General features: G+C 43.5%; 170 protein-coding genes and 2 pseudogenes (2 of these 172 cut by a window edge). 72 read left to right on the top strand and 100 right to left on the bottom strand.

Translation table 11 applies throughout. The features are described from left to right. A protein-coding gene (locus tag OCV56_RS08735; protein WP_086713339.1) for a carboxypeptidase M32 crosses the window boundary here: on the top strand, window positions 1–1,273 show its 3' portion. The gene continues 275 nt to the left of window position 1, outside the view; 1,273 of the gene's 1,548 nt are visible here — the last part of the coding sequence; its start codon lies beyond the left edge, outside the window; the stop codon is at window positions 1,271–1,273. 131 nt (window positions 1,274–1,404) lie between these two features. On the opposite strand, the gene OCV56_RS08740 is transcribed toward OCV56_RS08735, so the two are convergent. Next, window positions 1,405–2,373, bottom strand: coding sequence for a competence protein CoiA family protein (locus OCV56_RS08740; RefSeq protein WP_086713338.1), 969 nt, complete (start codon window positions 2,371–2,373; stop codon window positions 1,405–1,407). A gap of 975 nt (window positions 2,374–3,348) precedes the next feature. On the opposite strand from OCV56_RS08740, the gene OCV56_RS08745 reads away from it, so the two are divergent. The 3 genes from OCV56_RS08745 (at window position 3,349) to OCV56_RS08755 (ending at window position 7,031) form a co-directional block, all read left to right on the top strand. Next, a complete protein-coding gene (locus OCV56_RS08745) occupies window positions 3,349–3,972 on the top strand; it encodes a hypothetical protein (RefSeq protein WP_086713337.1) in 624 nt (207 codons plus the stop codon). 116 nt (window positions 3,973–4,088) lie between these two features. Then, the gene (locus OCV56_RS08750) at window positions 4,089–5,741 is read left to right on the top strand and encodes a relaxase/mobilization nuclease domain-containing protein (RefSeq protein ID WP_086713336.1); all 1,653 of its coding nucleotides are present in this window, start codon (window positions 4,089–4,091) and stop codon (window positions 5,739–5,741) included. A 405-nt stretch (window positions 5,742–6,146) separates the two neighbouring features. Further along, complete coding sequence (locus OCV56_RS08755; protein WP_086713335.1) at window positions 6,147–7,031, top strand: hypothetical protein; 885 nt, start codon at window positions 6,147–6,149, stop codon at window positions 7,029–7,031. 79 nt (window positions 7,032–7,110) lie between these two features. Here the strand turns inward: OCV56_RS08755 and OCV56_RS08760 are convergent, their stop codons facing one another. Further along, window positions 7,111–7,707: a type IV toxin-antitoxin system AbiEi family antitoxin domain-containing protein gene (locus OCV56_RS08760; RefSeq protein ID WP_086713334.1), complete on the bottom strand. Its 597-nt coding sequence runs from the start codon at window positions 7,705–7,707 to the stop codon at window positions 7,111–7,113. 747 nt (window positions 7,708–8,454) lie between these two features. Between OCV56_RS08760 and OCV56_RS08765 the strand changes: the two genes are divergently transcribed. The 3 genes from OCV56_RS08765 (at window position 8,455) to OCV56_RS08775 (ending at window position 12,922) form a co-directional block, all read left to right on the top strand. Then, window positions 8,455–8,790, top strand: coding sequence for a hypothetical protein (locus OCV56_RS08765; RefSeq protein ID WP_086713333.1), 336 nt, complete (start codon window positions 8,455–8,457; stop codon window positions 8,788–8,790). Window positions 8,791–9,020: 230 nt separating this feature from the next. Further along, the gene (locus tag OCV56_RS08770) at window positions 9,021–11,018 is read left to right on the top strand and encodes a DEAD/DEAH box helicase family protein (protein WP_086713332.1); all 1,998 of its coding nucleotides are present in this window, start codon (window positions 9,021–9,023) and stop codon (window positions 11,016–11,018) included. Between the two features lie 44 nt (window positions 11,019–11,062). After that, the gene (locus tag OCV56_RS08775; protein ID WP_086713331.1) at window positions 11,063–12,922 is read left to right on the top strand and encodes a DEAD/DEAH box helicase family protein; all 1,860 of its coding nucleotides are present in this window, start codon (window positions 11,063–11,065) and stop codon (window positions 12,920–12,922) included. 69 nt (window positions 12,923–12,991) lie between these two features. On the opposite strand, the gene OCV56_RS08780 is transcribed toward OCV56_RS08775, so the two are convergent. The 14 genes from OCV56_RS08780 to OCV56_RS08845 all read right to left on the bottom strand — a co-directional run bounded on the left by OCV56_RS08780 (window position 12,992) and on the right by OCV56_RS08845 (window position 35,916). After that, window positions 12,992–14,002 carry a patatin-like phospholipase family protein gene (locus OCV56_RS08780; RefSeq protein WP_086713330.1) on the bottom strand — a complete coding sequence of 337 codons (1,011 nt, stop codon included), beginning with the start codon at window positions 14,000–14,002 and terminating at the stop codon, window positions 12,992–12,994. Then, entirely contained in the window at window positions 13,999–14,805 is an 807-nt protein-coding gene (locus tag OCV56_RS08785; protein ID WP_086713329.1) for a hypothetical protein, read from the bottom strand. Before OCV56_RS08785 ends, OCV56_RS08780 begins: the two co-directional genes overlap by 4 nt. Beyond that, a complete protein-coding gene (locus tag OCV56_RS08790) occupies window positions 14,798–17,029 on the bottom strand; it encodes a dynamin family protein (RefSeq protein WP_086713328.1) in 2,232 nt (743 codons plus the stop codon). The genes OCV56_RS08785 and OCV56_RS08790 overlap by 8 nt, the downstream gene beginning before the upstream one ends. An 84-nt stretch (window positions 17,030–17,113) precedes the next feature. Next, window positions 17,114–19,165, bottom strand: coding sequence for a BREX-1 system phosphatase PglZ type B (gene pglZ, locus OCV56_RS08795; RefSeq protein WP_150330756.1), 2,052 nt, complete (start codon window positions 19,163–19,165; stop codon window positions 17,114–17,116). Continuing rightward, on the bottom strand, window positions 19,165–20,970 hold the full coding sequence (locus OCV56_RS08800) for a DUF262 domain-containing protein (RefSeq protein WP_086716258.1): 1,806 nt from the start codon (window positions 20,968–20,970) through the stop codon (window positions 19,165–19,167). The genes pglZ and OCV56_RS08800 overlap by 1 nt, the downstream gene beginning before the upstream one ends. Continuing rightward, window positions 20,963–24,385, bottom strand: coding sequence for an Eco57I restriction-modification methylase domain-containing protein (locus OCV56_RS08805; RefSeq protein WP_150330755.1), 3,423 nt, complete (start codon window positions 24,383–24,385; stop codon window positions 20,963–20,965). The genes OCV56_RS08800 and OCV56_RS08805 overlap by 8 nt, the downstream gene beginning before the upstream one ends. 153 nt (window positions 24,386–24,538) lie before the next feature. After that, on the bottom strand, window positions 24,539–28,012 hold the full coding sequence (brxC, locus tag OCV56_RS08810; RefSeq protein WP_086713494.1) for a BREX system P-loop protein BrxC: 3,474 nt from the start codon (window positions 28,010–28,012) through the stop codon (window positions 24,539–24,541). A gap of 12 nt (window positions 28,013–28,024) precedes the next feature. Further along, window positions 28,025–28,570 (bottom strand): BREX protein BrxB domain-containing protein, encoded by a 546-nt coding sequence (locus tag OCV56_RS08815; protein ID WP_086713495.1) that lies wholly within the window; start codon window positions 28,568–28,570, stop codon window positions 28,025–28,027. After that, a complete protein-coding gene (locus OCV56_RS08820) occupies window positions 28,570–29,349 on the bottom strand; it encodes a hypothetical protein (RefSeq protein ID WP_086713496.1) in 780 nt (259 codons plus the stop codon). Before OCV56_RS08820 ends, OCV56_RS08815 begins: the two co-directional genes overlap by 1 nt. Then, the gene (locus OCV56_RS08825) at window positions 29,342–30,229 is read right to left on the bottom strand and encodes a helix-turn-helix transcriptional regulator (protein ID WP_086713497.1); all 888 of its coding nucleotides are present in this window, start codon (window positions 30,227–30,229) and stop codon (window positions 29,342–29,344) included. Before OCV56_RS08825 ends, OCV56_RS08820 begins: the two co-directional genes overlap by 8 nt. Before the next feature lie 306 nt (window positions 30,230–30,535). Continuing rightward, window positions 30,536–31,474 (bottom strand): hypothetical protein, encoded by a 939-nt coding sequence (locus tag OCV56_RS08830; protein WP_086713498.1) that lies wholly within the window; start codon window positions 31,472–31,474, stop codon window positions 30,536–30,538. 240 nt (window positions 31,475–31,714) lie between these two features. Beyond that, window positions 31,715–32,338 (bottom strand): hypothetical protein, encoded by a 624-nt coding sequence (locus tag OCV56_RS08835; RefSeq protein WP_086713499.1) that lies wholly within the window; start codon window positions 32,336–32,338, stop codon window positions 31,715–31,717. A gap of 376 nt (window positions 32,339–32,714) precedes the next feature. Continuing rightward, a complete protein-coding gene (locus OCV56_RS08840; protein WP_086713501.1) occupies window positions 32,715–35,087 on the bottom strand; it encodes a hypothetical protein in 2,373 nt (790 codons plus the stop codon). Window positions 35,088–35,697: 610 nt separating this feature from the next. Further along, window positions 35,698–35,916, bottom strand: a complete 219-nt coding sequence (locus tag OCV56_RS08845) for a hypothetical protein (protein WP_086713502.1) — start codon at window positions 35,914–35,916, stop codon at window positions 35,698–35,700. A gap of 320 nt (window positions 35,917–36,236) precedes the next feature. Here OCV56_RS08845 and OCV56_RS08850 point away from each other — a divergent pair, with 320 nt between their 5' ends. From OCV56_RS08850 to OCV56_RS08865, 4 genes are all read left to right on the top strand, one after another. Beyond that, window positions 36,237–38,030 carry an ankyrin repeat domain-containing protein gene (locus tag OCV56_RS08850; RefSeq protein WP_086713503.1) on the top strand — a complete coding sequence of 598 codons (1,794 nt, stop codon included), beginning with the start codon at window positions 36,237–36,239 and terminating at the stop codon, window positions 38,028–38,030. A 132-nt stretch (window positions 38,031–38,162) separates the two neighbouring features. After that, entirely contained in the window at window positions 38,163–39,626 is a 1,464-nt protein-coding gene (locus OCV56_RS08855; RefSeq protein WP_086713504.1) for a hypothetical protein, read from the top strand. Beyond that, window positions 39,616–41,373, top strand: coding sequence for an acetate and sugar kinases/Hsc70/actin family protein (locus OCV56_RS08860; RefSeq protein ID WP_086713505.1), 1,758 nt, complete (start codon window positions 39,616–39,618; stop codon window positions 41,371–41,373). The genes OCV56_RS08855 and OCV56_RS08860 overlap by 11 nt, the downstream gene beginning before the upstream one ends. A 757-nt stretch (window positions 41,374–42,130) precedes the next feature. Then, on the top strand, window positions 42,131–42,475 hold the full coding sequence (locus OCV56_RS08865) for a hypothetical protein (RefSeq protein ID WP_086713507.1): 345 nt from the start codon (window positions 42,131–42,133) through the stop codon (window positions 42,473–42,475). A gap of 176 nt (window positions 42,476–42,651) precedes the next feature. Here the strand turns inward: OCV56_RS08865 and tmk are convergent, their stop codons facing one another. From tmk to OCV56_RS08895, 6 genes are all read right to left on the bottom strand, one after another. Further along, window positions 42,652–43,242 carry a dTMP kinase gene (gene tmk, locus OCV56_RS08870; protein ID WP_086713508.1) on the bottom strand — a complete coding sequence of 197 codons (591 nt, stop codon included), beginning with the start codon at window positions 43,240–43,242 and terminating at the stop codon, window positions 42,652–42,654. Further along, window positions 43,230–44,486, bottom strand: coding sequence for a B12-binding domain-containing radical SAM protein (locus OCV56_RS08875; protein ID WP_158094624.1), 1,257 nt, complete (start codon window positions 44,484–44,486; stop codon window positions 43,230–43,232). The genes tmk and OCV56_RS08875 overlap by 13 nt, the downstream gene beginning before the upstream one ends. 93 nt (window positions 44,487–44,579) lie before the next feature. Then, window positions 44,580–44,900, bottom strand: coding sequence for a ParE family toxin-like protein (locus OCV56_RS08880; RefSeq protein WP_086713510.1), 321 nt, complete (start codon window positions 44,898–44,900; stop codon window positions 44,580–44,582). Between the two features lie 63 nt (window positions 44,901–44,963). Then, complete coding sequence (locus tag OCV56_RS08885; protein ID WP_086713511.1) at window positions 44,964–45,548, bottom strand: hypothetical protein; 585 nt, start codon at window positions 45,546–45,548, stop codon at window positions 44,964–44,966. Next, window positions 45,535–46,464 carry a hypothetical protein gene (locus OCV56_RS08890; protein ID WP_086713512.1) on the bottom strand — a complete coding sequence of 310 codons (930 nt, stop codon included), beginning with the start codon at window positions 46,462–46,464 and terminating at the stop codon, window positions 45,535–45,537. The genes OCV56_RS08885 and OCV56_RS08890 overlap by 14 nt, the downstream gene beginning before the upstream one ends. After that, window positions 46,457–49,150: a CHAT domain-containing protein gene (locus tag OCV56_RS08895; RefSeq protein ID WP_086713513.1), complete on the bottom strand. Its 2,694-nt coding sequence runs from the start codon at window positions 49,148–49,150 to the stop codon at window positions 46,457–46,459. The genes OCV56_RS08890 and OCV56_RS08895 overlap by 8 nt, the downstream gene beginning before the upstream one ends. A gap of 199 nt (window positions 49,151–49,349) precedes the next feature. Here OCV56_RS08895 and OCV56_RS08900 point away from each other — a divergent pair, with 199 nt between their 5' ends. Then, window positions 49,350–49,997: a HEPN domain-containing protein gene (locus tag OCV56_RS08900; RefSeq protein ID WP_086713514.1), complete on the top strand. Its 648-nt coding sequence runs from the start codon at window positions 49,350–49,352 to the stop codon at window positions 49,995–49,997. Between the two features lie 299 nt (window positions 49,998–50,296). On the opposite strand, the gene OCV56_RS08905 is transcribed toward OCV56_RS08900, so the two are convergent. Then, window positions 50,297–51,922 carry a recombinase family protein gene (locus tag OCV56_RS08905; protein WP_086713515.1) on the bottom strand — a complete coding sequence of 542 codons (1,626 nt, stop codon included), beginning with the start codon at window positions 51,920–51,922 and terminating at the stop codon, window positions 50,297–50,299. A 44-nt stretch (window positions 51,923–51,966) separates the two neighbouring features. On the opposite strand from OCV56_RS08905, the pseudogene OCV56_RS08910 reads away from it, so the two are divergent. Continuing rightward, window positions 51,967–52,236 (top strand): annotated as a pseudogene (locus OCV56_RS08910) (carboxypeptidase M32); the annotation flags it as partial. Window positions 52,237–52,328: 92 nt separating this feature from the next. On the opposite strand, the gene OCV56_RS08915 reads toward OCV56_RS08910, so the two are convergent. The 3 genes from OCV56_RS08915 to OCV56_RS08925 all read right to left on the bottom strand — a co-directional run bounded on the left by OCV56_RS08915 (window position 52,329) and on the right by OCV56_RS08925 (window position 54,908). Beyond that, a complete protein-coding gene (locus OCV56_RS08915) occupies window positions 52,329–53,330 on the bottom strand; it encodes a metal-dependent hydrolase (RefSeq protein WP_086713517.1) in 1,002 nt (333 codons plus the stop codon). A 177-nt stretch (window positions 53,331–53,507) separates the two neighbouring features. Continuing rightward, window positions 53,508–53,678, bottom strand: coding sequence for a hypothetical protein (locus tag OCV56_RS08920; protein ID WP_228761218.1), 171 nt, complete (start codon window positions 53,676–53,678; stop codon window positions 53,508–53,510). 420 nt (window positions 53,679–54,098) lie between these two features. Continuing rightward, window positions 54,099–54,908 (bottom strand): sulfite exporter TauE/SafE family protein, encoded by an 810-nt coding sequence (locus OCV56_RS08925; protein WP_048662220.1) that lies wholly within the window; start codon window positions 54,906–54,908, stop codon window positions 54,099–54,101. A gap of 341 nt (window positions 54,909–55,249) precedes the next feature. Between OCV56_RS08925 and OCV56_RS08930 the strand changes: the two genes are divergently transcribed. Together OCV56_RS08930 and OCV56_RS08935 are read left to right on the top strand one after the other, a co-directional pair. Further along, on the top strand, window positions 55,250–56,227 hold the full coding sequence (locus tag OCV56_RS08930; RefSeq protein WP_086713518.1) for a DUF1852 domain-containing protein: 978 nt from the start codon (window positions 55,250–55,252) through the stop codon (window positions 56,225–56,227). A 69-nt stretch (window positions 56,228–56,296) separates the two neighbouring features. Next, window positions 56,297–57,325, top strand: a complete 1,029-nt coding sequence (locus OCV56_RS08935) for a methionine synthase (protein ID WP_086713519.1) — start codon at window positions 56,297–56,299, stop codon at window positions 57,323–57,325. An 86-nt stretch (window positions 57,326–57,411) separates the two neighbouring features. Here the strand turns inward: OCV56_RS08935 and OCV56_RS08940 are convergent, their stop codons facing one another. Next, window positions 57,412–57,849 carry a MarR family winged helix-turn-helix transcriptional regulator gene (locus OCV56_RS08940; protein WP_086713520.1) on the bottom strand — a complete coding sequence of 146 codons (438 nt, stop codon included), beginning with the start codon at window positions 57,847–57,849 and terminating at the stop codon, window positions 57,412–57,414. An 84-nt stretch (window positions 57,850–57,933) separates the two neighbouring features. Between OCV56_RS08940 and OCV56_RS08945 the strand changes: the two genes are divergently transcribed. Next, window positions 57,934–58,380, top strand: coding sequence for a hypothetical protein (locus OCV56_RS08945; protein WP_086713521.1), 447 nt, complete (start codon window positions 57,934–57,936; stop codon window positions 58,378–58,380). 44 nt (window positions 58,381–58,424) lie between these two features. On the opposite strand, the gene OCV56_RS08950 is transcribed toward OCV56_RS08945, so the two are convergent. The 16 genes and pseudogenes from OCV56_RS08950 to OCV56_RS09025 all read right to left on the bottom strand — a co-directional run bounded on the left by OCV56_RS08950 (window position 58,425) and on the right by OCV56_RS09025 (window position 70,602). Beyond that, window positions 58,425–58,907 carry a tetratricopeptide repeat protein gene (locus OCV56_RS08950; RefSeq protein ID WP_086713522.1) on the bottom strand — a complete coding sequence of 161 codons (483 nt, stop codon included), beginning with the start codon at window positions 58,905–58,907 and terminating at the stop codon, window positions 58,425–58,427. Between the two features lie 27 nt (window positions 58,908–58,934). Further along, window positions 58,935–59,486 (bottom strand): class IV adenylate cyclase, encoded by a 552-nt coding sequence (cyaB, locus tag OCV56_RS08955; protein ID WP_086713523.1) that lies wholly within the window; start codon window positions 59,484–59,486, stop codon window positions 58,935–58,937. A gap of 89 nt (window positions 59,487–59,575) precedes the next feature. Beyond that, a complete protein-coding gene (locus OCV56_RS08960) occupies window positions 59,576–59,968 on the bottom strand; it encodes a hypothetical protein (protein ID WP_086713524.1) in 393 nt (130 codons plus the stop codon). Continuing rightward, window positions 59,961–60,410 carry a GNAT family N-acetyltransferase gene (locus OCV56_RS08965; protein ID WP_086713525.1) on the bottom strand — a complete coding sequence of 150 codons (450 nt, stop codon included), beginning with the start codon at window positions 60,408–60,410 and terminating at the stop codon, window positions 59,961–59,963. Before OCV56_RS08965 ends, OCV56_RS08960 begins: the two co-directional genes overlap by 8 nt. A 71-nt stretch (window positions 60,411–60,481) precedes the next feature. After that, window positions 60,482–61,000 (bottom strand): GNAT family N-acetyltransferase, encoded by a 519-nt coding sequence (locus tag OCV56_RS08970; protein ID WP_086713526.1) that lies wholly within the window; start codon window positions 60,998–61,000, stop codon window positions 60,482–60,484. A 32-nt stretch (window positions 61,001–61,032) separates the two neighbouring features. Then, complete coding sequence (locus OCV56_RS08975) at window positions 61,033–61,476, bottom strand: hypothetical protein (protein ID WP_086713527.1); 444 nt, start codon at window positions 61,474–61,476, stop codon at window positions 61,033–61,035. 139 nt (window positions 61,477–61,615) lie between these two features. Further along, window positions 61,616–62,023 (bottom strand): GFA family protein, encoded by a 408-nt coding sequence (locus tag OCV56_RS08980; protein ID WP_086713528.1) that lies wholly within the window; start codon window positions 62,021–62,023, stop codon window positions 61,616–61,618. Window positions 62,024–62,078: 55 nt separating this feature from the next. Then, a complete protein-coding gene (locus tag OCV56_RS08985; RefSeq protein ID WP_086713529.1) occupies window positions 62,079–62,579 on the bottom strand; it encodes an opioid growth factor receptor-related protein in 501 nt (166 codons plus the stop codon). A gap of 98 nt (window positions 62,580–62,677) precedes the next feature. After that, window positions 62,678–63,514, bottom strand: a complete 837-nt coding sequence (locus OCV56_RS08990) for a DUF3626 domain-containing protein (RefSeq protein WP_086713530.1) — start codon at window positions 63,512–63,514, stop codon at window positions 62,678–62,680. Between the two features lie 479 nt (window positions 63,515–63,993). Then, the gene (locus OCV56_RS08995; protein ID WP_086713531.1) at window positions 63,994–64,467 is read right to left on the bottom strand and encodes a response regulator; all 474 of its coding nucleotides are present in this window, start codon (window positions 64,465–64,467) and stop codon (window positions 63,994–63,996) included. Beyond that, the gene (locus OCV56_RS09000) at window positions 64,454–65,809 is read right to left on the bottom strand and encodes an ATP-binding protein (RefSeq protein ID WP_086713532.1); all 1,356 of its coding nucleotides are present in this window, start codon (window positions 65,807–65,809) and stop codon (window positions 64,454–64,456) included. Before OCV56_RS09000 ends, OCV56_RS08995 begins: the two co-directional genes overlap by 14 nt. Before the next feature lie 6 nt (window positions 65,810–65,815). Next, window positions 65,816–67,234 (bottom strand): SLC13 family permease, encoded by a 1,419-nt coding sequence (locus tag OCV56_RS09005; protein WP_086713533.1) that lies wholly within the window; start codon window positions 67,232–67,234, stop codon window positions 65,816–65,818. 237 nt (window positions 67,235–67,471) lie between these two features. Beyond that, window positions 67,472–67,687, bottom strand: a pseudogene (locus tag OCV56_RS09010) (hypothetical protein); the annotation flags it as partial. 141 nt (window positions 67,688–67,828) lie between these two features. After that, window positions 67,829–68,593, bottom strand: coding sequence for a 3-methyl-2-oxobutanoate hydroxymethyltransferase (panB, locus tag OCV56_RS09015; protein WP_086713534.1), 765 nt, complete (start codon window positions 68,591–68,593; stop codon window positions 67,829–67,831). A 208-nt stretch (window positions 68,594–68,801) separates the two neighbouring features. Continuing rightward, the gene (locus OCV56_RS09020; protein ID WP_086713535.1) at window positions 68,802–69,188 is read right to left on the bottom strand and encodes an NUDIX hydrolase; all 387 of its coding nucleotides are present in this window, start codon (window positions 69,186–69,188) and stop codon (window positions 68,802–68,804) included. A gap of 97 nt (window positions 69,189–69,285) precedes the next feature. Further along, window positions 69,286–70,602 (bottom strand): MATE family Na+-driven efflux transporter, encoded by a 1,317-nt coding sequence (locus tag OCV56_RS09025; RefSeq protein ID WP_086713536.1) that lies wholly within the window; start codon window positions 70,600–70,602, stop codon window positions 69,286–69,288. 365 nt (window positions 70,603–70,967) lie between these two features. On the opposite strand from OCV56_RS09025, the gene OCV56_RS09035 reads away from it, so the two are divergent. Then, window positions 70,968–71,924 (top strand): IS110 family RNA-guided transposase, encoded by a 957-nt coding sequence (locus OCV56_RS09035; RefSeq protein ID WP_150330754.1) that lies wholly within the window; start codon window positions 70,968–70,970, stop codon window positions 71,922–71,924. Window positions 71,925–71,946: 22 nt separating this feature from the next. Here the strand turns inward: OCV56_RS09035 and OCV56_RS09040 are convergent, their stop codons facing one another. Further along, on the bottom strand, window positions 71,947–72,543 hold the full coding sequence (locus OCV56_RS09040) for a class I SAM-dependent methyltransferase (protein ID WP_086716338.1): 597 nt from the start codon (window positions 72,541–72,543) through the stop codon (window positions 71,947–71,949). 350 nt (window positions 72,544–72,893) lie between these two features. Here OCV56_RS09040 and OCV56_RS09045 point away from each other — a divergent pair, with 350 nt between their 5' ends. Continuing rightward, entirely contained in the window at window positions 72,894–73,850 is a 957-nt protein-coding gene (locus OCV56_RS09045; RefSeq protein ID WP_190960471.1) for an IS110 family RNA-guided transposase, read from the top strand. A 31-nt stretch (window positions 73,851–73,881) separates the two neighbouring features. Here the strand turns inward: OCV56_RS09045 and OCV56_RS09050 are convergent, their stop codons facing one another. From OCV56_RS09050 to OCV56_RS09060, 3 genes are all read right to left on the bottom strand, one after another. Further along, window positions 73,882–74,109 carry a hypothetical protein gene (locus OCV56_RS09050; RefSeq protein WP_086716342.1) on the bottom strand — a complete coding sequence of 76 codons (228 nt, stop codon included), beginning with the start codon at window positions 74,107–74,109 and terminating at the stop codon, window positions 73,882–73,884. A 2-nt stretch (window positions 74,110–74,111) separates the two neighbouring features. After that, on the bottom strand, window positions 74,112–74,666 hold the full coding sequence (locus OCV56_RS09055) for a hypothetical protein (RefSeq protein ID WP_143691611.1): 555 nt from the start codon (window positions 74,664–74,666) through the stop codon (window positions 74,112–74,114). A 90-nt stretch (window positions 74,667–74,756) separates the two neighbouring features. After that, entirely contained in the window at window positions 74,757–75,392 is a 636-nt protein-coding gene (locus tag OCV56_RS09060) for a hypothetical protein (RefSeq protein WP_086716346.1), read from the bottom strand. An 88-nt stretch (window positions 75,393–75,480) separates the two neighbouring features. On the opposite strand from OCV56_RS09060, the gene OCV56_RS09065 reads away from it, so the two are divergent. Beyond that, the gene (locus OCV56_RS09065; RefSeq protein WP_150330753.1) at window positions 75,481–76,506 is read left to right on the top strand and encodes an IS110 family RNA-guided transposase; all 1,026 of its coding nucleotides are present in this window, start codon (window positions 75,481–75,483) and stop codon (window positions 76,504–76,506) included. A gap of 391 nt (window positions 76,507–76,897) precedes the next feature. On the opposite strand, the gene OCV56_RS09070 is transcribed toward OCV56_RS09065, so the two are convergent. Both OCV56_RS09070 and OCV56_RS09075 read right to left on the bottom strand, forming a co-directional pair. Next, window positions 76,898–77,494 carry a hypothetical protein gene (locus OCV56_RS09070; protein ID WP_228761216.1) on the bottom strand — a complete coding sequence of 199 codons (597 nt, stop codon included), beginning with the start codon at window positions 77,492–77,494 and terminating at the stop codon, window positions 76,898–76,900. Between the two features lie 143 nt (window positions 77,495–77,637). Further along, window positions 77,638–78,006: a hypothetical protein gene (locus tag OCV56_RS09075; protein WP_086716181.1), complete on the bottom strand. Its 369-nt coding sequence runs from the start codon at window positions 78,004–78,006 to the stop codon at window positions 77,638–77,640. A gap of 615 nt (window positions 78,007–78,621) precedes the next feature. Between OCV56_RS09075 and OCV56_RS09080 the strand changes: the two genes are divergently transcribed. Next, the gene (locus OCV56_RS09080) at window positions 78,622–80,445 is read left to right on the top strand and encodes a M4 family metallopeptidase (RefSeq protein ID WP_086716183.1); all 1,824 of its coding nucleotides are present in this window, start codon (window positions 78,622–78,624) and stop codon (window positions 80,443–80,445) included. A gap of 131 nt (window positions 80,446–80,576) precedes the next feature. On the opposite strand, the gene OCV56_RS09085 is transcribed toward OCV56_RS09080, so the two are convergent. Continuing rightward, window positions 80,577–81,476, bottom strand: coding sequence for a LysR family transcriptional regulator (locus tag OCV56_RS09085; protein ID WP_086716185.1), 900 nt, complete (start codon window positions 81,474–81,476; stop codon window positions 80,577–80,579). 312 nt (window positions 81,477–81,788) lie between these two features. Here OCV56_RS09085 and OCV56_RS09090 point away from each other — a divergent pair, with 312 nt between their 5' ends. Both OCV56_RS09090 and OCV56_RS09095 read left to right on the top strand, forming a co-directional pair. After that, complete coding sequence (locus OCV56_RS09090; RefSeq protein ID WP_086716187.1) at window positions 81,789–82,331, top strand: DUF3332 family protein; 543 nt, start codon at window positions 81,789–81,791, stop codon at window positions 82,329–82,331. A 427-nt stretch (window positions 82,332–82,758) separates the two neighbouring features. Beyond that, window positions 82,759–83,994 carry a DUF3103 domain-containing protein gene (locus tag OCV56_RS09095; protein ID WP_086716189.1) on the top strand — a complete coding sequence of 412 codons (1,236 nt, stop codon included), beginning with the start codon at window positions 82,759–82,761 and terminating at the stop codon, window positions 83,992–83,994. A 166-nt stretch (window positions 83,995–84,160) separates the two neighbouring features. On the opposite strand, the gene OCV56_RS09100 is transcribed toward OCV56_RS09095, so the two are convergent. Further along, entirely contained in the window at window positions 84,161–84,478 is a 318-nt protein-coding gene (locus OCV56_RS09100) for a Dabb family protein (RefSeq protein WP_086716191.1), read from the bottom strand. A 213-nt stretch (window positions 84,479–84,691) separates the two neighbouring features. Next, a complete protein-coding gene (locus OCV56_RS09105) occupies window positions 84,692–84,931 on the bottom strand; it encodes a hypothetical protein (protein WP_086716193.1) in 240 nt (79 codons plus the stop codon). A gap of 240 nt (window positions 84,932–85,171) precedes the next feature. Here OCV56_RS09105 and OCV56_RS09110 point away from each other — a divergent pair, with 240 nt between their 5' ends. Continuing rightward, a complete protein-coding gene (locus tag OCV56_RS09110) occupies window positions 85,172–86,050 on the top strand; it encodes a LysR family transcriptional regulator (RefSeq protein WP_086716195.1) in 879 nt (292 codons plus the stop codon). Window positions 86,051–86,172: 122 nt separating this feature from the next. On the opposite strand, the gene tnaA is transcribed toward OCV56_RS09110, so the two are convergent. From tnaA to OCV56_RS09125, 3 genes are all read right to left on the bottom strand, one after another. Continuing rightward, window positions 86,173–87,645 (bottom strand): tryptophanase, encoded by a 1,473-nt coding sequence (tnaA, locus tag OCV56_RS09115; protein WP_086716197.1) that lies wholly within the window; start codon window positions 87,643–87,645, stop codon window positions 86,173–86,175. A gap of 770 nt (window positions 87,646–88,415) precedes the next feature. Continuing rightward, entirely contained in the window at window positions 88,416–90,089 is a 1,674-nt protein-coding gene (locus OCV56_RS09120) for a GTPase family protein (protein WP_086716199.1), read from the bottom strand. After that, the gene (locus OCV56_RS09125) at window positions 90,076–91,188 is read right to left on the bottom strand and encodes a YcjF family protein (protein WP_086716201.1); all 1,113 of its coding nucleotides are present in this window, start codon (window positions 91,186–91,188) and stop codon (window positions 90,076–90,078) included. Before OCV56_RS09125 ends, OCV56_RS09120 begins: the two co-directional genes overlap by 14 nt. Before the next feature lie 228 nt (window positions 91,189–91,416). Between OCV56_RS09125 and OCV56_RS09130 the strand changes: the two genes are divergently transcribed. Beyond that, on the top strand, window positions 91,417–91,929 hold the full coding sequence (locus OCV56_RS09130; protein WP_086716202.1) for a peptide-methionine (S)-S-oxide reductase: 513 nt from the start codon (window positions 91,417–91,419) through the stop codon (window positions 91,927–91,929). A 151-nt stretch (window positions 91,930–92,080) separates the two neighbouring features. Here OCV56_RS09130 and OCV56_RS09135 read toward each other — a convergent pair whose 3' ends face one another. Both OCV56_RS09135 and OCV56_RS09140 read right to left on the bottom strand, forming a co-directional pair. Next, window positions 92,081–93,697, bottom strand: a complete 1,617-nt coding sequence (locus OCV56_RS09135; RefSeq protein WP_086716204.1) for a polysaccharide lyase 6 family protein — start codon at window positions 93,695–93,697, stop codon at window positions 92,081–92,083. A gap of 144 nt (window positions 93,698–93,841) precedes the next feature. Beyond that, complete coding sequence (locus tag OCV56_RS09140; protein WP_086716206.1) at window positions 93,842–95,614, bottom strand: sodium:solute symporter family transporter; 1,773 nt, start codon at window positions 95,612–95,614, stop codon at window positions 93,842–93,844. A 523-nt stretch (window positions 95,615–96,137) separates the two neighbouring features. On the opposite strand from OCV56_RS09140, the gene OCV56_RS09145 reads away from it, so the two are divergent. The 4 genes from OCV56_RS09145 to OCV56_RS09160 all read left to right on the top strand — a co-directional run bounded on the left by OCV56_RS09145 (window position 96,138) and on the right by OCV56_RS09160 (window position 101,412). Continuing rightward, window positions 96,138–96,749: a toxin-antitoxin system YwqK family antitoxin gene (locus OCV56_RS09145; RefSeq protein WP_086716208.1), complete on the top strand. Its 612-nt coding sequence runs from the start codon at window positions 96,138–96,140 to the stop codon at window positions 96,747–96,749. Window positions 96,750–97,126: 377 nt separating this feature from the next. Next, window positions 97,127–98,680, top strand: coding sequence for a methyl-accepting chemotaxis protein (locus tag OCV56_RS09150; protein WP_086716210.1), 1,554 nt, complete (start codon window positions 97,127–97,129; stop codon window positions 98,678–98,680). Between the two features lie 722 nt (window positions 98,681–99,402). Further along, window positions 99,403–100,662: an alginate lyase family protein gene (locus OCV56_RS09155; protein ID WP_086716212.1), complete on the top strand. Its 1,260-nt coding sequence runs from the start codon at window positions 99,403–99,405 to the stop codon at window positions 100,660–100,662. Window positions 100,663–100,737: 75 nt separating this feature from the next. Beyond that, window positions 100,738–101,412 carry an oligogalacturonate-specific porin KdgM family protein gene (locus OCV56_RS09160; RefSeq protein WP_086716214.1) on the top strand — a complete coding sequence of 225 codons (675 nt, stop codon included), beginning with the start codon at window positions 100,738–100,740 and terminating at the stop codon, window positions 101,410–101,412. Window positions 101,413–101,551: 139 nt separating this feature from the next. Here OCV56_RS09160 and OCV56_RS09165 read toward each other — a convergent pair whose 3' ends face one another. From OCV56_RS09165 to OCV56_RS09175, 3 genes are all read right to left on the bottom strand, one after another. Further along, a complete protein-coding gene (locus OCV56_RS09165) occupies window positions 101,552–102,295 on the bottom strand; it encodes a 3'-5' exonuclease (protein ID WP_228761215.1) in 744 nt (247 codons plus the stop codon). After that, window positions 102,295–104,157, bottom strand: a complete 1,863-nt coding sequence (locus OCV56_RS09170; protein WP_086716229.1) for a DUF294 nucleotidyltransferase-like domain-containing protein — start codon at window positions 104,155–104,157, stop codon at window positions 102,295–102,297. Before OCV56_RS09170 ends, OCV56_RS09165 begins: the two co-directional genes overlap by 1 nt. A gap of 213 nt (window positions 104,158–104,370) precedes the next feature. Further along, complete coding sequence (locus OCV56_RS09175) at window positions 104,371–105,090, bottom strand: FadR/GntR family transcriptional regulator (RefSeq protein WP_086716216.1); 720 nt, start codon at window positions 105,088–105,090, stop codon at window positions 104,371–104,373. A 458-nt stretch (window positions 105,091–105,548) separates the two neighbouring features. On the opposite strand from OCV56_RS09175, the gene OCV56_RS09180 reads away from it, so the two are divergent. Then, the gene (locus OCV56_RS09180) at window positions 105,549–106,271 is read left to right on the top strand and encodes a FadR/GntR family transcriptional regulator (protein WP_086716218.1); all 723 of its coding nucleotides are present in this window, start codon (window positions 105,549–105,551) and stop codon (window positions 106,269–106,271) included. Between the two features lie 204 nt (window positions 106,272–106,475). Further along, window positions 106,476–107,765 (top strand): MATE family efflux transporter, encoded by a 1,290-nt coding sequence (locus OCV56_RS09185; RefSeq protein ID WP_228761219.1) that lies wholly within the window; start codon window positions 106,476–106,478, stop codon window positions 107,763–107,765. A 531-nt stretch (window positions 107,766–108,296) separates the two neighbouring features. Here the strand turns inward: OCV56_RS09185 and OCV56_RS09190 are convergent. The 3 genes from OCV56_RS09190 to OCV56_RS09200 form a co-directional block, all read right to left on the bottom strand. After that, window positions 108,297–109,178, bottom strand: coding sequence for an NAD(P)-dependent oxidoreductase (locus OCV56_RS09190; RefSeq protein WP_048659511.1), 882 nt, complete (start codon window positions 109,176–109,178; stop codon window positions 108,297–108,299). A 741-nt stretch (window positions 109,179–109,919) separates the two neighbouring features. Then, on the bottom strand, window positions 109,920–112,088 hold the full coding sequence (locus OCV56_RS09195) for a heparinase II/III domain-containing protein (RefSeq protein WP_086716221.1): 2,169 nt from the start codon (window positions 112,086–112,088) through the stop codon (window positions 109,920–109,922). Window positions 112,089–112,090: 2 nt separating this feature from the next. Continuing rightward, complete coding sequence (locus OCV56_RS09200; RefSeq protein WP_086716223.1) at window positions 112,091–114,289, bottom strand: heparinase II/III domain-containing protein; 2,199 nt, start codon at window positions 114,287–114,289, stop codon at window positions 112,091–112,093. A 333-nt stretch (window positions 114,290–114,622) separates the two neighbouring features. On the opposite strand from OCV56_RS09200, the gene OCV56_RS09205 reads away from it, so the two are divergent. The 6 genes from OCV56_RS09205 to OCV56_RS09230 all read left to right on the top strand — a co-directional run bounded on the left by OCV56_RS09205 (window position 114,623) and on the right by OCV56_RS09230 (window position 121,469). Then, a complete protein-coding gene (locus OCV56_RS09205) occupies window positions 114,623–114,958 on the top strand; it encodes a cupin domain-containing protein (protein ID WP_048659514.1) in 336 nt (111 codons plus the stop codon). A gap of 34 nt (window positions 114,959–114,992) precedes the next feature. Next, window positions 114,993–115,925, top strand: a complete 933-nt coding sequence (kdgK, locus tag OCV56_RS09210; protein WP_086716225.1) for a 2-dehydro-3-deoxygluconokinase — start codon at window positions 114,993–114,995, stop codon at window positions 115,923–115,925. A gap of 73 nt (window positions 115,926–115,998) precedes the next feature. After that, a complete protein-coding gene (locus OCV56_RS09215; protein ID WP_017110887.1) occupies window positions 115,999–116,625 on the top strand; it encodes a bifunctional 4-hydroxy-2-oxoglutarate aldolase/2-dehydro-3-deoxy-phosphogluconate aldolase in 627 nt (208 codons plus the stop codon). 109 nt (window positions 116,626–116,734) lie between these two features. After that, window positions 116,735–117,939 (top strand): IS3 family transposase gene (locus OCV56_RS09220; protein WP_261901407.1). Its coding sequence is split into 2 segments (ribosomal slippage): window positions 116,735–117,122 and window positions 117,122–117,939, totalling 1,206 coding nucleotides; the frame shifts between segments, so codons are not numbered across the junction. Between the two features lie 763 nt (window positions 117,940–118,702). Further along, window positions 118,703–120,469, top strand: a complete 1,767-nt coding sequence (locus tag OCV56_RS09225; protein ID WP_048659517.1) for a sodium:solute symporter family protein — start codon at window positions 118,703–118,705, stop codon at window positions 120,467–120,469. 235 nt (window positions 120,470–120,704) lie between these two features. Further along, on the top strand, window positions 120,705–121,469 hold the full coding sequence (locus tag OCV56_RS09230) for a transporter substrate-binding domain-containing protein (RefSeq protein WP_086716141.1): 765 nt from the start codon (window positions 120,705–120,707) through the stop codon (window positions 121,467–121,469). Window positions 121,470–121,539: 70 nt separating this feature from the next. Here the strand turns inward: OCV56_RS09230 and OCV56_RS09235 are convergent, their stop codons facing one another. From OCV56_RS09235 to speA, 3 genes are all read right to left on the bottom strand, one after another. Beyond that, window positions 121,540–146,454, bottom strand: coding sequence for a retention module-containing protein (locus OCV56_RS09235; protein ID WP_150330742.1), 24,915 nt, complete (start codon window positions 146,452–146,454; stop codon window positions 121,540–121,542). Window positions 146,455–147,112: 658 nt separating this feature from the next. Continuing rightward, on the bottom strand, window positions 147,113–148,042 hold the full coding sequence (gene speB / locus OCV56_RS09240; RefSeq protein WP_086713537.1) for an agmatinase: 930 nt from the start codon (window positions 148,040–148,042) through the stop codon (window positions 147,113–147,115). Further along, window positions 148,042–149,931, bottom strand: coding sequence for an arginine decarboxylase (gene speA / locus OCV56_RS09245; protein WP_190960463.1), 1,890 nt, complete (start codon window positions 149,929–149,931; stop codon window positions 148,042–148,044). The genes speB and speA overlap by 1 nt, the downstream gene beginning before the upstream one ends. Before the next feature lie 442 nt (window positions 149,932–150,373). On the opposite strand from speA, the gene OCV56_RS09250 reads away from it, so the two are divergent. From OCV56_RS09250 to OCV56_RS09270, 5 genes are all read left to right on the top strand, one after another. Then, the gene (locus OCV56_RS09250) at window positions 150,374–151,078 is read left to right on the top strand and encodes a class I SAM-dependent DNA methyltransferase (RefSeq protein WP_086713538.1); all 705 of its coding nucleotides are present in this window, start codon (window positions 150,374–150,376) and stop codon (window positions 151,076–151,078) included. Between the two features lie 234 nt (window positions 151,079–151,312). Then, on the top strand, window positions 151,313–152,749 hold the full coding sequence (locus OCV56_RS09255) for a coniferyl aldehyde dehydrogenase (protein ID WP_086713539.1): 1,437 nt from the start codon (window positions 151,313–151,315) through the stop codon (window positions 152,747–152,749). Beyond that, window positions 152,746–153,333, top strand: a complete 588-nt coding sequence (locus OCV56_RS09260; RefSeq protein WP_086713540.1) for a TetR/AcrR family transcriptional regulator — start codon at window positions 152,746–152,748, stop codon at window positions 153,331–153,333. Before OCV56_RS09255 ends, OCV56_RS09260 begins: the two co-directional genes overlap by 4 nt. 482 nt (window positions 153,334–153,815) lie before the next feature. Further along, entirely contained in the window at window positions 153,816–155,390 is a 1,575-nt protein-coding gene (locus OCV56_RS09265; RefSeq protein ID WP_086713541.1) for an ATP-binding cassette domain-containing protein, read from the top strand. A 115-nt stretch (window positions 155,391–155,505) separates the two neighbouring features. After that, entirely contained in the window at window positions 155,506–156,744 is a 1,239-nt protein-coding gene (locus tag OCV56_RS09270) for a leucine-rich repeat-containing protein kinase family protein (protein WP_086713542.1), read from the top strand. 159 nt (window positions 156,745–156,903) lie between these two features. On the opposite strand, the gene OCV56_RS09275 is transcribed toward OCV56_RS09270, so the two are convergent. From OCV56_RS09275 to thrS, 6 genes are all read right to left on the bottom strand, one after another. Further along, window positions 156,904–157,353, bottom strand: a complete 450-nt coding sequence (locus OCV56_RS09275; RefSeq protein WP_086713543.1) for a hypothetical protein — start codon at window positions 157,351–157,353, stop codon at window positions 156,904–156,906. 50 nt (window positions 157,354–157,403) lie between these two features. Continuing rightward, window positions 157,404–157,718, bottom strand: a complete 315-nt coding sequence (gene yqfB, locus OCV56_RS09280) for a N(4)-acetylcytidine aminohydrolase (RefSeq protein WP_008224694.1) — start codon at window positions 157,716–157,718, stop codon at window positions 157,404–157,406. Window positions 157,719–157,926: 208 nt separating this feature from the next. Then, on the bottom strand, window positions 157,927–158,280 hold the full coding sequence (gene rplT, locus OCV56_RS09285) for a 50S ribosomal protein L20 (RefSeq protein WP_004733517.1): 354 nt from the start codon (window positions 158,278–158,280) through the stop codon (window positions 157,927–157,929). 42 nt (window positions 158,281–158,322) lie between these two features. Next, a complete protein-coding gene (rpmI, locus tag OCV56_RS09290; protein ID WP_004738430.1) occupies window positions 158,323–158,517 on the bottom strand; it encodes a 50S ribosomal protein L35 in 195 nt (64 codons plus the stop codon). A gap of 104 nt (window positions 158,518–158,621) precedes the next feature. After that, a complete protein-coding gene (infC, locus tag OCV56_RS09295) occupies window positions 158,622–159,092 on the bottom strand; it encodes a translation initiation factor IF-3 (protein ID WP_455432265.1) in 471 nt (156 codons plus the stop codon). An 83-nt stretch (window positions 159,093–159,175) separates the two neighbouring features. Beyond that, window positions 159,176–161,104 carry a threonine--tRNA ligase gene (gene thrS / locus OCV56_RS09300; RefSeq protein WP_086713545.1) on the bottom strand — a complete coding sequence of 643 codons (1,929 nt, stop codon included), beginning with the start codon at window positions 161,102–161,104 and terminating at the stop codon, window positions 159,176–159,178. A 359-nt stretch (window positions 161,105–161,463) separates the two neighbouring features. Here thrS and OCV56_RS09305 point away from each other — a divergent pair, with 359 nt between their 5' ends. After that, window positions 161,464–162,447 carry a DUF3187 family protein gene (locus OCV56_RS09305; protein ID WP_086713546.1) on the top strand — a complete coding sequence of 328 codons (984 nt, stop codon included), beginning with the start codon at window positions 161,464–161,466 and terminating at the stop codon, window positions 162,445–162,447. 89 nt (window positions 162,448–162,536) lie between these two features. On the opposite strand, the gene OCV56_RS09310 is transcribed toward OCV56_RS09305, so the two are convergent. Next, a complete protein-coding gene (locus OCV56_RS09310) occupies window positions 162,537–163,280 on the bottom strand; it encodes a sporulation protein (protein WP_086713547.1) in 744 nt (247 codons plus the stop codon). 447 nt (window positions 163,281–163,727) lie between these two features. Between OCV56_RS09310 and hutC the strand changes: the two genes are divergently transcribed. The 6 genes from hutC (at window position 163,728) to OCV56_RS09340 (ending at window position 171,098) form a co-directional block, all read left to right on the top strand. Continuing rightward, window positions 163,728–164,441 (top strand): histidine utilization repressor, encoded by a 714-nt coding sequence (gene hutC / locus OCV56_RS09315; RefSeq protein ID WP_086713548.1) that lies wholly within the window; start codon window positions 163,728–163,730, stop codon window positions 164,439–164,441. Window positions 164,442–164,554: 113 nt separating this feature from the next. Next, the gene (gene hutI / locus OCV56_RS09320; RefSeq protein ID WP_086713549.1) at window positions 164,555–165,805 is read left to right on the top strand and encodes an imidazolonepropionase; all 1,251 of its coding nucleotides are present in this window, start codon (window positions 164,555–164,557) and stop codon (window positions 165,803–165,805) included. Next, window positions 165,792–166,820, top strand: coding sequence for a formimidoylglutamase (gene hutG, locus OCV56_RS09325; RefSeq protein ID WP_086713550.1), 1,029 nt, complete (start codon window positions 165,792–165,794; stop codon window positions 166,818–166,820). Before hutI ends, hutG begins: the two co-directional genes overlap by 14 nt. Before the next feature lie 84 nt (window positions 166,821–166,904). Beyond that, entirely contained in the window at window positions 166,905–168,599 is a 1,695-nt protein-coding gene (hutU, locus tag OCV56_RS09330) for a urocanate hydratase (protein ID WP_048615115.1), read from the top strand. A 14-nt stretch (window positions 168,600–168,613) separates the two neighbouring features. Next, complete coding sequence (gene hutH / locus OCV56_RS09335; RefSeq protein WP_048663594.1) at window positions 168,614–170,146, top strand: histidine ammonia-lyase; 1,533 nt, start codon at window positions 168,614–168,616, stop codon at window positions 170,144–170,146. 226 nt (window positions 170,147–170,372) lie between these two features. Next, window positions 170,373–171,098 carry a DUF3581 domain-containing protein gene (locus tag OCV56_RS09340; RefSeq protein ID WP_050052978.1) on the top strand — a complete coding sequence of 242 codons (726 nt, stop codon included), beginning with the start codon at window positions 170,373–170,375 and terminating at the stop codon, window positions 171,096–171,098. A 129-nt stretch (window positions 171,099–171,227) separates the two neighbouring features. Here the strand turns inward: OCV56_RS09340 and OCV56_RS09345 are convergent, their stop codons facing one another. Together OCV56_RS09345 and ydiJ are read right to left on the bottom strand one after the other, a co-directional pair. Continuing rightward, the gene (locus tag OCV56_RS09345; protein WP_086713551.1) at window positions 171,228–171,689 is read right to left on the bottom strand and encodes a methyltransferase family protein; all 462 of its coding nucleotides are present in this window, start codon (window positions 171,687–171,689) and stop codon (window positions 171,228–171,230) included. A 67-nt stretch (window positions 171,690–171,756) separates the two neighbouring features. Continuing rightward, a complete protein-coding gene (ydiJ, locus tag OCV56_RS09350; RefSeq protein ID WP_086713552.1) occupies window positions 171,757–174,792 on the bottom strand; it encodes a D-2-hydroxyglutarate dehydrogenase YdiJ in 3,036 nt (1,011 codons plus the stop codon). A gap of 222 nt (window positions 174,793–175,014) precedes the next feature. Here ydiJ and OCV56_RS09355 point away from each other — a divergent pair, with 222 nt between their 5' ends. The 7 genes from OCV56_RS09355 (at window position 175,015) to OCV56_RS09385 (ending at window position 181,081) form a co-directional block, all read left to right on the top strand. Continuing rightward, the gene (locus OCV56_RS09355; RefSeq protein WP_086713553.1) at window positions 175,015–175,698 is read left to right on the top strand and encodes a DUF3334 family protein; all 684 of its coding nucleotides are present in this window, start codon (window positions 175,015–175,017) and stop codon (window positions 175,696–175,698) included. Window positions 175,699–175,906: 208 nt separating this feature from the next. Further along, window positions 175,907–176,596, top strand: coding sequence for a DUF2786 domain-containing protein (locus OCV56_RS09360; protein ID WP_086713554.1), 690 nt, complete (start codon window positions 175,907–175,909; stop codon window positions 176,594–176,596). Window positions 176,597–176,712: 116 nt separating this feature from the next. Continuing rightward, entirely contained in the window at window positions 176,713–177,378 is a 666-nt protein-coding gene (locus OCV56_RS09365; RefSeq protein ID WP_019821864.1) for an OmpA family protein, read from the top strand. A 158-nt stretch (window positions 177,379–177,536) separates the two neighbouring features. Next, a complete protein-coding gene (locus tag OCV56_RS09370; RefSeq protein ID WP_086713555.1) occupies window positions 177,537–178,637 on the top strand; it encodes a tetratricopeptide repeat protein in 1,101 nt (366 codons plus the stop codon). 165 nt (window positions 178,638–178,802) lie between these two features. Continuing rightward, window positions 178,803–178,991 carry a hypothetical protein gene (locus tag OCV56_RS09375; RefSeq protein ID WP_004733419.1) on the top strand — a complete coding sequence of 63 codons (189 nt, stop codon included), beginning with the start codon at window positions 178,803–178,805 and terminating at the stop codon, window positions 178,989–178,991. 326 nt (window positions 178,992–179,317) lie between these two features. Next, complete coding sequence (locus OCV56_RS09380; RefSeq protein ID WP_086713556.1) at window positions 179,318–179,725, top strand: SulA-like leucine-rich domain-containing protein; 408 nt, start codon at window positions 179,318–179,320, stop codon at window positions 179,723–179,725. Window positions 179,726–179,977: 252 nt separating this feature from the next. Continuing rightward, entirely contained in the window at window positions 179,978–181,081 is a 1,104-nt protein-coding gene (locus tag OCV56_RS09385; protein WP_086713557.1) for a phosphoribosylaminoimidazolesuccinocarboxamide synthase, read from the top strand. A 105-nt stretch (window positions 181,082–181,186) separates the two neighbouring features. Here OCV56_RS09385 and OCV56_RS09390 read toward each other — a convergent pair whose 3' ends face one another. Then, window positions 181,187–181,564, bottom strand: a complete 378-nt coding sequence (locus tag OCV56_RS09390; protein WP_086713558.1) for a transporter — start codon at window positions 181,562–181,564, stop codon at window positions 181,187–181,189. A gap of 203 nt (window positions 181,565–181,767) precedes the next feature. Next, window positions 181,768–184,182 (bottom strand): DEAD/DEAH box helicase, encoded by a 2,415-nt coding sequence (locus tag OCV56_RS09395; protein ID WP_086713559.1) that lies wholly within the window; start codon window positions 184,180–184,182, stop codon window positions 181,768–181,770. A 183-nt stretch (window positions 184,183–184,365) separates the two neighbouring features. On the opposite strand from OCV56_RS09395, the gene OCV56_RS09400 reads away from it, so the two are divergent. The 3 genes from OCV56_RS09400 (at window position 184,366) to OCV56_RS09410 (ending at window position 188,573) form a co-directional block, all read left to right on the top strand. Then, entirely contained in the window at window positions 184,366–186,054 is a 1,689-nt protein-coding gene (locus OCV56_RS09400) for an NAD-dependent malic enzyme (protein WP_019821850.1), read from the top strand. A gap of 150 nt (window positions 186,055–186,204) precedes the next feature. Continuing rightward, window positions 186,205–187,005 (top strand): SanA/YdcF family protein, encoded by an 801-nt coding sequence (locus OCV56_RS09405; RefSeq protein WP_086713560.1) that lies wholly within the window; start codon window positions 186,205–186,207, stop codon window positions 187,003–187,005. A 197-nt stretch (window positions 187,006–187,202) separates the two neighbouring features. Continuing rightward, window positions 187,203–188,573: an SLC13 family permease gene (locus OCV56_RS09410; protein WP_086713561.1), complete on the top strand. Its 1,371-nt coding sequence runs from the start codon at window positions 187,203–187,205 to the stop codon at window positions 188,571–188,573. A 241-nt stretch (window positions 188,574–188,814) separates the two neighbouring features. Here OCV56_RS09410 and OCV56_RS09415 read toward each other — a convergent pair whose 3' ends face one another. Beyond that, window positions 188,815–189,165 carry a GlpM family protein gene (locus tag OCV56_RS09415; RefSeq protein WP_086713562.1) on the bottom strand — a complete coding sequence of 117 codons (351 nt, stop codon included), beginning with the start codon at window positions 189,163–189,165 and terminating at the stop codon, window positions 188,815–188,817. Between the two features lie 124 nt (window positions 189,166–189,289). Further along, window positions 189,290–190,585 carry a GGDEF domain-containing protein gene (locus OCV56_RS09420; RefSeq protein WP_086713563.1) on the bottom strand — a complete coding sequence of 432 codons (1,296 nt, stop codon included), beginning with the start codon at window positions 190,583–190,585 and terminating at the stop codon, window positions 189,290–189,292. Window positions 190,586–190,886: 301 nt separating this feature from the next. On the opposite strand from OCV56_RS09420, the gene OCV56_RS09425 reads away from it, so the two are divergent. Next, window positions 190,887–191,711, top strand: a complete 825-nt coding sequence (locus tag OCV56_RS09425) for a DUF2797 domain-containing protein (protein WP_004738492.1) — start codon at window positions 190,887–190,889, stop codon at window positions 191,709–191,711. A gap of 110 nt (window positions 191,712–191,821) precedes the next feature. On the opposite strand, the gene OCV56_RS09430 is transcribed toward OCV56_RS09425, so the two are convergent. After that, a complete protein-coding gene (locus tag OCV56_RS09430) occupies window positions 191,822–193,072 on the bottom strand; it encodes a sensor domain-containing diguanylate cyclase (RefSeq protein WP_086713564.1) in 1,251 nt (416 codons plus the stop codon). A 302-nt stretch (window positions 193,073–193,374) separates the two neighbouring features. Next, window positions 193,375–194,259 carry a LysR family transcriptional regulator gene (locus OCV56_RS09435; RefSeq protein WP_086713565.1) on the bottom strand — a complete coding sequence of 295 codons (885 nt, stop codon included), beginning with the start codon at window positions 194,257–194,259 and terminating at the stop codon, window positions 193,375–193,377. A gap of 185 nt (window positions 194,260–194,444) precedes the next feature. Here OCV56_RS09435 and OCV56_RS09440 point away from each other — a divergent pair, with 185 nt between their 5' ends. Further along, window positions 194,445–195,116, top strand: a complete 672-nt coding sequence (locus OCV56_RS09440; protein ID WP_086713566.1) for a type 1 glutamine amidotransferase domain-containing protein — start codon at window positions 194,445–194,447, stop codon at window positions 195,114–195,116. A 129-nt stretch (window positions 195,117–195,245) separates the two neighbouring features. Here the strand turns inward: OCV56_RS09440 and OCV56_RS09445 are convergent, their stop codons facing one another. Then, on the bottom strand, window positions 195,246–196,481 hold the full coding sequence (locus OCV56_RS09445) for a cysteine desulfurase-like protein (protein ID WP_086713567.1): 1,236 nt from the start codon (window positions 196,479–196,481) through the stop codon (window positions 195,246–195,248). Further along, window positions 196,465–197,121, bottom strand: coding sequence for a 2OG-Fe dioxygenase family protein (locus tag OCV56_RS09450; RefSeq protein ID WP_086713568.1), 657 nt, complete (start codon window positions 197,119–197,121; stop codon window positions 196,465–196,467). The genes OCV56_RS09445 and OCV56_RS09450 overlap by 17 nt, the downstream gene beginning before the upstream one ends. 980 nt (window positions 197,122–198,101) lie before the next feature. Here OCV56_RS09450 and OCV56_RS09455 point away from each other — a divergent pair. Further along, window positions 198,102–198,500: a hypothetical protein gene (locus tag OCV56_RS09455; RefSeq protein ID WP_086713569.1), complete on the top strand. Its 399-nt coding sequence runs from the start codon at window positions 198,102–198,104 to the stop codon at window positions 198,498–198,500. A gap of 196 nt (window positions 198,501–198,696) precedes the next feature. On the opposite strand, the gene OCV56_RS09460 is transcribed toward OCV56_RS09455, so the two are convergent. Next, a complete protein-coding gene (locus OCV56_RS09460) occupies window positions 198,697–200,367 on the bottom strand; it encodes a serine protease family protein (RefSeq protein ID WP_086713570.1) in 1,671 nt (556 codons plus the stop codon). Continuing rightward, window positions 200,364–201,149: a hypothetical protein gene (locus tag OCV56_RS09465; protein ID WP_086713571.1), complete on the bottom strand. Its 786-nt coding sequence runs from the start codon at window positions 201,147–201,149 to the stop codon at window positions 200,364–200,366. The genes OCV56_RS09460 and OCV56_RS09465 overlap by 4 nt, the downstream gene beginning before the upstream one ends. A gap of 462 nt (window positions 201,150–201,611) precedes the next feature. Here OCV56_RS09465 and trxB point away from each other — a divergent pair, with 462 nt between their 5' ends. The 3 genes from trxB (at window position 201,612) to cydC (ending at window position 206,231) form a co-directional block, all read left to right on the top strand. Next, window positions 201,612–202,571, top strand: coding sequence for a thioredoxin-disulfide reductase (gene trxB, locus OCV56_RS09470; protein ID WP_050052961.1), 960 nt, complete (start codon window positions 201,612–201,614; stop codon window positions 202,569–202,571). 161 nt (window positions 202,572–202,732) lie between these two features. After that, the gene (cydD, locus tag OCV56_RS09475) at window positions 202,733–204,517 is read left to right on the top strand and encodes a heme ABC transporter permease/ATP-binding protein CydD (RefSeq protein ID WP_086713572.1); all 1,785 of its coding nucleotides are present in this window, start codon (window positions 202,733–202,735) and stop codon (window positions 204,515–204,517) included. Then, window positions 204,510–206,231 (top strand): heme ABC transporter ATP-binding protein/permease CydC, encoded by a 1,722-nt coding sequence (cydC, locus tag OCV56_RS09480; RefSeq protein ID WP_086713573.1) that lies wholly within the window; start codon window positions 204,510–204,512, stop codon window positions 206,229–206,231. The genes cydD and cydC overlap by 8 nt, the downstream gene beginning before the upstream one ends. Window positions 206,232–206,305: 74 nt before the next feature. On the opposite strand, the gene nrdF is transcribed toward cydC, so the two are convergent. The 4 genes from nrdF to nrdH are packed head-to-tail and all read right to left on the bottom strand — an operon-like array spanning window position 206,306 to window position 210,038. Continuing rightward, window positions 206,306–207,277 (bottom strand): class 1b ribonucleoside-diphosphate reductase subunit beta, encoded by a 972-nt coding sequence (gene nrdF / locus OCV56_RS09485; protein ID WP_086713574.1) that lies wholly within the window; start codon window positions 207,275–207,277, stop codon window positions 206,306–206,308. Between the two features lie 16 nt (window positions 207,278–207,293). Further along, window positions 207,294–209,426: a class 1b ribonucleoside-diphosphate reductase subunit alpha gene (gene nrdE, locus OCV56_RS09490; RefSeq protein WP_086713575.1), complete on the bottom strand. Its 2,133-nt coding sequence runs from the start codon at window positions 209,424–209,426 to the stop codon at window positions 207,294–207,296. Continuing rightward, on the bottom strand, window positions 209,419–209,817 hold the full coding sequence (gene nrdI, locus OCV56_RS09495; protein ID WP_086713576.1) for a class Ib ribonucleoside-diphosphate reductase assembly flavoprotein NrdI: 399 nt from the start codon (window positions 209,815–209,817) through the stop codon (window positions 209,419–209,421). Before nrdI ends, nrdE begins: the two co-directional genes overlap by 8 nt. Continuing rightward, on the bottom strand, window positions 209,814–210,038 hold the full coding sequence (nrdH, locus tag OCV56_RS09500) for a glutaredoxin-like protein NrdH (protein ID WP_086713577.1): 225 nt from the start codon (window positions 210,036–210,038) through the stop codon (window positions 209,814–209,816). The genes nrdI and nrdH overlap by 4 nt, the downstream gene beginning before the upstream one ends. Before the next feature lie 186 nt (window positions 210,039–210,224). Between nrdH and OCV56_RS09505 the strand changes: the two genes are divergently transcribed. The 7 genes from OCV56_RS09505 to azu all read left to right on the top strand — a co-directional run bounded on the left by OCV56_RS09505 (window position 210,225) and on the right by azu (window position 216,475). After that, entirely contained in the window at window positions 210,225–210,593 is a 369-nt protein-coding gene (locus OCV56_RS09505; RefSeq protein WP_086713578.1) for an iron-sulfur cluster assembly accessory protein, read from the top strand. 2 nt (window positions 210,594–210,595) lie between these two features. Continuing rightward, entirely contained in the window at window positions 210,596–212,074 is a 1,479-nt protein-coding gene (gene sufB, locus OCV56_RS09510; RefSeq protein ID WP_086713579.1) for a Fe-S cluster assembly protein SufB, read from the top strand. Window positions 212,075–212,076: 2 nt separating this feature from the next. Next, window positions 212,077–212,823, top strand: a complete 747-nt coding sequence (sufC, locus tag OCV56_RS09515; protein ID WP_086713580.1) for a Fe-S cluster assembly ATPase SufC — start codon at window positions 212,077–212,079, stop codon at window positions 212,821–212,823. Then, a complete protein-coding gene (gene sufD / locus OCV56_RS09520; RefSeq protein WP_086713581.1) occupies window positions 212,798–214,069 on the top strand; it encodes a Fe-S cluster assembly protein SufD in 1,272 nt (423 codons plus the stop codon). The genes sufC and sufD overlap by 26 nt, the downstream gene beginning before the upstream one ends. After that, window positions 214,062–215,294 carry a cysteine desulfurase gene (locus OCV56_RS09525; protein ID WP_086713582.1) on the top strand — a complete coding sequence of 411 codons (1,233 nt, stop codon included), beginning with the start codon at window positions 214,062–214,064 and terminating at the stop codon, window positions 215,292–215,294. The genes sufD and OCV56_RS09525 overlap by 8 nt, the downstream gene beginning before the upstream one ends. 3 nt (window positions 215,295–215,297) lie before the next feature. Then, window positions 215,298–215,717: a cysteine desulfuration protein SufE gene (gene sufE, locus OCV56_RS09530; RefSeq protein WP_086713583.1), complete on the top strand. Its 420-nt coding sequence runs from the start codon at window positions 215,298–215,300 to the stop codon at window positions 215,715–215,717. A 305-nt stretch (window positions 215,718–216,022) separates the two neighbouring features. Beyond that, window positions 216,023–216,475 carry an azurin gene (gene azu / locus OCV56_RS09535; protein ID WP_086713584.1) on the top strand — a complete coding sequence of 151 codons (453 nt, stop codon included), beginning with the start codon at window positions 216,023–216,025 and terminating at the stop codon, window positions 216,473–216,475. A 93-nt stretch (window positions 216,476–216,568) separates the two neighbouring features. Here the strand turns inward: azu and OCV56_RS09540 are convergent, their stop codons facing one another. The 9 genes from OCV56_RS09540 to OCV56_RS09580 form a co-directional block, all read right to left on the bottom strand. Next, the gene (locus OCV56_RS09540; RefSeq protein WP_086713585.1) at window positions 216,569–218,452 is read right to left on the bottom strand and encodes a methyl-accepting chemotaxis protein; all 1,884 of its coding nucleotides are present in this window, start codon (window positions 218,450–218,452) and stop codon (window positions 216,569–216,571) included. 299 nt (window positions 218,453–218,751) lie between these two features. Continuing rightward, complete coding sequence (locus tag OCV56_RS09545; protein WP_086713586.1) at window positions 218,752–220,323, bottom strand: BCCT family transporter; 1,572 nt, start codon at window positions 220,321–220,323, stop codon at window positions 218,752–218,754. 271 nt (window positions 220,324–220,594) lie between these two features. Further along, on the bottom strand, window positions 220,595–222,193 hold the full coding sequence (locus OCV56_RS09550; protein ID WP_086713587.1) for a BCCT family transporter: 1,599 nt from the start codon (window positions 222,191–222,193) through the stop codon (window positions 220,595–220,597). Window positions 222,194–222,362: 169 nt separating this feature from the next. After that, entirely contained in the window at window positions 222,363–223,001 is a 639-nt protein-coding gene (locus OCV56_RS09555; protein ID WP_086713588.1) for a response regulator transcription factor, read from the bottom strand. Then, window positions 222,994–224,349, bottom strand: a complete 1,356-nt coding sequence (locus tag OCV56_RS09560; RefSeq protein WP_086713589.1) for a cache domain-containing protein — start codon at window positions 224,347–224,349, stop codon at window positions 222,994–222,996. The genes OCV56_RS09555 and OCV56_RS09560 overlap by 8 nt, the downstream gene beginning before the upstream one ends. 104 nt (window positions 224,350–224,453) lie before the next feature. Further along, window positions 224,454–225,737 (bottom strand): TRAP transporter large permease, encoded by a 1,284-nt coding sequence (locus OCV56_RS09565; RefSeq protein WP_048669258.1) that lies wholly within the window; start codon window positions 225,735–225,737, stop codon window positions 224,454–224,456. 9 nt (window positions 225,738–225,746) lie between these two features. Next, window positions 225,747–226,277, bottom strand: coding sequence for a TRAP transporter small permease subunit (locus tag OCV56_RS09570; protein ID WP_228761198.1), 531 nt, complete (start codon window positions 226,275–226,277; stop codon window positions 225,747–225,749). 186 nt (window positions 226,278–226,463) lie between these two features. Next, window positions 226,464–227,558 carry a TRAP transporter substrate-binding protein gene (locus OCV56_RS09575; protein ID WP_004733389.1) on the bottom strand — a complete coding sequence of 365 codons (1,095 nt, stop codon included), beginning with the start codon at window positions 227,556–227,558 and terminating at the stop codon, window positions 226,464–226,466. A 570-nt stretch (window positions 227,559–228,128) separates the two neighbouring features. Continuing rightward, entirely contained in the window at window positions 228,129–228,521 is a 393-nt protein-coding gene (locus tag OCV56_RS09580; protein WP_086713591.1) for a MarR family transcriptional regulator, read from the bottom strand. 220 nt (window positions 228,522–228,741) lie between these two features. On the opposite strand from OCV56_RS09580, the gene OCV56_RS09585 reads away from it, so the two are divergent. Next, the gene (locus tag OCV56_RS09585) at window positions 228,742–229,542 is read left to right on the top strand and encodes a DUF2982 domain-containing protein (RefSeq protein WP_086713592.1); all 801 of its coding nucleotides are present in this window, start codon (window positions 228,742–228,744) and stop codon (window positions 229,540–229,542) included. Window positions 229,543–229,659: 117 nt separating this feature from the next. Here the strand turns inward: OCV56_RS09585 and OCV56_RS09590 are convergent, their stop codons facing one another. Both OCV56_RS09590 and OCV56_RS09595 read right to left on the bottom strand, forming a co-directional pair. Next, window positions 229,660–230,313 carry an MBL fold metallo-hydrolase gene (locus tag OCV56_RS09590; RefSeq protein WP_086713593.1) on the bottom strand — a complete coding sequence of 218 codons (654 nt, stop codon included), beginning with the start codon at window positions 230,311–230,313 and terminating at the stop codon, window positions 229,660–229,662. A gap of 180 nt (window positions 230,314–230,493) precedes the next feature. Then, window positions 230,494–230,686 carry the end of a YcbK family protein gene (locus OCV56_RS09595; protein WP_086713594.1) on the bottom strand. It continues 356 nt past the right edge of the window, so only the last 193 of its 549 coding nucleotides appear in the window; its start codon lies off the right edge, out of view; its stop codon occupies window positions 230,494–230,496.

Raw genomic sequence — 230,686 nt, forward strand, 5'->3', positions numbered from 1 at the left:
ACTTCCAGAGAAACTGGTTGAAGCGAAATCTCTAGCGGGTTCAAAATGTGAACATGCGTGGCGTAGCCAACGTGGAGAAAACGACTGGGTTGGTTTTGAAAAGAACTGGCGTGAAGTGGTTGAGCTATCACGTGAAGAAGCGCAAATCCGCGCCGATGCCGCAAACCTAACACCTTATGATGCGATGCTGGATATCTATGAACCGGGCACCAGTTCTGCTTCACTGGATATCTTATTTGCAGACGTTAAAACATGGCTACCAAGCCTGATTGACGAAGTGATCGAAAAGCAATCGAGCGAGCAATTTAACGCGCCATCGGGTATCTACTCGACAGAGAAACAGAAAGCACTTGGCCTAGAAGTCATGAAGCTGCTGCAATTCGATTTCGAACACGGCCGATTAGATGAAAGTGTTCACCCATTCTGTGGCGGCGTCCCTTCAGACGTGCGTATCACGACTCGTTACGATGAATCTGAATTCGTTCAAAGCTTGATGGGTATCGTCCACGAAACGGGGCACGCACGTTATGAGCAAGGTTTACCTAAACACCTATCAGGCCAACCTGCTGGTGAAGCTCGCTCTATGGGCATCCATGAATCTCAGTCTTTGTTCTTCGAAATGCAAGTTGGCCGCAGCGACCCGTTCATCGGGCACTTAGCCAACCTAGCGGGTCAGCAATTCTCAGGTTCAGAATTTGAGAAAGAGAACTTCCAGAAGATCTACACACGAGTGAAGAAAGACTTCATCCGAGTTGATGCCGATGAGCTTACCTACCCTGCACACGTTATCTTGCGCTACGAAATTGAGCGAGACTTGATCAACGGCAAAATCAAACACACCGACGTCCCTGAACTTTGGAACACTAAGATGCAGTCTTACCTTGGTTTAAGCACTCAAGGCAACTTCACTAATGGCTGCATGCAAGACATCCACTGGACAGACAGCCAGTGTCGAATGTTAACTACAGGAAAACACAATTATCGTGACGGTTGCATGCAAGACATTCATTGGTGTGATGGGAGCTTTGGGTACTTTCCTAGTTATACATTAGGTGCTATGTACGCAGCACAATTTATGGCTTCTATGAGGAAAACAGTAGACGTGGATAGTGCGATTCAGGCGGGTGACCTTTCACCTATCTTTGCTTGGTTAAGCGATAACATCTGGAGCAAAGGCAGCTTATTGACGACTGACGAGCTAGTCACTCAAGCGACAGGGGAAACTCTAAACCCTCTACATTTCCAAAATCACCTTCGGAATCGTTATTTGTAATTTGGGGGAAAAGACTTCAACATAAAGTCGTAATTCTTAACTCGGTACTAAGGGCTGTCATACATGAATGGTACGTTGACAAAGTCTCACCATAGATAGCCCTTCAAAGCCACATGCATAGTTGAGGCAATCTAAAAATAGGTACTTAAAACTACTTTCTTAATAGCCCCAGTGTGAAAAATTCCTTCGCTATAGTATTTCTGTAAGCAAGGTGCACATATCAGATTATCAATATAACCAGCCTTTTGCTGACCACACCTGACACATGGTTGCCCCTCTTCCCTAGTAGTGACCTTAGCATTAGGTACGGCTGCTCTAGCTTTTCTTAGCTTCTTGTAAGGTTTATGCTTAACAGTCTCAACAGCCGACTTGCGTAGAGTCTTTACTGGTGGGTTTCGGTCTGACTCTTCGAGCATTTCATTTAGCTTCTGACTAAGCGCTCTATGTATCGCCATATAGCGAGCATGAGCCACCCAATTTCTTTGTCCCGAATTTAGTACATAATCCATCACAAGTGATTTAAAAGACTCGTGAGTTTCATGTTCATACGTTGCGTACAATAATTGCAATGGTTCAAGATTAATATCGACAACCGAGATATCTTCATATCTATTACTGTCAATCATTGAACGACCTTGATAGCTAAAATGAATCCCAAAGGCATAACCATTTACACAACACAGCACGTCTAATTCTGAAAGTGGTGGGTTTGGCTCAACCTCAAAATCATCAATGTTCAATACGTGTGCCCGAGTCACCAGTCCAGATACTGAAACTTCCCTCCCGTACTTATCCTGCTTAGTAAGTAACAGTTTCCATTCAGGAAGTTGGAGCTCAAGTTGGCTTAGTTCTCGTAAACACTGCTTGATGACTAACCTTGCAACGACACAGAATGAATATTTGCACTCTATCGTCTCACCCTGTTGCTCTTTCGACTTTTTATCGTGAGCAAAATGATGAATCATCTTCTCAGGATTGGGCCCTTTTTTTGCAACTAAGTTCTGCTTGCAGCTCGGACAAACACACGCACATGCTCTGCCCCTTTCTACTTCACTTATATCCAAATACTTGCCATCTTTGAATCCAAAAGGAATCAGCATCAGATACCTACCTTACTTCATTTCGACTTTCTGCTGGCTTGCGAGAACTATCGCAATACTAGAGTGATCTCTACTATTAATAAGCCGCCATCCTGACTCAGGAGCCTGTAACGCTATTTCGGTTTATTCGACGTAATCCGCCAATATGCACACTATAATCAATCATAAGCATATCAATATTATCAATATTATCAATCTAGCAATACTGGTATAACCTCGTTTTTCCACCATTCGCTCAAGTAAAATGTACTTCACGAATGTAGTTGCCCAAATCAATTGAACCATATCAAGGCTTTATTGAATCTTTCATTGAGATGCAGGCTTATTCAGACATCCCTGTTCTACGAGCTAAGCAACACTACAACGCAAACTCGAAGTATTCGCCAACGGCGGAAATATGAACTCTTACGTTTCTTTCTGCCATTAAAATACCCCACTCTAACTCTATATATTGCTCCTCAACCCTTGCGCTCACATTTGTTAGCACATCTTGGTGACTTGACTAAATTAATTTAATTTGTATTAAGTTGAACCCCACAAACAACCATTTTCATGAAATGGCTTTTCTAACATAAGTATATTCAACTTTGTTAATTACTCATATTTACCAATAAATATTTGTGTATAACCAACATAAAACAAAAAAACCAATTAACCTACCAGAAAATAATATATATGTCAGTTGATTAGTGCCAATAATAACCTTAACATATATACATGGTCATAAATAAATACCCCAACTGCTCTTTAGAAAATTAAATAAACATCACACTCATTGAGTGCAGACCGATAATTGACAATAAGGTCATCGCACTCTAGAGATATTGTGCAACAAGCCAGTACTGATATTTTCTCGTTCCTCGAAAATCCCAGTTGCTTGCTCTACGAGGCGTCCTCGGCTACGCCTGTGGTGCTCGAACCTTGCGGTTCTGCGCTAAAAGCCCAATCAAAATAATAATAATAAAGGTTACAAAAATGATTAAACTAACTTTCGAAGAGCTTATTGCTCGATTCAATAAAAAAGAACTTGAACAAATGCGAGACGATGTTTTTAAAAGCAAAGATCTCTGCGACACTGAAAAACTTGAACGCATTCAACTAGTAGAGATTGCAATCGAAAAGCGCTCTAAGCGTGGAAGGCCATCAAAGCCTAAGGAGCTGAAGCAAGACAAAAAGCTAACAGCTAACGTAACAAAAGCTGAGCAGGACTTTATGTATGCTAAAGCAAAACGCCTTGGCTACAGGAACGCAAGCGACTATTTTCGCCACATCTGCTTCAACTTAACTCCATGTCTCAATGTCAACGAAACAAAGCTTCCAAGCGCAGCGTCTGAAGACTTTATCACAGACACCATGGCAGGTGTTGTTAGTCTTCTGCAATATTCATTAATGCAAGAGAAGCTTACTCGTGAAGAGGTGATGGGCATCTTCAATCACCTTCAAGACATTCGCCAAGTTGTGACAGATCATCAGCAGCAGCGCATTGGTCAGTTCGACCAGCAAACAGCTTTGGTGATTGCTAATCAGTTCTTGACGGCTGAGCAACTACAAGAGCTAGCTGACAATAAAGCTTTGAATGATGAGCTTTTGAATTATTAGCAAATCAGCAAGCAACCACAACTAAAGCAAACTTGATTTGCAAGCAAATCAAAAGCAAGTCGAGTTTGCCTTCCCTACTCCATTTACCACCAAAAATAATAATAAAGGTAACTCACATGATCAGAGTAAGATTCAAGAACGTGCCAAAAGAAAACGGCGCAACACAGAAGGGCGAAGACCGTGCCAACTACATCGCTGGGACAACAAAGGACTTTGACCAGCTCGATGGCCTAAACAAAGCAAACTATGTGGCGGGTAAAACAAAAGACGACCACGACCCGCTTTGCTCTAAGACAGAATTTCTGACTTGCGGTAACATCGCATCCCCCCTCCCAACTTTGATGACTCCATTCCTGCCACACCATCAAATGGATTGGTCGCATATTGGTAGGGAAATCGGCTCAGTGAAAAGCCTGAAAGGCTTATTAAAAGACCCAATTCACGAGATGATTAGCCTCCGAGAAGGCGAACATCTAACGCGCAAACAATGGCTTGAGCTTGTCAGAAGCTACGTTAAACAGATGGGGCTGAGCGGTGCCAAATACATCTCGTTCATCCATAGGGACACTAAAAAAGAGCACTGTCATCTCGTGTTTAGCGGCGTTGATGCCATCAGCAAAAAAGTCATCAATCATTGGCAAGATCAGAAGACGGCCACCAAGTTGATGAGAAAGTACGAAAAGAAATACAGCCTTGAAGCAGTAGCAAACCCTGGCGATAAGCTGTACCAAGATGTCACCGAAAACTATACCGACAAAAAGAAATCTGGCAAGAGCAAGTACGCAAGGGCAACCAGCGATAAAGCAAGGATTGCACGAGCCATCGACAATGTCATTAGCCAGAATAATAAGCTGGACTACAAACCAACCCTGCTTGAGTTTTTAGAGCAACTAGAGCTCGCTGGTGTCGCATCAAGCCTCACCTACAGGAAGCTTGGCGACAAACACCCCGCAGGCATTAGCTTCCGACTTTCTAGGATCGCGAAAAAGAGCCTAACTGCCAATAATGGCAACAACAGTGACAAGGATGGCACTAAGATTACCAGGAATGACATTTACGCTGCCAAATACATCCCTGGTAGCAAAATGGGCCACGGCGGCGTCTACAAGTTTAGTTCACTGCTAGAAACAGGATGTTTTGCTCTTAACGATAAAGAGGCGTCCATGGTTCGCCAGATGAATATTAAAGAAGGTGCGAGGAAGTTTGGTATCAGTCCTGACCCAGACGTTCAGCTAGGCTTCAATCAGCCCATCAAGGATAGCGCTTACTGCAATGTGGTATGCCGCTACAAGCTCAAAGATGAAGCCAAGGTCAAAGCTGCTATTAGTGCGGTCAGCCTACCTGTCTACGAGAGACTGTTTAACCAGTCTGGTGAAAAAAACTTCCTGACGTTCAACCCCAAGCTTCGCGCCTTCGTTGTCCGCGTAAAAGGAACCAAGCGTCGCTGGCATAAATTTGAGTACAACCAGCGATGGTCGAGCAATAAAAGCATGACCAAGGGTGAATTCAATGCTCTGGTTAATCAGCGTATGGCAGAGATGCTCATCGAATTCATAGAGAGGATTCTTCAAATGTTCGGCATTGTTGGAGTGGAAATGGACACGCATGCGGGCGACTATCAGAAGCAGGATGATTTCAAGCTCAAGCACAGTGGGCAGCCTCAGATACTCCATGAGGACGATTTGGAAAAGATACTGAGCCGTCTTGGTGGCGGTGACATCGAAGCTCTTACCAAAAACCATGACTTGAGTTCAAGCCTCTCGCTCTAACTCCAGCCGCCCACGGGCGGCTTTTCTTTTGCTATCAATCCATCATAAGACATTGATTTAAAGTGAAGTAATATTGACCAACATGACATTTATAACTTGCGTCAATTATATTTATTTCTAGATATATCCTTCCCACACCCAACTGATATTTAATATTAGAAATACAACATCAAAACACCTTGAAATATAAATAATTAAATACCATAACAAATTAGTTAATATAGTAAACCAATCGATTAATGATTTAGAATTTATTAAAAACACAAACCTAACAAAAGAATTGCGAGAAGAATTACGCAACAATTAATATTAATTTGTCAATTATTCATAAATATCATTGACCACGATATAAGTTAATGCAATTATATATTCAAGCCAATACAAATAATAACAAAGGCATTTAAAATGACTATCGAAGAACAAGCAATCGCACTGCGAAATAAACTAAACACCCCTTCTGAAATTAAATCCGATAATAGTGGATACTCGATTTCGTACAGTAAGGTATTTCCCAAGTTGCATCAACTGGATGAGCTGGCAACAGTAGAAGACAAAGAGGTTAGTCTTCACATCCGCGCACTAATTAAAAGGGGCGATGAGGTTATTCTCAGCAAGCCTATCATCACTATTCCATTGCATAAGCTAACAAAAATGCCAGTGAGCAGAAAGGAGGTAGTGCAACTATACGCAAAAGATTGTTACGACCCTGATCTGTACGGATTAGGTATGCACCTTAAGCCAAGGTACTTTGAAGAAATGAAACCATTTCTTCAGTACGCAATCTTACAAAAGCAAATCTCAGCAAAGACTCTGGATAAACGCAGAGACAAATTTGAGCACACGGACGGTTGCATGGTTTACAACAGCGCTAAACCAATACATGAGTTGTGTGACTGGATCGGAGAAGTTGAAGAACTAGGCGTCGTGGAACTACGAGCAGATGAAGCACAAGACATTCAACAGGCAGTTGCTAGGCTTGAATCTATTCTTGCGAATATGGGCTACGCATCGAAGAGCTTCAATGTTGAAAAATATCAGGATGATGAAATCGCCGAGTCTGTTGATAGCAAGTACAACATCAACAATCGCAGGATCAGGAAAGACGCAAGTAAGACAAAAGAAGAGAAGCAGGCAGAACTTGATCAGGACAGAGCGGCACGATTCACAAACTGCGATGAAGCCAATCTGGACGGACTGCCATCATCGGCAACTACAAACACTGTTTCAAACTCCCGCATTGCATATGAGATTGCATGTGGGAGAACAGTCAAAGAAGGCAGAAAGAAATAAACTCGTCCCTTCGCCAACGGCGGCATCAATTAAAAACAAACGAGAGAGCCAGCGGCCCTCTCGTTAATCTCCAATTCTGTCAGAGCGTCAAGCTTAACGCTTCCATATAGGGCATCATTACATTAGTCATTCGGTAACGTTTAGCGCATTCCCAAAGCCGTTCTTGATTCAGCCTATTGGCCCGCTTCGCTTCTGCAAGAGCCTCAATGGCAACGTCAATGCCAATTTTGTTGCGGAACTTAAAGCAATCAATGATTGTTCGCTCGATATCTGTAACTAGCACAGGAACACCATCAATCTGTGTGGATATAACCCCGAAATCTTCAGTCTCGCGACTGCGAATGATTCGAATGCTTGGGTATTTAATGTTTGGTGCCCTATCGCCTTTTTTAATGCACAGCCATACTTCGAAAGGAGCCTGAGTAGTGAGGTTGTGGTATCTGAGAGCAGATAGAAGACAGATAATGCCATTTTTTACTTTAGCTCCAACCTCTGCAAAAGACTGCATCTCCGATTCTTCTCGCCCCACATAGCCGTAAAGTCCTCTTTGCAACCTTTCCAAGTGCCCTTTTTTTACAGCGCGACCAAGAGCTGCACGCGTTATGCCAAGTTTTGCTGCATCTGAGGTGGTAAATATGCATAGCTCTTTTAGCTTGTCCAAGTGTAGTGGATTCACTTATTGATACTCTTTGTCTGACATTACAAGCATAGTTAAGCAAAATGTATCACATTTCAACCCCAATCTGGCAATTTCAACATGGGAATAATTTAAAACACCGCACTTTTCAATGGGAATAGTTCCAAGTGCCGCACTTTTCCGTGGGAAAGATTGCCGACTACCACACTTTTCTGTGGGAAAGTTTGGCGACCACTACACTTTTACGTGGGAAAGCTTGCCGACTACTACATTTTTCCGTGGGAAAGTTTGGCGACCACTACACTTTTACGTGGGAAAAATTTAGCGAACACCGCACTTTTCCGTGGGAATGCTAAATAACAACAGGCTCTGACTCACCTGCCACATCATGTGTAACAACCTCAACTCTCAGACCGTCAAGGCTCAGCACCTCATCGAAAGTCTCTTGATTGCCAGCTACAGTGCTTGTAGCTACAACAGCATTATTGCTATCAATCAGATCACACTTAACGTGAACCAAGCGAGTTACACTACCCTACTTGAGCAGAATCTTGTAAACGATCAGTTATGCAAAAGGTAGGGGCAAACTCAATCAATCAGTTAATATATTTTAATTATTATAACTTTTATTATTTAGTAGCCAGTCGCCCAAACAGCTTTAGCCATTTTACCAAAACCTATTAACAGAAAAAGCAGCGAACTATTGACATAAAAAATATAGAGAGCATAGTATCCACAAATTTCAAACCAATTATTTTTAAAATATTTAAAAAAGAGACTAACTAAATGAGTAATGAACATAAAGAAAGTTTTCAACTAATGTTAAGAGAAACTAGCGATAAATACGTAAAAGTTGCTCGTATTAGAAAGTACCTAGATGAGTGGGCTAAACCATTCTCTGCCTACATAGGGAGTCACAACGAATCCAAAAAATTTAGCTATAAACGATTTAGAGATGAGCGACTAGCTGATAAAAACTATGACTCTGCCTTCAAAAAAGTAATGCGAGTTGACGAAAGCTTAACAGTTGAAGAGATAGAAATATTGCTCAAAAAAACGACATGTGTTCACACACAAGTAAAGGAATACATGCAGCAGATTGAAGCTATTCAATACAACTAAGGTGGATAAGTTTTGATTCTGTCGCTTAGTTGTCGAACGATACAAGTTTTCAAATAAGTTGCCCAAAATCGGCTCTATCCAGACCCGATTCTACTTCCTCATACCTATACTGTGATTGTTTAGTTGTGTATTGCAGAAAAACACTTTCTCATAAAGAGTTTTTCGTCAAATCAGAGTCAACTACGTTATAATATGCAACTATTCTTTTAGTACAAATTAGGCTAGAAAAATTGACAACTAAAGCAGACAAACTTCGTCAGATGGTACATTCAATACTTGAGAGTAACTCTCTTCACTCCCATCAAGTAAATGCAGCAACCAAAACATTTAATGCTCTTATTGGTGATGTCCGAGCAGTTGTAACTGCGGCAGAAATGCAAGCAGGTAAATCAGGAATAGCTCTTGCCCTATGCTGCTTACAAAGACTCAGTTTAAGTGACATCGATATCTGTGATCGCAAGCAACTTAAAGATACACTCTACTTAGTGACCATGCCTGATACAGCACTAAAAGAACAAGCCGAAGCTGACCTAAGATTAGCGAAAAATGTAGTCGTTAGTAACTTTGTTAATTTTGAAAAAGCGTTGGAGAATGACTTTAAAGGAAATCCGCCTAAGCTGATCATCATTGATGAGTGTCACTACGGTTCAAACGTATCTGCTGTCAGATACAGTAAGATCTTTGATTACCTTGAACAAGAGAACGATAGCTGTAAAGTTGTATTCATTTCTGCTACTCCTTTCGGCGCTCTGTACGGAGCGGAAACTGAATATCAAGAGGCGATTGAAATTCAGCAAGAGGCCGAATACGAAGACGATCAGGCTCTTATTCTTGAGGCGCAAGAAGCCGCCCAGAGTGCACTTAAAGACTCTATTTTAAGGCGAGATTTCAACACTCGATTAGTATTTCACAAAACCAGCGATGAATACTATGGTGTCCGTGAAATGCTAAAGAGTGGCAAAGTCAAAGGACTGGATCAAGACACTAAAAACTTCCTAGTAGACTCACCTGAACGTAACGAGTTTATCCAACAATTTAAATCTCACGAGGGTATGGGGTGGTCTTTAGTCCGAGTCCCTGCTGGCTTTGCAATGGATGCTAAAGATTTTCTGATCAGTCAAGGCGTAGATGAAAGTTCTGTTTATATACTTGGCAACTCGTTAACTGGTGTTCCCGAGGATGAGCATTGTAGTATCGACCGTTTTAAACGTGAGTTTGATGATGCTCAGATTTTTGAAGATAAATTGATTGCTATTACCGTTGCTGGGGCAAGAGCTGGCATCAACTTTGGTGCAATGATGAAGAACAATCTAATCTCGACTTGGGATAGCACTGTTGCAAGCGTTGCAGCAGTTGTACAAGCCAACATAGGTCGTGCGTGTGGTTACCACGGCAATAACTCATCACTACACTTTACGAATCTCAATGCAACAGAAGCCTATGCCTCAATTTTGGATCACTTAGAGAGCACTTGTTCCGAGGAAGCTGCCTCAGACTTTGATGGACTAAAAGAATTCTTTGAAGATGTGTGTCAAGAGTATCAAGTTAATGGTTTAGATGTTGGTTTAACGATCAAATACAAGCGTAGACGACCTATCGGTGACGTTGAAACCTACCGAACAGACAGTTATATCGCTGTACCAGCAAAACTCTTGGATGACGAAGCAGACTTTACCCAATACACCAGAGATAAACACCTTCTTCAAGCTATTGCGATAATTCGTAATGAGTTTACTGCCAAAGGAGCGCCAAGCGTCAAAGGCAATCGAGCGATGCGTGGCAAAAAGAAGAACTGGATCAAAGCACAATGGGTCAATGGTGATAGTTACAACAACCCTGAGAAAGCTCATGCAGACGGTACTCAGGAGGAGAAAGCAAAGCTCTACACAGGAATGCTCAACAACGATGAATACCTTGAGTTTAACCGTGTTGTCGCTCCTGGTTCAGGTGAGCTGTCAGAAAACAAGCTAGTGACAGCGACCATATTCAGCGTATACAACATTTCTCGTCGCCAGGTTGATAAAAAAATCATGACCTTAGAAGAGGTTTATAACATGTGTGATTATTTCGATATCGAGCGAGACGACACAATGTTTGTACTCTACAAACGTGGTGAATACGATATCGAGCGTTCCATAGCAAAGAAACAACATAATGAATTGCCTGAAAAATCTGGAGATCTAAGCGATGAATCTCATTTTTCAGACAAAACCGAATCGGTACATTAATAATCTTAGCGGGGGCTTGTTAGCTCCCACTTTTGGTACTAACCATGAATAACTCTGATAAGCACCGCAAACTTACTGAGCATACTATTTCAAATAATACGTATCCACACCAACGCAAAGCAGCACAACAAGCATTCAAACAGTTTAAGGCAGGCTCTAGAGCAGTCGTCATTGCTGCGGAAATGCAATCTGGTAAATCAGGGGTTGCACTTGCCCTATCTTGCTTGCAAAGACTTTCACTTTCAGATGAAGTGATAATCGACAGAAAATGTCTGAAAGACACGTTATATTTAGTAACCATGGCTGACCTTGCGCTTCAAGAGCAGGCCAAACAAGACCTGTCTGCTAGCAAAAACGTGGTCGTCAGTAATTTTACAAATTTTGAATCCGCAATAAAGACACACTTCAAGTTTCAAGCCCCTAAGCTGATCATTATTGATGAATGTCACTATGGTTCAAGCATTGATAGCGTTCGATATGACAAGATATTCAATTATCTTGAACATAAAAACTCGAACTGCAACGTTGCTTTTGTCTCAGCTACGCCATTTAGTGCGCTCTATGCGGCTGGTGAAGACTCCATTCTCCGCCATAACTTCAACACCTCTTTGGTCTTCCATAAAACCAGTAATGAGTACCATGGCATTCGCCAAATGCACCGCAATAACCAGATCATTAAACTGGATGAAAATTCACGTGATTTTTGCGACAGCTCGCTGTTGAGAAACCGTTTTATTCGCCAAATCAAAGAACATGAAGGCTCTGGTTGGTCATTAATTCGAGTACCTAGCAGTCAGGCAAAAATTGCAAGAGATGTTTTGCTCTCTAACGGTATTGAGCCACATCAGATACATATTATTGGTCAAAAACTAGTAGGCCTAGAAGAACATGAACTCTGCTCTATCAATGACTTTAAGCGTGAATACGAAACTGCTGCATTATTTGATGACAAACTGATAGCAATAACAGTAGCGGGATTTAGGGCTGGCGTTAACTTCGGTCAAGAGATGAAAGAGACACTGATCAACTCTTGGGATAGCACAATTGCTAATATTGCAGCGGTTGTACAAGCTAATATTGGTCGAGCTTGTGGCTATCATGAAAATACTACAGCAAAGCACTACACCAACCTCGATGCAGTCAGAGCCTATGGTGAACTACTTGATCATTTAGAGTCCAATCATAACAGCCATGAGTTTGAAGGACTTCATCAGTTATTTGACCAAATTTGTTCACGTTATGAAGTAAGAGGGTTTGACCGTGGTACGACAATAGCCCCTGTTTCTGAAAACAAGATTACGAAAAAACTTACCGATAGCAAAACCTACTCAACCAAAGGCTATATTGCTGTCCCTGGTAAACTTCGAGACCCTGATTTCGATTTCTCCATCTTTACTACTGACCCAGAACTTTTAGAAGCTATTAGCTTAATCCGTCAAGAACTAATCGGTGATGATGGGCCGTACAGAAAGAAGAACCGCGCCCTTCGTGGTGAACATCAGAATTGGATCAAAGCGCAATGGGTAAATGGCGCAACATATGATGATGGAACTCAAAGTTGTGCAAAGGCAAGAGCATTAGCTTTCACCTCACAACTAAATCAAGGTGAAGAGGTTTCCTTTAACCAGGTAGTAAATCCAGGTGGTGGTGAGAAAACGGAAGATAAGCGAGTTATGGCGAGTATATTTAGTACTTATAATCTCTCTGGTCAGATGGATGCTTTCAAACGTTCTCTAGATTCGGATGATATGGAAGAGATTTGTCAGCTTCTTGGTTCAGAGTACGATTCAACGCTCATCGTTCTCTACCAACGTGGCGATTACACTCAAAGCCTAACAGATGAAAAACAAGTAGAATTGCTGTCTATTAACCCTAACCGCATTCGTAATAACAGTGTTTTCTAACAAAGGTTATAAAGCCAAATAGCCTCTTACTAGAGGCTATTTGACTGAAAAACTGACTAATGACTTACATCAAAGTTGGTCAAGCAAGCAATCAATATCGACCTGAATTTCATCAATTGAAGACTTGGTGAGACTAAAAACCTTAAGTGAGGAAAGGACTCGAATCGTATCTTTATAGCCACAGTCAATCAAATATTCTATTTTTCCAACACTGAAGTCGAGCATCGCTACTACCTTCTTCTCTGAAGAACCAATAAGATCATTTGATGGACGAATATCGATAATAGTGCCTTCAAAATCACGGCGTTCGAAATTACTGCCGTTGTCCAAATGCGTAACGATAATGGTATCGCAGTTCTTAACTAAAGGCGTAATAGGGGTATTACCCTGGGACTTCTTTGCTCCGCCAATCCCACCATCAAAGTAATAGCCACCTGCTTCATCTAGCTCTAAGTGCTTTGCAGGGTACAATATAGGCAAAGCCGCTGAAGCTAGGAGAGCTTGAGCCACCTCTGGCGGCGTTAACGACTTCAGTTCGACAAACTCTGATTTATCAGTATCTAAACGCAAAAGCTCACCTTTAGCAAACTCGAAGATTGAATCGATAGCATTTCCTTTAAACACACTTACCCAAATGTCTTTCCACTCTGGTAATTTCTCAAAATCTACATATTGCTCAAAAAGCTTTTTAATTGGTGAGTCATCTAAGACTGCGAGGTCGATATTTGTTTTTTTGGCATACTGAGATAAACCCAATACGGTAGCTTTCGACACTTTTCTTGCCAATGGATGAGGAGACAGTTGTAACAAACTTGCCAAAGCATAACTCACCATGAATGCAATATTTTTCTGGTTTACTTCTAACGGACTACTTTGTCCTAACTCCGTCCAAATCGACTCTAATGCGGCAGCAGCGTCCGATGTTGAGCCTGAGCTAGCTACAATCACGCTATTAAGTGCACCAATACTTGCGCCGCTGATCTTATCAACTTCAATATCCATCTCGGCAAGAGCTTTAAGCACACCTACTTGATACGCACCCTTTGCGCCTCCGCCTGACAGAACTAGACCAATACTCATGCTAATATCTCCTCTGACAGGCTGCCTTCATAAAGATCACGCATTAATATCTCAGCACTAACAATCCGCGTCAGTGACGCCGATTTTAGCAGTTCATCTATTTGCTTCTGCTCGTAGCCACGGGACAATTGCGAATTGATTTGAGGAATCATCATAGCTAAAGCATCTCTATCTATACCTTCTAAAGTATCGAACTGCTTGGCTAAATGAGCCTGACGAACCAAATCGCTTTTATTGATTGAAAGCTTGTCCATAATGGCGTTCATGCAACGGTTAAAACCGTACTTCTTAACTTGTTCATCAACTAGTGCAACACCGCTAAAATCACTCCAGTAAAGCATTTGAACCAGACGAATAGTCTCGAAAAGTATTGAGTTGTCTGGCGAACAGTGTACCTTCCACTCTTCCACAATATCATCTGCTGTTTGGCGTGCCTCAATCTTTTCTAAACGATACTCAATTTCAGACACCTTATTTTGCAATGCAGAAACATCTGACTCTAGTAATGAAAGGGACTGTTTGTTTTTGATGAGAACGCCTGCCATTTTTTTAATAGAAGAAGCGTTTTTAAAGATCTTAGTATTAGAGCTTAACACTTCGTTTTTTAACGACTCGATTGCTCCCGAAACCTCAACGTTAAAATCGTTTTGGTGTTCCTCCTGACTTCCAGTTAGCAGGTTGACAATACGCTTGGAGAAAACGTTATCTCGTTTTAATACTTGGGCTTTCTCAGAAGCAACTGCGATCTGGTTTACTAGTTCAATCGCCGCAACATCGTTTAGAAATTCATATTTATCAGTCATTGCTAAGCCCCTGTTTAGAAGTAATCAGGTAGTTTCTAAATCCACTAAACCATTGTTCAACGGCTTTTAGCTCTGAAATTTCTTCTTTCATTTCAGCTTGACTTTTCTCTTTTGTCATAAGAGTTTGATTAACAATATTAGACAACCCCTCGCCATAGTCAGTAAGTTTTTCCTGGTAACTATAAGCCACAAGTCTGCCTTGTTCGAAAGCATGCTCAACGGTGTTATCAATATGTTCTTTCATCATCTTATTCAAAGAAGATAAATTTATTTGGTATGACGTTTCAATTACTTTTTCTTTTCGCTTACCAAGTAAGTAATTCAATGGCTTAAATGTAAAGCCAAATAACCTACGATCATGCTCTATAATTCTCTCTTTCTTCTCCTCATCTATTGATAGCGCTTCAAAGTCTATAGATTTTGAGTATTCATCCAGACTAGGCATGATAAACTCCCAATCTGAAATCTTACGATTAATACGTTTTGTTGTCGTAATAGCCTCTGATAACTGCTCTTGTACTGTACTGTTAATATCGCCGATTTTTCTGGATACTTGTTCCTCAGACAGGGAGCGTAATTCTACACCCAAGGCTATTACTCTAGTTTCAATTTTTTCTTTTAGTCCCGCTAAGTCATTTTGCGCACTAGACTTTGTTGAATGTTTCTTCTTGTTTGAGTCATCAATCAGTTGTTCAAGCTCCTGGTATAGTGACCTTGCTTTTTTAGTACTGCGATGTCCTGTCTTGTTGACAACTGAATCTAGGATGCCATTTGACGATTCTGTATTTTGAAACTGGTTGGAAATAAGATCCTCTGTTCCTTTCTGAACAGATTCAATCTTTTTTATGGTGACCTTCAACTCCTGTCGTATGTTAATGAGATCTTCATGATCAAGTTCAATAGACTTCAGGCGGCCATTAATTGTATGCAAAATAGGCTCATCAATTTTTGCACTGAGTTTATCCACTGCACTGGTAACAACCGACAATGACGCATTTTTATAGATATCTATCAATGAATCACTAATAAACTCATTAAATCCAGAGTTTTTATTCACCCTAGTTGAATGCTTAATAAGTACCTTGGCTAAGTCTTTACCATCGTCCAGTTCATCATCCAGATCTTCAAGGTAACTGTCTAAACCACCTCTGAGGCTGGCAAACTCTACAAACCACTTAGGTGGCTTATTACGGTAACACTCATAATTATCAGCAAAATCTTGTGCTCTTTCTTTCATCAACGCACAGTAGAGTGCGGCTTTTGATGATAGTGTATGAACCTTATCCACTAGGTCAAAATCCTGAAAGGTATGATTTGAACTTATCACCTCTTTCACATCTAGGCTTCTATCAATTTGGTCTTTCTGGTTCACGATAAGTTGGAGTCTGTCAGCTAAGATATCTCTGTACGTATGTACTTGTTTTCTCAACGCTTCATCAGACAGATCATCAATTTTCTTGCCATTTATAATGCAATACACGCCTGATGCATTTTGTAGTACTTGCTTGAGGACAAATGTAAGCGTTTCATTTTGACCTGCTTCATCTGGCCCAGGAGAGTCAATTAACGCCAGTGAGGCATTGGAGAGAATACTTTCACCCAGAGCTTTAAACTGAGTGTAAATAGTGGGAATATCACTCTCCGACTTGATATGTTCCAAAAGATCAATAGGACAGTCATCATTTGCTCGTAACCAAGCGTTCAACCGAGCAAGATCATTAACGAGAAATAACTCCTTTTGTGCTTCTTCTAAACTAGTAACCCTCTTTCGTAACTTCAGTTCTTTTTTTTCTAGAGCTGTAATCAGTTCATTCGCCACTTTAGATTGAATAGCAGTAGTTGTAACTTTGCTTAAGTTACCCCCCAACTGCAACCAGTCTGCAAACATCTGGAAAGCTGCGTATTTTCCAAAACTGTACTCGACATCATCCACAGTGACTGCGTGTTGAATTTTTGTAGGAATGAAGGTCATACCCAACGTTCTTGAAGGCAGGACTTCTCGTCCAATGATACCATTGATGAAAGTCGACTTACCTGCCTTCATTACCCCGACAACGCCGATAGTAAAAAGGTTTTCGTTTAACTTGCACTTTTCATTCTTAAGAAAGGTTGCAACACTACTTTCAATATCTTTGTTAAGTTTAACTTTATGTACTTTGGACAAAGCAGCATTAGTGTAATCGATTAGATCTAGCCGAATATCATTTATAATTTCTGAATTCATAATTTACTGACGCAATATTATTTAATTTTGTATTTACAGATGCATATGGCACATTCCCAAATTAATTAAGGTTCGAGAATGCCTTTATGCGGTGTTTTTTTTGAGATTTACATTCAACACAGGCGTCAAACATTCCTGTAATGACAAGCCGCCATGATTATAGTGATCGCCCGACACATAGCCTGAGATACCAGGAGCCATCGCAATAGATACACTCGGGTTCCAGAACCAAGGCACAACTAAGCCATCGTATTGAACATTACTCTTCAATATCGCACAGCGACGTTGACGGTTTGTTCCCAATGACTTGTGAATTTCACCTTTTGGTAAGCCATCTGGCACCCACAACCAGCCGTGGTCTGTGACGATTTTGATCCGCTTCCAACCCGCGTCCAATAGACCTCGGATTCGTGCGACCACATCGTCCAATACCTGCTCAATGTACTGTGGCATTTTTAGCTGTTGCTTGTGACCTAAGTTATCTAGGTCTCCTGTTTGCACCCAGGCATAACCATTCGGTTCACCTGTTTCCAGTCCATCTAAGTATTGCCAGCCTCGCTCGGCAAGTAGCTTCTTGAGGTAGTGACTACTAAAAGACGCTTGTGTACTCGCTAGCGCTGGAATGAAGTCATCGTTATCCTCTAAACCCGTTAGCAAATCAGCCAGCGGTGTTACTGCGGCTTTGGCTGTTGCTGTCAATGACGGGAGCGCAGACCATTGCGAAGTGAGATCGGTACTCACACCAATGGCTGAAAGTTTGTTCTCCAGTTGCTTAGCGGTATCAAAACGTAGCCCATCAACAAAGAAAATCACTTGGCTACCTACAGAGTAGTTTGCTGATGTTTCTTTTAACTGTTTTTCACCAGGGTAACCATTCAATCGGACTTGTTCTTGGAAGTTAAGCGCCACCCTTTCCAACCATGGCGTATAGATAATAGCTAGTACATCCGAAACCAACTGCTGATGGTGAATATCTTTCGCTTTTGCCATCGCACTCAGCACTGCTGCATCAGCCTGCCAAAAACGACTGGTATACAACTCAGCCATGCCCTCTGGCGAACCTGATGTAAATGGAATCTCTGTATGCTCAAGAACAATCGTAACTTGCTCTAAAATGTCTAACCAAGGAGAAAAGCCTAGCTGAGACCATATCCAATCTTGGCGCGGTTGATGGCTATTCCACAGTGTAGTGAACGTCTGCTTCAGGTTCTCACGATTACTGCCCGCAATTTGCTTAAATGCATCTTCAATAACAGATTCATCACGCAAGTTTTCGGATAAGTAATTTTGTGCCTCAAACGCAAGCCCCGATGGTACTACTGTTTTTAGGCGATCAACCAATGCAGAAAGATTGCTTGCTGTCTCTTCAAATCGCTCCCATACGCCTTGCCATTCACCTTGAGCATCACAGAGCAGATCCAAAGCAAGTGCCATATTCGCTTCGCTCGGTTCGAAACCGTATCTTGAAATGCATGACTGGCTGAAAATATCCCACTTACTGCCTTGCCATTGCTCAGCTTTTTCGGTTGGGTTGTTTAACCACCCCAAAATGTCTTTGATAGGATCATCGAGAACGATAGAGTAAAAATCTTCGGCTTCTAACTTTTTGCCCATCAGCTTCGTTGCTGGGGTTTCTAGTAGATCGGGCAAAACCTTCAGTATTGCTTCTTGGGTTTTAGTATCTTTTGCAAGGTCGAGTTCTAGACCTACTTTAGGGTTAGTTAGAAACGAGCCAACAGACCAGTCACGTCCAGCCGTGTTATACGCCCACCAGCAACCACGGTATTGCAGCTCAGCCAACGGCTGTAAATACTCAGGGCATTGCTCAATAGCTCGCAAATCTTTTCGCCCAACGCCAGGAAGATAAATGATTGGCGTTTTATCTTCTGGTAGTTTGCACTCTTCTAGTTTTGCAGCAATCGCACACTTAACCCAAATAGCAGGGCCTGTACGTTCATCTGGTTTGTATTTACCGAGTTCAATTAGTTCAGGCAACTGTTGTTTTATGTATGGCATTGCGGATAGCCACTGGCAATCAATGTCTGTCCATAAAATGGCAGCAGGTGCCACTTGAACTGATTTATTAAAAGTTGCTGAGTTTCGCAACTGCTCGATTAAATAATTAACGACTAACATTAAAGCCTTTCTTTGTTCGAAATTGGTAACGGGTACATCTGCAAAATCTGTTGCACAAGATCTTGCGTTCGACTGTCGATTTGATCGACTGACCATGAATCAGCTTTAGCAAGCTCAGCATTGAGGTACAAACCATTATTGTATCCCACAGGGCTACCTTTCTTGTCCTGTCTATCTCGCTTTTCAATAAAGCTTTTGTTTCCAAGCGTACTGTTGTACCCAGAAATAGTCAGATTACCGAGTTTATGAGCGTGTGTTTCCAAATACTGCTTCGCCAAAGCCTCATCACTTTGTGCGATCATATCGACCCAGCACTGAGGAACATTTTCTCCTTGCGGGAAGATATGCTCAATAGTCCAGACAAACTGCTTACCTTTAACAGCCCACAAGTTGCGCTCTGTCTCTCGTGTCATCCGACTCTGCTCTAGCGCACACAACACGTAACGACACACCGACTTATTGTCTGCGTATAAGTTGCCTGACAAATCACGTTTAAACGTTTCGTCATCAGCACTAACTCGACTTAAGCTCGTCGCCACCGCATCAACAATTTCATCCCCTTGAAGAGTTGGTATTACCCCAGTCAAATCCATAAAGATTCGAGTAAGATCGCGAGTGGCAGGTCTGTCGGTTGTATTACGTCTAACAAAGAAAGCAATCAATAACTTGGTGATGTTTTCTAAATGATCAAATGACAACCCTAGCTTTTCTTGCTTAGCAAAAAGCAGCATCAGAAGCAGATAAGAAGGCACCCCTTGAACACGTTCTAAATCTTCAAGCAAATAAGAAAGCCTTGGTTGCTCTGGAACCTGGTTATGGCAAATGATCTGTGCATACAGCTCAGAATGCTTAATCATCTTAGCAAGAAATGTCTCTGCATCATGTGAGATAAGCTTCTCATAGACTTGCATCAGGTTCGACTTAGTCGCAACAGGAACACTAACTATGTCTTTCAACTTAGGCTTAAACGCATTGTAGTATTGCCTAAAAAAGCGCTCCTGAACGCCATAATCATCACCGAGGTAACCTAATACCTTCGTCCAATTATTGAAATGCTTGTCAATTTGGCCTTCATCATCACTTTCAAGCTTAGCAAGTAGCTTGTTTTTTATAAGATCGATCGCGGTAAGTGGTACACCTCTGTTGTTCAATGATTCAAACAATGTGTACGCATCAGAATGACTTGCCACCTCAATCTTGACTAAGGTTGCAGTATTCACTTTTTCTATTAGAGATGTTAGCGCTGACACTCTATCGCTTGATTCTTGGAGATATTCCTCAATTCGAGAGCTAAAATGTCGAAAAGCTCGGACAATTCTCCGATTACCCGCATTTGATGGGTAGTCGGCTTCTTTGAGCACGCCCGCTTGATTTAACACCCAGAAATAATCCTGCTGATTGCTATTTTGAACCTGCGGCACAATACGAGTCTGGTCTGCGTTGCTTTTCAAAATCAACTTGTGCTTCAGGTTATGAAGTTCGAGTTGTTGTTCAAATTCAAGCTCTACGTCAAGGTTCTTGAAGCATGAATATATGGCTGCTTTAAGCAATGACAGAGTAGTCATTCTCTGTTGACCATCAACCAGCTCCAATGATTGTACAGCTAGTGCGTCAGTACTTTGATTGATACAGATAATAGAACCTAAAAAGTAGCTTGGATCATTGTCGAGCAAATCCTCAAATAATGTATCCCACTGCCATTTACCCCAAGTGTATTCACGCTGATACCTAGGGATAGCGTAGATGACTTTCTCATCTACGCTAAACAAGGCAGAAACCGCGTAGTTTTCTACCGACTTAATCATTCGCTAGTTCCCTAGCCGCTTTCTTTTCAGCGAGCGTCAGGTGGTGATCGTTAATACGACTACCCTCTTTCTCACCGTAGGCTGGGCCAAGATCAAACCATGGAGCGGAAGCGACATCTGTACCACGGTCTTTTTTCCAGTGGATGTTTGGCTTACCACGCAGTACACCAGCGCCTTTTTTACCCACGTCTTGCGCCAGCATAAATGGGCGGATGTTGAGACGTACCCCATCATTCAAGTCTGGGTTCCAACCAATAGGTTGATCTTCTAACGGTTTCCAACGCACGAAGATGTCCAGACCTTTTTCACCTGCAAGAATTGCCTCTAATTGTGTTTTGAGGTTTTCAGCCGCAGTTAAACGAATGTCTGCACCATCTTTACCATCAGCTAAATCACGTTTCTGGGTACTGATCCAGTCATCCAGGTAGGTGTAGATCAGGCGCTCTAGCCCTTTATAATCAAGCTTGTGATAGTTAACCAGTGCCGAGAAGCCATCCTTCAAACCATCCCAAACTTGCCAAATAAATGGACGGTGTTGGAACAGTTTAGAATGCTGGTCAAAGAATTTGTCACGTAACCAGCTTTCTAGATCTTTTGCTTTTACTGCTTTAAGTAGATTTTGTTCGACTGAACTTGTCCACTCATCACCGTAGGCTTTGTGTAAGATTGTTTCTAAACGCTTAGCTGCGGTTTTTTCACCACGTACTGCTGGAATACAGACAATACCGTCATCATCAATCAAACCAACAAAGTCTGCATTCTTCTTCATCACCTCACGCATTTCTGGCGCAAGTTCCATTTCAGGATCAAGTTCAGCAGGCCACTGGTAACCAAGTAAACGAGCGACAGCGACTTGAAGCACAGTGTCATCTTGGCGTAAACCGCCTATAGTCGTAACTTTAGTTTCTTCATCCCAAACGACTGAGGAACATGGATGACCATGGAAAATCCACTGAGTCGGATCTTTAGTATAAGCAAGAGGCAATCCTTTCGGGTACAGCTCATCGGCTATTCTCGACCAATACTCTAAATCAAATGGAACCTTGCCCAGAGAAGTGGTTGCAACTTGAACTTTCTGATTTATTTTTCTTACATCTTTTTGATACGACGAAGATGAAAGGTAACTATAAACAGCCGCAAAACAATCGTTCTTCACATCAAATGCAGCAGCAGAGTTATCGTAAACAGATCCTGGATATAGTGAAACTGGTAGGTTCCCCATCCAAGCTACTGATATCCCCTTGCTTCCCCACATAGGCTTGCCACATAACCACCCAACTACTTTTTTCCCTTCGGCTTCATAATCCTCGACCAAATTAGCCATTGGCGAACCAACATCACGATCGACACTGATGTAATGTAACCCCGAGTAATGTTCATTCCCTTTTGGGGATGAGTTGTGGTATTTCCACTCAACAAGACAATTTGACACCTCCCAGCTAAATAACCTAAATCTAGAAATATCGATTGTCTTTGCACCTTCTACAGGTTTTGCAAAGTGGTTTAGTAGAGGGCTATCAGAAATAGTATTATCAAATATAACAACAGAGTCAGGGTTTCTAAGTTGGCGCCTCTGACATAAAGTAATAGGTTTATCATCAATGATAGACCTTTTCTTATCACTAGTACCTTTAACTGTAGCTACATCCGTTGCCCAAAATGTATGTTCACTTTCTGGATAGGACTTAGATACTGAAATCAAAATTGCCTTAACGACTTCTCCCGAAATGGTATCAAAAGCTCCTGCTCCTAACCGAGCAACGTTATGCCAGCAAAAGTCTGTTAAATTCTTTTTTCTAAAAGACTCATAGCTGCTCAAGAAAAGCCAGTTTTGTGGCAACACGATAGATGACGTACCTCCAAATTTGGCAAGCTTATTACACCTATTAAAAAAAACTGTTGCTAAATCATGCTTTGCATCTTCGTAATTAAGCTCGCAAAAGCTTTGAAGCAATGAAGTCTGTTTTCCTTTAGCCAAATAAGGGACATTTGTAACAACCCATTGATATTTATCTGCTAGCAATCCAGCAGCTTTTGCTAAACCTTGTGCTACAGCTTTTGATTCACCACTTACCTGCGATTTACTGTGTATCGCTTTTTGCAATAGCTCCCAAGGTGGGACACCGTTGTCTTCTAATATTTGGTCAGGTTCAATCAAACTTCCTAAGGTTGGCGCATCCTTAAACGTATGCTGCATCCAAGTAATTGCATCATTTAATGCCTCGTCACCTTTCGCTAGGTCTTTCCACTCTTTTTGTGCCTCAGCAATCGACATACCTGAACAGGCCAATTGAAGCTCAGGTAATACACGGTAACCACCAGCATTTGGGTAGCGCCAAGCTTCTAAAGCCAGCGCAAATGCCGCCAGCTCTACACAGCGTTGGTCAAGTTCAAGGCCATAAATATTATCGCGCAGTACCGCATCAACCGCTTGCTTCTCAGATAATCCTTCAAGTTGCATACGCATAGGGACAAGCATTAGGAACACGGCCACTAGAAAATGACCAGAGCCACAGCAAGGGTCGAGTGTTTTAAGTTCCGATAGGCTCTCAGGCCATTTTTCAAACCCACCCGCTGCTGGTTTCCATAGTTCTGCGCCCTCTTCTTTAGAGAAACGAAGGTACTCAAGCGGAACCCCAGGAATAGCCGCTAACTCACGAAGTTCTTGTTCGTTGTTTGCACGGATTAAATCATCTCGAGAAAGGCGTTTATTGGCCCACCAAGCACCAAGCGCGTTGTCGAGCAAGAAGTTTACCATGTAAGATTCGGTAAATAGCTGTGTAACAGGACTCAGCTCTCGAGCACCAATTAGAACTCCCGACTCGTTTACGTCATCCTTTCTCTTTGTTTGCCAAAACTGGTAACACCAACCTAAGCTGTCTTGCGCTTGGTAGGTTTGAGAGTCTAGCTGAGCAATCAGACTTTCTAACTCTTCCACACGGTTCATCGACAGCTTTATATCGAAAACAGGTGAGTCCACACGGAAAATTTGTGGCAGCATTTTTTGAGCTAAGCGACCTGCAAGCTCCCAACCGTCTTTACAGTCAGGCTCTTCTTCTGCCAGCTCAAAACATTCTTCTAGTGTGACAGGCGTGTACTCGTCATACATCAATAGATTATTTTGCTCTAGGTAACGAGCAAACAGCATACGATGCCAATGCTCATAGGCCATTTCGTTGATTAGTCGCTCAGTTTCTTGCTTACCATCTTTTAGTTTGTCGCCAAGCTGACGAGCATGGGCACGCAACTTATTACGTAGTGCACGTTCTTCCTCATTCAAGTAGCTAGGTGCTTGAGCTTCTGCCACACCCAAGCGCTGTAGCGCTTCAAATACGGCTTGTTCTACAATATCGCGGGCTTTAACTACTGTATCTTCAAGCTTCTTACGCAGTGTTTTATCTAATGCTTGTCTCATATCGTTCTTCTTAATTCTATTAGTCTGCCCTACCTAAATAAGAGCATTTGGACTATTGAGATAGTGTTCGTTAACCACAAACTTCAATTCGCCTAGGGGAATACCTCCTAGGCGATGTCCTTTTAGGAGGTGGTTTCTAAAAACAAAGTAATATTACTGTGGTACAACTGGCCCGTTTTCTAATTCCGAACGTAGCTCTCGCTCTACGTCAGCTAGCCACTTCTGCAAGTCATCTTCCGTTTCTAGTAATGGCTTATTGAGCTTGTAGTACTTCGTTTTGGGTTGAAGTTCACTGATCGCATCTTTCAGTACCGCATCGAAGATGCCAGGAAGCAAGGCGACTTTGTCATTCCATCTATCAAAGCTGGTTTCATCTAGCGAGTTGAATACCGAGTCCTCGTCAGCAATATTAATTGCTGGAATAACGTCTAAGCTGCGCTTGTTCAAAAACTCATTACGCTTTGCTTCATCAAGCTTTTGCCAGTTTTCATCTGCTAATAGGTCAGACATACAAGCGCGATGCTCTTCTTCATAGCGCTCACGATGTGCGGTCAACGCGGTGCGAAGTTCATTGGTCGCTTTGTCCAACAATGGTTTGACTGGGCAAGGTTCAGATAACAAGCTTCGGTTAGATATGATTGCCTGTTGTTCTTGTTGCAGCTCTTTGTATATCGCAAGTGGGTAACAGTACTCCATCGCTTGAGTTAGCTTTTTCCAAAGCTTCATACGAAGTTCAGCTTTGTGCGCTTGCTCTTTCCACTGCTGGAAGTCACTAATCAATTGGTCTTTGTTATCAAATGCTTTTTGCAGTTGGTCATTACCTGAGTACATTTCAAGATCTGATAGTAATGCTGTACTTGGTGCCATAGGGAGTGGCGCGTCACCACCCGCACTACGAGCCGCGTTTTTGGCATTAATAATCGCAAAAGGTAGCTTAGTCGCCTCTTCACCCGTATTGCATGCTTCTTCAAGCAAGGTAGAAACCACACCACGCACTTTAATAAGCTGAACTTTAGATAATGTTACGTTTTCTGGTCGGAACTTAGTTTGCGTCACTGAGCTACGATCGAGGCTTTTGGCATCAATCGCACGCTCTTGTACATCAGACGCTCGTAGCACGCCAGCCGCTAACATTGCATACAACGCACCATCAACGACATCTTTACCCCAACCGTATGGCGCATCATTAAAGTTGTCTCGAATGTCTTTACCTGTTTTCATTGCGCCAATGTAACGGTAGATCTCAGCACACACTGGTTGTTGATTTGCTTCTCCGTTGAAGCCTACCGCTTCAAGCGCATTTGGATCGGCAAGTTGGCTAGCTTGACTGTACACTTTTGCCCAGCCACGGCTGTCTGCCATTTTGAATTTGTTGTACAAGCGCTGACACGCTAAAGCACCTGCATTTTGAATTTGTTCTGCAAGTGTCTCGCCTTCAACTTCTTGACCACCAGCTAAACGCACTTGTATCTGTGAAAAGATATCGTTCAAATAGCCTTTCTTGGCACGCTCAGCTTCACTCAAACGAGTTTCCATTGCCTGTAAGGCATCTTTACCCGCTTCTGTTGTTGCTCGACCACGAACCTCTAACGTGTTTTCTGCCGCTTTAAGCGCAACAATGGCATTCTTCAACTCACTGCGATGGATCGTTGGTACATAAACAAAGATGGTTGCACCATCTGGATCTGCGCCACGAGAAAGGTCGTTAAATTGCTTCTCGGTTTGCTCTGGTGCCCAAGCATAAATGCGTTTTGTTGCTTCATTTGGCAACTCTGAATCAAATGACACGTTGATCACTCGTGGCTCTGCTACCTCACCCTGGGTGATTCGAGCTTGAGCTACTTGTTTAGTAATATAACGTTGGATTTCTTTCGAACGGTACGCCTCTAATGTCTGAGGGTTACCCATAAGATCGTTTTCTTGGCGACGGAACTCGTCATACCAAGCTTGGCTTTCTACCGTCTGTAAGCTGAACTCGCGCCCCTGCGCTGTCTCGCGGGACATAATTAGGTGCTCATCTTCAAGCTGTTGCAGCATTTTAGGCACAAGCGGGCGAAGCTTGTGTTTGTCGTTTTGTAGATCCTCTAATAGCAAGTCAGATAGTGTATCTACTGTTGCATAAATGCCGTACTCCATCTCTGCTGGTAGCTTGCTAATCAGTAAGATCAGAGATAATAAGCGACCTTGCAACTGCGAATCTTCATCACCACCACGCTTACGGCTTATGGTTTCGTAAATCTCCTTAGAGATCACACCTGTTTGCAGTAAGTTTGTTGAGATCTGGTCATAAAGAAAGTCAGCAGGAACGACATAGCCCAGCTCTTTATCTGCTGTTGTCTTTAATGCTTCATGCACAACACGGAGTTGGTTACGGAGTTGCGAACCTGTGCCTGTTTTATCTAGTGCTGGTAAGATTCGTTCCCAGAAACGGCGGCGGACAGGTAGTAGTGGATAGTCTGGCACCATCCACTTTTCATCATCTTTATTATGCTCAATGGTGCTGCCACGTAGGTGACGAGAAATCTCTCCTAAGTTATCATCGACAACCGTTTTAACAGCATTTTCTGCTGACGATTTCTTTTGTAGGATAACTTTACGGATAACTGCATCTACATCTGTGTCCTCTAACTGCACTGGAACTTGGAAACGCCCCATTAGACGTTGCAGGTTTGCCATACCAGACAAGGCACTTTGACCTGTTGCAACGAACAATAACTTTGACTTAAGTGCACTAGCGCCACTACAGGTTTCTACTACTTCTTGTACATCAAACGCTTTTTGAACGTTGTCACCGATGTACTGTTGCACCTCATCCAGTACAACTAAAGTTAATGGTAATTCGCCGTCATTAGAAATGGCATCAACAATCGCAGAGACCATCTCATCGTTGGTCACATCATCAATGATTTTGTATTGAGCGCGTAGCATCTCGCGCACTTCTTTCATATCTGCGCCAATGCCTGGAATCGCTTGTAGAACTGCATCATGCATGATTGGAGATACGTGCAAGTTTTTAAGCTCTTTCGTCCAAGGGTCTACACCCTCTTTCACTTTTGCCTTAGCTTCAACAAATGATTTAACTTGTTCAAAGACACCTTCTGCTTTTAGCCACATGACAAAACGTGCTAGGTGATATTGCTCTGGTAAACCAGCGGATTTAAAAATGATACCGAGAAACGCCATGCGAACTTTATCGCCAGCACCTGCACCCAACGTACCTGAAGCTGCATAAAGGCCACCGTTACCTGCGGCAATGGATGATAACTCATCAAAATGCTTCGCAATATGCTCTGGTAGGTCTGCGGTGGAGCGGGCATCAGAGCCGTTATTTAGCGTTTGGTTTGTCCAGAGTGTACGCAACATTTTAGCAAGGTGAGATTTACCTGAACCAAAGAAGCCACTGATCCATACGCCTGGTTGTTCATTGTTTGTCTTAAACGCTGACAAATAGTTGCTCAGAATGCTGTCCATGCCTTTGGCATATGCACCATCACAAACGAATGTACGCAACTCATATTCAAGCGTATCTAGCGCACCTTTAGACAGGTCATCCTTTACTTGAGCAACCCCGTTGTTAGCCAAGCGGCTGTTAACAGGATCGTTTACAAAAATTTCGCGGTTTAACATTGAATAAAGCCCTTATGACGTTGCTGAAATGGCGGTTGCGTGATATCCCCAACCGTCTTTCGCATCTAATAATTGATAGTTGTTGTTTTGTACTTCACCAGGGAAGAAGACGACTAAGCGCCCTGTCACCTTTTCAGCTAAAGATTCGACGACCCCCGACACAGATGCGAATCCAAATAGAGTGCCGCAACCAAGAAGAGCAATGACGCCATCTTCTGTTTGATTCGACTCGACTTTATTGGTCAGTTCTTCGACTAGTTCATCGGCGAAGTCATCGTACAATCCTTTAAGATACTCAGGATCTTCAAAGTAGGTTTCTTTGTAATCTTGATCCGACATCCAGTTTTCAAAACTATGAGTCAAATCTAGAAGTTGCCAAGGGTGGCTATGCTTAACACATGCTTGTTCAAACTCTTCGACACGCGCACGAAGTTTTAGCTCATCTTCTTTGTGGTAGACCAGAAAGATGGTTCGCTCATCAGCAGAAACCGCCACTGGCCATGGGATACTAATGTGTTTTTCAAAGCTTGTTAGTAACTTGGATAATCGATCTGACATTATTCGTCCTCAGATTCGTTTAATTCAGGCATGACTAGGCCAGGGAAAGTTACTTCAACGACTTCACTTGCCTGCTTGAAGTTAATCATTCCTCTTAGCGATGCTCTATGTGCTAGTTCAAACAATCGTTCTTTGTCTTGAGCCAACATACGACACCAAAAACTATCGAATAAACGTTGCCCGCTTAGCCCATGGCAGTGGGCTAGAAATAGAGCGTATGCGACATTCACATAGCTCACTTCTGGGATTTCTCGATACTTCTTTGCTCTACCTGATAGGTATCCTGCTTGAGTCCAGGTGCCATTAATGTTTTGTGCGAAAGATTTTAGGGATGCCGCACTGAAACGCTCAGGGTCATCTTTGGATAGAAAGGTCTCCATTGTCTCTCTAGACAAATGTTGACCAGGTTCTAAGTTTAAAATCACTTCAGCAGAACTACGCAACAATGGGTCTCTGGCTACAGCAAGTTGCAACGCTAGAATCGATTGAGATCCTTCATGCTGCTCCCACCACTCTCGAAAGACTTTAAAGAGGAAGATATCAGGTGACAAACCATACATTGACGCCAGAGGTTGGAAACTGTACTTGCGTGCATTTTCACTTGGTTTTTGAAGAACATTGAATACTTCAATATCTTGCCTGTAGTCTTCCAACGTTGCGTTTTCAGGACGTCCAAATAATAAGATCTTTAGCTCTTCGATCATCATACTGCGAGATGTATGGGCACCACTATTACCGAACTTAAAACCCAGAGCTTTCAGGTAAGCTTGATTATTCATTGTTATTACCTTCATAACCAGGGGCTAAACTGGCGGTCTCAACACCATAAATAACTGCATTTTCTTCTAGTGCTAAATGGTATTGCTGTGGGTTTAATTGATAAGTACTTGAGCAATCCACATTCCATTGGTTTAGTAAATATCCAGCCAGCGCAGCACGGCATTCAACTTGAAGCTTGCCATGAACCATACCGTAATCAAGTTCTATCGCTTCAGGGTGTTTTGCCGCTGGATGAGGAACAAAGGTTAAATCAACAATGCGGTTCCACTGCTTGTCTGCTGAAATCGATTCTTTGACACTATCGATTTCATTCGGAGCAAGGCTGGCGGATTTTATGCGAGTAAGAACAAAATCACGAAAAGAACTTGTCGAACGATCATAAGCACGAACATGCCAACGACTGCCGTTATTCGCAAGGCTATGAGGCACAATTGTTCTAGTTGAGTTACCAGAACTAAGGGAAACGTACTTAATCTTGAGAGCCATTTTTTGGTGTATGGCACGCATAACTGCCGACAGGATATCAGTCGAAGGTTTGTTCAACTGTTGAGGCTGAATACAAACTTGGCTGTTTTCCAGTTGACTCGCCAATCCATCACCAAAACCTCTAGCAAGGCTCACTAATACGGTATCTGGATCGTGGTCAAACAGAGGCACAAACTGGTCTGTACGATGATAAGACTTTGATTGATGAATTAGCTCTAGGTTGCAAGGAGCAAACTCTTTATAAGTAGCGAAATCACGAGTTGCAGCGGCCAAGCCTGTTTGGAATTTAGCGATGAGATCGGCTCTAGCAATCTCACCAAAGTAGCTCAAACTAAAGTCGATAAACGCCAAGCGTTCTCTTTGAGCGTGAGGTAGTTGTTCGAGTTTTTTCATCAGAAACTTCTGTTGAGAATATCTGACGGTAAATATACTCTAAACACAAGCATGGTACAATCAAAATGATTAGATGGTGTGATATAGAAGGTTAGTTAGTGTATTGTGAGTTTTCTAATGGAAAATCGACTATTAGTTGTACGTATTCACATGGAAATATAGCTAGCTTACCTCCAGGAAAGCCAACGCCTGGCTTTCCTGAAAAAGACGAGTTTTGCCCGCCTTCTTAAAATACTAAGGCGTATCTCTCGTCAATTAACGAACTTAAGATTGGTTAAAAATTTCTAAGAACTAAGCTAAGCACCTCTAATCGCTCCTTTTCCTAAATCTTTGACCAGTTTTTTCATCACCTTTATCTAGATTTCGAATGCTTGTTGTTCGTTGTTTAGGGTGCCTTTGTGCTTTTCGTGCTACCATTAGCGCCTCTGCATGCTGAACTGCAAGAGTATTCTTTCGTAATCGACGTGATAGGTTATCCGCTCCACATTCACTATTTTTAAATTCGCCAAACTCTTTTTTATAAGCGCTCTCTAATATTTTTACTTGAGACTCAGCTTCATTTAAGTTGTTTTTCGCAGAAAGTAATTCAGCATTGACTACACCATTTTCATCAAAAACCTCTTCAGACTTTCCATGCAAAGCACACATCATACACTGCTTTTTGTACTCTGCTCTCGCTTCTCTACGATTCTGACGAGCACGCTTAATTTGTTGGTAAGCTGACTCTGGTGGTGTCAGTAATGCTTCTAGTTCCCTAACTTGAGCCTCTGCATCTTGAATCTGTTTCTCACAGCCAGAAATTTTTTCCTTTTTAGTTAGATATTTAGATATTTCCTTACCACTGTTAATCGCATCAATGCGTTTACGAATACGCCTGATTAGTGCTTCTAAATCATCGATCTCATTATTCTTGGGCTGCCCCGAATGACCGACCCCTTTGGGCTTATTGATAACAGGATCATTGTAAGATTGAATGTCAAACTCACTCATTTCGGGACGAGAATCTTGTTTCTCTATTTCACGAACACGAGCAACTGCAACCAGATATGCTTCATGGGTTTTGAGTGCAATGTCTTTAGCCGTTTGAGCAGGTCTTCCACGACGAGATTTATTCAACGCCGCAATTCTTTCTCGGTCTGCTTCGGTTTCTGCCCGTGCAGCAGTCATCAACTCCTGAAGCTTCACATGTGATCTACACGCAGCTCTAACAGCTTTTTCGTACTCAGTTAAGGGTTTCCTCGCCATCAAACATCCTTAGTTTATTTTTAATATATTATATTTAAAATGACTACTAAACACCAATAGAATGTCACTCAAACCCACTTCCACATACATTAATAACTGGCAAGTTGAATCAAAAAGACAGAGTTAGGTTGGAATTTTTATTTTATTAATTGATGCCAGACCTGCTCGACACCAATTATATTGACAATGATTACTGAAGTTTATTTGAGATTCTTGATTGGTTTTACACTTCAAACTTCACTAGCAATGGGACTCTTCAACATAACGCTCTCTAATCCCCCACATTATTGAATCGATATTTTCTAATACCCACTCTGTCATGTTTTCACCATGAGTGGCTACAACGGACTCAGCTAAGAGCTTCAACCTCATTTGAGCTACATCTTCGCTGGCATCAAGGAAAACCTTATCTCCAAATTCACCTTCTAGTTCTTCGGCATAAAACAACAGATCTTCCTCATCAGTAATTATGTAATCTTCACTGACCTCTCCGAAACCATCCATCTCAAAGTGTTGTATAATTTCTATAGCTCGCTCGGAAGTAATTCCAATTTTGTTACTTCCTTTATACTCAATTCGAGTTTCATTCATTAACTCTTCAAGCAAGGTTCTATTTGACTCGATGGCCTCAAGAAGATTTTCGACAGTAACTTTGGGATCTACCTTAAACCACTCCTCCGATCCGTTATGCTTTTCAAAGGAGACCCCTTTTTCACCTGCACTTCTGTTCAGCAACGAACAATCGCCCGTATCTAAGTCAACAACCACGTAGAGTTCGTCAGGACAATCATAACCATCAAGATCGTAAAATGGGAATTTTTCGTCGTATGCATCTATGTTAATTGTAATATTTAGTTTTTTCATTTTTAGTACCTTTACGTGTCTCTCCATCATCTCAATGGTTAATTTATTTTTAAATTATTAATTAAATTAGATAAATCAACATCATTCTGTTAGAGGGTTAATTATTTTCTGTATTGGGAAAGCTGGCTTTTTAACACCTAATTGGAACAACAAATGATCGTAATAGACTGTAGATAGGCCAGCATCATTTAGCATTCTTTGGGCGCTTCTCATGCTTATGTTCAACATCAAGGAGAGTGTTTTAGAGCATGGGTTCTTTAAATGATTCATATACCCAAGACTTAGCAAAAGATTCCTTAGCTCTTCTGCTGATAGTTCTGTTTGCTGTTCTAATTGTTTCTCAGTAATCATACGCCTTGAACTGTCATGATTATATTTAAAATATTATTTTATCTGAACATTGATACTTTTGCAAGCCTTTCGTTTCTAAGCCAAAGTATTTAGCGTTTGTTATGGCATATGGTGATAACGTAAAGACATTCACATTAACTGATCGACCACCAATTACGCGCTTTCGCCTCCGACTTCTAAAGCCTGCGGCGTTAAGAATATCTTTCACAAACTTTTGTACCTTCGACGGGCTCATTTTGTCTTCAGATCGCAGGTTGTCAACAAGAGAACCATTGATGCTTTGTATGCTCAATTGGAGCTCTCTGTATATGCTCATAGCAATACTCTGATTGATTAAAATCTCTGAGTTACCACGTATTCTTACTGTCACTTTATCAAAAGCGGCACGTATTTGAGATTTTTCGTTTTCAAGAAGCCTGAATGCACCGATTGAAAAACTGTTACAGAAATCAATCTCAGCTTTGGTGATATTTTTAATACCCGTCTTCTGCTGATACTCATGCCGTGTAACCTCAAAGTTCTCTTGTCTCGTCCTTCCTACTTTCTTTTTAAGCAACTTGATTTCAGATTCTGTCTTATCCCCTGCCCTTAATATGCATTTAATTTCATTATCTTTATTCTTTTTTCTATTAGTTTTAGCCTCTATCTCTGCAGCCTTCACTTCTTCTTCTGAAGCATTTACTGAAGCGTGCTCAACCATTCTGAACTTCAGAGCTCTGAGAGTCTCCGTAAGAGTAATTGAAATATTGCTCGTAAGTAGCTCATGTTCGGTTTTGTATTCGGCAATCATTCGATCAAATGCACTAGCTTCTGGTTTTAACAAGGCGACATGATCAACTGTTATTTTGTGCTTAGTACTAACACCAAACACAAGTTCCGTAACTGTCCTAAAGCGTCTTGCAAACTGCACTGTGCTTGTGGGGTCAAGCACACCATTGGCAATTACAAACACTTTTTGGGTGTAATGATGAGTGATCGAGAACCCTCGTCCTAAAGTCGGCGAGCACAAGATCGCCCTATACTTGTTCTGAACTAATATAGAATTTGGATCATCAAGAAATTCTTTTTGCTCTTTCCGTCCGCTGGTGGCTGAGTTGAGCACCAGAATTCCCGCTTCAAGAGCTGTTTCGTCGTTAAGGTCTAATCCCTTCAAGAACTCATTTAACTCTCTTATCTGGTCAAACATTACAACTACATTGTCAGTATATTCTTGGATTGAGTATGCGGCTTCTTGCATCACCATAGCTTTTGTCGCAACACTTGCTGTAACGTCACTGTAGTCCTGTTCAATGTTATAGATTTGAATGTCAGGGCGAATAGAAATTAGAAAGTTGGCGGTCAATGGCGAGATATCGGCATCTGCAACCATAAGCTTGGGTGCTGACTTAATTACTCTTGTTAATGCGTCAATAATTGACTTACGCTCTTCCTTTGACATACGACGCTTAGATTTTTCACTATCATTGCCCAACAAAATTCCTCGGATACACGATTCAATTTCATCAATTACGACTAAGTCACTACCAAGCACCTGTTCAAGAAAAACTTTTCGGTTGAGAGAATTAATACACACTGCGAAGGCATTAGGACTTGTCACATCAATAATGTTCTGTCCCACCTCATAGCTAGTAAAACCCATACAAACATCTTCATGCGTTTTGGAGTTCTTGTTAATAATTGTCTTTAGAGACGTTATAAATGACACTTTCTCGCCATTTCCTAAAGCTTTCCTGATGGCAGGGTCGATATAATCAACATTTTTTCCGTAGCCCGTTTGAGCTTTCATTGCTGATGCCGCTGCATTAGCCACTTCTGCAAGATGCATTATATTTTGAATATTAATTGATTTGGGCAGAAATAGATTGCCATTGACTGTATTTGTTAATTTCCCGTTCTTTCGGCTCATCAAGTCTTTAATTACTGGTTGCGCCATACCGAGCTTACTAAGAGTTTTAGCCAGCTTTGCTTTGCCCATTTTGATATTAATTATCGACTGAATAATGAATGCCAAGGCATCGCTGTAAACACTGTCACCAGTCAACACAAACATCCGCGCATTCAACTCTAGAACGGCTTTAAAACTGAAGCGTTCACCAGTTTCGAAACAAACAACATCACGCTTGTAAGTGAACTTTTGTTCTTGAATAGCATCTGACAACTTGTCCTTACTAACTGTAACAACAAGCTTAATTGATTTATCATTTGAGTAATAATCCAAAACATCAGGCATTTCACCCTCATTGCTTACTTCAATTACTCTTGCCCAAGGGTCTTGCTCTAATATTCTCTTGGCAATCTTTTCAGGAGCTATTGCAATTTCTCTCTTTTTCGATTCACCAAAATCAATGTTGTAAGCTACGTGAGGTGCCGTATGTTTTGCCTTTTCTAGACTGGTCATTTACGCCTTCTTTAATCTTATAATTCTTATCTGTACAACAAAAATACTACGACATTATGGCGCAGTCAATTTATTTTTAAAATATTAATTATCAAAAAAGAAAAGACTAACCCCTGCTCCGCAGGAATGATACGATTATCTAGATCTTCTCATATAGCTAACCTTAATCAGCACCGTCAAATTAGTACACTTTATAACCGAACCACTCACTTTTTTGATTTTTATATATATAAAAATAGTAAAAAGTGAGTAGATTGAAGAAGTGATAGCCAAAACAATCGACAGTTCGCAGCATAGCTGCGGCGCTCATGGCACTGAACATAATGGATTTACGTCTGACAATGCATTTTAGGTCACGCTAACTAGACCCTACCCTGTATCTCAGTTGATGACTATGACTGTTCATCGTGTTACTTCCCTAATCTAATAGTACAAGATTTAAGCAAAGCAAGTCGCTCTAGCCTCATCACAGGCATTAGGTTCCTCCCCCAACGCTTATTAATATTATTCAATACGTTATTAGGGGGAAACCAACCATCAATCGCCATCAAATCAATAGGACAGACAGTTTTTGGTTGGCGTTCAGTTCTCCTTTACCAGGGATTCAATTTCAACATTCACTTGACTGTTCAATAGCTTGGAATAGCGCACTTGCTGCTTTGGCTACCCCTGCTTGTCCAGGTTGTAACACAGTTATATTTGCTCCGACCTGCACAACAACTGAACCATCTTTAGTCAAGTGCATTGAAGCTACAGCTTGCTCAGCAACGCCTTGCAGCTCCTTTGCAATCACCAATCTTTGTTCTTCCGTAAGATCAAATTCACTCATTTACATTCCTCAATGTTGCGTCGTTAATGGCACGAATAAGCTTCAGGTAATAAAAAGAAAACTATAACCATCTTAAACATCGCATTTTCTTGACTCCACACATTTAGAATCAGTTGTTTCAATGACAAGATTGGTAATGTACGAAGTTCCAAAGTAGGATTACATCAATATCAGACTTTTCTATCACCTTCTACACTTGGCGCATAGAAGAACAACTAGTAGAAGAGTTACTTCACACCTCGGCAACCAATTTTCAGACCAATGAACATCGTTCCAAAAATGTGCCGCGTTTTTGCTGAAATAATTCGAGAATTACCATTATGCAAAAGACTTTACCACTCATAGCCTGGATAGCATCATTAGGGCTGACTTCTATTGCTCTCGCAAGTGTTCAGCCACCTGTTTGCCAAGCTCTTTTTCAAGAGCTAAACACCATTTATTCAAGCCCGCAGTCTGACAGCTACTCTCTCAGACTGGCGAGTAAAGTGAACCTCAACGATGAAAATCAACTGACAGTAAAGCCACCATTTACTAATGATAATTTTACGTGGACTAACTGGACTCTAGACTCGGCAAAGCTATCATCGCCCAAATCTTTGAACTTCAGGCCAGGTGACACTTTAAACAATGAAGACTTACAGCTTCACATCAGTGGCTTTGAGTGGTGGAGAGGTCTTACTTATCAATACCTTACTAACGATAACATAACACTACAAGGTAACTTCCATAATGCGGGGCCATTCGGTTGGTTTTATAACTCATTTTGGAATGTATTCTATTTCCAAGAACAACCTTATGTAATGGCTACTTCAGGTCTTTATACGTCAATTACAGTTTATTCCATCAAAAATGGTAACGGACAAGAAGTGTGCAACATAGAGCCACCTATATCTGTTGATGTTAGGAAAGAAAACCTCGATCTAGCTTATCACCATGCTCTGCAATATTTTATGACGGATATCGAAGGCAATTTTGGGAGCATGGGAAGTCGCTACTACTCCTATACTCATGATTTGATGTTAGATGTCATATACCGCCCATCAGTTCATGCAGAGAAAGCTGACAGCGATAAAGAAGTCGATAGCTTGGCATATCTGGCTCAAAGTGACGCTTGGTCAGCTAGAGAACTGGGAGCTGCGAAAAACATAGCATCAATCAATCGCTCGTACTTGAAAAGTTACTTTACTGAGACTTCTAACCAGCTCGACGCTAATAACCTTGCTTCGCTAATCTTGGATCAGGTTTACTCTGATTATGACCGAAGACAGCTTGACGAAAATAGCCGAGCTCAGTTAAAGCAACTCACAAAGGCTCTTTTAGACAATGATACCGAATTCATTTTGAAAAGCTGCCAAGAGAATATTAACAGTGAGTCATTCGATTACTATCATGACAACCAAAGAAATATGACCGATTGCCTCTCGCTGGTATTGGATAAGTCAACGGTGCTTGAAGATTTGGTAGCACAATGCGCCGAGACTAACTCGATATGTGCGCTATCTGAGGCAAATACATTTGGTAAAAACCTCCTTATGTACGCTGCACATATGAACAACCCGAAGGCCGTATCAGTTCTGCTTAACAACTCTGAGATGGTTAACACAACAACGATAAACACCGCTCGCTTTGACTTTCCACTAGCAGAAAACCTAACAACTTATGGAAGAACACCGCTGATGTATGCAGCAGAGAACGCGAGCCAAAGAACAATACAGTTACTACTAGATGCAGGTGCTGACCCTAAATTAAAAGATAGTAGAGGCAATGACTATTTTAACTACATGGATAAGAACTGGCGATTCAACTCAAGTAAAGCACGCACCTATCTATCTCAATCAGGGCCGAGCTTTGATTGTAATCTAGCAGCAAGTACCAGAGAGAAAGCCATTTGCTCCGATATCATGCTTTCTGACTACGACAGAGAACTTAGCTATCTGTATCGTGAAGCCTACGACCAGTCTCCCAACGCACAGGCTCTAAAAACTGACCAGAGAAAATGGTTAAAGGGCGTCGACCAATCATGTACACCAAAATCTAATATTTTCGAATGCTTATCCCGTGAATACCGCGAACGCATTAGAGCCTTTGAGTTCATTGTTACTCTCACTCTTTGAAACCTAATGGTACTCAGTACCGAAAGTTATTTGAAATGGTAACCGTGAAATCACCCAGCAAGTGACTGATATCAAAGTATATAATATGCAACCAGGTAAACTGGCTGCACAACAAAATTGAGGAATTTTTAATTGAGTAGTGAAGCCGTATTGTCTCAAATTGAATCACAAGATTCTTTAGCAGGCGTAAATACTATTTTGACCGACTGCATGGCAAATCAATCTATTCAAGGTGTCATTAAAGGCGATAACCTTCACCGAGTACTTGATGTGGTCATTGATTTTGCTACTGAAGATACTGACCCTCTAAGTCCACTGCGATTAAAAGCAGCAGCTTCCCTGGGCCGACTCGCTGCTGTCGCTCGCAGTCGTCAAAATGAAGTTTATCAGTACCTTTTTCAACTGTTTAATGATGAGCCTTGTGACTTTGATATGTTGACAGATGGGGACGAGAAGCATTATGCAGCGCAGTCTATAAGCCACATTCAAGACTCTTGGGTCGTAGACTACTGCTTAAGGCAAGCCGTTCTTGCTGATACCGCTGAAAATGCTCGCAGAACTCTGATTCAGAATGCTCTGGTAGGCAGCGGAAATCTAAGCGACCTCCTTCTACTAGGAAAAGAGTCATTTACCTATCTATCCATTATCGAGTCAGCCGAGACTCGAATGAAGCGTGCACGTCGAATAACAAGAGCTTGGAATGAAATAATAAGAGATTGGAATGGTGATGTTGGTAACAATGTAGGTAAGTCTCTTGCTGGGTGGCTTCACGCCATTCTTATGCATTCCTCCCCTTCAGTTGAATCAACGGTAATGATTGATATCGTAGACGATGCTCTCGCGATTCTAATACGCACTATCGAGCTAAGGTTTTCAAACGCCTTACTAGCCGACACCTACCAGGTACTAGAGGTGTCTAGGAATGTACTGAGTAGTAGTCTTTGGGGGGAAGTCAATCGTGATTCGGAGTTCTTACCTAGAGTTAAAACTAATTTGAAAGAAGCGGCCCTTGTTCTCGCTCGTCAGAATCGAACTGACAACAACATAATGAAGCAATTATCCAAAGCATATTACTCTAAAGCTCAAGTTATCCCTGCGCTCAAACGACATTTTGATGACAGCCAAGAGTTAGACCCGCAAATCAGAGAGTGGTGGCTAAACGGAGGTAAGCAAGTTGCCTCAACAAAAGAGCCTGTTCACACACTTGGAAACTCAGAAGACCAGCAGATAGGTTCACTGCTTATTCAGGTGGAAACGAGTCAAAACACCATGGAGAAGCTCGAGCGAGCCGTTGTTCCATTCTTAGAAATTTCAGATCCTCCATTAGCATCTACAGTAAAGAAAGCGTCAAGCGGCTTTGGTGATATGTCTAGAATAGCTCGGCAACTTGCTCGTATGAGAAAATTGAGCCACACAGACAATCTAGGTCAAGTCCTTGAATACAACCCTATGCAGCACGAAATGCTTGGTGGTCACAAATACGGAGTTCGCAAAGTTCGTGTGGTCAGGGACGGCATTCAAAAAGAATTTGGTGGAAAGATAAAAACACTAGTTAAACCATGGGTTGAGGCGGTAGAAGATCAAGATGACGAATAACCTAGAATCACAAATTTTACTCCAAAACCTATTGGAGAGATTTAAGCCAGCAAATGACGGCGGATATGTTCTACCTGGTGAATTGACAGAACGAGAACTTCGAGCACTAACACATGCATTAGAGCACTTAAAGCAGACGGCTGAACTTCCACAGGATACAAGTGAAAATACAAAATCTATTGATATACCTATTGAAAAACGAGAAGAAACAGCTACCACAGAACCTGCCGCGCCTGAACTAGCGCCAGAAAGCGATACAAAAATCGGCAACCCCGAATCTGCTCCTGAAGAGACAAAGCACTCAATAAACTTTACCCCAGTCAATATGAATTCTATGTCTCTTCCATTACCAAAGAATAATGTTCGCGTCTGCTTAGATTTTGGTACTGCAATGTCTAAAGCTACCCTGATTTCTGAAGAAAGTGACGACGATTCAATCGAAGATATCGAAGTCATATCACTTGGAATTCCAGGGGATCAAGAAGAGATCAGCGAGAATATGCTTGTCTCATCCGTCTTCATCGATGACGTAGGTAAAATTTGGTTCGGGCAAGCAGCAGTTCACATGTCGCATATTCAGCCCCCAGAAGCTCATAGGCAGCGACTTGATAATATTAAGCGATATCTTTCCGAAGAAGGGCTATCCACTAAAGTGGGACAACAGTTTAACCCAACAGGTTCAGATATAACTTATGAAGATATGGTTTTAGCTTATCTCAGCTACTTCACTTGGACAATGAACCAAGCAACTGCATTACGAGGGATTGAGAAAAATGTACTACGCCGCTTTGCAATGCCCTGCTTCGATAGAATGAAACATGTCCAAGTTGTTAATAAGCTCAAACAACTATTAGGAGAAGCCCAAGTACTTGCTGATACGTTTGACTCTCAGTTTGCGTCTGGGATTGTTCTGACTGACTTTCTCAATGCTATTCAACAAATCAGAAAGAAAAACTTAAAGTTTAATTTTATTCGTGAAGATATTACTGAGCCTCTTGGTGTTGCTGGATCATTGATTTCATGGGAAGAGAACGTTAATTCATTGGTAATGGTGATTGATATTGGTGCAGGCACTAGTGACTTTAGTCTTTATCGCATGAAATATGATGAGAAGTCCAAAAAAAGTGCGGCTTTAGAAATTAAAGACTCCAATCGAGGCATAACAGAAGCAGGCAACCACCTAGACAAGCTCCTCCAAGGGGTGATCCTTAGTAAAGCAAACATACGCCGAGATAACCCTATTTACCTGAATACGTTTGGGGCGTTGAATCTACATTTAAGGGATTACAAAGAAGCTCTTTTTAGGGACAGCTTTATCTCCGCAACACTTTTCAACGGGGATGTTGTCGAAATAACCCTCGATGAGTTCATGGCTTTGCCTCAAGTTAGATCTTTTTCAAATTCACTCAAAGACTGTATGCAAGAGATCTTAAACAACATCTCTCCAAGTTTTGTACATGCAGCTCCTAACAACGCTCTCGCCGTAGCCTTGACTGGCGGTGGTGCTCAATTGCCAATGGTTAAGGTACTGGCAAATGGAACTATTTCAGCTCATGGAAAAACACTTAATTTAGTACAAACACAGGAATTTCCTCGATGGCTAGCCGCTGAGTACCCAGAATTAGAGCAAGATTACTCACGCATTGCTGTATCTCTGGGCGGAGCAAGAAAAAACATTCTCCAAGCGTCTGGGCCAGCGAGCATCACATGTGATCCAGTAGGTGAATATGCACTTGAAACATACTGATAAAACTACTTACTAGTTCTTAGCCAAATTAAGGATTCTTAAATTCACTAAGAGTGACTGAAAAGCAGCCCATGCGCTATGCTCATGAACTAATCGATTCTCTTCAAAGCACTGCTTTGGTTTAGCCACTTTCTCCATTTATATATGAATGGAGAAAGTGGCCTATTTGCACTACCTAGCAGAAGCTATAGAAAAAGCCTTTTCCATAACACATAAGCTAAGCTTATTGCTTGGCGCTTCTTCTATCTATGCCAGGATTTGGGATATGATAGCTCTGATATCCACGAATACCGAGAAAGAACTGATGGTGATCAGGTCGTTGGTTCGTCTCATCATCTTCTTGATAGTAACACTGTCGGATTAACCGACTAAACCGATGAAATATAACACTTTAAATTGTGACTTGGATTAAGCTTGTAAGACAGAAACATGCAATGCAAACGCCTTTCCATTGAGTGCTGTTTAGAAAAACAGTAGTATATCGACAAGCTTGAAATAAAGTAACTCTCCTTCCCTCAAGCTTCGACGCTGCCGCGAAGTGGTGTCCATTTTTGATAATAACGTAAATAAGATAGGTGACGCATAAATCGCCTTGGTTATTCATGACCAATATCTACCGTATTGTTATAGAAATCTGGACACTGACACGAATCGATATTATAAAATTCCCAAGAAAAACAAGTATTTAACTCCCACGTTAGATATTGCTATTCATCCAGTGCTCCTTTATGTCCCCAAACCATAGAAGGAAAATTGTATGGCTTCAAAGCCCTTGCTAACTCTGACTGTTAAAAAGATCTTAAATAGACTTGATCACATCAAACAGGGTAATCCCATTTACGTTAAAGAATTTGGCACTACAGAGGATAAATTGGAATTCATCTTATCTGCCGTACTAACTATTGAAGATAATCCAGTGATCACAGAGCAACAGTTCTACAACGAAACAGGCCTTTCTGTTAAAAAAGTAGACAGTGAATTATTTGGGTTTGACTTCATTAAGGGATTAGTGTGCCTCGAAGCAAGGCTACGCTTTCCAGAGGAAGAAGGCAGTTTGCCATTAGAAGACTCCAATGTTTACCCAATAGACTTCTTCCGCTAGAAGCGTATTGGTAAAGGGCACTGCTGCTAGCAATGCCCTATAAACTAGACTAAATAAATTACGTGACGCTATGGCGTGATAAGTTTGATATCACTGAACTACACAAAATACCGTTCCGTATTGGATTGGCAAATTTGCCCAAATAGTTAGAGTTCTAGACATAAGAAAAAGTATGCCTAATTGCGGGAGTGAAGCGTTTTGCAAGCACTATGCAATATAGTATCAACGATAGCATCAACGCCCTGAGAGGCATCAACGAGGAGCCACCCCCCAACTGGTTGTGAATAACACATACCTTCGTATAGATCACGCAATTCACGATCTGCCTCAAGGGTTAATGTCTTTCTGTCTTCAAACGTACAATTGTTTCTAGCGTTAATTCTTTCGTTACGCTCATCCATTGGCAAGTCTAGGTAAACGGTAAGATCTGGTCTCAAGAGTTCACTTTCTATTTCATGAAGCTTGTAGTGTTGTCCATTGGACATCCAGCAATGATAGACCTGAGTTGACAACCAATAGCGGTCTACCACAACGTTCTGGCCTGAATCTATCAAACGTTGAGCTTCACTTGCTACGTTGAGCACGGTAGCCATATAGAACAACTGCCTCGCTTTGGTATTATGTTCGAACACCGTATCAAGTTGTTTTCGTACTTCTTTAAAACCCGCTCCTGGTGTCGTTAATAACTTCGCATTTAACTTTTCTGCTAAGTGCTTTGACACTGTAGATTTCCCACTTCCATCAAGGCCTTCGATTACGATAAACATGCTGACTCCTCTAGGCGTGTTAGTTTCATGGCTAAATTTCTCATTGCCTTCCACTCATCTTTTGTGAAACTGTCGCTTTCGATAACATGTGGAATCCCCGAGTCGTCGATATGACCTTCCTTGATACCGAATACCTCTTTATCCGCGGCCAATTGCGTGCCTTCTAACAACATCAACGGAAATGCCTTTACGTCTGAGACTCCCCTACGCTTAAGAAAATCAACGCTCTCAAAAAAACTTTCGAGCGTTTGCGTCGGTAACCCATAAATTAGACTGACCTCAAAAGACATGTTCTTGTCCTGAAGCATGGCGATGGCCGAAGATACTTTCTCAATATTGTTGCGTCGGTTGATTACGATAGACTCAGACCTGATTGCAGTCTGTAAACCAAACTCGAGATGAGTATTTAGCTTTGAAAACAACGCTAACAAGCGCTCATTAATGTCCTCAAAACGCACTTGAAAGACGAGTTCTGCTTCTAATCCAATACCAATCGCGTATTCCAATATCTCGTATGATCTGCGTCCTTTTCGAAAGATCGGGTCTAACACATTAATTCGCTGAACTTTTTTCTCTTTGAATAAGTCCAGCTCCTTCTTTATGGTCTCCATCGAGAAATCATGTACTTTATTGCCAGCCACATCACGGTGAGCACAAAATGAACACGCATAATAACAACCACGTTGCGTTTCCCAGTGCGCCATTGCCTGGTATTCATCAAGCTCAATCAAACCATTTAAATATGGTGAATGACGTGACGCAAACTCAAACTTGTTGTTTAAAATAAGTTTGCGGATCAATTTGTCCTGCATAAACGCTTCTGGCAAAGTGGCTTCTGCATAGCTGGGCAAGTAGATATCGCCACCAGGATAAAGTGCTTCACAGCTCGACTCATGAACCTGGTATCCCCCAAGAATAATGTTTCCCTTAAAGCCTTTATCCTTAAGTTGCGTTATCAAGGGCTCAATTAGCTCGGTGTTCCATACATAACAACCTAAAGCTAACCCATCAATCTCTTCCAGCTTATGTTGCCCATTGATTCTGTTTGCTATCTCCCCTGCTGACAGGTTAAGTGCCTTATTTTTATTCATATCAATTGACAGGTGCTCAGCAGTAAACTTCTGACCGTAGTCCTTGTGCTGCCTGCACTCGGATAGAAGCACCCCTGCTGCAAAACTAGTCGCACTTTTACCTTTTTGGGTGTAATCAAACGTAACTAGCAGGCATTTTTTATTCTTACTCATAACTAAATCCATAGTCCTATCTATGCAACAACCACAAAGCTATAAAACTCATTTTTTCAAGCTTCGTACTCTCATAACCAATTAATAACACTATTAAAAATGCTTAAACTGTTGCTCATAGCCTTGTCGTCGACAAAGCTTGAAAGTAAGTCGTTTGTTCCCTTTAGATAGGATTAAGCGAAAGCTGCGCCCAATTCTGAATCGAATCAGGGATGGATTAGATTTAATGTTTTTGCCGCCAAGCACAGTAAATGGCGTACCGTCAGCAATTGAGTTCACTACACTCAGTGTTTTTTGACGAGTAGAGTTTGGCAGATCGCGCCAGATTTTTTTGTCAACAAGACAAATACAGTCAGAGTTTGAGCTGGTCAGCTCAGGACTACGTAGTTGGTATTTGAATACTATATTTTGCATTTAGACGTACCTTTTTTGGTGTGGGTACGTCTATACGCATAGAAAAATGATTTTTTTCGCTTTTTATTTCAACAAAGGCAACAAAACAATGTAACCTACTGATTTTGCTTTATTTAAACTTTCAGTTAGATCATCATTTATCACATCACCATGTATAAATGTGAGCATTACAGCTCCTTCATCAGGTGAAAACTCCCACTTATCATCAGAAGTTATCCAGCCTTCTAAGTCCTCGTATCTATAGTGTATTTGAACCTGTGATTCAGTGTTGAACGACACTGTTTGCTCACCTTGAATCTCAATTAACTGCTGATTTCCCCACTCGACGGTGATCAAAAGTGGTTCCTTTACCTCATCCTTATCATTTAATGATAAAGCTAAATCACCTAATAGTATCTCTTCACTCATCAGAGATACTATTGGAGAATTGATAGTCTGTTTAACAAAGCGCTTTGCTTGCTGGTAATAGCTAACATACTGTGGCCACTTTGCGGCAAAATAACAAAACCGATCTAAGTTATCTCTACGCTTAACCGCATCGCTCCAGACCCGTTCACGCTCTGGATCTCTAACCAGTTCTTTCCAGTCATCAGTATTGCTGTTTCGACCTTGAACCATCTCATCCAATGAAAGTTTATCTAACGGCATATGCAGCCTCCTTCTTCAGGGGCGATTTTAGCGCTATAAGCTTATCTCTTAGCTCATCAAAATTTGGATAATCTTTGCTCTTAATTTTATACTGATCCAATAGAGTCGTATTTCCTACAGATTTGAACAGTGCTATGCATAAAGAGCTTGGTTCATCACTGTGTACCCTACAAAAGTAGTCAATGATTTTTGTCACAATCGATCTAACTTCACTAGTTGTATGATGAGACTCCCTCTCGTTTTTCTTCGCAGTGTACTGCGGCTTGTTTTCCCCTTTTGTTAAGTATTTACTCTTGTACAAGTGAAAACCTGGGATTTTCGACTCGATATCAAGGTACACACATAGATACCTAAATGAGGAGTCCACTTTGTATCTGGTAGTGCTTTTGTCAATACATCCCTCAAATTCGGATTCAATGGGAGGCTCTACTTGGCCTAGTTCATCCAACAACTTCTTATTGGCCTGAAACCAAAAATAGACCATATTTGCTGCTACCATCCCACTATAGATTGCAAGGCAATATGAGATTTTATGCAAATCGATTTCAAAGGTACCTACTTCAGCCTGACTTTCAGCTATATCAACCTCTTCATCTATCAATTGCTGAAGCCCAGAAAATGTTTTTCCTGACTTGAGTTTGCACCAGTAATCTATTTGACTGAACAACTTGATATCACGCGGTATACCGTTAGGTAGCTTTTCGTTTTCAAAACCATCAGATAAAAACATATCAATTATCCGAGCTACTGCATTAGCCTGACTACCAAACGTCAAGGATACCTTTCGCTCATCAAATACCTCCAATGCCTCATACAAGACCAACTCAATACATGGTCTATGCTGTTCAAGATACTGCTTGCGACCTTCAACGCTCCAGTCAGTTATTGGGAATAAATCATCAAACACGTCAAACATAATTTATAAATCCAGATTTTAATTTTTGTTTGGCTAAGCTGCTCTTTAGCTGATTTACTTCATCAACCGTGAGATCTACTTTATCTAAATAAACAGCTTGATTTATCTGTTCTGCAATGCCACAAAACCTTAAACCAGCCCAAGAAGAAGGGTGAAGGAATAACCTCTCGGCTCGTTTTAACTCATCCTCATTCCGCGATTCTTTTGTCTTCATTGGCCCCAACAGCCCAGCCAAAGTTTCATTACAACCCAGGGTGTTTAGATATGGCGATAGTCCAAGCTCTCGCATTTTGTTTAGTTCAGCCTTAGCTCCTTGTGAAACCCACCAGCGTTGGGCTGCGAGTAGAGCTTTTGAAGGTGAATATCCACTATTTAGAAGTTGGTCATAATGAGATTTAATATGAGCTGTAACAATGTCAGGCAACGCCCACAATGAACCGATTGAGCTAACAGCACCCCACTCTATCATCCGCATATCGAAACCAAATGCTTCATTAACAGGGATAGAAAAGATACTCAAAGGGATATTACTACCGCTTTGGCAAGCCCAAAACTCAACGCGCTCCATTCCAGCAACTTGGTTAACCAGTTCTACGTCATTCATGTCGAAGTGTTTCGTTTTCAGATAAGGCCTATTAGGAAGTTCATGAGCACAGTGGCCATAATAGGATATGACTTCACTGGTACTAACCACTTCAACAAAGTCATCTTTTTGAACATCAGTCATAAGACCTGAAGCGTGTTTGTTCGCTACATTGTGAAAACGTGTTTCACCTCCATTGATGCATCTAGTACCACTGCGCTCGCTAAAGTGCGTTACATGGTTACAAAGATATAAAACTGTTGGAAGCCAATTAATCTCATCAACCAATGTATAAAGTTCTTCACCCTCAATTCCAGTAGCTGCCCACGGTATCTGTGATGCAAAAAAAGAGGTTAACAATCCCAGGCGTTTACAGTCATCAGGTAATATTTCACGCCAGTTTATGAAATCTAGAACCCAAGTTCTAAGGCCATCAGCGTTTCCTTTTACATATGCACCAATATCATTAACTAAGTTTCTTGGTAAGCTAACACTATGACCTGTTACCACTAGTTTTCCAGCATTCATCATAGCGACCAAAATGAGTACGTCGTCATAATTCGACTCAATGTCAATTCTGACCAAAGTCAAATTAGGGTTCTTGCTTAAGGCTTCTTCAAAGTGCTCAATTTGAACTGAATAGTCACTGTTTCTCCGCTTCAAAAATGCAGGGTCTAGCTCGTCAATTAAACTTTCAATCTTAAGAAAGTCAGTTAAACAGTCATTTGATTTTTGTCGTAGAAATGCAATTGAATCTTTGTCGTCTATCGCCCCCTTAAGCACCGCAGGATACAATGCAGGCTTGTAGAAGTAAGTAGATTCCCCCACTTCTTCTATGATTGAATCTTTCTGTGATCTTTCAAAAACCTCAGTTAGTGCTGCCTCAGCATCCTCTGCACTTAAATGCTCTAACATCAGCGCAAGTTCGTTCAGATTATAATAAGTAGACCCCATCTGAAGTAAATCACTACGTAAAGGCAAACAAACTTTTTTTTCTGGGACTTGCCAATGTTTGTTTGCGCTTTCACAAAAACGTAGAGCACTACAATTTTCAAGTAACTTGAATGCAGCAGTTAAATCTTCCTGTTCCATTAGTATACGAGCAAGTCCTGAACATGTTCTTTGAACTAGAGATGCTAATACATCGGCTTCTGCATCACTCTTGCAAGTTCGTCGATTTTCCATCAATTCATATTGCTTTTTGAATAGCTGCTTTAAGTTATCAGGTGACGGTTTGGCTTTTGCTGTTCGCAACAAGTAATCAATTTGTTGCTCAGGTCTAGCTATATCGACCTCAGGGTTAATTGTCATAATTTTAATAGGGTCAACTCCGAACCGAGGTGCTATATCTAAAATGGTTTCACATAGTTCTTTGTGTTTTGGGGAGTCTGAGAAATGCATCAACCTCGCAAAACTTAGTCCTAGACCTTGTTCTGGAGCCATAACATTCATAAAAGGTGGCAAACTGTAGTTCAGATAGCCTAAGTACAATTCAACTGATTTCGCTTGTGACGCACATGCTTTCTGGTTAAGTCCTTGATCGAAAAGAACGCTCGCTAGATTAAAGTGGATAATTGAAAGCTGGCCATCTCTAATCACCTTAGGAATCTCACTATTAATTAATAAATCAATAGCTTGAATGTGAAGTGCCTTGGCCTTTTCTATGCAATCTAAATCTTTATCAGGCCAAAGATAATCATGTGCAGCCCTCCGATAAACTACGGCTAACTGCGAGAGACTGGAAGCGTGCTTCTCAGGGATAACCTGCCTTTGAGGAGTGTCTATTGCTCGTTTAAAATACTGAATAGCCTTATTTAGGTTATGGTAAGTACCACCTGGTAGTTCAGTGTGATATGAAAAGTGCAAGACCCCTAAATCATGGCAAGTTGATGCTCTTGCCAATGGCTCCTTAAGAGCGATCTTCAATGCTTTGGACAATAACCTCTCTGCTTTCGCGATAGATTTGGCATCTTTTGACTTTATGAGTTGCTTTGCGGTTTCAGTGAGATCGAACCATTTACGTGTTACCAGACAACGAAGCTGTAGGTCTTGCATAGCACTGTACTCTATAGCTTGCTTAGTTTGTAAAGAGTAGAAACCCATTCACTTTCCTCATTATTATTTTTTCCATTTTAGACAACCGTCTCTCTTACACTTCTGAAAGCTATACCTGTTGTATATCTAGGTTAACAGTTTGAATCCATTACAAGTTTACTCTAACTCATAACACCATAATAACCAATTTGCATAAGACGCCAACAAGGGTAACATTAAGACCGTCAAATAACTTCTGGGAAAGCATATGTATCAGATACTTAAAGAGCGCCACCGTCAAGAGAGAGACTCTTACCCTCAAGCGCTGTCTCTGCGAGTCCATCGCGCACTTAGTTGGCTGTACAAGGCAGAAATGAGCGATGATCATGACTCGAAATACATCTTTCTTTGGATTGCCTTCAACGCAGCATATGCTCAGGATTTCGAGTACAAGGCCGATTTCGGTGAACGGGGCCTATACCAAGAGTTTCTTGCCAAGATCGTATCTTTAGATGGTGGAAATAAGCTGTCAGAACTAGTTTGGTCTCAATATTCATCTTCCATTAGATTGATTCTAGATAATGAATATATCCTCCAGTCCTTCTGGAAGTTTCACTCTGGTCTTATCACTGAGGAGCAATGGAAGAAAGAACAGTCTCAGGCTAAATCTATCGCAAACAAAGCTTTGTCAGGGGGTGACACCGCCACTGTATTGAGTGTCGTTTTCTCAAGGCTTTACACATTACGCAACCAGTTGATACACGGTGGGGCCACGTACAACAGTTCTGCTAATCGTGACCAAATTCGCGACTGCACTGCGTTACTCGAAAATGTTGTTCCGACAATTATTGAGATAATGATGGATGGGGCTGAAGAGCTGTGGGGTGATGCGGTTTATCCATTGGTGTCACCGTAGCTGGTGCAGGAACATCGACAATTGGGAGACATTTAAACACTTGCTATCAGATAGCAAACCACAAAAAGATTGCACGCAGACTGCTGCAACGAAACTCTTCAAGGCCTTGATGACGTCATTAGGCTGTATCTGGCCAAAGGGGGGCTATCAAAGCGAGCCTAAAAAAGTGAAACTTTCATTGGACGCGAGGGCACTAGCCTACAAAAACAGCCTTCTGTAACAGGAACCAGCGGTGGGAAATCGGGAAACATATGAGCCCGATTTCCACCAAAACTAGATGAGGTCTGAACGAGTACAATTTAATGGTTCTTTGGCCTGCGCTTGTAAAATGTAACCGTCTGATATATCCCTTGCCCATCTTTACCTAAAGAAAAGTTATTCCCATTCTTAAATTGAGCTGTCAAAGACTTGTCTTCAAAATTAATGGTAATTTTATCTATTGATTGAAGTAGGATTTTTTTAAAAGTTCGTCGCTCATTAGAGTTTTTGATATCTATACACTTCTCTGCCAACTCTCTCATTTTATGAAAATCTTCAACTCCAGTTTGGTGGTCATAACTTTGGTTTAGTAAACCGCTAAGCTCCTTTTTTTCCAGGTCAAAAGCTCTAATTTTTTCCTTTATTTTCATAATGAGATCTTTCGAGTCAAGCTCATCGATAGATTTAAGTAGCACATCAATTTTTACATCTAGAATCGAGATGTCCTTTCGAAGCCTTTCTTCGTCGATTTTGCCAGCATTCTCTTTTTCCAAAAATTGGGGGTTAATATGTGTACATATTGCTCTTATAAAAGCCATTTCCAGTTCTTGGCAGATAAAACTTGGTTGACAATCAGATGATTCTTTGTGACTACCGCAATGGAGGCGCTGTACATTTCTCCCTGTATACTCATTTTTCCTATTCTTTTGTTTTTGATACTGGGTGTGGGTATTTTTCCCACAATGTGCACATACGCTTTTACCCTTACCGTAGGCTGACAATAGATACACATTTTCGTCTTCTCCATAAGATTCTCTAGAACCAGACGTGTTCCCCTTCCTTACTTGTATGATGTCATATTCTTCCTTAGTAATAATTGGGGGGTAGTAATCATCAAGTTCATATGGTGGTTCTGCGATGTAGCGACCATTTTTTAAATACGTCAACGAAAACTTTTTATGTCCGTAAAGAGCTTTATTATCAAGAATTTTTCTGATTGTGGTCGCCCCCCAAGCTTTACCCTTTCCTGAGGGCGTACTGTAACCTCTCTTTGTTAACTCTCTTGCAATAAGGTTAAGTCCCCTGTGCTCCTTTAGATACATATCAACAATTAGCTTTACTATGTCCGCTCTTTCTTGATCTAATTGAAGATAGCCGTCTTGTGTTTTAATCCAGTGTGGGTCTCCACCTACGGATTTTGGTTTAGCACCGTCTTTAAAAGCTTGGATTTTTGCTTCAATAGCTTCTAGCGATCTAATGTGTTTATGCTTTGATTCATCATGAGCACGCTGCATACTTCCCATGATCAAAAAAAGCTTACTTGATTCAGTCGCTAATGTTGCTTCATTGTAAGTTAAACCATCATTTGCTGTTATGACTGTAATACCCTTTGACATTAAAATATTAAACTGTATCTGAGCAGCTAGAGGGGTATCCCTGCTTAATCTGTCCATAGACTCAACAATGAGTATGGAGCCCTCAGCAATAAGCCCATCCTCAATGGCAGCAATAAATTTACCAAGCGCTCCTCTTTTAATGTGTTCTGCTTTAAAAGCAGACAGTCCCCTGTCTCTCATTATGAGATCTTCATTTATAGGAATGTTGTGCTTTTTCGAGGTCTCCTCTGCAAGCTTCATTTGTCGCCTTAGGGAGTCACCATCTTCTTGACGCTTTTTGGAGAAGCGCATGTAAAGATATACCTGAGGAAGTAAGTATTTGTTTTTCATATATAGTTCTCAATTTTTATGTATTGTAACATGCTGTTAAGATTCTATACCAGACAGATGGCGCATTCGGTTACTTCCCATCTTACACACTAGGTGCGATGTACGCGGCTCAGTTCATGGCTTCAATGAAGAAAACGGTTGATGTGAATTCAGTGATTGAAAGCGGAGACCTATCGCCTATCTTCACTTGGCTAGAATCGAATATTTGGAGCAAAGGCAGCCTGCTGAGCACCGATGATTTGGTGAAGGGCGCAACGGGTGAAACCTTGAATGCACAGTACTTCAAAGATCACCTCAGAAGTCGTTACCTTTAATTAGCTAATAAGCAAAGGTTGTTTAGAACAACGATCAAAAAAGGCTGAGCAGATCATCTGACTCAGCCTTTTACTCTCAAGACCCCTTACCATTAATTGCCTTTCAACATATCTAGAAAGATCTGTCTAGAATCGGGGGTGTTGTCCCTGTGTGTTTCGTACTTTATATGTGTCTCTGCATCAGCAGATCGAGATAATTTGATGCTCCAAAGTGCTTTCATTTGGTTCGGTACAATTGAATATCGAACATCGATAACACGCAGATCATCTATTGGATCTTGTGCAATATAACCATTTGAAAACCAACGAAAACGTTCAATGTCTTTTGCTTGCTGTGAATTAGGGTCAAGCCACGGGAAATCCTGACTCACATTCAGTTTAACAATAGAGTCTCCAGAATAGGTTTTAACGGAGGTGCCAACTCGAATAGCATCTACGTAGTATCGGGATTCTGTTTCGTACACCACTTTCCACACTAAGATATTTGCAAAGCTCGGTTTTGCCTCTAATCGAATCGGCTCATGTTGTCTTTCTTGCGCTAATTGCCATCCAATCGCCTCTGCCCTATCTCGCTGAATCATTCCTAGCGTCGGATAAATCAAAGCCCACAGAAACGCAATACGAGCCAACCAAGGTGTTCGTTTCCAATTTGCAAACACAAGCAATATTAAGATGGGAAGTGTATAAACAGGGTCGATGATTGAAATGGTATTCCAAGCAAAACGCGCGCTGGTGAAAGGCCAAAGCAACTGTGTACCATAAGTAGTACAAGCATCTAACAGTGCGTGAGTGCCGTAACCAAGTGCACAAAACAGCCAGCTTTGCTTAAAAGAAAGTCCGCGCCTTTTTGCAATCAGATGATGCAGAGCCAAAGCACAGATCAAACTGCCAATTGGGATAAAGAAGAGTGAATGTGTAAATTGCCGATGGAACTCCAAAGCCAACAAAGGATCACTCTGAGACTTAATCAGTGCATCTAAATCTGGCGCCAATCCAGAGAGTAGCCCTAATACCCCAGCGACCACCAAATGTTGTTTTTTACTCGCCGATTGTGCCAAAGAAGCGCCTAGCACACCCTGTGTTAACGGATCCATAAACCACTCACTTTAGCATTCCCTTAATCTGAACAAGTACATTTAGCTATAGCAGTGAATCCGGTTAAACAACAAGATTTTATCAACAGACTCATAGACATAATCGTATAAATGTAGGCAGACAAAAAAAGCAGCCTGATGACTGCTCTTATTCGGCTCTCATTAACCCGTATCTAATCAGTGTGATTGTGTCGCCTTACTCAACAACAGATCCCAATCAGATAGCTCAACCTGCCCTTTGCGAATATTCACCTTGTGGTAACCTTTTTCGGTCAAGGATTTCACTTCAATAAAAGAATGACCAAACAAAGACTTTTTAACCGTTAGATTCGCCTTAATACCATGCAAATACACGATTCCATCATCTAAAGACAAATGGCTTTTCGTGGAGCCTTGAGGCAAACATGTAAAACGCAGTCATGAGAGTAATTGAGGTGATGAAAGGAAAAAGCTGCAATTCAGTTTGATAAAAGAAACTGATCATCAAAGATACGATCGTGTAGGTTATCGTCATTGATAGAACAACACTCCATTGTGGCCCATTACTTTTAAATGAGATTTCCCGTGCCATCATAAATTCCTTTGCGTAAATGTTTGACCACATTTGAAATATTTATAAAGCGGAGTGATTTTATTATTAATCGTGATGCATTTTAAGGAGTAAATCACGCTATTGAATGACACAGATCGCAATTAGGCATTTACGTGCTGTTTCACACCTAAATGTCTAATTAAGTCATCAACCGATAGGTCATGAACTGTCTGAAATTATCGCGCCACCATGCTTGCCGCGATAACAACCAACAGTACTGAGAATATCTTCTTGATGGTTGGGACCGGTAAATGGTTTGTCGCTTTTGCGCCTAACGGGGCCGTAAACCAAGACGTACACACGATACCCAATAACGCTGGTAGATAAACAAAACCCGCGAATCCATCAGTTAAAGCAAAGTGGCTACTGCCCGACGTGATGTAGCCGATAGAGCCAAATAGCGCGATAACAATGCCGCACGCAGACGCACAGCCAATCGCCTTTTTCATATCGACAGAAAAGAACGTTAATAACGGAACCAACAATGCACCGCCACCAATCCCTATCATGGCAGACAAGCCACCCGTAATGGTTGTCAGAACCGTTAATACGCCTTTGTTTGGCAGTTTTCGTTCTTTAGGTGCATCATTTTTGCTGCTCAAGAACATCTTGATCGCAATGAGAACCACACTCACAGCAAACACAATACGAACGACTTTTTCTGGCAACAGAGCCGCCATAAAGCCGCTAATCAGTGCACCCAGAGCAACACCCAACATGATCCAAGGCGCTAGATCCCAAGGCACGTTTCCATTCTTATGGTGAGCAAGTGCAGAAGACGTTGAGGTGAATAGTATCGACGCCAACGAGGTTGCAATCGCCGCGACAACCACTTGGTCAGACGGTAGAACGTCTAAATAAAGTAAAATGCTGCTTAGGACGGGAACAATGATCAGCCCTCCGCCAATACCTAACAAACCGGCGAGAAACCCAACACCACTGCCTAGTAAAGCACAGTAGAAAATCAACAACAGCAATTCACTCATTTCATCCATCTCCTATTCAATTAATTGTCTTAAATAACGCACTATTAATGTGGTTATATTTCCATCAAGATAATTAATATAACTGACACCGACTTAAATATTCAAACATAATAGATCATGAATATTCCTCATGTTGAATGTGAAGTAATACCATTGTTAATGATGAACCTATCCACGTATAAAAACCTTAAGCGAATAAATTTATACGACATTAATTCTACTAAGTATTAATGTCAGACAGCATAGCCTTCGATTCTTAATCTGGTCAAAAGCAAAAAATAAAGCAGTTTTAATACTAAAGACCGAGAGAATCAGAAAATAAATTGGGATACCAAATCAGCATGAATAAAGAATTTAATTTTACGATTAAGAGCATTAGCCTCGACGAAAACTACCAGCCTGCAGACAGCACGCGTATCACAACTAATTTTGCTAACTTGGCTCGCGGCGACAGCCGTCAAGCGAACTTACGTAACGCACTACAGATGATAGACAACAGTTTCAATGCCTTAGCACACTGGGACAACCCAAAAGGCGACCGCTACTCTGTAGAGCTTGAAATCATTTCTGTTGATATGGACATTGAAAGAAACGGCGAAGCCTTCCCTTCAATTGAAGTGCTGAAAACAAACATTCTGGACCACAAAACGAATGAGCGCATTGAAGGTATTATCGGTAATAACTTCTCTTCTTATGTTCGCGATTATGACTTCAGCGTATTACTTTTAGATCATAATAAAGGCCAAGATAAATTCAGTATTCCAGCCGATTTTGGTGATTTACACGGCAAGCTGTTTAAATATTTTGTTAACTCTCAAGCATACAAAGAGAATTTTAAGAAGCTACCTGTTATTTGTTTGAGTGTTTCAGATAATAAAACCTATTACCGAACTGAAAATCAACACCCTGTATTAGGCTTTGAATACCAACCTAATGAATCTTCTTTAACTGAGCAATATTTCAAGAAGATGGGATTACAAGTTCGTTATTTCATGCCGCCAAATAGTGTTGCTCCTCTGGCTTTCTATTTCTTTGGTGATCTACTGAACGATTACTCTAACCTAGAGCTTATCAGCACCATCAGCACTATGGGTACGTTCCAGAAGATCTACCGCCCTGAGATTTACAACGCGAACGCTGTTGCGGGTAACTGCTACCAACCAAACTTGAAAAACTTGGATCACTCACTGACTCAAATCGTGTATGACCGAGAAGAACGAAGCAAGCTAGCTGTTGAACAAGGTAAGTTCGCAGAAGAAAACTTCATTAAGCCATACCAGTCGGTACTAGAAAACTGGTCTGCCAACTACGCGCTGTAATCGTTCTATTTTACGCGCATTAGGAAACATACGATCCACTTGGGGAATCTAAGGACAGGCAGAATTATTATGAAAACACTATTACCGACTTCAACTGCGGGCAGTTTGCCGAAACCGTCTTGGCTAGCACAACCAGAAACACTTTGGTCGCCTTGGAAACTGCAAGGCAATGAACTCACAGACGGCAAACAAGATGCACTACGTGTCTCTCTGCACGAGCAGCAGCAAGCAGGCATTGATATTGTGAGTGACGGCGAACAAACACGTCAGCACTTTGTAACGACCTTCATTGAACACCTGAATGGCGTGGATTTTGAGAAGCGCGAGACCGTTAAAATCCGCGACCGTTACGATGCAAGTGTACCAACAGTGGTTGGCCCTGTTTCTCGTCAAAAATCTGTATTTGTTGAAGATGCGAAATTCTTACGTCAGCAAACCGACCAACCGATCAAATGGGCTCTGCCGGGTCCTATGACCATGATTGATACACTTTACGATGCGCATTACCAAAGCCGTGAAAAACTGGCTTGGGAATTTGCAAAGATCCTCAACGAAGAAGCAAAAGAACTCGAAGCTGCAGGCGTTGATATTATTCAGTTCGATGAACCTGCATTTAACGTGTTCTTTGATGAAGTGAATGACTGGGGTATCGCTTGTTTGGAAAGAGCCATTGAAGGGCTGAAATGCGAAACGGCTGTACATATTTGCTATGGCTACGGCATTAAAGCAAACACAGATTGGAAAAAGACATTAGGCACTGAGTGGCGCCAATATGAAGAAGTCTTCCCTAAGCTGCAGCAATCAAATATCGATATCATCTCTTTAGAGTGTCACAACTCTCATGTACCACTGGAACTGCTTGAGCTTGTTCGTGGTAAGAAAGTGATGGTTGGCGCAATTGATGTTGCTACAGATAGCATTGAAACACCGGAAGAAGTGGCTAGCACTCTGAGAGAAACACTTAAGTATGTTGATGCAGACAAGCTCTACCCTTGCACCAATTGCGGTATGGCGCCCCTTCCTCGCGACATTGCTTCAGCTAAGCTGAATGCACTCAGCGCTGGCGCAGAGATCGTTCGTAAAGAGATTTCAGCGTAACGGCTGCTCTGAATAGAAAAGCTAAATCTTGAAGCCTAAGTATCGAATGATGCTTAGGCTTCCGTACTCTTCTCAACTGCCATTCTCTATTTGTCTAAGAAGCTAGCCATCTTCTTCAGAGTGATCAGCGCCTTATCAAGTTCATCCCTATCAATCCCTTCTGCGCCAATTTCTGCCCATACTTCCTGTTTTTTATCTAATAGCGAATACGCTTCCTTGCCCTTTTCAGTCATGTTAACCAACTTTGCTTTTTTGTGATTCGGGTTATCAAGCCAAGTTAGCAGGCCATCTTTCACCATGATGTCGGTAACACGCTGTGTCGCTTGTCTGCTTTGCCCCATAATACGAGCAATTTGAGAAACCGTGACCAGAGCATCGGACTTTTCGATCGCTCCCATCACCTTCCATCTGGCACTGCTTAGCCCTAACCCTTCAGTTAATTTGTCACCCTCAGCATTCAATAAACCACTGACCTTAAAGATCTCTAGTGCGATCTTTGTGAAAACTTCTCCATTCGTATCCATAACACCCACTTTGACAACATGCTGTCATTAAATTAGACTCAAACTAAATTGACAACATGTTACCAAATTGATGGAGAGAATGATATGAAACCAATAATCCACAGAACAGCGGCATTAACAGCAACACTGTGTGTCACTACATTCTTTACTAGCACATTGCTTGTAGAACTGTTTGGCACTTTGGAATCAGTCCAGTTAGTCAAATCGCTGATCGTTTTTCCGGGTTTATTTATCCTTGTCCCAGCCATTGCTATTACTGGTGCGACCGGTGCATCTATGGCAAAACAACGTAAAGGGAAAATAGTTGAACGTAAAAGTAAACGCATGCCAATTATTGCGTTCAACGGGATCGTTATTTTGATCCCAGCCGCTTACTTTTTGAATCAATGGGCAAGTTTGGGAGAGTTCGACACTGTGTTTTATGGCGTTCAGATTTTAGAACTGATAGCAGGTGCAACCAACCTAACACTGATGTCTTTGAATATTATGGACGGCAGAAAGTTTCGTCCAAAGAAAGTAAAGCTAAGCTAAGCTCACCGTTTTTAAGCAAACAGATGAGCTTTATTGTCGGCAGCTTACCAAGTTTTATCTAAATCTTGAGCGTATAAGGAGATCGCTCGTTGGTACTCTTTGATCGCATCGCTACTGGTCGTAGAAACCAACAACTCAAGCAACAGAGACGTCGCTTCTTTATGGCGACCTAAATTATACAGACACATCGCGTAGAAAGGCTGAACTTCAAGGGAATCAGGATACTCAGCCATCGTCTGCTCAAAATAGCTTAAAGCCTCAGTATAAAGGCCAAGGCTTCGATATGTACTCGCCAAACCGAAAAGCGCATCAAAGCGTTCTGTAGAAGTAAGTTCACCCGACAGAGACAGCAAATAATGCTCGATAGCCTCCTGTTCTTTACCTTGGTTGTCGTAAGACCAAGCTATCTGCAAGTGTGCTTTCGCAGCATAATTTCCCTTATCGAGTAGTGTCGCCAGCAAGTCTCGTGACTCTTGGTACTTGGCTTCTTTTCGCAACTCGATGGCTTGTTTGATAATGGTGTCCATAACTCTCCCTGACGCTTAAGCGCTGTGCTAGGCGTTCATTACCTCGAACATCTGTTTATAAGATTGAGTTTGTAGTGCCGATTTAGTTAGCCCAAATCGACTGGCTAATAACTCCAACTCATCTTTATAAGCCGACAACTTAGACCCATCATCCGTCATGATAGCGAACTCTGCGAAATCACCGATACCCGTTAGTGAGTCGACAGTTATATGAAATTCACCCACAAAGTAAATACTGCGCGTCTTCTGCGCTTTTAGAATCACTTCGTAACCCAAGTTTTCAAGCATACTCTTGGCATTCGACGCATCGGTGATATTTGTCGCTTCGCATCGGTCAGACTCTGGGCCTTTTACAATCCATAGCTTAATACCCGATGGTTCCATAGTGCGAATGCACAAGCTTTTGTTTTGAGCTTGTAAGCTTCTGTCTGGGCTATCGAAATACCAATCGCACTCAAGATTATCTTGGAGCATCACTTCATGGGGAATAAGACTCAATGTCTTCAAGAATTCTGATTTAGAATCGAGGCGATACTTAAGCTCTACTTCGTATTTACCCTGGAAATGGTTGTTAGTCATATACTAGCTCGGTGCAAAAAAAGGGATACTAGCACACCAATAGAACCTGAAATACAAACTGGCGCACAACACAAACTAAAGAAGTGGAACTATGCACGGCAAGCCAATATACGCTGCCATTCTTCTGGGCTCATAGAGCCTTTAGAAAGGTAAATATTGTGTTTCTGCATTGCACCTTTTGTGTAGGAAAGCTTGATAAATGAGCCAATTTCAAGCGGAAGAAAGCTGCGCTGTAACGTCACATCACAAGCAACACCATTTAAACGTACATGACCGTTAATGATTTCAAATGAACTATCGCGAAGCTTCCACCACAACATTAGAATTTTTATTAATGGAGGAACACAAATTATTAGCCCTATGGTTAGCAGCGATGAACGATCGCCGTCTGATATCCAATGGACAAGACCTAGTGCAACAACAATAAACAACAACTCTGAAAATAAGTATTTAACAAAATTTAATCGGATACGTTTACCCATGAAACTCTCTCAATGATGATCCTAAAAGTAGCTCCATTTCAACGAGCCCTTTCACTTCAGACAACTTAGTAAAACCTTTTGATTGATAAAGCTTAATAGCGGGGTTCTCACTGAACACACGTAGCACTAACTGAGTCGATGCTTGGTTGTTCGCATGTTCGATCACTAAATCTAAACACTTAGCACCAAAGCCTCGGCCTTGATGATCAGCTAATATCTGAAAGTCTCTGAGAAACGTGGTGTCACTGGTATGACTGAAGCGGATAACACCAACACGGTTACCACCGACATAGACTTCATAGTTATCCAACTCATCCCAACTTCGTAAAAACTGACTATGACCCCAAGCAACGCCACGAGCCTGATAGTAACTCGCCATATTCGTTTTGGTGATCGATTCAGCGAACTTAGAATCTGAACCTTTGACCAACTTTACGTCCATATTGTTTCCTTACCTTCAAGTTGATCCCTAGCACTGCATCCAAAAATGCCATAAGTATTGAATCAAAAACGTTAAGAAGATTTAAGAGACATATCTGCGTCTAAAGCCTTTTCCAACCACATTGAACTGATGTACTGGCCATTTTTCTTTGCATATTCATTGAACACACCAACTTCTCGAAAGCCAAAATGCTTATGCAGAGCGATCGATGCCTCATTGGGTAATGCCACACCGGAAAGAACTCGATGAATACCGAAATCAATGATTGATGTGAAGAGCTGAGAATACAACCTAGAGCCTACCCCTCTCCCTTTTGCATCCTCAGCTAAATAAATTGTGACTTCAGCCGTATCTTCAAATGCTGGTGTTGCTCTGTACGGTTGAGAGCATGCGAAACCAAGTAGCGAGTCGTTTTCGGTTGCAACATAAAGTTGATATTTACTATCACTCGAGAATTGAGAGAACCATTGCTGCCGATTTTCCAACGTAAACTTCTCTTCTTCAAAGCGTGCGTTAGTGTGCTCAATATAGAAATTGAAGATGCAAGTAATAGCGGCTATATCGGACAACTCTGCAGTTCTAATTTTCATTTAATACCCTTTTGGTTCTCACTGATTTGCGATTAGGACTTAGCGTCGACCTTTTCTATAAACCAAGTCCCTTGGCACGGGCCATTGGTTAAGTGCCAACGACCATCAAATCTCTCGCCGCTGCCAGTTGCTGAGAATCGATAATCCCACTGGCGATGTTTCGCATATAGACGTAAGCCGCCGCTTTCTGTAACCCAACCTTCTAACGGTGTTCCGTTATAGGCAAGCCTAAGCGTGGCTTTACCCTCACGAATGGATCCGGTGATGGTTGTTCGCTCACACATATTATTGCCAGTGGTGTTAATACGGCGGCCTAGCCACTCACCGTCAAAGTCAGTAGATGGCACAAATTGGGGACTATCAGGAAGTTTAGGGAACGACTCGGAATTACTGGACCCGAACCATTGAAGTTCACGGCCAGCGAGGAAAAAGACAACAAAACCAATTGAGACAGCGATGACAAATCCCTTTTTCATAATCTAGTCGCCTTCTTATAAAAACTAGAAGAACCCTAACATAATGAAAAGTAATGAGTTAGATAAAATAATATCAACTTTGATGTATAACACAGATTGGATTTGGAGCTTTGTTCAACTGACTAACGAATTCTGCACCTTAGGTTGAGCGCCCTTCTGGAAAAGCACTTAACTCGGCCTGTAATTCACACCAGTTCGCTTTGTAGTTTGTATAAATCTGAGCATCAATTTTGACTGGAATATCGACATCGAACGTTGATATCGCCAACTCGATATTTTCAAGAGGTTCGCCTTGAACTCTGAAGCCAAGGCTTGATCCACAGTTGGAGCAGAATGTTCGTGTTGTGCCGTTTGATGCGACAAACTCTTTGAGTCGATCTTTGCCAGAAAGCCAGCTTAAGCCTTTTGCACCAACTAACGTCCCGAAAGCGGCGCCATGAAATTTTCGGCACATTGAACAATGGCAGTTGGCGGCTTTTTCGCTAAACCCTTCAACAGAAAAACGAACACTGCCACACAAACACGAACCTTTAAAAACTACACTCATCCTGAGTCTCCTTCCCTTTCATACAGTGTGTTAACCCACTGGCTATTGCGGGCTTCTAACCATTTAACGCATTCCGCCAATATTGCATCGTTTTATCAGACACAGAACCGGTTTCATTCGCTGCTGCGATCAAGAAGTCACATAAGTTGATCGCAACTTCCTCATTGCCTAGCAAATATAAACTGCGAATGGCTCGTGTTAGTCGAAGTTGGTTGTGGTCATGATTCTTCAACCATACATGGTTGGCTGGGTTAAGTGGCAACAATGACGATATCTCACTTCCGTCTCGCTGCATGCCCCAAAACTCAAGCATAAGGTCAAGCACTTGTAGATGAGCTGTACGAAGCGCTTCGGAATTAGCAAAAAGCGCCCTATCTTCTTGAGTAACCAACGGCGCATGTTGATTAAACTTAGTCCCTTCATCGATTGGGAAAAACACTTGAATATACTTATGGTCATGCTCCAACCAAAAGTGATTATAAGCTAACAACTGTTCAATATTACGACCAAATTTGTCTGGCACTTCACCAGAGATAAAGCGAGCAATCTCACTCATTTTAAAATCCTACCGATTATATTTTGCATGCGGGTTTCCGCTAAATACAGGGCGTTGCGGTTAAAATCTCAGAAGAGCCCACTGATGCTTTTAGAGATTTATTCTGATTGATAACCAAACCGAGCCAAGTAATGCCAGACCTTCTTTACGTCTTGTTGGTCATAGCCTTGCTCTGTCACGGCTAGCCCCAGTATTTTCGCATTGATCTTGCCGTTTATTGCTAACTTTTTTGCGAGTTCTATAAACGACTGGCCGCGATAATCTGGGTACCGGCTCATCTCTTCTATGCTTAACTCGTAGCCATTGTGCCACTTTATCGGAACGCCCAATTTCACCGCGCGTTCTTCAATAATCGTCGAGCGGTAAATAGGGTCTAATACAAGACATTCAATATCGTCTTTCAGAGAAATAACCCCATGAACATGCGCCTCGATATAATCATCGAGCAAATCGACATCCGACGAAGATGCTTTATCAATCAGCACTTTTACTCGGCTAGAAACTGCGAAGTCTTCTGGCTCAAAGAAGCTGTCTGGATAACAAAACGTGGTTCGTGCCAATGTGTCGGCTTTCAACTGGAAGTAAGCAGAACCAAAACGGGATGAAGCGCCAGTCTCATAGTTACGGTAGTTCAGTGCGCCATATTTCGGCCTAAGCGTGTTCGGAGCATTGTCATACGCGCCGTCGAACACACGCTTTTCCCATAACCAACGATCACCACCGGGGTAAGCCGTAATACCACCATTGCTAGTGCCAGTTTCAAATTGAGACTTCAAACACCCATCGTCAGCCATCGCTTCGAGCAAAGGTTTATTGTCAGCCGTATAACGATCGGGGTGGAAGTTGATCGTCACCGCGCAACTCGTTAAACAATCCGTGCCTTGTGATTTCAATCGGATATTTTCGATTGCTTGCTCTACTGCATTGCCAACCATGAAGTCTCCTGTTTTCGAAAAAGAGTACTGCGCCGACTAAACAAGTAGTACAACCCAGACAATTAACTTAACCCATTAAGATATGAACACAAAGCCTAGTTTAAAGATTGCCTGCCAAGTGTTAGATGTCAGACTGTTTGAATAACTCTGGTGAGGTTTTCGGGCTTATTTTTCTAGTAAACGACACTGATACTCTGCGACACATTTTAGCTCTACTGCATGTTCAGGGAATCGTTCGTGAAGAAGACACAATGTATCCGTTGGTCTTGGTCTGGCGTAGCGTATGAGTTTTAGATTTAAGCCAGCAGCCAGTGTGTTAATCACTGAGTACTAAAACCTGAACGACTAAAAAAGATAGGTAATATATGCACCGATAGATTGCATCTTTCACAGAAAAAATCCTTCAGAAAGCGTCCTTCGGTGCATATAATTTCAAGCGACGGACATCAATGACTAGCGTAAGTCGCTAACATAAGTGACTAGCGTAAGCGTCTAAACACAACCTGCTGGTCAAGCTCATTCTGATAGTCCGTGTAATCAAGCCCTTGATCAAATATGTACTCAGTGACAAGAGTACGAATGCACTCAACTAATGTGCTTGCTTGCCAAGGCTTTTCAAAGTAACGGTCGATGCCTGCTGCATTAATCGCATTGATGGTATCAGTATGAGTGGCCTGCCCCGTAAGAAGAATTTTCTTTGTATTCGGAAAGCGACTGTCATGGGACACTTCAGTAAGTAACTCCACACCCGTTTTCCCTGGCATCACATGATCAGACACGATGACGGTAATGTGTTCGCCTTCTGCGTCAAGTTCATCAATGAGATCAAGCACTTCTTGCGCTGATTCACAATCTTCAATATTCAGCCAACTCGCCAGCGGCTCCAAATCTTGTATCACTGCGCTCAGTACTTCTCTCTGGTCATCGACACAGATTAAATTAAGCTTCTCCATGTTCACCCTCTATTGGTAACTTGATTCTAAATACCGTTTTAGAAGCATCACTTTTCACAATGACGCTTCCGCCATAACCCGCCACAATCCGCTTAACTATTGATAAACCCAAGCCCAATCCAAACGATAAACCACCTTTTTTAGTGGTGAAGTTGGGCTGAAATACCTTTCTACGAGTCACCTCGTCTATCTCAGGGCCGTTATTCGCGATCGTAACTAATATTCTTTTCTTACTTAACCTGGTTTGAATTTCTATTGCAGCATCGTCTGAATTCGACATTGCATCACAAGCATTCTTTACAATGTTGACCCAAATCTGAACAAGCTCTGTTTTCGAGCCTTTAAAAGTCGGCAAATCTGCAGGGCTCAATCGCACAGATACTCTACGTAACTCACTTTGTAACAGCGATAAGGCATGGTTAATGGAGTCATTAATATCAACCGCTTCTTCGGTGTCAATATCAACTCTGCCAAGTTGTTTAACCGATTTTACGATGCCGACGGTGTGTCTAGATGCCAAACGTAAATCATGTAAATCACAGCCCATCTGCCAAAAACGAATCGCTTCTTCTGGTTTTTTCAGCCAATGCTTTGAAATAACGTCTGTTGCAGATAAAGCGTCAATTGGAATCGCCTTTGCAAGAGAGCGAGCAATGTTTTTGTCTAAACCATATTTTCTTTCAAATTGTCGCCCACGTGTTCGTGCTTCTAACGACGACGTTTTCTGACCATGCATTAACCCAAAATCGAAAAATTGACTGGCTTCTGGATGCACTTCTTCAAGCAGATCCATGATGACCGTTTCAAGTCGACCAGATTTACTACTTACTACACCAATAGCGTTGTTAAGTTCATGAGCAATCCCTGCAGCTAATTGACCCAAGGTCGTCATTTGCTCAGCAGTATGTAACTTCTCTAGCGCTTTTTGTTTCGCGATCGCTTCCTGTGTTGCGCGGCGTTGACGACGCGACAACTCATTGACAATCACAGGTGTGAACTGTGCGGTAAGAGGACCAAATTTACCTTCATCTTCTGCAGGCGTGTCTTTATCGATCCATGCTAACTCAACATCGGTTTTAGCAACAACCGTTGAAGATGCTGTCCAATTACCTGAAAAGAAGCTATGAACGCCAATAAAAGCCCCACTACCCGCGCTAAATACTCGAACTTGCGGTGTATTCGCATCGGAATAAAACCCTTCCAGTTCTCCACTCAACACATAATATAAACGAGTGTTTAACGCTGATTGTTCAATAATGTTGTTACCGGCACGGCACGTCACCCGACGTTCTGCGTGGTTAAAATAGCGATCGATAAGTGCTTCTAACTTTTGTTGATACACGTATCGTTACCCTATGTGACCAATTGAATGTAGCAGCCACACCATAACAAAGCTCAATAGCACACCAACCACACCCAAAATAATACCGATTCTGGCCATTTGATTACTTTGCACATGACCTGTGGCATGAGCCAACGCATTCGGTGGCGTACTGATTGGTAGCGACATACCTAATGAAGCGGCAAAAGTCACAACCAGAATTAACGTTAACTCACCGCCTAGTGGCGTGAGTGAAGCCATAGACGAACCTAATGCCGCCATAATTGGCATTAACAAGTTAGCCGTTGCGGTATGAGACATAAAGTTTGCCATTACCAAACACAAGAAAGCCGCTCCGAACAAGACCACATAGGGTGAGTAGGTATCAAACGGAATACTGTGTACCACGAGCTTTGCTAAGCCAGTTTTATCGAGCGCTAAACCAAGCGCAATACCACCTGATACAAGCCACAATACATCCCAAGAAATTTTCTTCAGGTCTTCTTTATTGATGATCCCAGTAAGAGAGAACACAGCAACAGGAATCAGAGCGACGGTATAAGAGTTCATGCCATGGCTTGAACCCATTAACCAAAGAATGATGGTGAGCGCAAAAGTGACGTACACCGCAATGGCTTTGGGTGTTTTAAGGAATTTACCTTTAATACTTAGTTCGATTTTCTTTTGGTCAGCTTTGTACATAAAGCCTATTAAAAACCACGCTAACGCCATCATAATAACGACAAACGGCACACCAAATGCCATCCATTCGCCGAACGTAATGAGGTTATCGCCAACTAAATATTTAAGTGCGATAGCGTTCGGAGGGGTACCTATCGGGGTACCAATGCCACCGATGTTAGCGGCAACAGGGATGCAAAGCGCAAACGCTACACGACCGGGGTCTTTCGGACCAAACACAGCCAGTACCGGCGTTAAAATAGATAGCATCATTGCCGTTGTTGCCGTGTTAGACATAAACATCGAAAAGATACCGGTGATCAACATTAAACCGAGCATCACAAACTTTGGGTCTTGTCCAAATGGCTTCAACAACACGCGAGCTAAGTTTACGTCTAATCGATACTTAGTGGCAGCCATCGCTAAGAAGAAACCGCCTAAAAACAGCATGATGATTGGGCTAGCGAACGTCGCCATAATATCGCTGTATTTTAGCAACTCACCAAAATGTTCCTGCCCATGCTCAAACCTTAAAAAGATCAGCCCTTTATCCGACAACATCAACAATTGCAGAACGATAATAACAACAGACGTCGCGTAAATCGGGATAGGCTCGAACACCCAGCACAATGCCGCTAATAAAAAGATCGCGATAACGCGTTGTTGAATAATCGTAAGGCCTTCAAATGGAAACGCTGATAGCGGCATTACGAGGATAATGAAAGGAATTAAAATAGGGACAATGTATTTTATATAGGGGCGCATAACACAAAAACTCTTCCTGAGATAACAACTACTTAGAAATTAGATTTAAAGTTCTAATTTAGATCCGACAACGAATTATCGACCTCTTATCACTATCTCACTATCGGCTAGATCAATGATTACGTAATCGCGATATCCCCTTTTTCGATTCTGTGCGCTACCTCTACGTTTGTATGTCATTTATTGTGCAAATAAATTCCGAGAACCAAAAAGCAAACATTCGCCTTTGCGTGGGAGATCCGTAAGCTTTGGCGTTTGTAGCATTGCAGAGTACTCGCCTAAAACTTCAATCTCAGTTTGGTCTATTAGCTCACTCGTTTTAAGCCACGCATTGTCTGATTTAGGGAAATACCCATTTAGATAATTCGCAGCCAAATAAGCTTTTAATGAATGAGGTTGATGGATGCTGGCACTGCTATAAAGTGCCTTTTCTAATAGTTGGTCGCTTGTCATGTTTCCTCCTTGAAACTGACGTTTGGTGAGAGAATCAAGACAGCTCCACACCGAACGTCCAAATACACTTCATATGCTTATCGTAATGCACGGAAAAATGCCATGCATTACGATTCAACCTAAAGCCATTAACTAAGGGGCTTATTTGCTCAGGTTGTTCGGAAATACGTTCGTTTTGACTTCCGTAGCAAACTCATTTGCTGCGTCAAAGATAGTTTGGCTGCAATGGGCGTACTGTTTTGAAAACGGAGGCCATCGGTTACCAAGTCCAAGAGCATCATTGATCACTAATACTTGACCATCACAATCAGCACCCGCACCAATCCCAATAGTAGGGATGCTAATCTCTTGAGTAATCGATTCGCCAAGTGAAGAAGGCATGTGCTCAAGCACCAACATAAACGCACCCGCTTCTTGAATCGCTTTTGCTTCTTCGCTTACGGTTTGAGCATCTTCAGCAGATTGCCCTACTTTCTTGAAGTTTGTTGCCGTTTGCGGAGTTAACCCCGTGTGACCAACAACTGGGATATTGTTTGCGACAAGGTGAGCAATAACATCGAGTTTTGCACCTTCCAGTTTTATGCTGTCGGCACCAGCCTGCATCAGCCTTTTAGCATTAACTAACGCTACTTCAGGAGAACGATCGGTTAAGTATGGGAGGTCGCCAATAATGTGCGTATTTGGAGCACCGCGACGCACTGCCCCTACATGATATTCCATGTGCTCAATGGTCACATCTCGCGTACTGCTAAAACCCATTTCAACCATGCCGACAGTATCACCAACAAGAATAATAGGTATCCCAGCAGATTCAATACTTGCAGCCACAGGGAATGTATAAGCGGTCAACATCGGAATACGTTGTTTCCCTTTCATTTCCATAAAAGAACTTGGAGTGTGTTTCATGTTCTTGCTCTCATAAAATCATGCGTTATTAAAACACTGATGCTATTAGTTTTAATTGAGCTATGGAAGAGAAAATCTGGTGTTAACTAAAAACCACAAATTAGGTTCAATTCAACAAATGCGTTTAGTTAGTGGACGTTAAACCAACGAAGAGTGATGATTAAAACGAACTGAGTTTTCGTCTATAAATCCGTAACCCAATCTTAAACTATGTGTAGTGGCTCAAATGCTTCTCTATAAACTCGTTATCTGCACGATAAAAATCATCAAGAGGAATCGCTGAGGGCTCTAGCCAATAGAATGTTTGCTGTCTTTCTGCGTCGACCATTTCAGGCTCATCATTGTGATCCGCACTCAAAACTACATAGTGAATTTGACCACCGAAGTCGTTCTGCCCTTGATGAGTGCCGAGGAGTTGTAAATCTTTGAGACCTGTTTCTTCCCACAACTCTCTAATTGCGGCTTCGCGCCCCGATTCTCCGGGATCAACTGAACCTCCAGGGAACTCAAAAACCATACCTTGGCGATGTCTAAAACGCTTTTGGATTAAGACTTTCCCTTCTCTTACAACCACAGCCATAGCTATGTTTTTCATGTGAGTTTCCTTGTACTTCAAAAAGCACTTTAAACAAAATGAACTAAGAATAAGGAATGCGCCTTAGGTATGCCGTTGTATTTGCACCAACTATTAATTAACTTAAAAGAGACTCGCACTGGCTTAGCGATTGCTGCCTCCTCAGCATTAGGTATAAAGCCCATGTAATCATTGCGTCTAGAGTTATACCCAAGCCGAACATCAATCCGATAGTTTGAAGTGTAGGAACAAATATGCCGGTTTGATAACACACAAAAGCACCACCATAAAACACACTATTAACCGCCAAAGATTGATAGAGCATGAGGTCTGTTCGACCAATACCATAGAAGTAACTGTCTATGACATTGTTGAAGCTAAACACAACATAGAATCCGACTAACAACCATACTAAATCGATAATTGGACCTGAGTTCTTAACCCCCATTACACTAGATATTAAGCCATCCCACATCGGTATTGTGATAGCCCAAGCGACAATGACCCCCACAGTTAGCCAAAAGTAACCATTGACTCGTTCAATCGATAACCCTTGGTTGGTTGCAGCGTCTTGTTTCACTAACTGACCTAAAGCTAATATAGGAAGCAACAACCATCCCCAAATGAATTGATTCGCAACCCAGAATGTTCCGGCTTGTTGTACTTGGTTCACTAATTGCAAAATCATTACAATAAAAGCGGCATTACGAACAAATGACTCTAGGCCTGACTTCCACCCAATGACTACCCACTCCTTTAGCCATATATTTTGATTTCGATTACTTTGCCCAAACTTAAGAGATACACCTAATCTAACAAGGTAAGTAATAGCGATTGCGGCGAGTATTAAATTGACAATAATATTGCTAAAAGCGATACCATGAACACCCAATTCAAAGGAAATTGGTAACTGGCTAACAAATAGAGCGTCGCACAAAATCGTTAGTATCATTTGTACGACTAACAACTTGTACAGAGTCTTCTTCTGATTTTTCAACACTAAAACTAACGATAAAAAGGCGTAAACACTAGAAAGTAATATAGCTAATGATTCCAATCGGATATATTGTATCGTCGTAGTGAACAGTTCTTTTTGTTGTTGCATTGCAGTAACAAAGATTGGCGTAAACCACAGGACAACAGCAGTGACTAAAAGATAACTTAATACTATAATTTTTAGTCCTAGACTAACCCTCTCTTGAAATTTTCTACCATCACTTACGACCTTACCAAAGATAAATGCTAGCGGAATGAATAACGCTTCATGGAGTACTTCATAACCAACATTTAACCAAGCTACTTGCGCTGCGATGCTATATGTCCAAGGGCTTTCAATGCTTCCTAAAAAATAAATTCTAGTTGTCGCATAAATCAACGGAATAAAACTAGTAAGCATCAACACTAACCAGAGTTGATAATTAATTTTCTTGTTCACACCCACACCCTAGAAGCTATTTTCGGATTTCTGACAAAAACATAACTGCGCGTCAAGCATTGAGCAACACAGTCTCTAAGCTTTAACAAGCCGTCTCAAACAATAAACGCAACGCATCATTAAAATGCCACGCATTGCGAATCCCTCTTAAACAGTTTGTATGGATAATAAGCACTCCAATCGGGTAAGGCGAGGCCCAGACTTTAGCTGCAACTAAAGTTCTTCTATCTGGTAGTTCGATTAAACAATGGCTCCTCGATTGAGAGACCGGTAACAAGTACGAACGTCAGATAGAACTCCAAGCACCATACTCGAATAGTCTTCTGGGTCTCGAGCCCGCATTTGCAAGCAAGAGTTAGCTTATTATGAATACAAACACACTTCAAAACATTAATGTTGGCGTTGATACTGGTAAGTCACAATTAGACATCTATGTCCGTCCACTCGACATTTACTTCACTGTACCAAACACCGATAAAGGCATCAGCGATGCCATTAAAATCATTAAGAAACACAAACCTCAACGCGTCGTCATCGAGGCTACAGGTCGATTAGAAATGCCCTTCATACTCGCCTGTGATAAAGCCAAATTGCCTTATGTCGTTGCTAATCCACTACGTATTAAAAGGTTTGCTGAAGCCATTGGTCAACGAGCTAAGAACGACCGTTTAGATGCCGCGCTCATCGCACATTATGCCGAACGAGTTCAGCCCGAACTTACCAAGCTAAAAAGCGAAAACATACGCCTTATGAGTGACTTAGTCACGAGGCGGAACCAACTACTCACCATGCAAACCATGGAAAGAAATCGACTACAAATATTACCAAAGAATATCGCATCCACGATTTCTCCCATTCTTACTGCACTAAAAAACCAGATAGAAAAAGTCGAAGCAAAGATAACGAAACTGATTGATAGCTGCCCTGAGTATCAATCCAAAAATACTATTCTACAAAGCATGCCAGGCGTTGGTAAAGTCCTTGCTGCCTCCTTAATCAGTAATGTGCCGGAGTTAGGCCTTATCACTAACAAACAAGCTTCTTCTCTCATTGGTGTCGCACCAATAACAAGAGAAAGTGGACGCTTTAAAGGAAAACGGATGATACAAGGAGGACGGGCTCAAGTTAGAACCGTTATGTACATGGCGATGATGTCGGCTATCCAATGCAACCCTGTATTTAAGGCTACTTATGAACGATTACTTGCGGCAGGAAAACCTGAAAAAGTAGCGATAGTTGCCTGCATGAGAAAGATGGTTGTGACACTCAATTCAATGCTAAGAGACGGCGCAATATGGGATAAAGATAGCGTCAAAAATTAATTATTGACGCCATAGTCTCTTGTTATGTACGTTTCACTGCGACCACGGAATATGTATGCCAATGCTTCATTCTACCCAATGAAGTTTTCGCTGTTTCATCACGTTCAAAGAACCTGACTATTTCAAAGCCTGAGAACAAAGCCTTTACTTCTGATTCCGACAACGATGTTGTAGGGCTACGATAGTTGTTAGCCCAACTGTCTTTGAAGCCCATGAAGTCACCAGCAAACACCCCACCGATTTCAATTGAAGATCTGATGTTGCTCCAAGTCGATGCAAATTGGTTTGGGTCAGCGAAGAACAAACTGGAGTTTGCGATAACTACACCAGACTTTGGATAGTCGAACGACTCAAACGAGGACGCTGAAATATCCACTAATGACTTTGACCCGAACCTATCTCTACAAATAGCGACTGAATCAGGATTAATATCGAAGCCATGAACTTGATAACCCTGTTGATCGAGGTATTCGATATCGCTGCCAGTTCCACAACCACAGTCAGTGGCTACTTTGAGGTTTGATTCATTGAGTCTGACAGCAAATTCAGTACGTTTTGAATGTGGGCGAGATAGTGCCTTTTCGTAGTACTGACGCCAAATTTCAGCATTTTCATCCATAAATTTCTGATTTTCCGTAAAAGTACATAACGCCCAATTAAGGTGTGAAGCACACAACCACGACACTCAATTTGATCGCCGTAAACACTGAATTTAACTAAAACCAAAAATGCCAAGGGTGCTGAATCACTCTTAAATTGTTTGTATGGATAATAAGCACTCCAATCGGGTAATGTGAGACCCAGGCTTTAGCTGCAACTAAAGCTTTCTATGTAGCAGTTCGTTTAAACGCTGGCTCCTCCATCGAGAGACCGATAACAAACATGAACGCTACATAGGACTTCAAGCATAAACCTCGAATAGTCGACTGGGTCTCGAACCCGCATTACGCAAGCATGAGTTAGCTTATTATGAATACCAAAATCAATCAAAGCATCAACGTTGGAGTTGATACCGGAAAAACACAATTAGACATCCACATCAGGCCACTAGACCTATTTTTCTCAGTAGAAAACAATGATAAAGGCATCAAAAAAGCACTCAAAACGATTAAGAGTTACAGTCCTGAACGAATCGTTATTGAAGCAACAGGCCGATTAGAAATGCCTTTTGTTCTTGCATGTGCAGAAGCTCAATTACCTATTGTCAGAGCAAACCCTGTCCATATAAAACGATTCGCTGGTGCTATTGGCCGCAGAGCCAAAAATGATCGTTTAGATGCAGAGTTGATCGCTCACTATGGAGAAGCAATCAAACCAGCTTTTACTGTCATAAAACCAAAAAACATACGCCTAATGAGTGACTTAGTCATTCGCCGAAACCAGTTGTTATCCATGCAAACCATGGAAAAGAACCGAATCCAGATACTTCCCGCTTCTCTCCATCCGACTATCAAACCGATGCTGACCACGATAAAAAATCAAATCACCAAGTTAGAAGAAAAGCTCGTTAAACTCATTGAAGATAGCCCTGAATACCAGGCTAAAAACACAATATTGCAGAGCGTCCCAGGAATAGGAAACATTGCCGCTGCATCAATAATTAGCAACGTACCTGAACTTGGTTACATCACGAATAAACAAGCGGCATCACTGATTGGTGTCGCTCCAATTACACGCGAAAGTGGTCGCTACAAAGGTAAGCGCGTAATCCAAGGCGGTCGAGCGCAAGTACGCACAGTTTTATACATGGCAATGATGTCGGCCATGCAATGTAACCCCGTATTCAAAGCGACATATGCTCGACTTTTAGCTGCTGGGAAGCCAAAGAAAGTCGCAATAATCGCGTGTGTTCGAAAGATGGTTGTGACCCTTAATTCTATGCTGAGAGATGGCGCCATGTGGGATGAAAATACAGCCAAAAACTAATCATTGACGCCATAGTCGTTTGTTATGTTTGCTACTTCCTTGGCCATGGGTTGTCAGGTTCGACATGAATCATTGGAGCTTCTTCTCCTGCACCCAAGTCTACCTCTGAGCCCTCAAAAACTCTGCCACGCCAGTGACCTTTGCGATACGAACCTTTTGAGAATGCTACTTTTTGTAGAGCTCGTTGCCTTCTGCCTTTCATGCCACCTTGAGGCTTGTGTGCTCCAGGCTTACCTTTATTATCTTCGTGCTGTCCCATAATTATGACTCCGGAATGTAGAAATTTGAAATTGGAAATGCTGACAATACCTCTTGCTCGCACTCCTGCTTCACCTTCTTGTTTTCAGTACTTTCCGGTGTTTTTGCTACCAAAGCTGAGTGTTTAGCCAGAATTTTCTTGAATTGGGTTTGATGAGTTGGCTTATATGATTGCTCTGTAGCAATTGAGGTTCTTAATTGAGATAACTCAAACGACAACACTCGATATTCAGCAAGCACTTCCTCATAAAGTCGTACTCTTTTCGTTATTCCCACAATGGGCTTGAGTACAGATATAACAGCTGCCGTAATTAAGAACCCTTGCCAAAAGTGACTACCAAGACCATCACTCCAAACCGTAAGGCTCGCAATAGCCGAAGTTGACGCTGTCGCTGCAATGAAAAACTCCATTGTATTGTTGATAACGACATACTTTTTAAGCCTGCGACCAAAATATTTTTCATTGAGCTTCGCTGTTCTAAGCAAGTCATATACCTGCCAAACTGGATGTTCCTTGGTACTCAAATTTTTACTCCTTGTAAACATAACGCCTGCCATAATGTGTACCCCACTGAGCCAACAAAGCGCACCATACTCCATACCAAAACCGCCGAATACAAAGCATCACATTGATGGCTTTGTTATGTATCAACCAAAAGTGAGACCATGTTTTTCGTTAAATGCAACAATATCATTGATGTTGTGAAAGATAGCGGTAACGAATTTCTTCAATTTTTTATTGAATACTAAAATCATACCACCGAATCCGCCGCCTGAGCCTCCTGAACCATCATCAAGACTTGCTAAGTATCTGAGATAACATTCAAAATCAACAAATTCAATTCCGATAAAACCATCAATAAAATCTTCAATAAAGTCTTCAGCGTCCATCTGCGCAAATCCATCAAAAGTTTTACCAAATAACGGACCGACTTTAGATATATATCTATCCAAATTCACATTAATACTATCGCAATCTTTATCTCTCCATGATATAAAATGGCCATCATATGAGTTTTGTTGATGACTCAATGGGATCTCTTCACATAGTTTTTTTCTTAATGGTTTTTCTTTTTCTCTCCGTATCTCTGTCTCAAACTCTTTAAACTCTATAAGGACACACTTAGTACCAACACTTGCAAAGTAGTCAGCATATAACCTATCTAACCCCCCATTTAGCTCGCCGCTAGCATAGTGGTAATACTTACCATAACGTTTATCCAATTGATGCTTTAATTTTTCTGAAAAACATCGCTGAACAATTTGTTCACCAATTTTACTCATTATTCCTCCAATACATAACGAATGACATGGATTCCCCCTACCGAGGATCTGCCACACTTGTGTGGTACTTAAATGCATCGGAGGCACCATGTCTGATTATTCTTATTTCTGCGGTATCGACCTAGCTAAAAACCACTTTAGTCTTCATGCCGTAGACCAAAATGGTAAGGTCATACTTCATAAGTCAGTAACCCGCTCTAAACTGCTGACTACAATAGCAAATATGCCACTCATGCGTATAGGCGTCGAAGCGTGTGGTGGTGCACATTATTGGGCAAGAACACTCAATAAACTGGGTCACGACGCCCGTATCATGGCCGTTAAATACGTGGTTCCTTATCGAACTAAAGGGAAGAACGACCTTAATGATGCAGTCGCCATATGCGAAGCTGTTCAGCGTCCATCAACTCGCTTTGTACCCGTAAAATCCCCCGAGCAACAAGCCATCCTATCGGTACATAGAATGAGAGAGCATTGGGTTCGTGAACGCACCGCGCTTATGAATCGCATGCGTGCCCTGCTTTCTGAATTCGGATTAATCATTCCTGTTGGTCGCTCTTCATTGATGAAACAGGTTCCCTTAATGCTCGAAGATGCAGAAAATGAACTGCCACACCTCGCAAAAACGGTGATTGCCGATTCTTATCACCACCTTGACGAACTCAATCAACTTATCGCCGATACTGAACAAGTCTTCGATTCTTTTGCTAAGGTCAGTGCTAATGTTCAACGAGTGATGACGGTTCGAGGTATCGGGCCGCAAACTGCAACAGCGATACTCGCTTCGATAGGCAATGGCTCTCAATTTGATAAAAGTCGCGATTTCTCTGCCTGGCTAGGCTTAGTACCAAAGCAATATTCCACAGGGGGGAAACCTCGCTTAGGCCGGATAACCAAACACGGCGACAAATACTTACGAACACTATTAGTTCACGGCGCAAGGACCGTAATTGCCAACCTTGGCGACAAGCAAGATAAGTTAAGTCAGTGGTGTCGAGGCGTTCTAGAGCGGAGAGGTATGAACCGAGCGATAGTGGCACTTGCCGCGAAGAACGCACGAATTATATGGTCGCTTTTACACAATCAAACCGAATATGAAAACTATGCTGCTTAAGTAAAAACCTAAGCAGCATAAAGAGTTAAACCCACCGGGTCATTGCAGACGCTAATGATGGAGATAGGTTAAGACCACTTGCGGAGAGCCTGTTAATGCGGCGGACACACTAGATGTCATCTAACGAATAAGGCACCGCAGTCGCGCAAAGTCATCAGGGCCACGACGTATGCGAATCGTCGATAAGTAGGCCGAATGTAGAGCGGCAGTCCAAACCAATCAACATAAGTTTAGCGGATGTTTGACAACCTGGGGGGAATCCATGTAGCCGCATTAAGTGGTGAGCAACGCAGACCACTGAACCTAAAGTATGATGCCGTAAACACCAAAGTTGAAGCAAACCGAAAATGCCAAGCGTTGGGAATCAGTCTTAAATGCTTTGTTATAAATACTACTTCGCCAATTCTGGAAATATACGCTCTACTTCGTTTCTCAAAGGCGCAAAGAAGAACTTTTTACCAAGTAGAACCAAACACTCCGCTTCAGGATCTAACAATTTGAAGATATTTCCTACCGGGTCGTCGGCTAACTCGTGTGAACCGATTATTGGTGTTGGGAAGAAATAGCCCGCCATTTGACTTAATAAATATGTGTCCATTTTTTCATCAAAGTGCTCCCATGCATTTCTCAGTTCTCGATTAGCTAAAGGCGACTCATCTGTAAGGTTGTAGAGTTTCTTCAAGTACTCACCTCGCTGCATACGAAGTGCTTTTTGCTGCTTGTCTTTTTTACGACCAGCAGGTGAAGGCCAAAAGTACCGTGATAAAGCACCAACATGAATTATAGCTTCTTGTACTTCACTAATGAGTACTGATGCATCGTCAGTTTGACTTAGTAAATAATCGTATTGTTTGAAGGCAGCAATAGCCCTTTCGGCCGAGTAACGAACTGAGTATGTGTAAAAAGGGTTGTGCATAGGCTGAACACCGCCACATTCGAGTGTAAGTGCAGCTCTTCTTTCTAGCTCTTCATCATCAATTTCTACCACGATACTTCCTCGTATTTATAACGCCTGCTTAAGTTGTGAGTGACGCACCACTGAACCTAACTTGGACACCTTAATCACATAAACCTAAATTAACACCAAAAGTGCCGTTCGTTACGAATCGACTTGAAGCGTTTGTTAGAAATTTACTCTTCCGTAGGCAAAACCATAGGGATCGAAAACTTAATTCGTGATTCAGAGGTAGTTTTATCTTCGCTTTGACCCTGAGCCCCAATACCTAAACCACCGACTTTGATTCCCAAGCTTCCTTTGGTTGTAGAGCCTTCAGCCGCTACTACCGCTACGTCAAAGTCAATCTGGTGAACAACCTTTCTTAATTTGCCTGAACGCTCATCTGCCAAATAACCATATACTTTTTGATCATCTGCTCCATTAGTTCCAATTACATTCCTAGGATTCACTACAGCACTAGAATCTTTTAATTCTTCAGAAGCACTTTCTATACCTCTAGAGATTTGAACTAACGCTGTGCTTATAAATTGATCTAATTCCATCGTACCTCCAATTTTCTAACAGTTATTAGACAGAGAAATTCTGTATTTAAATGCAGAGTTTTTCTGTCTAGTTTTTTATGTAGCTTATTTTAATCGACTTACTTTATTCATAACAACAGCTTATCGTTCTTAGCTTGTGATTGAACAAGAAAATGTAGATTTTTTCTGTCTAACAAGATCAAATGTAGAAAAGATGAGTTCTGTGCTTAGTGGTATTGTTAAAACAAGATTACTATTGACAATAAAGACAATATCCCCGCTTCCAAAAAACCAGTTATTTACTCATTTATAGTTAAGGTAAAAATTGAAAAATATCGAGATTAACTTAAAGAAAAGTATTCTCTAGATTCAAATAAAGCGGATTTTAATAACTCCCGACCCTTCATACGTTTACGATAAATAATAAAGATAGATTTTATAAAAACAGCTTGATCAATAAGAATTTTTGTAAACTTTGAATTACATACTCTAAAAATAAATCTCCCTGATAAACTTGTCATAATTTCAAATGTTCTTCCAATCTTGATTCGCAACACATGGCATTAGCGTGTTGCATATAGACTTCCTATAAAGCCGTTGGGAAGAAGGAGTTTATATTAAAATCAGGAACGAAAAATGAACCAACAACGTCAACTAAGCTGGAAAATAGCAGCTATTCTAGGTACATCTTTTGGCTTCAATGCACACGCTGCAGAAATGGTCAGAGTCGATAATGATGCATTACTACAACAAAGCCTCGTCGCGCAGTCGAAGAGTGTTGCTCCACTTGAATTAGGTTTTTCTGAAGTTAAACGGGTGGTATTACCCAATGGAAAAACGAAAGTCCGCTACCAACAAACTCACCTAGGTTTACCCGTCTTTGATACTTCGGTCGTGGCCACTCTCTCCAAGAACCAACCCACTCAGGTGTTCGGTTCCATGGCACAGGGAATCAGTGGCGACCTGTCCAGTATCGCGCCAAAACTGAATCGAGAACAAGCGATTGAAGCTGCGATATCCTCTCACCGCACGTTTACCGTCGGCAAAAAGTCCATTGAAAATAAAAACGCGAAACTGATGGTGAGATTGGATGAGAACCAAGTCGCCCAAGTGGTGTATCTGGTCGATTTCTTTATCGCGTCCTCTATGCCAGAGCGCCCTTTCTACTTTATTGATGCCACGACTGGTGATGTGCTCCAAAAATGGAATGGACTAAACCACGCTAAAGCATTAGGTACTGGCCCAGGTGGCAACCTCAAAACCACTCGATATGAATATGGCAGTGACTTCCCTAGCTTTCCCATCGACAAAACAGGGACGACTTGTACGTTAGAAAATGAATCAGTTAAGACAGTCGATTTGAGGAACGGAACGTCTGGCAGCGCAGCCTACAGTTACAACTGTGCCGACGGAACCAACTACACCGATCATAAATACATCAACGGGGCTTACTCGCCTCTTAACGATGCGCACTACTTTGGTAATGTCGTGTTTGATATGTACAAAGAGTGGATGAACACATCGCCTTTAACTTTCCAGCTGACGATGCGAGTTCATTACAGCACAGATTATGAAAATGCCTTCTGGAATGGTACATCCATGACTTTTGGAGATGGCAAAAATACCTTTTACCCATTAGTCGATATTAACGTGAGTGCTCACGAAGTCAGTCACGGGTTCACCGAGCAAAACTCCGGTCTTGTGTACAGAAATATGTCGGGTGGTATGAATGAAGCCTTCTCAGACATTGCGGGCGAAGCGGCTGAACACTACTTGCGTGGCAATGTGGATTGGGTGGTCGGTAGCGATATATTCAAATCAGAGGGTGGCTTGCGTTACTTTGATCAACCTTCAAAAGATGGCCGTTCGATTGATCATGCCTCTCAATACTACGATGGTTTGAACGTTCACTTATCTAGCGGTGTTTATAACCGCGCCTTTTACCTTTTAGCAAACAAATCGGGTTGGAATGTACGTAAGGGCTTCGAAATATTCACAGTCGCAAACCAGCTGTATTGGACGGCAAACAGCACCTTTGATGCCGGTGCGTGTGGCGTAGCGAAAGCCGCAGCAGACATGGGTTATGTGGTTGCCGATGTTGAAGATGCTTTTAATACCGTAGGCGTGAATGCAAGTTGTGGTGTAACGCCTCCAACGGGCAATGTATTAACGAAAGGCACACCGGTTTCGAACCTAAGCGGGAATCAATCCTCAGAGAGCTTCTACACCTTCACTGTTGATTCTGCATCAAACGTGACGGTTTCAATGTCTGGTGGTTCAGGTGATGCCGACCTTTACGTGAAATCGGGAAGCAAGCCAACCACATCCAGTTACGACTGTCGCTCTTATCGTGCTGGCAATAATGAACAGTGCAGTGTGAGCGCGCAACCGGGCGTGACTTATCATGTGTTACTGCGCGGATACTCAAACTATTCTGGCCTAACGTTGCGTTTAGATTGAGTTAGCGCGTAGAGCGAAGCGCTGAAGATAACAACCAATAACAAAGCCTACTCACATGAGTAGGCTTTATTGCTTATTAAAAGGCTGGCTTGTTCTAGAGACTTAGACGACCTATTAAGAAGCCAAATTGATCACGCAGACAGTTTTAAGATTTCACTGGTAAACAATTCTCTCAACCATCGGTTGACGATGTCGTCATTGCGGTTGTTGTGCCAATACACGCTCAGTGACGGTTTGGTGTACTCGAACGGCAACTCTAACATCTTTATTTTTTCTTCATCGAAATACGCTTTCGCCACGCTTTTAGGGAAAGTTGCGATCCAGTCACTGTTGTAGATGGTGTCTGAAAAGTCAGCGATTGAATTCAGCTTTCTTGCCACTTTCCTCTCTGAAAAGATTGGGCTGTGAAACTCGGTAAGCTGGTTAACTCGGTAGTTATCATGCGTGAGCGTCACATGCTTTTCTGAAAGATATTGCTCTAAGCTCACCTTATCTTCTATCTGAGGGTGATCTTGGCTACACACAATACACAACTCATCACCCCATACTTCTTGGCTTAATAAGGTTGGATGTGCGTGAGTTAAGTCGACAACAAGGTCGATCTTTTTCTCTCGTATGTCGGTCGCCATGTCTTCTTTGATGTTCACGATTTCAATAACGCAATCTGGTGCTTCTTTCTGAATCCTATCCAGAACTTGCGGCAGAGTAACGCTGCTGGAAATACTCATCGCGGCAATTCTAAATGTGTAACGGCACTCTTTCGGATCAAAGTCGTGCGTTTCAGGCAAAGACTGCGAAACAAGCTTTTGCGCTTGCTTGAAGATTGGATACAAGTCATTCGCGACTGGTGTAGGTTCGAGCGTGTATGATTTTCTAACGAAGAGCAGATCGCGATATTCATCTCGAAGCTGCTTCAAGTGAGCGCTGAGACTAGGTTGCGAAATGTTGAGCCGTTCTGCTGCGTACGTTAGGTTTCCTTCTTCATATATCGCAATAAAGTAATAGATGAGGTTCAGATTAAATCGTTTCATTCGAGCCCTTTAGGCAATCATATAGTTTAATAAACGAGCACAACATAATATCGTTCAGGTAACGCCACATTATCACTTTTCATTCCCATACTTTGGTTAGGGCTATGACAACACAATGTTAAAACACCCAAGAGAAATAACACGAACTAGTATGGTAGGATGTAACAAAATAAAACAAAAAATAAATAAGACTTTGGTTTATATAAAGATATAGTTTTTCCTGATATCTAGTATAGGTGTAGCTTTATATTAGGATTCGCTTGATTTTGTCATAATTACCGATTCCTAAATAAACACTTATAGATATAGAGAATGATGAACCGATTTGTAAAGCCGATAATAATCTCAGCGAGCCTTATTACCTTATTTGGTTGTGTAGGTAGTAATGCAGTAACAGGTAAATTGATGGAGTTTAACGTTAAGGCCGTTGATAACCGTTACGCTCGTGGTGGCTTAAACATGCTTCTTGCACCTGCATACGGTATTACCGTTGCTGCCGATTACATCGTGTTTAACTCGCTGGAATTTTGGACGGGTAAGAACCCAATCAACAAGAAGCCACATATTTTCGATTCTAAGGTTGATACTTACATCGACATCAATGACCAACTGGATGATAGCCTAACAGATGCACCTATCGATCCATTGGCAAAGCATGTGATTGACCACAGTGAAATGAAAGTACTTAACCAAGACGAAATCGCAGTTGAGCTAACCTACAATGACGGTACTCGCGCGACTCTAACCGGTCAACGTTTCGGTGATACAGTTCACTACTCTATTGATAACCAAGTGATAGTAAAAACAAGCTTGGAAGAGATGCAGACGTACATCGCATCAGCTGAGCAGTCGTAACAGTCAGTATTTATAACAGTTAGTATTTGTAACAACAGTCAGTGCTTATAAAAAAGAGGGTTAGCCATAAAGCTAACCCTCTTTTTTTGTGTATCTTCTGCTATTTCAATATTCTTATCCGCTATTAGCTCACTAAGCCGACTCGACAATCGCAAACCTGATTCGTTGAGCCTTTATCCCTCCTCTAAAAAGCCTCACCACTAGGCTAGTTAATAATTTGGTTAGTAAGCTATTGATTGGTTTATAAATTCAGAGATATCAAGTCAGCATCAATTTAATATTTTATAAATTGTTTAAATTGAGATCCTGTGCTGCACAACGAGGTAAAAATAACTGTCTAACTTTTAAACACATTCACGTTGCTGATAGGTTAATCCTTGTAGGGCAAATGCTCTATTAATGATAAAAATTAAAATAAGGATTATTTATGAGACCATCTTTTTCTATCAGTATGGTGCTTGCAACGACAGTGGTTGGCTTCCAGTCCTATGCAAATAATATCGACACAACTAACTCAATCTCTCTTTCGGAGAATACTTCAGCACAAAAGCAATCTTTGGCGTTGCAAATCAGCGCCCGCTACTCGGATCTTGAGCTTTCTTTAAAAGACCAGATAACAGAAAAGCAACTGTCTGCTCCGATAGACAAGCTTAACTCAGACAAGCCCTACTCCACGTTTTCAAGCAAGATGCAGAAAGCCGATCTTGGTTATCGCAAGATGAAAGGAATCAATAATTTCAGCGACTCTGTGCTAGAGATTCGCATGGCCGATGAAGCGATGATTGAAGCTTGGAAGAATGGTGAAAGCCCGCTGTTTGCGTTTGAGCCATCAGGCGATGATTCGGATTGGCAATACATTGAAGCGTATGACGTTTATGGACAAGTTCATGAGTTAGATGTGTACCAAATGCCCGACGTTCCAGTGTTTGTTATTGATAGTAACGGCTCAGAAGAACTCAAAGCAGGCTTAATGGCGATGCAGGCCGAGATGAACAAGCTAGGTACTGCAACACAAATCAATTCCGACTCCAAAACCACCAGCGACAGTGAAGACAGTATAGGGAGTAAAAACGGTAAGGTTCAGAAGCAAACGTTTATGGGTACAGCTCAACGCTCGATGGCAATGCAGGAACCTGAGCCGTTGAATACTACACAATTAACGAAAATCCGTTTGGCTGTCGACCAAGAACCGTGGATCTCTGGCAAAGCTGAAATCTATGCCATTGTGACGGGTGTCGATTCAAGTCGTTTAGAGCCACAAATAGACCTCGTTGAGATGCCATATCTGGATTATGACAAACAGACGTACTATCCAAATCAAACCGTTATCTTCTGGCCTCGCTACCGCTGGGGCGCTGCAGATATGATCTTGATGGAACACGATGATGGCATGGATTACAAAGCGTTAGCCAAGCTGCTAGTTCAAGCCGCAGAAGAAATTTTGAAGATGATTCCTGATCCAGAAGTTCAGGGTTACGCGATCATTCCTCAAATCACAGGTAAAATCATTGATGTGATTCCTGATGGTGTATTAGTCAATGACGATGACTTCGTGGACGTGTACTACACCTTAATGCAAAACACTCCTTATGTAGACCGTCCGGGCGCAGGCGGAAATGCTGTCGCATCGTTTGAACCCGTCACGATTTTACCTACCGAATAATAGGTTTGCACAGCTTAGGGCTGCTCTATCTTGATCCCTAGCCTGCCCTTTATTATTTGAGATAGCTAAGCGTATATGCTCTAAGTAAATCTACTTTGGGTATATACGCTTCTATCAGTTTGAGCATAGATCTTTACACTGTTAAGAGCAGACAGAATCAAACTGATTACAACGAATAATCAAACACGATAATGTCGTCTAGTAACGGACGAAACACATCTTTCAGCGCGTCATGCTCTGGGTGTGGGAGGTAATTCTGACGGCCTTCTTCATCAGCAAACGTCATTAGTACCGAGTGGGTATAACCTTGGTTCTTGTTTTCAGGGCTGTCATTTAGCCCCCACTCGACTGAAGTAACCCCTTCAACCTTGTTCGGCATCGCTTCAAACAACATCTTTAGTTTTTGAACCTCTGAAGCCTCAGCGCTCTCTCTAAACTTAATCAGTAAAATATGACGAATCATTCCCGTTTCTTTTCGATTCATTCTTAATCCTTTTCGAGTCTTCGTTTATTTGTGTGTCATTCGAGCCCACACCAGTCGCAAGCTAACGTTAATAGAAAGACAAAATGCCACAGGTTACAGATACTGCCAAGGCTAGATGACTGAATTTTATAAAAGATTTTCAAGCCCAAAACGAAAAACGCTGCACCCGAAGGCACAGCATTTTCCATGGACATGGTAAGCACAGATTAAGCGTTAGTCGCGACGACCAGTCAGCTGAATCGCTTGGTCTTGATCAACGCTCGTTTGAAATTTCACTCCACCGACAGCGGCTTCGTTTCTTCCTTTCAGTGTTAAATCAGACTCAACGCGCTCTACGTTAACTTGATTATGATTACTCATCGTCATATCGATGGTACCAGTGTAAGAACCATCTGCAGCAAAAGCTGTATTCATTGAAATAGCCATTAAGCCTAGTGCGATTAACTTGTTCATACATCACCTCGTTCTATTTTTATACTGTATTGTTTTGTTGAGATAACTTTAGCGCTCCAGTGATAGCGACACGAGGAAAAGCAGGATTTACCAAACGGAAAATCAAAGGATTAGAGAATTCTGACTTAGTGCTGTCTTATGGGTTTTACATTAGCGCTATGATATTAGGGTCACATGATCTTTACGCTTTAGCTACGCCAAAGATTAGTATCGTTACCATCTAAGCAATTTGGAGTGCTTGTGGACATCAATCTAGATATTCAGAATATCTTGGTCATCAAACGTATGTACGAACTTCGCAATGTGGGGTTAGTTGCGGAGTCACTAGGAAAAACTTCAGGGGCGATAAGTAAGAACCTTTCGAAGTTAAAAATACAGCTCGATGATCCGCTGTTCATTCAAACCAAACACGGGTTTGAACCAACGACTTTTGTTGAGACCAATATCGAGAACTTTGAGCAGATATTGAGCAGCGTTGAAGCGATAAAACACCAAGTATTCTCACCAGAAACTTACCATGGCGATATCAAAATCTACGCGAACACACTGTTCTGGGAGCGCTTTGGCTCGAAGCTCTACTTCACACTGACCAAAGAAGCCCCGCATGCTCGCTACTCATTCGTTAGATGGGGCAGCAATGTTAAGAACAGGCTCATCGACGGCGAGGAGTCCGTGGCGGTTCACTACTTTGATGAGACCCTACCGCAGTCGATTTCTCAAATGGAATTCGGAAAAGGAAAAGTGGTGTTCTTCGTAAGAGATGATCATCCGGCGAAAGACTTTGAGTCGCTTGCCGACTATCCAATCATTCTCTTTAAAACCCCAGGGTGGAATGACAATAAATACCCAATCCTTGAGCGCCTTAAAAATATCGGTTTTCACGTCAATCCGCGAGTGGAAGTTGATCACCCTGCAATGATTCACGACATCGTCTTAAAATCTGACTATTTTGGTATAACCCTAGATGGCAGCGTACCAGACGGTTGCAGCAGTATTGATTTACCTGAAAATCTAACGATCGATGTGAGCTATGTGATGAGCTGCCGCCGTTCGCAAAAAGACGCGCCTTTGAATCAATGGCTATTTAAAATGCTGAAAACCACACTGGAAAACAAGTAAACCTAGCCACTAAAAACCGACCGATAACGGCTTCACTGTTCCAGCCCCCGCTTCAGAAAATAAAAGGCTCCGAGAGGAGCCTTTGATTATGGTTCTGATGACTATTCGCTTATTTTATTATTTCAAAATGCTTCTTCGAGCCTTGGTTCGCTCTTTTTTTCTGGTTGATACTCATAGGCTTCCACCTCTTTCAGACGAGCGGTGAAGTGCCTTAACACTGGCGGTTCATAGACAAAATCGAGCCCTTTCACATTACTCGCGTTCTCTTTTACTTTCTCGAACGCTTCAATAATGAAATCCATATGAGTTTGTGTGTAAGTCGCACGTGGAATGGTTAAGCGCAATAGCTCTGCAGGACACGGATGTTGCTCGCCCGTTACCGGGTCACGACCTTGTAGCAAGGAACCGATCTCAACCGCTCTGATACCGGCGACTTTATACAGTTCACACGCCAAAGCATGAGCAGGGAACTGACCAGCAGGAATATGAGGAAGCAATTTACCCGCATCAACAAACGCAGCATGACCGCCCGCTTGCTGACACACAATACCTATCGCCTCTAAGCCATCAACCAAGTATTGAACTTGACCAATGCGATACTCCAACCAATCTTGACGCATGCCGTCATAAAGGCCAACCGCAAGGCGTTCCATTGCACCGCCCTCTAAGCCACCATAGGTTGGGAAGCCTTCTTGCACCACACACAAGGTTCGACACTCTGTGTACACATCCATAAAAGAGTCGTCTTTAAAGCACAACAAACCGCCTATTTGGACCATCGCGTCTTTCTTGGCCGACATAGCCAAACCATCCGCGTATTTGTAGGACTCACGAGTGATTTGTTCGATAGTCCAATCTTGGTAACCGGCTTCACGCTGCTGGATGAAGTAAGCATTTTCAGCGTAGCGAGCAGAGTCCATGATCACTGGAATATCGTATTTCTGTGCAATCTCATACACAGCTTTAAGGTTAGCGATAGAGACCGGCTGTCCACCAGCCGAGTTACAGGTAATGGTGCTCACGATGTAAGGAACGTTGGCCGCGCCCGCTTCTAATATAGCTTCTTCCAATTTGACGATATCGAAGTTGCCTTTGAAGTCGGCATTCACTGAGGTATCAAACGCTTCCTTGGTATAAACGTTTTTCGCCACACAGCAATTCACTTGGGTGTGACCTTGTGTTGTATCGAAGAAGTAATTAGACAAAGCGACCATTTTGTTGCGATCGAGACCTTTCTCCATTTCACGCTTCTTGATAAGAACAGGAATATAGATCTGCTCTGCACCGCGCCCTTGGTGTGTTGGAATCGTCAAATCGTAACCAAAGATATCCTTAACAGCGTTCGACAATGCATAGTAACTTCGGCTACCGCTGTATGCTTCGTCACCCATTAGCATCGCAGCTTGCATACGTTGTGTGATTGAACCCGTACCGCTGTCGGTCAACAAATCGATGAACACGTCATCACTGTCGAGTAGAAATGGATTCATACCCGCTTCGACAATGGCTTGCTCACGATAAGCGCGAGTGGTTCTTTTTACTGGCTCTACAACGCGAATACGAAACGGTTCTGGTAGATGTTTGAAATTTTCCATAATAGTACCTTTCAATAAATTCAGCCTAAGACGAAAAAGCCAAATTCATTATTTTTTAGATGTCACGAGTCATCACTATTAGTTTTATTTCACACACGATCACACTCGTGATAATTACGATAAAAATTAATAGCTAGAAATAAATTATTTAATCAATGACGTATTGATTAGAACCCAGTTAATAATGACTAAGAGATAAAGAACCAAATGCACAAAAACAAAACTAAACGCATGGGTTACGACATGTCTTAAAGATGAAATTAACAGGATTGGGCAAAGCTCATGGGCTCTGCTGGCGCGTGACGCCTAGAGGGTACTACTCTGAAGAAAGGTGGAACGAGAGCTGATGATCTAAGGTATACCAAGCTAACAAGGTTAGCCATGTTGTTGATTGCCATTTCAGATACATGTTCACAATATATCCCTACGTTGAAATCAAGGTGATCCGAAATTTAAATATAGTGCAATTGTTTTATAAATAAAGCTTAGCGAAGTATAAATGTGATCAATATTTAGAATGGTAATTAATTGCGACAGCGTGTTATATAAACTGTGAATACCATCAGTTATATACTATTAAACTAGCTCAACGAGAACCTTAATAATAGCGGCTATTTTTAAATTCAATGCTTCTCCAATATAGGATGAAGGTGGCTAATTTCTGGAAAAGCTATTTTCTAGAAATCTACTAAGCTAAAAATCCTAACTCTAGAAAAGATAAGCTCTGATGAGGCTCAAACCTCACCAGAACCGTATTCGCAGTGAATGACTTACTTCTTCTTAACGGCTTGCTTGATAGCCATTTCAGCCAGTTTTGGTGTCGCTGCTTTCAATGCACTTGGTGCAACCTTCTTACCCGCCTTAACAGCTTTATTTAGTTGGCTTTTAACCGACGTCCCTCTTTTCATTGCTTCTAAACGTTGGCGGTTTCTCTGAACGTTATTTGCATCAGCGATACGCTCGATCAACGTCTGCCTTAAAGTATCTAAACCAAACTGTACCTTTTCTGGCGCTATCGCCAGCGGCAAAGCAATGTCCGGCTGTAACAGCGTTTGATTGTATTCGAGTGCTTGAGCAATGATCTTCGCTTTGGCCGATGTCGGACTCTCTAAGTCATACGGCGGCTTCCAATCGTCTACAGGCTTTAACCTATCGACTTGATTGACGACCAATACAACTATAGGCTTCTTACGTGAGATGTTCTTAGAATCATCATAAAACGCGTCAAACTTATCCTTCAACTGTTTATCCAACTCACGAGCCGATTGATTGGCTTTAAGTACCCATAGCACCACATCGGCTTGGGTCATCTCTTTCAGCATTAAGGCTTCGGTTTTAGGATTACCATCAAGCCCTTGAAGATCAACAACTCGAACATCATTGTCGTCGACAAACGCGTTGTATACCGTTGAAGTGTCTGTTGATGGTAGTACATCGACTTCTGCAACCAACTCTTGCTTGAGTGCATTGATAAGTGAAGACTTTCCAGAACTCGTTTGACCAACTAACACGATTCGAACAGGCTCTAATTCAGGGGCAAAGCGTTGTTCGTCGAGTTCAGAAACATCGGACACTTTCAAGTCGTCGTCTTCAATGCTGAAGCGCCCGCTATAGAGGTCAATCGCCACCGCAGCCACTTCATCTAACAAAGCTTGTTTGGCGGCGTATTGCATGTCATCGACCACACCTCTTGTCATCGAAGCGGTCGCTTGCTCTCGACCCAAATCGGAAATCACTTTCAATGGGTTCAAATAGAGATTTTTGAGGTGATTCCCCCAAATGGCGGCCTTAACAATCTTTTGCCCTAACTCGCCATATTTGTCATAGGCTTCGTAGCCCGCTTTGATGTATGAAACCTTGAGATACTCAATACCCGGTATATGCTCTCGCACGACCAGTTTGTAGCGTCGACTCACCTCTTCGAACAGCTTTAGCCCTTCAGGAATCGAAAAATCGAGCGATTTCTTATCAAACTTTTTCGCAACGAATTCAAGTACCTCTAAACCGGTTTGGTCTAGGTTGCCCCACTCTATGTCGACCATTAATTGCTGACGTACATGGTGTTTCGAGTCGTTCCAAATCAACAGCTCGGCTTGAGACCATTCATCAGATGCTTTGACCATTGCATCATTGACTAACGCATCATTGATGTCAGCAGTCTTAGACGATGATTCGGTTTCACCCTCGCTTGCTGAGTTGGCAGACGCATTGCTATAAGTGGGTTGGCGAGAAGAACGGCTAGAAATATACAAAGGAATGGTGAATACCAACGTACTCACGGCAATGGCAATCGACATCTCCAGTAAATAACCGTATTTGATCGCCAAGAAGACACCAAAACCCATCATGATAATGCTTGGGAAGATGGCTGAAATCAGGGCAATGCCCCAGCGGCCACTCGATAGCACCGCCAGTAATCGAAAGAGGTTTCTAATTTTCTTCATAGCCCGACGCCGCCTTACCTTTTTTCAGGGATTCTTTGTAGATCTTCTGCATCTCTTGTTCAGACACTTCTTCACCTTTGTTCTTATGGTAGAAGTAAAAACAAGCCGCGCGACCTAAACCATAAGAGGTGCCGAAACTCATGGCCGCTGCAGCCACCGCACCTACCGTTTGACCATAAACTGGAATCAGCTTTATCAACTGTCGAGTGCCCAGCTTCATTCCGTATTGCAAAGCAAAGCTGCTTCCCAGAGTACCTATCAACTCACTGAAGACTCTCTTGTTCCACTCGACCCCATACTGGTTCGCCAAGCTATGAAGCATTTTGGCTTGAATCGCAGGTACCGATACCAAGCCAACGCCCGGAATCAAGTCACTCGCTGCAGCGCTTCCCGCATACCAAAGCACTTCGTTTTCTACTTGATCAAAGTTGGCCTCTTCTTGGGTAGAGTGCTCTTTGTCGACCACCATCATGCCAATAACAGGAAGCATATTAGTCAGCTGTTCAATCAAGGCTTCATAGTTGTAGATTGCGCCAATGTTGTTGCTCGAATCATCCGTTTCAAAATCCACTGCGACCGATTCAAACCCCTTTCCCCACACTTTTTCTACTTGGTTGCTGTTGAACTGAACCTGCCTTGCTCGGTCGATTTCATTGGAAGACAGCACCGCAGTATGAACAAGCAACAAGTGTTTAATCTTCTTCTGTTTCTTAATCTGTTTTAGAGCCGCAAGCACAGCGGATTGTTCAGGTTCGTCGGCTTTCATCACCACGACTAACGCATTACCTGCCTGACCAATCTCTTCCAGATCTTCTTTCGCATCGTAATTCGCTTCACTTAGGCCTCTGGTATCAAGAAAACGCATCACCGGTTTGTCTTGTGGGAATTCATAAGACATTGCCGTCATGGTGCACGGAGCAAATCCATTCCCAACTTCAACAGAAGAGTCACCCGTGACCGCCTGAATAAACGATGACTTACCCGCCCCCGTCTTGCCTAACAACCACAATGTCGGTAGATGCTTGCGCTGATATTCATGGGCCTGAGTAAGGTCTGGGTTCTTACTCGGATTGATGAAGTCTTTTATTTGATCAAACATGTTTAGAGTAACGCTCACTTGATGTTGAAATTCGGGTTAGTGACAAAGCAATACTGACTTATATAATCACAAATCATATTAAACTTATGTTTGTTCAGTCGCACAGGTTTACAATGCCTAAACGCTTGTTTTTATTTATGCGCTCCTTTTTTGTAGACGATCTTGTATGATCGTTTTTATTCACGCATCGAGCAAACATCAACAATCACAAAGATCTTAAAGAGAAGTATGGAACAAATTTATTTAGCTGGCGGGTGCTTGTGGGGTGTGCAAGAGTTCATCAAATATGTACCTGGTGTGATCAACACAGAAGCCGGTCGTGCCAATGGCAGCGATCAGCCAACAGAAAACGACACACCACAAAGTGGTGAGACCCAAAACGCTTATGATGGTTACGCAGAGTGCGTACAAGTTGAATTTGATCCAAACATCACGTCAGTAACAATTCTGATGGAACACTTGTTTGAGATTATTGACCCTTACAGCGTCAATAAACAAGGTGTCGATGTGGGAGAGAAATACCGCACAGGCGTATACAGCACTGATGCGAAACACTTAACAGAAGCTGAGCACTATATTGCTTCAAGAAATGACGCCGACTGTATCGCTGTTGAGGTGTTGCCATTGACCAACTATGTTGCCAGCGACGACATCCACCAGCATCACCTAAGCCACTTCCCTGAAGATCACCACTTATGCCATATCCCTTGGGATCTGCTGCATAAGTATAAATCACAGTAGTCACGACGTAAGATTGAGATGGTTACGACCTAAGAACGATAAAGCCTCAACAGGCATTACCCGTTGAGGCTTTTCAATTTTAGTGACCAGACAGCTATCGTGAATTGATTTGATAGCTCAAGCCATTAAGCATTTAGCGTTAATAAATAAGTTACTTAGTCGTATTCTCAAGTAAGTAGTCCGGACCTGCTGTTTCAGCCGTTACCACTGCCAGTTTAGACACATCGGCACCCTCACCTTGGTAAGCGTTCATGCCGTTTTCTACCACTACCTTTGGTAGTTCAACCGAGTAGCTTTCAATCAGCTCAGAATCCGTCACTTTACCCACGTAAGTTTCGTCTGTGTATGTCGCGCCTACTAATGGGAAGTCGTGCGTTGCACGCACACTGACAAACTCAGGTGATTGCGAGTTATCAACCACGTTGTGTTTGAACGCCACGTCCACACCAGCGTAAATGCCTTCAACTTCTGCGTTGTTAAACAGGCTCACACGGTGGCTTTGGTTGCCGTAAACAATGCCCCACTCAGTATCGACTAGCGAGTTGTTTTCGATGGTGATGTTTTTCGGTGTCCACTGCTTGTTAAGCTCTTTGCCTTTCACCGATTGATCTAACTGTTCACCATTCGCAACGTCGATGATGCCGGTGTTAATAACAATGCCACCACGTAGGTCAGCGTTGCCTTCAATCACACCATCACGACCACGAGTGTTTGCAATGTAGTTGTTACGAATCACATGATCTTCATCGTAAATACGAATACCACCCGTTAGGCGTTTCTCGTTACCCAGAATCACGTTGTTTTCAACCGTGTTGCCTTTACCATGGCGCAGTGAAATCAGTGCCGCACTTTGGAAGATCGTGTTACCTGCAATCGTGTTGTCGCCAGACTTAATCGAGATAAGCTCACGCTCGCCATCCATATCGATCATCAGGTTATTTACGAACTTAGAGCTTGAATCCCACTGTGAGGATTTAGAATCACCGATACGGATCGATTCCCAGCTGTTACCGTTGTAGCGAATTGCTTCTTTGATATCGAATTCATTAAACTGATTCGGTTTCTGATCCATAAAGATGTTATTTGCTATCAGGTGGTTGTCTGACGCTTCATCCTTTTGAACACCAATCAAAGTACCGCGCTTTTGCTTACCTTCGAAACGGTTGTTGATCACTTTGCCGTCTTTACCCCACAAAGAAACCCAAAGGTACTTTGGATACTCAGAGCGACGCTCATCTGGCTCGTACGTGTAATCGTGATTGAAGTAGTAGAATGTTGAGTTTTGCAGCGTGTTGCCATTACCCATCATACGTACTGCGCCAAAACGTTCGTTCGGGCCGCCTTCCGTAAACACTAGTCCATCAAGTGTGATGTCATCACCTTTCAGTTCAAACTGGACCAAGCCAGTGATCCATGCAGAACCGGCTTGCTCTGCCTTGATGGTGATGTCATTCGCGGTAATCGTCACTTGACCTAAGTTCGCGTATTTACCGTTAGGAATAACAACTTCGTCGCCATCTTTTAGGTTTTCAAATTGTGCTTTAAGTGCAGCTACTTGTTCTTCTGATGCAACGTCTAGTGTATTGCCATCAACCTCAGTTAAGCGGTCACTAGTTAGTAAGTAACTACGATCGATTTCGCTGATCGAAGATACTGCTTGCTCAGCCGCGCTGATCACGGGTGCTGCTTTTTCTTGAGTCGTGCAGCCTGTCGCGAAAGCTAACGTAAACGCGCTAATAATGCTTACCGAAATTAATTTTTTCTTCATTTACATCTCACATTAAATAATGGATTACCAAAATAACGGCCACCCAAGCTGGTGACCGTTTTATTAAAGTTTTCTTTGTTTGAACTTATAATTTCTTAAGACTTGTCGTCTTATCGAAAGCGTATCTCTATGTAAATAGAAGACTTAGCTTTCAGCTGGTGTTACTTCGTCTTGCTTCTCGACCTTGTCGTCCACAGCTTTGACAAGCAGCAAACCAACAGAGAATACAATCAAGCCACAAAGAACGAACACCATGCGTCCCCACATTGGGTTAGGCAGTACGAACATGGTCATCACGCCGACACCCGCAACCGCGATAAGTGAACCCAACATACGACGTTGCTTGTTATCCAGTTTCTTCTGTTCATTACTTTCAGCAACCAATGGTGTCGCTAGGTTGTTGAAGAACTTGTCTACGTCTTTCTCACGGTGCTCAGCCAGAGGCTTGTAAAACAGTGTTGATAGTACGAAGAAGCCAGCAGTAAATACGATGTGACCAATAAGACCAATAGCCACTTTCAGGTCAGCCCACTCACGGCCTGTTAGCTCATTTAGACCGAACCAGTTTTGGATCATGTCAGCTGTGATAACGAAACCAACGAAGTAAGAAACCACACCACCGACAACTAGCGTGCCCCAGCCAGCCCAATCCGGTGTTTTACGGATGAAGAAGCCACAGAATGCTGGAATTGTCATAGGGAAGCCAATCAACGCGCCCACGTACATCATGGTGTCGAAAAGGCTCAGACCTTTAAGAGAGTTGATGAATAGCGCAACTAAGATGATCGCGATGCCGAAGAAAGTAGACGTTAGTTTAGAAACAACCATTAGCTCTTTCTCTGTCGCTTTAGGGCGAAGAATCGGCTCGTAGAAGTTCTTAACGAAGATACCGGAGTTACGGTTTAGACCTGAATCCATTGAAGACATTGTTGCTGCAAACATAGCGGCAATCAGAAGACCAACCATACCTGCAGGCATGTATTCTTGAACAAAGTAAAGGTAAGCGAAGTCAGCGGCTTTGCTGCCAGCTTCTGGGTAGGCTGCTGCTAAATCAACACCTTGACCTGCCATGAACCAAGAAGGCATGAACCAGATGATTGGACCAAGCGTCATGAGTACACAAGCAAGCAGTGCTGCTTTACGTGCGTTGTTTGAATCTTTCGCAGCAAGGTAACGGTAAGAGTTAAGCATGTTGTTGGTGATGCTGAACTGCTTTAAGAAGATGAACACAGCCCAAATGCTGAAGATGCTTAGGTAGTTAAGGTTGTCACCTGTAATGAACGAATCCGTTGGGAAATCGCTAACGATTTGCGTAACACCGCCACCGTGGTAAATCGCAACGACTGCACATGTCACCGTTACCGCCATGATGATAACCATCTGCATAAAGTCAGACGCGATTACCGCCCAAGAGCCACCCGTCACTGACATGATCAGTACAACAAGACCCGTTAGGATAATCGTCGTTGTCATATCAAAACCGAAGATACCCGATGCGATGATCGCCAGACCATTCAACCAGATACCTGCAGAGATAACGCTATTTGGCATACCAGACCAAGTGAATACTTGCTCATTCACTTTACCAAAACGCATACGAATCGCTTCAATTACCGTAACAACGCGCAGTTGGCGAAACTTAGGAGCGAAGTAAAGGTAGTTCATTAGGTAACCGAACGCGTTAGCGATGAAGATTATCGCTACCGCAAAACCATCGGTAAAAGCTTTACCTGCGGCACCAGTAAATGTCCATGCACTGAACTGGGTCATGAATGCCGTAGCACCTACCATCCACCACAGCATGTTACCTCCCCCACGGAAGTAATCACTTGTCGTACTTGTAAACGTTCTAAACATCCACCCTATCGCAATTAAGAATAGGAAATAGATGCCAACTATCAGGGTATTGAGTTCCATCTTTAAGACCTTTTTATTTATGTTTTTTGTTAGGGTCACTATAGACAGATGATAAGGATATTTGTACTACAATAATTTAAATGCGTGACAATGATCTTACAGTCCAACACCCAATTAATCATACAAGTGATCGAGTTCAAATTTGCACCACCTGTGAGCACATTTCATCAACTTAGTGCAGACTCTAACGCCAAAAGCCTATCAAACCCTCGATAAACAAGAATAAAGTCACTAGAATAACGATAATACTCATTAAAAATGGTTAATCGCTACTGAAAGTTTTCATATACGAACCGCAGAAACACCACTAAATATAGTTTATAAAAATGAATTAACACGACACATTTGGTATTACAAATAGCAGGGGATTTATAGTCAGATTTATCTTTGAAAAGTTCCCTTCATCAGACTGCTAATAATGAAAACTTGAAAACCACTATTAGATACTGACAGGGGTACACAGAAGTGAAATGCTTTTAACACACCCGTTACACTTTCCCCCGTCCAATAAAAAGGTGTCATTATGAAGAAATACGTTCCAATCTTAATTGCTCTTAGTACGGTATCTTCTATGAGCTATGCAGCAACACCACGTGAAGATGCTGTTGACTACTTACAAATGCGAAAAGGCGTAGCTTACCAAGTAAACCATTCAAAACCCTTTACTGGGCAATTTGAAGAGAAGTTCGATAATGGCCAAGTTGCGACCCAAGCTCAGTTTGCCGATGGCTTAGAACTTGGTTTAGAAACTAACTGGTATCCGAATGGCCAAATCGCTTCTAAAGTTAACTACGTTAAAGGTGAGCTACAAGGCAAGGCTGAAACCTGGTATCCAAACGGCCAGAAAAAAGCAGAACTCAATTACAAAGACAATGAACTATCAGGCACCGCCTCTCGCTGGTATCCCAACGGGGAACAAAGCCTAACAGCCGAATACAGCAACGGACAAAAAGATGGATTAGTAACGGACTACTATCCGAACGGTAATAAGGCTAGCCAAGCGAAGTTCGATGAAGGTGAAGTCGCTAACGGAAAACTAACTCGCTGGAATACTAACGGTGACAAGGTTGAAGAACTCACCTTTAAAGACCACAAAGTCACGTCTAAACAGGTGTGGATGCCGACAGAAAGCTAATATTAAAGAACGGCTCTCTCGTTGTTCTTCTCCAAGAGCTCATCGACTCGAGTTAAACAAAAAACCAAGAGCATTCATGTGACTAAGCATGAATGTTCGTTGCTTTTTCACCATCTCTTTTGAGTACCACTCCCCTCACCACATTCGTCGAACCTTACCTCTTCCCATTTACTATATATTTACAACACCCCACCTAGTGATAAAACAATCACCAATAGCTATTGAAAATAATAAATATTTAACTTGCACACAACCTTTTCATAAAATACTGTAAGCAAACGTTTCCGTTGCGAGTCAGTTCTCAGTTATCCGCTCGCAGATAAGAGAAACAAGATTCCGAAATACGTTCTTGAGTCTTATAGCTTTGGTGCTTGCCTATGAAAATTAAAACCTCCCTTTTTAGCCTTGCTTGTTTATCCATTATCTCTTTATTGGTTGTCGTTTCATTTACTGAAATGGTCAATTTAAAACTGATTAAACTAGAGAAAACCCTGATCAAGGTGAAGTCGCTAGAAGTTTCTATGCTTCAACTGAACCGAACGGAACTAGAGTTTCTGATCAGTCATGACAAAACCCTCAAGCCTGAATTCACCAAAGAGTATTCACACTTCCAAAAATTGATGAGTGGCTTTTCTGTTTTACTTGAAGAGTCGGACATATCAGTCCCTGAGTTAGATAAGCTGAATCGAGAAGTAAAGCAATACGACAAAGACTTTTCCTTGATGGTAGACGCGATAGACCGCGACCCAGCGAAGGTCAGTGACTTGAAATCAGAAATGAAAACGCTGTTTAAAGATATCATCTCTATATTCACTAACGTTGAAGGCCGTTTAGAACAACAAGTTGAATCGATTCAACAAACCATTACTACGTTTATTGTGAGTTCAGTTATTGCCGTCACTGTATTGCTAATGGCCTTATCCTTTGGGATCTCATCACGTATCACTAAGAAGATAGCCTCGTTAAACGCAACCATGTTGCTTGTATCCCAACAACGTGACTTTACCGTAAAGGCGGAAGACAGCGGCTCAGATGAAATTGCGGATATTGCCAAATCATTTAACACCGTACTAGAAGATATTCGCCAACTTGTTGGTCAAGTGCAGGGGTCTATTAAAGAGCTGGGCAACATTTCTAACCAGTTACAACACGACGGTATCGAAGTGGAAAGCGCTTTGAATAAACAGCAACAACAAACAGAAAATATTGCGACTGCGATAAACCAAATGGGCAGCAATATCCAAAATGTGGCAACCAACAGTGAAAACGCGTCATCAAACGCACGAACCAGTTTCGCAACCGCGAATGATGGGCTGAACGACGTAGCCTTCACCCGAGACACAATCAATACCCTTTCAACTGACCTAGTAAGTGCGAGTGAAGAAGTGAATCGCCTTTCTGTTCACTCAGAGAAGATCAATACTGTACTAGAGGTGATTAAAGACATTGCTGAACAAACTAATCTACTCGCTTTGAATGCAGCAATTGAAGCGGCTCGCGCAGGAGAGCAAGGCCGTGGTTTTGCGGTCGTGGCTGATGAGGTAAGAACCTTGGCAGGAAGGACACAGCTTTCAACCGAAGAGATATCAAGCATTATTCAAGGGGTTCAAGATCAAACCCAAATGGTGGTTAATACAATTCAAAATTGTTGTGAAAAAGGCAACAGCAGTGTCGACTCTTGTGAGAAAGCACATTCAAGAATCACATCGGTTATCGCCGATATGGAAACCATTCTAAATAATAGTTTAGAAGTATCCAATGCCATGAAAGAGCAAAGTGAGGTCACGTCAGAGATCATCGAAAACGTAGATGGCATCAAACAGCTGACCATCACGAATGTAAAAAGCGCTTCAAAAAATGCGGCTTCTGCAACTTCAGTTGTAGAGCAAACAAACTCACTTGAACGCGCTGTCATTAACCTAAAAGCCTAGTTCTTGGGTCGTGCTTCCAGGCTTATTGATCCTCAAGCTACTCTTTACTCAAATTTCAGATAAAAAAACGCTCATGTTGCCTGTATCAACATGAGCGTAAAGGCAGATCTTCACTACCATCTCCTACCTTTCTAAATGAAAGCAGAAGTTATAATTAGAATAGTTGGGAGCAATAATCAAAATGCTCTTGCAAGCACTTCAACGATTTCTTCTTTTCATCGATTTTAGAGAGATGTTAACCGTCTTAACTAAATTCGATTCTATATAGCAGGCGATGTCACTGCCTTGCCTACGACATTTCAAACCAGCTCTGATTGAAGCTTTAATCACCTCAAGCAAATGCCTCGTCCTTTGAACTATCCGTTCCTCTATCGACTTTACTTCACTACTTAACGCCTCTTTATTGAATCTACATATATTCAACATACGAAAGATAAGTGTTGCTACATAAAGTTAGTAAACAATAATGTATTACAAATAAAAGTAACATCTAAAGATTCAATTTTTTGCTGTAGCGCACATTTATTGATAAACAAGAACTTTACAAACAGGCTCAACAAGACAAATTAACCAACAAAAACAATGAAATACACCGACCCTTGACTTTGTAACCCTTTGTAAATAGTGGTTTTGTCACTACAACACGATCTAATTCACAGATCATCACGCCTCGGATCGCTACCATATTTGTATTATTTTAATTCAAAACAAAAGGCGTAAATATGAAAGCCCCCCGACTCCTACATCTGGCTGCCTGTATTGGTGCTATCACTTTTGGTTCACAAGCTATGGCCGCTGAATTCGTTTTCCTCGATGAGGCAACATTAGAAGCGAACCGTACTCTTCTTCAGTCAGATAAAGCGTCTGATTCAATGAAAGATGCTTACACCAAGCTAATTGAAGAAGCAGAACTAGCTATGAACGATGGTCCTTTCAGCGTTGCTGATAAAGGCATGGTTCCACCAAGCGGCAGCAAAAACGATTACATGAGCATCAGCCCTTACTGGTGGCCTGATGAATCAAAAGAAGATGGGCTTCCGTGGATACGCCATGACGGAAAAACTAACCCAGCATCAAAAACTGACGAAACTGACTCAAAACGTATTGGCCACTTCACCCGTTCTGTTCGCGCATTAGCGATCGCCTACTACTTTAGCCAAGACGAAAAATACGCTCAGCAAGGTATCGAATATGTAAGAACTTGGTTCTTCAATGAAGATACGAAGATGAATCCGAACGTGAACTACGGACAAGGTGTACCTGGTGTTGCTGAAGGTCGCCGCGGTGGAATCATCGATACCAGAACACTGACTGATCGCATGCTGGATTCAATCGCCATTCTGTCTCAATCACCAACGTGGACTGAGTCTGATGAAACACAAATCACTCAGTGGTACAGCGAATATCTAGATTGGTTAATCATCGATGATCTGTCTGGTGGCCCTAAAGGCGAAGCTTACGCAGAAAACAACCACGGCACTTGGTACGACTATCAAGTAGCAGGCGTTTCTTACTTTATTGGTAACGACGCACTGGCTAAGCAGATGGTTCAGAAAGGCAAGATGCGTATCGACACACAATTCGAGAAAGACGGCTCTCAGCCTCACGAAATCGAACGCACACGTGCTTACCACTACCACTACTTCAGCCTAGATCCATTGGTCGGTATGGCTCAGATCGGTGACAAAGTCGGTATCGACCTCTGGAACTACACAAACAAAAAAGGTGGCTCTTTAGACACAGGCATTCAGCTAATGGCTGACTACAACGACCTGTCTAAAGAGTGGCCATACACACAAAAAGATGAACGTCGTCGCGTTGAACGCATGACTCCGCTTTACCTGAAAGCTGGTGTTGCTATGGAAAACCCGGAGTGGGTGAAACTGGCAACAGAGACTGATTTCAGCGAGTTCACGGTTAAGAAGAACCTAGCGGAAGTTTGGGCTCAACGAGACATAGAACTGCTTTACCCACAACTTTAATCCCAATACGACAAGGGGCTCAATGTCAGCCCCTTAAACAACCATTTTTTATTTAGATACAGTGGAAACAATAAAATGATAAAAAACAATAAGATTACTTTAGCGATCGTAGCAACTCTTTTTGCTGGCAGTGTTTCTGCCGCTTCACTTGATGCCCGCCAAGAGTACAAGCACGGTTCAGAAGACTGGGCAAGCCGTATCAAAATGAGCGGCTCTGTAGACAACCATTTCTTTGGTGCTGAAATGAAGCAAAAAGGTAAGCCTTTCTCTGAGTGGGAAGCTGCGGACAACGAGTTTGAATACGGCTACAAATTCAAAATCAGCGATCACTGGTTAATCCAACCAAGTATGCCAGTAACATTTGGTTCTGATAGCGTAACCTACAAACCACAAGTACGTGTTCAATACTCTTTCGATTCAGGTGTTAAAGCGAAGCTTCGCTACCGTCACGAGTTCCGTGACTACAACTCTGATTCTTCAAACGACAACAAGAACCGCAGTAAAGTAACGGGTAACATCGATTACAACTGGAATGCTTGGCAGTTTGGCTTTGAAGCTAACTACGCAGAAGACTTCATTGATAACGAGTGGACTGGCGGCGGCGGTGCTGACAACGAGTGGGATTACAACGTTAAAGTTGGTTACAAAGAGGCTGACTGGAGCTGGCGTCCATACGTTGAGTTCGGTAACGTTCAAGACAGCCGTGACCGTCAACTACGTAGCCGTGTAGGTATTACTTACAGCTTCTAAGCTGCACGCTACATGAAAAATCTAAGATAATTACTGTCCTAATTTTCTAAGACCTCAACAAAAGCCAGCTTGTTCGCTGGCTTTTCTCCTTTCCAACCGGTTTATTCGAATAGGAATCGAGCACTTAAAAATTTTGCTCTTAATGACTGATTCGATAAAGAAATGCAACGGTCACTTCATCGTTAGGCACCACTCGCCTCTGTTGAGCTAAAAACAATTCTGCTGTTGAAACAGCATCGGCTAATGCATTGTGGCTATTGTACTCAGGAAGCCCGTACCTTTCGCGAGTGCCAGCCAGAGTTAAGTTTACTTCTTCATGGTTGCTGATCGCTTTCTCCATGCTCTTTTCGATACACAATGTATCAAGCCAAAGCAAAGGAATCGCTCTTAAACCGTAGCAACGAAGAAGATATTGGCTAATGAACTTCTCTTCAACTACACAAGCATGCGCAACAATAATCTTGCCTTTTGCGGCTTCGAAAAATGTCAGCATCGCATCATGAATAGATGCCCCCTCTTCCAACATTTGTGGCGTAATATGATTAATAACAGCGGTTTCGGCGTTTATCTGTGAGTCGTTATTGAGATAGATATGCTTGACTGAAGCCAAATCGATTCTTCCCTTAACCACATCGACCCACCCCATAGATAAGATGAGGTCTTGCTCGCTGTCTAAGCCTGTTGTTTCAAGGTCCAAAACAATGTATTCGCTGTCTTTAGCCAAGTCCGTCATTTCAGGACAAGGCTGCTCTACGAGATCATGTAATGCTTCTGGCAGCTTAACCGTGCCCAGATATTGCTTACGTTTACGTTTGATTCGCTCAAGCGGGTGAAAATAGTTCAGCATTTGTTTTAAACATTTCTTCATTGAACATGACTTCATTAACGCGCTCCAAAACGAATTTTAGCCGCCTCTTGAAGATCAGCAATGATCCTAAAAGCATCTTTCAGGTGTTTACGCTCAAAACTACCAAAGCTATCTGGGTTGATGTTGTTATCGGGTACATCTCCATTCTTCAACGCTTCAAGTTGATGACCAAATCGAAAAGAGAGAATGAACTGGTAGGCACCGAGAATATTCTTGAACGCGTCATCGCTAAGTATGCCATTTTCGTTGGCAGCAGCGAAACGTTCATCTGTCGCCGATAAATCGCACTCCACTGCAAGACCATAAATACGCGCTAAGTCGATAATCAAGTTGATCGCGTACTTCTTCACGTTCAACGTTTTCTTATTCTCGCCTGATTTTTCTAGCACCAAACTATTGAAGATACCAAGTGGCGGATTGGTGTTCACCGCATCTTTCACTAGCGTACTTAAGAACTCACGGTTACCGCGAATATTGCTATGTAATTCATCACGAAGAATTCCCTCGAATTCACTGTTGCCGTAGATAGTACGAATTTCTAAAAACACACTAATGTTGAGCAAGCGTTCGTACTCAGGATTAGCTACCCACTTCTTATAATAGTGTTTCCATACGCTCAGCGGCTGGCACCATTTGGGCGTTGCAGCCATGAATTTACCTGGGCATAGCGGGTAATCACAGCTTGCTAACCCGTTAGTCACCATCATAGCTAAGTGCCTAAAATAAATACGGTCACTGTCTGTTGCATCGTCAGCCAGTACAATTGCGCTGTCTTGGTCCGATAACATGTGAACTTCATTACGCGCGTGCGAACCTGCAACAATCCATGAGAAATCACAAGGCGGCGGGCCTAACTTATCAATCGCGATCTGAATCAGTCGGCGTGTGTAGGCATCCATAATCATGGTCATTACCTTACCAACGGTTTCCGGTGCTACCTTACCTTCCACCAGCGCTTCAAAAATAGCTTGTCGCTCTGAGGTGAACGAAGACATGGTTTTCACACTGCCTGCGTATTTGATTTTCTCGATCAAGAAGATCGCTTGAACACGGTGATTTTGAACTAAGTGTGAAGTGGTAAGTAGACCAACAACCTTATTCTCCTTCACTACAGGAAGGTTACGGATATTGAACTGCATCATGATAGACGCAGCATGCAGCACTAGATCGTCAGGCTTTACCGTAAGTGGAGAATGCGTCATCACCTCTGAAATCAGGCTATCAGTACTGACACCGTGGGCGATCACTCGCTTGGTCATGTCTCTGTCTGTGATCAAACCAACGATGGTTTCACCTTCGTAGATCACGGCACAAGGTGAGCGTTGATGCAGCATTTCAACCGCGACCGATTGAATCGTTTGCTCAAACTTAACGATGGCCACCTGCCCACTTGCCACTTCTTCAACCTTACGAATGAACAAGCCTTTCTCTTTATTTGACCACACCACATCAAGAGCCGACTTCAAACGAACCTGAGCCTGTGATGCAAAGTGTTCTGCGCAGCTTGGAAATGCCTTGAACAACGCTTGAAGTGCCGGGTGTGGAATCACATAAAGTAAGGTGTTTTCAATTGCGATCGCTCTGTAGCCTTTCTCGTCGTTTACTTCAGAATCTAAGAACGTAAAGCCGAACAAATCTTCACTGCCCAAACGCGCACGAAGTACACCGTCTGACTTTCTTTGTTCCATAGAGCCGGTTCGAATGATATAGAGCGACTTTTCCTTCCCCGTCTCACACAAATCAACCACATCTCCCTTACCAAGATAGGTAATTTGAACATTAGCGGCAAGTTCGCGCAGCGCTTGTTTAGGGATCTTATCGAAAGGGTCTATCTGACCGATAAATTGAAGAATATTTGGCAAAAGGGATTGGGGCATAACCATACTCACACTTATTTAATTAGTATTATTATATAACCAACAGAACGAGTTGCGAATAGATTTTCAGTTTCGGAGTAATAATTGCTTAACTATTAGAGATCAATACGTCGTTAAAGCGATTAGAGCAGTAAAAATATAAGATTGAGATACAAAAAAGCACGCTAAATGCGTGCTTTAAAGTTGAGAAGAGCACTCTATGTGCCCTCTTGATTAGCTTGCTGCAGGCAATCGGTGATTTGACTCTTGCAGATGGCTTGCCGAAGCTTGGCGTGCTTTATCGCTATTGCCAGCCATAATTGCTTCGTATATTGCGCGGTGCTCGTTAATGCATGTGCTGCCTTCTTCAGAAGAGTGCACAATAAAGTTCACAAACATCGTCGTCAATATGTTGCCAAACGGTAAGTAGAAGTCATTACCTGTCGCATTGAAAATCAAACTATGGAACTTAGTATCGATATCTAACCAACGTTCTTTATCAAGCGTTTCTTCACTAGAAATCTCAACCATTTTTTGGAAAATCTCTGATAATTCAATACGTTGCTCAGCAGTTGCAAAAGTCGCAGCTAACGCACAAGCTTCTGGCTCAATCGCACGACGTAAGCCTAGGAATTGATGACAAAACTGGTCTGTGTCAGTTAGGCCATCCATCCATTCAATAAGCTGAGGGTCTAGGAAATTCCAGAATGCACGGTCAACAACACGTGTACCAATCTTAGGACGAGACTCTAGCAGACCTTTTGAAGTCAGAAGCTTAACCGCTTCTCGTAATGCTGTTCTACTAATGCCAAATTGTTCACACAGAGCCATCTCGCCAGGAATAATTGACCCTTGAGGTAAATCACCCGACAAAATACCACGAGCGATTTCACGTGCAACTTGCACATGAAGGCTTCGCTTAGAGCCTGAAATAGAATTAAAAGTGCCTGCCATGTGTTTGATTACTTATTTGATATGTATTATTTAAATCGCACTATAGCACTGAAAGTATAATGCACCAAATCAAGTCATTAATTACGTGAACTCCCTTTATAGTCTACGGTTTTTCGCTCTCGGCCACATAACTCAAGCAGACCACCATTCGAATAACATCTAATTAATACATACAAATAGTTCGTATTTACGCCCACTAATTCTATGCAATTTGTCACAAAGCAGCTCTTAACCAACCTATAAATCGCGACCACACAACATTTTGGCCTTAATTCACTTGTACATATAATATGTTATTGTATTATTTATTGTGCAATATGTGAGGCGTGGGTGTAGTGACAAAGTGATCAGGCGAACCATAATGAACGAAATAACCGCCTTTACTAAGGCTGTCCAGCAAACACCTAAGCCGAGTATTTTCCTACTTCTATATTAAAACGTCAGCCTCAGGTGGTTATATGGCTATATTTTCATTGGTGGAAGATTCAAGCCGCCGAATTCATGTTCAAGTCGCACGACAAATCGCGCGAAAAATCCTATCTGGTGAGATAAAGGAAAACGAAAAGCTACCCAGTGAGATAGAGTTATGCGAAGTTTTCGGTGTCAGCCGAACCGCACTAAGGGAGTCGACTAAGCTACTGTCAGCTAAAGGGCTTATCGAGTCCAAACCCAAAGTTGGGACCCATATAAAACCTCGCTCTCATTGGCACTTTCTAGATCCTCAATTACTCTATTGGATTCAAGATCTAGAAGACACTCAGCCCTTTCTTTCTCAATTCCTTGGTCTAAGAAAAGCCATTGATCCAGAAGCATGTGCACTGGCAGCAACCAATGCGACTATCGAGCAACGCAAACAACTTTCTATTCTTTTTCAGAAGATGACCCTAGCAGCGAACAGCTTTAATTATGAAGAATGGACAACTAACGATCACTTGTTTCATCAAACCATTTTCTTATCAACAGGTAATCAGTTTTACATACCGTTCGCCAACATTTTATCGACGATCTTTAAACAGTTTATCGATCATTCTGCGGTAGGTGGACGCTTTTGTTTAGAAGAACATAAGGCGATTTACGACGCGATAATGTCTGGCAATGCAAAACAAGCACGTATTGCGTCAGCAATTCTACTTGATGATGAAAACCAGAAGCTTTCAAGGGCTTCACTAGCAAGTGCGTAACATAGACACCACGCAATTCTGGCGTTCTTATTCAATCGCTGATAGCCACATCACTTAACCGGAGTGTACCTGTCGTCAGGCACACTCGTTTACCTCTGCCCATTACACTCTAGCTAAATCAACAAGGTATAACTTGTGTCTTCCAAATCGTACGTTAGAAAGAACTTTTCGTTAGCTTGGCCCTTAGCCTTAAACGCCCTCTTGATGCAGTCGATGCTGATGATCGACACTCTACTGGTCTCACCGCTTGGTGAAATTCCTCTTGCAGCCATGGGGATTGCCACCACCATTATCGCGTTTGTATTGGGTATTCAAATGGCGTTGGCAAATGGTACACAGCTAGTTCTAAGCCGCGCGGTTGGTTCTGGAATCACGTCTTCGTTATCTAAAGCATTTTGGGCAGGTCTGTTCATCAACCTGGCCGTAGCGTCGATGTTTTGGATTCTGCTCACCTTTTTTGAACAACCTTTGATTCAAGCCTTAACCGACGACAAATCGCTTCACCTTGAAATCAGCCACTATTTAAATATCTCCAAATATCTCGTGATTTTTACGGCATTAACTCAGGTGGTCATTGCCCTCTTTAACGGGTTAGGCAGAACCAAGGTTCCGTTTAAAGGCTACTTAATTGAACTACCGATTAACGCCGCACTCTCTTATATGCTGATACATGGCTTCTCGAATTTCGACGGTATTGGTGTACAAGGTGCTGCGCTGGGTAGCCTTATTGCTATAGTCATTCGCCTTCTCTACCTAGCGCTATGTGTGCATTACGACTCATCTGTGTCACTCAAATTAGATGCAGAAAAGTCCGAGTTCTTCACTAACATCCGTCGCCACTTCATTGAGATATTTCCAGTCGCCGCCAATGTCACCATGCTGTCTATTGGCGCGACGATCTATCAGTTACTGTACTCACAGCTCAACATCAATGCTTATGTAGCAATCACCTTGGTAATGCCGTGGCTACGCGCGGGTACCCAATTCATCACAGCCTGGGCCCACTCTTCAGCTATTACCATTAGCCAAGCGATAGGCTCTAAGAAAATGGATGATCTGACCAAAAATGTGGACACCAGTATTGATGTTGCTGTCGGAATTTCTGTTGTTTGCGCACTGATGTTTGCAGGCTTAAGCTTCATCATTGGTGATATTTACCCCGACCTTGATACGTCTACGTATCACGCTCTCGCGGTAATCGCACCTCTTTATATATTCTTACCGATCGTACGTGGTTACAACACAGTTCATGGCCATGTGCTGAGAGCCTTAGGGCATACCACCGACGTATTCAAAATCAACTTCACAGGCCAATGGGTTATCTCAATTCCTTTGTGCGCTCTCATTATTTTTGGTTTTGATGGTTCGATTTTCTGGGCTTTTGCAATTCAACCTTTCGAAGAAATCATCAAAGCACTGCCTTTCAGGCACCTCGCACGTAGATCTTTGCGAGAGTTCAACGCCAGTAAAGCCGAGAAATTGATGTATGATTAAACACTCAAGCGAGTAGACGTAACAAGCCACATTTGTGTTTTACAAGATGAATGTGGCTATTGGCGTTAACTGCCCTCCCTTCTCTTTGTTCTATCACCACTCCATGACATCACATTCGATGAGCCAACTAGAAACCATTCTCGGCTAACCACTCTGTTAGGTAATGGCTAGTTCAATAAACTGTGGTTCACACTCAATCAAAAGCCTCACCTCGCTACAAACAACTACCCCACGCAGCTGTGATTGAATTTAGCTTATCTCTTAGCTTCATTCATTTGTCTTCCCCGTGATACCAACAACACTTTCTTAGTAGGGATCGCATCACTACAGCTAAAGCGTCTGGCACTATTCATACTGCTAAACAATTCGAAAACCGTTACACGCGAAATCAATCACATACAAAAGCAACCACATACGAAAAAGCCCACTCAAATGAGCGGGCTTGTTGTAATAATCTTGAGGCTAGCGTTGATAGATTACCAATCAGGTCGAGAGTTCTTAAACCTAACTTGCGCCATCAACGTCTCGAGCCTACTTCTCTAATTTAGCGAAGTAATCGAAGATAACTGGTACGTCGTTTTGACCAAGACCAGCATCAACAGCAGCTTGTAGGCTCTTAGAAGTACCTTCAGCAATTAGAGATTCAGTACCTAGGTCTGAAACCATCTCTAGGAAGTAACCAAGGTCTTTGTTCGCATTTGCAACAGAAAAACCTAGCTTCTCTTCACCGTCTACAGCGTAGAACTTACAGAACTGCATGAACGGAGAGTTTGATGGGCCTGCAGACATGATGTCAAACAGTTGCTGACCATCAACACCAGCGCGTTGAGCGACAGCAAAAGCTTGAGACATAGTCGCAACCGTTGTCATGCCCATAAAGTTGTTCACAAGCTTAGTCACGTGACCTGAACCTAAAGCACCTAGGTGGAATACGTTTTCGCCTTGCTCATCAAGAACTGGTTTAACTTTGTTGAAAGTATCCATGTCACCCGCAGCCATGATGTTCAAAAGACCATCTTTAGCATGTGCAGGAGTACGACCTAGAGGAGCATCGATCATACCAGCACCTTTAGCCGCTAGATCTTCACCAATCTTACGAGTAGATGCTGGAATTGACGTACCGAAGTCAACAACAACTGCACCTTCTTTGATACCCGCTAGAACACCATCTTCACCGTAAACAATTTTCTCGACAACAGCTGAAGTTGTTAGACAGAACTGAACGATGTCACTTGCTGCTGCAAGCTCTTTTGCTGAAGTGAACGCTGTAGCATTACCACGATCTGTAACGCGAGCCATAGCTTCTTCACTTAGATCCATTACGTTTACGTGGTAACCACGAGTTTGTAAGTTCTCAACCATGTTTCCGCCCATAAGACCTAGACCAATGAAACCAATTACAGGTTTAGTCATGCTTAACTCCAAATATGTTATTGTATGATTATATGTTCATTATAGTAACTAGCCACAGCTCTTAAGGCAACCGTTTTAAGGTTTCTATTAGTGATCCAGCGCATGAATTTCAAATACGAATACCACCATAAATCGGGGAATCGACTTGATATAATCCACAGCAATAGGTCTTGTCAGCTAGGAGCAATAAAATCGATAGCTACTCGGCGAAATCCCTTCCTAGCCCAGCCTAAAAGGAGAACCTAAATAAGTGTGGAAACAATCGATAACAAGCTGTCTCTGACTAATCTGATATGTTGAAACCCGTTAAGACGGGGCTAACTTCAACAACGAAACACAACCTCTCACTCTGGTATTTCACTACTTCATCAAGATTCTAGTGGTTGTGCTCGAGACTAGGAATGTCGCTTATTGTATTACTTATTAGCTTTAACTACGTCATTAATATGTCATGGATGTAATGAGTATAGGCCCTGATAAACCATAATTACTGTGCGGCACGCTCTGAGCCAGGATTCCAAGCTAGCCTTATCTAACACGCATCCTCACAACCAAACTCACGCATAAAAAAACCGAGCAACTCACAGTGAGTTACTCGGTTTGACTTATTCCCGATGTTTCAGTCGTTGTTGGTTTCAACGAACGATTTTTCAATCACGACTGAATTGCAATGTGGTGCTTCATTCCCGCAAAGCACCACATCAATACATGCCATCGTTAAACGGCATGTATATTAATCATTTACAGTTGAGCAAATGATCCTTCCCACGAGTATGTCTCACCCGCGAACTCAACAGTGTGAGTTGCTTGCTGCGTGTCTTCAGCTTGGTTTGAGATACCGTAGTGGTAAGTGTTGCCAGAAGTAGTCTGAATGCGAACAACAGTCCCGACACTGTTATGGCCCACAACAGACACTGATTTAACTAGACCACGAGCGCCTACAGAGGCTTCGATAGACTCGTTAAAGTAACCATGCGTTTCTAGTACAGAAGCAAACACATGGTTTTGACCAGACTGACGTAAGATAAGCGCAGGCTCACTCTTAAGGTTGAAGTCTGGGTCGTTAGCGCCAGTGCGAGCAAAAATCACTTCGCTGCCCGCATTCGCGCTTGTTACTAGGCTGTAGTAGCTGCTGTCATGAAGCCAGCTCACTAGAGAACCTTCTTCGTTTACTTTACCTGAAGCTACGTTCCATAAATGCTGGTAACCGTTGTCTTCACCTAGCGGCTTCAACGTACTTTCGATGTTGTAATCGAAATCAGTACGGATGATCTGACCAGAATGGTGAACTGGCAGGTCGTACTGGTGCTCAGCGTCAGCTTCAATACGGTATACATCGATGACTAGTGGCTTCTCGAACTCAGGAAGTTCAGCAAGAATCACACTACGTTGCATGTCTACGCCAGTGTAGTACTCAGAAATCGTACCGCTCATACCTTGTAGAGATTTGTCGTCTGCTACGAAGAAGTGCTTCTGACCAAACTTAGACTCAGCCAATGCGGTATCGAAGTTGTTTTGTGTTTTCTGATCAACCGTTACTGTGTTGTGGGCAACTGTCTGCTTACAGTAAGACTTGTTCTCTGGGATGTAACGACCACCAAACTTAGGCTCAACGTTTACCCAGCGACCAAAGCCGTAGTCATGCAGCACTTCGTGGCCGCGGTTGAATACACTTAGGTGCAGGCCATCGTAGTGACCGTGGTCTAGTGCAGAGTGGTACTGGTGATCGCTGCCGTGCTGACCAAACCAGATCAACGCCATTGTATCTGCGGTCTTAGGGTCGTCGTCTTGCTCATCACGGTGACGAAGGATGCTTACGCCGCCTTTTTCACCTTCAGGGCCATCCGTTACAAACAGGCTACCCCAGTTGAATGCTTTGATGTCGTCTGCTGCATCAACAGCGTCAGACAGTGTTTTACCAGAAGCGTGAACCCAAACATCTTGTTGGTGATTAGCCATACCAAGTAACGTTTTAGTCTGTTCGTAACGGTGGTAACACACAGACGTTGCCATGATAACGCCTTCATCGTTGATAGAAATCGTCTTCGATGAATCGTTCAGAGCTGGCAATGTACCGTCTGGGAATGCCGTTTTGAATACCGCGTAAGACGTTGTCTTGATCACTGAATCGTTGAATTCGTAGATGCCAAGATCAGGCTGACGACGTTCAATCGCTTCTGCGAACAGGTAGATTGGACGTAGAGAGAAACGGTGGTAGTAAGGACCTTCCATGTAGTAGCCATCTGGCGAGAACAGTTGGTCAAGTTGCGCTAAGAAACCGCCGCTTACTTTGTCTAGTTTCAGGCCGTATAGTGCTTTGTCTACAGATTCTTGGTCGTTGATCGCGTAACCACAGATACCTACCGCAGCCACTGCCCAAAGGCCGTGGTTGTGTACGATATCGAAGTCGTGTGCGTAAGTCACAACGAACATTTCGATCATTTGCTTAAGAAGATCGTCTTCGATCAGACGCTTTTGCTCTTCAGAGATGGTGTGGTAGATGCAGCTGTACGCACAAGAAGCGTAAAGCATCCACATGTTCTCGTTCAACGTTTGGTGGAACAGCTTACCCGGAGGGTTAGAGTCACGGCTTACGTTGCTTTCCAATGTCGGGTATACCGTCGCGTACGCTGTTAGCATATCAACGATGTAATCACGGTACTTTGTTTCCTCAGTGATAAGGAACAAACGACCCGCTAGATCCATATGGATGTAGTTTTGCTTATGACGGTTATGTTCATAACCGCCGCCTTCACCATGACCTGGTACTTCAATACCAACTTCAGCCATATAAGCGTCAGTTTGTTTAATATCACGAGTCAGTGCATTACCTAAAAGGCTATCCTTGCCAAGTTCTTTACGAAGCTCTGCTGCTTCTTCAAAGTTAAGTAAAAGTGGTTGATAGCTCATTATTATTTCCCCTGCTCTGCAGTGCTTGCTAATTCTGGGTTTAAAATTGTTTCTACTGAGTAAAAGCCCGTCCAGCTGTATACTTTGCCGTTCAATTCTACTTTGTGTTCAGTGCTGTCAGTCGCGCCAAGTTGGTTGCTGATCATCACTGTCACGTTTGCTTTCTCTGTCGTAATCTCTACTACTGAACCGATATTCGTGTGGGCCACTATTTTGATGTCTTTCACAACACCACGTGCACTTACCGATTGCTCGAACTCTTCGTTGAAGTAACCGTGCGTTTCTAGAACAGAAGCGAACAAGGTTGTTTCGCCCTTGCTACGTAGAATGAATGCAGGTTCTGAACGTAGGTTGAAGCTTGGATCGTTAGCACCGGTACGAGTGAAGATCACTTCACCATTGTCATTTGAGCTAGTACCTAGCCATGTGTAGTAAGTATTGTTCTGTAGCCAGCTTACTAGGGCCGTACCATTTGCCTCACCGCTCGCTACGTTCCATAGGTGTTGATAACCGAAGTCGCTGCCCAACGTGTTTAACTCTTTGTTCGCTTGGTATTCGAAGTTAGTGCGAACAATTTGACCTTCATATTGATGAGAGTAATCAAATTGGTGCTCGCCTTCGCCGCCTTTTGTAGAATCTAAGCGGTATAGGTCTAACAATAACGGAGATTCAAGCTCTTCAAGGTTTAGCATGAACACGCTGCGTTGCATGTCAAAACCTTGGTAGTGATCGTTAGCAAATGCGCTCATGCCGTTGATTTTCTCGTCTTCTACTTTAAAGAAGTGAGGTAAACCGTGTACTGAGTCTGCACGTTCAACATCAAAGTTGTTCTGACATTTTTCATCAATCGTTACTGTGTTGTGAGCAATCGTCTGACGAGCGTAAGATTTGTTTTCGTCTAGGTAACGACCGCCGAATTTTGGCTCAACATTAACCCAACGACAGAAGCCGTATTCACGTAGCACTTCTTGACCGCGGTTGAAGAAAGAAATACCCAGCGTATCGAAGTTGCCGTGGCCCATGCCGTGTTGACCGTAGTTCATCACTAGCTGAGAAACGTCGCCTTTCTTATCCTGCATGCGGATAAAGCCTTGTGCGCCGTTGTGACCTTCAGGACCTTCGTTCAATTCAACACTTGGCCAGAAAGGCATGCCGATTTCTTGCTCAGCAGAAGCTACTTCGTAAGCTTTAGATAGCTCAAGACCACATGGGTGCATCCATACTGCGTCTTGAATCTTGGCCATACCAAGAATGTTTTGATCTACGCCGTTTTCAGAAGAGTAATGTTTGCTGTAAACACTGACGGCAACTTGAACACCCATGTCTGTGATGCCCATTGTGCGAGATGCATCGTTCAGAGCCGGGAATTCACCGTTCGGGTACGCTGTCGCCAGCATTGCTTGTACTGTGTTACCAATCACGCCGCCTTTGTAGTTGTAGATATCAACTTCAGGCATATGACGGTGAATCACTTCAGCGAACACACACGTTGGGCGAATCGCGTAACGGTGGTAGTAAGGGCCTTCCATGTAGTAACCAGAAGGTGCAAATAGCTGAGAAATTTGAGCTAGAAAGCCGCCAGTATCGTTACGGTCAATGCCGTAGACTGACATTTCAAGGTACTCGCGCTTGCCTAGAGCAAGACCACAGATACCCACAGCGGCTACTGCCCAAATACCGTGGTTGTGAATGCGGTCGAAGTCGTGTGCGTATTTAACCGTGAACATTTCTAGCATTGGTTCGAAAATACGAGACTCAATGTTGTCACGTTGCTCTTGTGTCAATGTAGAAGCAACACAAGAGTAAGCTAAGCTTGAAAACATTAACCAACAATGTTCATTCAGGATTTGGTGGAACAAGCGACCTGTTGGATTCGTGTTTTTCTGCACGTGGTAATCAAACGTTAGATATTTGTCTGCGTACTCTTCTAGTAACTCTGTAACGAAGTCAGCGTACTTTTGCTCTTTAGTGATCAAGAACATGCAACCAGCTAAGTTCATGTACGTGTAATTTTGCTTGTGGCGGTTATGTTCGTAACCACCCGCTTCTCCGTGACCAGGAACATCAATAGCTAAGCGCATGAACGCTTCTAGGTCTTTCGCGTTCGCTGCAATGGTTTTACCCATTAAGCTCGAACGGCCCACTTCAAGATGAAGTTGCTCTATTTCTGCTTCAGTCAACAATACTGGTTTCGTCGTCATATTCTTTGTCACCCTCAATAAAGAGTTTATCTATTTAAACTTTGATTAAATTTTCAAACTCCGGATAAAGTAATACAATATGAGCTTTAATCATACCTATTCGTAACGAAATGATGAGCAGAATCACATAATTCACCGTAAGCCATTGATATAAATAGCTAATGGTAAATAACAGGCATTTGTTAAGTTGTTGATTTATTTACGTTATATAAAGTGTCGCTTGATCAATATCACACAACTCTAGATATATTGTATTACAATTACACCTATTCCCTTATGATAAACGCAAGTTAGGTAACACTTAATAGATTTATACAAATTAGGAGATACACAATGAACTCTTTCTTTATTCTAGATGAAAACCCATGGGAAGAATTGGGCGACGGTATTAAGCGTAAAATCGTTGCTTACACTGACGATCTTATGGCTGTACACCTATGTTTTGATAAGGGCGCGATTGGCCATCCTCATACTCACGAAATTCACGACCAAATCGGTTATGTTGTCCGTGGTAGCTTCGAAGCTGAAATCGAAGGCGAAAAGAAAGTGCTTAAAGAAGGCGATGCTTACTTCGCTCGTAAACACATGATGCATGGTGCAATTGCACTAGAGCAAGACAGCATCCTTCTTGATATCTTCAACCCTGCGCGTGAAGATTTCCTAAAATAATGAATAGCGCAACCTCAGTTGCTAAGGTAAGCATATGAAATCATTAAACATCGCGGTCATTGGCGAGTGCATGGTTGAGCTACAAAAAAAACAAGACGGGCTTAAGCAAAGTTTTGGTGGCGATACGCTGAATACTGCACTTTACTTGTCACGCTTAACAAAAGAGCAAGATATCCAAACAAGCTATGTCACAGCGTTAGGTACTGATCCATTCAGTATCGACATGTTGAAAAAGTGGCAAGCAGAAGGCATTGACACCAGCCTAGTGGCTCAGCTTGATCACAAACAACCAGGGCTTTACTACATCGAGACCGATGAAACGGGTGAACGCAGTTTCCATTACTGGCGTAGTGACGCTGCCGCGAAATTCATGTTTGATCAGCCAGACACCCCTGCTCTACTTGATAAGCTATTCTCTTTTGACGCGGTTTACCTAAGTGGTATTACGCTTGCTATCTTGACTGAGAACGGACGTGCGCAGCTATTCAGCTTCTTAGACAGGTTCAAAGCTCAAGGCGGTCAAGTATTCTTCGACAATAACTACCGACCTAAACTTTGGGAAAGCCAACAAGAAGCGATTTCTTGGTACTTGAAAATGCTTAAGTACACTGACACGGCTTTACTCACGTTCGATGACGAACAAGAGCTGTACGGCGACGAAAGTATTGAACAGTGCATTGCACGTACGTCTGAGTCTGGAGTGAAAGAGATCATCATTAAACGTGGTGCAAAAGATTGCTTAGTGGTGGAAAGCCAAAGTGCTCGATACGTTGCACCCCACCCTGTAAACAACATCGTTGATACTACCGCAGCAGGTGATTCATTCAGTGCTGGCTTCTTAGCTAAACGCTTAAGTGGTGGTAACGCTAGCGATGCAGCATTATCAGGTCATATTGTGGCAGGGACTGTGATTCAGCATCCAGGTGCTATCATACCTCTAGAAGCGACGCCTGATTTGTCTCTATAATTACGTACTTTATATATTAATCAAGGGTTTGCATAGTTGAAAGCAAGCCCATAATTAACGTGAGAAAGAATTCATGACTACATTAAATGAACAACTAGCAAGTCTAAAAGTAATCCCTGTAATTGCAATCAACCGTGCTGAAGACGCTATCCCTCTAGGTAAAGCACTGGTTGAAAACGGCATGCCATGTGCAGAAATCACACTACGTACAGAGTGTGCAATCGAAGCGATTCGCATCATGCGTAAAGAATTCCCAGACATGCTAATCGGTTCAGGTACAGTACTAACTAACGAGCAAGTTGACGCATCTATCGAAGCAGGCGTTGATTTCATCGTAAGCCCAGGTTTCAACCCTCGCACTGTTCAATACTGTATCGACAAAGGTGTAGCAATCGTACCGGGTGTTAATAACCCAAGCCTCGTTGAGCAAGCAATGGAAATGGGCCTTCGCACGTTGAAGTTCTTCCCTGCTGAGCCTTCTGGCGGTACTGGTATGCTTAAAGCACTAACCGCGGTTTACCCTGTTAAATTCATGCCAACTGGCGGCGTAAGCTTGAAGAATGTAGACGAATATCTATCTATCCCTTCTGTACTTGCTTGTGGCGGAACTTGGATGGTTCCAACTAACCTTATCGACGAAGGTAAGTGGGACGAACTAGGCAAGCTTGTTCGTGACGCAGTTGATCACGTTAACGCTTAATTTGTTTTAGGTTTCGTGATAAAGCCTCACTTCGGTGGGGCTTTTTGTTATCTATGTGTACCGTCCTAAATATGGTTGACACATTTCCAACATGAAATTGGAGAGTGTCATGAAAACAACAAGTAGACGTACTCAACGAGATTATTCTCTTGCCTTTAAATTGGCAGTCGTAAGCCAAGTTGAAAAAGGCGAAATGACTTATAAGCAAGCTCAAGAACGTTATGGGATCCAAGGTCGCTCTACCGTTTTAGTTTGGCTTCGCAAACATGGTCAACTAGATTGGTCTAAAGGAATAGAACAATCGAGAGCGTTAGGAGCGACTATGTCAAACTCTTCCTCAACTCAAACCCCAGAGCAACGAATCAAAGAACTCGAGCAGCAATTAGAAGAAACTCAGCTCAAAGCTGAGTTCTTTGAAGCGGTTGTAAAAGTCATGGATCGAGATTTCGGAGTCCGAATCTCAAAGAAGCGCAAGGCCGAGTTATTAAGGAAAAAACGGTCAGAAAGTTGACCGTTACTAAAGCTTGTCACTTCATAGGTATTACAAGACAAGCTTTCTACAAACGCTGTGTTGCCGAAATTCATCAGACAAAGAAAGATGAATCTGTACTCGGTTTTGTGAAGGAGCAAAGGATGATGCACCCTCGTATAGGGACTCGTAAGATCAAGTATTTACTTGCTCAGAACGATATTGAAATCGGGCGAGACCGCTTATTCTCTCTGCTGAGAATGAATCGATTATTAGTACAGAATCGAAGGGCTTACCATCGAACCACAAACAGTAATCATCGCTTTTACTGCCATCCAAATCGAATCAAAGAAGGCTTAATACCGGAAGGACCAGAGCAATTATGGGTTGCCGATATTACTTATCTAGCAACGCGGCGTGGTAGTACGTATCTCAGTTTAGTGACGGACGCTTACTCAAGAAAAATCGTGGGCTATCACATAAGTGATGATATGAAAGCTCGCACGGTCAAGCAGGCCTTTTTAAACGCGTTGAAAGAGCGGAAGAATACAGGTGAGCTTGTCCATCACTCAGATCGAGGTGTTCAGTACTGCTCTGTTGAATACCAAGAGTTGCATCGACAGTATGGTGTATTTTGCTCAATGACTGATGGCTATGACTGTTATCAGAATGCGTTGGCAGAGAGGATCAACGGAATACTGAAGATGGAGTATCTGTTGAATAAACCTAATGATTTAGATGAAGCAAAGAAAATGGTCGCTGAATCAGTAAAAATCTATAATGAATATAGGCCTCACACGGCTCTAAAATACAAAACGCCCGATGAAATACATCGAGCGTTTTAGTCAATCAAGTGTCAACCCATATCAGGACGGGTCAATGCTTTAGCTAACGCCCCTCTTGGCGTTATATGATCGCCTGTGGTTGGCAGTATACATAAATGCCAATTCTCCAACCATTTACACTCCCGGCCTCTTAGGTTTTGTCGTACAAGTAAATACAAATCTAATTCACCACGAACCACTTTAACTTTCACTTAGGTGCTCCATAATTCGCTCTGCTTGTTGACCGCTTTATTTCACTATTGTGAGCAGCCAAATCTTAACTAATGGGCTAGCTTGCATTTTAAGAGCACTATTTGAGCAAAATATTACTCACCTTCACTTACATTGATATCAAATAAATCTAGGGACAATGCACCCGCTCATAAAAATTAAATAAGTACTTAAAAACAATAAGCTACCTCAACAGCAACAGCGTGATGGTTGCTAGTTTTATCGTAATTTTAATCATGAAAGGTGTCGCAAAGTTGAGCTTACTTGTAGCACATTTGTTACGGTTATAACTAAAATCTTATGGGTAACACTTCTTATTAGCCTTAACTTATATTGTCATACATATATACATTTACAAGGTCGATAAACTTCAAACAAAAATAAAATCAGAAACCAATTAAACCAATTAAAAACAAATACTTAGATTTAAAATTAATATTCCATAAAAAATCAATGCGACCTGGATCATACTAAAGGCATATTGTAGTACAAATAAACCTTTGGACGCGTTAATCTAAGCCCAGTTAATTATGATATTTAAAAGGCTGAAAAGATGACTATTGATACTTTTGTTGTTCTCGCCTACTTCTTCTTTTTAATCGCTATTGGTTGGATGTTCCGTAAGTTCACCACGTCGACTAGTGATTACTTCAGAGGGGGCGGCAAAATGTTGTGGTGGATGGTTGGTGCAACTGCCTTCATGACACAGTTTTCAGCATGGACGTTTACAGGTGCCGCAGGACGCGCGTTCAATGACGGTTTCGTTATTGTAATCCTATTCTTAGCCAATGCTTTTGGTTACTTCATGAACTATATGTACTTCGCTCCAAAGTTCCGACAACTTCGTGTGGTAACAGCGATCGAAGCTATTCGTCAGCGCTTTGGTAAAACGTCTGAACAGTTCTTCACATGGGCAGGCATGCCGGACAGCCTTATCTCTGCGGGTATCTGGCTAAACGGTCTAGCTATCTTTGTAGCAGCGGTATTCAACATCCCAATGGAAGCAACCATTGTGGTAACGGGTATGGTTCTAGTATTGATGGCAGTAACGGGCGGCTCTTGGGCGGTTGTTGCTTCTGATTTCATGCAAATGCTTGTAATCATGGCCGTGACAATCACTTGTGCGGTTGCAGCTTACTTCCACGGTGGTGGCTTGACTAACATCGTAGCTAACTTCGACGGCGACTTCATGTTAGGTAACAACCTAAACTACATGAGCATCTTCATCCTTTGGGTAGTGTTCATCTTTGTGAAGCAGTTCGGTGTAATGAACAACAGCATTAACGCTTACCGTTACTTATGCGCAAAAGATAGTGAAAACGCACGTAAAGCGGCAGGCCTAGCATGTATCCTTATGGTTGTTGGCCCACTAATTTGGTTCCTACCACCTTGGTACGTAAGTGCATTCATGCCTGAGTTCGCTGAGCAATACACGTCAATGGGCGACAAAGCTGGTGATGCTGCTTACCTAGCATTCGTACAGAACGTAATGCCAGCAGGTATGGTTGGTCTTCTTATGTCAGCAATGTTCGCTGCAACGATGTCTTCTATGGATTCAGGTTTGAACCGTAACGCTGGCATCTTCGTGATGAACTTCTACAGCCCAATTCTTCGTAAAAACGCGACACAAAAAGAGCTGGTTATTGTAAGTAAGCTAACGACTATCATGATGGGTGTTATCATCATCGCGATTGGTCTATTCATTAACTCTCTGCGTCACTTGAGCTTGTTCGATATCGTGATGAATGTAGGTGCATTGATTGGCTTCCCAATGCTTATTCCTGTACTACTCGGTATGTGGATTCGCAAGACACCTGATTGGGCTGGTTGGTCTACTCTAGTGGTTGGTGGTTTCGTTTCTTACATCTTCGGTATCTCGCTTCAAGCAGAAGACATCGAAAACCTATTCGGTCTTGAGACGGCGCTGACCGGACGTGAATGGAGCGACTTGAAAGTTGGTCTAAGCTTAGCAGCTCACGTAGTCTTCACGGGGGGATACTTCATCATGACTTCTCGCTTCTACAAAGGCTTAACGCCAGAGCGTGAGAAAGAAGTTGACCAACTATTCACTAACTGGAACACGCCGCTAGTAGCGGAAGGTGAAGAGCAACAAAACCTAGATACTAAACAGCGCTCAATGCTTGGTAAGCTTATCAGCACAGCAGGTTTCGGTATCCTAGCAATGGCTCTGATTCCAAACGAACCAACTGGACGCTTATTGTTCCTACTATGTGGTTCGATGGTACTAACCGTTGGTATCCTACTGGTTAACGCGTCTAAAGCTCCAGCTAAGATGAGCAATGAGTCAATTGCTAAATAGCTAACAAGCTAAACCAAAATGAAGCCCATGTTATTCGATAATATGGGCTTTTGTTTGTCTACGATTTATCAAAATGAAATATGCAACGCATCTTTATCCATGTTCAAAAATCAATAGAATTACCCGTCTCCAGCCCTCTTTTTATCTTCTTTTGCAACCTTTCCAATGGTTTGATCTCTTTATCAGATTGTTTCTGTTACTTTGATTAGTACTACAAACACAACAGATAATTACAATGAAAAAAACATCCTTATTACTCACTTCCATTGCTCTGGCAATTTCTGGTGTCGCACAAGCTGACCAGCTAGAAGACATTCAAAAATCAGGTACCCTTCGTGTGGGCACCACCGGCGACTACAAGCCTTTCTCTTACTTCGACGGTAAAACCTACTCTGGCTATGACATTGATGTCGCACAACACATCGCAGAGCAATTGGGCGTCGAATTACAGATTGTTCGTACCACATGGAAAGATCTACTGACCGACCTCGACAGCGACAAATACGACATCGCGATGGGCGGCATTACGCGAAAAATGCAACGCCAGTTAAACGCAGAACAAACTCAGGGCTACATGACCTTTGGCAAGTGTTTCTTAGTTGCGAAAGGTAACGCAGAACAGTACGACAGCATTGAGAAAGTAAATCTGTCTTCGGTTCGTGTAGGCGTGAATATTGGCGGCACTAACGAGATGTTTGCAGACGCTAACTTGCAAAACGCAAGCTTCACACGTTACGAAAACAACCTAGACGTTCCGCAAGCCGTTGCGGAAGGCAAAGTTGATGTCATGGTGACAGAAACCCCTGAAGGTTTGTTCTATCAAGTGACCGACGATCGCCTTGAAGCGGCTCGCTGTGAAACACCGTTTACCAACAGCCAATTCGGTTACTTGATTCCTAAGGGTGAGCAGCGCTTGTTGAACACAGTGAACTTCATTATGGATGAGATGAAATTGAAAGGTGTTGAAGAAGAGTTTCTGATCCACAACTCTCTGAAATAACCTTCTATCGTTTTAGATAAAAAATAGGCCAGCGTTGCTGGCCTATTTCGTTGTGGTTTAATGGTTCGCTTTAACCGTGAGTTATCACATTCTGTTGTACTAACGCATCCAGAATGTCTGACGACATGGTGCCACTTAAGGTTAACTGTGGCGCCAAATCTTCAACCACAATCACCTGTTCCGTGGTGCCAACGCCATCCGGGTTGATAGTAAGCTCAATGTCATCCCCGTCCACTTTCGCATCTATCTTCTGCAGCAGCGCTGTCATGTCTAGGGATGTGTTTTTAAGCTCTGGCAACACTTCTCTCAAGTCAATACTATCCCCTTCCGATAGACTGAAATCGGTAATGGTGTCTTCAACACCATCTTCGATGTTAAGCCATACGAACGAATCCATACCATCGCCACCGGTTAGAATATCAGAACCTTCGCCGCCAATGAGCGTATCGTTACCGTCACCGCCAACAAGCGTATCGTCACCTGCACCACCTTCCAGTCGGTCATTACCTGAACCGCCAGTGAGGTCCGTCGCATTAGCACCAGCCAATAACTGAACATCATCAGTTTCCGAAGCCAAGTTAATATCAACTGCGTTAGAAACAATGTTCAAATTCAGGTCAATGGACGCAGAAGTCGCTGTATCGTTGTTGTCAGTCTCTTCTGAAACCGCCTCAACTTTCAGTGTGTAATTACCCGGAGTTTGAGAAAGCCCGACTGCTTGTAAGCTTTCAATTGCATCCGCCGTTGCGACCCAAACACCGCCGCCGAGATCCGTCACAGAACCAGCTGCACTGGTAATTTGAGCGCCAGCAGGCACATCACTGATATGCAGCGTTAGCTCTTCTGTAATGTCTGTTAAGGCCGCGATAATCCCAACCAAAGGAATGCCACTCGCACTGACAGACTGACTCGCAGTAATATTTCTAACGTAGTTAGTCGCACTATCGATAGACAGGGTCGGTGCATTCGCCACTGGCGTCACCGCGATGTTGTAAACCACAGGTGCTGTCTCTATCGCAATACCTGAAGGGTTGCCGCTATCTTTGGCGATAACTTCTAATCCAATGCTACTGGTTGGAGATAGACTCGCATCAAGGAAAACACCATTTGGACTGGTTGGCGTATCAATCAACGCATTCAGGTCGCTCAATGTCCCCACTAAGATAACTGAACCCGTGTTGTTGCCGTTAACAACAACCGTCGTCACTGCCGGAAGCGATACATTCAATGTGCCGTAATCTACCGTCAGCGTGACTGTCATTAAGTCATCAGAAAATGCATCTACATAATCAGGGTCACTGACATTGATACCACTCAACAGTTGACCAGTATCCTCATCGATAAGAGTGGTGACACTGTCACCATCAATGACAGGCGTATCGTTCACTCCGTCAACGATCGCAGTGATCTCTGCCGTATCCGTTAGGAAATCATTAGCGCCGTTGGTAGTACCATCATCCTCTACGGTATAGGTGAACTTGACGTTACCGTTGTACTCATCAGCAGCCGTAAATACCCAGTAAGGGCCAGTAATCATAGCGTCATCAGCACCACCTACGTTCTCGAAACGCTGTAGCTGGCCTTGACCTTCATCGAGCACCAGATTAGTCACGCTAATCGTGTCATTTTCCGGATCACTCGTTGCAGCAATTAAATCCCCCTCTTTGATGATCAACTGCCCTTCTTCAAGGATATTCCCTAAGTCGATGTCCGTTGCCACTGGCTGGTCATTCACTTCAGTAACCACAAGGCTGATTTCAGCGTTGTCAGTTAAGAAATCATCTACACCGTTGGTGGTACCGTCATCAATAATGTCGTAATTGAACTTCACATCGCCATTAAAATCATTGGCTGCAGTGAAAATCCAGAACGGTCCAGTAATCGCAGCGTCATCAACACCACCAGCGTTTTCAAAGCGCGTTAGCTGACCTTGCCCTTGTGTAATAGTGACACCAGTTACAGTGAGGTTATGATTTTCTAGATCAGAACTCGCTGCAATCAAGTCTCCTTCCACTATCACTATTTGACCATCTTCAGTAATCGAACCTAAATCAATATCAGTCGCCACAGGAGCGTCATTCACTTCTGTTACTTTAATGGTGAAAGTAGTTTGGTTGGTCTGAGCTGTATTAGGATCGCCCGCGTCAATCAAGCCGTTATTACCGCCGTCGTCGAGCGTTGCATTGATCGTGACTAAACCGCTCTGGTTAAGGTAATTCTGCTCTGGATCTGGTTTGAAAGTCACTGCGCCATTGGTTAATGCGGTATTGATGTCGGCTTCTTTACCCGTAATCACCAATGTACCGTCAGGTTGCAATACAAACGTCACGTCTGGTGAACTCGTAAACTCAAACACGCCTTGTGCTCCCGGCAGTGTTTGATCCACTTGCAACGTAAGAACATACGGCGCGTCTGGGTTGTCAAAATTAGCGTCAACATCATAGATACTAAAGTTGTCGATAGCGATGCTAATATCTTCAGGCGTTTCAATGTTGGTCACATTCACAAACGTCGGTTGATCGTTAATTGGATCAATGACTAAATCAACATCAAAGCTGGTTGGCGTACCTAAATATTCAGTATTGTCAGCATCAGTATCTACCGAGCGAACAGTAATTTGTAATGGCCCATTAATGCCAAGTACATTGCCCGCACCGCTGTTATGTTCACCTGAGTTAAACACGATCTTATCTAACGACTGAGCCAAGACATCAAGTGTCCATAGCTGAGTCACCGGATCGTAGCTCGCTAAGGTTGTGCCGTCAGGGTAGAAAATAGAAGCATCTTGAGGCACGCCGGCCACTTCAACGCGAAGTGTTTCTGGCGCGTTTTCGCTATACGTCCCGCTTCCTGTTACCGACAGTTCTTTATCCAAAATCGTCGCATTGATTTCGATATCAATGTTTTGGCCTTCGTTACCTGTAACAGAGTCAGTTGGGTTGGTATCAACATCATCGCCCACAGGAAGCACATGGACTTCAAAGCTCGGCAACGTGCCTGCATTTGTAGGAACACCTAACAAAGATTCTTGAGTAAAGACTTCGACACCAAACTCAAAGGTACCACTGAAATCTTTCGGTGGCAGAACAGAGACCTCACTTAGATCAAATGACGTCGACACGCTAGGCGGTAATTGGACACTCCAAACTCCGCCACCATTATTCTTCACTGTAAAGTCTGAATTGTTGTCGACTCGGAATTGGAAACCATCCGGCACGTCAGTAAATTTAATGGAAACAAAGGATTCTGAACCATCTAAATCTGTCAAACCAATTGAGATCGGGCTAGTTCCAGACAACGAGATTTCTTGATCTTCGCTACCCGTAATTTCGATAACATCAGGGTCACTACCCGGCCCTGTGACGAGAACATCATCCACGACAGGGACCACTTCAAAGTTCGCACTTGTAGAGAAGGTGTCCGTGTCAGTTGTGCTGCCAACAGGAGACGAGGCGTCATTGTAGGTAGCTGTATCGGTAATCGTCCCGTTAACATTAACTTGTACCTGATTAATATCGTTACCCGTTGGGTAATTAAGTGCAGGGCGGAACAAGACGTCATCGAGAGCACCTGCGCTGATCTCCGCTTCATCGAAGGTCACCGTTGTGCCAAGAGATACACCTGCGTTGGTGTAAAATGCACCGACACTTGTGTCATCCAAAGTCAGCGTGATAGAAGTGAATTTTTCGTCACCACCTTCAATCCCACTGACTTGGTCAGTAATGGTTGAGCTAAAATCAAGCTGAATGTAGGTATCTTCATAGCCCACCGGATCTTGTCCAGCTTGACCATCGGTATCGACAGGGTTAAACGAATCGTCCAGAGAACCAACAACCGTAACATCGAAATCTGGATTGCCCTCAACATCAGGAGCAACTTTGATAACAACATCAGTCACCAAGGTTTTCTCATCACCAGACTGTGTATCTTTAGTCACGATGGTGATTGGTAATCTAAAGTCGCCAGAATAGTCAGCAGGCAAGTTTAGCAGCAGGCCAGAGAAGTCTGTTGGAACCCCCTGCTCGACGGTTGTTTCGAATACATACTTCCCGTTTACGAAGTCAACATCACTGCCGCCTCCTAAACTGATTGGGAAAGTGTCGCCTGGGGGAATGGTTACCGAGTCGTCAATAATGATCGTCACTTGATCTGTTGAAGCATCTTCGCCAGAGAAAGTAATCAAACTATTTAGCGCAGATCCTAAGTCTAGCTGTGTGTCTTCTATAGCATCGACAACGCTGTCTGGTACCATCGTAATATCTGCAGCCACCTCATTCCCGCCAACAAGCACTTCTGGGAACGATAGATTTACTTCACCTTCCCTTTGAACAACAGGGGATGACTCAATTTCAACACCATCACCGCGATCAACCACTGTACTAAAGATGGTCATCTTGATGTCATTGAACACACCAGAGGTGCCTGATAGAGGTGGAAAAGCAAGACCGTTCGGTGCACTGATGCTAAACAGATCTTCATTGGTTACAACCCAACGACCATTACCTTCATAAGCAGCTCCAATAACAAGCAACTGATTGAGCACATCATCTGATAGCGCCGAGTCGTCCACGTTTGTTAATTGGATAACTAACTGGTCCACTTCTTCGATAGCAGACGAAGCATCTGTTTCTTGGTAACGAATGACGAATTCATCCGTAACCGAGGTATTATCGCTATTGGTCGTGAACTTAAGCACGCCAGTATTTGCATCTGCAACTACGGTTGCTAGTGCCCCTGTCCCTGCAACATCATCGACAATAAGTTTGTTATTGGCATCTTCTGGTTCAACCACAGGTCGCACAACAACATTAACCGTGCCAGAGACCGTCGCAGTCGCAATACCCTGACCAGGGTTGCCAGAATCAACGTATTCATGATCGCGTTCTTCGACTTTTACCTCAGTGCTCAGTGTAAAATCAGCACTAGAATCAGCCGGAGGTGTCATTTGAATAAAGTTATTTGCTAATGCAATTTGGGTAAACTGTTCTGGCGTTTGATTACTGTCTTTCGGCGTAATAGTTAACGTACCAGCACCATCGTCTACAACTTTCACATCACCGTTTACGGCAACCGTTACCCCTGATGGAATGTTCGATATTTTTATCTCGGTGAAATGTTCATCAGAATCAATATAAGAAACGCCCTCTGGATGCCAATCGATATTGATTACTGAATCTTCATTGCCATTGGTCGTGTTGACGTAACCCGTTAATGTGTCGATCCTTGGTTCGACTAGTACTCGAACTTCTTGGTCGAACGTTAAGGTATGACCATCGTTTTCGGTCACTATCACTTGACCTTGAATGTGGATATTCTCTGTCGATGAGTCGACAGGTCTGATGCGAATACCTGAGGTTTTACCCGCCTCTGTAATGTTCGCTTCGTAGATAGGTTTAGATAAATCAGGGCTACCGCCCGGCCCTGTTTCGTAACCAACAAAGTTAAGGTCGATCACCGTACCGTCGCCATCTTCGAGAATCACGCCATCTGGAATCCCCGAAAGGATAACCGTTATGGATTCTGAACCATCATCTGGCAAGGGGGTTTGATCTACAGCTGTCGGATCCGGTCTTCTCTCCCCAGACAATACTGTGAAATCCAGCTCAGCAAAGCTATCACCGTTTTGACTCTCTTGAATCGTGGTTTGAACACCAGAGGTTGTGCCATCGGTAATTGCAGTCCAAGCAGTACCATCGGTACCACCATAAGGAACATCCGCAACACCTTTAACCTCAACATTAACCGTTTTAGTCCCTAGGATTTCTTCATCGACTTGCGCACCTGTAGAGAGGTTAGCAGTATCTTTGACCACACCCGTTACATCAAAGGTAAAATCCACGTTGCTGTGTTCGGTCGGTATCACTTCAATTTTTGCTAAGTCAGCATAAGCAACCTCTTGATAAACAATACCGTTAACAGTCACCGTGTCGATGGTTACATTGCTATCAGTACTGCTAAGCACAGCACCTTCGGTAATATTGCTGATACGAACAAACAGTTCTTCAGAACCATCAGTATCCACAGAACCAGTCATGGTGATGACTTCGTCTAACGTGAATGCGTCTTTGTTGTCCAAAGGACCAATGTAATCAGGGTTATCGATATTATCTTCGTTGATCTTGATACGACTCACACTGAACTTGCCCGGATCGGCGTCAGCAGTCACATCAATAATGATATTTTGTTCGACAGAGCGAGCGGTCGTTTTATCTACCCCACCGTTACCTGAATCATCGTATGGGTTAAGCGTTTCTTCAGTAATCGCTGTCGCTTTAAACTCAATTTGCCCAGAGAAGTTATCAATAGGGTTAACTACGGTGCTATTGATATCAGCAGATGCGATGATATAAACACCATTAACTGGCGTAAGCACTGTGCCATTTTGGTCAAGCAGCTCAAACTTCCCGTCGCCTTGAACAGCTTCAAGCTCATAGGTAATGGTTTCAGTTTGGCTGTTATCTTGCGACTCTGCATTCAGCTGCAACGTAACGCTATCTTCATCTTCATTAACTTGATATTGATACGTACTGTTGGCGTCATCCCACGTTGCAATATCCGCAACCGCTTCAATCTCAATTCTGAAGTTTGAATTGACGGTGTGATCTGTGCTGCCATTTTTCTCAATTTCAAGCTCATAACGAACTCGCCCACCAGTTTCATCCGAACTAGCGTGTTGGTCCGGAACAAAGAACAAGTTGTCTATCGTCGCGATAGTTTGTCTCGGTTCATTCGGATTAGGAGCAAAGCTTTGTTCAAGTTGAGGAGGACCAAATATAATGCTCCCATTTGGCTCAGGCACTAATTCAATGTACTGAGAGCTAGTACCATCCAAGTAATAAAACGTACCTTGGTGACTGTCACCTCCGTTCGGGCTTTTAATCGTCAACTGCCCAATAGATTCAGCGTTATCTTGGTCATAAAGACTAACTTGCAGCGCAACTTGCGCTGGTGCATCAGGCAAACCACTTTGGTTATCTTGAACATTCTCAAGAGTCGGCTCATCACCTGTTGCATAAGGTATGGTTGAGTCTCTACCCGCATCCTCGAAGGTCGTCACTTTCAGAGCGATTCTTGTAGAGTCCCTATCAGTAATCGTGATATCTAGCGGTGTTTCAGAGGTGTCTAAATCGCCATCCGTCGCGATCACGTTAATCGAGAAGTCGATGGTATCAAGACCGTCATGATCTAGATAACCATTAGCTCTGAATTCAACCTCGCCATCTGAGTTGATACGTAATCGACCAAGCTGACGAGTATCAGCTCCTCCATTCGTCTGCTCGTAGACTCGAACCACTTGGCTGCCACTATTTAAATCTAAGCCGCTGCTGTATGGCCCGCTGTTCCCAGCACGGAAAACAATATCAGCACCATTACTTGAAATCCCTTCAATTCGGCTCAGTACCGCGCCATCAGCACCAACATCCGTCGCACTGGCAAACATATCGACTTTAGAACCATCGTAGTTCTGACCTTCAAGACGAGTAATCGACTGAGTTGTTAGCAATGGAACATCATCCGTCACGGTGATTGTCAGATCGATCGCGTTTGATTGGTCTTGGTCAAAATCTTCAGCCACAACTGAGAAACCAAGTTCGATGTTGTTCTCATCGGCACCATCAGGGTGTTTAAGGGGTTTAAACAGTTCAAACTGATAGCTGTTATCCGAGGTATCGAAAATAATCTCAAACACCGCTTCATTACTCGTCACGGTTTGAGCAACATAGGTAAATGTTGTACCGACCTGTGAAACAGCTAACCACTCTAAGCCTTCTCCATCGGAAGTTAAGCCAGCCAGAACCAAGTCTTCATCAACCAGTTCATACTTCACTACGCCATCGGCACCTTCATCGACGGTGAACAGTCCGTTGATGATGGTGTCTTCCGCTTGATCCGACCCAATACCTGTAAGATCGTCTTCATCAACAACCGTTTCACCGGTCGGAGCGGTCATCACAGGCACATCATCTAGCACCTCTATTGGCAATACATATTGGTTAGAATCATCGCCATCACCGTCAACGGCAACAACATCAAATGGTATTGTTAATGTATCGAGGTTACTCGGTGTCGTAGCGTGATTGAGAGGGCCAAGCAAGGTAAAGGTGTAAGCACCATCATCAGTCAACACTAATGTGAAAATTGGCGTTCCACTTGAGTCGGTTGCACCTTGGTAGGTAGTCGTATTAGCAGCACCGGTAATTTCGGTGATCTTAATACCTTCACTCCCCGACGATAGCGTTGCTTCCAGCGTTGAGATATTACGCAGCTCGTAAACCTCAACTTGGTCTGCACCTTCTGTGGTTACAAACGACCCCGTCGCTTGTGCCAGAGTGCCTAAATCATCTTCATCAACCACAAACGTACTTGCAACAGTTGTATCAGTAATGGTTGGCACATCATCAGTAATGGTCACCGTTAGCGGTTTCATTGCTGAATCAGTATTATCTTTGTCGACAGCGATAACTGGCAAGGTGAAAACTTGATCGTTATTACCCTGAACTGGCAGATGATCTAACTCTTCCAACAAGGTGAATGTGTACTCTCCTAGAGCCACGCTGCTAAACGTGATGGTGAAGATATCCGTTTGGACACCGCCGCTCTCAATGTAACCAATATAATTATCGCTGTTCAGAGGATCTTCTTTTAGCTGAACCACCAAACCATCCGCTTTCAGATCGCCAGATGTGTTGAACTGAGTAGTATCAATACGGAAGTGGCTCACATCATCACTTCCTGCTGTGAAAGTAATGGTTTCAGTTTGGCTCACAGGTAAGCCAGGTGAAGAGCCGTCGACCAGATTCGCTTCTTCCAATGCAACCGTTGGTACTGTGTCTATTACTGGTGGAGCACCATCTGCAATAGTCAGCGTCACTGTTGAAGTGACAATATCGCCATCTTTATCTTCCGATGTCACCGTAATGGTCTTAACAATGTCACCACCAGAATGATCGAGGTTGCGTTTAGGCTCGAAACGTACATCACCTTCGAGATTGATAAACAAGGAGCCTTCAGCGAACATAAACTCTTGTTCACCCGTATCGGTTTGTACTAGTGACTCTTCAGGTTGGCTGCCATAGGTAAATTTAGTGATTGTGGCGCCATCTGCACTTTGCGCAGGCATCACGTCAAAGACTGTTGTAGTCGGTGTTCCTGTGGTTGGCTCTGTTATGTTGAGCGCACCTGACTGCATCAGTTGGACATCATCAGTAATAGTGACAGTAAGCGGTTTAGACGCTGAAATATCACCATCGGTATCATCTGCATAAACAGAAAGATCAAAGCTCAGATCGTTATTTCCTAAACCATCAACATGGTCTAAACGCTCAAGCAGAGTAAATGTGTATTGGCTCGGATTCGTGTCATCAAAGTCTAGAGTGAAGATAACTTTCTCAACACCCGAACCATCCGTCGTGAATGCGATGTAGTCGCCAGAATTTGCAGGGTCTTCGCGCAAACTCAATTCAAGACCATCCGACTTCAACGCACCGTTGGTATTGAACAACCCTACTTCAACCACTATTTCAGCAATATCATCACTGCTTGCAAGTGAAGTAATGGTTTGAGTCATACTCACAGGGTTTACGCTAGGCGTAGAGCCATCCGCAAGTAAGCTTTCTGACAATGCCACACCCGGCACAACGTCAATTGCTGGCCCATCACCATCAACAATGGTGAGAGTGACTTTTGATGAGAAGATGTCGTTATCAAAATCTGAAGAGGTGAACACAATCGATTTAACAATGTCGCCCGCAGAGTGATCAAGGTTTCGATTTGGCTCGAACCTCACATCACCATCTAATGTCACAAACAGTGAGCCTTCCGTGAAAACAAATTCTTGTTCACCGCTGATGCTTTGATTCAGAGTAATTGCAGAGCCACCGTCGTACGTAAACTGCGTAATAGTCGCACCGTCTGCACTTGGTATGGGCATCACATCAACTGTAGCCGTTGTAGCAGTACCAGTATTAGGCTCAGTAATGGTCAGGAAGCCATCTTGCATTTGCTGGAGGTCATCTTCTATCGTAACCACCACATCGCGTTTCGTTGATTCAGAATCATCTGTATCAACGGCATAGATCGGTAAACGGAACGTGAGATCGTTGTAAAGCACGCCATCAAGATGATCGAGTGCCTCGATTAAGGTAAATGTAAACTGAGCTTTATTTGCACTATCAAAGCTAATGGTGAATACATCGGTAACGTTACCCATACCGTCATCGGTATAACCAATGTAGTCGCCTGTAGAAGCAGGATCTTCTTTTAGTTGCACAACAAGACCACTTGATTTCAACAGATCGCCAGGATTGAATTCGTTGGTCGCAATTCTAAAGTGACTAAAATCATCACTTCCTTCTGTATACGTAATTGTGTGAGTCGAACTGACCGGAGAACCAGTTGGTGTCGAGCCATCCGCTAGGTTAACTTCCGATAAGTTAACATCTGGAACCACGTCAATTACTGGATCGATGCCGTCTTTGATCGTCAAAGTGACATCTGCAGTATCTGTATCATTATCAAAGTCACCGGTGGTAACGACAATCGTTCTTACGATATCGCCAGATGAATGGTCTAGATCTCGACTCGGCTCAAAACGAACCTCCCCTTCAATAGTGATGTACAGCAAGCCATCGGTTACGGTAAAGACTTGTTCTGTGGCGATGCTTGGGTCTAACGTTACAGCTGTACCACCATCGTAAGTAAACTGTGTCACTTTCGCACCATCAGCACTCTGCGTTGGCATAACATCAATGATTGGTGTCGTTGGTGGCGTACCCGATGCCAAATCAGCTAATGAAGGCTCCGTGATACTCAAGGTACCATCTTGAACGCCTTGTACGTCATCGGTGATGGCAACCGTCATTGGCGACATTGCAGAATCATCACCATCCGCATCAACCGCTAACACAGGGACATCGAAACTTAGTGTATTGTTTTGTAATCCATCTACATGATCTAACGCTTCAAGCAGTGTGAACGTGTACTGCCCTAAATTGCTCGTCGAGAAGCTAATCGTGAAGACGTTGGTTTCTACGTTAGAACTGTCTTTAACGAAGCCAATATAATGACCAGAATTAGCTGGTTGCTCTTTTATTTCGACATCTAGGCCATTTGATTTCAAAGCCCCTGAAGTATTGAACTGCGTAGGGTCAATTCTGAAATGACTGACGTCGTCACTACCTACAGTGTAAGTAATGGTTTGTGTCATCGTTACTGGGTTGCCCGTTGGGGCAGAGCCATCAGCCAGATCCACTTCAGATAACGTAATTCCAGGAACAAGGTCGATTGTAGGAAGGTCACCATCAACAATCTTAAGTGTCACGGTCGATGTAACAATATCGCCATCGAGGTCAACAGACGTCACCTCAATAGATTTGGTAATATCACCGCCTGCATGGTTTTGATTACGCACAGGTTCGAAACGTATCTCACCTTCCGTCGTAATGAATACCGAGCCTTCCGTGAAGACAAACTCTTGTTCACCATTCACATTCAAATCAAGGCTTTCTGCAGTGTTACCATCGAAAACGAATGAAGTGACTTTGGCTCCATCTGCACTTTGGTTTGGCATCACATCAAAGGTATTTGATGTTTCAACACTTGATGCCGGCTCACGACTGGTGATTGTGCCGTCTTGCATCAATTGCACATCATCACCAATGGTTACGCCAAGCTGAGAGACTAGCGAGTCATCGCCATCACTATCAACCGCATACACAGGTAGATTAAAGCTTAAATCGTTGTTGCCGCGTGCATCTTGATGATCCAGAGCTTCGATTAAGGTAAATGTATATTCGCCTAAGGTTCCGGAGTTAAAGTCCAGCGTAAATACTGTCGTCTCTACATTAGACGAGCTGGTCGTAAAACCAATGTACTGACCAGAGCCTTGAGGGTCTTCACGCAGTTCGACTGCTAAACCATTCGATTTAAGTGCATCGTTAGTATTGAACTCGGTTGGTTCCAGACGGAAACGAACAACATCGTCACTTTGGTGGGTAAAAGTAATCGTCTCCGTTTGACTCACCGCACCACCGCTTGGCGCAGAACCGTCCGTCAAATTCGTTTCAGAGAGCGTGACACTTGGCACTGCATCAATGGTTGGAATATCACCATCGGTAATGGTAAGTGTGACTGTTGAAGTCACAGGATCGTTATCGAAGTCGCTTGAAGTCACTACTATCGACTTCACGATATTTGCGCTAACTGAATGGTCAAGGTCGCGATTCGGTTCAAAGCGCAGCTGGCCTTGCAGAGTAATGAATAACTCACCTTCGGTGAAGCTAAACTGCTGCTCACCTACGATGCTTTGATCGAGTGTTTTGACAATACCACCAAAAGAAAACTCAGTGATCGTCGCACCATCAGCACTTTGGTTTGGCATCACATCAATGGTGTTAGTCGTGATTGTGCCGTCTGCAAGGTTTGGCTCAACGATATCTAACGTACCGTCTTGCATGATTTGAACATCATCACCGATGGTTACATTAAGTTGAGACACCAAAGAATCATCGCCATCGCTATCTACCGCATAAACCGGCAGATCAAAGCTCAGATCGTTCTTATCCAAACCATCCGCATGGTCTAGCGCTTCAAGCAAAGTAAAGGTGTATGCACCAAGAGTGGTAGTAGAGAAATTAATGGTGAACACTGGGATTTCAGCATTCGAGCCATCGGTAATAAAACCGATATAAGTACCCGGATTAGCAGAGTCTTCTTTTATCTCAACCGCAAATCCATTCGATTTAAGTGCACCACCCACGTTGAACTCGGTTGGTTCAATACGGAAGCTGGTCACATCATCACTTTGATTGGTGAAGGAAATCGTCTCAGTCTGACTGACTGCGCTGCCACTCGGTGCAGAACCGTCACTAAGGTTGGTTTCAGACAAGGTAACGCTTGGCACGGCATCAATGGTTGGGATATCACCGTCAGTAATGGTCAGAGTAACCGTTGACGTCACCACATCATTATCTAAATCGCTTGAAGTCACCACAATCGACTTCACGATGTCTTCACTCAGCATGTGGTCTAGATTACGGTTTGGTTCAAAGCGAACTTCACCTTGCAAGGTAATGAACAATGAACCTTCAGCAAAGACAAACTTCTGCTCGCCCGTATCATTTTGGTCGAGTGTTATAGCCGTCCCGCCATCGTAGGTAAACTGAGTGATTGTCGCGCCATCGGCACTTTGGTTAGGCATCACATCAACAGTGGCTGTCGTCGGAGTACCCGCAGCCAAATCAGCAACCGTTGGCTCAATAATATCAAGCGCTTGGTTTTGCATGACCTGTACATCATCGCCGATGGTGACGTTAAGTTGAGACACCAGTGAGTCATCACCATCGCTATCAACGGCATAAACAGGAAGATCAAAAGTCAGATCATTCTTCGCTAAGCCATCTACATGGTCTAGTGCTTCAAGTAAGGTGAAGGTGTACTGGCCTAAATTAGTACCCGAGAAGCTAATCGTAAACACGTTAGTTTCAACATTCGGAGCCGTTGTCACAAAGCCGATGTAGCCATCCGGTGTGGTTGGGTCCGCTTTCAACTCAACCGCTAATCCGTTCGATTTCAAAGCACCACCAACATTAAACTCAGTCGGTTCAATGCGGAAACTCGTCACGTCATCACTTTGGTTAGTAAAGGTAATGGTTTGAGTTGAACTCACCGCACTGGCATTCGGAGCTGAACCATCACTCAGATTCGTTTCTGACAGCGTAACGCTTGGCACTGTGTCAATGGTTGGGATATCGCCATCAGTAATGGTTAGCGTGACCGTTGAAGACACAAGATCGCTATCAGAATCACTGGAGGTTACGACTATCGACTTAACGATATCGCCACCAGTATGGTCAAGGTTACGACTTGGTTCGAAGCGAATATCACCTTGCAGAGTGATATACAATGACCCGTCAGCAACCACGAACTTTTGCTCACCCGTGTCATTTTGGTCAAGCGTTAATACCGCTCCACCATCGTAAGTAAACTGAGTAATGGTCGTGCCATCAGCGCCTTCTTCATCCAGCACATTAACCGTCGACGTTGTCGGTGTACCCGCTGCCAAATCTGCAACCGTTGGCTCTTCAATTGTGAGAGAGTCATTAACCATCACTTGAATATCATCAGTGATAGTCACGGCCAGTGGCGACATCACAGAGTCATCACCATCGCTATCAACCGCGTAAACCGGCAAGTTGAATGTTAGATCGTTATTTCCTTGAATTGGTGTATGGTCAATCGCTTCCAGAAGCGTGAAGGTGTACTTACCCAAAGTGGTACTGCTGAAATCGAGTGTAAATACCGTGGTTTCGACATTCGAAATATCAGTCGTAAAACCAATGTAATTGCCTGAACCTGTTGGCTCTTCTCGAATCTCAATGATCAAACCATCGGACTTGAGCGCATTGTTAGTATTAAACTCACTTGGCTCTAAACGGAATTTCTCAACGTCATCACTTTGATTAGTGAAAGTGATGGTTTCCGTTTGGCTAACCGCACTACCACTTGGCAATGATCCATCAGCGAGATCCGCTTCTTTAAGTGATACACTCGGCACCGCATCAATAATCGGATTGTCACCATCAGTAATGGTTAGCGTAATGGTTGAAGTTACCGGATCATTATCGAAGTCACTTGAAGTCACCACAATCGACTTCACGATGTCTTCGCTAACTGAATGGTCTAGGTCGCGGTTCGGCTCAAAGCGTACTTCACCTTCAAGGGTGATAAACAGTTCACCTTCCGTGAAGCTAAACTGCTGTTCACCATTGTCATTTTGGTCAAGCGTTCGTAGCTGACCATCATAAGTAAACTGGGTGATAGTCGCGCCATCGGCACTTTGATTTGGCATCACATCAATGGTGTTAGTCGTGATTGTGCCGTCTGCAAGGTTTGGCTCGACGATATCTAACGTACCGTCTTGCATGATCTGAACATCATCACCGATCGTCACATTCAGTTGAGACACCAAAGAATCGTCACCATCGCTGTCTACCGCATAAACAGGCAGGTCGAAGCTCAGGTCGTTGTTATCTAAACCATCCACATGATCTAACGCTTCAATCAAGGTAAAGGTGTATTCGCCTAGCGTGCTCGTAGAGAAGGCTATCGTGAACACTGGAACTTCAGTATTTGAACCATCGGTAATAAAACCAATGTAAGTACCCGGATTAGCCGAATCTTCTTTTATCTCAACCGCAAAGCCATTCGATTTTAGTGCACCGCCGCCATTGAACTCCGTAGGCTCAATGCGGAAACTCGCTACATCATCACTTTGGTTTGTGAAAGTAATCGTCTCAGTCTGACTGACTGCGCCGCTGCTTGGCGCAGAGCCGTCCGTTAAGTTCGTTTCAGAGAGCGTGACACTTGGCACTGCATCAATGGTTGGAATATCACCATCGGTAATGGTCAGAGTGACTGTTGACGTCACCACATCATTATCTAAATCGCTTGAGGTCACCACAATCGACTTCACGATGTCTTCGCTAAGCGTGTGGTCTAGATTGCGATTTGGCTCGAAGCGAACTTCACCTTCAAGCGTGATGAACAACTCACCTTCTGTGAAGCTAAATTGCTGCTCGCCAGAGTCATTCTGATCAAGTGTTCGTAGTTGACCGTCATAAGTGAACTGAGTGATCGTCGCACCATCGGCACTCTGACTTGGCATCACATCGATGGTATTGGTTGTGATTGTGCCGTCTGCAAGATTTGGCTCAGTGATATCTAACGTACCACCTTGCATGATTTGGACATCATCACCAATGGTTACGTTTAATTGAGACACCAACGAGTCATCGCCATCGCTATCGACCGCGTAAACCGGTAAGTCGAAACTCAAATTATTATTTGCGAGGCCATCTACATGGTCTAACGCTTCAAGTAAGGTGAAGGTGTATTGGCCTAAATTGGTATCTGAAAAGCTAATCGTGAATACGTTGGTTTCGACGTTCGAACCATCCGTAACAAAACCGATGTAACCGCCCGGTGTGGTTGGATCGGCCTTCAGTTCGACGGCCAAACCGTTGGATGTCAGAGCGCCGCCAAGATTGAACTCGGTTGGTTCAATTCGGAAGCCGGTAACTTCATCACTTTGAGTGGTGTAAGTAATGGTTTGGGTTGAGCTAACTGCACTCCCACTTGGCGCAGAGCCATCACTCAGATTGGTTTCCGACAAGTTCACTGTTGGTACATTATCAATGGTTGGGATATCACCATCGGTAATGGTCAGCGTAACAGTTGAGGTCAATACATCGTTATCGGAGTCACTAGACGTCACCACGATTGATTTCACGATGTCTTCGTTCAGTGTGTGGTCTAGATTACGATTAGGCTCAAAGCGCACTTCACCTTCAAGCGTGATAAACAACTCGCCTTCTGTGAAGCTAAACTGTTGCTCGCCATTATCATTTTGGTCCAGCGTTCGAAGTTGGCCATCATAAGTGAATTGAGTGATCGTTGCGCCATCGGCACTTTGATTTGGCATCACATCGGCAGTACCAGTTGTCACGGTACCATCTGCAAGATTCGGCTCAACGATATCTAACGTACCATCTTGCATGATTTGAACATCATCACCGATGGTCACACTTAACGGCGACATCACTGAATCATCACCGTCACTGTCTACCGCATAAACGGGTAGATCAAAGCTGAGCTCGTTGTTACCTCGGGCATCTTGGTGGTCCAACGCCTCAAGCAAAGTGAAGGTATATTGACCTAATGTGGTACTAGAGAAACTCAGCGTAAATACCGTGGTTTCGACATTCGTCGCACTGGTCGTAAAACCAATGTAGTCACCCGACCCTGCCGGATCTTCACGTAACTCAACGGCTAAACCGTTCGATTTAAGATCATCGTTAGTATTGAACTCCGTTGGCTCAATACGGAAACGAACCACATCATCGCTTTGATTGGTGAACGTAATGGTTTGAGTCGAACTCACAGCGCTGCCACTTGGAGTAGAACCATCGCTCAGATTCGTTTCAGAAAGCGTAACACTTGGAATAACGTCAATCGTCGGATTATCACCATCAGTAATTGTCAGCGTAATGGTTGAAGTCACCGGATCGTTATCGAAGTCGCTTGAAGTCACGACAATCGATTTGACGATGTCTTCACTAACGGAATGGTCTAGATCGCGATTAGGTTCAAAGCGCACTTCACCTTCAAGGGTAATAAACAGCTCACCTTCCGCGAAACTGAATTGCTGTTCGCCTGAAATGCTTTGATCCAGTGTGTTTACGACACCGTCATAAGTGAACTGAGTGATCTTCGCGCCATCGGCACTTTGGTTCGGCATTACATCAATGGTATTGGTTGTTACGGTGCCATCAGCCAGATTTGGCTCGACGATATCTAGCGTGCCATCTTGCATGATTTGAACATCATCACCAATGGTCACATTCAGTTGAGATACCAATGAATCATCGCCATCGCTATCAACTGCGTATACTGGAAGATCAAAACTCAGGTCGTTCTTATCTAGGCCATCTGCATGGTCTAACGCTTCCAGTAAAGTAAAGGTGTATTCACCTAGCGTGGTTGCCGAGAAGCTAATGGTGAACACTGGGACTTCAGTGCTCGAACCATTGGTAATTAAGCCTATGTAAGTACCTGGATTCGCAGAGTCTTCTTTTACCTCAACCGCAAACCCATTCGATTTAAGTGCACCACCCACATTGAACTCGGTTGGCTCAATACGGAAACTGGTTACATCATCACTTTGATTGGTGAAGGTAATCGTCTCTGTTTGACTTACAGCACTGCCGCTTGGTGTAGAACCATCGGCGAGATTCGTTTCAGACAAGGTAACACTTGGCACTGCATCAATGGTTGGAATATCACCATCAGTAATAGTCAGCGTCACTGTAGAAGTCAGTACGTCATTATCTGAATCGCTTGAAGTCACCACAATCGACTTGACGATGTCTTCGCTAAGCGTGTGGTCTAGATTGTGATTTGGCTCGAAGCGAACTTCACCTTCAAGCGTGATGAACAACTCACCTTCTGTGAAGCTAAATTGCTGCTCGCCAGAGTCATTCTGATCAAGTGTTCGTAGTTGACCGTCATAAGTGAACTGAGTGATCGTCGCACCATCGGCACTCTGACTTGGCATCACATCGATGGTATTGGTTGTGATTGTGCCGTCTGCAAGATTTGGCTCAGTGATATCTAACGTACCACCTTGCATGATTTGGACATCATCACCAATGGTTACGTTTAATTGAGACACCAACGAGTCATCGCCATCGCTATCGACCGCGTAAACCGGTAAGTCGAAACTCAAATTATTATTTGCGAGGCCATCTACATGGTCTAACGCTTCAAGTAAGGTGAAGGTGTATTGGCCTAAATTGGTATCTGAAAAGCTAATCGTGAATACGTTGGTTTCGACGTTCGAACCATCCGTAACAAAACCGATGTAACCGCCCGGTGTGGTTGGATCGGCCTTCAGTTCGACGGCCAAACCGTTGGATGTCAGAGCGCCGCCAAGATTGAACTCGGTTGGTTCAATTCGGAAGCCGGTAACTTCATCACTTTGAGTGGTGTAAGTAATGGTTTGGGTTGAGCTAACTGCACTCCCACTTGGCGCAGAGCCATCACTCAGATTGGTTTCCGACAAGTTCACTGTTGGTACATTATCAATGGTTGGGATATCACCATCGGTAATGGTCAGCGTAACAGTTGAGGTCAATACATCGTTATCGGAATCGCTAGACGTCACCACGATTGATTTCACGATATCTTCGTTCAGCGTGTGGTCTAGATTACGATTAGGCTCAAAGCGCACCTCACCTTGAAGCGTGATGAACAGCTCGCCTTCCGTAAAGCTAAACTGTTGCTCGCCATTGTCACTTTGGTCAAGTGTTCGAAGCTGGCCATCATAAGTAAATTGCGTCACCGTTGCGCCATCAGCACTTTGATTTGGCATCACATCGACAGTACCAGTTGTCACGGTACCATCTGCAAGATTCGGCTCAACGATATCTAACGTTCCATCTTGCATGATTTGAACATCATCGCCGATGGTGACGTTTAACGGAGACATCACTGAATCATCGCCGTCGCTATCTACCGCGTAAACGGGTAGATCAAAGCTGAGCTCGTTGTTACCTCGGGCATCTTGGTGATCCAACGCTTCAAGGAGTGTGAATGTATACTCACCCAATGACCCAGCATTAAAGCTTAATGTGAATACTTGAGTCTCTACGTTCGTCGCACTGGTCGTAAAACCAATATAGTCACCCGACCCTTGTGGGTCTTCTCGCAACTCAACGGCTAAACCGTTCGATTTAAGATCATCGTTAGTATTGAACTCCGTTGGCTCAATACGGAAACGAACCACATCATCACTTTGGTTGGTGAACGTGATGATTTGAGTCGAGCTTACCGCGCTGCCGCTCGGAGCAGATCCATCAGCGAGATCCGCTTCTTTAAGTGATACACTCGGCACCGCATCAATAATCGGATTGTCACCATCAGTAATGGTTAGCGTAATGGTTGAAGTTACCGGATCGTTATCGAAGTCGCTTGAAGTCACGACAATCGATTTGACGATGTCTTCACTAACGGAATGGTCTAGATCGCGATTAGGTTCAAAGCGAACTTCCCCTTCAAGGGTGATAAACAGTTCGCCTTCGGTGAAGCTGAATTGCTGTTCGCCTGAAATGCTTTGATCCAGTGTGTTTACGACACCGTCATAAGTGAACTGAATGATCGTTGCACCGTCGGCACTTTGGTTTGGCATCACATCAATGGTGTTAGTCGTCACTGTGCCGTCTGCCAGATTTGGCTCAACGATATCTAGCGTGCCATCTTGCATGATTTGAACATCATCACCGATGGTTACATTAAGTTGAGACACCAAAGAATCATCGCCATCGCTGTCTACCGCATAAACCGGAAGATCAAAGCTCAGATCATTGTTCGCTAGACCATCTGCATGGTCCAGTGCTTCCAATAAAGTAAAGGTGTATTCACCAAGCGTGGTGGACGAGAAGCTAATCGTAAACACTGGAATTTCAGTATTTGAGCCATCAGTAATGAAACCAATGTAAGTACCTGGATTCGCCGAGTCTTCTTTTATCTCGACCACAAAACCATTCGATTTCAGAGCGCCACCCACATTGAACTCGGTTGGTTCAATGCGGAAACTGGTTACATCATCACTTTGATTAGTGAAGGTAATCGTCTCAGTTTGACTTACAGCACTGCCACTTGGTGTAGAACCATCGGCGAGATTCGTTTCAGACAAGGTAACGCTTGGCACGGCATCAATGGTAGGGATATCACCATCAGTAATCGTCAGCGTCACTGTGGAAGTAAGTACGTCATTATCTAAATCGCTTGAGGTCACCACTATCGACTTCACTATGTCTTCGCTAGCCGTGTGGTCTAGATTACGGTTTGGTTCGAAGCGTACTTCACCTTCAAGAGTGATGAACAACTCACCTTCCGTGAAGCTAAATTGCTGCTCACCATTGTCACTTTGGTCCAGTGTTCGAACTTGACCATCATAAGTGAACTGAATGATCGTCGCACCATCAGCACTTTGCTCTGGCATCACATCGATGGTGTTGGTTGTGATTGTGCCGTCTGCAAGATTTGGCTCAATAATATTAAGCGCTTGGTTTTGCATGACCTGTACATCATCACCGATGGTCACATTAAGTTGAGACACCAGTGAATCATCACCATCGCTATCAACGGCGTAAACCGGAAGGTCAAAGCTCAGATCATTCTTCGCTAAGCCATCTACATGATCCAACGCTTCAAGTAAGGTGAAGGTGTATTGGCCTAAATTGGTATCCGAGAAGCTAATCGTGAATACGTTGGTTTCAACGTTCGAACCATCCGTAACATAACCGATGTAACCACCCAGCGTGGTTGGGTCGGCCTTCAGTTCGACGGCCAAACCGTTAGATGTCAGAGCGCCACCAACATTGAACTCAGTTGGTTCAATACGGAAGCTGGTCACATCATCACTTTGAGTGGTGTAAGTAATGGTTTGAGTTGAGCTAACCGTGCTACCACTTGGTGTAGAGCCATCACTCAGATTGGTTTCTGACAAGCTCACAGTTGGAATATTATCAATGGTTGGGATATCACCATCGGTAATGGTCAGTGTGACGATTGAGGTCAAAACATCGTTATCGGAATCGCTAGACGTCACTACGATTGATTTCACGATATCTTCGCTCAGAGTGTGGTCTAGATTGCGATTGGGTTCAAAGCGTACTTCACCTTGAAGAGTGATGAACAGCTCTCCTTCCGTGAAGCTAAACTGTTGCTCGCCATTGTCATTTTGGTCAAGCGTTCGAAGCTGACCATCATAAGTAAATTGCGTCACCGTTGCGCCATCAGCACTTTGATTTAGCATCACATCGAAAACAGCAGTCGTCGGTGTGCCTGCTGCTAAATCAGCGACCGTCGGCTCAGTAATATTAAGCGCACCGTCTTGCATGATTTGAACATCATCGCCGATGGTGACGTTTAACGGAGACATCAGTGAATCATCGCCGTCACTGTCTACTGCATACACGGGTAGATCAAAGTTGAGCTCGTTGTTACCTCGGGCATCTTGGTGGTCCAACGCTTCAAGCAAAGTGAAGGTATATTGACCTAATGTAGTGCTAGAGAAACTCAACGTAAATACCGTGGTTTCGACGTTTGTCGCGCTGGTCGTAAAACCAATGTAGTCACCCGACCCTGCCGGATCTTCACGTAACTCAACGGCTAAACCGTTCGATTTAAGATCATCGTTAGTATTGAACTCCGTTGGCTCAATGCGGAAACGAACCACATCATCACTTTGGTTGGTGAACGTGATGGTTTGAGTCGAGCTTACCGCGCTGCCGCTCGGAGCAGATCCATCACTGAGATTTGTTTCAGAAAGCGTCACGCTCGGAATAGCATCGATCGTAGGATTATCACCATCAGTGATGGTAAGCGTTACGGTTGAAGTCAGAGAGTCATTATCGAAGTCGCTTGAGGTAACAACAATCGATTTCACGATGTCTTCGCTCACCGAATGATCTAAATTTCGGTTCGGCTCAAAACGTACTTCCCCTTCAAGAGTGATATATAGCTTGCCTTCCGTGAAGCTGAATTGCTGCTCGCCGGTATCATTCTGATCAAGTGTTCGTAGTTGACCGTCATAAGTGAACTGAGTGATCGTCGCGCCATCGGCACTTTGGTTTGGCATCACATCAATGGTGTTAGTCGTCACTGTGCCGTCTGCAAGGTTTGGCTCAACGATATCTAACGTACCGTCTTGCATGATTTGGACATCATCACCGATGGTCACATTCAGTTGAGACACCAATGAATCGTCACCATCCGTATCGACCGCATAAACAGGCAGATCGAAGCTCAGATCGTTATTATCTAAACCATCCACATGGTCTAGCGCTTCAAGCAGAGTAAAGGTGTATTCACCCAGCGTGCTCGTAGAGAAGGCTATCGTGAACACTAGAACTTCAGTATTTGAACCATCGGTAATAAAACCAATGTAAGTACCCGGATTAGCCGAATCTTCTTTTATCTCAACCGCAAAGCCATTCGATTTTAGTGCACCGCCGACATTGAACTCCGTAGGCTCAACACGGAAACTCGCCACATCATCGCTACCAGGAGTAAAGGTAATAGTATTGGTTGCGCTTACTACGCTTCCACTTGGTGCGGAACCATCGGCAAGATCTGTTTCAGATAAAGTGACAGGTGGAATCAGATCTATAGTTGGGTTCTGACCATCGATAATGCTCAGTTCAAGTGTTGAGGTATCAGTATCTCCATCGCCATCTTCAGCCAAAAATGAGAACTGTTTTACTATGGTTTCGCTGCTTGAGTGGTCGATATCACGAGCGACTTCAAAACTGAAATCACCGTTTAATGAGATAGTGACGACACCCTCAGTAAAACTGAAGGTTTGAGGAGCATCAGGTAGTAAGCTTTGATCTAATGAATAATCAACACCATCGTAGTTGAATGATTGAATTGTCGAACCATCCGCACCCTCGAAATTGAACAGGTTATACGAGACGACAGTATCACCAGCTAAAGTTGGTTCGGTAACAGATTCAACCTTATCAATCAGTTCAACGACATCATCTTTAACGTTGATAAGAATCTGCGCGGCTTCTGGAGTACTTGAACCACTAGATAATGCCGATCTATCGCCATCTGCATCTACCGCATAGATAGGCAGTGCAAAGGTTAAAAGTGCGTCTTCAGCACCTTGATGCAACAGCTCTTCATAGAGCTTAAATTCATAGCTACCCAAAGATGGGTTATCAATTTTTACATCAAAAACCGTAATTCTTGCGCCATTGACCTCAACATAACCTTCGTAAGTTCTTACACCGTTGGTTTCATCAATCAGCTCAAGTAGCACAGACTTGCCATTTGAAACTAAGGTGCCACCAGTATTAAATTCCGCCGGTTCAAGTTCATAATGGTCAATGATGTCACTTTCAAAAATGTCCGCGGTGATACTTCCGCTACCCGCTACGGGCGCGGTCCCCTCTTGAGAACCACCAACAATACCCGCTTCATCAACATCAATACTGTCAACATTAGTGATAACCGGGCTATCGCCATCAGTAATCTCAATGTTAATGTTATTAGTTACAACATCTTGGTCAAAGTCCGTAACCGAGATCGGCAGTGAAAAAGAAAGTGAATCAGTGCCGATCTGTTCGATCGGATTAAACTGCTCAAATTTATAAGTGCCATCGGTATCAAGTGAGATAGTGAGAACCACCTCGCCACGACCTTGGATGGCCAGAGTAATCGTTGTTCCATCATCAGAAAGTCTGGCAAGCGTGTTTTGATTATCACTGAGCAATCCATCAAACTGATCCAGTGCACTTGCATCAAATACGGCTGATTGCAGATTATCACTACCAATATTGGAGAACGTTCCTTCGATTGCCGCGCTGCTAGTTTCAACGTTAGTGATATTCACACTTTCAGCAGACGGATCTACCCCGTCAAACACTGAAACCTGCGCATTGACGGGTGTTGCTAGCGGATTCCCAGCAGTGTCTTCGCCTTGAATATCAAAGGTAATATCTATTTGATCGCCAGTGTAGGAAACCTGACCACCGCCAACAGACGGTACATGGTCAATTGGCTGAGAAATAGTTGTGGTTAGCGAAAGCTCAACGTTATTACCAACACTAACGGCATCAATATCGATGTTTAAAACTGTATTGGCACCCTGAACACCAACGATAGAATTGATCGCCGCGTCATACGTAAAGGTGACGGGCAGACCACTTGAGGTAATGTCGCTGTTTAATTCACTAAGTAGTGAAGCGAGGGATAGCGTTTCTGGGACGAAAGAGTCAGGGGCAAGAGCTAAACTACCAGCAATAATCGTTTCTGTGATTGTTATAGATTGGGGATAAGTATTGCCAGATATGGAGCCTTCAGTCAGTGTTTCACTGATTGATTGGCCACCTGAGGAACGAGTGATCGACCTAAATTCTTCTCTCTCTTCATCAACGGTTTGTTCTGCTAGACCAGCGGTCTCAAAGAATGTCGATGGATGAGTTTCGGTATAGTTGTAATCAATGGTGACAAAGCCGGCATTTGCAGAACCTAGCCCACCACCAGCTGCCGTTGCTTCTAAAATTTGAGTTGGGTCAGCACCACCTAAAATAGCATCTTGAATAGCAGCAAGGTCATCGTCACTGAAAGTACTCGCGTTCGCTTGCTCTAAATCAAAAGCGACTTCACCTGCAATCGGCGCATCGTTCCACGCTGAGCTTTCATCGAGACAACCAACGCAATTGCTTCCTACTTCAATAACACCATTTGGATTGTCTAGCACGAGTCCCGCATCATTGGCTGTAATAACAATTTCATTCTCACGGATGATATCGCCAACAGAAACCTTCCTTGCACTACCATCAGGCTTAACAGCGATGACTTCTCCACTTACTGCTTCAACTACCGCAGCTTGGCGTGAAACCTCAATATCCATACATCCCCCGTTGTCACAAAACACTGTTTTCTCAGTACTGTGAAAATTAAGTAATAACTGTTTCAGGTTGAAATCGAACCCAGATCTAACTTCATTAATGCCTGTCAATTATGATGTTCAATCGACTCGAAAAAGGAGATTCGTTTCACCTGTTTTTTTATAGTTTACTTACTCTTAAGCCTAGTCTTCCCCATAAAAAATGCCATGTCTGTGCGAAGAGACGTCTTTTCACAAATCTGGGTATTCGCTCTGGTATCTGAAAACAGTAGTTAAAAGTTAGTAGGGTGCTGATTTATATAAAAATAAATGCATATTATAGTTGCACCTCTTAGTTTTATAAATATATACAGCAATAAAGTTAATAAATCATTAGCAAATACAGGGCATTAATCGAGGTGAGATATACATCAGCAGTGAAACAGATGGGAGTCCCATATTTGAGACGGAAATCAGAGGGGATGTGGTGAATATCCACCTGAAATCAATCAGATGATTCATCACAAGGCACAACCATTGGCACGTCACTTCACAGAGAAAAGAATACGACTTGCGTTCAAAATAAATTGTTAAGTCTCGCACCCACTAATAACAAAAAGCCCACCAAGTAAACCTGGTGGGCTTTTAAATTAGATAGCAACGCTATGCTTATAACAACATATTATGATTTAGCTAGGCGGTTCGCAGTCCAAACATAAAGCAGCTCAAGAGCAATCGTAGCACCAGCTAACGCTGTGATATCACTTTGGTCATACGCTGGAGAAACTTCTACAACGTCCATACCAACCATGTTAATACCCTGCAAACCACGGATGATTTTCAGAACTTTATCTGAGTTCAAACCACCACACACTGGCGTGCCAGTACCCGGTGCAAAGGCAGGATCAAGACAGTCGATATCAAACGTCAGATACACTGGCTTATCACCAACAATATCTTTCACTTGAGCAATGATCTCGTCCACACTCATGTCATTCGCTTGCATCGCATTAATGACGTTGAAGCCATGACCTTCTTGTTTGTACTCAGTACGAATACCGATCTGCACCGAATGTTCTGGCGAGATAAGACCTTCGTTTGGTGCATGGTAGAACATGGTGCCGTGGTCGTAACGACTGCCTTGGTTGTAGGTGTCAGTATGTGCGTCGAAGTGAATCAACGCCATCTCACCGTACTTCTTACCATACGCTCTTAGTAAAGGCAGTGTAATGAAGTGATCACCACCTAAACCTAACAGAGTTTTACCACTATTTAGAATCGCATCAGCTGCAGCTTCCAAACGCTGAGTTAGGTCTTCTGCGTCACCGCAATCAAACACAAGATCGCCAGCATCAATCACCGAGGTATGCTCAAATACATTGAAGTCCCACGGGAATTTCTTACCTTCCCACGCCAAGTTTACCGATGCACGACGAATAGCATCAGGGCCCATACGAGCACCCGGACGACCAGATGTCGCCATATCTAGCGGCGCACCCAACACAACCACATCAGCGTCGTTGTCGATTGGGTTTTGCACCAATGGACGACGCATAAACGTCATCGCATTGGAGTACAGCGAGTAATCTGGTTTCGTAAATAGATCGTTCATTAAAAATCCTCAAGATAGGTGTAACCCATCAAGCCTTGCTCTAACTCTTCAAGTACGCTTTGCTGCTCTTGCGCTGGTACTTTCGCCGTTACCAATTCTTTGTAGTTCTGACGAATTAGGTCCATATCAATGTGAACGTAACGCATCATGTCTTCTACTGTGTCGCCTTCGTTGATGTAGTCAATGTTCGCTTCTCCGCTCTCATCAACATTCACCACAACACTGTGCGTATCACCAAATAGGTTATGCATATCGCCCAAGATCTCTTGGTACGCCCCAACTAGGAAGAAGCCCATTAGGTATGGTTCATCTGGGTTCCACGTTGGCACTGGCAATGTTGTTTCAATGCCCTGGCCGTCTACATACTGGTCAATCGTACCGTCAGAGTCACAAGTGATGTCCAACACCACAGCACGACGCTCATCCGCATTATCTAAACCGCTCAATGGCAATACAGGGAACACCTGATCAATACCCCAAGCGTCTGGCAATGACTGGAATAGTGAGAAGTTCACGAAGAACTTGTCCGCTAAACGTTCGCTCAACTCATCCAAAATTGGACGGTGGTAACGGTTCTTTGTGCTCATACGAGTGCTTAGCTCGTAGTTGATACGCAAAGACATCTGCTCAGCCCAAGCACGGTGCTGAAGGTTCAGCATACCGGTCGCAAATTGATTGTGCGCTTCTGCAATATCACTCTGCGTATCGTTGTAGATCTCAATCAACGCACGGTCGTCGTTACCAGCATCAAGTTCTAAGAAGTTCTTCCACATGTTGTTGAGCAACAGTGGTGCGTCTGCTTCTGGCGCAGCCATGTCTTCCGGTGAGTAGCTTTCAGTCCCAATCACGTTGGTGATCAAAACAGCATGGTGCGCTGTCAATGAACGACCAGACTCCGAAATGATCACAGGTTGTGGTTGGTTGTAGAGCTTACAAATGTCCCCTACCGTCATCACGATGTTACGAGCGTACTCAAGCAGGCCGTAGTTCATTGAGTTTGAAGATTGGCTACGTGTGCCGTCGTAATCGACAGCTAAACCACCACCAACATCTAAGAACTTCAGTTGAGCGCCAATATCACGCAGTTCACAGTAGAAGCGAGCCGCTTCACTCACACCATTACGCACATCACGAATGTTCGCCATTTGCGAACCTAGATGGAAGTGTACGAGCTCTAGAACATCCAACTGGTCTTCTGCTTTCAAACGTTCGATAACGGTAAGCACTTGTGATGCAGACAGGCCGAACTTCGACTTCTCACCACCACTTGCTTGCCATTTACCTGCGCCTTGAGAAGCAAGACGGATACGTAAACCCAAACGAGGTTTCACACCCAGAGCTTTCGCTTCAGAAAGAACAAGATCAAGCTCAGACAGTTTCTCTAGAACGATAAAAACCTTGTGCCCTAGCTTTTCGCCAATCAGTGCAAGGCGGATGTATTCTCTGTCTTTGTAACCGTTACACACGATCACAGAGCTCGCTTTTTGAGCCAACGCCAACACCGCTAATAGCTCAGGCTTGCTGCCCGCCTCTAGGCCTAGCTGCTTTTGCTCTAGTTGAGCTTGGCTCGCTAAGATCTCATCAACCACTTCTTTTTGCTGGTTAACTTTAATCGGATAAACAAGTAGGTAACGGTTGTCGTACTGATATTCTTCGATCGCTTGGTTAAATGCGTTGCAGATATTGTGCACACGCTGATGCACGATTTGAGGAAAACGCACAAGAGCAGGTAAACCAATATTTCTTTGCTCTAACTGTTTTACAATCTTACTTAGTGGGACTTGATGATCCGTTTCGCTCGGTGATACATACACTTCACCGTTGTCATCAATGCCATAAAAACCTTGGCTCCAGTGCTTTACGTTATACTCAGCACGGATGCGTTCCAAATTAACCGAATTTTCCAATTCTAGAGACCTCACACTATAGGGCCATCGACAGAAGATACCTCTTTGGAATAGCGAGGTATAACCCAACAAAAAACGTTCGAATACGATTTGTTGGCTGCATTAACCGATATTATTAAGAGCGAGTCCAACCATTGATATTTGTGGTTACGATTACGTTTTTTTATCGACAGATCGACTTAAAGTGACAACTAAGGAATTACAAGGTTTTAGGGCAAAAAACAGACTGAAGTGCATTAAAAATGAAGCACTTTCTAACAAAAATTTAGGTGAATAAAATAGCAATGACGCCTAAAATTCTTAGCTAATTTGGTGATGTTAAGTCAGGGTTGTGACAAATATCGGCACTTCACTATCACAACTCTCGCTATCACCAAGATAGTCAGTATCCTGTTCTTCCATACCTATTGATGAGTGTTAAATCATGTCCGAAATGTACACCACCTACGCAAAGCAATACGACTCTGCTGCTCGCGATAATATTTATAATGCCCTATTAGAATGCCCATCAACCATAGCCTTACTAGACGATGTTAAAGGGCTCGATATTGTCGACCTTGGTTGCGGTTCAGGTATATACGCACAATGGTTTATCGACCAAGGTGCCAACAAAGTCACCTGTACCGACCTATCTCAAGATATGGTTGACCTAGTGAACGGAAAACAAATCCCCAATGTGACCGCATACTCGCAAGATGCTGCTCTAGGTTTACCCAAAGAAGCTGACAACAGCGCTGATGTCATCGTGTGCCCATTGGTACTGCATTACATTGAAGATCTAAAGCCTGTCTTTGATGACGTGTATCGCGTTTTGAAACCGGGCGGCTACATCGTGTTTTCCACTCACCACCCATTTGCGGATTTCGAGTGTACCCTTTCAGGTAACTACTTTGAGCGCGAATTCATTCAAGAAGAGTGGAACACGGTTGGAACACCCGTTCAGGTAAGCTTCTACCGCCGTTCATTAACCGAGCTTTGCCAAGCTGTCAGCCAATCTGGCTTGCTGATTTCACAAATCACTGAAGGCACAATCGACGAGAAAGCCAAAGCCATCTCTGAAGAAACGTACGAGCGCCTATCAAAAAACGTTAACTTCATCTTTATGCGTTGCGAGAAAGTCTCTGCCTAACCCGTAAGCAAATCGCGTGTGCCTTTAACTACACAAAAAGGCACATGATCACTTCTCACAAACCTGTCACTTCTTCCTGAATACCCGCTTTTCCTTTATTGGACCCACTTAGCTAAATTGCCAGTTCATTGCACAAAAAATAAACTTTTTTCGTCCATATCTTGTATTCGACCATAACTTCTTGTAATTTTAACTGACCAACCAATCGGTCAGCCTTCGAATTTAGGGGATACTATGAGCCATAATCTAGACCTTGAACCAAACACGTCGAGCACCAACGACATGGATCAAATATTCAACCGACAACAAGATCACTACCGTAACAACGTTAATCCAACACTTGAGCAGAGACGAAATGATCTCTCAGTCTTGAAAAAACTATTAATGCGCTACCAAGAGCAGTTAATTGAAGCGGTATCAGAAGATTATGGCCATCGAGCAAAGCACGACAGCTTAATTGCTGACATCACCCCTTCCCTACACCAAATCAATTACAGTGATAAAAATCTTAAGAAGTGGTTGAAACCTTCACGTCGTAAAGCCGGCTTGATGCTAACACCAGCCAAGATTACTGTGCATTATCAACCAGTAGGTGTGGTTGGCATCATAGTGCCTTGGAACTTCCCAGTTATGCTCTCTTTGGGTCCTCTCATCACAGCATTGGCGGCAGGTAACACTGCAATGCTCAAGATGTCTGAGTTTACTCCTGCAACAAACCGTGTTTTGAAAGCGATGTTGGCCGAAGGTTTCAGTGAAGAACAAGTGGCGATCATCGAAGGTGAAGCCGACGTTTCTGCTAAGTTCAGCCAGCTGCCGTTTGACCATATCCTATTCACAGGCTCAACCTCTGTTGGTAAGCACGTAATGAAAGCCGCAGCCGCGAACCTAACGCCGGTTACACTTGAACTTGGCGGTAAGTCTCCAACCATCATCGCACCAGATTTCGATGTCGCAGACGCGGTTGAACGTATCCTGTTTGCCAAGAGCTTAAACGCAGGTCAAATCTGTGTAGCACCCGATTACATCTTATTGCCACGAGAAAAGGTCGATGCATTTATCACCGCTTACAAACGCTACTTCAAGAAGCTCTATAAAGCGGGAATTGAGAGTAAAGACTTAACTTCAGTGGTTAACATGCGCCAGTACAATCGATTAAAAGGTGTAGTTGAAGATGCGAAGTCAAAAGGTGCTGTGATACATACCGTTACCGAGCAAGCACAAGACGACGTGAACCATAGAATGACACCGCACCTTCTCACCGAAGTGAATGATGACATGGTGGCAATGCAAGAAGAGTTGTTTGGCCCTGTGCTTCCTATCGTGCCTTATGATTCGATCGACGAAGCGATAAGCTACATCACCACAAGAGAACGTCCACTTGCCCTGTACCTAATGAGTCACGACAAGAAAACCCAAGACCGATTCCTATCGGATACACACTCTGGCGGTGTTTGTATCAATGACTCTTTGGTGCATGTGGCGGCGGAAGATGCACCGTTTGGTGGTATTGGCCCTTCAGGCATGGGACACTACCACGGCATTGAAGGCTTCAAGACCTTTAGCCATGCAAAAACCGTATTGACTCGAGGCAAAATCAACTTCACTAAGTTGATGCACCCTCCATACAACAACCCAATCAAGAAAATGATGTTCAAAGTACTGAATCGATGATTACAAAAAGGCAAAAAATCCTAGATGCTGCGCTCCTACTCTTTTCCCAACAAGGGTTAGAGGGCACATCTACAGGGCAAATAGCGAAGACCGCTGGTGTAGCAAAAGCGACACTGTTTCATCATTTTGAGAACAAATCTCTACTGATTGATGAGCTGTTTCGTGAACTGAAAGTAGAGCTATTTTCTACTCTGGCTCAACACACAGAAATCGCTGAACAAAATCGCTATCAAGCCTTTAAATTCATGTGGATGACCGGAATTGAGTGGGCGTTAGAAAACCCAATCGCCATGAAATTCTTCACCAATGTGCACTTTGACCCAACGACTCAAACTCGTGAAGTCATTGTTTCGCAGATGTTTGCGTCACTCGATGACATCATTTTGAAAGGACAGCAAGCCGAAGAATTGATGGTGCTAGACATTAATCTCGTTAGGCACTTCATCCATAGCCACTTTTTGATCTGTGCGAATTGGCTTGTTGATCAACAAGAGCCGCAGCCAGAACAATCAGAAAAGTACATCAATGACAGTTTTGATATGTGCTGGCGCGCTATTGGTGGTCAAGTGCAGCCGTCCTGTTAGCTAGATTATCAGCGAGCTATAAACTTAATACCTTGCCATTTAGCAATGTCTGGTTTCATCGAATCAACAAAAGCGTCTCATCGGCGCTTTTATTATTTGGGTACATTTTAATCACCTCACCCTGTTGACTTTCTAAGCACCTATTCAGTATCATTTCAAAAGAGAATAACGCCATAATGAAGTACTAACATCCTGACATCCGATTTATTTTTTAAAAATCATTTGGACACTCGGGGTTAGTGGGCGTTACTTCGTCATCTATTTTCGCGACAAATTAAGCTCTAAAAGATCAGCCGATTAACGGCCAATATCTTCCAGAGCACACCTAAAAGAGAGAAAACACCTCAATACCGCTTTCTCTCTTTCACTGGTCACCTATCTAAGTAACGTCTTTGGCGATCTGTTGTTAGCATCCAGCTGGATCTTGCACAGAAAAGCGCCTCGCCCCTTTTACTCGTTTATACGTAAAGGGAGGTATTTTTATGCCTACTATCTTAGCCAATAATCTCTCATTCCAGCTCGATACTGGTGAGTGGCTATTTAAAGGCATCACCTTCAATTTGAACTCGCGACTGACTGGCTTAGTTGGAAGAAACGGAGCCGGAAAATCGTTGCTACTTTCATTACTCACCGGGAAAACGCAGCCGACATCTGGGAGTGTGTCTAGACAAGGCTCGATTGGTTTCTACTCACAATTGCCTTCAGAACTTTTGGATAGCACGATCAGCATTGCTGATTTCTTAGGTATCATGAATAAACTCAATGCCTTGCACGCTATTGAACAAGGCAGCTGCGAGCATCAACATTTTGACATCGTTGGTGACGATTGGGATTTGCAAGAAAACACTCAGAAGCTGTTGGTCAGTCTGAAAATAACCAGCGAGTTGGCCACGCTATGCAACACATTAAGCGGTGGGCAGCTTGCCCTTTTACAGCTTCATCAACTGTTTACTTCAGACCACAACATACTGATTCTCGATGAGCCGTCGAATCATTTAGACAGTGACGGGCGCAACTGGTTAATAGAACAGTGCCAACAATTTGAAGGCAAAATACTGATGGTTAGTCATGACCGAAGCCTGTTGAGGCACATGGAAGGGATCTACCACCTCAATAGTTTAGGGTTGCGTTTCTATAAAGGAAACTACGATGACTACTTCAAACAAATGTCGAATCAGGCCGATGCACTAGATAAACAGATTGCTCATCACCAATCAGAAAAGAGACGACTTGAACGCCAAGCTCAGGCCAATAAAGAAAAAGCGCAACAGCGAGAGGCGCAAGGAAACCGACTGCGAAAATCAGGCAGTCAGCCCAAGATCTTACTGGATGCAATGAAAGACAAAGCCGGACGAACACAAGCAGCATCAGTCACTAGCCAAAATAACTTAAAGGAGCAAAATCAAGATAAGCTTCAATCTCTTAAAGAACAAAAAGAGCAACTGAAACCGCAGGCCTTGTATCTACAAGAGAGTAATAGCAAGAAAAAGAACACGCTATTAACTGTTGAAGATTGCCGACTTGAATATGGGCCTGGTAATCCTATCCACTTTTCTCTGTCACAAGGTGAACGCTGTTATCTAAGCGGCGCAAACGGCTGTGGTAAATCGACACTGTTGAAAGCGATTCACAACGAGCACTCGCATTACACTGGTACTATCAAACGCTTAGGATCTACGGTATACCTTGATCAACACTTTGGTTTGTTGGATACCCATAACACCATGTTCGATAGCCTCATGACACATAGTGAAGGGCTCACAGAGAGTGATGCTCGGACATTGTTGGCAGGCATCGGCTTTAGGCGTGATTCCGTGTACCGCAAAGTCGCTCACCTAAGTGGTGGAGAGAAAATGAAACTAGCGATGTTGATTGTCAGCCATAAGCAAGACTCCCCATTACTGCTGCTTGATGAGCCAGACAATCATTTAGACATCGACTCAAAGCAGATATTGGCGTCAGCTTTGCGTGAATACCAAGGGGCTTTTATCTTAGTCAGTCATGACTTGGATTTTGTTGAGGAGGTCGGCGTTAGCCAAAATCGTATTCAGCTTTAAGCTTGATATCAACGACTGGTGAACTTGGATAGGCGAGTATTGTTGCGGATACTCGCCTTTCTCGATTGAGACAAGTACACTACGCGCCTCGAACATCTATTCATAAGGCTAAGGTTTGCATACTCTAGAACAATTAAAATCAGGGCAACTTAAAGGTATTAAGCGCTTAAAACTATCAGAAGGTCTCACTGAGTTTCCATTAGAAGTATTGGATCTCGCCGATTCACTAGAGATTCTGGATCTTTCGGGGAATCAGCTATCAGACTTACCTGCAGAGTTATCACAGCTTACTCACCTGCGTATTATCTTTGCGTCGAATAACCTGTTCACGCACCTTCCTGATGTTCTTGGGTCACTTCCTAAGCTTGAAATGATCGGTTTTAAGACCAACCAAATCAAAACCGCAAGCGAAGCGTCTCTACCACCTCAATTGCGCTGGTTGATCCTGACCGACAACGCCATCGAAGTTCTACCGAACTCACTGGGTGAAAGACCACGTCTGCAAAAGCTGGCACTCGCAGGCAACCAGCTTCGCGCTTTACCTGAAAGTATGGAAAACCTATCCAACCTCGAACTGGTTCGCTTGTCTGCAAACCAACTAACTGAATTCCCAGAGTTCCTTATCAAGCTGCCAAAGCTGGCTTGGTTAGCGTTTGCGGGTAACCCGTTTTGCAAACACCCTAGCAGCTTAGATAGTGTGCCTGCAGTTAGCTCTCAAAGCTATTCACTGAATCAAGTTCTTGGCCAAGGCGCGTCTGGCGTGATATCTCATGCAAGCTGGCAAAACAACGACTTTGATTTCCCACAAGAAGTGGCGGTTAAAGTGTTTAAAGGCGAAGTCACCAGCGATGGCTACCCACATGATGAACTGGAAGCGTGCCTGCAAGCTGGTCACCATAGCAATTTGGTAAAATCTATCGCCCAAGTAGAAGAACAAGATTACCTAGCTTTGGTGATGGAACTCATTCCAAGCAGCTACTACAACCTAGGGCTACCACCAACACTCGAGACTTGCACGCGTGATACTTTCCCTGAAGGTTTCGAACTTCCAATCTCGCAAATCGACAACATCGTGACTCAGATGATCGATGTATTTGATCACCTGCATGACAACAAGGTTTGTCACGGTGATTTGTACGCGCACAACACTTTAGTCAACGAGCAAGGTCAGATGATCTTTGGTGACTTTGGCGCTGCAACTATCTATGGCTACCTAACTGAAGAACAGCAACAAGGCATTCGTCGTATCGAAGCTCGCGCATTAAAGTACTTTATTGATGACCTGCTAACGGTTTGTGCCAAGCAAGATGTTGGAAGTGAACTGCACTCACGCCTAACAAACTTTGAAGCGTAAACGCCGTAGATAAACAGAACTTAAAGAATGCTAACGCTTAGTTAGCTTCGCCAGAAACAACAAAGCCAACATCACTGTTGGCTTTTTGCTTTTTGCTTTTTGCTTTTTGCTTTTTGCTTTTTGGAAAGTCGCTCGCTTAATCAAGCTCGATGAAAAGAGTTAACGCTCAGCTTGCACCAACTTCAGGTACGAATGCAGCTCGCCGTTCTTATATTCCACCGCAGAGTGGATATTTAAGTCAGCCCTAGCCACGACCGCAAATTCATATCGGTTATCGCCTTTAGTAATCTCAGCGTGCAGTAAGCCGTCTTTTAACTGCCACCGCCCTACCGTCTTAAAGCGGTCAAACAAACGGTACTCAGTTAGAGTGCCATCCGCTTTAAAATGTACTTCAGTAATGTAGCCAGCCGGACAGCTTTTTACCCAAACACGACTTTCAATATCACGGATAACAAAGTCGCGCTTAGTTTCGCGCCAAGCTAAAAACGCTTCGCTGTCGTAAAGTTCAATGTCGAGATTGGCACGAGAAATTAACGGCTGATCCGTTTGCTCGCGACAATAAAGTTGAAGCAAGGTTTGCTGCGCAGTGTCGCTCGATAACTCAGTCATTAATCCTTCCTATCCATCCAAGAACTGCACTAAAGGTTCGTTGTTAACGATTAAACTAGCTCGTAAGAAACAACGTAAAGCTGAGAGATACCTGGGTAGATATCTTGAATCACATCTTTCAACACTTGCAGCGTCATGTTCTCTTGCTGTGCATGGAACTCACCCAGTTCATCGAACAGAATTGGTTCTACGCTGATGATCTTAAGATTACAGAATACACGCCCTTCTTCTAACGTTGATACTTCAACAACGCTACCCGGTTGGTAATCACGCTCTGATTCATCGCGAATGGTGATGGTCTTTTTGCCAGAAAGGATGTCAGCTTCAAAACGTTCGAAGAACGTCATAGTGGTTGGTGCGGTCATTTATTCAGTCGCTTAACATTAAAGGTTAGGTAGATGTTTATATACCAGAATGCCTGTTCAAGCGAATAAAAATCAGATGCGGAAGTTTATCTCGTCATTCCCAAGACTGACGGAGGAAGGAGTTGGGAGTCTCTAGAGGAGAAATTACAGGCAATAAAAAAGGAGAACCGAAGTTCTCCTTTTCTTAAACCTTAAAGCTAACTCTAAATTATAGAGATGCTTTCGCTTTTTCAACTAGAACAGCGAATGCTGCTTTGTCGAATACTGCGATGTCAGCAAGAATCTTACGATCGATCTCGATAGATGCTTTCTTAAGACCGTTGATGAAACGGCTGTAAGATAGACCATTTTGACGAGATGCCGCGTTGATACGTGCAATCCAAAGTTGACGGAATTGACGTTTCTTGTTACGACGGTCACGGTAAGCGTATTGACCAGCTTTGGTAACTGCTTGGAAAGCTACGCGGTAAACACGTGAACGTGCTCCGTAGTAACCTTTAGCTTGTTTTAGAACTTTCTTATGACGTGCACGAGCTTGTACACCACGTTTTACGCGAGGCATTATGCTTCTCCTAAACTAAACGAATTTATAAACTAAAAAGAATTAAGCGTATGGCATCATACGTAGAACTTGAGCAACTTCACATTTAGGAAGGATCGAGTTCGGACGTAGCTGACGCTTGTTCTTAGTAGTACGCTTAGTCAGGATGTGACGTTTACCAGCGTGCTTAAACTTAATACCACCAGCAGTTTTCTGGAAACGCTTAGCAGCACCTTTGTTGGTTTTCATCTTAGGCATGATGAATAACTCCGCATTGTTGAGTTGTTAATAACATAGTAATTAGGGCGAATAAAACCCTGCAACCTGAGGCTGCAGGGTTCAATTACTTGCAAAGCCGTTAATTACTTCTTTTTAGGGGCCAACACCATGATCATCTGGCGACCTTCAATTCTCGTTGGGAAAGATTCGACTACTGCAAATTCTTCAGTATCCGCTTTCAAACGATTAAGAACGTCAACACCGATTTCTTGGTGAGCCATTTCGCGGCCACGGAAGCGAATTGTTACCTTCACTTTGTTGCCGTCTTCTAGGAAACCAGTCAGGTTGCGTAGTTTTACCTGATAGTCTCCAATATCAGTTCCAGGTCGGAATTTGATTTCCTTGATCTGAACCTGCTTTTGCTTCTTCTTCTGCTCTTTCGCAGCTTTGCTCTTCTCGAAGAGGAACTTACCGTAGTCCATCACACGACAAACTGGCGGCTCGGCGTTAGGGCTGATCTCTACAAGATCCATACCAGCTTCATTTGCAGCTTCCATCGCTTCTGCGATTGTTACTACACCAACAGCTTCGCCGTCTGCGCCAGTTAGACGCACTTCACGAACGCCACGAATGTCACCGTTTAAACGGTGCTGGTTTTGTTTGGCCGGTTGTTGGCCACGTCTTCCGCCTTTAATAGCTATTCCTCCAGATTGAGCTTACGGCTTGAAACCTCGGCTTGGATGTATGAAATAAAGTCATCCACTTTAAATTTGCCAAGGTCCTTACCTTTACGTGTACGTACTGCAATTTCGCCGGCTTCCATTTCTTGGTCACCACACACAAGCATGAACGGTACACGTTTCAAAGTATGTTCGCGGATTTTAAAGCCAATCTTCTCATTTCTCAAGTCTGCTTTGACTCTAAATCCACTTTTTTGCAGTTTTTTCGTAATTTCTTGTACATATTCAGACTGTTTGTCTGTAATGCCCATTACAACTGCTTGTTCTGGCGCCAACCACGTTGGGAAGAAGCCAGCGTATTCTTCAATAAGAATACCGATGAAGCGTTCTAGTGAACCTAAAATCGCGCGGTGGATCATAACTGGCGTGTGACGCTCGTTATCTTCACCTACGTAAGTAGCACCTAAACGTTCTGGTAATGCAAAATCGAGCTGCACTGTACCACATTGCCAAGCACGGTCCAAACAATCATGCAAAGTAAATTCAATCTTAGGTCCGTAGAACGCACCCTCGCCTTCTTGAATCTCGTATGCAATCTCCATTGACTCTAGTGCAAGCTTAAGGTCAGCCTCTGCACGGTCCCACATTTCGTCTGAGCCTACACGTTGCTCTGGACGAGTAGACAGCTTAACAACGATGTTTTCGAAACCGAAAGTTGTGTAAGTGTCGTAAACCATTTCAATACAAGCTTTAACTTCTTGTTGAACTTGGTCTTCAGTACAGAATACGTGAGCGTCATCTTGAGTAAAGCCACGAACACGCATGATACCGTGAAGTGCGCCAGACGGCTCGTTACGGTGACATGAGCCGAACTCAGCCATACGTAACGGTAGATCACGGTAAGATTTCAAACCTTGGTTGAAGATTTGAACGTGACCAGGACAGTTCATTGGCTTGATAGCGTATTCACGGTTCTCTGAAGAAGTAGTGAACATCGCTTCAGCGTACTTATCCCAGTGACCAGAGCGCTCCCAAAGAACACGGTCCATCATTAATGGGCCTTTAACTTCTTGGTAATCGTACTCAGTCAGTTTTTCACGTACAAACACTTCTAGTTCACGGAAAATAGTCCAACCGTTGTGGTGCCAGAACACCATGCCTGGTGCTTCTTGCTGCATGTGGAAAAGGTCAAGCGCTTTACCGATTTTACGGTGGTCACGTTTAGCCGCTTCTTCTAGGCGCACAAGGTGAGCTTTAAGCGCCTTCTTGTCGTGGAATGCAGTGCCGTAGATACGTTGAAGCATCTTGTTGTCACTGTTACCACGCCAGTAAGCACCTGCTACGTTAAGTAGAGTGAAGTGCTGGCAGAAGCTCATGTTAGGCACGTGTGGACCACGACACATATCGATGTATTCTTCGTGATGGTACAGACCTGGGCGATCGTCTTTAGAAACGTTCTCGTCCAAGATTTCAATCTTGTAAGTCTCGCCGCGAGCTTCAAATGCGTCGCGCGCTTCCTGCCAGCTAACTTTCTTCTTAACAACTTGGTACTTGGTCTTCGCTAGCTCTTTCATGCGCTTTTCGATCTTTTCTAGATCTTCTTGCGTTAGAGAGTGCTCAAGGTCGATATCGTAGTAGAAGCCGTTATCGATAGTAGGACCGATCGCCATTTTCGCTTCTGGAAAAAGCTGCTTAACCGCGTGGCCTAAAAGGTGAGCACAAGAGTGACGAACGATCTCAAGGCCATCAACTTCATCTTTAGCTGTGATGATTTCTAGGCTTGCATCGTTTTCGATAAGATCACAAGCATCAACACGCTCGCCGTCTACACGACCAGCAATGGTTGCTTTCGCAAGACCAGGACCGATTGATAGGGCAACATCTAGAGTTGATACAGGGTTGTCAAATTGACGCTGACTACCGTCAGGAAGAGTAATAATTGGCATTATTTGTCCTTTACAGTGGTGTTGCACACCAAGCAACACATGAAAATGTTTAATATATGTTTGTCAGTCAACGAGTATGTTGACCGGAGATATATGCATAATAAAGATACCCACATAGAAGCAAATACAGATGCCCTATTTGTAGGTATCCGAGCATTGTAACGAAATAATATAAAATGACAATCACAGAGGGTCTCTCCCGCTCCCCTACTAACTTCAATTGGTAAGTATTTTCACGCTAACCAATGACTTCCCTCCTACAAACCCTCTCTTGAAGCACTCTAATCCAACATGGGGGTTTCGATTTAGTCATTTAGAACTAAGCTATAGATAAGTGACGGAATACGGATGAGGTGCATATGGAGAGACAAGCTACTTTTATATCGTTAATACCCTCTTTGCCGTTAATCATAACTGCTGCTATTTACACTCCAGCGGCTTGGGCCAATAAAGATTACGGCCCCTTAATCAGTTATACTCAAGCACCATTGCAGTCTGTTCGTCTCACTCCGGCACTTCGCTCTGGCTTCCCCCTCAAAGAGAATAAAGTTGAAATATTTACCGCCTTAACTGCCGCGAGTATCTGGGCCAATTCCCACGACTACCACTTAGACTATTATCAGAATCAGCTTCACACTGGTTTGCGATGGCAATTAACTAAAACGTGGCAAGTAGAATTCAATTACCGTTACCTTTACGCTGCCAACAATCACCTAGATAAAATCACCATCAACTTTCATGACCTATTCGACATCGACCAAGCAGGACGCGATCGTAAAGAACGGCATCAATTTGATATTCACGCACCAGACCACGACATCAATATTAGAGACTTCTCCGGCGATACGCTGACTAGTGCTTTCACCCTCTACACTCAATACCAAATCATAGACCTTGAAAACCACGGTTTATCCTTTGGTGTATCCCTTTATCACAACAATGTCAGCCACGGTGCCTTTGAAGGAAGTAGCTCCGAGCAAAGCGCTCAATTCAACTATGCCTACCAACTCGATATCAATACCTTTTACACAAGCTTAGGGCTCGCCAATCAGTCAAATCGAGATGTAGAGAATGGCTTTGCACATAAGAAAACAACATGGTCATGGATGGGCGGCTATCAACTCACACTATTTGAAAATCATGAGTTGCACCTTGAATATAGATGGTATGAAGGCGCAGAAGATGGAGAAACCGAGTTTTCAGAATCAGCGAATGAAATGATGTTTGGATATCGATATGTGATGCAACGCTCGGCAGTCGAGATATCCATAATCGAGAACATCTTCAACATGGACAATTCCACCGATGTTGCCTTCCAATTAGCCTATCGTCATCAGTGGTAACCATATTTCGGATCGAGCATATAAAACAAAAAGCCGAACATTTGAGTTCGGCTTGGAAGTCTAAGTTGTATCTATATAAGTCAGAGCAACTACGCACTCATGATTCTTGAGACGGCGTTGCGAATGTCTGAGTCAGCCGCGTTTGCAGGCAAGCTGAATGAGATGTATTGGTCGCCACGGAAGCTCATTGAGCGATCGATTTCTGCTAGACAGTGAACCATTGAACCTTCAACGATGAATGACAGCTCGATCTCTTTATTATTCATGAAACCGCCGCTGCGAAATTCAACCTCTTGGTAACAGCCAGAGCGAGAAGCGAAGCTATTGCCTTTCAAGAAGCCCTTCTCTACGTCTGCTTTCACCATTGCCATGCCCGATGCTTCGACACCTTGGATAATTTTAGCGACCGTTGGCAGTGGGTGAACAGAGATAAAATCGCGGTCTTTAGGGTCAATCGCGAAGCCGATATCTAGGTTGGTTTCTACCCACACGTGACATTGATTCATTTTTGCGTTCAACGCGGTGACTGGCGTTTCATCATTCAGTTTAAGACGGAATGGAACCAGTTTAGTTTCGCCCGGTTGAATAATGAAAGCCTCTACGGCTTGAATACGACCCAGTGAAAAAGTTTCGTAGCTGGTGCTGTCTTCCGTTTCAACTTTCACTTCTGTGTTAAGAACCAAGTTGATCAGGTCAATTTGTTGCTCAACGTCGCCGCCAACAATGTGAACATTGCCAGACAACTCTCCACCTTGGAAAACGTCAATATTATCTAAGACAGTATCAACCTTTGCTGCACCTATACCTAGCGAGGCCTTTAATTTCTTAAACATATTCTTTCCCTTTGTAATTATTTGATTAACTAGGGCGTGTTGACCTTTCGTGGTTGAATTTTGTTCGAGATAAAAGCGTTTTAATCGCGGCGAGGGAGAAGTAGCCTAGTCATTCTAAGCAAATCTCCCTCAACAAAGAGTAAAACGCTGTTAGCCGAACCCTTCGGGCAGCGTTTGCTGGTCATTTCTACTGCGTTATCGGCTTCTCATGTAGGCTAGCTACACATCAAAGCCTCTGTCTTGTATAAATAACCAGCAAATCGCTGCAAAAACCAGCTCGAAAGATCAACATGCCCTAATAGTTATTGCGTGACAATTTGCGACACTTGCCCCACAGAATCAAGCAATTTGCCCCATCTATGTTGAATAAGGTCACATTACCCGAGGAAATGTTGAAATCGTGAAAAATTCCGTTACTCTATTTGTATAGTCAAATAAGGTTTCATTATGTCGAAAGCGCCGCTCTACCTTCAGATAAAACAGTTCATAGACGATAAAATCAGCAATGGTCATTGGCCGGTGGGCTATCAAATCACCACGGAACTCGAACTCACAGAACAGTTCAATGTAAGTCGAATGACGGTCAATAAAGCCATTCGAGATCTGGTGTCTGAAGGCAAGCTCATCAGGAAGCCAAGGCTAGGCACTTTTGTGTGTGAGCCTGACGAAAAAGCGCAATCTCCACTGCTTGATATCAACAACATCGCGCAAGAGATCAAAGACCGAGGTCAAACGTATACTAGCCAAGTGATCAAACACGATAGCATCAAGGCTGACGAAAACACCGCCACACGGTTAGGCGTGATGATTAACGCAGAAGTATTTTATAGTGAAATCATCCACTTTGCGGACAACACACCGATACAATTGGAAGCGCGCTGGGTGAACTCACAAGCAGCTCCCAAATACCTAGAACAAGACTTTTCAACCTCTACACCCAACGAATACCTTTCAAAAAGCTGCCCGTTGAGTGCGATTGAACACACGGTTGAAGCCATTATTCCAGACTCTCAAATCAGAACGTCACTAAAGCTTTCTGAATCAGAACCTTGCCTTCTTTTGAATAGAAGAACATGGAGTAAAGAGCGCCTCATCAGCTTTGCATTGCTCTACCATCCAGGTTCTAAGTACAAATTAAGCTCCAAGATACTCCTAGATTAAAGAACATCATCCTGATCGCCGATCACATTTTTGCAACATCAACTTGATTCGGGTCAGCGTTTAGCCTATTTATTTGTATATACATTTAATGTTTAGCAAAAATCTAGGTGATTATGAATTTGATCCTCAAAAACGCACGAGTGGTCTCCATGAGTTCGGGAACCGATGGTTATCAGCCGTCTTCCCCTCAAGATATCGTTATCGAAAGCGGTAAAATCGTGTCCATGTCTCGTTCAAACCACGAAGCACTTGCTTCTGAATTAGAGCAATCGAGCTTTGATGATTCTTTGGATTACGTCACCTATGACTGCAAGAACAAGCTAGTAACACCTGGATTAATTGATTGCCACACTCACCTCGTATTTGCGGGTAATCGGGCCAATGAATTTGAGCAACGTTTGAATGGTGTGTCTTACACCGACATCGCCAAGCAAGGCGGCGGTATTCTAGCGACAGTCACCGCGACACGAGCAGCGCAAGAGTCTGAACTGGTTGAAATGGCATTACCGAGACTCGATGGCCTACTAAGAAGTGGCGTAACCAGCATCGAAGTAAAATCGGGCTATGGTTTAACGCTTGATGATGAGCTCAAGATGTTACGCGCAGCGAAAGCGTTGGAGAATCACCGCCGTATTAAGATCACCACCACTCTCCTTGCAGCACATGCTGTACCGCCTGAATATAAAGAGCAACCGGACAGCTATATCGATCTGGTTTGCCAAGAGATCATTCCTAAAGCGGCCGAACAAGGCCTAGCCGATGCGGTCGACGTATTCTGTGAATCTATCGGCTTCAACCTAGAACAAACCGAACGTGTATTTGCAGCAGCCAAAAAGCATGGGCTGGCGATTAAAGGTCATACTGAACAACTTTCTAATTTGGGTGGCAGTGCGCTTGCTGCGAAGTACGGCGCTCTTTCTGTCGACCATGTTGAATACTTAGATGAAGCCGGAGTCAAAGCACTCGCAGAGTCAGGAACAGTCGCTACGTTGCTTCCCGGTGCTTATTATTTTTTGAAAGAGACTCAACAGCCGCCAATTGCCCTACTTCGTGAACACAACATTCCAATGGCAATCGCGACCGACTTAAACCCCGGCACTTCTCCTTTTGCTGATTTAACGCTGATGATGAACATGAGCTGCACGCTATTTGGTACGACTCCCGAAGAAGCGTTGCGCGGGGTGACTTGTCATGCTGCCGCTGCCATTGGCGACTCACAAACCAAAGGCAAAATCGAAGTGGGTTATGCCGCTGATTTGGCTATCTGGAATATCGAGCACCCTGCTGACTTAAGCTATCAAGTCGGTGTTCCTCATCTTCATAAACGTATTGTTAATGGTGAGGTGTGTCATGACTCAATCTAAGTCCAACGGCATTCAAAAGAACACAATAACCGTGCATGATTTTGTATGGAGTGGGCGTAATGATCTTGAAGATGGCGCACTTGGCACACGCGTACATCACATTACCAAACAAGTGCAAAGTATTGATTTAAGTAACGAGCTTACTGATGACGCTATCGCTTTGGTTGGCTTTGCCAGCGATGCTGGCGTTGCCAGAAATAAAGGGCGCGTGGGCGCGAAGCAAGCACCTAATTTGATTCGCCAAGCGTTGGCGAATATGGCTTGGCACAGCGATACACACATCGCTGATCTTGGCGATATCGAGTGCAATGATGGCCAGCTCGAAGTCAGCCAAAAACAGTGTGCATCTGTGATTGCTAATGCTTTATCAACCAACAAAGTGATTACCCTTGGCGGTGGTCACGAAGTGGCTTGGGCATCATTCCAAGGCCTCGCTGAGCACCTAAATAAAATTCAACCAAAGCGCAAACCTAAAATAGGCATCGTTAACTTTGATGCTCACTTTGATCTTCGTGAATTTGAAAGCGACATCGCTGACGTCAAACCAAGCTCAGGCACACCGTTTAACCAAATAAGTGACTACTGCCAAACGCATCAATGGCCGTTTCATTACGCTTGTCTTGGTGTGAGTGCTGCTAGCAATACCAAAGCGCTGTTTAACAAAGCCGACCAACTGGGCGTTTGGTATGAACACGACCGCAACATGACCCAAGTAAACCAAATCGCTCAACTGGTTAAGTTGCAAAAATTCATCGCTGAGTGCGATTACCTCTATCTCACCATTGATCTTGATGTTTTCCCCGCAGCTACGGCGCCGGGCGTAAGCGCACCAGCAGCAAGAGGCGTGAGTTATGAGGCGATCGCTCCTTTTTTAGAACAGATTTTCAAACACAGTGAAAAACTTATTATCGCGGACATTGCGGAATACAACCCAGACTACGACGTCGATGGCCAAACGGCTCGATTGGCGGCTCGTTTGTGTTGGGATATTGCCAGTGCAATGGCCAGCGACTAATCCAGCTATACCGATAACTACAACTACAACTACAACTACAACTACAACTACAACGATATAACGTGAAACAGAAGGAATTCCAAAATGACGGAACACCACAACAGTGACCCTCGTCTCGACACTACTCGCGAAATTCGCGCACCTCATGGCACCACTTTGCGCGCTAAATCTTGGTTAACAGAAGCACCACTGCGTATGTTGATGAACAACCTAGACCCTGATGTGGCAGAACACCCACATGCACTGGTTGTGTATGGCGGTATTGGTCGTGCTGCGCGTGATTGGAAATGTTATGACAAGATTGTTGAAGTACTAGAACGTTTAGAAGACGACCAAACGTTACTTGTCCAATCAGGTAAGCCTGTAGGTGTGTTCCCGACTCATAAAAACGCACCTCGCGTACTGATCGCTAACTCGAACCTTGTTCCACACTGGGCGAACTGGGAGCACTTCAACGAGCTCGATAAAGAAGGCTTGATGATGTACGGACAAATGACCGCCGGTAGCTGGATCTACATTGGCTCACAAGGCATCGTTCAAGGTACTTACGAAACCTTTGTCGCTATCGCGAAGAAGCACTTCCAAGGTGAAGCGAATGGCAAGTGGGTTCTAACTGGCGGCCTTGGCGGTATGGGCGGCGCTCAGCCTCTTGCTGCAACTATGGCTGGCTTCTCAATGATCGCGGTTGAATGTGATGAATCACGAATCGACTACCGCTTACGTACTGGCTATGTAGACAAAAAAGCCACCAGCTTAGATGAAGCGATGGCTATGATTAAAGAGTCAGACACACCTATTTCTGTTGGTTTATTAGGTAACGCAGCAGACGTATTCCCAGAGTTGGTAGAACGTAACATCACGCCTGACGTAGTGACCGACCAAACGTCTGCCCACGATCCACTGAATGGCTATTTGCCGCAAGGTTGGACGATGGAGAAAGCCGCACAAGAACGCACCATTGATGAAGCAAAAGTAGTGAAAGCCGCTAAACAATCGATGGCAATTCAAGTTCAAGCGATGCTAGACCTGCAATACCGTGGCGCTGCGACCGTAGATTACGGTAACAACATTCGCCAAATGGCACTGGAAGAAGGCGTGGAAAACGCGTTTGATTTCCCAGGGTTCGTTCCAGCTTATATTCGACCATTGTTCTGTGAAGGTATCGGTCCATTCCGTTGGGCTGCACTGTCTGGTGACCCAGAAGATATTTACAAAACAGACCAAAAAGTAAAAGAACTGATTCCAGATAACCCTCATCTACACAACTGGCTAGATATGGCACGTGAACGCATTCAGTTCCAAGGCCTACCTGCTCGTATTTGTTGGGTTGGCTTGAAAGATCGTGAACGTTTGGGCCAAGCATTCAATGAAATGGTTAAGAATGGCGAACTTAAAGCACCAGTTGTTATCGGTCGTGACCACCTAGATTCGGGCTCAGTAGCAAGCCCGAACCGTGAAACAGAAGGCATGATGGATGGATCAGATGCCGTATCAGATTGGCCTCTATTGAACGCCCTTCTAAATACTGCAGGCGGCGCGACATGGGTCTCACTGCACCATGGTGGTGGTGTTGGCATGGGCTTCTCACAACACTCAGGTATGGTTATCTGTTGTGACGGCAGTGAAGATGCATCGCAACGTATTGCTCGTGTACTTCACAATGATCCAGCAACTGGCGTTATGCGTCACGCAGATGCGGGTTACGATATCGCCAAGCAGTGTGCTAAAGAACAGAAGCTTGATTTACCTATGCTAAACGAAGAACTTCGTCGCCTTTAATATCTGGAGAGAACATGTTGAATTTATTACTTAAACCAGGACTTCTAGGCCTATCTGAACTGCGCAAGATTAGCCGTAGCCCTGTGAACTTATCACTCGACCCTGCTGCAATCCCAGATATTGAAGCAAGCATGCACGTTGTCGAACAAGTGATCGCTGAAGATCGCACTGTGTATGGCATCAATACGGGGTTTGGCTTACTAGCAAATACCAAAATCGCTCCTGAAGATTTAGAAGTGCTGCAGAAAAGTATCGTACTTTCTCACGCAGCGGGCATCGGCAAGTTCATGTCTGATGAAACGGTGCGTTTGATGATGGTGCTCAAGATTAACAGCTTGTCTCGCGGTTACTCTGGTATCCGACTCAAGGTGATCAATGCACTTATCGATCTTGTGAACGCTCAGGTTTACCCATGTGTACCACAGAAAGGCTCAGTAGGTGCATCTGGCGACCTTGCTCCCCTTGCCCACATGAGTACCGTTCTATTGGGTGAAGGCCAAGCACGTCACAACGGCAAGATCATCACCGGTTTAGAAGCAATGCAGATCGCAGGCTTAGAGCCAATCACGCTAGCACCTAAAGAAGGTTTAGCGCTGTTAAACGGTACTCAAGCATCAACTGCCTTTGCATTAGAAGGTCTATTCGCAGCTGAAGACCTGTTTGCGTCTGCGACTGTGTGTGGTGCGATGTCTGTTGAAGCAGCACTCGGTAGTCGCCGCCCATTTGACCCTCGTATTCACCGCGTTCGTGGTCATCGTGGCCAAATGGATGCAGCGCTTGCTTACCGTCATATGCTTGACCAAAAGAGTGAGATTGGTGAATCACACACTTGTTGTGAAAAGGTTCAAGACCCTTACTCGCTGCGTTGTCAGCCTCAAGTAATGGGCGCTTGTTTACAGCAAATTCGTAATTCAGCTGAAATTTTAAATGTTGAAGCGAACTCAGTATCGGACAACCCGCTGGTTTTCGCTGACGATGGTGACATTATCTCGGGTGGTAACTTCCACGCAGAACCCGTCGCAATGGCTGCCGATAATCTTGCACTGGCCATTGCCGAGATAGGTAGCTTGTCAGAGCGTAGAATGGCGCTGCTGATTGATAGCGCACTAAGTAAACTTCCACCGTTCTTGGTCGATAATGGTGGGGTGAACTCCGGCTTTATGATTGCTCAAGTAACGTCTGCTGCACTTGCTAGTGAAAACAAAACCTTGGCTCACCCGGCTTCAATAGACAGCCTTCCGACATCAGCAAACCAAGAAGACCATGTATCAATGGCCACATTTGCAGCACGTAGACTTAGATACATGGCTGAAAATACCCGTGGGATATTGGCGGTCGAATATTTAGCAGCAGCACAAGGGCTAGACTTCCGAGCTCCGAACCTATCTTCTCCTCGTGTGGAAGAAGCAAAACAAATTCTGCGTGAAAAAGTCAGCTTCTACGACAAAGACCGATATTTTGCACCAGACATTGAACAAGCTAACCTGTTACTCAAGTTATCTGTTCATAATCACTTAATGCCAGAAGGTACTCTGTGTAGTTTTTAGTGCTCAAAGACTTTCGTCGACACTAATTAAAGTGTCATATAAACAAGGGCTATTGATTAGCCCTTGTTGCATTGAATCTAAACCCCTATTCCCCTCAAAATCGTCACATACCATCCAACGTATTTATCTAATCGACTGATATATAAGCAAAGTTAACTGGATAGACCATTAGAACGAAGTTAGTTAGTTATAATCCACCCCAGATTTGATGACTAATAGCGATACTATGTTTCTGACACCTTACTTTTCTACTGAAAACAATCAATTTCAATTCACTCGTGAACAAGCTAGCCACTTTGCTAAAAAAGTAGCCGCTGACTTCAACCCAATTCACGATGAAGACAACAAGCGCTTTTGCGTGCCTGGCGATCTTCTGTTTGCAGTACTTCTGCAAAAAGAAGGCATCAGCCAAAAAATGCGTTTTGATTTTTCAGGTATGGTAGGTAACGGTATTGCACTAAGCGTTGACAACAAGTGTGAGAAAGAAAGCTCACTGGTTGACGAAAAAGGCAAAGAGTACCTGCACATGTCTTGTGAAGGTGAGAAAAGCCACGATCAAGCATTCATCGAACACGTAGTAACAAACTACGTTAAGTTCTCTGGTATGAACTTCCCACACATCATGGTTCCTCTTATGGAAGAGCAACAGATGATGATCAACTGCCAACGCCCTCTTGTTATTTACGAGAGCATGGAAGTTGAATTTACTCGCCTAGACCTATCTCACCCAGAAGTTGAATTTTCTGGTGCTACTTTTGACGTTGAAGGTAAGCGTGGCATCGTGACACTGAACTTCGATTTCAAAGAAGACGGCGAAGTTGTCGGTAAAGGCGTGAAGCGCATGGTAGCAAGTGGCCTTAAGCCATACGACCAAGCTTCAGTCGACGACCTAGTAAACCGCTTCAACGAGCGTAAAGAGATGTTTCTAGCTCAGTTCGCAGCGGCTGCATAATCAGCATTCTTATTTACACACCACGTGATGTAAATAACTCTAGAACAAGATCATTAAAGCCCAGCTTGGTAATCTCAAGCTGGGCTTTTTTATTTCGATTCCGTTTACACCAAGCTACTCAATCTAGGCTTAAACCCAACGCCTAACCTTTTGTTTATAATCAACATATTCCGCACCAAACAATTGCTCTAGAGCTCGTTCCTCTGGCTTGATTTGAAATTGATTCATGTAAATCACGAACACAAAACTGAGTAAAATACTGAAGATGTTTTGAAAGTAGTAGCCAACGCAAAACAGTAAAATAAATAAGCCTAGGTACATCGGGTTTCGGGTGTAACCGAAGATGCCGCTGTCTACGACTGACGACGCTGTTTCGACTTTGATCGGATTAACGGTAGTTTTCTTTTTTCGAAACTCCCAAACACCAGCCAATCCAATAGCGCCGCTCAATGTGATTCCAACACCTAAAACAAAAAGCTTGTAAGGCAATACTATTGCCGCTGAACTTAACTGCTGAGCGCAGAAATAAGACGCAACTATTACCAATATAAACAGAGCAACCGGTGGGACTTTCAACTCAAGAAATTTCATAGCTTTCCTTATTAACAATTCCATTGTTAGTTTAGAAAAAAGCCCAGCAATTGCTGGGCTAAATGTATTAAAGAATTTTTGCGAGCACCTGTAATGGATGGGCAAGTTTCTCACCCTCAAAACGCTTCACTTGGCTTCGACAGGAATACCCCGTCACTAAGCAACGCTCTTTCGGTAAGTCTTGCATCCTTGGCTTCCAACTTAAACCGTATATATCTTTCGACATTTGCAGCTTATCGACTTCGTGTCCGAATGTACCCGCCATACCACAACAGCCGACAGGAACGCTGGTAAGTGCAGCTCCAAAGTGTTTGAAGATAGCACCCCACTCTTTTTCAGCGTTTGGCATCTTAGTCTTCTCTGTACAGTGAGCGAACAAATACCACATTTCCTCACTTGTAGAACGCGCTTCAAAGTCACCTAGCGATGGTATTAACCATTCATGCACGGTGAGCACATCAAAGTCGCCACGCTTGTCACCTAAGATCTCGACGTATTCATCGCGGTAACAAAGTACCAGAGCCGGATCGACCCCCACCAAGGGAATACCGATATCTGCCACCATCGACAAGAAATCAGACGTCGATTTGGCCTCACGTGCAAAACGATTTAAAAAACCCTTGATGTGCAGCGCTTTACCATTCGGTTTGAACGGCAGTAGTACCGGTGTTTTGCCAAGCTTTTGAGCCAGTGTGACAAAGTCTTCAATCACCTCTGCATCATAGAAACTAGTAAACGGGTCTTGGACGATCAATACATGCTGCTTCTTCTCTTCAGAAGAGAGCCCTTCTAGATATTGAATATCAAACAGCTGCAGCTCTTTGCTCGCCAAACGATTTTTCAACGTAGGCACCGACATCAAAGGTGCATCGACATAGCCCACCGTTTTCGCAGTTGCCGTTTGTACCCACTTTTGACCCAGTGCAGCGTTCACTACTTTTGGCGCTTTTGCCATCAGCGGCAGCATAGTTTCAATGTTTGCTACTAAATAGTCTTTTGCGGGGCGTTGGTAGCGTGAATAATAGATATTCAAAAATCGAGAACGGAAGCTCGGTACATCGACTTTAATAGGACATTGGCTCGCACACGCTTTACACGCAAGACAACCGTTCATCGCTTCGTGTACTTCGTGTGAGAAGTCGTACTCATGGCGTTTGTTGATCGTGTTACGAACACGCTCAATCATAGTCTTAACGGGAGTGTTGTCCTTCAGTGCTTCTTGTTCAAGGTCGAGAATATCCACGCCTTGCTCGGTTAGTTGGCGCAGCCACTCTCTGACCAAACCTGCACGACCTTTCGGTGAGTGACGACGGTCAGCCGTAACTTTCATCGAAGGACACATTGGTGAGCTCGTATCGTAGTTGAAACACAAACCGTTGCCGTTACACTCCATCGCTTGCTTAAAGCTGTCACGAACTTGAACGTCGATCTGACGATCATAAAAACCACGCTTAGTATCGGTTACTTTCACCAACTCAGCATCACTTTCTAAAGGCGTACAGATCTTGCCTGGGTTCATCTTGTTGTGCGGGTCGAATGCCGCTTTAACACGTCTTAGTTCGGTAAACAGATCTTCACCAAAGAAGTCAGGGCCATACTCAGATCGGAAGCCTTTACCATGTTCGCCCCACATCAGGCCGCCATATTTCGCCACCAGCTTGACCACTTCATCAGAGACTTCGTGCATCAAGGCTTCTTGCACCGGATCACACAGATCCAACGCTGGACGAACGTGCAAAACGCCAGCATCAACGTGACCAAACATACCGTAGTTCAACTCTTTTGAATCAAGCAGGACCCTAAACTCAGCGATGAAGTCAGCCAAGTTTTCAGGTGGGACACAGGTATCTTCAGCAAAAGCGACCGGTTTAGCTCGGCCTTTCGCCGCACCTAATAGACCAACCGCTTTCTTACGCATGTTGTAGATTCGGCCAATGCTCGCCAAGTCGCTACACACTTGGAAGCCAATCACACCGGCTTCTTCGCTTTCAACCATGGTTTCAAGGCGTGCAGTCAGCGCTTGAACTTGTTGTTCAACTTCCGCTTCATCTTGGCCTGCAAACTCAACCATGTTGATGCCAAGCATCTCTTTGTTCGGAACGTCCATCAGCAGGTCGCTCACGGTGTGCCAAACAATGTCTTGCTTCGCTAAGTTCAATACTCTTGAATCGACCGTTTCAACAGAGAGTGCTTTCGCCTCAACCATAAATGGCGCATTACGCAGCGCAGAATCAAACGTGTTGTATTTCACGTTAACCAGAGTTCGCGCTTTAGGAATCGGGGTTAGATTGAGCTTTGCTTCAGTGATGAAGGCCAAAGAGCCCTCTGCGCCACACAGAACGCGAGTCAGGTCAAAGCTGTCATCTTGTTCGTTGATCGCATTCTTTAGGTCATAACCTGTTAAGAAGCGGTTCAACGGTGGGAATTTATCTAAGATTTGAGTGCGCTTGTCTCGACAAACCGCCTCCGTCACGGCAAGTGCATGGTGAGCGAGCTCACCCTCAACAGGTAAGCCGTGTGATAAATCAGATTCTAGACATGAACCATCTGCGAACACCGCTTGCAGCGACAATACGTGGTCAGACGTTTTGCCGTACTTCAATGACCCCTGGCCCGAAGCATCAGTATTGATCATACCACCCAGTGTTGCTCGGTTACTGGTTGAAAGATCTGGAGAGAAAAAGTAACCGTAAGGGCGAACTGCATCGTTCAATTGGTCTTTAACGACACCAGACTGAACTCTTACCCAGCCTTCTTTCTCGTTAATCTCAAGAACCTTATTCATGTACCGCGATAGGTCAACCACGACACCTTTTGTTAAAGATTGTCCGTTTGTTCCGGTACCGCCCCCACGAGGGGAAAAAGTCACACGTTCGTAAGCGGATTTAGAAACCACTTTACCAATAAGCACAACGTCTTGAGTTGTTTTAGGAAGGATGACCGCCTGTGGTAATTGCTGATAGACACTGTTATCAGTTGCCACCGCCAAACGACTAGAATATTGAGATTCAATGTCGCCAGTAAAGCCCGCTGTTTTTAGTTCATCTAAAAAGCGTACGACAACTGGATCGACATCAGCATTGAGTTGAAGTCTTGGTAACATTTGCTTCCTGCCCCTACTTCGCTGATCCTATCAGCATTGGGTTATCTGAGATTTTTAATAATTTTCTTTGAATTTCGTCACTTTACTACTATTAAGATCATATAAAAAGGTGATCAAATCAGAATCTCAGTGCAAGAATGGAGAAATAGTCACTTTCGTCTTAATTCGGTAGTAATATACTGGATAACATTTTGTTTAAGACATCTCCACGAGCACATCACAATGAAAAAAAACAAAACAGTCACAACTGAAGATATCCTTCTTAAGCTATGCCAATCAGTCTCAAGCGTACTCACTTCAGCGACGGCTTCTCAGGTGTCCTATTCAGCCATGGTTCAAAAGATCAACAAGACAAGTCTGAAGCCAGATTTTGGTTGTTTCGTTCTTTTTGACGGCGGTTTTTCTGGCCTTGTTGTTATCAATTTTACGTCCAAAGCAGCATTAGAGATCTACACTAATTACATGCGCAATATGGGCATGCCTGAAAATGAATTAGCAGTGCTGCACACGTCTGATGAGGTAGGTGATGTTCTAGGTGAACTAATGAACCAGCTAGTTGGTGATTTCACCAATAAGATCCGTAAAGAGCTGCAAACCAACATCACACAAAACCAACCGAAAATGCTAGCGCTAAACAAGCAAGTGAACCTATCTGTTGATACCAACCTAGATCGCCCACAAGCTCGCCGTGTTACCTTCTCCACCGCCAATAACAACATCTTCTACCTTGAGCTTGCGATGGATAAGACAGAGTTCATTCAATTGGAAGAGTTTGAAATCGCAGAAGACGAGTGTCCAGACAGCATTCTTGAAGCTACTCAGAAAAAAATGCAGGAAGGCAATAAGCCAGCACAAAGCTCTGGCAACGATTCAGCAGCCGATCTGCTTGATGAACTGGGTATCTAGTTTGCGAGTGCGCTAATCACTCTGAAAAATCGTGTCACTAACGCCATCAATACGCTTGATGGCGTTTTTGTTTATGTCACCAAGCCGCTCATACCGTCCAATGTTCACCGCCTCTCTTGTTCATCAAACCAGTTTTGCCTTTCTGTTACCTGCGAAAACATGTAAAATGTCGGACTTTTAAAAATTTGCGGTAATGATTAAGTAGTCGATGGATAAGAAAAAAGCCCTAAAGAAAATTGCCAAGTGTCTTGAGCTTGGAAATTCTGCGAACGTCAATGAAGCTGCCAATGCAATCAAAATGGCGCATAACTTGATGCTGAAATATGGTCTTGAAAAAGACGATATTGAATTTATCAAGATGGGCAAGACTCAATCCAGTCACCTGTTACCTGCAAATATCAGCTCTACACTGCTGCGTGTTATTCGCGGTATCAACACCAAATTTGGCGTAGAAGCCGTGTTACTGAATCACAAAGGCCTCAAGCGTGTTGAGTTCATTGGTGAAGCCGATCGCGCTATTTTTGCAGCCTTTGCGTTTGATATTATCTATCGTGAACTCAATGAGCATACTGGCCAATTCCGAAATAGTTTTGCCGGTTCTGGAACAGGTACATTAGAAGTAACACGTCGCGTGAATTCATTTGTGTCGGGCTGGGTAGAAGGTGCGCTTGAAAAGCTACCTACCATTACTCCAGACGACGAGTCGAACAACAAGATCAATAACTACATTGATAAAGAATTTAAAAATATCGACCGCGAGACCTTCAAGCAACAACTCAGAGAAGCGATGAAAAACCTCACCGCCGATTATGAAGTTGGCCTAAAAAAAGGTCGCAAATTGTCTGTTAATCGACCAGTTGCCGGTGCACAAGCACCTAAAAAGATATCTAAATCATAGAGCCGCTTTACATTGCTTCAGCGTATTGATAAAAACCATCAATCGGGCCTACAGGACTATATGTTTGTCATTCGTAATCCATACGTTTGACAGAAGTACATGATGGAGAAAATACGTTGAAAAAAATCACACTAGCCCTAGCGCTTACTGTCGCACTTACGGGTTGTCAGGCAACTCAACGCCAAAACGCAACAACTGGTGAATCTGAGACTAACTCTGCAACTCAAGGCGCTCTAATTGGTGCACTTGCTGGTGCCGTTGCCGGTGCTGCTACTGGTGATTCTAAAGACCGTGGTAAACGTGCACTGATTGGCGCAGCAGGTGGTGCAGCTGTTGGCGGTGGTATTGGTTACTACTTTGACCGACAAGAAGCAGCACTTCGTGAAGAGCTTATGAACTCTGGCGTTCAGGTAGAACGTGTTGGTGAGAATCAACTTCTACTGCGCCTAGAAAACGGCATCGGTTTTGATTCTGGTTCTTACGCTTTGGAATCAAGCATTCACAACACACTTCGTGGCGTTGCGCGTATCTTAGTTGAATACCCTGACACTAGCCTAGTGATCGAAGGTCACACTGACAGCACTGGCAGCGAGTCGACTAACCAAATCCTTTCAGAGCGTCGTGCTGAATCTGTTCGTGCATTCTTGATCTCTCAAGATGTAGCAGCAGGCCGTGCCATTGCTCGTGGTAACGGTGAACGTTACCCTCTATGTGACAACAACACCTCTCAAGGTCGTGCTTGTAATCGCCGCGTAGAAATCCAAATCTTGCCGCTTAAGTAGCACCATTAAAGCCCAGTCAGTCTTTATCTATTGAATTAACCTCTATATAGTTGTTTGTCAGTTGTAGCGCTTATCTTAAACGTTACAACCTAACTGTCAGCCACATAGCGTATTCATACTGATATATCGGCACTGGGCTTTTTTACGAGACTTATCTTTTGCTTATCCTATCCAACGTTTTGTCATCGTCACTTCTTAGAACTTTATTTCTAGCCTTCCTCTTTTCCACAATACAGTTGTCCACCACACATTTAGTGCATGCGGCAAGCAGCGATGAATTTTCACCAGAATCACAATCTCAAGACGCAGGATCTCAATACCAATTGGCCCAAGTATATGAATTGGGAACTGATGTGGCTAAAAACATCGATGACGCATTCTATTGGTACTCGCAATCTGCAGACAATGGCAATGCAGATGCGCAATTTAAACTCGGTGAGTGGTATTTGGCAGGTACAAGTGTCGAGCAAGATAACAAACAAGCCTTAGAGTGGTTTATCAAAGCAGCGTTGCAAGGCAACAAGCAAGCGCCTCTAGAAGTCGCAAAAATCTACGAATCCTCACTTGAGAAGGAACTACTTCAACCACTAGATGCCGCGCAGTTATGGTATGAAGCAGCCTTAAAAGATAATCCACAAGCAGAAGATGGTTACAACCGTATTTTAGAAGCGCAATTCAACCAGCAACGTGCAAAGCAGATCTCTTCGATTGAGAAGCTCAACGACAACGTCACAACTGAAGCCAGTACGAATCAGGGGCTATCTAATCAAGAGCGATCAAGCACTTTCCCTTCGGCTCCGCCATACGAAGAGCAGGCGACACATTCTAACCTAACGTATTCAGACTATCTGATTGGCATAGTCTTGGCCGTGTTGATTTCAATTATCAGCATCATTGCAGCTCTCGCTATCTCAAGAAAAAGACAAGATCTAAAGTCAGGTGATTCGCTAAAGCAACAACAATCACTTGAAGCACAGCTTAACTCGAAGGACCTTACGATTAAGCAGCAAAAACGTCAGCTACACACTATGTTCCACGAATTGAAGAAACAGAAAAACAGCAAAGGCTTGAATAGTTTGCAAGTGGCCTGCGCGCTATTTGGCTACACGCCTAGCTCAATTCCTGACCAGAAAAGCATCAAGATCCGATACAAACAACTATCAAAGATCTACCACCCAGATGGTCACGGATGTGACGAAGAAATGAAACGTTTGAACAATGCGCTAAAAACCATCTTACAAAATGTTACCAAATCGTAAATAAACACACATTTTCATTTTCCAAGATCTCAAAGATATCGATTTTATTGGTGTTGCAATCGATCCCCCTCTCAAAAATGGGTAACAAACTATTAACTAATAGGTCTTACTTGTGTCATAATTTGCGCCGAAAATACACCTGACTTAAACAGGTGAGGAGAGAATATGTTCACAATAGAAGGCGTTTGTGATTGGTGCAAAAAGCCAAGCCTAGTTAAAAAGCACGACTACCTAGATGGTAAGTGTCATCATGCATGTAAAGAGTGCAATGATATTGCAACCATTGATGTTCGCCAGTTCAACATTGGTGAAATGGAAATGAGAGCAAAACTCTCCCAAGCGACATTGAGATAAGCAACACCGTTGAAATATAAGAAAGCGCCTAAGGCGCTTTTTTTGTGCCTATTGTTTTTAGATCCTTCCTCTCTTCTATACAGGTGTATACAGTACTTTTCTGTAGAAACCACTGTATATACCTGTATAAAGCTCACATTTTTTCAACTTATGAGACAAAACAGCAAATTCATTCAAATTTAATTTTACCTTCAATTTCAACTGGTTAGTTACAACCCATTCGTAACTCTAGATAAAATCGTCCAATAATTCCTCAAAAAACGCTTGATCTTATAAGCAACAAAAACTACTGTATACACATACAGCATGTATATAAGGACAGCAAAATGATTCAAGCACACGTTAAAGCACAACACTCTAGCCCGCTAATTCACGGCGCATTTGCATCAGCTTCTCGCTCAATTCATCATTCTACTGATGAAGCGTTATTTGCAAAAATGGCGTTGCTGTCCAATCAACATCAATGGCTACTATTCACGGCTCAAACACCAAGGCCATCCGCTAAGCAGCTGCAGAAACATAACGTATGCTGCGACCGCGTTATTCATATGAAAGCTTCTCACCAAATGACCGAAGCAGAAACAGTAGAGAAAGCGATCCGCTCTAAAAATGCGAGTGCGATAGTTGCTAGCTCATCGATTGATCAGTTCAGCCAACAGTACCTAAGAACCTTAGGGTCACGCTTTCAATGTGAAGTCTTCTTCATGGATGCCAACTCAGAGCGTATTCACTAAACCAACTTGCTTAATAACATTTTGGCTCAAAAACATAGCTCAAAAACACAGTCCAAACATACTGCCTTCCCCTGCCCTACAATTCGCCAATTTTTAGCGGATAGTTAGGCGGGGGGTTTTATTTGATTAACAGATTTAGCAATCGTTTGCTTTTTCTCTGGAAGCAAACAGTAGATTGGGTATAATGCCCGTCTAATCATGTGCACACCGCACTTCTCTGTATGACGTTTGATAAAAGATAGGAATGTCTAAATGAGCCTTGCTGATCAAGTTCTTGCCGTAAATGATGACCTACCAATCCGTACTGATAAACCTGTCCACAGTGGCAAGGTTCGCTCAGTCTACTGGTTAACTGAAGAAGATAGCCAACGACTAATTAAAGAGAAAGGCTACGACGTAGCACCAGATGCGCCTTTAGCTATCATGGTGATCAGTGACCGTATCTCTGCGTTTGATTGTATCTGGCGCGGTGAAGGTAATCTTAAAGGTGTTCCAGGTAAAGGAGCAGCTCTGAATGCTATCTCTAACCACTGGTTTAAATTGTTTAAAGACAATGGACTTGCTGACAGTCATATTCTTGATATTCCTCATCCGTTCGTTTGGATTGTACAAAAAGCTCGCCCAGTAATGATTGAAGCGATTTGTCGTCAATACATCACAGGTTCTATGTGGCGTGCCTACGCAAATGGCGAGCGTGAATTCTGTGGTATTGAAATGCCAGAAGGCCTAGAGAAAGATAAGAAACTACCAGAGCTACTGATCACGCCTTCAACCAAAGGGATTTTAAAAGGTATTCCCGGAGTACCAGAAGCGGACGATGTGAACATCACGCGTCAGAACATCGAAGATAACTTTGCAGCCTTCAACTTTACTCAAGCGAGTGACATTGCGCATTACGAGAAGCTGCTAAAAGAAGGCTTCAATGTGATCAGCCAAGCACTCGCGAAAGTCGACCAAACCTTTGTTGATACAAAGTTTGAGTTTGGTTATGTAAACGATGCTCAAGGTAAAGAAAAGCTTATCTACATGGACGAAGTCGGCACTCCGGATTCATCTCGCATTTGGGATACTCAAGAATACAACAACGGCAACATCGTCGAGAATTCTAAAGAAGGATTCCGCCAGTTCCTGCTCAACTATTTCCCGGATGCAGACATCCTACTAAACAAAGAACGCATGCCAGAGCGTGAAGCACTAGCTCGCGACAATGAACTGCCTCTTGATTCACTAATGTCTCTGTCTCGCACTTACCTTGATATCGCAGCGAAAATCACAGGTGCGGAGATCGTACTGAGCGAGAACCCTAAGCAAGAGATCATCGATGTATTACGTTCCGACTACGGCCTGATCGATTAATTACGCGTTATTTTACTATCGCTGAAATACAAAAAGGGCCTCAATAATGAGGCCCTTTTTACATGTACGCTTTACTGTTCTTTGAGAGAGATTCTAGGCGTAAAGTTACAGCCTAATTGTGAACTCTTCTCCAGTATTACCCGCAATCACTAAATGACTGCGCGATTCAATATACTCGATCTGCTCTTCTTCAAGAGAGTATGGCATAACCACTTTGAGTTCATTGATCCCTTCCAGCTTAGCTAGCTTAAGTAAGGTAACAATGTTCGACTCATCACTTTTACGCGTAGACATTGATTTCAATGCCATCTGCCATAAGCGATCCTCTGGGGTGCCCAGCTCTTTAATGCTATCTCGCCAGACGGTACTGAATACTGGCGCAATTGTGGTGAGAGCTTCCAGAAAAGTCCATTTTTTACTGCATGAGGCGCCAAGAAATGTTGTGTAATCGAACTCTACACGCGTCTCTTCCTGTTTATCCATGATGTCCCCCGACACTTTGGCAACACAATATACTCAATATCTATCAACTCTTTCTTTATAGCAATAGGATATAGAAGAATCGTCTTTTATGACCTTTTGATTGGTTAAAAAGGCATATAAAAATCAAACTTGTAACAAAATAAGCACTGAAAAGTCATATATGCACCTATTTGATTAATATTTTAGAGATAAAACTTATCCAACTATTTGATATCAATTATTCGGCTGGCTTTTTTGTACTGTATACGCCAGCCAGACCATGTCGGTAGCTCCCAACGTTTTGGCGATAACTTTCGACTACCCGATTGATAATTTACGTAAATCAGCTTTCTTGCTGGCATGTATTCTACCTCAAGTTGCAAGTCAGCAAGGCACACTGAAAACGGGTATTTTTCCGAGAACTCGTTATACAGCCAATTAGGTATACCATCAAAGGGAATATCGGCATGTTCAAACATCTCAAGCTCACTGACATCCGTTACGCCTAACACTTCGAGTTGCTCTATAAACCATAGTTCAAAGCTCAATTGCTCGATCTCTGGCGTATATTTGGTTTCCTCATCCAGCCCAAGTTTCACGTACAACTGCCAATGCTTAATCTCTTGAGCGCGCACCTCTGCAAATCCAGGAAGTTGAGCACCGCTTACCACGAGATCAACAATAGGTTTCAAAGATAACTGGCCTTCTGCCGCAACAAGTTTGGTCGTAATCGTACGGCCAGCGTACACCAATGCCATTTCGGTAAACACGCCTTCATCATTAACCACAGTTTCACCTTGCTGCCACTCTCCTAGCTCAGCATCGACGATAAGCTCAAGAGGAACAGGGGCGGTTGTGGTTGCTAAAGTCAGTGTCTGTTTTACACCTCTTCCCGATAAACTATGGGTATCAAGCACCAACATCGCTTGCGCATTATCAGGGAAACGATTCTGGCGTCCAAGTACCACCTCTAACATCCCATTGGCAAAGGCTTCTTTTCTTTTCAGTCGGCGCACAAACACCAGTTCAGGGTGCAGATTCACAATAGTCTTAAGCAGATCAATACGTTGATAACGGGACGCAACTTCTAACTGAGGAAGTTCAAACACTTCTCGCATTTGCTTCGCCAAACCTTGTGCTTCGGCCAGTGCTTGTTGGTCGATGTCTAAATGTGGATAGTCCCGGCCACGCACTATCTGAATGAGCAAACTTAAATCACAGCCCTCTTTTTCCTGTTGCGCGAGCGCTTCCAAGTGTTCGGCACTGTTCGGCAACTGATACAGGCGAGCAGGAACAGAAAGCGCAGCTGTGAGATCCACCATCGCTTCCTTGAGTGCTTTGGTTTTAATTCGGGTAACAATATCGGCATACAAAGCGTCAATAGGCAACGGATACAGCTTTTTGCCGTGCTCTGTAATTTGATGGTCGTCGTCAATCGCTTCCATTGTCAGCAAGGTTTGAGTTGCATTATTTAGCGACTTTTCTGGAATAGGGTCGAGGAAAGATAAACTCTCAAGAGTCTCGCCACAACATGCCGCAGCCAACATAGGTTCAGTCAGCTCTTCACGCTGTAATTCAGGCGGTGTCACCAATTCCAACGCAGCATGTTCGCCATACAAACGAACACAGACACCATCCATTACCCTACCCGCGCGACCCGCTCGTTGTTTGGCACTGGCGCGCGATATGGATTTCAACATCAAGGTGGCTCTGCCGTTACGCTGAACGGTGCGTCTTTCCAATCCTGAATCTATCACCACGCCAATATCAGGAATGGTTAATGAGGTTTCTGCCACGTTGGTAGCAAGAATGACCTTTCGTAAACCTCGACCATCGTCGCTATTGCCATCCTCGCTATTGCCATCGTCGCTATTGCCAGTATTGCGACCAGACAATGCGAGATCTCGTTCCTTATCACTGACCGACGCATGCAATTTAACGAGTTGGATATCTGGATTTTTCGCTAAGGCTTGTTCGCATTGCACGATCTCTTTTTTACCCGGCAGAAAAACCAACATATCGCCATACGATGCAATAAGTTGATGGTTCACTTCTTCAGCGATGCGTTGCTCTAAATGCCGACTATCCGGCAAAGTTCTGGATTCGTTCGCTCGGTGTTCAATCTCAACTTGATAAGTTCGCCCTTCACAGCTTATCCGACTCGCATTCAAATAATCTGCAAGGCGTTCACCTTCAATGGTTGCTGATGTGACGACTAAACGGTGACTCGCTTTTTGTTTCAATATCGCCACCAGCAAGTCGATGTCCCAGCGTCTCTCATGAAATTCATCCACCACAATCACATCAAAGTCAGATAATCCATCTTCTGATAACCAACGCAGCGCGATACCGGGAGTCACAAACACTACGTCCGTTTGCTCGTTGTATTCCGACTCTAGTTTGATGGCATAGCCAACTTTTGAACCCAGCTTTTCACCTGATTGTTGCGCTAAATACTTAGCCAATGACGTACAAGCAATCCTTCTCGGCTCCACCACCAAAACACGCCCATGCTGAGATGCCCAAATTGGCAAGCGCGTAGATTTACCTGATCCGGTTTCAGCCTCTACTACAAGGTGTGATTTAGCGATTTGTTCGTAGAATACGTTTTGATAAGAATCGATGGGAAGTAGAGACATAAAAGGAAGAGCCGCGAAAAAGTGTGAGCCAAGTATAACGAATTATGGTGTTCAAATTCGATAAGTGTGGGACATGGGTAAGAATATCATTTTGTTTGCTAAGATCGGAGGGAAACTATTTACAATTGAATAACTAAACCGTTATCATTTTTCAGTTACCCTTTCTCCCATATTAGGCATCCAATGAACAACGATAAACGCCCTCTATATATCCCTTATGCTGGTCCTGCTCTACTTAGTACCCCTCTTTTAAACAAAGGCAGCGCATTCTCTGCTGAAGAGCGCAGTTCTTTTAACCTTGAAGGCTTGTTACCGGAAACAACCGAAACAATCCAAGAGCAAGTAGGACGTGCATACAAACAATATTGTAACTTCGAAAGTGATATGGATAAGCATATCTACCTTCGTAACATCCAAGACACTAATGAAACGCTTTTTTATCGTTTAGTTCAAAACCACATTTCTGAAATGATGCCTATCATTTACACGCCAACGGTTGGCGCAGCATGTGAGAACTTCTCAAATATTTACCGTCGTGGCCGTGGTCTGTTTATCTCTTACCCGAACCGCGATCGTATCGATGATCTACTGAATAATGCGACAAACCACAATGTTAAAGTCATCGTGGTTACGGATGGTGAGCGCATTCTTGGTTTGGGAGACCAAGGTATCGGTGGCATGGGTATTCCAATCGGTAAGCTAGCACTTTACACAGCGTGTGGCGGCATCAGCCCAGCCTACATGCTACCAATCGTACTTGATGTAGGTACTAACAACCCTCAACGCCTTGCAGACCCAATGTACATGGGCTGGCGTCACCCTCGTATCACAGGTGCTGATTACGATGCATTCGTTGAAGAGTTCATCCAAGCGGTTCAACGCCGTTGGCCAGATGCGTTGGTTCAATTCGAAGATTTCGCACAAAAGAACGCAATGCCACTGCTTGAGCGTTACAAAGATCGCATTTGTTGTTTCAATGATGATATCCAAGGCACAGCAGCAGTTACTGTGGGCTCTCTACTTGCAGCATGTAAAGCAGCAAACAGCAAACTTTCAGACCAACGTATCACCTTCTTAGGTGCGGGTTCTGCGGGTTGTGGTATCGCTGAAGCTATCATTGCTCAAATGGTGTCTGAAGGTATCAGCGATGCACAAGCACGCTCTCAAGTTTACATGGTTGACCGTTGGGGTCTGCTACAGGAAGGCATGCAGAACTTGCTTGATTTCCAACAGCGTCTCGTTCAAACCAACGAAAACACCAAAGACTGGGAAAGCGACGGCACTGGTTTCTCTCTGCTAGACGTTGTTCGCCACGCTAAACCAACAGTATTGGTTGGTGTATCTGGTGCGCCAGGTCTGTTCAGCAAAGAAGTGATCAAAGAGATGAATCTTCACTGCGAACGCCCTATCGTGTTCCCACTATCAAACCCAACAAGCCGTGTTGAAGCGACACCAAACGACATTATTCGTTGGACTGATGGCCAAGCTCTTGTTGCGACAGGTAGCCCATTTGAGCCAGTAGTTCACAACGGCACAACTTACCCAATCGCTCAGTGTAACAACAGCTACATCTTCCCAGGTATTGGCCTTGGTGTACTTGCTGTGAATGCTTCACGCATCACTGACGAAATGCTGATGGAATCAAGCCGTGCACTTGCAACATGCTCTCCACTAGCAATCAATGGTACAGGCGCTCTACTTCCACCACTGGAAGAGATCCACACAGTATCGAAAAAGATTGCTCTTGCTGTTGGTAAGAAGGCGATTGAACAGGGCGTTGCTCTAGAGATCACTGAAGAAGCTCTTCAACAAGCGATTGACCAGCACTTCTGGCAACCGGTTTACCGTCGCTATAAGCGCACTGCGTTCTAATAAAGAGTATTCATCCTCTTCTAAGAGCCTCTGCAATTGCAGGGGCTCTTTTCTTTACACTGTCTTGTCTTTTTAACTGATTTTTCTCATTTTTATTTGGTATTATCGAGCACTCAAAATTTAATGCTCAGCCAAAGGACCATACCGAGAGTGAAATTTGATTCTCACATTATCCGTAGCTACTTAAAAAAAGCTTACAAAAAACTGCAAGGTTTTCTGTTTGGCGCTTTCCTGGTGTTCTTAGTAGGCAGCGCTGCGGTAATTGCGATCGATTATTGGGTTTCATGGCAAGCAGAAGATCGCATCATCTACGATATCGATGAAGTGCCCGAGCTTGAGGTAGCAGTTGTACTTGGTACGAGCAAATATTTGGGTCGAACACTCAACGACTATTATAAGCACCGCATCGAAGCCGCGATTGAGCTCTTCGATCGTGAAAAAGTCGACCAGTTTCTGTTAAGTGGCGATAACGCTCATCGATCTTACAATGAACCTTGGACGATGAAACGCGACTTGTTGAAAGCGGGCGTCCCCGATGAACGCATCAATCTAGATTATGCTGGTTTCAGAACCCTAGATTCGATTGTTCGCGCCAAAAAGATATTCGATACCGATAACTTCCTGATCATCACCCAGAAGTTCCACTGTGAAAGAGCACTGTTTATCGCCAATTCTTACGATATTCACGCGCAGTGTTTAGCCGTTTCAGGACCGACTCATCACTCAGGAACCTCAATACGTTTACGTGAAGTGTTTGCGCGTACCAAAGCATTCCTTGATCTGTATATTATGGGGACAACGCCAAAGTTTCTTGGACCTAAAGAGCCAATTCAACCGAGTCCAAAACCGGAGTCATTTCCGATTCCAAACCCTATGACTGACCCCACTGTAAACCCTGTTGTAGACCCTACAACAAGCCCTATTGCAGACCCAGCAGAGACCGATGTGTAGAAAACTACACATTTTGAATTTGTTGCCTCACACTTCCCCATTGTTAAGCAAAAACACACCAACACTCCTTTATTAACTTGAGTAACATTCTTTCAACAAAGTCTGACCCTACATCAAGCTATATACCTCGAAAATAATAAGCACCACGCAATGAAGTGGTGCACCAATAAAACGAGGATAAACAAAAGGAGCGTCTTATGACGGCACTTGTTACTACACTGAAACACTGGTTGTTTACCCGCAACAGCATGATATTAATTGGTAATTTCACGCTATTTGCAGTTTTGCTCAATACCCTGCCATTCGAAACTCAAGTGAATACAGGTTTAAGTATTCTCGTATTCGTTGCCATTTTATGGTTAACCGAAGCTATTCACGTCAGCATCACCGCTTTGCTCGTTCCCCTATTGGCTGTCTTGTTTGGTGTATTCAACACGCCCGCAGCGCTGGCTAACTTTTCGAACCCAATCATCTTCCTATTCATGGGTGGCTTCGCATTGGCAGCCGCGCTGAATAAGCAAGAGCTAGATAAAGCGATTGCTGACAAAGTACTGCTGATAGCAAAAGGTAGAATGTCAGTGGCTGTGTTCATGTTGTTCGGTGTAAGTGCTGGTCTATCCATGTGGATCTCAAACACAGCCACGACAGCAATGATGCTTCCTCTTGTGCTTGGCATCATGAACAAAGTTGACCAAAGCGAAGACCGTAATACCTACGTGTTCGTACTACTGGGTATCGCTTACTGTGCATCAATCGGTGGTATCGCTACCTTGGTTGGTAGCCCACCAAACGCAATTGCGGCGGCAGAAGTTGGCCTAAGCTTTACTGAGTGGATGGCGCTTGGCCTACCTATCTCTATGATCTTACTGCCAATCGCGATGATTATTCTTTACGTGATGACTAAGCCGAAACTTGACCACAAATTCGAGCTAGACCATGCGCCAGTTGAGTGGACAAACAGCAAGAAAATCACGCTGTCTATCTTCCTTTTAACCGTAACGCTTTGGATCTTTGGTAAGCCAATCAACGCAATGATTGGTGGCTTCTCTAAATTTGACAGCTTAGTAGCGATTGGTGCGATTGTACTGCTTGGCGCTTCTAGAGCGGTGGAATGGAAAGACGTTGAGAAGACAACAGACTGGGGTGTATTAATCCTGTTCGGTGGCGGTATCTGTCTAAGTAACATTCTTAAAGCAACAGGCACCAGCGTTTTCCTAGCACACTCACTAAGTGGCTTCTTAGAAACTGCAGGCGTTCTGCTAACGATTCTAGCGGTAGTTGCATTCGTAGTATTCCTGACTGAATTCGCAAGTAACACAGCCAGTGCAGCGCTTCTAGTGCCGGTGTTCGCAACCATCGCTGAAGCACTCGGTATGTCTCCTGTGATCTTATCAGCACTGATTGCGGTTGCTGCATCTTGTGCCTTCATGTTACCAGTAGCAACACCACCTAACGCAATCGTGTTTGGCTCAGGTCATATCAAGCAGAAAGAGATGATGCGAATTGGTATGGTTTTAAACCTAGTTTGTATCCTAGTGCTAACACTGTTCGCTTGGATCTTCTGGTAAGAAGTAAATTCTGACAAAGAGAGCTGCATAAAAAATGCGCTAACTAAACTGGCTGCAGTTCCCCCGCTCAGCCAGTACAAAAATGCCCGATCAGCGTGAAGCTATCATTTACTTGAAGTTATCACTGAGCGGGCATCCAAAAAACAAGAAACGCTTTTCCCTTTTGGTGGCCCCGCGCCACCTTTTTTGTTTGGGTATTTGCATTCCTATCAAGTAATCATTCCCGTTTAAGAACGCCCTCCTACGCAACACTCGGCACAACACGAGTCCAACCGATGAGCAGCATAGATGCGCACAGAACCCACACGACCGTTGCTAACAACAGAGTCGACACTAAGCTGTAGCGATAGCTAAACACATACACAGCGCCTAGATAGGCAGCGTACGGCACCAAAGAAAACAGGCCAAACAGTGCAGTAGTACGTAGCTCCACCATGTTTTGCTCCGTGCCGACAATGTAGTGAGCAATCAAAGCAAAAGTAGGAAACAGAGGCACAAGGCCGGAGATGTAAAAGCTCTTACTTTTCGACAACAGCGCAATCAATAAAACAGCCGCCGCACCAAGCAAGCATTTAAAGAACAGGGAAATCATTTCAATACATAATCCAAACAAACCAGCAAAAGGCTCTAGAGGGTAAACTCATATCGCGCCCATAAAAACGCCACACGTCACATATGCACGTGTGGCTTATTAAGTAATCAAAACAATTTGCAGATTAGTGACTCAAGATCACCTGATTACGTCCTGAATGTTTAGCTTGGTAGAGCGCTTCATCGGCGCGAGCAATGGTCTCTGTCACTCTCTCTTGCCTCATCTCAGCAACACCGGTACTGCACGTGAGCGGATCACCATGAACCCAAAGGTGCTGGCTGACTAAAAGTCGAATTTTCTCTGCCTTTCTTTGTGCTTCGCCAAGATCTGTCTCAGGGCAAAAAACAATGAACTCTTCTCCCCCCCATCTCACCAACTTGTCAGTTGTACTGATTGAGCTGCCTACCACCATGCTGAACTCACGCAAAATATGGTCGCCCATTTGGTGGCCGTACTTATCATTCACGCTCTTGAAGTAATCAATATCGAGATACAACATGCTCAGCTTGCCATGTCCTTGCTTCACTTGTTGTGACTGCATTTTTAACCAATCGCGGATCGCGTGTCGGTTTAGTATCCCTGTTAATTCATCGCGATGGGCCATCTCTGAAAACTCAAAATTCTGTTCTCTCAGTGCCTGATTGACGTTCTTTAAGTGATGATGTCTTTTCTCAGCAATCACCATACGTTTACGCGAGTTATGTAGCTCTGAAATTAAGAATACGGTGCCAGTACCTACCCAAATAAACAGCAAGATTAAGAACAAGCTCTCGCCAGTGATGTAAGAGCCTTCAAATTCGATACTGCGAATAACAATGCGATGATGCCCAAGTTTTGCGCCCGACGCAGTAGCAAACTCGACCATGTTCACATTCGAAAACTCAGGGGCTGAATGCTCTAACGCGATGTCATTATCAGCTAACCACCATGTCATTACTTGCAGGTTTTTGATTGGAATCTCAATCACGCCACCATCAACACCTGGTGAGAACTCCATCCCGTTGTACTTATGTGTGTACTCGTTATCGGGAACGGAATAAGCAGGGTTGTAGTTACGCAGATAGGTTCTCAAACGGCCGCTAGAGTCAACCTCCGCATGGTAATCAATATTGACTCTAAAGGTATGATACTGAGATAGATCAAGACCTACAGATATGTCTGGGTTGATACGAATCGATAGCCCACAATAAGGCCACGGATACTCAGATTCTTTGAGCTCACAATCGAGAATGTACTGTCCATTTTCATAAGATAATTGGGACGTGCTGGCTCCCCTGTCAACTTGATCGCTGGTCGCGATAAATTCATATTTATCAGGCGTAATTGCCGTTATCACACGATTTCCGCTCACACGGTAATACTGCACAATGGCAAGTGTTGTGATAACTAGAAAGATAACAATCTTATGGATCCACTTCACGTCTCAGCTTCCGGCTTAAGGTCCCTATAGTTGGGATTTCATGAAAAAAACAAGTTGAGTGGATTAGTGATATTGATGCCAATAACCCACCAAAAAGCGTTATATCACGCCTGAACAAAATGTCATACTATAATTTCAACTGAGTGTTTACCATCTATTGTCCATCGCAATAATCGAGCAATATTGCGTATAAAAACAGGCTCTATTTGTTATACTCATCGCAAATCATCGTTAACCGTATTGCCTGTTCATAAGGCGAGCGAGTGGACGAAATAATAATCAAAATACAACGAGTAATGTCATGTCTTTATTAGCAAAAGGAACACTCAAGAAGATGAGTGCTTCCCTTGATGGTGCGGTTACTTACCGTTTACCTGTAGGTGAAGAGTTTGTAGAGCTAAACCCTCTGATTGGTAAAACCATCAACCTGACTCACACTGGTAATATTTTTTGCTGCTCTTGTGGTAAGAAAACGAAGAAAAGCTACTCTCAAGGCCACTGCTTTGTCTGCATGAAAAAGCTGGCAAGTTGCGACATGTGCATCATGAAGCCAGAGACTTGCCACTACGATGAAGGCACTTGTCGTGAGCCTGAGTGGGGCGAAGCAAACTGCATGGTTGATCACTTCGTTTACCTATCAAACACATCAAGCCTAAAGGTGGGTATCACTCGTCATACGCAGATCCCGACCCGTTGGATTGACCAAGGCGCAACACAAGGCCTACCAATCCTTAAGGTTAAGACTCGCCAAATCTCTGGCCTGATCGAAGTTGAACTAGCAAAACACATCGCCGATAAAACGAATTGGCGCACGCTGTTAAAAGGCGATGGCGACGACATGGAACTCGTAGAGAAAGCAAAAGAGCTGCTTCCACTGGTTGAGGACAAAATCCAAGAGATCAAAGCGAAGTTTGGTGACGATGCTATCGAAGTATTGAGTGAGAACATCACTTCACTAAGCTACCCAGTAGAGCAGCACCCAGTGAAGATTGTGTCGCACAATTTTGATAAGAACCCTGAAGTATCAGGCGTACTTCAAGGTATTAAAGGCCAATATCTAATCTTAGATACGGGCGTGATTAACATCCGTAAGTTTGGTTCTTACGAAGTTGAGGTTTCTGCTTAGCCAACAGAACACCATCACAATTAATACTGAGATACAAAAATGCCCTGAGGCTTCTGCTTCAGGGCATTTTTGATTTCATATAAGACTATCAGCGTTAATAAAGTGGGATACTAGAGCACAACCATATCTCCATCTACGCAGTTTTTACCATTTGCTTTAGCTCGATAGAGTGATTGATCGGTTAGATTAACCAAGGCATCAATCGTCACGCCGCCTTCACATGCTCTACTATCACTTATTCCGATACTGACACTCACATTAAACCGAACTCGCTCGTCAATTCTGAACTCGACTTGATTGAACTGTTGGCGGATTTGTTCAGAAACATCATGCACAGCTTCAAGAGACGAATCTGGGATAAATATAATAAACTCTTCACCACCCCAGCGGCCTGCCACCCCGCCAACTTTCTCTGCATTGCGCTTGGTAATATTCGCCAAGGCACAAATCACCTCATCGCCGACCATGTGACCGTAAGTATCATTAATAGATTTAAAATCATCGATATCAAGCAGCATACACACAAGATGACTCTCAGAGGCCATGTGCTCTCTAAACCACTCATAAATGGCTCTGCGATTTAGCAAATCCGTCATCTCATCGTAATGCGCTTGATGAACGAGCTGCTTTTCCAACATGACCTTTTGGGTGACATCTTCAAGCACAACCTGTACGGCTGGCTGACCTTCCCAAATAATCGCATTGTCATAGATATTAAAGAAGCGATGGACGCCGTCTAAACCGATATTCTCAACCACATTACTGGTGCCTGAAGGTTCACCCGATATCACGGCTTGATAACGTTGATAGATGTTTTCTACGTTTTGTTTTGGCACCAAATCAAGAATAGAATCGAGTTGTAATACCTGTTCTATCGACTTACCACCTTGCAGGTTCACCCAAGATTGATTCACCATTAAAGGTTTGAAATCTCGGTGCACCAATATCCCCTGCCCTGATTTCATAATCATGTCTTGATACATCTGATCTTGTTTACGCATCATACTCTGCAATTGAATAGCAGGACTCAGATCGATCACAGTCACTTGTAATGCAGGCCTACCTTGCCACTCAGTTACATGGTCAATTGAAAACACAGTGAACTCTCTGCCAGCACGATCAACATTGGTATAGGTGTGCACTTGGGGATCGCATTGACCACTGATCGTTTCAAGGTAATTTTGGTAAGCGAGAACGTGAAACTCTTCAGGTATGAGATCGAGAAAGCTATCTATATTGGAAAGTAGTTCTTCTGGTGATTGATATCCATAAATACGAGCATAATTAGCATCAACACTAACTACATTCATATCTTGAATAGTTATTACACCGTACGTGGATTCGAAATTTATTGAAGACATTGCCAACTCCGCACTCTAGCTACACTTCATCACTGGAGCATAAGAACACATCCTGCCAACGCTTCCACATAATCTATTGTGCGCTAGGGACATTAATATAATATCTAGTATATCGTACTGCTGATAGCTTCTCTACAATTCAATCGCTAACACGAGTCACCAAAAGTAGACAAGCATCTCAATCTGATTACGCGCGCCAAAAAACAAAAAAAGATAACGTATATCTATGTAACCATTACCTTTTCTGCTTTCGGCTTAAAACTAAGTTACTGAGCTAGTATTCACCGCCTAAAACTTGTTCGCTATTCATTCCAATCCGAAAAATAGGAGATTAAGAAGTCGATCGCCAGTCGCGCTCTCTGGGGTAAAAAACGACGGTTTTGATATACGACCCAACTGCTGGTGCCTGATCCCCAATACTCTTCTAATACTGGGAGCAATTTTCCATTGGCAAGACCGCCATTGAAGCTGCTTTTTGGAAGGTAAACAATGCCAAGCCCTTCTTCACAAGCTTTCAGTACCGCGCTTGAATTATTACTTCTCCAACGTCCATGTACTCTTACGGCATTCAACGGTTTTCCATTTTCTTCAAACAACCATTGATCACTATTGGCAATAATACAGCTGTGTTGTTTTAACTGTTCTGGATGAGTGGGTGTGCCATATTGATCGATATACCCTTTGCTCGCCGCCGCTGCCATAGGACGATCAACCAACTTTCTTGCCACCAGCCCAGAGTCATCCAACCGACCGTAACGAATCGCGAAGTCGATACCGTCTTCAATAAAGTTCACCATCTTGGTATTGAAGTTCATTTCAATGGTCAGATCGGGATGATCTTTGGCAAACGCCATCAGCGCCGCCGCAACATGGTTCTCTGCAAAAGCGCCCGCTGCACTGACACGCAATGTACCGCTCAGCTGAGTTTGCTGAGACGTAACTTGCTCATTCGCTTGTTGCAGACCAATCACTAAATCTTTGCACTGTTGGTAGTACGTATGCCCAGACTCAGTCAAACTCACCATACGTGTTGAACGGGCAAGCAGAGCCACACCGACTCTCTCTTCTAACCTTGAAACTTGTCGACTCACATGGCTGGTACTGCAACCTAACTGCTTGGCGGCTGCAGAAAAACCGTGGCATTCGGCAACCGCAACGAATTCATTAATCCCTTCAAAGCTATCCATACTTAACTACTCGCATTTTATCTTTGCTATATAGCAACAATGTTTTGCCTTTTAAGCATATTATCACCTAAATGATTTGGAACTAGTATTAGATGTAACGCGACGGTGATAGCTAAGTAGCAACTCAGTACTTAGCGCAAGCGTCAGCATATTAATAAAAAAACAGCAGCTCAAAGGGATGAATCATGAAGAAAATACTAATTCCAGTAACTAACCACGCAACACTTGGCGATACCGACCAAGCTAACGGCACTTACGCTCCTGAACTTACCCACGCTCTTAAAGAGATCATGGCTGCTGGATTCGAATACGACATCGCTTCTATCAATGGTGGCAAAGCGCCGCTATACGGTACTGATATTGAAGGAGATACGGTTAATGCTGATATCTTGGCGAATGATGAGTTCCAAAACCGCATTAACAACACAATTCCAGTAAGCCAAATCAATGCAGAAAGCTATGATGCGATCTTCTATCCTGGTGGATTTGGCCTGCTTTCAGACTTAGCAACTAATGAACAGTTCGCTAGCATCGCAGCGAAGCATTATGAAGAGGGTGGTATTGTCGCAGCGGTATGTCACGGCCCAGCCGCCCTGCTACCTATCGTACTGAGCAACGGCGAAACACTTCTGAGCTCTAAATCGGTAACTGGCTTTACACGTGAAGAAGAAATCGACTTTGGCACCATCAACGACATTCCATTCCTACTGGAAGAGTCGCTAGCTCGTGGCGCAGCGCGTTTCAATAAAGTTCAACCTTGGCAAGAGCTTGTGATTGTTGATGAACGAGTAATTACAGGTCAAAACCCGACAAGTGCACACGCTGTGGGTGTCGCAATTGTTGAGCATCTTTCTTAATCGAGCAATAGCTTGATAGCTTGACCGACTCACCAGCACGAGCTCCTTAAGCAAGGTCAAAAAAAGAGCATACTTCCTACTCAATATTCATGAGAGAAGTACGCTCTTTTCTAATTCTGTTACCCGCATTTAGTTATTTCTAACTATGCCCTCGAGTACATTGAACAGTAGGTCAATCTCTTCAATCGAGTTGTAATGCATACAACCAATACGCACTACGCCCTGCTCTTCAATACCCAATTGCTTCACTAAACCTAATGCGTAGAAGTGTCCGTTCCACACACAGATATTATGCTCGCCCAGTTTCTTAGCGATGAACTCTGGAGAGTGATTGTCAAAAGTGATGGCGAATGTAGGCGTTCTCAGGTTCGAATCAAATTCCGTCTTACCATAGAGTTTTGCCCCTTCCAGATCACCTAAGCGTTTTAGGAAGTACTCGCTCAACTGGCTTTCATGCTTATTATAAAGCGCGTAGCTTTGCTCTAAGCGAGAACGTAATGAGTCGGTTGGTTCACCAAACTGCGCCAAGTAATCCACCGCAGCAATCACACCCGCTAGGCCTTCAAAGCTCTGCGTTCCTGTTTCAAAACGTCCTGGGCCGATATTAGTTGCAGGTTCAACCTTGTATGGCTTTAGCGTATGCAGCCATTGAGGCGCCACGTAAGCAATACCAACGTGAGGGCCAAAAAACTTGTAAGCCGAACACGCTAAGAAGTCACAGTTCAACTGCTGAACATCAATCAAATGGTGTGGCGCATAGTGAACGGCATCAACATACACCTGAGCGCCATGTTGGTGTGCAAGCTCGATAACTTTCGACATATCAACAATAGAGCCAGTGGTGTTTGACGCAAAGGTCACGGCAACCAGTTTAGTTTTCTCGTTCAGCAATGACTCAAAATGTGCCATGTCCAGGCTGCAATCTGACTCGTCTACACGAACTTGGCGGACAATCGCGCCTTTGTCGTCTGCCGCTTGCTGCCAGCTCGATACATTCGAGTAGTGGTCTAGCGCGGTAACAATCACTTCGTCGCCAGCTTGCCAATCACGGCTGATCGCTCGGCTAAGTTGGAAGGTCAGTGAAGTCATGTTAGCACCGAACACAACATTGCCCGAAGACTCGGCATTCAGTAACGCTTGTGCCGCTTCTCTCGCTTGCTGCATTAAACCTGTCGTCTTCTGGCTAGAAAAATAGTGACCGCCCAAGTTGGAATTAAAGTGCCCGAGGTATTCCGTCATAGACGCTAATACATTCTCAGGCACCTGAGAACCACCCGGCCCATCAAAAAAGGTAACGGGCTTGCCGTTATGGTATTGGCCTAACGCGCTGAACTGCTGGCGTACATCATTAAGAGTGAAGGACATTGCGCGCATCCTTAGCCGTTAGAACAAACACATCCATGTAACCCATCTCATCGTGGTCTATGGTGCGAATTGGCTGTGCGTTATGCCATAGCTTACTGTCTGCAAGCATTGCGACTTCACCGTCCTCAAGCACTTTTCTAAAGAATGGGGCTTCATGGCTATCTTGATAAAGCATCACTTCACCACCGACGATATTGTGGCGAGTAACACCAATGATCGCGATATGGTCAAAACCGTCTTGGTGCACACCTTCTGGCGCGACCTGTGTCTCTTCATAAATGGCAGCAATACGAATTTGGTGGATTTCGATTTCTTGTCCGTCTTCAAGCCCGTTGGTTTCAATAAACAGCTCACACATCTCTTGCATGCCTTCACTGCTTAGAATCTTCGCTTCAATCGGTTCGAACTGACGAACAACGTCACCTTGAAAGTGATTAATGTCTTCAGACTGAACAAAGTTATGTTTGTCTAGCTCAACGACTTGTCCATTACTGAATTCAACCACTGAGTACCTTCTCAATCGGAACTGACCATCCGCATGCTCTGTGCTTGGTAGCTTAGAGAATGATGGTGACAACTCCTTAACTGCGTGGTTACTGAGGTGGGTAATATGTAGGGTATTTTCGTGAGCGTGTAACATCATCGACTCCTTAATGATTGTTAATTTACTTTCGATATTTAACGTTTTATTTACATAAAGGATACTTGAAGATCTTGCCAAATCAACATTAAACAACCATTTATCCCGTCAGATTTAATAATTCAGACACTAAATCTAACCTGAAATCCAAAAGCAGTTTATAACACCAGAATAAAAGATGACCAACTCTTAAAACTAGCACACTCCACTAGCCAGTTATAAATCTCTGTAAATTTAAATTTAACGATATTATTAACTAGTAGGTGATGTTTCATATTGTGTCAGCCCTTTCGCTTCAATACGCCAGCCTTCTTGCATGAATTCAGGCATCACGCTCGCCATCATTCATTTCTATGCTTTTGCACAGCGAAATACGACCTACCTATCAATCGCCAAGCTATTGATTATTTACACAACAAAGTGAAATTGGTTAATTTATCAGTACGCCAGAATCCACACGCCTTTGCTTGCGCGTCTGGAACAGGTCGAGTTCGGGGGGAACTCGGCCGCCCCAAATGGCTCATTTCTTTTAGAAGAGCAACTTGATAGTTTTTTTAGTCTCGAAGATGTTTGAAGTGGAATGTTGCGGGCGGGATTTGCTCAGTCGTATCTGAGATACTAAAACATAAAGGGTTTGCAATCAGCAATGAATGTAACCTTGAGATAGACGGCAAGCATCCATTAATGCTAGACGCTCTCTGGTAACACGTTTATGCCCCATTCCGTGCTGGCAACTAGGAAGGAATCCTTCGCAGTTGCCTAAATCACCTTTGTTCCTTCCCTTTCTAGTGCTTTTTTTTCCCTTTAATGTCTTCGAAGGTTTTTTTAAATTTTTTTATCAATCACAACTCTCCATAAGTATCTGATTTTATTTGCACATTCCCCTTAAGATGGAAGTACCGCAACAAACGGTTAATGATTCAATGTGATAACTTATCTGATAGTTAAACAAAAGACGTCAGTAAGGATTAACTTGGGCTATGAATAAATATGATTTAAGTAAGCAGTTTGGTTCTATCGAAAAGATTACCAACAGTGGTTTAAGTAAGCATTTCAGTTCTATCGAAAAAAATACTCGTAGCGGTTTAAGTAACCAGTTTAATTTTATGGACAGAACTTGCAGATCTCCTTTGCCCTCCTTTCATGAGGACAATCCGATTAATATTGAATACACCGACACTAAGCAAAGTGGGGAACAAGTGAACAATACCTATAATATAAATTCAGAAGCAATACAGGTTGGTGATCACAACATACTGGTCACAACGAGTGGTGCTCCCAAGATTAAAAGTGTGCTAGAAAGTAATATTGTTGCGGGTATTTTGGCGGCAGTGGTTTCTACATTACTTGCATTTATATTGCAGAAATATTTAATGTGACATTTCTAATTTGGCTTTGCCATACATGATTTAATTAATAGATTGCGAAACTAGATAAGTCGCTGACAAGCTCTTGCCCCAAAGTGAGTTTCAACTCACCGATTGATCACGTAAACAACCCGTCCTTTGACCTATATTATCTAATGCATAGCGAATGCCAGGTATATATCTATCAAGTCGGCTGCTATTCACAGCCTTATCTGTTGAAAGGTGCTAACCTCTCTTTTGCATTAATTTCAAACTGAGCGACAGCTCCCGCAATATCGGCTTCATTGATTGATGGTAAATCCCCACCTTGAAACGACTGAGATAACTGCTCTCTTAGGTTCATTAGCGCATCGTCAGGAATATTAGGTTCTGATAATGAAGTCATAGCTGCATGATACTTAAAATCTCTTTCGCTTTGGTCTATTACATATATTCTCTCATTGTTTGTTGGAGAACGGTATTTCTCAAATCCAGATGCAGCTAAAGCAAACTGAGATCCTGCATAGTGGGAGTCTCCAGTCTGAGAAAATTGGGAGGCTGATAATAGGACCTGCTGTGTAGAGTCTATTTGAAGGTTAGTTAGTCTGTGCTGGATGTTTGGATAGCTCTTTATTCTTTCACTAACAACTAAGCTAGCCAAAGCTATATTACTTCCTATAGTATCGCTACTAGGGTTATTAATTCTTTGGGCTATTTCTAAAGCTGTATAATCTAAGTTTGCCCAATACCTCTTACTTATATCTGGGCTCAATTCAGCAAGTTGATTGGCCGCACTGTAGTAGGCAATAGAGGTTTCAATGTTTTTGTTTCTTCTTGCTTCGTCAATTTGAAGTTTAACTATTGAATCAAGCTTGTTGGAAGGTAAGCTTGAATGGATTTTTCTACTGTACTGTCTTGCTATATCAGTATTAAGAAAGCAGCTTGAATAACTAGTAAATTGAAACCAAAAGTCTGAGGCTAGTCTAGTGGTTGGAATTTTCCCAATTATCTCATTATGTTCATCTACTATTTTTATTATTGCTAAGTAATATGATAATGGGTTGTGCTTTAAGCTGTGCCTTATATCTGGCTCTGGTAATGGACCAGGGTTATTTATAAAGATATTTACTAACTCATTCGCATCTTTCATCTCTAACTCTGACACCATGTCTTGTACCAAGTGTGTAGAAGTTGCTCGGATAAACTTGAACTCCTGTTCTCTAAGTTCACTATATGAAGTAACAACTCTCCCATCATCAACGATATAACCTGATAAGACACCAACACCATGAAGGTTCTCATTAATCAATAGACTTCCACTTTGTCCATTGTATGGTTTAATCTGATCGATGACGATAAATTTATTTGAGTCTTTCCTAGTTATTGAACCGGGTGAGGACATGAGTGCTTCAAGAGGATTATCTAGGGAATATGAGTACATCTTAACCTCACTAGGGTATGTACGAAAATCAAAGTTTAATTTAATAGGTCTAAATAAGTTCTCATTCCAGTCTTTTGCTTTAATTATAGTAATGTCGCTGTCTTTATGGTGTTTGATATTATCAATACTGAATGCACTTTGCTTTTGGGTTTCTCTATCTGTGTGTGTTACTCTAAATTTGTTTAGGTTTAAGTTAGCAGTGTTTGTATATTCAAATAAATGCTTTGCAGTTAGTAGGTGCCCGCTCTTTGATATAACGGTTGCAGTGCCTAAAGGAATATAAGAATTTTCCTTTTCTGACCACCTTTCTAGTAAGAAAACCGACTGAGATAGTTGTTGAAGTATTACACCTTCGTTATTCAAATTGTACGTTGCACTTTGAAGGCATGGTCCTGCAAAGCTGTTGCTCATAGTAACAACAAATGATGCTATTGTAGCTGCAATATGAAACGGTTTCATAAGTTACTCTTAATTGAAGTTAGGAGTTCTCTATTTAATGGCTCAAGTCCAATTGTTGCAGCAGCAGGGCCAACTAAACCGTTAGGTTTAAAAGATGTAATTGAAAATGCTTTGTAACCAATACTTCTATTTTCATCTATTTTTAATGAATACTTATTATCAGATTCAAATGAAACCTTTGGTTCAAGTTCAACTATTTTTTTTATATCAAACTCAGCATCAGCCCCTGTTTTTAAATTTTTGTCGACTGTGTAATTCATGCCATCAACGTTTATCACATCTACAACAAGGAATGTTCTAGATAACTGCTCAGTGTCAGAGTATCTTTTCAATACACCATAACAGGAAGGCGTAATAGGCAATGGTTTCCCATCTAATGCAAATAAATCTTGGTCGGTGACGTAACTACTTTTCACACCATTGAACTCTATCTTAACACTGCGTACGTTGCGGAAGCCAGCATCCAGTTTTGGAGGTGTGCTAACTAGATCTTTAACTAGTGATGCTGCGATCGTAGCGTCAACAGTGTCAGTCATAGAGCTTGTTGGAAAGGTTAGATCTCTATTTGTCACTGAAAGGTCATCATATAGGTAGTGACATAGCTCTCTGACAGTTAAATTACCGCTGGAGTTTTTTTCGAAAGTGAAAACACTACCTACTTTGGCATTAGCTCTTGGAGGATCAAACGCGGTGTAACCTCGATTTTCAATTTCTTTGAAAAACGGATCTGCACAACCATACAGAGCAGTTAAAGATACTATAAAGATAAGTTTAGTTTTCATAATGTAGTCCCTAGCCAATGGGTCATGTTAAGGCTAGTTCACAATCTAAAGTATGCAACAATGTGATGTAAAAAGGTTGAATTAACACCGATTTATAACCCAGATATAAGTTAACTCAGGTGCTTTTGCGATATCTGAGCTTATCCACGACTTGCTAAGATTAGCAAAATTGCTAGCAAGCTTTTATCCAATTGTGAGTTTAATAACCTTCAACAAATCTCGCGCACACTTCTTCGGATCGATTTCAAACCAACGGACGGTAAAAATGGCTAGCCGAATGCAAGCCCACTTGATGTTATGGCTTTCACTGATCCTCCCGCCACGAAAACGTTTGTCTCGATTAAGTTCTAAACTATAACGATTAATTACACTTCAGCCCTTGTTTACACTTTTATTGCTTCCATATTTTCCATACAATCCTAAGCGATTATAAATTAAAACAAATTCAATTTCGGAGTCCTCATGAGCGACGTAAAGCACTGTAATTTATTGATTCTTGGTTCTGGCCCTGCTGGCTATACAGCTGCAGTTTACGCTGCTCGTGCAAACCTAAACCCAGTACTTGTTACGGGTATGCAGCAAGGTGGTCAGCTTACAACCACAACAGAAGTGGAAAACTGGCCGGGTGATGCTGAAGGTTTAACGGGTCCAGCTCTAATGGATCGCATGAAAGAGCACGCAGAGCGCTTTGAAACAGAGATCCTGTTCGACCACATTAACGAAGTCGACCTATCAAACCGCCCTTTCCGTCTTAAAGGCGATTCTGGCGAGTACACGTGTGATGCATTGATCATCTCAACGGGTGCATCAGCAAAGTACCTAGGTTTAGAGTCTGAAGAAGCATTTAAAGGCCGTGGCGTTTCTGCTTGTGCTACGTGTGATGGTTTCTTCTACCGCAACCAGAAAGTAGCGGTTGTGGGTGGTGGTAACACGGCTGTTGAAGAAGCACTTTACCTATCTAACATCGCGTCTGAAGTTCACCTAGTTCACCGTCGTGACACGTTCCGCGCTGAAAAGATTCTTGTGAAGCGTTTAATGGACAAAGTAGAGAACGGCAACATTGTTCTTCACACTGATCGCACGCTAGACGAAGTTCTAGGCGACGACATGGGCGTGACTGGCGTTCGTATTAAAGATACTCAGTCTGATAAGACAGAAGATATCGAAGTAATGGGCGCGTTCATTGCTATCGGTCACCAGCCAAACACTGAAATCTTCAAAGGCCAAGTTGATATGAAAGATGACTACATCATCGTTCAATCAGGTCTTGAAGGTAACGCGACACAGACAAGCATCCCTGGCGTATTCGCTGCGGGTGACGTAATGGACCACAACTACCGCCAAGCGATCACTTCTGCTGGTACAGGTTGTATGGCTGCACTGGATGCTGAACGCTTCCTAGATGGCCTTAACGATAAGTAAATCTGAGATTGCAGATTTGATTATCGGTGCTCTCGCCTCAGTAGATGCAGGGCGTCATCACATTTTGTTGTAAATCCCTAGAGCCCAGTGGTATATCCACCGGGCTTTCTTTTGTATACTAGCCGCCCTCAACAAATAATAATTATCATTAAGCCTTCATAATGGATAAGAAAAAACAACGCAGCTTGAACAAGTGGCTTAAGCAACAGAGTAAGTTAGCGAAACGCTGGCTTATGATTGCGATTAGCCTTGGCGTACTTTCAAGCGTGTTTTTAATTGCTCAAGCAGCTCTTCTCGCCTCTATTCTTCACCAACTGATCATCGAGAATGTCGATAAATCTGAACTGGTTGGTCATTTCGCAGGCTTGGCATTATCGGTCGTTGGCCGTGCTGGCTGTACATGGGGACGTGAAATCGCAGGTTATCGCTGTGGTGAACAGATCCGAGTCTACATTAGGCAACTCATCCTTGATAAATTGCGCGAATTGGGCCCTGCTTATATCAAAGGTAAACCTGCGGGTACGTGGGCAACGCTGTTGTTAGAACAAGTAGAGGACATGCAAGATTTCTTCTCTCGTTACTTACCTCAGATGTCTCTGTCAGTGATGATTCCGTTTATCATTCTTGTGGTCGTGTTCCCAGTCAACTGGGCGGCAGGTTTGATCTTCTTGATTACCGCACCACTGGTACCGATGTTCATGGCATTGGTTGGTATGAAAGCAGCCGATGCAAACCGCAAAAACTTCAAAGCACTGCAACGTCTTTCAGGTCACTTTTACGATCGTTTGCAGTCAATGACAACCATTCGTCTTTTCGACCGCACTAGCTCTGAAACAGAAGTGTTAAAAGGTGCATCTGAGGTGTTCAGAACGCGCACCATGGATGTATTGAAGATCGCTTTCTTGTCTTCTGCTGTGCTTGAGTTCTTCACGTCTATCTCGATTGCGATGACGGCAGTCTACTTTGGTTTCACTTACATCGGTGAGCTTAACTTCGGCCACTACGGTGTTGGCATTACGCTATTCGCAGGTCTGTTTATCCTTATCTTGGCGCCAGAGTTTTACCAGCCTCTGCGTGACCTAGGTACTTTCTACCACGCTAAGCAACAAGCGGTAGGTGCAGCCGAGAGTATTGTTGAGTTCCTAGAAACCGACATCACTAAGGTTAAATCAGGTGACACTCAACTAGACCCAGCTCAAGGCGTCAATATTGAAGCTCAAGATCTGAAAGTGTTGAGTCCTGAAGGTGTTCAACTGGTTGGCCCTATCTCATTCGCACTGAATACTCGCCAATCAACGGCACTAGTTGGCCCAAGTGGCGCGGGTAAGACAAGTTTGATCAATGCCATTCTTGGTTTCATGCCTTATGAAGGAAGCTTGAAAATCAATGGTATTGAACTGCGTGATTTAGACTTGGCATCTTGGCGTAAGACGATCAGCTGGGTTGGCCAAAACCCACTGTTGCTTCACGGCAGCATTCGTGACAACGTCACTCTAGGTAAGCAAGATATCACAGACCAAACGGTTAAAAACGCACTAGACCAATCTTTCGCTAGTGAGTTCGTTAATGAGCACGGCTTGGACTACATGATTTCTGATCGTTCTGGCGGCCTGTCTGTTGGTCAATCTCAACGTTTGGCGTTGGCTCGTGCAATGATTCAAGACGGCCAATTCTGGTTGCTTGATGAACCTACTGCCAGCCTAGATACTCGTAGTGAGCAGCTAGTAATGAAAGGCATCAACAGCAACATCGAAAGTCGCACTGCCCTGCTTGTGACGCACCAACTGGCTCCTCTTCAATCAGTCGATAACATTCTGGTTATGCGCGATGGTGGTCTTGTGGAACAAGGTCATTACTCTCAGCTTTCAACTGCAGGTGGTTTATTCGAAGAGATGCTAAACGCGAACTTAGCTCAACAAGACAATAAGGGTAATTTAGATGCGTGATTTACTGCCTTACCTGAAACTCTATAAAAAGCATTGGTTTGGCCTATCGCTAGGCATGCTATTGGCTTTTGCTACTCTGTCGGCTTCTATTGGCTTGTTAACGCTATCGGGTTGGTTCATTTCCGCTTCTGCGGTTGCAGGCCTAACGATTGCGCGTGAAACCTTCAACTACATGCTACCGGGTGGTGGTGTACGTGGTTTAGCAATGAGCCGTACCGCGGGTCGTTGGGGTGAACGTGTTGTAAGCCACAATGCGACATTCAAACTACTGACCGATCTGCGTATCTTCTTCTTCAAGAAGCTGGCTCCGCTGATCCCAGGTCGTATCTCAAACCTACGTGACGCTGACCTACTTAACCGCTTGGTTGCTGATGTCGACGCCATGGACCACGTTTACTTGCGCTTAGTAAGCCCTGTGACGGTTGGTGTGTTTGGTATCTTCTTCCTGACTCTGTTCTTGATGTGGTTTGATACCTCGCTAGGCCTTATCTTAGGTTCTATCCTGCTTATCATGCTGTTGATTTGGCCTGTCTTGTTTTACAAGCTGGGTAAACGTAACGGTGGTGAGCTTACGCAAAACAAAGCGGATCTGCGTGTTACTACTCTGGATTGGATTGAAGGCTACAGCGAACTGACTCTGTTTGGTGCCGAAGAGCGTTACCGTAATGCGATTCTAGAAACCCAAAAGAAGCTGATGGCGAACCAGTTTGTGAACGCTAACCTAACCGGCATGGCTTCAGCAGCGCTAATGCTGTTCAACGGTTTGACACTGGTTCTTATGCTTTGGCTAGCGGCTGACGGCGTGGGTGGTAATGCTCCAGATCCGTTCATCGCGCTAATGGCGTTCGCAACCATGGCTAGTTTTGAACTATTGATGCCTATCGCAGGCGCGTTCCAGCATCTAGGTCAGACTCTGTCTTCTGCACGTCGCTTGAATGAAGTGATTCTGTCAGAACCTGAAGTTCAGTTCGCGGAAGAGAAACTCGACATCAACAAGCCGCTTGATATTACGTTCTCGAACGTGACCTTCAACTACCCTGACTCTGAGCGCAGTGTTCTGAACGCTGTCGACCTAACAATTCCGGCAACGAACAAAGTAGCGATTGTGGGTCAAACGGGTTCTGGTAAATCGACACTGATTCAGCTTCTAACTCGCTACTGGGATCCTAAGAAAGGTTATATCTCTATCGCGGGCATTGAACTAACACAATGGAACGAGTCACAACTGCGTGAATCGATCAGTGTGGTAAGCCAGCGTGTAGATATCTTAAATGGCACGTTACGCGACAACTTGTTGATTGCAAAACCAGATGCCAATGATGATCACCTAGCTAACATCCTTAAGGACGTTGGCCTAGAAAAGTTGCTTGAGAACAACGCGCTTGATAGCTGGTTAGGTGACGGTGGTCGTCAACTGTCTGGTGGTGAGAAGCGCCGTATTGGTATTGCTCGTGCAATCCTTCATGACGCCCCTATTCTGCTTCTAGATGAGCCAACAGAAGGCTTAGATAAACAAACAGAACACAGCATCATGGCGCTGTTTGAGAAGCACTTTGAAGGCAAGACGGTTATCTTCATTACACACCGTTTGATCGGTCTGGAATCGATGGATTCTATCGTTCTGATTGAACAAGGCGAGATTGTAGAACACGGCTCTCACGAGACGTTGTTGAACGAAGAAGGACGTTACTTCCAACTTCGCCAGGCTATTTAGTACCTTCATAGGTTATAAAGAAAGCCCTTCACCCCCTATATAAAAATCCGAGTATTGCTACTCGGATTTTTTATTTAGAAGTTCCAATCATCGTCTTCAGTAGCAACCGCTTTACCTATGACATAGGAGGAGCCTGAACCCGAGAAGAAGTCATGATTTTCATCGGCATTTGGCGAGAGCGCTGCCATTATTGCTGGATTTACCTGACACAATTCATCAGGGAAGAGAGCTTCGAACCCTAAATTCATCAGGGCTTTATTGGCGTTGTAATGTAAAAAGTGCTTCACATCTTCTGTTAGGCCAACTTGATCATAAAGTGACTCTGTATATTGGGTTTCAATTTCATACAAAGAAAACATCAACGAATACGCTTCATCTTTTACTCTCGCCTGTTCATTTTCATCAAGCTCCTGAAAGGCGAGTTGGAATTTGTATCCGATGTAATAACCGTGGATAGCCTCGTCTCGAATAATCAGACGAATTAAGTCTGCAGTATTCGTCAATTTTGCTCGGCTCGACCAATGCATAGGCAAATAAAAACCAGAGTAAAACAAGAAGCTTTCGAGAAACACGCTAGCAACCTTTTTCTTAAGCGGGTCGCCTTCAGTTAAGTAATCTTCTAAAATCAACTTAGCCTTTAGCTGAAGTAGAGGGTTCTCTTCAGCCCAACGAAATGCCTCATCAATTTGTGGCGTGGTACACAACGTTGAAAATACCGAAGAGTAACTACGGGCGTGTACGGCTTCCATAAAAGCGATATTGGTTAATACCGCTTCTTCGTGTGGCGTTCGAGCATCTTCCATCAAGGCAGGAGCCCCTACCGTATTTTGAATCGTATCGAGTAACGTCAGCCCAGTAAACACGCGAATGGTCAGTGCTTGTTCGTCTTCGGTTAACTGTTTCCACGTCTGAATATCATTCGACAATGGTACCTTTTCAGGCAGCCAAAAGTTCACCGTCAAACGATTCCAAATCTCTAGATCTTTGTCATCGTTCATACGATTCCAGTTAATCGCTCGTACTGGACCTGATTCCATCTGTTTCATTGCATTTATCCCTTTCTTACAGTGAGCAAGACACACAGCCTTCGACTTGAGTGCCTTCGAGCGCTTTCTGTCGCATACGGATGTAGTAAAGCGTCTTAATTTTCTTTTTCCATGCATAGATCTGAGCTCTATTGATGTCTCGGGTCGTGACCTCATCATCAAAGAACAGTGTTAACGACAAGCCCTGATCGACGTGCTCTGTCGCTGCTGCATAAACGTCAATAATCGCTTTAGGACCAATAGCGTAGGCATCACGGAAGTACTCTAAGTTGTCATTATTTAGATAAGGTGCAGGGAAATAAACTCGACCAATCTTACCCTCTTTGCGGATCTCAACTTTGGCGGTCACAGGGTGAATAGACGCCGTAGAATCGTTGATGTAGCTAATAGAACCAGTAGGCGGGAGCGCCTGTAGATTTCGGTTGTACAAGCCAGAGCTCATCACCGTTTGTTTCAGCTCTTCCCACTCAGACACTGTGGGTACACGTATATCTAGGCGCTCAAATAGCGCTTTGATGACTTCCGATTTTGGAGAGAAATCTTGCTTTAGATATTTATTGAAGAACGATCCGTCGCTATAAGTGGAGTTTTCAAATCCCTTAAACACACTCTTTTTCTCTTGAGCCAGTTTGTTAGACGCAACGAGGCAGTGGTATAAGATGCAGGCAAAATAACTGCCTGTGAAATCAATCGCTTCAGGAGAATCGTAGTGAATTCGCTCGCGCGCTAAGAAGCCGTGTAGGTTCATTTGACCCAAACCAATCGCATGGCTCTCATCATTACCTTTTCTGATCGATGGCACACTATTAATAGCACTCATCTCTGACACAGCGTTCAAGGCTCTAATAGCGGTATCTACCGTTTGCGATAACTGTCCGCCGTCCAAAGCTTTGGCAATGTTGATCGAACCGAGGTTGCATGAGATATCACGCCCAATATGGCTGTAGTTCAAGTCGTCATCGAAGCTTGACGCCTCGTTCACTTGCAGGATCTCAGAACACAAATTGGACATGTTGATACGCCCCTCAATCGGGTTGGCTTGATTCACCGTATCTTCAAACATGATGTATGGGTAGCCAGATTCAAATTGAATCTCTGCGAGTGTTTGGAAAAGACCTCGCGCGTTGATCTTCCCTTTACGAATTCTTGGGTCGTCCACCATTTCATGATACTTCTCAGTAACGCTGATCTCAGAAAAAGGGACGCCGTAGACACGCTCTACATCATGGGGAGAAAACAGGTACATATCCTTATTTTGTTTGGCTAACTCCAACGTAATATCAGGAATCACCACCCCAAGACTCAATGTCTTAATTCGAATTTTCTCATCGGCATTTTCTCTCTTAGTATCAAGAAATTGCATAATATCAGGGTGATGAGCATTAAGATAAACAGCGCCAGCTCCTTGCCTTGCGCCTAATTGGTTAGCATATGAAAAGCTGTCTTCGAGTAGCTTCATCACCGGCACTACACCTGAACTTTGGTTCAAAATCCCTTTAATTGGCGCGCCCTGTTCTCTCAGGTTGCTAAGAAGAAGCGCAACACCACCACCGCGACGAGACAACTGCAACGAAGAGTTTATTGCGCGACCAATACTTTCCATGTTGTCTTCAATTCTCAACAAAAAGCATGAGATCAATTCACCGCGACTCTTTTTTCCTGAGTTGATAAAGGTAGGAGTTGCGGGTTGGAAGCGTTGGTGGATGATCTCTTCCATCAGTGCGAGAGCAAAATCACTGTCACCTCGCGCCAATAAGAGTGCCGTCATAACAACTCGATCTTCGAACCTTTCAAGGTATCTCTTTCCATCTCGTGTCTTCAGAGCATAGGAAGTGAAGAATTTATAAGCGCCTAAGAAAGTACGGAAACGAAACTTGATTTGATAAGCTTGTTGCCAAATTTGATGGAGAAAGCTGCGGTCATACTGTTCGATAACTTCAGATTCGTAATAGCCTTCTCTGAGGAGATAGTCGATCTTCTCATCCAAGTTATGGAAAAAGACCGTATTTTGATTCACGTGTTGTAAGAAAAACTGGCGAGCAGCTTGCTTATCTGCTTCAAATTGAATCGACCCTTGGTCATCGAGCAGGTTCAACATCGCGTTTAGAGCATGGTAGTCAAGAGACTCATTCTCGAAGTGGTTATCCATGATGTTTCCAAAATTGTTTTAACCCGTTACGAACGATTTCAACATCGGTCTGGGTTCCTGATAGTTCGAAACGATATAAGAGTGGGACATTGCACTTTTCGGCGACAATCGCGCCACCACGAGCAAAGAGCGCCCCAAAGTTTCGATTTCCCGATGCAATCACACCTTTAATCAATGAGCGATTTTTCGGGTTATTCAATATGCGTATGATAGATTTAGGTACAGCTCCCCGTCCCTCGCCATCAGCATAAGTTGGGCATATGAGTACGAATGATTGTTCAATCTCGGGCAACTCTTCATCGTCCTCAATAGGAAGCCTAATTGCTGACATTCCTAACTGCTCTACAAATCGCTTTGTATTTCCTGAGGCACTCGAGTAGTAAACGATCATTGTCCCAAAGAACTAATCATGTCAGGCCTAAAGCCCGACCAGTGCCGATCATTGGCAACAACCACTGGTGCCTGTCGATAACCCATTGATTGAATCCTCTCCATTGCTGCTTCATCGAGTGTCAAATCAACAACAGTATGCTCGATGCCTTTGCTCTGTAATGCCTTCACTGTCGCTGTGCATTGAACACATTGTGGTTTCGAGTAGACGACGATATCCATATAGTACAACCTCACTTAAATCTTAATGATAACCATTATCAAATACAACTTAGCACATATAGTATTTATAGATCCAATTTTGTCAATATATTGATCTGCACACCAAAAACCATAGACAATACATGGTTGATATACAAATGATAATCAATATCATTTAGTGGAGATAATCAACTATGGAGCAGTAAGGTGAGTATTCCGAGTTCTGGTTCTAACGAAATATCAATACATGACATGCAGTGGCAAGGCGTCACTCTGAGTGCCACCGCGGCGCAGAGAATTGTGCAGTTATCCGGTGGTAAACAACATTTTCACCTGACCGTTAAACCCTCTGGTTGTACAGGTTTTGCGTATGTTGTGACGCTGATAGACGCCCCATCCAATAACGATATCAAGTATGAGTCACATGACATCGTATTCTTTGTCGCGTTGAAGGCTCTACCTATGGTCGATGGCACTGAGATTGATTTTGTACGTCAAGGGCTGAATAGCAATTTTGTATACAACAACCCCAAAGTAAAAAATCTTTGTGGATGTGGTGAGAGTTTTGGAGTTTAAGCATGTGTGCAGTTGAAACGCAGCCTGAAGTTGAAGATATGCTGCAAAGCACTCACTATCGTGAAGGTTTTTACACAGAGCTATCTTCAGATACTTTATCAAAAGGGATTAATGAACAGGTTGTTCGAGCAATATCTGCAAAACGTAACGAGCCGGAATGGATGTTGGAATTTCGCCTGAAAGCGTTCAAACAGTGGCTAGAAATGGAAGAGCCGCATTGGCTCAAAGCCGACTACCCTGAGCTTAATTACCAAGATTACAGTTACTATTCTGCGCCGAGCTGCTTGAGTTGTGACAATGCTCCTAACGGTGAAAGTGCCCGTGACGATGGTTCAAATGAGTTCTTAACCGAAGAAGTAGAAACAGCATTTGAAGCGCTCGGCGTCCCTGTTAGGGAAGGTTCTGAAGTTGCTGTAGATGCCATTTTTGATTCGGTTTCTGTCACCACTACTTATCGAAAAGAACTTCAAAAGCTAGGGATTATCTTCTGTTCATTTAGTGAAGCTATTCAAGAATACCCAGACCTTGTTCAACAATATTTGGGCACGGTCGTCCCACCAAAAGACAACTTCTTTGCTGCATTGAATGCCGCTGTCGCCTCTGATGGCACTTTTGTCTACATTCCTAAAGGCGTGAGATGCCCTAGAGAACTCTCAACCTACTTTAGAATCAATCAAGCGAAAACAGGCCAATTTGAACGCACCATTCTCGTCGCCGATCAAGATTCTTACGTAAGCTACATCGAAGGCTGCTCTGCTCCTATGCGAGACAGCTATCAACTCCACGCCGCGGTCGTAGAGGTGATCATTCATAAGAACGCTGAGGTTAAATACTCTACTGTACAAAACTGGTTCTCTGGCGAAGAAGACTCCAAAGGCGGGATTCTTAACTTTGTAACCAAGAGAGCTGTTTGTGAAGGTGACCACAGCAAAATGTCTTGGACCCAATCCGAGACAGGCTCTGCAATTACTTGGAAATACCCAAGCGTCATTTTAAAAGGTGACTATTCTGTCGGCGAGTTCTTCTCTGTCGCTTTAACCAACCGAGTTCAACAGGCAGATACTGGAACCAAGATGGTTCATATCGGAAAACACACCCGTTCTACGATCATCTCAAAAGGGATCTCTGCTGGCAAAAGCCAAAACAGCTACCGAGGGCTGGTTAAAGTGGCTTCCAACGCTGAAGGGGCTAGAAACTTCACTCAGTGTGACTCCATGTTAATTGGAGATGAATGCGGCGCACATACCTTCCCATATATCGAAGTCAGAAATCCATCCGCTCATGTTGAGCACGAAGCCACAACATCTCGAATTGGCGAAGACCAACTCTTTTACTGTGTCCAGCGAGGCATCAGTGAAGACAACGCTATTTCAATGATTGTGAATGGCTTTTGTAAAGACGTATTTTCAGAATTACCACTTGAATTCGCTGTTGAAGCCCAGAAGCTTTTATCAATCAGCCTCGAGCATAGTGTGGGATAAACATGTTAGAAATTAAAGATTTGCACGTTAGCGTTGAAGAAAACGCTATCCTAAAGGGCATTAACCTAACCGTTAAACCAGGTGAGGTTCACGCTATTATGGGGCCAAATGGTTCAGGAAAAAGCACACTATCGGCGACACTGGCAGGCAAAGACGATTACCAAGTCGACAGCGGTGAAATTATTTTTAAAGGTCAGGATCTAACTGAACTTGCTCCAGAAGAGAGAGCTGGCGAAGGCGTATTTTTGGCTTTCCAATACCCAGTTGAAATTCCTGGGGTGAGCAACAAACTGTTTCTCAATACCGCACTCAACGAGATTCGCGGATACCGAGGCCTAGAACCTATTGACCGCTTTGACTTTGAAGACCTGCTCGAAGAAAAAGCACAATTGTTGAAAATACCTCCACACCTATTGCAACGCTCCGTTAATGAGGGCTTTTCAGGTGGCGAGAAAAAGCGCAATGATATCTTGCAAATGGCTGTACTTTCCCCCGATCTTTGCATACTTGACGAGACCGATTCAGGCCTTGATATTGATGCGCTGAAGGCAGTGTCAGAAGGTGTGAACGCGCTACAGAATGAGCAGCGAGCCTTTATTCTGGTTACACACTATCAACGTATCCTCAACTACATCAAGCCCGATTTCGTCCATGTGTTATACAAGGGGAAAATCGTAAAATCTGGCGACCATACGCTAGCTCACGAGTTAGAGGAGAAAGGCTATGGATGGATCATTGATGAAGAATAAGCTCTCATTGCTTGATTCATTTCAAACCCTTGTTCAACCGAATGAGTGGCAGAATAAGCAATGGTCTAAATTGCTTGGTGTCGGCCTCCCTTCTTCTAAACATGAAGACTGGAAATACACACCACTCAACCGTTTAGAACAGCTTGAGCTAATAAGGGCACCAGAACAACCTGCAGCGAATACGCCATACAATGAATTCAGCTTGGACATTGACGCTTATCGACTCGTTTTCGTAGACGGATACTTCTCTGCAAGATACTCAGACTGGATCCCAAAAGTACGAGTGACACCGATCAGTGCGCTGTCACCAATCGAAACCGACGAATTATCGCGTTCGATAAAGCCGGATGCTTTTACTTACATTACTGATGCCACCGCTTCGTGTGGTGTGTTAATAGAAGTGGAAGCCAACACGCAGGTTTCAAAGCCGATATACCTGCTGCATGTTAATTCAGGCAAGCAAGGGGATGTATCGAGCTACAGAAACCACATTGAAGTTGCTGAACATTCGGAAATCAATGTCATCGAACACCATGTTTCTCGAGGTGACGGCGGCGGGGTTACGCTCTCTCGCTTAACTCAGCATATTGGTTGCGGTGCACATTATCACCACACAAAGATAATCGAAGAGTCCTCAGTACAACACCATTTGGGCCACAATGATATAACGATTAACGCACATGCAAATGCCCATTCCTGCTGCATGCTCTATTCGGGTCAGCTTGTCCGCCATCAGGTCAGTAGTGTACTCGCCGGAGAACAAGGCTTTGTGTCTATGGACAGCGTATCATTACCTCAATCTGAAGAGGTCTTCGATACACGCACATACCTCAAACACAGTGCTCCCCACTGTTTAAGTGAACAAAATCATAAAATTATCGCTCGTGACCAAGCTAAATCGGTATTTGATGGAATGATTTACGTTGACCCTGTGGCACAAAAAACAGACGGGCAAATGGATACTCACAGTCTTATTCTCGGCGATTACGCCCAAGTGAATTCCAAACCACAACTAGAGATCTATGCCGACGATGTAAAGTGCAGTCATGGTGCTACCACCGGACAGATTGACCCAGATCAGATCAATTACTTACGCGCAAGGGGCATCCCAAAACAGCGTGCCGAACATATGATTACATCAGCCTTTGCTATTGAAGTGGCCGAAAGAATCAAACATCCGGCACTAAAACAATATGCGATAGATAAAATCAACGCATCACTTAATAAAGGGAGCGACCATGATTGATTCTATTGTAACGGCAAGTCCTTGGTTTAGTGACTTCCCTGCCTTAAAAACCCAAGTTTACGACAAGCCCCTAGTCTATTTAGATAGCGCGGCTACTGCTCAAACACCTCAGGTCGTCATTGATCGCATGACACAGTTCTATCAACATGATTACGCCAGCGTTCATCGCGGCGTCCATTTCCTAAGTTCTAAAGCGACCGAAGAGATGGAACTGGTCAGAGAAAAAGTAAGCCGCTTTATATCAGCAAAATCACGCGAGAATATTGTTTTTACCAAAGGCACCACCGAAGCCATCAACCTTGTTGCTAACAGTTATTTAAGACCAAGGTTAAAACCGGGCGACGAGATCATCGTGACTGAAATGGAGCACCACGCCAACCTTGTTCCTTGGCAACTGCTCTCTGAAATTTACGAAATCACCATTCGTGTTTGGCCTATGGCGGAGAATGGTTATTTGAACCTAAACAACCTTGTCTCTTTGATGAACAGCAAAACCAAGCTGCTTGCGATCAGCCATGTTTCCAATGTCTTGGGAAGAGTCAATCCGATTAAAACTATTGTCAAAGCCGCGCACAAAGCCAAAGTACCGGTGTTGGTCGATGGCGCTCAAGCTGTCATGCATCAAGAAGTCAACGTGACCGATCTAGGTTGCGATTTCTACGCATTCTCTGGTCATAAACTGTATGGCCCTACAGGAATCGGCGTGCTTTATGCGAAAAAGGAGCATCTGGATAGTATGATTCCTTGGGAAGGTGGTGGTGCGATGATCGATCAAGTAACATTGCCTCTGGGTACATCATTTGGTCAAGCGCCTTGGAAGTTCGAAGCGGGTACGCCAAACATTGCCGGGATATTAGGTTTAGGGGCTGCAATAGACTATCTAGAAGCGATTAGCTTTAAAGAGATCTCAGCCTACGAAAAAAGCATTATGCACTATCTGATTGATAGCATTAAGCAGCTCCCTGAAATAGAGCTTTATGGCGATGATGAAAATCGAACTGGTCTGTTGGCGTTTAATATGAAAAATCAGCACTCATTCGATGTCGGCTCATTCTTAGATAGGTATGGAATTGCGATTCGTACTGGTCACCATTGTGCAATGCCCCTGATTAAACGCCTTGGCCAGAACTCGATCTGTAGGGCGTCGATAGGCATGTACACCGGGCCAAAGGATGTAGACGCGCTCTGCCAAGCGTTAAAAAGCATTAGCCAATTATTAAGGTGACATATGGCCCCTGACAAGCTTAAACGAAATTTCGACCGATGCGCCAACTGGGAAGAGCGTTATATGTATCTCATTGAGTTGGGAGAGAGATTACCTGCTTTCCCAACAACGAAGTTAGATGATGAGTACCTTATTGCTGGCTGTCAGAGTAATGTGTGGCTGGATCTTGCGATTGATCAAGAAGGTCAAATGTCGATTCAAGCAACCAGTGACTCTTCTTTGGTCAAAGGTTTGCTTGCGCTCGTCCTCATTGCATACAACGAACAGAACGTCAGTGATGTTTTGAGCTTCGACATCAAAACTTGGTTTACTCAACTGGATTTGCAATCTCAACTAAGCCCAAGTCGCAGCCAAGGTTTAGAAGCTATCGTCAAACACATCCTCAACCAAGCACAAACGGTACAGTCTCAATACGAGTCATAACATTCGTGTTTAACACGGCTGCTTGTTTGGCTAACTAACCCTAAACAAGCAGCCATCATTACATTAAGTTGCTACCCTACCTAGTCCATCGATAGTGCAAGCAACAATGATTACGTCATCAAATCTAAAGGGAATATTTCAGAGAAGTTTGTCTTCTCTCACGGTATTATTTTCTAACAAATATAGAGCAATGAGTTGCTTATAGTTCAGGCTGTAGCACGTTTCTATGTTCATCTTTCGAAGATAATAGTATCGATCGTTCTTAAAGAATCACCTACCCAAAAAACAGTAATGGAGAACAGCGTATGTCTTTACGATTAATCGCAACCACTATAGTCCTTTTCGGTGCGAGCTTTACCGCTCAAGCAGCTTCTGAGTGTGAAATTTCAATCGATGCCACTGACCAAATGCAATTTTCAACTGACACCTTGAGTGTGCCCGCTAGTTGTAAAGAAGTGACTCTCACACTGAACCACACAGGGTCTATGCCTGCACAATCAATGGGACACAACGTTGTTATCACAGACACAGCATCACTCCAAGCCGTTGGTATCGATGGTATGTCCGCAGGTATCGACAATAACTACGTTAAGCCAGATGATGAGCGTGTATACGCATTTACAAGAGTCATCGGCGGGGGTGAATCGACCTCAGTCACGTTCAGTACCGAAAAAATGAAAGCCGGTGGTGACTACTCATTCATTTGTTCTTTTCCTGGCCACTGGGCAATCATGAAAGGTAAATTTGAATTTAAATAGACGAACGAAACGAAGTTCAGACATTTAGTCAAATAGCATGATACAAAAAAGCCCCAACCAAACTTGGTCGGGGCTTTGTTCTATTCATTCAGATTACAGCTTAAAGCGGCTGATTTCACTTTCTAGCTCGTGAGACAATTCAGACAGCTGAGCTGCTTGCTCTGCCGCTTGGTGTGCTTCGTCTGCTAGCTCGTTAGACACGTCACGGATTCCTTCAGTGTTACGAGTAATCTCAGACGTTACTGAAGCTTGCTCTTCTGCAGCAGAAGCAATCTGTGTTGCCATGTCGCTAATGCGTTCAACGGCAGCATGAATTTGCGTTAGGCTCGCTGCTGCTGAGTTAGCGTCATCAACACTGGTTTCAGCAAGTGTACGGCTATCGTTCATGATGTTAACCGCTTTGCCTGTTGTACCTTGAAGTAGCTCAATCGTTTGTTGAATTTCTTGCGTTGAACCGTGTGTACGCTGGCTCAGAACTCGAACTTCATCCGCAACAACTGCGAAACCACGACCTTGTTCACCCGCACGTGCTGCTTCAATAGCCGCGTTAAGTGCAAGCAGGTTCGTTTGCTCGGCGATACCTTGAATGTTAGACAAGATAGCGTTGATGCTGTTGCCGTGCTCTTCTAGCTCTAGAATCACGTTCGTTGCGATTTGAACTTCTTGAGCAAGGTTTTGGATTGAGCTTTGAGTCTGTGTCACTTGGCCAGTACCGTGCTCACACGCGCCAACGGCTTCAGATGAATTCTGTGCAGTGTGGTCTGCGTTACCTGCGATTTCTTGTGTTGCAGCAGCCATTTCGTTAACAGCTGTCGCTACCATGTTGATTTCGTCTTGTTGCATCTGGATACGAGCGCTACGTTCTTCAGCTTGAGAAGCCGTTTGACGCGCTTGGTTGCCTAACGCAGCAGATACTTCACTTAGCTTGATCACCATAGTGTGCATGTTGCCCACAAAGCGGTTGAAGTTTTCAGCAAGCTTACCAATTTCGTCATCGCTCTTAGGCTCAAGACGTTGAGTCAGGTCGCCCTCACCTGAAGCAATTTCTTCAAGTGCCGCTGAAACGCGGTTTAGGTCACGGAATAGGAAGCTCACTAACCAAGAAACCAATACGATTACGATTAGTGTAATCACAACAGCCGTCATGATTAGCTGAGTAAGCAGTGTTGAGTGGTTTGCTTCTTCAGTCGCTCGGTCCATTTGAACTGCGAAGATCCAGTTCGTGTTAGGCACCTTCGTGAAGTAAAGCAGCTTCTCAGCACCGCGCTCTTTAATGATCTCGATACTACCCGTACGCACCGCGTTCTCGATGATAGGCATAGAGATATCATTTGAAAGCTGGCTTACAGGTTTTAGGCTCAATGCTGAATCTGGGTGAGCTAGGAATGTGCCGTCAGAGGCATCGATTAGCATTGCGTAAGCGTTGTCACCCACATCTAGGCTGATTACATCGTTAACCAATTGGTCGATAAGAACGTCTGCCCCAACAACACCAACAAGCTGGCCGTTGTGGCGAACAGGTTCTGCAATCGTTACAAGAAGTGCTTTAGTGATTGCATCTTGATAAGCCGTCGTGATGATTTGCTTACCTGCTGCGTTTGCTTCTTGGTACCAAGGACGTTGACGAGGATCGTAATCTGCACGATTACGTTCAGGATGTGAACGGTACATTCCGCCTTCTGGAGTACCTAAAAAGATATCGTCAAAGCCACCCGCTACACGAGCTTGCTTAAGGAAAGGAACAACATCATCCTCTCGTGAAAAGTCATTAAATGCTGACGCGATATCGGTACGAATATCAATCCAGTTCTTAATACCTTCAGATGCTGCTTCTGATACGCTTTCAGCTCGTAGATATACGCCATTACGAGTCTGTTCAAATAATTGGTTTGCTGATAACCAAGTCAACGCTGTAGCCATAACGACAACAGCAGATAGGCTAGCACCTATCAACTTCTGCTTTAGTGTTAGTTTCATGTCAAGTTTCACGAGTGGTGGGAAATCCCGCGCATACTACCCAATATCAGTATTAAATTCGAGCGATTTCACAATTTAATATCGGAATATAATTTTAAGCAAACCATAAGCTTAACTAATGTCAATTCCTTGGCTTTTCGCCAAATTTAAGGCGGAGTTAACTATGCGGTTATTAGTATTTTTATCGCACTTTACACGTTAAAGAAGAGACAAAAAAGGCAGAAGAGTTTCCTCTTCTGCCTTCATATTATTTACCGTTCTACTGCGTGTAAATTGCAGCAGGTTTCAGTTTAAATAACCTAGCGTTTTTCTGTACGCATACCCATTAGCAAGCTAACACACATCAATAATAGAATGATGGTGAATGGCAATGCCGTCGAGATTGCACCCGCTTGTAGAGCTTGTACCGCTTCAGTACCACCAACCCACAATAGCGCTACAGCGATCGCACCTTCTAGGAACGCCCAGAACACACGTTGAGGAACCGGCGTATCAACTTTACCACCCGCGGTAATGCTGTCGATAACTAGAGAGCCTGAGTCCGACGATGTAATGAAGAATACTAGAACCAATACAACCGCAATGATTGAAAGCAGAGTACCAAACGGCAGTGCATCGAACATTTGGAACATTGCGAGTGATACATCCGTTAGGCCCTCTTGACCAAGAATACCAACGTTATTCACAATTTGGTCAATCGCCATGCCGCCGAATACTGACATCCAAATGATAGTCACTGTAGTCGGTACAATCAGAACTGCGGTGATGAACTCACGAACCGTACGACCTTTAGAAACACGCGCGATAAACATACCTACGAATGGTGACCATGAAATCCACCAAGCCCAGTAGAATACAGTCCAACCGTGCAACCAAGCTTCATCTTCACGACCGTGAGGGTTGCTCAACGGAATGATATTTTCGATGTATGCCATCAATGTTGTTGGGATTGAACCCAGTGTCACTGCATAGCCAATCATTGCCACTAAGATAAGCAGTAAGAAAGCAACCAACATGTTGATATTACTGATAACTTTAACGCCACCATCAATACCACGAAGTACTGATACTACCGCCAATAAAGTCACCACTGTAATCACAATAACTTGCAGCCCTAAGCCCGCTTCAATGCCAAACACATGTTGAATACCACTTGCCGCTTGTTGCGCACCTAGACCTAGCGATGTCGCCAAACCAAACAGAGTTGCAAGCACAGCTAGAATATCAACAATGTGACCTGCCCAACCCCATGCTCTATCACCTAAAATCGGGTAAAAGATAGAACGGATAGAAAGAGGCAATCCCTTATTGTAAGAGAAGAAAGCAAGTGACAATGCTACTACGCCATAAATCGCCCAAGGGTGTAGACCCCAGTGATACATAGTTGCACCTAGCGCCAATTTAGCCGCTTCTGGTGTATTCGCTTCAACATTTAGCGGAGTCTCAAACCAACCTGTGTAGTAGGCAGCAGGCTCAGCCACACTCCAGAACATCAAACCGATACCCATACCAGCGGCAAATAGCATCGATAGCCAAGACATGAATGAGTAGTCTGCCGTCGCATCAACACCACCAAGGCGGATTTTACCATATGGGGAAACAATCAAGCCCAAGCAGAAAATTACGAAAATATTGCCCGACCAGATGAAAAGCCAATCAAACGAATTGATAATCTGACCTTTAACGCCATCTAGTGCAGCCTTTGCTGAAGCGGTATCTGTAATCAGAACACCGATCAGGAACAGAGCGATAAGTCCCGCACTGATACCAAATACTGGGTTATGAACATCAAAACCCCACTTTTGGACGTTGTCTTGACCGACAGTGTAATCCGTACTGTCGATACTGTATTTATCTATACCTTTAGTCATTATCCCTCTCTACGGAATACTAATAGGGTCTATTGACCTCGTATCCCTTGCTTACCTGTGACTTAATTACAAACTCGAACATACAATCCAAGTAGTACAAGCTGTTGTCACCATAATTCAAATACTTGGATGTCTGAAGTTTAGCAGGTTAACTTGTTGTTTTCAGTAAACCAGAATCGGTTCGATGGAATTTCAAACAAAATTCACGTAATTACTCAAGCTTATGACGAAAAAAAGGCCGACCCTGTCGACCTTTTTATGAAAAACACTTTTAACTCAAAGCATTTTGATGCTTAACCAATTGATTCTCAGTTCGTAAACCTAGCAATAAGCTTAGGCACATAAGCAATAATATGAAGGCAAATGGCAGCGCCATAGATACCGTTCCAGCTTGTAATGCTTGAATAGATTCCGTACCGCCAACCCACAATAGAACCGCTGCAATCGCGCCGCCCATCAATGCCCAAAAAACGCGCTGTGGAACAGGTGCATCCACTTTACCGCCAGAGGTAATGCTATCGATCACCAATGAACCTGAGTCTGAAGAGGTGATAAAGAACACCATAATCAAACCAATCGATACTACTGAAAGCACAGAGCTCATTGGCAGTGCATCGTAAGTATGGAAAAGAGAAAGTGTAATATCTTGCAGGCCATTTATACCGATCTCACCGACTTTATTCGCCACTTGGTCAATCGCGATACCACCAAAAATAGCCATCCAGATGATGATTACTGTCGTTGGGATGAACAATACAGCCACGATAAATTCGCGAATCGTACGACCTTTAGAGATACGAGCGATGAACATGCCTACGAACGGTGACCAAGACATCCACCATGCCCAGTAGAACACTGTCCAACCTTGCATCCAAGTTTCATCATCACGACCGTGGGGATTACTTAGAGGAATAAAGTTTTCAATGTAGCCCATCAGAGCCGTTGGGATTGCTTTAATGCCAGCCATGCCACCAGCGATCGTGACGAAGATAAGTAAGCCCAAAGCAACCAACATATTGACGTTACTCAGAACCTTTACGCCACCATTGATGCCACGAACCACTGACATTGTTGCTAAGAAAGTGACCACTGCAATAACAACCAACTGCATGCCAATACCACCATCGGTACCGAACACATGGTTAATACCACTTGTTGCTTGCTGTGCGCCCAAACCTAACGAGGTTGCAAGGCCGAACAGAGTTGCCAGTACCGCCACGATATCAACGATATGGCCAAACCAACCCCAAGTTCTGTCACCCAAGATAGGATAGAAAATCGAGCGAATTGAAAGAGGTAGACCTTTATTGAAAGTGAAGAAGGCAAGTGCTAGAGCAACAACAGCGTAAATAGCCCAACCGTGAAGACCCCAGTTGTAGATGGTTGCACCAAGTGCCAACTTAGCGGCTTCAGGAGAGTAAGCTTCTACACCTAATGGCGTTTCATACCAACCTGTAAAGTAAGCTACTGGTTCAGCCACCCCCCAGAACATCAGGCCAATACCCATTCCTGCGGCGAATAACATCGACATCCAAGATAGGTTGGAGTGCTCTGCTTTGGCATCATTGCCACCAATACGTATCTTGCCATACGGGGAGACAATGAGGGCAAAACAGAAAATAACGAAAAGGTTTGCTGCCCACATGAAGAAACCATCGAAGTTACCGATGACTTTCCATTTAATTCCATCAAGAGCCGCTTTAGCGGTTTCAGGGTCTGCGACTAGAAGTGCAATCAGGAAAATAATTATCGCCCCGGCACTGATTCCAAATACTGGGTTATGAACATCAAAACCCCATTTCTGAACGTTATCTTGTCCTACTGTATAATCGGTATTTTCAATACTATACCTATCTTTTACAGGCTCCATGCTTCCTCTCTAATTTGCAGCGCACAGTTTGCAACATTGCATTCGGCGCTTAAATTTCGAAATGAAGAATATCAACCTGTCGCAAAAATACTAAAAAAACCTCTATAAAGGAGGCCTAAATTACACATTTAGTAATTAAATTACACATTTGGCGTAATTTAGCGTAAGATCAGTCCACAAGCCCGGAGCTGACCGCGTATTTAGCAAGCTCTGCCGTAGAGTGAATATCGAGCTTATGCTTAATATTTTGTCTATGTGTTTCTACCGTTCGATAGCTGATATTCAGCGCCTTCGCTACCTCTTTGCTACTCTCCCCTTTTGCGACTAATTTCAGTACTGCTTCTTCACGTCTGCTTAATGGATTCTTGACGGATGGCGTAGGAGTAATTGGCTGAGTAAACAAATTCTGCGTTACTTTTTCACAGAAATAGGTCGAGCCTTGATTAACTGTTTTGATTGCCTGCACCATTTTTTCGGCCGAAATCTCTTTCAACATGTAGCCAACAGCCCCCGATTGCATCACCTTCATGATGTATTCACGGTTGTTATGCATGGTCAGCATCAGCACCTTGGCTTCAGGGTCTTCTTCTTTAATCAAGTGGGTAGCATCAATACCATTCATGATAGGCATACTGATATCCATCAACACCACATCAGGGCGCAGAGCCTTAACTATCTCAACCGCTTCTAATCCATTACTGGCTGTGCCTATCACGCTAATATCTGGCTCAAGTTCCAATCTCGCCATAAAGCCATCCATTACCACTTGGTGATCATCAGCGATCACAACTCGAATAACTTCACTCATTCACTAATCCTTCTAGTGTCAGTAACACTGTAATTTCCGTTCCGAAGCCAATTTCACTCATCAGTTCAAAGTCACCCCCGATGAACTCCACTCGCTCTCTCATGTTACGCAGACCGATCCCTCGTTTTTCCATCGCTTTATAGGTGTTGAAACCGACACCATTGTCTTGAATCAGTAGTTGTAGCACATTACCAATTTGCTGAGCGATAACCGTTACTTTGGTCGCTTGTGCGTGTTTTTCTATGTTGTTTAGTGACTCTTGCACCACTCGATATAAAGTCGTCGCCGCTTCTGATTTCAACTTTCCGGGTTGAGTGGCGAACAAAGTTTCCACCTCAATACCCGAATGCGCCTGAAAATCCAACAACAACGAAGACAACGCCGCTTCTAAGCCTATGTCATCCAATGAACTTGGACGAAGTTGATGCGAGATGTGTCTCACTTCTTCGATAGCTCGCATCAGTGAATGCTGCGACTTATTCAAATGTGCTTTGAGGTCTTCATTTTGTAGCTTATTACCGAGTAGCTCTAAGTGACAACGACTCGATACTAATAATTGGTTAATACCATCATGTAATTCTCGCGCTAGATGCTTCTTCTCGTCCTCTTGGAACATTACCGTCTTATGCGCCAGTTCCTTCAAGTTATTATCAGCAATCCGATGTTCATGCATGTTGATGGCTAAGGTAAGTACGATGATAACGGCGACCGTCACGCTCAGAATCACCACAATCGAAAAGAAAGTGGTTTCAATATTCTTGTTAATTGCGGCCTGCATCGAGGCTACTTCTTGATGCACATCTTCAATATACAAACCGGTGCCGATCATCCAGTCCCAGCGTTCCAACCAAGCGGCATAACTCAGCTTAGACACCACCTCACCTGTGGAAGGCTTTTGCCACAAATATTGGTGGAACCCTCCTCCGGTTTGCGCTTCGCGTAGTAGAGCTTCTATCAGAAAGTCGCCATCTTCATCTTGTAGTTGGAGTAGGTTTTGGCCAATCAATTCTGGCTGTATTGGATGAACCAAGTTTGTTCCGTGGCGATCGTAGGCGAAGAAATACCCATCAGAGCCATACCTAAGTTTAGACAATATGGTTCGAACTTCTTTTTTGGCTTGAACTTCTTGGATATTTGGATCGTTATAGATGTGTTCTATGGCATCGAACGCGAGATCAACCGTGTCTTTAAGGGCGTTTTCACGTGACTTGATCAAGCTGTCTCTAAAGATCTCAACTTCTTTAGCGCCTAACGTCTTAGTCTGGTGCAGCGAGATCCAGCTAATACTCGCCGTTACCAGCAGCAACGGAAGCAGGGTCAGTAAAATCAGCTTGGCTTTTAGAGGCATTCCTTTCCCTCACAAAAAACGGCTTACTGAACATCAATAAGCCGTTTTACTTTATCAATTTATAGATAGCCGTTGAAACATATCATTCACATTCTTGGTGTCACTCACATTCCATAGAATGCAGGAAATGCGAGAAGTGATCCAAGTACGAGGATTTGAATCAGAATGAACGGCATCACGCCTCGGTAGATGTCCTTAGTTGTCACGCCTTTAGGTGCAACCCCTTTCAAATAGAACAGACTAAAACCAAAAGGCGGCGTCAGGAATGAGGTTTGCAGGTTCATCGCGATAAGGATAGCGAACCATGTCATGTTGATACCCATCAGTTCAGCAACAGGCGCAATGATCGGCACGATGATGAAACAGATCTCTACGAAGTCGATAAAGAAACCCAGAATCAAAATCACCAACATAGTAATGATCAAGAAGCCCCACTTCTCACCCGGTAACTGCAGCATCCATTCTTCAACCAGATAGTCACCACCCGTGTAGGTAAACGCCATTGAGAATGCAGTTGCACCCAACAAGATAGCAAATACCATTGCCGTTACTTTCACTGTCTCTTTAGACGCTTCATACACCATCGACCAACTAAATTGGCCGTATAGTAAAGCAAGTACCATCGCACCCGCACCACCGAGAGCAGCGGACTCTGTTGGCGTCGCCACACCTGCGAATATAGAGCCGAGTACAACAATGATTAACGCTAGCGGTGGAAGAATCGCTTTAAGCGCATCCAACACTTCTTGCTTTCGGCTGATTGAATCGTCGCGCTCAATTGGCTGCGCCGCTTCAGGGTGCAGTTTTGCGTATATCAAGATATAGAGGATGTACGCGCCAACTAACATCACGCCCGGCCAAATTGCGGCTTGGAACAAGTCGCCTACTGGCACACCTAGTACATCACCTAACAAGATCAATACGATGGATGGCGGAATGATTTGCCCTAACGTACCAGATGCACAAATAGTGCCGCACGCTAGGCCTTTGTCGTAATTGTACTTAAGCATTACTGGCAACGAGATAAGTCCCATTGCAACAACAGAAGCACCAACCACACCAGTAGAAGCTGCCAGCAGTGAACCTACTAATACGGTTGAAATTGCTATACCGCCACGTACACCACCAAACAGTCGCCCCATCGACTCAAGCAACTGCTCAGCAAGCTTGGTCTTTTGCAGAACAAGCCCCATGAAAACAAATAATGGAACGGCCATCAGAACCGTGTTTTCCATAATTGATTGAATGCGATATGGCATGAAGGCAAACATTTCGATGCCCTCAGCCCAAACACCAAAGATTAACGCGATACCACCAAAAGTGAACGCTACTGGGAAGCCAAGTAAAAGCGCAAACAAGGCTACGAAAAACATTACTATTCCAATCATGTTTAGCCTCTACTTATGATTTGCATGGATAAGGTGCGGATTAAAAATCTTGTTCAGTGAGTGCAGGATCAAACCTACGCCACTGAGTGCCATCAAGAAGAATGAAAGCGGGATCATTGCTTTGATGATCCAGCGATATGGCAAGCCACCCGGATCCCCTGAGGTTTCGCCGAGGTTATAGCTCTCTTTTGCCACATCAATACCAAACCAAGCGACCAACAGACAGAAAGGCATCAGAAAAATAAGAGTGCCTAGCAGGTCAATAATGGCCTGTGCTTTAAAGCTCAGTTGCTCGTAGAACACATCCACTCTCACATGACCGCCAGCTTTGATGGCATATGGAACACCTAGTAGAAAAACAGCAGAGAACAGGTGCCATTCCATCTCTTGGAAGGCGATAGAGACATCGTTGAACGCATATCTCATGACAACGTCATACACGACGTTGGCGATAAGTAAAATAAACAACATACTGGAAAGCCATCCCAGTGCATCACCGATACGATTAAACAGGCGTTCAATATAAATTAGACTTCGCATTCCCGACTCCATGGAATTTGAAAAGACATCGTGCAGCTGAGGTAACAAGCTGTAGGACGTAGAAAAGGTTCTTAGGCGTAATACAGGTTAGTTATTATGTTTTAAATGAACCCGCCGCTTACTCACTCTTAGTTGCCTAATATGGAAAGCTTTGGGTTCATTTAGATTTAGTTCAACAACTGTCGACTATTTCGCTTGGCTGTTTAGGTAAGCTCTGTGTGAAATATCCGTCCATGAACGTACTTGCTCTAGGTAGCTTGCTTGCGAAGCTTGAATCTCTTTTGCCAACTCATCTTTCTCTGCATGTGCAGCAAGTAGGCGATCGTTCGCTTCTTTCAGTGCAGACATAACCTCTGGTGGGAAATCTTTAACTTGTACATCTGGGTATTCTGTTTTCATTGAAACCCAGTTCTTGCCACTTTCGTGCGTTGCTTGTGTGTACATGTCGTAAGCCGCGGTACGCATTGCAACACGCAAGATTTCTTGTAGGTCTTCAGGAAGCTTGTTCCAAGTGCGCTTGTTCACTAGGAATTGAAGCTCTGAACCTGGCTCATGCCAACCTGTGTAGTAGTAAGGCGCGATCTTGTGGAAGCCCATTCGCAAATCCAGTGATGGACCAACCCACTCTAGTGCATCAATCGTGCGACGCTCTAGAGACGTGTAAAGCTCACCTGGGGCAATGTTCGTCGGTTTAGCACCTAGCTCCGCAAGAATCTCACCCGCAAAGCCTGGGATTCGCATTTTCAGACCTTGTAGGTCTTCAACGCTGTTGATCTCTTTTTGAAACCAACCACCCATCTGGATATCCGTGTTACCACCAGGGAAAGACATCAAGTTATGTGGAGAGTAAACCTGATCCATCAACTCCATACCACCACCGTGATAGAACCACGCGTATTGCTCTGCTGGCGTCATACCGAAAGGCATAGAAGTGAAGTAAAGAGTGTTTGGAACTTTACCTTTCCAGTAGTAAGAGCCTGAGTGACCCATGTCGTATTGACCAGACTTAACCATGTCAAAAACGCCAAGAGGGGCTTTGTGTTTGTTTGCTGAATCGATTCTGATTTGAAGTCGACCATTCGACATCTTCTCAGCCATCGCTGCCATGTTCTTAGTTGCATCACCGAAAACTGGGAAGTTTGGTCCCCACGTTTCTGCAAGCTTTAAACGGTAAACCTTATCAGCGGCTGTAGCACCAGTAGCGACCAAAGCTAAACAAGCCGCAGCGGTTACTGCAACGTTCTTAAAAACTCGTGTGAGGGAGTTAGAAATGAGACTCATGTTCACGTCCTTTGTTGGGTTAACACTCTTTCTATGAGCATTTTTTATGATTCAACATAAGAGTGCACCGTGATAAGGCAACAAGATATCAGGGAGAGCACGCACGCATGGCGTGAGCAAAGTTACGTATTAGACCAAAGGATTAAGTAGAACTACGTAGGAGATCATTGAGTAGTGTCGATTTTAAAGGACTTACCTCATTCACAACATAAATACCTATTGATAAATACCTAAGTATTAATAATTAAACATCGTTAACAATTGATTGCCATTTCGTGATGAAGCTCTAAGCGCACCACATATCAAATATGCACCCAAACACATAAAATCCGAGAAGATATCGTTTCAGATAATTAGGTGCCTACTTTGATGCTTACTGGTCGAAACATGGGACACTCGAAAGGCTAGCTAATAGCGTAAGGGAGCAGCCAATTGGGAGTAAGGCTTCTGAGCTAGGTTTAAATGTGAGTATGGGGTTGTGAATGTAGGAGTGGCATGATCTGACAGATACAAAAAAGCCTCGATAATCGAGGCTTAAAAACTTAACGAAGCGAATGTAATCCCACAGGATTAGATAGCTTTGTAGATAACCTTGTTACCTGCTAGCTGCTCTTTCGCTACTAGGTTTTCTTCAAGAAGTTTTTTCAATGCGCCTGTTGCCCATGAAGCTGCTTTCGCGTCTTCTTGACCAGCTGCTAGGCCGATACCTTTAGGGTTAATGCCTTCAGCATTGCTAACAACGATGTCTAGAACTTGTTGTTGCTTAGGAGTCAGTGCTACTGCAACTTCTTTCGCTGCTGCTACTGTTTTCTCTACCGCTGGTTTTGCTGCTACAGTTTTTTCTGCTACAACTTTCTCTGCGACAGGCTTCGCTTTTTTCGGCGTTGCCACTGCTTTAACTACAGCCGCTTTAGTGCGTTTCTGCAGTTTAGCCTGCACCTTACGCTTATGAGCAAGTCTCATTGAATATTTCTCCAGTTCACTGCTCTTTTCGCAGTGGTGAAAATTTGAAGCGCGATTTATACCAAAAAACAGGAGCTATTTGTAGAGTGAAGCGCCGAAAGTCGACGAAAAATACCGATATTGTCTACTAGCGTCTATTATTTAAACATCGACTTATCAATTCAGGGTCATATACACTGGTTATCCATCCAGACAAAAATATGAAAACTTGGTGTTGCCTATGGACACTCGTCATCTCACTAATTTCTCTTTGCCTTCGTTCACTCGAGCATACCGTATTTTAGCTGTTATTTTAGGCTTTATTTGCTTCATCATTGCACTCTATAGCGATAATCCAAAGTTACTGATCGTAGGCGCATTTTGCATTATTACACTGCTTGGAACGGGCTATTATTTAATGCTACGCAGTAGAGTGATGTTCACCCTAACACCGACACATTTTCAGCAGCATTTCTATAAAGGAGGCTGGGTTTTAAAGTGGAGCAATATTGAGAAGATTGGCATGTGTACTTATGAACAAGATGGTTGGCATCAGCCCCTACCTTGGGTCGGAATTAAGGTCAGAGACTACTCACCCTACCTCGACTCGATTTGCCCTAAGATCACTTGTGAATTATTGCTAAGCCAACGAGCACTTTTGTACTTAGGAGCCAAACAAGCGGGCAAAGAATCAAACTTTGAAGACATGGTTTTAGACTCATCGCACTACCATGCGCGTTGCACTGAGAGCGGCTCTGTGGATCTGAGCCAATACAAAGAGTCGCAGAATATAGAAGACGCTAATTTCAACGATAACCAACCACAGTGCGACCTTGACTCATCTGATGAAACGAATAGGCAAAACACGATAATTAAAGATTATTCAGGATTACAGGCGATGCTTGCGAACAGGATGAGATATCAAAGAGGATTTCACGGCTACGATATTTTCATATCAACCCATGATTTGAATATTAGTGGAGAAGAGTTTGTAGGCCTTGCTAGGCGCTATTTAGCCGCTGCCGAGCGTGTTTCTGACTAACACTCAACAGGCTTAAAAGTGAATTGGCACGCTAATCCGCGATGAACCATAAAAAAGCTTAGCTTTCAGAAGAAAAGCTAAGCTTCATTTTCAATTGTTCTTTATTAAATCAGAGACTTAGTAAAGCGGCATTTCATCAGCTACGAATGGGTTTGATGCGCGCTCACGGCCGAATGTCGACTCAGGGCCATGACCTGGAACGAAGGTTACATCGCTGCCTAGTGGCCAAAGCTTGGTCTTGATTGATGTGATTAACGTGTTGAAATCGCCTTGTGGGAAGTCAGTACGACCAATTGCACCGTTAAACAGCACATCACCAACAAACGCTAAACGAGCTTGCTCACTGAATAACACAACGTGACCAGGAGTGTGGCCCGGAGTGTGAATCACATCAATCACTTGGTTACCAAAAGTCACTTTGTCACCCTCTTCTAACCAAGTATTTGGTTCAAACGCTTTACACAGTGGGAAACCGAACATTTGGCTTTGATTCTCTAGGCCTTGTAGCCAAAAGTTATCAGCCTTATGTGGGCCAACAATGTTCACGTTCAAGATTTCGGACAGTGGTACAGTTCCACCCACATGATCTAAGTGACCGTGAGTCAATACCAAGTTAACGACCTTAACACCTAGCTCTTCGATGATGGCGGCTAGTTGTTGAATGTCACCACCTGGATCAACAACGATGCCTTCCATGGTCTCATCACACCACACAATTGAGCAGTTTTGCGAGAAAGAGGTAACAGGGACAACTTGATACTTAAGAGACATATACAAACCTTAGAGAGTGAATCCGGTTAACAACATAGAATATCACTAGGCTATTAGTGGTAAGCCAAATTATTAGTGATCCACCGGATTATTAGGGCAAACTGAAATTTGAGCAAACTATGACATTGGATGTCTATTTTGACAAGTGCCTACCGCTTTGCTCGGCCACTAAGCCCTGCTCTACCAGGTTCGCACAGGACCAGTATCAATATGAATGAAGTTACTACGAGCATAATAGCCAACACCACCCGCTTGTAGGCTTCGCGCTACGTCTCTCAATTCTTTCAAATCAACACCGTCGATACGAAAATCAATCGCTTTACCTTGCATATGGTAGCTCTTTTTCGCTACACCACTTGATTTAGAGCGCAGT

The sequence above is a fragment of the Vibrio gigantis genome, from assembly GCF_024347515.1.
Classification (GTDB): Bacteria; Pseudomonadota; Gammaproteobacteria; order Enterobacterales; family Vibrionaceae; genus Vibrio; species Vibrio gigantis.

Bases quoted from the DNA above. Each gene is read 5' to 3' on its own strand.
- OCV56_RS08740 (WP_086713338.1), bottom strand. From the start codon at position 2,373: ATGCTGATTCCTTTTGGATTCAAAGATGGCAAGTATTTGGATATAAGT.
- OCV56_RS08745 (WP_086713337.1), top strand. From the start codon at position 3,349: ATGATTAAACTAACTTTCGAAGAGCTTATTGCTCGATTCAATAAAAAA.
- OCV56_RS08750 (WP_086713336.1), top strand. From the start codon at position 4,089: ATGATCAGAGTAAGATTCAAGAACGTGCCAAAAGAAAACGGCGCAACA.
- OCV56_RS08755 (WP_086713335.1), top strand. From the start codon at position 6,147: ATGACTATCGAAGAACAAGCAATCGCACTGCGAAATAAACTAAACACC.
- OCV56_RS08765 (WP_086713333.1), top strand. From the start codon at position 8,455: ATGAGTAATGAACATAAAGAAAGTTTTCAACTAATGTTAAGAGAAACT.
- OCV56_RS08775 (WP_086713331.1), top strand. From the start codon at position 11,063: ATGAATAACTCTGATAAGCACCGCAAACTTACTGAGCATACTATTTCA.
- OCV56_RS08780 (WP_086713330.1), bottom strand. From the start codon at position 14,002: ATGAGTATTGGTCTAGTTCTGTCAGGCGGAGGCGCAAAGGGTGCGTAT.
- OCV56_RS08785 (WP_086713329.1), bottom strand. From the start codon at position 14,805: ATGACTGATAAATATGAATTTCTAAACGATGTTGCGGCGATTGAACTA.
- OCV56_RS08790 (WP_086713328.1), bottom strand. From the start codon at position 17,029: ATGAATTCAGAAATTATAAATGATATTCGGCTAGATCTAATCGATTAC.
- pglZ (WP_150330756.1), bottom strand. From the start codon at position 19,165: ATGTTAGTCGTTAATTATTTAATCGAGCAGTTGCGAAACTCAGCAACT.
- OCV56_RS08800 (WP_086716258.1), bottom strand. From the start codon at position 20,970: ATGATTAAGTCGGTAGAAAACTACGCGGTTTCTGCCTTGTTTAGCGTA.
- OCV56_RS08805 (WP_150330755.1), bottom strand. From the start codon at position 24,385: ATGAGACAAGCATTAGATAAAACACTGCGTAAGAAGCTTGAAGATACA.
- brxC (WP_086713494.1), bottom strand. From the start codon at position 28,012: ATGTTAAACCGCGAAATTTTTGTAAACGATCCTGTTAACAGCCGCTTG.
- OCV56_RS08815 (WP_086713495.1), bottom strand. From the start codon at position 28,570: ATGTCAGATCGATTATCCAAGTTACTAACAAGCTTTGAAAAACACATT.
- OCV56_RS08820 (WP_086713496.1), bottom strand. From the start codon at position 29,349: ATGAATAATCAAGCTTACCTGAAAGCTCTGGGTTTTAAGTTCGGTAAT.
- OCV56_RS08825 (WP_086713497.1), bottom strand. From the start codon at position 30,229: ATGAAAAAACTCGAACAACTACCTCACGCTCAAAGAGAACGCTTGGCG.
- OCV56_RS08830 (WP_086713498.1), bottom strand. From the start codon at position 31,474: ATGGCGAGGAAACCCTTAACTGAGTACGAAAAAGCTGTTAGAGCTGCG.
- OCV56_RS08835 (WP_086713499.1), bottom strand. From the start codon at position 32,338: ATGAAAAAACTAAATATTACAATTAACATAGATGCATACGACGAAAAA.
- OCV56_RS08840 (WP_086713501.1), bottom strand. From the start codon at position 35,087: ATGACCAGTCTAGAAAAGGCAAAACATACGGCACCTCACGTAGCTTAC.
- OCV56_RS08845 (WP_086713502.1), bottom strand. From the start codon at position 35,916: ATGAGTGAATTTGATCTTACGGAAGAACAAAGATTGGTGATTGCAAAG.
- OCV56_RS08850 (WP_086713503.1), top strand. From the start codon at position 36,237: ATGCAAAAGACTTTACCACTCATAGCCTGGATAGCATCATTAGGGCTG.
- OCV56_RS08860 (WP_086713505.1), top strand. From the start codon at position 39,616: ATGACGAATAACCTAGAATCACAAATTTTACTCCAAAACCTATTGGAG.
- OCV56_RS08865 (WP_086713507.1), top strand. From the start codon at position 42,131: ATGGCTTCAAAGCCCTTGCTAACTCTGACTGTTAAAAAGATCTTAAAT.
- tmk (WP_086713508.1), bottom strand. From the start codon at position 43,242: ATGTTTATCGTAATCGAAGGCCTTGATGGAAGTGGGAAATCTACAGTG.
- OCV56_RS08875 (WP_158094624.1), bottom strand. From the start codon at position 44,486: ATGAGTAAGAATAAAAAATGCCTGCTAGTTACGTTTGATTACACCCAA.
- OCV56_RS08880 (WP_086713510.1), bottom strand. From the start codon at position 44,900: ATGCAAAATATAGTATTCAAATACCAACTACGTAGTCCTGAGCTGACC.
- OCV56_RS08885 (WP_086713511.1), bottom strand. From the start codon at position 45,548: ATGCCGTTAGATAAACTTTCATTGGATGAGATGGTTCAAGGTCGAAAC.
- OCV56_RS08890 (WP_086713512.1), bottom strand. From the start codon at position 46,464: ATGTTTGACGTGTTTGATGATTTATTCCCAATAACTGACTGGAGCGTT.
- OCV56_RS08895 (WP_086713513.1), bottom strand. From the start codon at position 49,150: ATGGGTTTCTACTCTTTACAAACTAAGCAAGCTATAGAGTACAGTGCT.
- OCV56_RS08900 (WP_086713514.1), top strand. From the start codon at position 49,350: ATGTATCAGATACTTAAAGAGCGCCACCGTCAAGAGAGAGACTCTTAC.
- OCV56_RS08905 (WP_086713515.1), bottom strand. From the start codon at position 51,922: ATGAAAAACAAATACTTACTTCCTCAGGTATATCTTTACATGCGCTTC.
- OCV56_RS08915 (WP_086713517.1), bottom strand. From the start codon at position 53,330: ATGGATCCGTTAACACAGGGTGTGCTAGGCGCTTCTTTGGCACAATCG.
- OCV56_RS08925 (WP_048662220.1), bottom strand. From the start codon at position 54,908: ATGAGTGAATTGCTGTTGTTGATTTTCTACTGTGCTTTACTAGGCAGT.
- OCV56_RS08930 (WP_086713518.1), top strand. From the start codon at position 55,250: ATGAATAAAGAATTTAATTTTACGATTAAGAGCATTAGCCTCGACGAA.
- OCV56_RS08935 (WP_086713519.1), top strand. From the start codon at position 56,297: ATGAAAACACTATTACCGACTTCAACTGCGGGCAGTTTGCCGAAACCG.
- OCV56_RS08940 (WP_086713520.1), bottom strand. From the start codon at position 57,849: ATGGATACGAATGGAGAAGTTTTCACAAAGATCGCACTAGAGATCTTT.
- OCV56_RS08945 (WP_086713521.1), top strand. From the start codon at position 57,934: ATGAAACCAATAATCCACAGAACAGCGGCATTAACAGCAACACTGTGT.
- OCV56_RS08950 (WP_086713522.1), bottom strand. From the start codon at position 58,907: ATGGACACCATTATCAAACAAGCCATCGAGTTGCGAAAAGAAGCCAAG.
- cyaB (WP_086713523.1), bottom strand. From the start codon at position 59,486: ATGACTAACAACCATTTCCAGGGTAAATACGAAGTAGAGCTTAAGTAT.
- OCV56_RS08960 (WP_086713524.1), bottom strand. From the start codon at position 59,968: ATGGGTAAACGTATCCGATTAAATTTTGTTAAATACTTATTTTCAGAG.
- OCV56_RS08965 (WP_086713525.1), bottom strand. From the start codon at position 60,410: ATGGACGTAAAGTTGGTCAAAGGTTCAGATTCTAAGTTCGCTGAATCG.
- OCV56_RS08970 (WP_086713526.1), bottom strand. From the start codon at position 61,000: ATGAAAATTAGAACTGCAGAGTTGTCCGATATAGCCGCTATTACTTGC.
- OCV56_RS08975 (WP_086713527.1), bottom strand. From the start codon at position 61,476: ATGAAAAAGGGATTTGTCATCGCTGTCTCAATTGGTTTTGTTGTCTTT.
- OCV56_RS08980 (WP_086713528.1), bottom strand. From the start codon at position 62,023: ATGAGTGTAGTTTTTAAAGGTTCGTGTTTGTGTGGCAGTGTTCGTTTT.
- OCV56_RS08985 (WP_086713529.1), bottom strand. From the start codon at position 62,579: ATGAGTGAGATTGCTCGCTTTATCTCTGGTGAAGTGCCAGACAAATTT.
- OCV56_RS08990 (WP_086713530.1), bottom strand. From the start codon at position 63,514: ATGGTTGGCAATGCAGTAGAGCAAGCAATCGAAAATATCCGATTGAAA.
- OCV56_RS08995 (WP_086713531.1), bottom strand. From the start codon at position 64,467: ATGGAGAAGCTTAATTTAATCTGTGTCGATGACCAGAGAGAAGTACTG.
- OCV56_RS09005 (WP_086713533.1), bottom strand. From the start codon at position 67,234: ATGCGCCCCTATATAAAATACATTGTCCCTATTTTAATTCCTTTCATT.
- panB (WP_086713534.1), bottom strand. From the start codon at position 68,593: ATGAAACACACTCCAAGTTCTTTTATGGAAATGAAAGGGAAACAACGT.
- OCV56_RS09020 (WP_086713535.1), bottom strand. From the start codon at position 69,188: ATGAAAAACATAGCTATGGCTGTGGTTGTAAGAGAAGGGAAAGTCTTA.
- OCV56_RS09035 (WP_150330754.1), top strand. From the start codon at position 70,968: ATGAATACAAACACACTTCAAAACATTAATGTTGGCGTTGATACTGGT.
- OCV56_RS09040 (WP_086716338.1), bottom strand. From the start codon at position 72,543: ATGGATGAAAATGCTGAAATTTGGCGTCAGTACTACGAAAAGGCACTA.
- OCV56_RS09045 (WP_190960471.1), top strand. From the start codon at position 72,894: ATGAATACCAAAATCAATCAAAGCATCAACGTTGGAGTTGATACCGGA.
- OCV56_RS09050 (WP_086716342.1), bottom strand. From the start codon at position 74,109: ATGGGACAGCACGAAGATAATAAAGGTAAGCCTGGAGCACACAAGCCT.
- OCV56_RS09055 (WP_143691611.1), bottom strand. From the start codon at position 74,666: ATGGCAGGCGTTATGTTTACAAGGAGTAAAAATTTGAGTACCAAGGAA.
- OCV56_RS09060 (WP_086716346.1), bottom strand. From the start codon at position 75,392: ATGAGTAAAATTGGTGAACAAATTGTTCAGCGATGTTTTTCAGAAAAA.
- OCV56_RS09065 (WP_150330753.1), top strand. From the start codon at position 75,481: ATGTCTGATTATTCTTATTTCTGCGGTATCGACCTAGCTAAAAACCAC.
- OCV56_RS09075 (WP_086716181.1), bottom strand. From the start codon at position 78,006: ATGGAATTAGATCAATTTATAAGCACAGCGTTAGTTCAAATCTCTAGA.
- OCV56_RS09080 (WP_086716183.1), top strand. From the start codon at position 78,622: ATGAACCAACAACGTCAACTAAGCTGGAAAATAGCAGCTATTCTAGGT.
- OCV56_RS09085 (WP_086716185.1), bottom strand. From the start codon at position 81,476: ATGAAACGATTTAATCTGAACCTCATCTATTACTTTATTGCGATATAT.
- OCV56_RS09090 (WP_086716187.1), top strand. From the start codon at position 81,789: ATGATGAACCGATTTGTAAAGCCGATAATAATCTCAGCGAGCCTTATT.
- OCV56_RS09095 (WP_086716189.1), top strand. From the start codon at position 82,759: ATGAGACCATCTTTTTCTATCAGTATGGTGCTTGCAACGACAGTGGTT.
- OCV56_RS09100 (WP_086716191.1), bottom strand. From the start codon at position 84,478: ATGAATCGAAAAGAAACGGGAATGATTCGTCATATTTTACTGATTAAG.
- OCV56_RS09105 (WP_086716193.1), bottom strand. From the start codon at position 84,931: ATGAACAAGTTAATCGCACTAGGCTTAATGGCTATTTCAATGAATACA.
- tnaA (WP_086716197.1), bottom strand. From the start codon at position 87,645: ATGGAAAATTTCAAACATCTACCAGAACCGTTTCGTATTCGCGTTGTA.
- OCV56_RS09120 (WP_086716199.1), bottom strand. From the start codon at position 90,089: ATGAAGAAAATTAGAAACCTCTTTCGATTACTGGCGGTGCTATCGAGT.
- OCV56_RS09125 (WP_086716201.1), bottom strand. From the start codon at position 91,188: ATGTTTGATCAAATAAAAGACTTCATCAATCCGAGTAAGAACCCAGAC.
- OCV56_RS09130 (WP_086716202.1), top strand. From the start codon at position 91,417: ATGGAACAAATTTATTTAGCTGGCGGGTGCTTGTGGGGTGTGCAAGAG.
- OCV56_RS09135 (WP_086716204.1), bottom strand. From the start codon at position 93,697: ATGAAGAAAAAATTAATTTCGGTAAGCATTATTAGCGCGTTTACGTTA.
- OCV56_RS09140 (WP_086716206.1), bottom strand. From the start codon at position 95,614: ATGGAACTCAATACCCTGATAGTTGGCATCTATTTCCTATTCTTAATT.
- OCV56_RS09145 (WP_086716208.1), top strand. From the start codon at position 96,138: ATGAAGAAATACGTTCCAATCTTAATTGCTCTTAGTACGGTATCTTCT.
- OCV56_RS09150 (WP_086716210.1), top strand. From the start codon at position 97,127: ATGAAAATTAAAACCTCCCTTTTTAGCCTTGCTTGTTTATCCATTATC.
- OCV56_RS09155 (WP_086716212.1), top strand. From the start codon at position 99,403: ATGAAAGCCCCCCGACTCCTACATCTGGCTGCCTGTATTGGTGCTATC.
- OCV56_RS09160 (WP_086716214.1), top strand. From the start codon at position 100,738: ATGATAAAAAACAATAAGATTACTTTAGCGATCGTAGCAACTCTTTTT.
- OCV56_RS09165 (WP_228761215.1), bottom strand. From the start codon at position 102,295: ATGAAGTCATGTTCAATGAAGAAATGTTTAAAACAAATGCTGAACTAT.
- OCV56_RS09170 (WP_086716229.1), bottom strand. From the start codon at position 104,157: ATGCCCCAATCCCTTTTGCCAAATATTCTTCAATTTATCGGTCAGATA.
- OCV56_RS09175 (WP_086716216.1), bottom strand. From the start codon at position 105,090: ATGGCAGGCACTTTTAATTCTATTTCAGGCTCTAAGCGAAGCCTTCAT.
- OCV56_RS09180 (WP_086716218.1), top strand. From the start codon at position 105,549: ATGGCTATATTTTCATTGGTGGAAGATTCAAGCCGCCGAATTCATGTT.
- OCV56_RS09185 (WP_228761219.1), top strand. From the start codon at position 106,476: ATGCAGTCGATGCTGATGATCGACACTCTACTGGTCTCACCGCTTGGT.
- OCV56_RS09190 (WP_048659511.1), bottom strand. From the start codon at position 109,178: ATGACTAAACCTGTAATTGGTTTCATTGGTCTAGGTCTTATGGGCGGA.
- OCV56_RS09195 (WP_086716221.1), bottom strand. From the start codon at position 112,088: ATGAGCTATCAACCACTTTTACTTAACTTTGAAGAAGCAGCAGAGCTT.
- OCV56_RS09200 (WP_086716223.1), bottom strand. From the start codon at position 114,289: ATGACGACGAAACCAGTATTGTTGACTGAAGCAGAAATAGAGCAACTT.
- OCV56_RS09205 (WP_048659514.1), top strand. From the start codon at position 114,623: ATGAACTCTTTCTTTATTCTAGATGAAAACCCATGGGAAGAATTGGGC.
- kdgK (WP_086716225.1), top strand. From the start codon at position 114,993: ATGAAATCATTAAACATCGCGGTCATTGGCGAGTGCATGGTTGAGCTA.
- OCV56_RS09215 (WP_017110887.1), top strand. From the start codon at position 115,999: ATGACTACATTAAATGAACAACTAGCAAGTCTAAAAGTAATCCCTGTA.
- OCV56_RS09225 (WP_048659517.1), top strand. From the start codon at position 118,703: ATGACTATTGATACTTTTGTTGTTCTCGCCTACTTCTTCTTTTTAATC.
- OCV56_RS09230 (WP_086716141.1), top strand. From the start codon at position 120,705: ATGAAAAAAACATCCTTATTACTCACTTCCATTGCTCTGGCAATTTCT.
- OCV56_RS09235 (WP_150330742.1), bottom strand. From the start codon at position 146,454: ATGGATATTGAGGTTTCACGCCAAGCTGCGGTAGTTGAAGCAGTAAGT.
- speB (WP_086713537.1), bottom strand. From the start codon at position 148,042: ATGAACGATCTATTTACGAAACCAGATTACTCGCTGTACTCCAATGCG.
- OCV56_RS09250 (WP_086713538.1), top strand. From the start codon at position 150,374: ATGTCCGAAATGTACACCACCTACGCAAAGCAATACGACTCTGCTGCT.
- OCV56_RS09255 (WP_086713539.1), top strand. From the start codon at position 151,313: ATGAGCCATAATCTAGACCTTGAACCAAACACGTCGAGCACCAACGAC.
- OCV56_RS09260 (WP_086713540.1), top strand. From the start codon at position 152,746: ATGATTACAAAAAGGCAAAAAATCCTAGATGCTGCGCTCCTACTCTTT.
- OCV56_RS09265 (WP_086713541.1), top strand. From the start codon at position 153,816: ATGCCTACTATCTTAGCCAATAATCTCTCATTCCAGCTCGATACTGGT.
- OCV56_RS09275 (WP_086713543.1), bottom strand. From the start codon at position 157,353: ATGACTGAGTTATCGAGCGACACTGCGCAGCAAACCTTGCTTCAACTT.
- yqfB (WP_008224694.1), bottom strand. From the start codon at position 157,718: ATGACCGCACCAACCACTATGACGTTCTTCGAACGTTTTGAAGCTGAC.
- rplT (WP_004733517.1), bottom strand. From the start codon at position 158,280: ATGCCTCGCGTAAAACGTGGTGTACAAGCTCGTGCACGTCATAAGAAA.
- rpmI (WP_004738430.1), bottom strand. From the start codon at position 158,517: ATGCCTAAGATGAAAACCAACAAAGGTGCTGCTAAGCGTTTCCAGAAA.
- thrS (WP_086713545.1), bottom strand. From the start codon at position 161,104: ATGCCAATTATTACTCTTCCTGACGGTAGTCAGCGTCAATTTGACAAC.
- OCV56_RS09305 (WP_086713546.1), top strand. From the start codon at position 161,464: ATGGAGAGACAAGCTACTTTTATATCGTTAATACCCTCTTTGCCGTTA.
- OCV56_RS09310 (WP_086713547.1), bottom strand. From the start codon at position 163,280: ATGTTTAAGAAATTAAAGGCCTCGCTAGGTATAGGTGCAGCAAAGGTT.
- hutC (WP_086713548.1), top strand. From the start codon at position 163,728: ATGTCGAAAGCGCCGCTCTACCTTCAGATAAAACAGTTCATAGACGAT.
- hutI (WP_086713549.1), top strand. From the start codon at position 164,555: ATGAATTTGATCCTCAAAAACGCACGAGTGGTCTCCATGAGTTCGGGA.
- hutG (WP_086713550.1), top strand. From the start codon at position 165,792: ATGACTCAATCTAAGTCCAACGGCATTCAAAAGAACACAATAACCGTG.
- hutU (WP_048615115.1), top strand. From the start codon at position 166,905: ATGACGGAACACCACAACAGTGACCCTCGTCTCGACACTACTCGCGAA.
- hutH (WP_048663594.1), top strand. From the start codon at position 168,614: ATGTTGAATTTATTACTTAAACCAGGACTTCTAGGCCTATCTGAACTG.
- OCV56_RS09340 (WP_050052978.1), top strand. From the start codon at position 170,373: ATGTTTCTGACACCTTACTTTTCTACTGAAAACAATCAATTTCAATTC.
- OCV56_RS09345 (WP_086713551.1), bottom strand. From the start codon at position 171,689: ATGAAATTTCTTGAGTTGAAAGTCCCACCGGTTGCTCTGTTTATATTG.
- ydiJ (WP_086713552.1), bottom strand. From the start codon at position 174,792: ATGTTACCAAGACTTCAACTCAATGCTGATGTCGATCCAGTTGTCGTA.
- OCV56_RS09355 (WP_086713553.1), top strand. From the start codon at position 175,015: ATGAAAAAAAACAAAACAGTCACAACTGAAGATATCCTTCTTAAGCTA.
- OCV56_RS09360 (WP_086713554.1), top strand. From the start codon at position 175,907: ATGGATAAGAAAAAAGCCCTAAAGAAAATTGCCAAGTGTCTTGAGCTT.
- OCV56_RS09375 (WP_004733419.1), top strand. From the start codon at position 178,803: ATGTTCACAATAGAAGGCGTTTGTGATTGGTGCAAAAAGCCAAGCCTA.
- OCV56_RS09380 (WP_086713556.1), top strand. From the start codon at position 179,318: ATGATTCAAGCACACGTTAAAGCACAACACTCTAGCCCGCTAATTCAC.
- OCV56_RS09385 (WP_086713557.1), top strand. From the start codon at position 179,978: ATGAGCCTTGCTGATCAAGTTCTTGCCGTAAATGATGACCTACCAATC.
- OCV56_RS09390 (WP_086713558.1), bottom strand. From the start codon at position 181,564: ATGGATAAACAGGAAGAGACGCGTGTAGAGTTCGATTACACAACATTT.
- OCV56_RS09395 (WP_086713559.1), bottom strand. From the start codon at position 184,182: ATGTCTCTACTTCCCATCGATTCTTATCAAAACGTATTCTACGAACAA.
- OCV56_RS09400 (WP_019821850.1), top strand. From the start codon at position 184,366: ATGAACAACGATAAACGCCCTCTATATATCCCTTATGCTGGTCCTGCT.
- OCV56_RS09410 (WP_086713561.1), top strand. From the start codon at position 187,203: ATGACGGCACTTGTTACTACACTGAAACACTGGTTGTTTACCCGCAAC.
- OCV56_RS09415 (WP_086713562.1), bottom strand. From the start codon at position 189,165: ATGATTTCCCTGTTCTTTAAATGCTTGCTTGGTGCGGCGGCTGTTTTA.
- OCV56_RS09425 (WP_004738492.1), top strand. From the start codon at position 190,887: ATGTCTTTATTAGCAAAAGGAACACTCAAGAAGATGAGTGCTTCCCTT.
- OCV56_RS09430 (WP_086713564.1), bottom strand. From the start codon at position 193,072: ATGTCTTCAATAAATTTCGAATCCACGTACGGTGTAATAACTATTCAA.
- OCV56_RS09435 (WP_086713565.1), bottom strand. From the start codon at position 194,259: ATGGATAGCTTTGAAGGGATTAATGAATTCGTTGCGGTTGCCGAATGC.
- OCV56_RS09440 (WP_086713566.1), top strand. From the start codon at position 194,445: ATGAAGAAAATACTAATTCCAGTAACTAACCACGCAACACTTGGCGAT.
- OCV56_RS09445 (WP_086713567.1), bottom strand. From the start codon at position 196,481: ATGTCCTTCACTCTTAATGATGTACGCCAGCAGTTCAGCGCGTTAGGC.
- OCV56_RS09450 (WP_086713568.1), bottom strand. From the start codon at position 197,121: ATGTTACACGCTCACGAAAATACCCTACATATTACCCACCTCAGTAAC.
- OCV56_RS09455 (WP_086713569.1), top strand. From the start codon at position 198,102: ATGAATAAATATGATTTAAGTAAGCAGTTTGGTTCTATCGAAAAGATT.
- OCV56_RS09460 (WP_086713570.1), bottom strand. From the start codon at position 200,367: ATGAAACCGTTTCATATTGCAGCTACAATAGCATCATTTGTTGTTACT.
- OCV56_RS09465 (WP_086713571.1), bottom strand. From the start codon at position 201,149: ATGAAAACTAAACTTATCTTTATAGTATCTTTAACTGCTCTGTATGGT.
- trxB (WP_050052961.1), top strand. From the start codon at position 201,612: ATGAGCGACGTAAAGCACTGTAATTTATTGATTCTTGGTTCTGGCCCT.
- cydD (WP_086713572.1), top strand. From the start codon at position 202,733: ATGGATAAGAAAAAACAACGCAGCTTGAACAAGTGGCTTAAGCAACAG.
- cydC (WP_086713573.1), top strand. From the start codon at position 204,510: ATGCGTGATTTACTGCCTTACCTGAAACTCTATAAAAAGCATTGGTTT.
- nrdF (WP_086713574.1), bottom strand. From the start codon at position 207,277: ATGAAACAGATGGAATCAGGTCCAGTACGAGCGATTAACTGGAATCGT.
- nrdE (WP_086713575.1), bottom strand. From the start codon at position 209,426: ATGGATAACCACTTCGAGAATGAGTCTCTTGACTACCATGCTCTAAAC.
- nrdI (WP_086713576.1), bottom strand. From the start codon at position 209,817: ATGATCGTTTACTACTCGAGTGCCTCAGGAAATACAAAGCGATTTGTA.
- nrdH (WP_086713577.1), bottom strand. From the start codon at position 210,038: ATGGATATCGTCGTCTACTCGAAACCACAATGTGTTCAATGCACAGCG.
- sufB (WP_086713579.1), top strand. From the start codon at position 210,596: ATGTGTGCAGTTGAAACGCAGCCTGAAGTTGAAGATATGCTGCAAAGC.
- sufC (WP_086713580.1), top strand. From the start codon at position 212,077: ATGTTAGAAATTAAAGATTTGCACGTTAGCGTTGAAGAAAACGCTATC.
- sufD (WP_086713581.1), top strand. From the start codon at position 212,798: ATGGATGGATCATTGATGAAGAATAAGCTCTCATTGCTTGATTCATTT.
- OCV56_RS09525 (WP_086713582.1), top strand. From the start codon at position 214,062: ATGATTGATTCTATTGTAACGGCAAGTCCTTGGTTTAGTGACTTCCCT.
- sufE (WP_086713583.1), top strand. From the start codon at position 215,298: ATGGCCCCTGACAAGCTTAAACGAAATTTCGACCGATGCGCCAACTGG.
- azu (WP_086713584.1), top strand. From the start codon at position 216,023: ATGTCTTTACGATTAATCGCAACCACTATAGTCCTTTTCGGTGCGAGC.
- OCV56_RS09540 (WP_086713585.1), bottom strand. From the start codon at position 218,452: ATGAAACTAACACTAAAGCAGAAGTTGATAGGTGCTAGCCTATCTGCT.
- OCV56_RS09545 (WP_086713586.1), bottom strand. From the start codon at position 220,323: ATGACTAAAGGTATAGATAAATACAGTATCGACAGTACGGATTACACT.
- OCV56_RS09550 (WP_086713587.1), bottom strand. From the start codon at position 222,193: ATGGAGCCTGTAAAAGATAGGTATAGTATTGAAAATACCGATTATACA.
- OCV56_RS09555 (WP_086713588.1), bottom strand. From the start codon at position 223,001: ATGAGTGAAGTTATTCGAGTTGTGATCGCTGATGATCACCAAGTGGTA.
- OCV56_RS09560 (WP_086713589.1), bottom strand. From the start codon at position 224,349: ATGCCTCTAAAAGCCAAGCTGATTTTACTGACCCTGCTTCCGTTGCTG.
- OCV56_RS09565 (WP_048669258.1), bottom strand. From the start codon at position 225,737: ATGATTGGAATAGTAATGTTTTTCGTAGCCTTGTTTGCGCTTTTACTT.
- OCV56_RS09570 (WP_228761198.1), bottom strand. From the start codon at position 226,277: ATGCGAAGTCTAATTTATATTGAACGCCTGTTTAATCGTATCGGTGAT.
- OCV56_RS09575 (WP_004733389.1), bottom strand. From the start codon at position 227,558: ATGAGTCTCATTTCTAACTCCCTCACACGAGTTTTTAAGAACGTTGCA.
- OCV56_RS09580 (WP_086713591.1), bottom strand. From the start codon at position 228,521: ATGAGACTTGCTCATAAGCGTAAGGTGCAGGCTAAACTGCAGAAACGC.
- OCV56_RS09585 (WP_086713592.1), top strand. From the start codon at position 228,742: ATGGACACTCGTCATCTCACTAATTTCTCTTTGCCTTCGTTCACTCGA.
- OCV56_RS09590 (WP_086713593.1), bottom strand. From the start codon at position 230,313: ATGTCTCTTAAGTATCAAGTTGTCCCTGTTACCTCTTTCTCGCAAAAC.